Source organism: Actinomadura rupiterrae (genome assembly GCF_024172125.1).
Classification (GTDB): Bacteria; Actinomycetota; Actinomycetes; order Streptosporangiales; family Streptosporangiaceae; genus Spirillospora; species Spirillospora rupiterrae.
The window spans coordinates 456,882-683,830 of record NZ_JAMZEA010000004.1 but is presented as its reverse complement, the minus strand read 5'-3'; the positions used below and the strand labels follow the sequence as shown (position 1 = coordinate 683,830).

At 71.4% G+C, this 226,949-nt stretch carries 220 protein-coding genes, 3 tRNA genes and 1 riboswitch (2 of these 224 cut by a window edge); of the genes, 120 read left to right on the top strand and 103 right to left on the bottom strand.

Annotation, left to right across the window (positions count from 1 at the left end; genetic code table 11):
- From FHU30_RS16195 to FHU30_RS16100, 20 genes are all read right to left on the bottom strand, one after another.
- Nucleotides 1–695: the 5' end (the start) of a toprim domain-containing protein gene (locus FHU30_RS16195; protein WP_253876581.1), read on the bottom strand. The gene continues 1,261 nt to the left of window position 1, outside the view; 695 of the gene's 1,956 nt are visible here — the first part of the coding sequence; its start codon is at nt 693–695; its stop codon lies beyond the left edge, outside the window.
- Nucleotides 692–1,030: a hypothetical protein gene (locus FHU30_RS16190; RefSeq protein WP_253876579.1), complete on the bottom strand. Its 339-nt coding sequence runs from the start codon at nt 1,028–1,030 to the stop codon at nt 692–694. Before FHU30_RS16190 ends, FHU30_RS16195 begins: the two co-directional genes overlap by 4 nt.
- A 132-nt stretch (nt 1,031–1,162) precedes the next feature.
- Nucleotides 1,163–2,125 carry a DUF2637 domain-containing protein gene (locus tag FHU30_RS16185; RefSeq protein ID WP_253876577.1) on the bottom strand — a complete coding sequence of 321 codons (963 nt, stop codon included), beginning with the start codon at nt 2,123–2,125 and terminating at the stop codon, nt 1,163–1,165.
- 14 nt (nt 2,126–2,139) lie between these two features.
- Nucleotides 2,140–3,612 (bottom strand): hypothetical protein, encoded by a 1,473-nt coding sequence (locus tag FHU30_RS16180; protein ID WP_253876574.1) that lies wholly within the window; start codon nt 3,610–3,612, stop codon nt 2,140–2,142.
- 12 nt (nt 3,613–3,624) lie between these two features.
- Nucleotides 3,625–4,026 carry a hypothetical protein gene (locus FHU30_RS16175; RefSeq protein WP_253876572.1) on the bottom strand — a complete coding sequence of 134 codons (402 nt, stop codon included), beginning with the start codon at nt 4,024–4,026 and terminating at the stop codon, nt 3,625–3,627.
- Nucleotides 4,023–4,670: a hypothetical protein gene (locus FHU30_RS16170; protein WP_253876570.1), complete on the bottom strand. Its 648-nt coding sequence runs from the start codon at nt 4,668–4,670 to the stop codon at nt 4,023–4,025. Before FHU30_RS16170 ends, FHU30_RS16175 begins: the two co-directional genes overlap by 4 nt.
- Nucleotides 4,671–4,804: 134 nt before the next feature.
- Complete coding sequence (locus tag FHU30_RS16165; RefSeq protein ID WP_253876568.1) at nt 4,805–5,200, bottom strand: hypothetical protein; 396 nt, start codon at nt 5,198–5,200, stop codon at nt 4,805–4,807.
- A 25-nt stretch (nt 5,201–5,225) separates the two neighbouring features.
- Nucleotides 5,226–5,669, bottom strand: a complete 444-nt coding sequence (locus FHU30_RS16160) for a hypothetical protein (RefSeq protein ID WP_253876566.1) — start codon at nt 5,667–5,669, stop codon at nt 5,226–5,228.
- A gap of 16 nt (nt 5,670–5,685) precedes the next feature.
- A complete protein-coding gene (locus FHU30_RS16155) occupies nt 5,686–6,510 on the bottom strand; it encodes a hypothetical protein (RefSeq protein WP_253876564.1) in 825 nt (274 codons plus the stop codon).
- A 12-nt stretch (nt 6,511–6,522) separates the two neighbouring features.
- The gene (locus FHU30_RS16150; protein WP_253876562.1) at nt 6,523–7,365 is read right to left on the bottom strand and encodes a hypothetical protein; all 843 of its coding nucleotides are present in this window, start codon (nt 7,363–7,365) and stop codon (nt 6,523–6,525) included.
- A 24-nt stretch (nt 7,366–7,389) separates the two neighbouring features.
- Nucleotides 7,390–8,172, bottom strand: a complete 783-nt coding sequence (locus FHU30_RS16145; protein ID WP_253876560.1) for a hypothetical protein — start codon at nt 8,170–8,172, stop codon at nt 7,390–7,392.
- Nucleotides 8,169–8,966 carry a hypothetical protein gene (locus FHU30_RS16140; protein ID WP_253876559.1) on the bottom strand — a complete coding sequence of 266 codons (798 nt, stop codon included), beginning with the start codon at nt 8,964–8,966 and terminating at the stop codon, nt 8,169–8,171. Before FHU30_RS16140 ends, FHU30_RS16145 begins: the two co-directional genes overlap by 4 nt.
- Entirely contained in the window at nt 8,963–9,403 is a 441-nt protein-coding gene (locus FHU30_RS16135; RefSeq protein ID WP_253876557.1) for a DUF4913 domain-containing protein, read from the bottom strand. Before FHU30_RS16135 ends, FHU30_RS16140 begins: the two co-directional genes overlap by 4 nt.
- Before the next feature lie 80 nt (nt 9,404–9,483).
- Nucleotides 9,484–11,289 (bottom strand): type IV secretory system conjugative DNA transfer family protein, encoded by a 1,806-nt coding sequence (locus FHU30_RS16130; protein WP_253876555.1) that lies wholly within the window; start codon nt 11,287–11,289, stop codon nt 9,484–9,486.
- Complete coding sequence (locus tag FHU30_RS16125; protein ID WP_253876553.1) at nt 11,286–12,737, bottom strand: putative type IV secretion/conjugal transfer ATPase; 1,452 nt, start codon at nt 12,735–12,737, stop codon at nt 11,286–11,288. Before FHU30_RS16125 ends, FHU30_RS16130 begins: the two co-directional genes overlap by 4 nt.
- Nucleotides 12,738–12,751: 14 nt before the next feature.
- Nucleotides 12,752–14,224, bottom strand: a complete 1,473-nt coding sequence (locus FHU30_RS16120; protein WP_253876551.1) for an SCO6880 family protein — start codon at nt 14,222–14,224, stop codon at nt 12,752–12,754.
- The gene (locus FHU30_RS16115; protein WP_253876549.1) at nt 14,214–15,563 is read right to left on the bottom strand and encodes a hypothetical protein; all 1,350 of its coding nucleotides are present in this window, start codon (nt 15,561–15,563) and stop codon (nt 14,214–14,216) included. The genes FHU30_RS16120 and FHU30_RS16115 overlap by 11 nt, the downstream gene beginning before the upstream one ends.
- A 101-nt stretch (nt 15,564–15,664) precedes the next feature.
- The gene (locus FHU30_RS16110; protein WP_253876547.1) at nt 15,665–16,333 is read right to left on the bottom strand and encodes a DUF8175 domain-containg protein; all 669 of its coding nucleotides are present in this window, start codon (nt 16,331–16,333) and stop codon (nt 15,665–15,667) included.
- On the bottom strand, nt 16,330–16,674 hold the full coding sequence (locus tag FHU30_RS16105) for a hypothetical protein (protein ID WP_253876545.1): 345 nt from the start codon (nt 16,672–16,674) through the stop codon (nt 16,330–16,332). Before FHU30_RS16105 ends, FHU30_RS16110 begins: the two co-directional genes overlap by 4 nt.
- A complete protein-coding gene (locus tag FHU30_RS16100) occupies nt 16,674–17,189 on the bottom strand; it encodes a P-loop NTPase family protein (protein WP_253876543.1) in 516 nt (171 codons plus the stop codon). Before FHU30_RS16100 ends, FHU30_RS16105 begins: the two co-directional genes overlap by 1 nt.
- A gap of 181 nt (nt 17,190–17,370) precedes the next feature.
- Between FHU30_RS16100 and FHU30_RS16095 the strand changes: the two genes are divergently transcribed.
- From FHU30_RS16095 to FHU30_RS47070, 9 genes are all read left to right on the top strand, one after another.
- Nucleotides 17,371–17,679, top strand: a complete 309-nt coding sequence (locus FHU30_RS16095) for a helix-turn-helix domain-containing protein (RefSeq protein WP_253876541.1) — start codon at nt 17,371–17,373, stop codon at nt 17,677–17,679.
- Between the two features lie 27 nt (nt 17,680–17,706).
- Nucleotides 17,707–18,654, top strand: coding sequence for a C40 family peptidase (locus FHU30_RS16090; RefSeq protein ID WP_253876539.1), 948 nt, complete (start codon nt 17,707–17,709; stop codon nt 18,652–18,654).
- An 11-nt stretch (nt 18,655–18,665) separates the two neighbouring features.
- Entirely contained in the window at nt 18,666–19,580 is a 915-nt protein-coding gene (locus FHU30_RS16085; RefSeq protein WP_253876537.1) for a phosphoadenosine phosphosulfate reductase, read from the top strand.
- 38 nt (nt 19,581–19,618) lie between these two features.
- A complete protein-coding gene (locus FHU30_RS16080; RefSeq protein WP_253876857.1) occupies nt 19,619–19,828 on the top strand; it encodes a helix-turn-helix domain-containing protein in 210 nt (69 codons plus the stop codon).
- Between the two features lie 116 nt (nt 19,829–19,944).
- Nucleotides 19,945–20,253, top strand: coding sequence for a helix-turn-helix domain-containing protein (locus tag FHU30_RS16075; RefSeq protein WP_253876536.1), 309 nt, complete (start codon nt 19,945–19,947; stop codon nt 20,251–20,253).
- Nucleotides 20,254–20,320: 67 nt separating this feature from the next.
- A complete protein-coding gene (locus FHU30_RS47075; protein ID WP_253876534.1) occupies nt 20,321–21,922 on the top strand; it encodes a tyrosine-type recombinase/integrase in 1,602 nt (533 codons plus the stop codon).
- Between the two features lie 1,095 nt (nt 21,923–23,017).
- Complete coding sequence (locus FHU30_RS16065; RefSeq protein ID WP_253876531.1) at nt 23,018–23,263, top strand: DUF6247 family protein; 246 nt, start codon at nt 23,018–23,020, stop codon at nt 23,261–23,263.
- Nucleotides 23,260–23,511: a hypothetical protein gene (locus tag FHU30_RS16060; protein WP_253876529.1), complete on the top strand. Its 252-nt coding sequence runs from the start codon at nt 23,260–23,262 to the stop codon at nt 23,509–23,511. The genes FHU30_RS16065 and FHU30_RS16060 overlap by 4 nt, the downstream gene beginning before the upstream one ends.
- Before the next feature lie 121 nt (nt 23,512–23,632).
- The gene (locus FHU30_RS47070) at nt 23,633–24,400 is read left to right on the top strand and encodes an NUDIX domain-containing protein (RefSeq protein WP_308211306.1); all 768 of its coding nucleotides are present in this window, start codon (nt 23,633–23,635) and stop codon (nt 24,398–24,400) included.
- An 11-nt stretch (nt 24,401–24,411) separates the two neighbouring features.
- On the opposite strand, the gene FHU30_RS16045 is transcribed toward FHU30_RS47070, so the two are convergent.
- Nucleotides 24,412–25,542: an NsdA family TPR-like regulatory protein gene (locus tag FHU30_RS16045; protein ID WP_253876527.1), complete on the bottom strand. Its 1,131-nt coding sequence runs from the start codon at nt 25,540–25,542 to the stop codon at nt 24,412–24,414.
- A 461-nt stretch (nt 25,543–26,003) separates the two neighbouring features.
- Between FHU30_RS16045 and FHU30_RS16040 the strand changes: the two genes are divergently transcribed.
- The 29 genes from FHU30_RS16040 to FHU30_RS15900 all read left to right on the top strand — a co-directional run bounded on the left by FHU30_RS16040 (nt 26,004) and on the right by FHU30_RS15900 (nt 44,595).
- The gene (locus FHU30_RS16040; RefSeq protein ID WP_253876525.1) at nt 26,004–26,507 is read left to right on the top strand and encodes a hypothetical protein; all 504 of its coding nucleotides are present in this window, start codon (nt 26,004–26,006) and stop codon (nt 26,505–26,507) included.
- A 98-nt stretch (nt 26,508–26,605) separates the two neighbouring features.
- Entirely contained in the window at nt 26,606–27,400 is a 795-nt protein-coding gene (locus FHU30_RS16035; protein ID WP_253876523.1) for a ParB/RepB/Spo0J family partition protein, read from the top strand.
- 115 nt (nt 27,401–27,515) lie between these two features.
- Nucleotides 27,516–27,665 (top strand): hypothetical protein, encoded by a 150-nt coding sequence (locus FHU30_RS16030; protein WP_253876521.1) that lies wholly within the window; start codon nt 27,516–27,518, stop codon nt 27,663–27,665.
- Entirely contained in the window at nt 27,662–28,516 is an 855-nt protein-coding gene (locus FHU30_RS16025) for a hypothetical protein (RefSeq protein WP_253876519.1), read from the top strand. The genes FHU30_RS16030 and FHU30_RS16025 overlap by 4 nt, the downstream gene beginning before the upstream one ends.
- On the top strand, nt 28,513–28,725 hold the full coding sequence (locus tag FHU30_RS16020; protein WP_253876518.1) for a hypothetical protein: 213 nt from the start codon (nt 28,513–28,515) through the stop codon (nt 28,723–28,725). The genes FHU30_RS16025 and FHU30_RS16020 overlap by 4 nt, the downstream gene beginning before the upstream one ends.
- 184 nt (nt 28,726–28,909) lie before the next feature.
- Nucleotides 28,910–29,068 carry a hypothetical protein gene (locus FHU30_RS16015; RefSeq protein ID WP_253876517.1) on the top strand — a complete coding sequence of 53 codons (159 nt, stop codon included), beginning with the start codon at nt 28,910–28,912 and terminating at the stop codon, nt 29,066–29,068.
- On the top strand, nt 29,065–29,400 hold the full coding sequence (locus FHU30_RS16010; RefSeq protein ID WP_253876516.1) for a hypothetical protein: 336 nt from the start codon (nt 29,065–29,067) through the stop codon (nt 29,398–29,400). Before FHU30_RS16015 ends, FHU30_RS16010 begins: the two co-directional genes overlap by 4 nt.
- A 93-nt stretch (nt 29,401–29,493) precedes the next feature.
- Nucleotides 29,494–30,375, top strand: a complete 882-nt coding sequence (locus FHU30_RS16005) for a DUF4097 family beta strand repeat-containing protein (RefSeq protein WP_253876515.1) — start codon at nt 29,494–29,496, stop codon at nt 30,373–30,375.
- A complete protein-coding gene (locus FHU30_RS16000; protein ID WP_253876514.1) occupies nt 30,372–30,614 on the top strand; it encodes a hypothetical protein in 243 nt (80 codons plus the stop codon). Before FHU30_RS16005 ends, FHU30_RS16000 begins: the two co-directional genes overlap by 4 nt.
- Nucleotides 30,611–30,811 carry a hypothetical protein gene (locus FHU30_RS15995; protein ID WP_253876513.1) on the top strand — a complete coding sequence of 67 codons (201 nt, stop codon included), beginning with the start codon at nt 30,611–30,613 and terminating at the stop codon, nt 30,809–30,811. Before FHU30_RS16000 ends, FHU30_RS15995 begins: the two co-directional genes overlap by 4 nt.
- 193 nt (nt 30,812–31,004) lie before the next feature.
- Nucleotides 31,005–31,709, top strand: coding sequence for a hypothetical protein (locus tag FHU30_RS15990; RefSeq protein ID WP_253876512.1), 705 nt, complete (start codon nt 31,005–31,007; stop codon nt 31,707–31,709).
- A gap of 76 nt (nt 31,710–31,785) precedes the next feature.
- The gene (locus tag FHU30_RS15985; protein WP_253876510.1) at nt 31,786–32,403 is read left to right on the top strand and encodes a hypothetical protein; all 618 of its coding nucleotides are present in this window, start codon (nt 31,786–31,788) and stop codon (nt 32,401–32,403) included.
- 92 nt (nt 32,404–32,495) lie between these two features.
- On the top strand, nt 32,496–32,678 hold the full coding sequence (locus tag FHU30_RS15980) for a hypothetical protein (RefSeq protein ID WP_253876508.1): 183 nt from the start codon (nt 32,496–32,498) through the stop codon (nt 32,676–32,678).
- A gap of 7 nt (nt 32,679–32,685) precedes the next feature.
- Nucleotides 32,686–33,897: a DNA polymerase III subunit beta gene (gene dnaN / locus FHU30_RS15975; protein ID WP_253876506.1), complete on the top strand. Its 1,212-nt coding sequence runs from the start codon at nt 32,686–32,688 to the stop codon at nt 33,895–33,897.
- A 159-nt stretch (nt 33,898–34,056) separates the two neighbouring features.
- Nucleotides 34,057–34,215: a hypothetical protein gene (locus FHU30_RS15970; protein WP_253876505.1), complete on the top strand. Its 159-nt coding sequence runs from the start codon at nt 34,057–34,059 to the stop codon at nt 34,213–34,215.
- A 116-nt stretch (nt 34,216–34,331) separates the two neighbouring features.
- Nucleotides 34,332–36,026: a hypothetical protein gene (locus FHU30_RS15965; RefSeq protein WP_253876503.1), complete on the top strand. Its 1,695-nt coding sequence runs from the start codon at nt 34,332–34,334 to the stop codon at nt 36,024–36,026.
- A gap of 34 nt (nt 36,027–36,060) precedes the next feature.
- Nucleotides 36,061–36,372, top strand: a complete 312-nt coding sequence (locus tag FHU30_RS15960) for a hypothetical protein (protein ID WP_253876502.1) — start codon at nt 36,061–36,063, stop codon at nt 36,370–36,372.
- A complete protein-coding gene (locus FHU30_RS15955) occupies nt 36,359–36,916 on the top strand; it encodes a helix-turn-helix transcriptional regulator (protein ID WP_253876501.1) in 558 nt (185 codons plus the stop codon). The genes FHU30_RS15960 and FHU30_RS15955 overlap by 14 nt, the downstream gene beginning before the upstream one ends.
- A complete protein-coding gene (locus FHU30_RS15950) occupies nt 36,913–37,431 on the top strand; it encodes a hypothetical protein (RefSeq protein WP_253876500.1) in 519 nt (172 codons plus the stop codon). The genes FHU30_RS15955 and FHU30_RS15950 overlap by 4 nt, the downstream gene beginning before the upstream one ends.
- 83 nt (nt 37,432–37,514) lie before the next feature.
- Nucleotides 37,515–37,697, top strand: a complete 183-nt coding sequence (locus tag FHU30_RS15945) for a hypothetical protein (protein WP_253876499.1) — start codon at nt 37,515–37,517, stop codon at nt 37,695–37,697.
- Nucleotides 37,694–38,002 carry a hypothetical protein gene (locus FHU30_RS15940; RefSeq protein WP_253876498.1) on the top strand — a complete coding sequence of 103 codons (309 nt, stop codon included), beginning with the start codon at nt 37,694–37,696 and terminating at the stop codon, nt 38,000–38,002. The genes FHU30_RS15945 and FHU30_RS15940 overlap by 4 nt, the downstream gene beginning before the upstream one ends.
- Nucleotides 37,999–39,069 carry a hypothetical protein gene (locus tag FHU30_RS15935; protein WP_253876497.1) on the top strand — a complete coding sequence of 357 codons (1,071 nt, stop codon included), beginning with the start codon at nt 37,999–38,001 and terminating at the stop codon, nt 39,067–39,069. The genes FHU30_RS15940 and FHU30_RS15935 overlap by 4 nt, the downstream gene beginning before the upstream one ends.
- Before the next feature lie 69 nt (nt 39,070–39,138).
- Nucleotides 39,139–39,495, top strand: a complete 357-nt coding sequence (locus FHU30_RS15930; protein ID WP_253876496.1) for a hypothetical protein — start codon at nt 39,139–39,141, stop codon at nt 39,493–39,495.
- A 137-nt stretch (nt 39,496–39,632) separates the two neighbouring features.
- Nucleotides 39,633–42,005: an ATP-binding protein gene (locus FHU30_RS15925; RefSeq protein WP_253876494.1), complete on the top strand. Its 2,373-nt coding sequence runs from the start codon at nt 39,633–39,635 to the stop codon at nt 42,003–42,005.
- A gap of 238 nt (nt 42,006–42,243) precedes the next feature.
- A complete protein-coding gene (locus FHU30_RS15920) occupies nt 42,244–42,606 on the top strand; it encodes a hypothetical protein (protein WP_253876492.1) in 363 nt (120 codons plus the stop codon).
- A 50-nt stretch (nt 42,607–42,656) separates the two neighbouring features.
- Nucleotides 42,657–43,196: a hypothetical protein gene (locus tag FHU30_RS15915; RefSeq protein WP_253876490.1), complete on the top strand. Its 540-nt coding sequence runs from the start codon at nt 42,657–42,659 to the stop codon at nt 43,194–43,196.
- 28 nt (nt 43,197–43,224) lie between these two features.
- Nucleotides 43,225–43,848: a hypothetical protein gene (locus tag FHU30_RS15910; protein WP_253876488.1), complete on the top strand. Its 624-nt coding sequence runs from the start codon at nt 43,225–43,227 to the stop codon at nt 43,846–43,848.
- A gap of 193 nt (nt 43,849–44,041) precedes the next feature.
- Nucleotides 44,042–44,446 carry a hypothetical protein gene (locus FHU30_RS15905; protein WP_253876486.1) on the top strand — a complete coding sequence of 135 codons (405 nt, stop codon included), beginning with the start codon at nt 44,042–44,044 and terminating at the stop codon, nt 44,444–44,446.
- Nucleotides 44,446–44,595, top strand: coding sequence for a hypothetical protein (locus FHU30_RS15900; RefSeq protein ID WP_253876485.1), 150 nt, complete (start codon nt 44,446–44,448; stop codon nt 44,593–44,595). The genes FHU30_RS15905 and FHU30_RS15900 overlap by 1 nt, the downstream gene beginning before the upstream one ends.
- Nucleotides 44,596–44,841: 246 nt before the next feature.
- On the opposite strand, the gene FHU30_RS15895 is transcribed toward FHU30_RS15900, so the two are convergent.
- Entirely contained in the window at nt 44,842–45,459 is a 618-nt protein-coding gene (locus FHU30_RS15895) for a helix-turn-helix domain-containing protein (RefSeq protein ID WP_253876484.1), read from the bottom strand.
- A 227-nt stretch (nt 45,460–45,686) separates the two neighbouring features.
- On the opposite strand from FHU30_RS15895, the gene FHU30_RS15890 reads away from it, so the two are divergent.
- The 5 genes from FHU30_RS15890 (at nt 45,687) to FHU30_RS15870 (ending at nt 51,320) form a co-directional block, all read left to right on the top strand.
- Nucleotides 45,687–45,875, top strand: coding sequence for a helix-turn-helix transcriptional regulator (locus tag FHU30_RS15890; RefSeq protein WP_253876483.1), 189 nt, complete (start codon nt 45,687–45,689; stop codon nt 45,873–45,875).
- Nucleotides 45,876–46,012: 137 nt separating this feature from the next.
- Nucleotides 46,013–48,121: a DUF927 domain-containing protein gene (locus FHU30_RS15885; protein ID WP_253876482.1), complete on the top strand. Its 2,109-nt coding sequence runs from the start codon at nt 46,013–46,015 to the stop codon at nt 48,119–48,121.
- A gap of 351 nt (nt 48,122–48,472) precedes the next feature.
- Nucleotides 48,473–49,537 (top strand): bifunctional DNA primase/polymerase, encoded by a 1,065-nt coding sequence (locus tag FHU30_RS15880; protein ID WP_253876481.1) that lies wholly within the window; start codon nt 48,473–48,475, stop codon nt 49,535–49,537.
- 98 nt (nt 49,538–49,635) lie between these two features.
- Complete coding sequence (locus tag FHU30_RS15875; RefSeq protein WP_253876480.1) at nt 49,636–49,866, top strand: helix-turn-helix domain-containing protein; 231 nt, start codon at nt 49,636–49,638, stop codon at nt 49,864–49,866.
- Entirely contained in the window at nt 49,863–51,320 is a 1,458-nt protein-coding gene (locus tag FHU30_RS15870) for a tyrosine-type recombinase/integrase (RefSeq protein ID WP_253876478.1), read from the top strand. Before FHU30_RS15875 ends, FHU30_RS15870 begins: the two co-directional genes overlap by 4 nt.
- A gap of 82 nt (nt 51,321–51,402) precedes the next feature.
- Here FHU30_RS15870 and FHU30_RS15865 read toward each other — a convergent pair.
- Both FHU30_RS15865 and FHU30_RS15860 read right to left on the bottom strand, forming a co-directional pair.
- Nucleotides 51,403–51,495 (bottom strand) — tRNA-Ser (locus tag FHU30_RS15865).
- An 86-nt stretch (nt 51,496–51,581) separates the two neighbouring features.
- Nucleotides 51,582–52,010, bottom strand: coding sequence for a hypothetical protein (locus tag FHU30_RS15860; protein WP_253876476.1), 429 nt, complete (start codon nt 52,008–52,010; stop codon nt 51,582–51,584).
- 253 nt (nt 52,011–52,263) lie between these two features.
- Here FHU30_RS15860 and FHU30_RS15855 point away from each other — a divergent pair.
- Nucleotides 52,264–52,336: transfer RNA gene (locus FHU30_RS15855), tRNA-Arg, on the top strand.
- A 55-nt stretch (nt 52,337–52,391) separates the two neighbouring features.
- Here FHU30_RS15855 and FHU30_RS15850 read toward each other — a convergent pair.
- Nucleotides 52,392–53,276: a LysR family transcriptional regulator gene (locus FHU30_RS15850; protein ID WP_253876474.1), complete on the bottom strand. Its 885-nt coding sequence runs from the start codon at nt 53,274–53,276 to the stop codon at nt 52,392–52,394.
- A 99-nt stretch (nt 53,277–53,375) separates the two neighbouring features.
- On the opposite strand from FHU30_RS15850, the gene FHU30_RS15845 reads away from it, so the two are divergent.
- A complete protein-coding gene (locus FHU30_RS15845) occupies nt 53,376–54,374 on the top strand; it encodes an NADP-dependent oxidoreductase (protein ID WP_253876472.1) in 999 nt (332 codons plus the stop codon).
- Here FHU30_RS15845 and FHU30_RS47660 read toward each other — a convergent pair.
- The 3 genes from FHU30_RS47660 to FHU30_RS15835 all read right to left on the bottom strand — a co-directional run bounded on the left by FHU30_RS47660 (nt 54,349) and on the right by FHU30_RS15835 (nt 56,137).
- Nucleotides 54,349–54,540 (bottom strand): ANTAR domain-containing protein, encoded by a 192-nt coding sequence (locus FHU30_RS47660; RefSeq protein WP_372503906.1) that lies wholly within the window; start codon nt 54,538–54,540, stop codon nt 54,349–54,351. The two genes, FHU30_RS15845 and FHU30_RS47660, sit on opposite strands and share 26 nt — an antisense overlap.
- 154 nt (nt 54,541–54,694) lie before the next feature.
- Complete coding sequence (locus FHU30_RS15840) at nt 54,695–55,057, bottom strand: hypothetical protein (protein WP_253876470.1); 363 nt, start codon at nt 55,055–55,057, stop codon at nt 54,695–54,697.
- A 282-nt stretch (nt 55,058–55,339) separates the two neighbouring features.
- Nucleotides 55,340–56,137, bottom strand: a complete 798-nt coding sequence (locus tag FHU30_RS15835) for a helix-turn-helix transcriptional regulator (protein ID WP_253876468.1) — start codon at nt 56,135–56,137, stop codon at nt 55,340–55,342.
- A gap of 425 nt (nt 56,138–56,562) precedes the next feature.
- On the opposite strand from FHU30_RS15835, the gene FHU30_RS15830 reads away from it, so the two are divergent.
- On the top strand, nt 56,563–57,510 hold the full coding sequence (locus FHU30_RS15830; protein WP_253876466.1) for a DUF6891 domain-containing protein: 948 nt from the start codon (nt 56,563–56,565) through the stop codon (nt 57,508–57,510).
- A gap of 17 nt (nt 57,511–57,527) precedes the next feature.
- Here the strand turns inward: FHU30_RS15830 and FHU30_RS15825 are convergent, their stop codons facing one another.
- Genes FHU30_RS15825 through FHU30_RS15815 form a run of 3 tightly spaced genes read right to left on the bottom strand, consistent with a single transcriptional unit; the run spans nt 57,528 to nt 59,863 of the window.
- Complete coding sequence (locus tag FHU30_RS15825) at nt 57,528–58,187, bottom strand: SMI1/KNR4 family protein (protein ID WP_253876465.1); 660 nt, start codon at nt 58,185–58,187, stop codon at nt 57,528–57,530.
- A gap of 48 nt (nt 58,188–58,235) precedes the next feature.
- Nucleotides 58,236–59,333 (bottom strand): WD40 repeat domain-containing protein, encoded by a 1,098-nt coding sequence (locus FHU30_RS15820; protein ID WP_253876463.1) that lies wholly within the window; start codon nt 59,331–59,333, stop codon nt 58,236–58,238.
- Entirely contained in the window at nt 59,330–59,863 is a 534-nt protein-coding gene (locus tag FHU30_RS15815; RefSeq protein ID WP_253876462.1) for a SigE family RNA polymerase sigma factor, read from the bottom strand. Before FHU30_RS15815 ends, FHU30_RS15820 begins: the two co-directional genes overlap by 4 nt.
- A gap of 212 nt (nt 59,864–60,075) precedes the next feature.
- Here FHU30_RS15815 and FHU30_RS15810 point away from each other — a divergent pair, with 212 nt between their 5' ends.
- Nucleotides 60,076–61,152, top strand: a complete 1,077-nt coding sequence (locus FHU30_RS15810; protein WP_253876460.1) for a hypothetical protein — start codon at nt 60,076–60,078, stop codon at nt 61,150–61,152.
- Between the two features lie 51 nt (nt 61,153–61,203).
- Entirely contained in the window at nt 61,204–61,680 is a 477-nt protein-coding gene (locus FHU30_RS15805) for a macro domain-containing protein (protein ID WP_253876459.1), read from the top strand.
- A gap of 36 nt (nt 61,681–61,716) precedes the next feature.
- On the opposite strand, the gene FHU30_RS15800 is transcribed toward FHU30_RS15805, so the two are convergent.
- The 3 genes from FHU30_RS15800 to FHU30_RS15790 all read right to left on the bottom strand — a co-directional run bounded on the left by FHU30_RS15800 (nt 61,717) and on the right by FHU30_RS15790 (nt 64,536).
- The gene (locus tag FHU30_RS15800; RefSeq protein ID WP_253876457.1) at nt 61,717–63,096 is read right to left on the bottom strand and encodes a sensor histidine kinase; all 1,380 of its coding nucleotides are present in this window, start codon (nt 63,094–63,096) and stop codon (nt 61,717–61,719) included.
- 167 nt (nt 63,097–63,263) lie between these two features.
- Nucleotides 63,264–63,947 (bottom strand): response regulator transcription factor, encoded by a 684-nt coding sequence (locus FHU30_RS15795; protein ID WP_253876455.1) that lies wholly within the window; start codon nt 63,945–63,947, stop codon nt 63,264–63,266.
- Between the two features lie 115 nt (nt 63,948–64,062).
- Complete coding sequence (locus FHU30_RS15790; protein ID WP_253876453.1) at nt 64,063–64,536, bottom strand: DUF5666 domain-containing protein; 474 nt, start codon at nt 64,534–64,536, stop codon at nt 64,063–64,065.
- Nucleotides 64,537–64,688: 152 nt separating this feature from the next.
- Here FHU30_RS15790 and FHU30_RS15785 point away from each other — a divergent pair, with 152 nt between their 5' ends.
- Entirely contained in the window at nt 64,689–65,693 is a 1,005-nt protein-coding gene (locus FHU30_RS15785; protein WP_253876452.1) for an adenosine deaminase, read from the top strand.
- Nucleotides 65,694–65,804: 111 nt separating this feature from the next.
- Here the strand turns inward: FHU30_RS15785 and recQ are convergent, their stop codons facing one another.
- Nucleotides 65,805–67,787, bottom strand: coding sequence for a DNA helicase RecQ (recQ, locus tag FHU30_RS15780; protein ID WP_308211304.1), 1,983 nt, complete (start codon nt 67,785–67,787; stop codon nt 65,805–65,807).
- 62 nt (nt 67,788–67,849) lie between these two features.
- Nucleotides 67,850–68,509, bottom strand: a complete 660-nt coding sequence (locus FHU30_RS15775) for an HAD family hydrolase (RefSeq protein WP_253876451.1) — start codon at nt 68,507–68,509, stop codon at nt 67,850–67,852.
- A 167-nt stretch (nt 68,510–68,676) separates the two neighbouring features.
- On the opposite strand from FHU30_RS15775, the gene FHU30_RS15770 reads away from it, so the two are divergent.
- Together FHU30_RS15770 and FHU30_RS15765 are read left to right on the top strand one after the other, a co-directional pair.
- Nucleotides 68,677–69,459 carry a hypothetical protein gene (locus FHU30_RS15770; protein ID WP_253876870.1) on the top strand — a complete coding sequence of 261 codons (783 nt, stop codon included), beginning with the start codon at nt 68,677–68,679 and terminating at the stop codon, nt 69,457–69,459.
- A gap of 97 nt (nt 69,460–69,556) precedes the next feature.
- Complete coding sequence (locus tag FHU30_RS15765; RefSeq protein WP_253876450.1) at nt 69,557–69,943, top strand: phage holin family protein; 387 nt, start codon at nt 69,557–69,559, stop codon at nt 69,941–69,943.
- Nucleotides 69,944–69,997: 54 nt separating this feature from the next.
- On the opposite strand, the gene FHU30_RS15760 is transcribed toward FHU30_RS15765, so the two are convergent.
- The 4 genes from FHU30_RS15760 to FHU30_RS15745 form a co-directional block, all read right to left on the bottom strand.
- Nucleotides 69,998–73,753 (bottom strand): hypothetical protein, encoded by a 3,756-nt coding sequence (locus FHU30_RS15760; protein WP_253876449.1) that lies wholly within the window; start codon nt 73,751–73,753, stop codon nt 69,998–70,000.
- 89 nt (nt 73,754–73,842) lie between these two features.
- Nucleotides 73,843–74,772 (bottom strand): cation diffusion facilitator family transporter, encoded by a 930-nt coding sequence (locus tag FHU30_RS15755; protein WP_253876448.1) that lies wholly within the window; start codon nt 74,770–74,772, stop codon nt 73,843–73,845.
- A 478-nt stretch (nt 74,773–75,250) separates the two neighbouring features.
- A complete protein-coding gene (locus FHU30_RS15750) occupies nt 75,251–76,267 on the bottom strand; it encodes a hemolysin family protein (protein WP_253876447.1) in 1,017 nt (338 codons plus the stop codon).
- A complete protein-coding gene (locus FHU30_RS15745; protein ID WP_253876446.1) occupies nt 76,255–77,721 on the bottom strand; it encodes a hemolysin family protein in 1,467 nt (488 codons plus the stop codon). Before FHU30_RS15745 ends, FHU30_RS15750 begins: the two co-directional genes overlap by 13 nt.
- Nucleotides 77,722–78,344: 623 nt before the next feature.
- On the opposite strand from FHU30_RS15745, the gene FHU30_RS15740 reads away from it, so the two are divergent.
- From FHU30_RS15740 to FHU30_RS15705, 7 genes are read left to right on the top strand one after another with little or no spacing between them, the layout of a single operon-like run.
- The gene (locus tag FHU30_RS15740) at nt 78,345–79,598 is read left to right on the top strand and encodes a hypothetical protein (RefSeq protein ID WP_253876444.1); all 1,254 of its coding nucleotides are present in this window, start codon (nt 78,345–78,347) and stop codon (nt 79,596–79,598) included.
- Entirely contained in the window at nt 79,595–82,048 is a 2,454-nt protein-coding gene (locus FHU30_RS15735) for a serine/threonine-protein kinase (RefSeq protein ID WP_253876442.1), read from the top strand. The genes FHU30_RS15740 and FHU30_RS15735 overlap by 4 nt, the downstream gene beginning before the upstream one ends.
- Complete coding sequence (locus FHU30_RS15725; protein ID WP_308211303.1) at nt 82,045–83,346, top strand: PP2C family protein-serine/threonine phosphatase; 1,302 nt, start codon at nt 82,045–82,047, stop codon at nt 83,344–83,346. The genes FHU30_RS15735 and FHU30_RS15725 overlap by 4 nt, the downstream gene beginning before the upstream one ends.
- On the top strand, nt 83,343–84,650 hold the full coding sequence (locus FHU30_RS15720) for a VWA domain-containing protein (protein WP_253876441.1): 1,308 nt from the start codon (nt 83,343–83,345) through the stop codon (nt 84,648–84,650). The genes FHU30_RS15725 and FHU30_RS15720 overlap by 4 nt, the downstream gene beginning before the upstream one ends.
- 20 nt (nt 84,651–84,670) lie before the next feature.
- The gene (locus FHU30_RS15715) at nt 84,671–85,381 is read left to right on the top strand and encodes an FHA domain-containing protein (protein WP_253876440.1); all 711 of its coding nucleotides are present in this window, start codon (nt 84,671–84,673) and stop codon (nt 85,379–85,381) included.
- The gene (locus FHU30_RS15710) at nt 85,378–86,895 is read left to right on the top strand and encodes a GlnX family signal transduction membrane protein (protein WP_253876439.1); all 1,518 of its coding nucleotides are present in this window, start codon (nt 85,378–85,380) and stop codon (nt 86,893–86,895) included. The genes FHU30_RS15715 and FHU30_RS15710 overlap by 4 nt, the downstream gene beginning before the upstream one ends.
- A gap of 2 nt (nt 86,896–86,897) precedes the next feature.
- A complete protein-coding gene (locus tag FHU30_RS15705) occupies nt 86,898–87,812 on the top strand; it encodes a glutamate ABC transporter substrate-binding protein (protein WP_253876438.1) in 915 nt (304 codons plus the stop codon).
- 21 nt (nt 87,813–87,833) lie between these two features.
- On the opposite strand, the gene FHU30_RS15700 is transcribed toward FHU30_RS15705, so the two are convergent.
- Nucleotides 87,834–88,175, bottom strand: coding sequence for an STAS domain-containing protein (locus tag FHU30_RS15700; protein WP_253876437.1), 342 nt, complete (start codon nt 88,173–88,175; stop codon nt 87,834–87,836).
- Nucleotides 88,176–88,480: 305 nt separating this feature from the next.
- On the opposite strand from FHU30_RS15700, the gene phoA reads away from it, so the two are divergent.
- From phoA to FHU30_RS15615, 17 genes are all read left to right on the top strand, one after another.
- Nucleotides 88,481–89,848, top strand: coding sequence for an alkaline phosphatase (phoA, locus tag FHU30_RS15695; RefSeq protein WP_253876436.1), 1,368 nt, complete (start codon nt 88,481–88,483; stop codon nt 89,846–89,848).
- Between the two features lie 377 nt (nt 89,849–90,225).
- Nucleotides 90,226–90,897, top strand: a complete 672-nt coding sequence (locus FHU30_RS15690) for a lysophospholipid acyltransferase family protein (RefSeq protein ID WP_372503905.1) — start codon at nt 90,226–90,228, stop codon at nt 90,895–90,897.
- Nucleotides 90,898–90,946: 49 nt separating this feature from the next.
- A complete protein-coding gene (locus tag FHU30_RS15685; protein ID WP_253876433.1) occupies nt 90,947–91,165 on the top strand; it encodes a hypothetical protein in 219 nt (72 codons plus the stop codon).
- Nucleotides 91,166–91,244: 79 nt separating this feature from the next.
- On the top strand, nt 91,245–91,970 hold the full coding sequence (locus FHU30_RS15680) for a hypothetical protein (RefSeq protein WP_253876431.1): 726 nt from the start codon (nt 91,245–91,247) through the stop codon (nt 91,968–91,970).
- A 127-nt stretch (nt 91,971–92,097) separates the two neighbouring features.
- The gene (locus FHU30_RS15675; protein WP_253876429.1) at nt 92,098–92,298 is read left to right on the top strand and encodes an NfeD C-terminal domain-containing protein; all 201 of its coding nucleotides are present in this window, start codon (nt 92,098–92,100) and stop codon (nt 92,296–92,298) included.
- 157 nt (nt 92,299–92,455) lie between these two features.
- On the top strand, nt 92,456–93,811 hold the full coding sequence (locus tag FHU30_RS15670) for an SPFH domain-containing protein (RefSeq protein WP_253876427.1): 1,356 nt from the start codon (nt 92,456–92,458) through the stop codon (nt 93,809–93,811).
- Nucleotides 93,812–93,885: 74 nt separating this feature from the next.
- Nucleotides 93,886–94,350: a hypothetical protein gene (locus tag FHU30_RS15665; protein ID WP_253876425.1), complete on the top strand. Its 465-nt coding sequence runs from the start codon at nt 93,886–93,888 to the stop codon at nt 94,348–94,350.
- A 19-nt stretch (nt 94,351–94,369) separates the two neighbouring features.
- Nucleotides 94,370–95,053, top strand: coding sequence for an NUDIX hydrolase (locus tag FHU30_RS15660; protein ID WP_253876411.1), 684 nt, complete (start codon nt 94,370–94,372; stop codon nt 95,051–95,053).
- A gap of 144 nt (nt 95,054–95,197) precedes the next feature.
- Entirely contained in the window at nt 95,198–95,956 is a 759-nt protein-coding gene (locus FHU30_RS15655) for a GNAT family N-acetyltransferase (RefSeq protein ID WP_253876409.1), read from the top strand.
- A gap of 300 nt (nt 95,957–96,256) precedes the next feature.
- On the top strand, nt 96,257–96,421 hold the full coding sequence (locus FHU30_RS15650; protein ID WP_253876407.1) for a hypothetical protein: 165 nt from the start codon (nt 96,257–96,259) through the stop codon (nt 96,419–96,421).
- Nucleotides 96,422–96,725: 304 nt separating this feature from the next.
- Nucleotides 96,726–97,268, top strand: a complete 543-nt coding sequence (locus FHU30_RS15645; RefSeq protein ID WP_253876406.1) for a peroxiredoxin family protein — start codon at nt 96,726–96,728, stop codon at nt 97,266–97,268.
- Nucleotides 97,269–97,270: 2 nt separating this feature from the next.
- Nucleotides 97,271–99,091, top strand: coding sequence for an ABC transporter ATP-binding protein (locus FHU30_RS15640; protein WP_253876405.1), 1,821 nt, complete (start codon nt 97,271–97,273; stop codon nt 99,089–99,091).
- Nucleotides 99,088–99,489, top strand: a complete 402-nt coding sequence (gene lepB, locus FHU30_RS15635; protein WP_253876403.1) for a signal peptidase I — start codon at nt 99,088–99,090, stop codon at nt 99,487–99,489. The genes FHU30_RS15640 and lepB overlap by 4 nt, the downstream gene beginning before the upstream one ends.
- Before the next feature lie 41 nt (nt 99,490–99,530).
- The gene (locus FHU30_RS15630) at nt 99,531–100,061 is read left to right on the top strand and encodes a GNAT family N-acetyltransferase (protein WP_253876401.1); all 531 of its coding nucleotides are present in this window, start codon (nt 99,531–99,533) and stop codon (nt 100,059–100,061) included.
- 45 nt (nt 100,062–100,106) lie between these two features.
- Nucleotides 100,107–101,690 (top strand): ATP-binding protein, encoded by a 1,584-nt coding sequence (locus FHU30_RS15625; protein WP_253876399.1) that lies wholly within the window; start codon nt 100,107–100,109, stop codon nt 101,688–101,690.
- Nucleotides 101,691–101,724: 34 nt separating this feature from the next.
- On the top strand, nt 101,725–102,849 hold the full coding sequence (locus tag FHU30_RS15620; protein ID WP_253876398.1) for a hypothetical protein: 1,125 nt from the start codon (nt 101,725–101,727) through the stop codon (nt 102,847–102,849).
- Between the two features lie 16 nt (nt 102,850–102,865).
- On the top strand, nt 102,866–103,393 hold the full coding sequence (locus FHU30_RS15615) for a P-loop nucleotide/nucleoside kinase family protein (protein ID WP_253876397.1): 528 nt from the start codon (nt 102,866–102,868) through the stop codon (nt 103,391–103,393).
- Between the two features lie 3 nt (nt 103,394–103,396).
- On the opposite strand, the gene FHU30_RS15610 is transcribed toward FHU30_RS15615, so the two are convergent.
- Both FHU30_RS15610 and FHU30_RS15605 read right to left on the bottom strand, forming a co-directional pair.
- A complete protein-coding gene (locus FHU30_RS15610) occupies nt 103,397–103,744 on the bottom strand; it encodes a hypothetical protein (RefSeq protein WP_253876396.1) in 348 nt (115 codons plus the stop codon).
- A complete protein-coding gene (locus FHU30_RS15605; RefSeq protein WP_253876395.1) occupies nt 103,735–104,088 on the bottom strand; it encodes a hypothetical protein in 354 nt (117 codons plus the stop codon). Before FHU30_RS15605 ends, FHU30_RS15610 begins: the two co-directional genes overlap by 10 nt.
- Before the next feature lie 126 nt (nt 104,089–104,214).
- Between FHU30_RS15605 and FHU30_RS15600 the strand changes: the two genes are divergently transcribed.
- Nucleotides 104,215–105,036 carry a helix-turn-helix domain-containing protein gene (locus FHU30_RS15600; RefSeq protein WP_253876394.1) on the top strand — a complete coding sequence of 274 codons (822 nt, stop codon included), beginning with the start codon at nt 104,215–104,217 and terminating at the stop codon, nt 105,034–105,036.
- A complete protein-coding gene (locus FHU30_RS15595) occupies nt 105,033–105,275 on the top strand; it encodes a DUF397 domain-containing protein (RefSeq protein WP_253876393.1) in 243 nt (80 codons plus the stop codon). The genes FHU30_RS15600 and FHU30_RS15595 overlap by 4 nt, the downstream gene beginning before the upstream one ends.
- 50 nt (nt 105,276–105,325) lie before the next feature.
- Here the strand turns inward: FHU30_RS15595 and FHU30_RS15590 are convergent, their stop codons facing one another.
- Entirely contained in the window at nt 105,326–105,556 is a 231-nt protein-coding gene (locus FHU30_RS15590) for a hypothetical protein (RefSeq protein ID WP_253876392.1), read from the bottom strand.
- 417 nt (nt 105,557–105,973) lie between these two features.
- Here FHU30_RS15590 and FHU30_RS15585 point away from each other — a divergent pair, with 417 nt between their 5' ends.
- On the top strand, nt 105,974–106,477 hold the full coding sequence (locus tag FHU30_RS15585; protein WP_253876391.1) for a hypothetical protein: 504 nt from the start codon (nt 105,974–105,976) through the stop codon (nt 106,475–106,477).
- A gap of 180 nt (nt 106,478–106,657) precedes the next feature.
- Here the strand turns inward: FHU30_RS15585 and FHU30_RS15580 are convergent, their stop codons facing one another.
- The 6 genes from FHU30_RS15580 to FHU30_RS15555 form a co-directional block, all read right to left on the bottom strand.
- Nucleotides 106,658–107,119 (bottom strand): dihydrofolate reductase, encoded by a 462-nt coding sequence (locus FHU30_RS15580; RefSeq protein WP_253876390.1) that lies wholly within the window; start codon nt 107,117–107,119, stop codon nt 106,658–106,660.
- The gene (locus FHU30_RS15575; protein ID WP_253876388.1) at nt 107,116–107,913 is read right to left on the bottom strand and encodes a thymidylate synthase; all 798 of its coding nucleotides are present in this window, start codon (nt 107,911–107,913) and stop codon (nt 107,116–107,118) included. Before FHU30_RS15575 ends, FHU30_RS15580 begins: the two co-directional genes overlap by 4 nt.
- A gap of 139 nt (nt 107,914–108,052) precedes the next feature.
- On the bottom strand, nt 108,053–109,273 hold the full coding sequence (locus FHU30_RS15570) for a CU044_5270 family protein (protein WP_253876387.1): 1,221 nt from the start codon (nt 109,271–109,273) through the stop codon (nt 108,053–108,055).
- Nucleotides 109,270–110,244, bottom strand: coding sequence for a sigma-70 family RNA polymerase sigma factor (locus FHU30_RS15565; RefSeq protein WP_253876386.1), 975 nt, complete (start codon nt 110,242–110,244; stop codon nt 109,270–109,272). Before FHU30_RS15565 ends, FHU30_RS15570 begins: the two co-directional genes overlap by 4 nt.
- Before the next feature lie 42 nt (nt 110,245–110,286).
- Complete coding sequence (locus FHU30_RS15560) at nt 110,287–110,703, bottom strand: SRPBCC family protein (RefSeq protein ID WP_253876385.1); 417 nt, start codon at nt 110,701–110,703, stop codon at nt 110,287–110,289.
- Nucleotides 110,704–110,839: 136 nt separating this feature from the next.
- Entirely contained in the window at nt 110,840–111,820 is a 981-nt protein-coding gene (locus FHU30_RS15555; RefSeq protein ID WP_253876384.1) for a helix-turn-helix transcriptional regulator, read from the bottom strand.
- 64 nt (nt 111,821–111,884) lie between these two features.
- Here FHU30_RS15555 and FHU30_RS15550 point away from each other — a divergent pair, with 64 nt between their 5' ends.
- Nucleotides 111,885–112,265, top strand: a complete 381-nt coding sequence (locus tag FHU30_RS15550; RefSeq protein WP_253876383.1) for a nuclear transport factor 2 family protein — start codon at nt 111,885–111,887, stop codon at nt 112,263–112,265.
- A gap of 375 nt (nt 112,266–112,640) precedes the next feature.
- Nucleotides 112,641–113,879 (top strand): IS256 family transposase, encoded by a 1,239-nt coding sequence (locus FHU30_RS15545; protein ID WP_372503872.1) that lies wholly within the window; start codon nt 112,641–112,643, stop codon nt 113,877–113,879.
- Nucleotides 113,880–113,987: 108 nt separating this feature from the next.
- Here FHU30_RS15545 and FHU30_RS15540 read toward each other — a convergent pair whose 3' ends face one another.
- The 3 genes from FHU30_RS15540 to FHU30_RS15530 form a co-directional block, all read right to left on the bottom strand.
- Nucleotides 113,988–115,295 (bottom strand): IS256 family transposase, encoded by a 1,308-nt coding sequence (locus FHU30_RS15540; RefSeq protein ID WP_372503903.1) that lies wholly within the window; start codon nt 115,293–115,295, stop codon nt 113,988–113,990.
- 2,286 nt (nt 115,296–117,581) lie between these two features.
- A complete protein-coding gene (locus FHU30_RS15535; protein ID WP_253876381.1) occupies nt 117,582–118,436 on the bottom strand; it encodes an NADP-dependent oxidoreductase in 855 nt (284 codons plus the stop codon).
- 342 nt (nt 118,437–118,778) lie between these two features.
- A complete protein-coding gene (locus FHU30_RS15530; RefSeq protein WP_253876379.1) occupies nt 118,779–119,369 on the bottom strand; it encodes a Crp/Fnr family transcriptional regulator in 591 nt (196 codons plus the stop codon).
- A 620-nt stretch (nt 119,370–119,989) separates the two neighbouring features.
- Here FHU30_RS15530 and FHU30_RS15525 point away from each other — a divergent pair.
- The 3 genes from FHU30_RS15525 (at nt 119,990) to hisC (ending at nt 123,266) form a co-directional block, all read left to right on the top strand.
- Nucleotides 119,990–120,766 carry an alpha/beta fold hydrolase gene (locus tag FHU30_RS15525; RefSeq protein WP_253876377.1) on the top strand — a complete coding sequence of 259 codons (777 nt, stop codon included), beginning with the start codon at nt 119,990–119,992 and terminating at the stop codon, nt 120,764–120,766.
- Between the two features lie 1,049 nt (nt 120,767–121,815).
- Nucleotides 121,816–122,103: a DUF6401 family natural product biosynthesis protein gene (locus FHU30_RS15520; protein WP_253876375.1), complete on the top strand. Its 288-nt coding sequence runs from the start codon at nt 121,816–121,818 to the stop codon at nt 122,101–122,103.
- A 77-nt stretch (nt 122,104–122,180) separates the two neighbouring features.
- Nucleotides 122,181–123,266, top strand: a complete 1,086-nt coding sequence (gene hisC, locus FHU30_RS15515; protein ID WP_253876373.1) for a histidinol-phosphate transaminase — start codon at nt 122,181–122,183, stop codon at nt 123,264–123,266.
- Between the two features lie 2,441 nt (nt 123,267–125,707).
- Here hisC and FHU30_RS15510 read toward each other — a convergent pair.
- Together FHU30_RS15510 and murA are read right to left on the bottom strand one after the other, a co-directional pair.
- Nucleotides 125,708–127,036: a GTP cyclohydrolase IIa gene (locus FHU30_RS15510; protein ID WP_253876371.1), complete on the bottom strand. Its 1,329-nt coding sequence runs from the start codon at nt 127,034–127,036 to the stop codon at nt 125,708–125,710.
- 995 nt (nt 127,037–128,031) lie between these two features.
- Complete coding sequence (gene murA, locus FHU30_RS15505; protein ID WP_253876849.1) at nt 128,032–129,318, bottom strand: UDP-N-acetylglucosamine 1-carboxyvinyltransferase; 1,287 nt, start codon at nt 129,316–129,318, stop codon at nt 128,032–128,034.
- Nucleotides 129,319–129,575: 257 nt separating this feature from the next.
- Here murA and FHU30_RS15500 point away from each other — a divergent pair, with 257 nt between their 5' ends.
- Nucleotides 129,576–130,679, top strand: a complete 1,104-nt coding sequence (locus FHU30_RS15500; protein ID WP_253876370.1) for a suppressor of fused domain protein — start codon at nt 129,576–129,578, stop codon at nt 130,677–130,679.
- A 96-nt stretch (nt 130,680–130,775) separates the two neighbouring features.
- Here FHU30_RS15500 and FHU30_RS15495 read toward each other — a convergent pair whose 3' ends face one another.
- From FHU30_RS15495 to purD, 4 genes are all read right to left on the bottom strand, one after another.
- Nucleotides 130,776–131,669, bottom strand: a complete 894-nt coding sequence (locus tag FHU30_RS15495) for an MOSC domain-containing protein (protein ID WP_253876369.1) — start codon at nt 131,667–131,669, stop codon at nt 130,776–130,778.
- A gap of 13 nt (nt 131,670–131,682) precedes the next feature.
- Complete coding sequence (purB, locus tag FHU30_RS15490) at nt 131,683–132,993, bottom strand: adenylosuccinate lyase (RefSeq protein ID WP_253876368.1); 1,311 nt, start codon at nt 132,991–132,993, stop codon at nt 131,683–131,685.
- A 53-nt stretch (nt 132,994–133,046) separates the two neighbouring features.
- Nucleotides 133,047–134,219, bottom strand: a complete 1,173-nt coding sequence (locus FHU30_RS15485; RefSeq protein WP_253876367.1) for a low temperature requirement protein A — start codon at nt 134,217–134,219, stop codon at nt 133,047–133,049.
- 85 nt (nt 134,220–134,304) lie between these two features.
- Nucleotides 134,305–135,552: a phosphoribosylamine--glycine ligase gene (gene purD, locus FHU30_RS15480; RefSeq protein ID WP_253876366.1), complete on the bottom strand. Its 1,248-nt coding sequence runs from the start codon at nt 135,550–135,552 to the stop codon at nt 134,305–134,307.
- A 664-nt stretch (nt 135,553–136,216) separates the two neighbouring features.
- Here purD and corA point away from each other — a divergent pair.
- Together corA and FHU30_RS15470 are read left to right on the top strand one after the other, a co-directional pair.
- Nucleotides 136,217–137,326 carry a magnesium/cobalt transporter CorA gene (gene corA, locus FHU30_RS15475; protein ID WP_253876365.1) on the top strand — a complete coding sequence of 370 codons (1,110 nt, stop codon included), beginning with the start codon at nt 136,217–136,219 and terminating at the stop codon, nt 137,324–137,326.
- A 117-nt stretch (nt 137,327–137,443) separates the two neighbouring features.
- Nucleotides 137,444–138,238 (top strand): SAM-dependent methyltransferase, encoded by a 795-nt coding sequence (locus tag FHU30_RS15470; RefSeq protein WP_308211300.1) that lies wholly within the window; start codon nt 137,444–137,446, stop codon nt 138,236–138,238.
- Nucleotides 138,239–138,314: 76 nt separating this feature from the next.
- Here FHU30_RS15470 and FHU30_RS15465 read toward each other — a convergent pair whose 3' ends face one another.
- The 6 genes from FHU30_RS15465 to fbaA form a co-directional block, all read right to left on the bottom strand.
- Entirely contained in the window at nt 138,315–139,214 is a 900-nt protein-coding gene (locus tag FHU30_RS15465; protein ID WP_253876361.1) for a glycerophosphodiester phosphodiesterase family protein, read from the bottom strand.
- A gap of 189 nt (nt 139,215–139,403) precedes the next feature.
- Entirely contained in the window at nt 139,404–140,690 is a 1,287-nt protein-coding gene (locus FHU30_RS15460) for an adenylosuccinate synthase (RefSeq protein WP_253876359.1), read from the bottom strand.
- Between the two features lie 149 nt (nt 140,691–140,839).
- On the bottom strand, nt 140,840–141,268 hold the full coding sequence (locus FHU30_RS15455; RefSeq protein ID WP_253876357.1) for a DUF3151 domain-containing protein: 429 nt from the start codon (nt 141,266–141,268) through the stop codon (nt 140,840–140,842).
- A gap of 99 nt (nt 141,269–141,367) precedes the next feature.
- Nucleotides 141,368–141,907 (bottom strand): GNAT family N-acetyltransferase, encoded by a 540-nt coding sequence (locus tag FHU30_RS15450; protein WP_253876355.1) that lies wholly within the window; start codon nt 141,905–141,907, stop codon nt 141,368–141,370.
- A gap of 98 nt (nt 141,908–142,005) precedes the next feature.
- Complete coding sequence (locus tag FHU30_RS15445; protein WP_253876353.1) at nt 142,006–142,470, bottom strand: winged helix-turn-helix transcriptional regulator; 465 nt, start codon at nt 142,468–142,470, stop codon at nt 142,006–142,008.
- 243 nt (nt 142,471–142,713) lie between these two features.
- Nucleotides 142,714–143,736: a class II fructose-bisphosphate aldolase gene (fbaA, locus tag FHU30_RS15440; protein WP_253876351.1), complete on the bottom strand. Its 1,023-nt coding sequence runs from the start codon at nt 143,734–143,736 to the stop codon at nt 142,714–142,716.
- Between the two features lie 220 nt (nt 143,737–143,956).
- Here fbaA and FHU30_RS46095 point away from each other — a divergent pair, with 220 nt between their 5' ends.
- Nucleotides 143,957–145,237, top strand: a complete 1,281-nt coding sequence (locus FHU30_RS46095) for a DedA family protein (RefSeq protein ID WP_308211299.1) — start codon at nt 143,957–143,959, stop codon at nt 145,235–145,237.
- 72 nt (nt 145,238–145,309) lie between these two features.
- The gene (locus tag FHU30_RS15430; protein ID WP_253876349.1) at nt 145,310–145,696 is read left to right on the top strand and encodes a hypothetical protein; all 387 of its coding nucleotides are present in this window, start codon (nt 145,310–145,312) and stop codon (nt 145,694–145,696) included.
- 52 nt (nt 145,697–145,748) lie between these two features.
- On the opposite strand, the gene pyrE is transcribed toward FHU30_RS15430, so the two are convergent.
- Nucleotides 145,749–146,285 carry an orotate phosphoribosyltransferase gene (gene pyrE, locus FHU30_RS15425; protein WP_253876347.1) on the bottom strand — a complete coding sequence of 179 codons (537 nt, stop codon included), beginning with the start codon at nt 146,283–146,285 and terminating at the stop codon, nt 145,749–145,751.
- 84 nt (nt 146,286–146,369) lie between these two features.
- Here pyrE and FHU30_RS15420 point away from each other — a divergent pair, with 84 nt between their 5' ends.
- From FHU30_RS15420 to FHU30_RS15410, 3 genes are all read left to right on the top strand, one after another.
- A complete protein-coding gene (locus tag FHU30_RS15420) occupies nt 146,370–147,761 on the top strand; it encodes an amidohydrolase family protein (RefSeq protein WP_253876344.1) in 1,392 nt (463 codons plus the stop codon).
- Nucleotides 147,758–148,798, top strand: coding sequence for a dipeptidase (locus FHU30_RS15415; protein ID WP_253876342.1), 1,041 nt, complete (start codon nt 147,758–147,760; stop codon nt 148,796–148,798). Before FHU30_RS15420 ends, FHU30_RS15415 begins: the two co-directional genes overlap by 4 nt.
- Before the next feature lie 266 nt (nt 148,799–149,064).
- On the top strand, nt 149,065–149,676 hold the full coding sequence (locus tag FHU30_RS15410; RefSeq protein ID WP_253876340.1) for a hypothetical protein: 612 nt from the start codon (nt 149,065–149,067) through the stop codon (nt 149,674–149,676).
- An 82-nt stretch (nt 149,677–149,758) separates the two neighbouring features.
- Here the strand turns inward: FHU30_RS15410 and FHU30_RS15405 are convergent, their stop codons facing one another.
- The 3 genes from FHU30_RS15405 to FHU30_RS15395 form a co-directional block, all read right to left on the bottom strand.
- A complete protein-coding gene (locus tag FHU30_RS15405) occupies nt 149,759–150,403 on the bottom strand; it encodes a tetratricopeptide repeat protein (RefSeq protein ID WP_253876338.1) in 645 nt (214 codons plus the stop codon).
- 128 nt (nt 150,404–150,531) lie between these two features.
- Complete coding sequence (locus FHU30_RS15400) at nt 150,532–151,914, bottom strand: NYN domain-containing protein (RefSeq protein WP_253876336.1); 1,383 nt, start codon at nt 151,912–151,914, stop codon at nt 150,532–150,534.
- 416 nt (nt 151,915–152,330) lie between these two features.
- A complete protein-coding gene (locus FHU30_RS15395; RefSeq protein WP_253876334.1) occupies nt 152,331–155,201 on the bottom strand; it encodes a sigma-70 family RNA polymerase sigma factor in 2,871 nt (956 codons plus the stop codon).
- Between the two features lie 246 nt (nt 155,202–155,447).
- Between FHU30_RS15395 and FHU30_RS15390 the strand changes: the two genes are divergently transcribed.
- A complete protein-coding gene (locus FHU30_RS15390; protein ID WP_253876332.1) occupies nt 155,448–156,290 on the top strand; it encodes a hypothetical protein in 843 nt (280 codons plus the stop codon).
- Nucleotides 156,291–156,556: 266 nt separating this feature from the next.
- On the opposite strand, the gene FHU30_RS15385 is transcribed toward FHU30_RS15390, so the two are convergent.
- Entirely contained in the window at nt 156,557–158,287 is a 1,731-nt protein-coding gene (locus FHU30_RS15385; protein ID WP_253876331.1) for a DUF7800 domain-containing protein, read from the bottom strand.
- A gap of 103 nt (nt 158,288–158,390) precedes the next feature.
- Nucleotides 158,391–158,939: a GNAT family N-acetyltransferase gene (locus FHU30_RS15380; RefSeq protein WP_253876330.1), complete on the bottom strand. Its 549-nt coding sequence runs from the start codon at nt 158,937–158,939 to the stop codon at nt 158,391–158,393.
- A 144-nt stretch (nt 158,940–159,083) separates the two neighbouring features.
- Here FHU30_RS15380 and FHU30_RS15375 point away from each other — a divergent pair, with 144 nt between their 5' ends.
- Complete coding sequence (locus FHU30_RS15375; RefSeq protein WP_253876329.1) at nt 159,084–159,239, top strand: hypothetical protein; 156 nt, start codon at nt 159,084–159,086, stop codon at nt 159,237–159,239.
- An 82-nt stretch (nt 159,240–159,321) separates the two neighbouring features.
- On the opposite strand, the gene FHU30_RS15370 is transcribed toward FHU30_RS15375, so the two are convergent.
- Nucleotides 159,322–160,839, bottom strand: a complete 1,518-nt coding sequence (locus FHU30_RS15370) for an MFS transporter (RefSeq protein WP_253876328.1) — start codon at nt 160,837–160,839, stop codon at nt 159,322–159,324.
- 128 nt (nt 160,840–160,967) lie between these two features.
- Here FHU30_RS15370 and FHU30_RS15365 point away from each other — a divergent pair, with 128 nt between their 5' ends.
- Both FHU30_RS15365 and FHU30_RS15360 read left to right on the top strand, forming a co-directional pair.
- Nucleotides 160,968–161,702, top strand: coding sequence for a TetR/AcrR family transcriptional regulator (locus tag FHU30_RS15365; RefSeq protein ID WP_253876327.1), 735 nt, complete (start codon nt 160,968–160,970; stop codon nt 161,700–161,702).
- Between the two features lie 358 nt (nt 161,703–162,060).
- The gene (locus FHU30_RS15360) at nt 162,061–162,495 is read left to right on the top strand and encodes a MarR family winged helix-turn-helix transcriptional regulator (RefSeq protein WP_253876326.1); all 435 of its coding nucleotides are present in this window, start codon (nt 162,061–162,063) and stop codon (nt 162,493–162,495) included.
- Nucleotides 162,496–162,578: 83 nt separating this feature from the next.
- Here FHU30_RS15360 and clpB read toward each other — a convergent pair whose 3' ends face one another.
- From clpB to dnaK, 5 genes are all read right to left on the bottom strand, one after another.
- Entirely contained in the window at nt 162,579–165,176 is a 2,598-nt protein-coding gene (clpB, locus tag FHU30_RS15355) for an ATP-dependent chaperone ClpB (protein ID WP_253876325.1), read from the bottom strand.
- Nucleotides 165,177–165,190: 14 nt separating this feature from the next.
- Nucleotides 165,191–165,640, bottom strand: a complete 450-nt coding sequence (locus tag FHU30_RS15350; protein WP_253876323.1) for a heat shock protein transcriptional repressor HspR — start codon at nt 165,638–165,640, stop codon at nt 165,191–165,193.
- A 7-nt stretch (nt 165,641–165,647) separates the two neighbouring features.
- Nucleotides 165,648–166,832 carry a molecular chaperone DnaJ gene (dnaJ, locus tag FHU30_RS15345; protein ID WP_253876321.1) on the bottom strand — a complete coding sequence of 395 codons (1,185 nt, stop codon included), beginning with the start codon at nt 166,830–166,832 and terminating at the stop codon, nt 165,648–165,650.
- Between the two features lie 130 nt (nt 166,833–166,962).
- Nucleotides 166,963–167,580 carry a nucleotide exchange factor GrpE gene (gene grpE, locus FHU30_RS15340; RefSeq protein ID WP_253876319.1) on the bottom strand — a complete coding sequence of 206 codons (618 nt, stop codon included), beginning with the start codon at nt 167,578–167,580 and terminating at the stop codon, nt 166,963–166,965.
- On the bottom strand, nt 167,577–169,433 hold the full coding sequence (dnaK, locus tag FHU30_RS15335) for a molecular chaperone DnaK (RefSeq protein WP_253876317.1): 1,857 nt from the start codon (nt 169,431–169,433) through the stop codon (nt 167,577–167,579). Before dnaK ends, grpE begins: the two co-directional genes overlap by 4 nt.
- A 376-nt stretch (nt 169,434–169,809) precedes the next feature.
- Here dnaK and FHU30_RS15330 point away from each other — a divergent pair, with 376 nt between their 5' ends.
- The 6 genes from FHU30_RS15330 (at nt 169,810) to FHU30_RS15305 (ending at nt 175,437) form a co-directional block, all read left to right on the top strand.
- Nucleotides 169,810–170,424 carry an RNA polymerase sigma factor gene (locus FHU30_RS15330; protein WP_253876315.1) on the top strand — a complete coding sequence of 205 codons (615 nt, stop codon included), beginning with the start codon at nt 169,810–169,812 and terminating at the stop codon, nt 170,422–170,424.
- The gene (locus FHU30_RS15325) at nt 170,417–171,685 is read left to right on the top strand and encodes a hypothetical protein (protein WP_253876313.1); all 1,269 of its coding nucleotides are present in this window, start codon (nt 170,417–170,419) and stop codon (nt 171,683–171,685) included. Before FHU30_RS15330 ends, FHU30_RS15325 begins: the two co-directional genes overlap by 8 nt.
- 181 nt (nt 171,686–171,866) lie before the next feature.
- Nucleotides 171,867–172,433 (top strand): RNA polymerase sigma factor, encoded by a 567-nt coding sequence (locus FHU30_RS15320; RefSeq protein ID WP_253876311.1) that lies wholly within the window; start codon nt 171,867–171,869, stop codon nt 172,431–172,433.
- A gap of 2 nt (nt 172,434–172,435) precedes the next feature.
- Nucleotides 172,436–173,626: a hypothetical protein gene (locus FHU30_RS15315; protein ID WP_253876309.1), complete on the top strand. Its 1,191-nt coding sequence runs from the start codon at nt 172,436–172,438 to the stop codon at nt 173,624–173,626.
- 207 nt (nt 173,627–173,833) lie between these two features.
- On the top strand, nt 173,834–174,400 hold the full coding sequence (locus FHU30_RS15310) for an RNA polymerase sigma factor (protein WP_253876307.1): 567 nt from the start codon (nt 173,834–173,836) through the stop codon (nt 174,398–174,400).
- A 2-nt stretch (nt 174,401–174,402) separates the two neighbouring features.
- Entirely contained in the window at nt 174,403–175,437 is a 1,035-nt protein-coding gene (locus FHU30_RS15305; RefSeq protein WP_253876305.1) for a CU044_5270 family protein, read from the top strand.
- Between the two features lie 54 nt (nt 175,438–175,491).
- On the opposite strand, the gene FHU30_RS15300 is transcribed toward FHU30_RS15305, so the two are convergent.
- Nucleotides 175,492–177,093, bottom strand: coding sequence for a 3-hydroxyacyl-CoA dehydrogenase (locus tag FHU30_RS15300; RefSeq protein ID WP_253876304.1), 1,602 nt, complete (start codon nt 177,091–177,093; stop codon nt 175,492–175,494).
- Nucleotides 177,094–177,251: 158 nt separating this feature from the next.
- Between FHU30_RS15300 and FHU30_RS15295 the strand changes: the two genes are divergently transcribed.
- On the top strand, nt 177,252–178,463 hold the full coding sequence (locus tag FHU30_RS15295; protein WP_253876303.1) for an acetyl-CoA C-acetyltransferase: 1,212 nt from the start codon (nt 177,252–177,254) through the stop codon (nt 178,461–178,463).
- Nucleotides 178,464–178,514: 51 nt separating this feature from the next.
- On the opposite strand, the gene FHU30_RS15290 is transcribed toward FHU30_RS15295, so the two are convergent.
- Entirely contained in the window at nt 178,515–179,111 is a 597-nt protein-coding gene (locus tag FHU30_RS15290; protein ID WP_253876302.1) for a TIGR03086 family metal-binding protein, read from the bottom strand.
- Between the two features lie 282 nt (nt 179,112–179,393).
- Between FHU30_RS15290 and FHU30_RS15285 the strand changes: the two genes are divergently transcribed.
- On the top strand, nt 179,394–181,529 hold the full coding sequence (locus FHU30_RS15285; RefSeq protein WP_253876301.1) for a (Fe-S)-binding protein: 2,136 nt from the start codon (nt 179,394–179,396) through the stop codon (nt 181,527–181,529).
- Nucleotides 181,530–181,990: 461 nt separating this feature from the next.
- Nucleotides 181,991–182,749 (top strand): ZIP family metal transporter, encoded by a 759-nt coding sequence (locus tag FHU30_RS15280; protein ID WP_253876300.1) that lies wholly within the window; start codon nt 181,991–181,993, stop codon nt 182,747–182,749.
- Between the two features lie 97 nt (nt 182,750–182,846).
- Here FHU30_RS15280 and FHU30_RS15275 read toward each other — a convergent pair whose 3' ends face one another.
- The 3 genes from FHU30_RS15275 to dcd all read right to left on the bottom strand — a co-directional run bounded on the left by FHU30_RS15275 (nt 182,847) and on the right by dcd (nt 186,776).
- Complete coding sequence (locus FHU30_RS15275) at nt 182,847–184,610, bottom strand: ABC transporter permease/substrate binding protein (RefSeq protein WP_253876299.1); 1,764 nt, start codon at nt 184,608–184,610, stop codon at nt 182,847–182,849.
- Nucleotides 184,603–185,832 carry a quaternary amine ABC transporter ATP-binding protein gene (locus FHU30_RS15270; RefSeq protein ID WP_253876298.1) on the bottom strand — a complete coding sequence of 410 codons (1,230 nt, stop codon included), beginning with the start codon at nt 185,830–185,832 and terminating at the stop codon, nt 184,603–184,605. Before FHU30_RS15270 ends, FHU30_RS15275 begins: the two co-directional genes overlap by 8 nt.
- Before the next feature lie 368 nt (nt 185,833–186,200).
- Entirely contained in the window at nt 186,201–186,776 is a 576-nt protein-coding gene (dcd, locus tag FHU30_RS15265; RefSeq protein ID WP_253876297.1) for a dCTP deaminase, read from the bottom strand.
- A gap of 112 nt (nt 186,777–186,888) precedes the next feature.
- Between dcd and FHU30_RS15260 the strand changes: the two genes are divergently transcribed.
- Together FHU30_RS15260 and FHU30_RS15255 are read left to right on the top strand one after the other, a co-directional pair.
- Nucleotides 186,889–186,962: transfer RNA gene (locus FHU30_RS15260), tRNA-Gly, on the top strand.
- 385 nt (nt 186,963–187,347) lie between these two features.
- A complete protein-coding gene (locus tag FHU30_RS15255) occupies nt 187,348–187,995 on the top strand; it encodes an SMI1/KNR4 family protein (protein WP_253876295.1) in 648 nt (215 codons plus the stop codon).
- Nucleotides 187,996–188,420: 425 nt separating this feature from the next.
- On the opposite strand, the gene FHU30_RS15250 is transcribed toward FHU30_RS15255, so the two are convergent.
- The 4 genes from FHU30_RS15250 to FHU30_RS15235 form a co-directional block, all read right to left on the bottom strand.
- Nucleotides 188,421–188,825: a four-helix bundle copper-binding protein gene (locus tag FHU30_RS15250; RefSeq protein WP_253876293.1), complete on the bottom strand. Its 405-nt coding sequence runs from the start codon at nt 188,823–188,825 to the stop codon at nt 188,421–188,423.
- A 119-nt stretch (nt 188,826–188,944) separates the two neighbouring features.
- Nucleotides 188,945–189,211, bottom strand: coding sequence for a hypothetical protein (locus FHU30_RS15245; RefSeq protein WP_253876291.1), 267 nt, complete (start codon nt 189,209–189,211; stop codon nt 188,945–188,947).
- 19 nt (nt 189,212–189,230) lie between these two features.
- On the bottom strand, nt 189,231–189,755 hold the full coding sequence (locus tag FHU30_RS15240) for a pyridoxamine 5'-phosphate oxidase family protein (protein WP_253876289.1): 525 nt from the start codon (nt 189,753–189,755) through the stop codon (nt 189,231–189,233).
- 16 nt (nt 189,756–189,771) lie between these two features.
- Nucleotides 189,772–190,110, bottom strand: coding sequence for an Imm51 family immunity protein (locus FHU30_RS15235; RefSeq protein ID WP_253876287.1), 339 nt, complete (start codon nt 190,108–190,110; stop codon nt 189,772–189,774).
- A 49-nt stretch (nt 190,111–190,159) separates the two neighbouring features.
- Here FHU30_RS15235 and FHU30_RS15230 point away from each other — a divergent pair, with 49 nt between their 5' ends.
- Nucleotides 190,160–190,354: a DUF1737 domain-containing protein gene (locus FHU30_RS15230; RefSeq protein ID WP_253876285.1), complete on the top strand. Its 195-nt coding sequence runs from the start codon at nt 190,160–190,162 to the stop codon at nt 190,352–190,354.
- On the top strand, nt 190,341–191,204 hold the full coding sequence (locus tag FHU30_RS15225) for a methyltransferase domain-containing protein (protein WP_253876283.1): 864 nt from the start codon (nt 190,341–190,343) through the stop codon (nt 191,202–191,204). Before FHU30_RS15230 ends, FHU30_RS15225 begins: the two co-directional genes overlap by 14 nt.
- Here FHU30_RS15225 and FHU30_RS15220 read toward each other — a convergent pair.
- Nucleotides 191,138–191,356 (bottom strand): hypothetical protein, encoded by a 219-nt coding sequence (locus FHU30_RS15220; RefSeq protein ID WP_253876281.1) that lies wholly within the window; start codon nt 191,354–191,356, stop codon nt 191,138–191,140. The two genes, FHU30_RS15225 and FHU30_RS15220, sit on opposite strands and share 67 nt — an antisense overlap.
- Nucleotides 191,357–191,410: 54 nt before the next feature.
- Nucleotides 191,411–193,111, bottom strand: a complete 1,701-nt coding sequence (locus tag FHU30_RS15215; protein ID WP_253876279.1) for a BTAD domain-containing putative transcriptional regulator — start codon at nt 193,109–193,111, stop codon at nt 191,411–191,413.
- A gap of 202 nt (nt 193,112–193,313) precedes the next feature.
- On the opposite strand from FHU30_RS15215, the gene FHU30_RS15210 reads away from it, so the two are divergent.
- Together FHU30_RS15210 and FHU30_RS15205 are read left to right on the top strand one after the other, a co-directional pair.
- Nucleotides 193,314–195,305, top strand: a complete 1,992-nt coding sequence (locus FHU30_RS15210; RefSeq protein WP_253876277.1) for a helix-turn-helix domain-containing protein — start codon at nt 193,314–193,316, stop codon at nt 195,303–195,305.
- A 74-nt stretch (nt 195,306–195,379) separates the two neighbouring features.
- The gene (locus FHU30_RS15205; RefSeq protein ID WP_253876275.1) at nt 195,380–196,630 is read left to right on the top strand and encodes a PucR family transcriptional regulator; all 1,251 of its coding nucleotides are present in this window, start codon (nt 195,380–195,382) and stop codon (nt 196,628–196,630) included.
- 64 nt (nt 196,631–196,694) lie between these two features.
- Here the strand turns inward: FHU30_RS15205 and FHU30_RS15200 are convergent, their stop codons facing one another.
- Entirely contained in the window at nt 196,695–198,182 is a 1,488-nt protein-coding gene (locus FHU30_RS15200) for a sigma-70 family RNA polymerase sigma factor (protein WP_253876273.1), read from the bottom strand.
- Between the two features lie 511 nt (nt 198,183–198,693).
- Between FHU30_RS15200 and FHU30_RS15195 the strand changes: the two genes are divergently transcribed.
- A complete protein-coding gene (locus FHU30_RS15195) occupies nt 198,694–199,077 on the top strand; it encodes an ATP-binding protein (protein ID WP_253876271.1) in 384 nt (127 codons plus the stop codon).
- Between the two features lie 177 nt (nt 199,078–199,254).
- On the opposite strand, the gene FHU30_RS15190 is transcribed toward FHU30_RS15195, so the two are convergent.
- Both FHU30_RS15190 and ldt-CoaP read right to left on the bottom strand, forming a co-directional pair.
- Nucleotides 199,255–199,941 carry a choice-of-anchor P family protein gene (locus tag FHU30_RS15190; RefSeq protein ID WP_253876269.1) on the bottom strand — a complete coding sequence of 229 codons (687 nt, stop codon included), beginning with the start codon at nt 199,939–199,941 and terminating at the stop codon, nt 199,255–199,257.
- Nucleotides 199,942–200,101: 160 nt separating this feature from the next.
- The gene (ldt-CoaP, locus tag FHU30_RS15185) at nt 200,102–200,884 is read right to left on the bottom strand and encodes a L,D-transpeptidase (RefSeq protein WP_253876267.1); all 783 of its coding nucleotides are present in this window, start codon (nt 200,882–200,884) and stop codon (nt 200,102–200,104) included.
- 318 nt (nt 200,885–201,202) lie between these two features.
- Between ldt-CoaP and FHU30_RS15180 the strand changes: the two genes are divergently transcribed.
- Both FHU30_RS15180 and FHU30_RS15175 read left to right on the top strand, forming a co-directional pair.
- Entirely contained in the window at nt 201,203–201,994 is a 792-nt protein-coding gene (locus FHU30_RS15180; protein WP_253876265.1) for an RNA polymerase sigma factor, read from the top strand.
- Nucleotides 201,995–202,013: 19 nt separating this feature from the next.
- Nucleotides 202,014–203,147, top strand: coding sequence for a CU044_5270 family protein (locus FHU30_RS15175; RefSeq protein WP_253876263.1), 1,134 nt, complete (start codon nt 202,014–202,016; stop codon nt 203,145–203,147).
- Between the two features lie 331 nt (nt 203,148–203,478).
- Here FHU30_RS15175 and FHU30_RS15170 read toward each other — a convergent pair whose 3' ends face one another.
- Both FHU30_RS15170 and FHU30_RS15165 read right to left on the bottom strand, forming a co-directional pair.
- Nucleotides 203,479–203,769: a hypothetical protein gene (locus FHU30_RS15170; RefSeq protein WP_253876261.1), complete on the bottom strand. Its 291-nt coding sequence runs from the start codon at nt 203,767–203,769 to the stop codon at nt 203,479–203,481.
- 189 nt (nt 203,770–203,958) lie between these two features.
- Entirely contained in the window at nt 203,959–205,656 is a 1,698-nt protein-coding gene (locus FHU30_RS15165; protein ID WP_253876259.1) for a pentapeptide repeat-containing protein, read from the bottom strand.
- A gap of 341 nt (nt 205,657–205,997) precedes the next feature.
- Between FHU30_RS15165 and FHU30_RS15160 the strand changes: the two genes are divergently transcribed.
- Nucleotides 205,998–208,088, top strand: coding sequence for an RNA degradosome polyphosphate kinase (locus FHU30_RS15160; RefSeq protein ID WP_253876257.1), 2,091 nt, complete (start codon nt 205,998–206,000; stop codon nt 208,086–208,088).
- A gap of 85 nt (nt 208,089–208,173) precedes the next feature.
- Complete coding sequence (locus FHU30_RS15155; protein ID WP_253876255.1) at nt 208,174–209,166, top strand: NUDIX hydrolase; 993 nt, start codon at nt 208,174–208,176, stop codon at nt 209,164–209,166.
- 12 nt (nt 209,167–209,178) lie between these two features.
- On the opposite strand, the gene FHU30_RS15150 is transcribed toward FHU30_RS15155, so the two are convergent.
- Together FHU30_RS15150 and FHU30_RS15145 are read right to left on the bottom strand one after the other, a co-directional pair.
- Nucleotides 209,179–210,708, bottom strand: a complete 1,530-nt coding sequence (locus FHU30_RS15150; protein WP_253876253.1) for a CYTH and CHAD domain-containing protein — start codon at nt 210,706–210,708, stop codon at nt 209,179–209,181.
- Nucleotides 210,709–210,815: 107 nt separating this feature from the next.
- Complete coding sequence (locus FHU30_RS15145) at nt 210,816–211,313, bottom strand: GNAT family N-acetyltransferase (protein ID WP_253876251.1); 498 nt, start codon at nt 211,311–211,313, stop codon at nt 210,816–210,818.
- 143 nt (nt 211,314–211,456) lie between these two features.
- On the opposite strand from FHU30_RS15145, the gene FHU30_RS15140 reads away from it, so the two are divergent.
- Both FHU30_RS15140 and FHU30_RS15135 read left to right on the top strand, forming a co-directional pair.
- Nucleotides 211,457–211,777 carry a WhiB family transcriptional regulator gene (locus tag FHU30_RS15140; protein ID WP_253876249.1) on the top strand — a complete coding sequence of 107 codons (321 nt, stop codon included), beginning with the start codon at nt 211,457–211,459 and terminating at the stop codon, nt 211,775–211,777.
- A 288-nt stretch (nt 211,778–212,065) separates the two neighbouring features.
- Complete coding sequence (locus FHU30_RS15135) at nt 212,066–212,683, top strand: rhomboid family intramembrane serine protease (RefSeq protein ID WP_253876247.1); 618 nt, start codon at nt 212,066–212,068, stop codon at nt 212,681–212,683.
- A gap of 27 nt (nt 212,684–212,710) precedes the next feature.
- Here the strand turns inward: FHU30_RS15135 and FHU30_RS15130 are convergent, their stop codons facing one another.
- From FHU30_RS15130 to FHU30_RS46090, 4 genes are all read right to left on the bottom strand, one after another.
- Nucleotides 212,711–213,481 carry an SDR family oxidoreductase gene (locus tag FHU30_RS15130; protein ID WP_253876246.1) on the bottom strand — a complete coding sequence of 257 codons (771 nt, stop codon included), beginning with the start codon at nt 213,479–213,481 and terminating at the stop codon, nt 212,711–212,713.
- Nucleotides 213,482–213,628: 147 nt separating this feature from the next.
- Nucleotides 213,629–215,089 carry a hypothetical protein gene (locus tag FHU30_RS15125; protein ID WP_253876245.1) on the bottom strand — a complete coding sequence of 487 codons (1,461 nt, stop codon included), beginning with the start codon at nt 215,087–215,089 and terminating at the stop codon, nt 213,629–213,631.
- A gap of 134 nt (nt 215,090–215,223) precedes the next feature.
- Nucleotides 215,224–215,550: a DMT family transporter gene (locus FHU30_RS15120; protein ID WP_253876244.1), complete on the bottom strand. Its 327-nt coding sequence runs from the start codon at nt 215,548–215,550 to the stop codon at nt 215,224–215,226.
- 35 nt (nt 215,551–215,585) lie between these two features.
- A riboswitch (guanidine-III (ykkC-III) riboswitch) is annotated at nt 215,586–215,648 on the bottom strand.
- 171 nt (nt 215,649–215,819) lie between these two features.
- The gene (locus FHU30_RS46090) at nt 215,820–218,732 is read right to left on the bottom strand and encodes a hypothetical protein (RefSeq protein WP_301323133.1); all 2,913 of its coding nucleotides are present in this window, start codon (nt 218,730–218,732) and stop codon (nt 215,820–215,822) included.
- A gap of 173 nt (nt 218,733–218,905) precedes the next feature.
- Between FHU30_RS46090 and FHU30_RS15110 the strand changes: the two genes are divergently transcribed.
- The 3 genes from FHU30_RS15110 (at nt 218,906) to FHU30_RS15100 (ending at nt 222,887) form a co-directional block, all read left to right on the top strand.
- On the top strand, nt 218,906–220,129 hold the full coding sequence (locus FHU30_RS15110; protein WP_253876243.1) for a hypothetical protein: 1,224 nt from the start codon (nt 218,906–218,908) through the stop codon (nt 220,127–220,129).
- Nucleotides 220,130–220,529: 400 nt separating this feature from the next.
- Complete coding sequence (locus tag FHU30_RS15105) at nt 220,530–222,365, top strand: acyl-CoA dehydrogenase (protein WP_253876242.1); 1,836 nt, start codon at nt 220,530–220,532, stop codon at nt 222,363–222,365.
- Between the two features lie 279 nt (nt 222,366–222,644).
- Nucleotides 222,645–222,887, top strand: coding sequence for a DUF6458 family protein (locus tag FHU30_RS15100; RefSeq protein WP_253876241.1), 243 nt, complete (start codon nt 222,645–222,647; stop codon nt 222,885–222,887).
- Between the two features lie 22 nt (nt 222,888–222,909).
- On the opposite strand, the gene FHU30_RS15095 is transcribed toward FHU30_RS15100, so the two are convergent.
- The 4 genes from FHU30_RS15095 to pdhA form a co-directional block, all read right to left on the bottom strand.
- Nucleotides 222,910–223,590, bottom strand: a complete 681-nt coding sequence (locus FHU30_RS15095; RefSeq protein WP_253876240.1) for an alpha/beta fold hydrolase — start codon at nt 223,588–223,590, stop codon at nt 222,910–222,912.
- A gap of 153 nt (nt 223,591–223,743) precedes the next feature.
- The gene (locus FHU30_RS15090) at nt 223,744–225,450 is read right to left on the bottom strand and encodes a dihydrolipoamide acetyltransferase family protein (protein ID WP_253876239.1); all 1,707 of its coding nucleotides are present in this window, start codon (nt 225,448–225,450) and stop codon (nt 223,744–223,746) included.
- A 5-nt stretch (nt 225,451–225,455) separates the two neighbouring features.
- A complete protein-coding gene (locus FHU30_RS15085; protein ID WP_253876238.1) occupies nt 225,456–226,445 on the bottom strand; it encodes an alpha-ketoacid dehydrogenase subunit beta in 990 nt (329 codons plus the stop codon).
- Nucleotides 226,442–226,949 carry the 3' portion of a pyruvate dehydrogenase (acetyl-transferring) E1 component subunit alpha gene (pdhA, locus tag FHU30_RS15080; protein ID WP_253876237.1) on the bottom strand. It continues 629 nt past the right edge of the window, so only the last 508 of its 1,137 coding nucleotides appear in the window; its start codon lies off the right edge, out of view — the gene reads right to left on this strand; its stop codon occupies nt 226,442–226,444. Before pdhA ends, FHU30_RS15085 begins: the two co-directional genes overlap by 4 nt.

Here is a 226,949-nt window from a genome sequence, read left to right as displayed (position 1 = left end):
TCGCTGGTGTCGGCTCCGAGGTGCGCCAGGGTGAGGTAGGCGATGGAGTCGGCGCGGACGCGGCGCGCCCCCCGGCATGGTGTGTTGTCTTGCGGGTCTGGGTGTTCGCCGCGTTGAAGGATGTGGGCGAGCTGGTGGGCGAGGATGGCCGTCGCTAGGCCGTCATCCACCTCGCCCGGCAAGGAGATACGGCGATCAGGGCGACCGAGGTAGGACCAGCGGCCTCGATCCACGTAGACGTTCAGGTCGCCGGCGAGCTCCAACAGACGCTGTAGGGCTTCGGAGGCGGCCACGGACGGAACGGGTGGCGTCGTTGAAGCGGGACCGTCGGTTTGAGCGATGTCGAAGACGGAGTAGGGGACGTCGCGGCGCGAAATGATCCGGATACCGCGCTCGCCCTTGCGTACCTGACGTCCCTGGTCTTTCCAGTCGTCGTAGCGCCGGACGTCTGTTGCCGCCGCCTCCTGAGCGTTGATCAGCAAGGCGTTGGTGAAGCCGTGGCGGCCGTGGCGGTGGGCCAGGTCGAGAAAGGAGGCCCAGGGGAGGCGCCCGGCGTGGAGCTGCCGGAGCTGGTGGCCTGCGATGCCGTGGAGGACGGCGAGCTGACGCTGCCTCTCGGCGTGGCTCCGGTTGACGCCGGCACCTGCTGCGGTGCCGGCGTCTTGCTCGGGCGGGGTGAAGTCGGCCTGGGTCATCGCTGCCGGTGGTCCAGCATCCAGACGAGCAGGCGGGCGATGGAGTGGACGTCGGAGGTAGGGCCGAGCAGGCGTCCGTGCGCGGTGACGTAGGCGTAGGTACCTTCGCTGCCGGCGCACATGACCGTCTCGTGCCAGCCGTTCCTGTGCAGGCGCAGCCGCCAGATGCCGCTGCGGGGCCTGGTGAGGCGGGTGCGGACGCCGAGCGCGACGAGAGTGCCGCGCAGCCGGTTGAGCCCGGCTTCGCGCGCTCGCTGATCCGGATCGCGCTGTCCGTGTGATCTCGGTGCGGGGATGTTCGGGTCGGTGGCGGACGATGCGGCGGCTGCGGCCATGGGCGTCACCTTCGAGGGAAGAATGTCAACAAGGGTAGAAGTCGTAAACTAAAGTTGTTGGCGCTCCGACGATGCACTGTCGGTGATCACATGTCAACTATGAGTCACCAGCGTCGGGATGATTTCTTCTGGCTATGCGGTGCCGATCTGGGCGCCCGCGTCCACGGAGGCGTGCTGGCGGAGTTCGGTGAGGCGTTCGTTGGAGATGGTCAGGCCCTGTTCTCGTAGCTGTTGGCCGAGTTCCGTGCGCGTCAGGACGCGGTTCTCCAGTCGGGCTTCGTCCAAGACGCGGCGGGCCGCGAGGAGCAGCTCGCTGCTGAGCCATTCAGGGCGCGTTGGTTGGGCGTTCTTCTCTTGCGGGACGGGACCGCAGACGTTGGGCGGAGCATGCTCCGGGAGGTTGGCGGCCATGAGACGCAGGCCGAGGCGTTCGGGTAGTGGGGTGCGCCAGCGCCATGCCATTCGTCCATAGCGTTGCTGGAGTTCGCCGACCGTTACGAGGCGCCGATACTCTAGGTCGAGGGCCTCGAGGTAGGTGGCGATGTTCCAGAGCGCCATGCGCCGCCACAGCAGGGCGGTAGACACCGGCGCCAGGAGCCAACGGCGCGCCGGAATAGGTGCGCCACGGGTACCGGAGGCGAGCCCGACGCGGTGTCGGATGAGGTGCCGGACGCCTTCCATGACGGTGATGAACAGCACCGGCATCGCTGCGTGCATGAGGCTCCCGGCCACATTGCCGTTCGCTGCCAGGACGTTGATCGCGACGGTGGAGGCGATGTAGCTCCAGGCGACCCAGCGCAGCATCCGCCAGGGCATGCCCAGGTACTCCATCAGCAGGTCCCAGGCGAGCAGGACGAGGATGCCCACGTCCATGCCGATCGGCACGCTCCATGCGCGGTCGCCGAACCACGGCTCGGCCATCGTCCGGACGGTGGTGAACGAGCCGATCCCGCCGAGCGTCGCCAGTGTGACGATCAGCGGCACGAGGATCCCGGCTACGGCTCGAACGGTGCGCGTTTGCTGGGAGAGCGGTAAGGCGTCTGTCGACGGGCGTTCGAGCGGATCCGGGGACGAGGGCGGACGGGCGATCGTCAAGGACAACTCCTCCTTCACCGGTGGGGATTCGGCGGCGTCGCGCGACCGGGATGACGCGGAGTGGTGGAGTGCCCGGGAGCATCGGCGATCCAGCCAGTCGGCGTCCTCGGGCAGTCGGTGCTTGCCAGGGCGGCAGGCGAGGGCAAGGCAGCGACGCGTAGCGCGAGTGTGGTTCTGGGCTGCGGTTCGGGCGAGAGCTTGTGAAGGACGTCGACGAGTTGGGCGACGGCAGCTCGACCTGCGCTGTAGTTCGCCGGGTAGCGCATGAGGAGACCTCTGAGCATGTGTGGACGCCTGGCGAGCGGTGAAAGAGCGCCTTCGAGACGTCGCGCCCGGAACACGTCATTGACGGCGTCGCGGTGGTTGGCGGCTATCTGATTGCAGGCGTCCAAGGTCTTGATGACGGTGAGGCCCACGGTTGCGAGATCTTGGCGGGTGGGAGCGAGAATCGCGGGATCGGTGCTGTCCGAGCGGGAGCGGTGGCCCGGTCTCCATTTCGGATCGTCGTAGGCCCACCTGCCGAGGCGGATGAGCAGATCGCTGGCGTCCATGGCAGGTCCGGTCTCCGGATCGGCGTGCGCCGTGGTGAGGTCGTGCCAGGTTCTGGCGATCGTTCGCCACCGCTCGCCCAGGGGCCTCAAAGCGAGGATCGTCTCCCAGAGAGGCTCGACGATCTCGGACACGCCGATCGCCTCGGCTCGCAGGTGAAGCATGCACAGCAGGTGCCGGTCCAGGTCGCAAACGATCGTGGCTGCCCGGGCGAGATAGCGCCAGGTGGTCACCGATCCCGCGGCCTGGGAGGCGTCCAGCCGACGGACGCTCCTATCGATGCCTGAAAGGAGCTCGTCTCGGCTCTCGCCTTCTGTTGGGGGAAGACGTTGCGCTGTGTCGTTCAGAGGGACCGCGTTGATGCCCATCTCGCTGACGTGTGAGACGGAGCCGGTCATCGCGGCGGCCTGGAGGATGTTGTGCCCGGCCAGGCTTGCGGCGGGCCCTGCGTTCAAAGCGACCTGCCCGGCGGTGACGGCGTGGTTGCAGATCAGGCGGAACAGGGAGCGTGTGCTGTCGGGAGCGGTGATGACGGCGGCGACCGACGTCGGAATGCGGCCTTGCTCTGCGGGTGAGAGGTGGGTGGCCAGAAGGTCGAGGCCGCAACCGAGCGCCAGGGAGGACGAACGGAGCCGCTCGGCGAGATAGGTGTCAGGACGCGTGGTGCTCTGTGCCATTTCCAGAGATTCGTCCGCCCGGCGAAGAAGAAGACCGGCACGGCGCGCGATGCCCTCCGCCCTGGCTCCGTGATGCCCTGGCAAGCCGAATCCGCTGGCGATGCGGTCGGTGTAGCGGATCAGTACCCGGTTCAACCGCCCCAGCTCGGCGACCGAGCTGGGGTGGCTGGCCTGGACGGCGATGTCGGCTTGCTGGAGGGCTTCCTGAACCTTGGCCCGGTGCAGGTCGGCGACCGCGAGCAGTTCCCCGAAGGTGGCCATGGCATCGGCTCCCTAGGCGAACTGCTCGCGCAGCCGCTCGACGTGCAGGGCCGCATCGAGACAGGCCAAGACGTCTGAGGGCAGCGTGCTGCACCCGGCCGCCGCGACGAGACTCGTGGAGGTGCGGGTGGCGGATGCGGCGATTTGACCCAGAGCCGAGGTGACGGTGTCACCGGACATGCCGGAAACGGCATTCACTTCGGCCTCCGCGCTCGCCACGTCCCTGGGCAGTAGGGACCGCGCGGTTCGTAAGGCGGCCAGCGCGTCCGCGGCTTCGCCTTCGGCGAGACCGAGCCGGATGTACCCGTCCGGTAGATGCTCGATCGCCTTGGTGAGGATCGCTTTGGTCCTGCTGAGGTCGATGTACGCCTGCCGCAGGCCAGCGGCGGGCTGGGCTTCCGGGCTGGTGTTCACGATGTTCCCTTCGGTGGGGTGGCCGCCTGCGTCCCGCAGGACGGCTTGTCGGCGAGGTCAAGGGCAGCCAGGCGCGCCGGATGCACCTCGGACGGAGTGGCTGAGCGGAGCTGCTGCACCCGGCGATGGATCTGCGTCTCCAGGTTGGTGAGCAGCTCATGGGCGGTGCAGCCGCCCCACCCGGTCAGGGCTTCGAGCGTCCGGTCGTAGACCTGGGACCAGCTAGGGGAGGGCGAGCCGACGCGCAGATGCGCCTTCGCGTCGATCAGTTCGGCTTCGGCTTGCGCGACGGTGGCCGCGACCCGGTACATGCCTTGGACGGCGGGGAACGGCGGGGCGGGTTCCAGCGCGACGGCGCGTTCACAGAGGACGAACGGGAGCCCTGGAACGGTGACCAGGTACCACGGGTCGTCGATATGGGCGTCGTCGATGTCGCTGATGGCGCCGCGCCGGTGGGGACTGTGGCGAAGCTGGACGGCGTCACCCATCGCATACCGGCGAGCGGCTGCGACTTCGTCAGCGTAGGCGTCGTGTCCTGCGACAGCGGCTTCCGCGAAGTCTACGTCGTTTGCTGATGCAAAGTGCTCCAGGTCGCAGAAGAACGCGGACACGAGCGCCTGCACATAGATCGGATCACCGGGCATCCCGGACGATGGTGGGTCGCCCTCTACGCGCTCCGCGCAGTGAAGCGAGTTCCTTTCATATGTGCGCAGTGCTTCGGTGACGTGAGTGACGCGCTGAAGGATCGAGTGGTCGCCGCGGTCGGTGACGTTGGTGTTCAAGCGACCCCCTTCAGGGCGGCGTGAACGCGTCCGGCATGCCCGACGGCCTTCAGACAGGCCACCTGGTCGGCCGACCGGGACGACTTGTTCGCAGCCTTCAGGAGCGTCTCGCTGACCAGCAGCACCAGCTCGGCCGTCCGGGCGGCGAGTTCGCTGGGAGACGCGGTGCCGGGATCCACCCAGGCCGGCGCCTCCGACAGCGCCCACCAGGCGTTGACGGCCTCGGCGAGTGCGGCGTCGCACGCCTCGCGCCAGTGCGGCGGCGCGCTCTCGTTGAGGAGCGAGGTGGCGCGTTCGATGGTTTCCAGGCCGTAGAAGGCGGCGGTGAGCAGGGCGGCCAGGTTGTCCGCGTTGCGGAGCTGGCTGCTGACGAAGCGGATGTGGTCTTCCATGGTGGTGTTCTCCTGTTCGGATGGATCAGTGCGTGCCGAGAGCGCGGGAGTAGTGCAGCTCTGCGGTGAGCGCCTGGACGCGAAGCGCGGCCTTGAGCGCGCACAGGACGTCGGCGGCGTTCTCGGCCTCGCGTGCGGTGGCCAGCAGGACTTCGGTGAGCGTTTCGCCGAGGTCGATCAGCCGTCCGGTGACGGTGGCCACGTCATGGACGGCCAGCGCGACGGTCGGCGGGGGGACGGTCAGGGGCCAGTCGATCGAGGGCGCATCGGCCAGCAGGGCCCGCGCCTGGGCGGCGTGCCAGTGGATGGCGGCCCAGCGTGGCGGTGGGTCCGGCGCGTCCAGGAAGCCGAGTTCCTGGACGGCCGCCTCGACCAGCTCCAGGGCGCAGTAGGACGCGGCGAGGCGATGCGGCACGCTCCGCGCCCCGGCGAGTGTGTCGAGGTGGTGGGCGATCAGTGGCAGCGACAAGCGAAGATCCTCCCGGTCAGGGGTGCAGGTCGGGACGAGGACGGAGGCCCGGCCGCTGGCTCGGGGGCGGTGCGGCGTGGTGGGGGCCTTGCTCGGGCGGCGTGATAGTGAGATCCGGTTCGGGTCCGTCAGCGGCTGCGAGGCGGGCGGGATGCCCGTCCGTGGCCGCGGTCGTGCCGGCATCGAGTTCGCGAAACGCGGCTTCGATTCGAGGCGAGAGCAGGACTTCGAGTCGGTGTGTGGAGGAGGCGCCTGACCAGAAGCGCAGCCCTCCGAGGAGTTCCCTCAGGTCTCGGACCTGGTCCGGACTCGGGGCCCGGTCGTACTCCGCCGCCTTCCGCACCTGGACCGAGGTCGCGATGATGGCTCGTTCGACGTCGAACGGGGAGCGGACCAGACCGATGCTCGTCCTGACCGGACGGAACGCGATACCGGGCCGCAGCTCGTTCTCGCTGTAGCCGCCCGCGTGCTCCACGCAGGGGAAGCGAACCCGGTAGACGGATTCGCCCGAGGTGTTGATGATTCCGGTGATCACACCACGGAAGGGCAGGTCCGCTTCGCGAGCCTGGTCGGCGGCCTTGCCCACCAGCTCCACGGTGGAGTCGAGCGCGAAGCTCGGTGAATCGGTGCGCTCGGCGGCGAAGGTCAACCGTGCGGCTTCCATGGCCCGGTCGAAGTTCACTCCGTGAAGCCAGCAGTAGTGCATCAGGTCGGTGAGCATGTCGCTGATCAGGGCTCGGTCTGGGATCCGGCTGCCGGATTGGTCGGCGAGTTGGCGCTGGTAGGCCTCCACCAGTTCCTGGCCTGACTTCGCCGAGTCGAGGTTGTCGCTGGGCGGCATGGGCGGCTCCTGTTATCGGGTGCGTCCTGGACGACTGGACGGAGCGGTGCGCCGAGGGCCTGCGCTCGGCGGAGTGATGCTCGTCTGGGGGACGACGTCATTGGCGGCTAGGGGAGCGGGCACAACTGATTCCCTCGGCGCGGTGAGGGCGCGGACGGCGTCCTCGATCTCCGGGGCGAGCACGGCCTCGATGCGTCCGGCGTTGATCCCGGCCCACTGGGCGAGGCCGGCCGCGAGGCAGGCGTGATTGACCAGGTCACGGGGAGTGGGTGTCCCACGTCGCGCGTTGGCGAGCCGGATGTTCGCCGCTGCTTCGACGAAGGCGGCCTCGGCGCTGGCAGCGCTGGAGATCGGACCGCGGGTGGTCGCCACGATCGGGAACGGGTCAGCGCTGCGCAGGTGATCGGCCTGTATCCGGGACCGGCGTTCGGGCACTCCGGGGAAGACGACGGTGCATTCCGGTGCGTCGCCGGGATGCAGCTCGCTGACATAGCCCGGGGTGGTGGGTTTCCCGGAGGTCTGTGCCCAGCGAGCGACTTGTACCTCGGCGCCGACGTGCCAGCTGTCCTCCGACTGGACGGGTTCGGAATAGCGTCGTGAGGGGCGGGAGTTGCCCAGCCGGGCGTGGCTGGCCGGGTAGAAGTCGATGCGGTGATGCTCGGCGTAGGCGGCAAGGTCGCCGATCATGCTGCTGATCCGGGACGCGGCCAGGCCCTTGTCATCGCGGTAGGAGCCTGCACCGGGCAGGTCGATGATGTCCTGCTCGTAGACGTCCAGGAGAGTCTCGGCGCTTTCGATCGCGTCAAGACCCTGGGGACCGGGCACCCGGTCGGCTCGGTTCGGTGGAAAGGACATGGATGTCTCCAAGGGAGGAAGAGTTCAGGGGCGGGGTCTGGGCCGGGGCGGCGGCTCACGCCTCGGGTGCGGGACCGCTGGAGGCGTCTGCGCCCAGAAGGGAGAACTGGGGAGGCCGCTGGCCGCCAGCTGGGCGGCGTTCATCGAGCCGGTGGAGATCTCGGCGGCGGCCTGCATGATCGGATGTCGGAGCGACTCGCGGACGCGGGTGGCGGAGACTCCCGCCCAGTCGGCCAGCGCCGTGCCGAGGAGGGTCTCGTCGGTCAGGTCGCATGGGCTGGCGCTGCCGTGCAGACGGCGCGCGGTAGCAGCGACGAGCCGCCGCATGGCTTCGGAGGGACGGGTCACTTCGACGGACCCGAGAGAGACCCCTGGGAACGGCGCGGTGGAGCGCAGTCTCGATGCCTGGATGCGGACCGGCGCAGGCACTCCGGGGAAGGCCACCGTGCATTCGAGCGATCCGTCCGCCGCGTGGTGGAGGTCGGCGATGTAGCCGCGCGTAGGCGGAAAGGATCCCGAGCGGGGGATCACTTCAACGGCTTCGTCCACCTGCCAGCCGAGATTCGCCGGATGCTCGAACTCCGGGGTGTAGACCGAAGCGCGTGATCTGGCCAGCGCAGCGATCTGGGCCGGGTCGAGGCTGAGCTGGTGCTGATCGGCGTAGGAGGCCAGGTCGCTCAACAGGGCATTGATGAGCTTGCGAGCGACAGCGGGGCTCTCGCGGTAGGAACCGGTGCCGGCCGGCATCGCGAACTGCTGCTCGTAGGCATCGAGGGCGCTCTGACTACGGCTGATGGCATCGCTCATCGCTTGCCTCCCGCGCGGCGAGATGAGGTGCGTTTCGCCGACTTGGCCCGTCCGGAGGAGGCGGCTTCGGCAGATGCCTTTGTGGCAGCAGGCTTCGTCGGGGAGGCTCCCGACGGGCTGTCGTGGGCTGCGAGCTGCGCCGAGGTCTCCTGCGCGCGGATGCTGACAGCTGCCGGCAGATGCTCGAACGGCCACAGCTTCTCGGCGGGGACCCCCGTCCAGGCAGTCAAGGCCTCCGCCAGACGGGACAGCTCGGCCAAGTCGTCGGACGCGGGCGCATCTCCGATCCGGCAGGTGGCGCAGATCCGGTCTGCGACACGGAGATACTGCTGGTCGGCGGCGAGCGCGCCGGACAGCGTCCCGCCCGAGACCTTCACCTCGCCAAACGGAGACCACTCCATCAAGGCTGAGGCGGGCAGCTCCGTCTCCCGCGGCTCGGCGCCCGGGAAGGTGACCTCGTACCGTTGATCTCCGTCCTTGCCCATCCGGACTGCGGTGACGTAGCCCGGGGTGCGCGTTGTGGTCTTGTCGTAGGCGCCGTGAACCTTCACCTCGGCGCCGATATCGAAGGCCGTTCGTTGAGTCGCGGGCGGAGCGGAGCGGTTCTCGGCCACTTCCAGCAGGCGGGTGGTGTCGACTGCCAGGCGATGCTGGAGTGCGTAGACGGCCAAGTCCCGAACGAGGAACCGGACGACCGCCGCGGCGACCTCGGGATTGTCCCGGTAGGACGACTGGGACGAGGTGGCATAGGTGTCGAGCGCGGCCTGTGCCCGCGCGACCGGACGGCCCTTCATACGCCCGCCCGCTCGTCGAGCTGCGGGTCAGCCGCGTCCCACCAGCGCAAGGGCGGAGGCTCCATGCGTGCCAGGTGCGGTTCGAGGTGCTCGTCCTCGGTGCACTGGTAGAAGGGGCCGCGGGCACCGAGCAGGATGGGCAGCTGATGGTCCAGGTGGTCCCGGTACCAGAGGCCTATTCCGGTCGCGCCCTGGAGGCGGCACGCCTCCCAGGACTGCCACAGGGCGTTCAGCCGGGAGATCGCCTCGGCGTGCCGCCACCACTGGGCGCACCACCGGAACTCCCCGCCGAGCGTGCGGCGGTACATCGGGACGAAGTACTGGGTGACCCATGAGGTCACCGACGAGTAGTACGGCTTGGAGACGCGTTCTACGGCACGGGCGGGATCGGCACTGGCGGGGGTGTTCCCCGCCGCTGAGCGGACAGAGTCGGACACAGCAGGTACTCCAGGGTCGGAACGTTCATGGGACGTGGTCCTTTCGTGCGGTCGGATAGAACGTGCTGGTGAAGCGGTGATCAGCGCTCGGACGGTGCGTCCGAGTCCTTGCGGTGGTAGCGGCGGGCGGCCTTGGTGATGGCGAGGTCGGCTTCGGTGATCGCGGTGTTGATGCGGGTCGCGTACGGACCGCGGTACCAGGGCAGGAGCTTGATCAATGCCGGACGTGTGCCGGTCGCGAGCAGCAGGGCGGTTCCGGCGGGAAGGGCTCGGATGTCGGCCGCTTCCAAGATCTCCTGGCGGCGCAGGGAGATCTGCTCGGACGCGCGGCCCTCGCTATAGGTGATGGATCGGACGGGGACGTCGTGCTGGCCGATAAGGGTGGCCAGGTCGCGCGCGAGGCGCGGCGAGTCGATTCCGGCGCCGATGAGTTTGCGGGTGGCTGCGCCCCAGAGCGCGGCCATGCCCGGTTCGCCCCAGACGGTGACGCCCTGCTCGTAGGACTGGAGGATCGTGACCGGGACGATCCCGCGCGAGCCGAGGTGGGAGTAGAGCTGCGGCAGGTCGGCGATGCGGCAGATGTTGGCCGCCTCGTCCAGGACCACGACCATCGGGGGATCGAGACGTCCGCCGGACTGCTCGGCGCGGCGTTCGGCTGCGCGCATCGTGGTGTCGGTGAGCGCCGCGATCAGCGGGGCCGCGGCGCTGAGCGACTTCGACAGAAGGTAGAGCGTGTCGCGCGAGGCGGCGAACGCGTCCGGGACGAACACCGGGAGTTCGCTCTGCGGCGTGACCCAGGCGAGGATCTCCTGATCGCGCAGGCATTTCGCGGCGGTGCGGGCGGTCTGGTAGATGCCGTCGCGGGTCTCGACCGCGCCGTTCTGGGTGCCCTTCAGCGAGGACGCCATCAGGTGGAACCCGGCCTGCTGGAGCAGCTCGATGGGGGTGGGGACGGCCGGCTCGTCCAGCCACTGGGCGATGTGGTGCATCGACCGGCCGGACGTCGCGGCGGCCAGGAGCAGCGCGCACAGGAGGTCCTGCGCGGCAGGCCCCCAGAGATCTTTCTTCTGTCCATCGTCGACAGTGAGGACGAAGTGCCCGGCAAGGCGGTGCGCGTCCTCCACGGTGGTCAGTTCCGCGAGCGGATTCCACCACCATTCCTGGGCCTGGTAGGTGATCCGCTGCGGGTCGAAGAGCCAGATCTTGCCGCCGGTCTTGGCCGCGCGGACGGCCGCGATCGCCGACCACAGATCGGCCTTGTTACTGGTGGCGATGACCGCGCCTGGCGCCGACAGCACATGCGGGATGGACTGGGTGGTCGTCTTGCCGGAGCGCGGTGCCATGAACGCGACCACGGTGTCCTCCCAGGAGGTGAAGAGCGTGGCTCCCGATCCGCCTGGTTTGAGGCTCTTGCCCATCACCAGGCCGATGTCGTCCCGCGTTAGGTCGGCGGGGAGGCGGCCGCTCAGTGATCGCCGCAAGGCGACGGCGCGCGTTGCCGTCGCGTCCGGCGACAGTCCGGTCACGTCGGCACGTTCGCTCAGCGCGGCGACCGGGTCGTCCGGCGCTGTGACCCGCGCGGCCACGCGCTGCCACACAAACCAGGCGACCGCCCAGATCACGCCGGTGAACAGCGTGACGATCACGGCAACGAGAGCGGTTGGCGTCTCCGGCCACATGCGGGATGTGTCGTGATGCGCAAGCGCGAGCGCGAAGTCGGTGCCGAACGGCATCACGCGTCCGCCGACCAATGCGGCGGCACTGCGAGCCGCGGCCCAGAGCGTCCAAAGGCAGCCGACCGGAAGCCAGCACGCGATCAGCACCATCCAGCCGCCCGCCGCGTGCGAGGCCCAGATCGAGGCGCGCGGCCCAAGCGCCCGAGTCATGCGGCGCCTCCTCTGATGGCCTGGTCGGTGTCGTACAGGGCGAATTCGGGGCCGACCAGGGAGAGCTCGACGGGGATGCCGAGGCGTTCGCCGGTCTTGATGAGGTACTTGCCGCGTCCTGGATGGCGAGCGCCGGGCTGCCAGGAGTCGGGCGCCGACCACGAGCCGACCAGGTGCTGTTCGGGCCCGGTGAGGGGCGTGACCTGGTGGACGCCAGCCAGCTCGCGCGGTGGGAGGCCGGCCAGGACGGTGATGGCGGCTCGCTCGACGAAACCGCGGGCTTTCGCGCGGTCCTCCTCGGTGGCCAGGGCGTCGAGGTCGGCGAGCGAGTGGGTGATCATGATGGACGCCATGCCCTTGGCGCGGTTCAGGCGGGTGAGGGCGTCGGCGTGCTCGACCAGGCCCGGTGCTCCGCGGAGGGCTCGCCAGAGCTCGTCCATCACGCCCAGGTAGGTGCGGCGCGGGGCGCGGCCGAGGTCGGAGAGCGCGGCGCTGGCGTCCACCATCCCGAAGGCGTAAGCCCAGGTGCACAGCATGGCGGCGGTGAGCAGTTTGTCTCCGGCGGCCCGGACGCGGGAGATGTCGACGCTGATCGCCGGGGCGTCGAGGTCGAGCGGACGAGTCGTGGCGTTGTCGAAGACCCCGGCGAGTGAGCCGGTGAGCAGCAGGTCGAGGGTGAACACCAGCTCGCGGGTCTGCTTGCGGTAGACGGTGACCGAGTCGGTGCGCGTCACCGTGCGCAGTTCGGCCGGCCCCTGTTCGAGGATGCCCAGGACGTCGGGGATGGTCGGCTCGTGGTCGAGACGGTCGTCGAGCAGGTCGAGGGCGCGGCCGAGGACGACCTCTTCGGCGTTGGTGATGCGCGCTTCGCGGACCAGGGTCGCTAGCGCGAGGAGCAGCGAGAGACGGCGAGAGCGGATCTCCCAGCGCAGCGAGTCCGACTGGGCGCCGGTGACCGCCGCCAGAGGTCCGGCGTCGAGCGGGTTGATGCGGTCGAGGCCGCGTCCGACGCGGATGACCTGGCCGCCGAGGTGGTCCACCAGCATCGTGTAGTCCGGTTTGGTGTCACCGAGGACGATCGGCGTGGTGCCGGTCGCGACCGCTCCGGTGAGCAGACGCTTGACCAGCGTGGACTTCCCGGTGCCGGGCTGGCCGAGGACGAACATGCCGGGGTTGGTGACCAGGCCGGTGCGGAGCCAGGCGAGCGGGTCGCAGCACACGACCTCGCCCCAGAGCTGGTGCCGTCCGATCGGCGTGCCGACGGTCGGCGTTCCGGAACCGGCGGTGAACGGGTAGAGGCCGCAGACCTGGCTGGTGGTGGCTTGGAACTCGGGTGCGGCTTCGACGTGCGCGGCGCGTCCGGCCTGCGGGTCCCGCCAGCCCCATGCGGGAGCCAGGGGCTCGGCCATCGCGGCGGTTTCGGCGTCGATCGGTGCTTGTGTCGGCACGGGTGGGCTCCTTCCTAGCGTGGGAATCGGCGGGTCAGGTCGGCTGGACAGATCCCGCAGGGCAGCGTGGTGGCGAACGCGGCGGCTTGGCTGCCCCAGAGACGACGCAGCCGGATCTTGGCCGTGTCAGCGGCGGACTCCACGTGCGCGACCGCGCGGGGGAGCAGTGCGGGATCGGTAACGGTGATGGCCGCGTACATGGAGACCAGGCAGACGCCGGCACCGGCGGCTTCCTCAGCCGCTGCCTGCTGGGCACGTGCGGCGTCGATGCTGTCGCGAGCGGTTTCGTCGCGTCCGGTGCGGCGCCGGAACTGCGCGCGGAAGGAAGCCGCGTTGACCTCCTGCTGGACGACCCGACTCGCGGCGGCCGCCGGCAGCGCCCGGTACTGGAGCGTGATGCGCTTGGGAAACGGCCCGGGCGCGACCAGACCGGCCAGAATGTCGGAACGGACGTTCTGCCGTGGCGGTTCATGCCAACCCCAGCAGACCGAGACGCCACCGTCGTGTTCGTAGCGGTCGGTGTGTTCGCGGGCGAACAGCGGTCCGGCGTCGCCCCACCCCAGGACATCGGGGGAGCCGTAGGTCAGGAGCCGGTTGACCTCTCCGCGGCTCTGCGGGTCGAACGCGATCCGGACCGTCCCGGCGAGTTCGGCTGCGGTCGCACGGCCCAGGACGGAGACACCGCAGCTGCCGAGGCGGGAGGCCAAGCCGTCCAGTAGCCGGCCGAGTTCGGCTACGGCTTCGGGAAGCGCCCCCGGTTTGGTCGGTGAGGCGTTCGGGTCGAAGGTGATCGATACTCGGGTGTCCACGTCGGCGGCGGCAGCCGGAGCGGTGCGTACGAGTTCATCCAGGATCGTCTGAGCTGACTGTGGCGCTTCTGGGACCACTGAGCGGGATACCGCGTCGGCCAGTGTCGAGCCGGGCTCGGGAGCGGTATCGACGGTGACGCTGACCCAGCGCACCTGCGGAAGGTGCCCGAGTGCGGCGAGCCAGCCACCCCACGCTGCCACCCAGGTGTCCCCGTCGGCACGGTCGGCCAGCCAAGTGGACGCGGGGACGACGCGGAGCGTCGCGGTGAGCAGGCCGGTGCGGCGGTCCCAGACGATTCCGTAGCTGCCGGTGCGTCCGTCCTCGGCGCTGAGCAGTGTCAGAGGAGCCAGGACGCCGGGGAGCTGGAAGGCGCGCGGGTGATCCACCACGATTCCTGCGCGGTAGCGGGGGCGTCCGCGCCAGGCAGCCCACCACCAGCGAGCCCGCGCCAGGACGAGCCGTCCGACCGGGATTCCGCCGACGCGGACCAGGCAGAGACCGCCTGCCAGCAGCGCAGGGAGCGCGATGTAGGGAAGGGTGGTCGGCTTGATCGCGGCGAGCACGACGAGGACGAGGGCGGCCGCGAGGGCACCGAAGGTCGCTGTGGTGTCCAGACCGAGCAGGCCGATTCCGTGACGGCGTCGCCAGCCGCCGTAGGTACGGACCTCAGGCTCCACCTGCGCCACCTCCTGAGCCGCTCGCGTCGGCGGCCCCGGACGGTGCGTTCGAGCCGTCGCCGCCGCTTCCGGTCGGATTGCCGAGCCAGCGGATCATCTCCGGCCCGCGCTGCCGCTCCCGATCAGCCATCCGGACGGTGGCCGGGCCTACCGGCTCCCCGCCCGAAGGCGCCGAACCTGGAGTGGCGTCTGCCCCCTGCGTCGTACTTCCGGTCGGCGTCACCGTTCCGGCCAGATCCGCTTGCCCCGTTGGGGACGAGTTCGAGGACGCAGGCCCAGGAGCGCCGGTCGTGCCGTTGTCGAGCCCGTGCTTGTCACTTCCCGGACTAGGCGCGTTGCTGAGCCCGGCGCTGTTCTGGCCAGCGGGTGTGGCCTGGCCGGACGGGTGTTGATCGCCGAGTTGCTGAGACAGGAAGCTCGCGTGCTCGCTCGCCGAGCCGCTTCCGGAACCGCCGCCGGCCATTCCAGGCGCCCAGCCGTAGCCGCGCAGCGCGCCGATCGCGGTCAGCCCGCCCATGACGCTGTTCATGATCCCGCCGCCAGAGCCGGCTGAGACGTTGTCGGTCGTCCAGGTGAAGAACCGCAGCAGAACCGGGAAGGCGATCAGGCTGAGCAGCATCATCGCGAAGCCCGCGAGGAGGGTGTGCAGGTTCTTGCCGTTGCCGACGAAGGTGAACGCGGTGGCGTACACAGCCGCGGCGGCGGACTTGTAGAAGATCAGTGCGAGCATCCAGCCGGCGACCTTCTTGAACCATGCCTTGGTCGCGCCGGTCATCATCCCGGCCGCCGCCAGCGGCAGGAGGCCAGCGAGCAGCACGATCGCGGCGCCTCGCAGTAGCAGCAACAGCGCCTGGACGATCCCGATGAACAGGGCGACGATTCCGAGGATCACCACAAGCACGGTGGGGACGCCCTGCCCGGCGATCATCAGGTTGGTCATCCGGTTGGCGAACCCGCCCGAGGCCGAGGCATCCAGCACCCACGACACCCACTGGTCGCCCCATTCGAGGAGCCTGTTGGGCAGGACCACACCGAGGACGCTCACCACGGCCAGGACGGCGATGCCGGTACCGGCGTCGATGAGCGGAGTTGCGCGGCGCAGCAAGGCCAGCTTCGCGGCCACCACCAGCAGCGCGCCGACGGCCACTGCGATCGTGAGCGGCTGCATCAGCTCGTGCATCCGGGCGACGGCGGGCTCGGACTCCAGGTTGGGAGACGGTGTCTCGACCCACCAGGCGGAGGTCTGGGAGATGAACCACTTGACCGCAGCCGTGACGGCCTTGGCGAGGCTGTCCAGCGCGTTGCCGCCCGCCTCGGCGGCCAGGTCAGGCAGCGGCACGCCGAAAGCGTGCCCGCCTCCTTGGTGTTTGCCAGCCTGGGCGCATTGCGGATCCAGGACGGTGCTACAGGGTGGCGCGAGCGGCGCGGGTGGGAGGAGCATCATCGGCCGCCTCCTGGGGTGGGGAAGCGCGTGTAGCCGTCCAGCGTGTTGACCGGTGTCGCCGAGGCCTGCCAGCTTCCGCCGGGCGGGGCGAGGACGCGCCAGTCACCGTCGCGCCATTGGAGCTGAATGCGGGTGGCTGCACGGACGACCTGGTCGCTGTCGCCAGGGCCGGCGGACACCACGTCCAGGCTCGCGGTCTCGGGCGTGTAGCCCTGCCAGCGGAACCCCTCCAACACGACGTAGGCGTGCGGGGCGCTTGGTGGGGGCGGGGCGGTGTTGATCGAGGCGAGCATCCCGATCGTGTCCGGCCCGACGAACTGGGTGTTCACGGTGGACATGGCGGTCGCCAGCCCCCAGCGCGGATCGGACCGCACGGACAGATGGACGGCGGCGAGCAGCGCCCCGAGCGGGCTGTGACCAAAGCCGGCGACACGGTCCCCGGCGACGGTATGCGGTCCCTCGGATGCCGAATACGGCATCCGAAGACCGTGGAAGTCCTGCCAGGTCAGCCCGTCCAATGGAGTCGCGGGGGAGAGCTGGAGCACGGCGGAGCTGGATGTGGGACGCGTGGTCCGCACTTCGTCTCCGTGATTCATGAGCGCCAGCGTGCCGAGGTCGAGCGTTACGGCTGTGGCGGTGCTGAGCAGCAGGACGCGGCGGTTCATTTGAAGAACACCCCCACGATCGCCGAGGCCGTGGCGGCCAGGCTCAGCCCGCCCAGCACCCAGGGGATTCCGGTCGCGCCGTCGGCGGCGAAGGTGGAGCGGTTCTTGCGGCCGATCGCCATCTGCCCGGCGCAGATGAACAGGCCGGCGACGCCGCAGATGAGCACCGCCCACTTCCCCCAGCTGAGCAAGGTGTTCACCTTCTCGTCCAGACCTGGTGGCGGGCTCGGTGCCGGGTCGGGCACCTGCACACCGGCACCCGATCCGCCTGGTGACGGCGCAGCCTGCGGTGGCCAAGCCAAGCGGCTCAGCTCCAGCAGGTCATTGAAGGACGGGAACATCAGTGCTCCTCCACGCCCGGTGAAGCGGGGCCCGACGGCTCGGCGGCCAACGCGAGGATCCGGTCCAGTGCCCGGCGCCCCTTCGACGGAAGGGAGATCCATGTCGGGTCGGTGGTCAGGCGAAGGGCCGGCATGAACGGCACCCGGACCACCCCGGCGACCTGCGGTGCCAGTAGCGCGAACCGCGAGCTGGCGTCCTGCGGTTCACCGAAGCCGTCGTCGACGATCGCCAGCACCCGCACGTGGTGGCCGGCGCGCCTCAGCCGGTGCTGGGCGGTCACTGCTCGACGGGAGCCGGCGACGGTGTTGCGCGCGACCAGCACCAACGGCGTGTCGGCGACGTCCGGGAGGCGATCGGTGGTGCCCAGGTCGACGGCTCCAGCGAGCAGAGCGGCCAGTGTCGAGGTGCCCGCTCCGCCGTGCGCTCCGATCAGCCGCAAGTCGCCTGGACTGAGCGTGCCGGGGGAGCGCGGGCGTGGGGTGGTCAGGTTGAGTTCGATTCGTCCGAGTTGCATCCGGAGACCTCCGGTTCGACTTCGCAGAGTTGCGATGCGAGCACCGTACGTGGCAAAATTACAGAGCGCAAGCATCACCAAAGAAAGTCATCACGCTTCAACGCATCGAAGAACGTGCTTCCGCAGTGCCACATCCGCGAGAATGAAGGGCGAGACGATGACCGCGACCCCAGGAGCCGACATGGCAGACCGAACCGGCGACGACACCGGTAGCGACACCGGCCGCGACCCGGACGTGCTGACCACGGCCGAACTCGCCGCCAAGCTCGGCCTGTCCGCGCAGACCGTCCGCCGGATGGCGCACGCCGGACAGATCCCGGCGCTCAAGACCGGCAAGGACTTCCGCTACTCCTGGGAAGCGGTCCGCGAGGTGCTGCGGCAGCCCCACCACGAACCGGGGACCGCCGATGAACCAGCCGCCGACCCGTCCAAGGGCGCGGGCTACCGAGCCCAGCGCCGCGCCCGCACCGGAGCCACCACCGACGACTGACCCGCCCCCGGCCCCGGCTCGGTCGCGATGCTGAAACTCGCCGCCGCGGCCGGAGCCGCCTTCTCAACCCTGCTGGTCGTCCTGCTCGCTTCAGGCGCGTCGTCCAGCACCGCAAGCCTGGATGTCGCGGGCGCACCCACCGCCTTCGCCCGCCGCGACATCCCGCCCGACTACCTGCGCTGGTACATGGATGCGGCGCAGACCTGCCCCGGGCTGTCCTGGGCGGTGCTGGCAGCCATCGGCAAGTCCGAATCCGACCACGGCCGATCCACTCAATCTGGCGTCCACTCGGGCGAGAACTACGCCGGGGCCGGCGGCCCGATGCAGTTCCTTGCCGCCACCTTCGCCACCTACGCGGTCGACGGCGATGGCGACGGACGCACCGACCGCTACAACCCCGCCGACGCGATCTACTCCGCCGCCCGCTATCTCTGCGCCAACGGCGCTGGCAAGGGCGGCGACCACCTGCGCGCCGCGATCTACGCCTACAACCACAGCGGCAGCTACGTCGCCGGCGTCCTCGCCTTGGCCGCCAAATACTCCGCGCCCACCGCCTCCACCCGCGGACAGGCCGCCGTCCGCGCCGCCCTGCGCTGGCTCGGCACTCCCTACTCCTGGGGCGGCGGCAACGCGTCCGGCCCCACCCGCGGCAGCGCCCAAGGCGCCAACACCATCGGCTTCGACTGCTCGGGCCTCACCGTCTACGCCTGGGCCCAAGCCGGAACCCACCTGGACCGCGTCGCCGCCGACCAGTACCACGACGGCCCCCACGTCCCGCGCGACCAGCTCGCACCCGGCGACCTCCTGTTCTTCGCCCACGACCCGAGCAACCCCGCGTCCATCCACCACGTCGCCCTCTACCTAGGCGACGGCCGCATGATCCACGCGCCGCACACCGGCGATGTCGTCCGCATTTCCACCTTCACCGGCGACCCGTACCGCGAACGCGAATACGCCGGCGCCACCCGTCCCTGAGCGGAGGCCGCATGCCCCCACGCCCGCAAACCGCACCTCACCGCCGACGCGGCGACCCCGATATCCACCGCGCCCCACGCCGAACCCACCACCCCCGCCGACCGGCCAGGAAACCGCCCTGCGGGCCGCTGCGCGCCTTCAGCTTCGGAGGCGGCTGGCAATCGGTCGCCGCTCTGGTCCTGGCCGCGCGCGGAGACCTGGACTTCGACACCTTCCTGTTCGCCAACGTCGGCGACGACAGCGAGAACCCCGCCACCCTCACCTACCTGCGCCGCCACGCCATCCCCTACGCCAAAGCCCACAACCTGACCATCCGCGAACTGCGCCGCATCCGCCGCGACGGCAGCATCGAAACCCTCTACGGCCGCCTCACCCGCGAAGGCTCCCGCTCCATCCCCATCCCCGTCCGGATGAGCAACGGCGCCCCCGGCACCCGCTCCTGCACCGCCGACTTCAAGATCCGCGTCATCGGCCGCTGGCTCAAAGCCCACGGAGCCACCGCCACCAACCCCGCCACCATCGGCATCGGCATCAGCGTCGACGAGATCCACCGCGCCAACACCCGCCGCGCCGAACCCTACGAACGCATCGTCTACCCGCTACTCGACCTCGGCATCCGCCGCGCCGACTGCCCCCGCATCATCCGCTCCGTCGGCCTGCCCGTCCCGCCCAAGAGCGCCTGCTGGTTCTGCCCCTTCCACCGCCTCACCGCCTGGCAGGACATGCGCCGCGATAACCCCGCCCTGTTCACCCGAGCCTGCGACCTGGAAACCCTCATCAACACCCGCCGAGCCACCCTCGGCAAAGACCCCGTCTACCTCACCCGCCACAACACCCCCCTCGCCACCGCCGTCCCCAACGCCGACACCCTCCCCTTCGGCGACGACCCCGAAAGCACCTGCGACACCGGCTGGTGCTTCACCTGACCCGCCGATCAAACAGGCAAGGAGCCACCGTGAACACCATGAACCTCGATGAACTTTCCGGACTCCCAACCGTCGTGAGCCTCACTACGGCGGGGCGTGCGTTCGGACTGTCGCGCAGCTACGCCTACGAACTCGCACGACGAGGAGAGTTCCCCTGTCGAATACTCCGCATCGGGGGCTGCTACCGGGTCCCCACGGTCGAACTTTTCGCGACCTTGAGGGGCGAATGCCTCACTTCAGGTAGATAGGGCACACCCTGAGGGCGGGCGAATGGCCCGCCCCCAGGGCACGCTCGCCTTGCCTTGTGGCTAGATTTCAAGCCCAGGCTTGAAATAGGCTCAGGCCGAGGGTTGAATCACTGTGAGTGAGCGAGAAACAACTGCATGGTGACGACGGGCCTCCAGAGCTCCCGATAGACCGCGTGATCGAGCTGGCGAGACAGCTCGCAACCGGGACCTCCGACCTCGGCGACCTCGACCCCATACCCCGTGCGCGCGCCACAGAGCCACTCGCCGCCCTCGCTAGATCAGTCATTGGTGGGCTAGCCGCCGTACGGCGAGAAGCCTTCCGCCAGGCATGCGACGAGGGGATGACCCTCACGCAGATCGCGGATGCACTCGGTGTCAGTCCTCAGGCCGTTTCCCTGACACTCAGGAAGCGGCCTGACGACTAGCCGGGTTGCCCAGCTGGCCCTGGCGGAAGGACGGTGAGCCCACTCCGGAGCGGGGAAGGGACCAACAGTGAGGGGCGTCGTCTTCAAGCGATGCGGATGCAGGAACTCCAAGACCGGCAAGCCCTACTCCGAGGGCAAGTGTCCGCAACTGGAGAAGAAGGGGCACGGTGCCTGGTGGGGACGCTACGACGCTCCCAGAAGCGCCGACGGCAAACGAAGGCAGCCTCGCGTCGGGCCGTTCGACAGGAAGAAGGACGCTGAGTCGGCGCTGGCCGAAGAGGTGGCCACCGTTGAGTCACACGGGCAGGAGATCGATCGGCGACTCAAGGTGGCGCTCTACCTGACGGAAGTCTGGCTCCCAGAAAAGAAGAAGACTCTGTCCAAGGTCAGCTACGACGACTACAGGGAGATCGTCACTCTCTACCTGCTCCCAGGTCTCGGACATCTCCGTCTCGTCGGCGTGCGTGACAAGCACGCGTCTGACCTCTACAGGGCGATCCTTCAGATCAACAGGCCACTGGCCGACGGAGAGAAGCCCAGCGACCTCCTGCTTCGGCTTCTGGAGGCCAGAGCTCCCTCCGCCAAGAAGCCCGGTGAAGGGGAGACGGCTCGCCGCAAGCAGACCAAGCCGATCTCGCCTTCCAGGGTGAAGAAGATTCACGCCGTGTTGCAGTCTGCGATGAACTGGGCGGAGAAGTCCAAGCGGCTGAAGCACAACCCGATCAAGCACGTGGAGCCGCCAAGAATCAAAGGCAGGAAGGTGAAACCCCTCGTCTGGACGTCGGAGCGCATCGAACGCTGGTTGGAGACCGGGAAGGCGCCGGGGCCGGTCATGGTCTGGAGCCCCGCGCACACCGGAACGTTCCTCGACTTCGCGATCGCCGCCGAGGAGAGGATGTACGCCTTGTTCCACGTGGTCGCCTTCCGCGGGCTGCGACGTGCCGAATCCGCCGGTCTGGCCAGGGACGACGCCGATCTCACGCGTGCTGGCAGTGTCACTATCCGGGAGACCCTGCCCAATGACGTTGACGAGTACGACGACGGTTACGACGACACCAAGACCCCCGCCGGAGAGCGCACTGTCGCACTCGACAAGGCCACCTGCGAAGTTCTCCTCGACTGGCAGAAGCAGCAGGGCCGAGAGCGCCTTGCCGCTGGATCAGCGTGGGTGGACTCCGGCAGATTCTTCACCCAACCAGATGGCCGGGCGCTTCGTCCCCAGTGGATCTCGACGCGCTTCGAGACCCTCATCAGGAAGTACGCGACCTACCGTCGGAGGTACTACGACGAAGGCTGGAGCGTCGAGCAGATCGCTCGAAGGCACCGCATCCACGAGCAGGCGGTGAGGATCGCGATCGAAGGGGGGCCGCTTCCTCCGATCCGCTTCCACGATCTCCGCCACGGCGCGGCGACACTGGCGTTGGCCGCCAACGTCAACATGAAGGCGATCAGCGAAACACTCGGCCACGCCCGGTTCTCGTTCACGGCCGACACTTACGGGGCGGTCCTTCCAGAAATCCTCACGGGAGCGGCGGAAGCCGCAGCGGCAGTGGTGCCACGTCGGTCGGCGTCCGAGCCGGAGCCGGCCCCGCCGAGTGAGCCCTCGCGCGAGTCGAACGTGATCTCCCTGGAGACGCGTCGCCGGGGGCGCGTTGGCCACACCGGGTAGTCGCGCCATCGGCACTCTGGGCTGGGCTGGGAGGGTGCATGTCGGCGCCGTGTGCCCATCATGTGCCCATCACGGGCGGCAAAACGGGCATACGGAACGCGACAGGGGCTCTGCCAATGATCTTGCTTTCGGCAGAGCCCCTGGTCAGAAGCGGAGGATCGGGGATTTGAACCCCGGATGGGCGGTAAACCCAAACCGCATTAGCAGTTACTGATAGTGCGGTTCCCGTGTGTTCGCGACTGTCCGCGACCTGCGACTACGGCCATGAGCGGACAGGGGAGGACGGCCCCGGAATGCAACAGCAAATGCAACACACAGCACCCGTTGGAGGGAGAGGGAAAGCCCGGCGCCCGGTCGCTCTCCGTGAGGATCACCCAGGAACGGTAGATCATCCAGACCTCGCCGCTTCCGCAGGGAGCCGGCGAGCAGCCCTGCGGACACTGTAGACAAGAGTCGGCTCCGTCCAGGGGGCGCCCCCTGCTTCTTCTGCGGCCCGAACAGCCAGATGGCATCCGGTCCGGAAGCCTGGATTCAGGCGTTGGTGGCGGTCATGCTCGTTGCATGCGACGAGTGAGTGTGGATGTGGACCTCTACTGGCGTGGACGAAGGCAGCTCAACTTCACCAGCCGAGCCGACCCGGACGAGCCTGGCGACCTGCAGGGCCTCTTGGACGAAGCCATCCGTCGTGACCGTGCCAGCAACGGCCGTCGGGTCGCCGACTATGAGATCAGTGTCCGCGTCAAGGGCACGGACAGGCCACTCCTCAGATACACGGGACGCTGATCTCAGCTGTGCCCGCGCTGGGGACACACTCCCTCCATCCGATCTGCCAGAAGGCCGGTCACCCGTGCGACGGGTGACCGGCCTTTTTGGGTTCGGTGAGGAATCAGCGCCCCGAGGTCCAGCAACAGCAGCGTGTCCGCCGACAAGCCGGGGCGGTCCCGGCCTCGCGGGCTGTTGATCGCGCCGCCCTCGCGAGTCCACAAGGCGGCGGCGCTACCCACAGGGGAGTGGCAGACTAGAGAGCCTAGGTGTGACGGAGGGAGGGCAATGAGTGCACAGCCAGTGAGTCACCACGGTGACCCACATGACCCGGTGATCATCCTGACCCAACTGCCTCAACGCCTACGAGAGGTCTTCCGGCAGGAGTACGAGGCGGCCGTGGAGGCCGCACGGGCACCCGAGGGCTACCAGTCGCTGCAGGCATTCCTGCAGCAGTGGAGCGTCCGCGCCAAGCTGTACGCCGACCCCGCCTACTGGGAAGCACGCGAGGCTGCCCGATCCGGCGAGGGCCCCACTTACACGATGGAGGAAGTCGAAGCCATGCGGCGCTCCGCGTGAGCTGGCGCGTCGAGTTCTCGGCCACCGGCGCCCAGCACACCGTGGGACTTCCTGAAACTGCATACGTCGCCCTGAACAAGACCCTGGCTCTGCTGCTTCAGGACCCGTGGGCGCTCAGCAGTCCCGATGACCCCGAGGATCCACTCTTCCGCTGGGCGCCGTTTGATGAAGGCATCGGAGTGGTCATGTTCAGACTCAACGCTGAACAGGAGATCGTGCACGTCTACGAGGTGGCCTGGGCTGGGTGACCCGATACACCAGGGCCTCAGAAGCAACCGGAGCTGTCGCCGGGTGCCGCACCTCGGGGCGCGCTTCTGACCCACCTACACTGGGGTACCCCGGTCTTCGATCAGGAGGGCGTCCCAGTCCATGGGCGATGTTGCGACGGGCGTTGAAGCCGCGATCCGTAGTTTGATCAATTCCGGTGAGTTCGGGGTTGGGGACCGGTTGCCCTCGGAGCGCGACCTTGCGCAGCGGCTGGGTGCAGGCCGCACCACGGTCCGCCAGGTCCTAGCCAAGCTCGTCTCGGAGGATGTTCTTCATGTTCGGCATGGCAGCGGCTACTTCGTAGCTCCTCATAGATGGCGAAGCGGCGAAGACAAGGCTCTCGTCCCTTGGACCATTCGCGGTGAACGCACCCTGTACGACTCCCGCTGGGTCCGGCTCGGTCTAGTGGACGTTGAGCCGCCTGGTGTTGATCGCTTCGAGCACCATGTTGTCCATCTCCAGCGTGTGGCCATCGCAGTGGTGCTAGACGATCGTGATCGGGCGTTGATGCTCTGGCGGTACCGGTTTGTCCCCAACAAGTGGGGCTGGGAACTTCCTGGCGGGATCGTTGACGAGGGTGAGGACCCACGGCAGGCGGCGCTCCGAGAGGTGGAGGAAGAGACCGGATGGCGGCCGCGCGCCCTTGAGCGCATCGTCACTTTCGAGCCGATGGTGGGGATGGTCGATTCACCTCACGAGCTGTTCGTCGGACGTGGGGCCGACAAGGTTGGCGAACCAACGGATGCCGAGGAGGCCGGCGAGGTCGCCTGGGTGCCCCTGAGCGACGTGCACCGGCTTATCCGTAAGGACGAGCTGATGGGCTCGGGAACGCTAGTTGGGCTTCTTCATGTCATCGCGTTCGGAGCATGATGCGCCCCTGACTATCGGATCGTTTCGCCGAGCTGGGCGATGCGTCGGCGGTACCGGATCGAGCCGGTGCGATTCGCAAGGAGCTTCGCTTCGCGTACCTGCTGGGCGGCTTCCGCATACTCGCCACGGACAAGGTGCGCCTGGGCGAGGTCACAGTGGAGACCAGCGCGAGCGCGCACAAAGGTCGGATCAAGCGAGTCCAGGACTGCGTACTGTGCCGCTACCGCCTCCTCGTCCCCCAGCAGGGCGAGAGTGTGGCCCCGCCAACGTTCGAAGTGGACAGTGTTGAGGAAGACGCTTGCCAGGTCAGGATCGCGTGGTTCCTCGGTGCCCGGCATCGCCTTGGTTGCTCGATCAAGGGCTTCGCGAGCGCCGGCAGCGTCGGCAGTGAGGGCTCGAAGTTCCGCTTCTGCGGCGGCAAGCCAGGCGCGCAGGCGCTCGGACATCTTCGCCCCGCCGATCCGCTGGGCCTCCACCACCAGGTCAACCGCTAGACCTGGGCGCCCTGCGTCTGCGAGCACGAATGCTTGCTCGCCCATCGCATGTGCCAGGTAGAGACGGTCCTCAGCTTCCTTCGCCGCCTGCTTCCCCTTCTCGTAGTGCCTCCACGCTCGTTCAATTGCGCCGACATCGAGCGCCTGCCATGCCGCCAGTGTCGCTGCTCCTGCTAGCTCACGTGCTACGGGACGCCGAGCATCCGGCAGGACTGCGAAGGTCAGTGCTTCCTCAAGCGTGCTGAGGTGAGCGTTCATCTGATCGACAACGCTGAACGCGCCAACCATGCGGTCCTGCGTCCGCAGGAGTTCGGTTTGACTCACGAAGGTGGCGACCATCGAACGACTCACCGCGTGTGCAGTGTCGATGTGCCGGATGAGCTCTGCGTAGCCGTCCGCGTCCGCCAGCGGCTCGCCCCCATCAAGCAGTTCCTCATCCGTCCACCCCAACAGCGCTCTGAGGATCGTCCGGTACGGCTCTGAGATCCGGCGACGCCCGTTCTCCCAGCTGGAGATGTAGGTCTTGAGGCTCGCGGAGTTAGCGATCACTACATGGGGATGCTTCTCGACATATCTCTCGATGCGGCCGAGGAGATCGCTCTGAGACCATCCGCGAGCTTCGCGGGCCTGCTTCAAGCCGAGTGACATGAGCGCAGCCGATCCAGGAGGGGCTAGGGGCTCTCTGTCCTTCGAGGATGCCGCATCGAACGGCAGAGGCAACAGGGGTTAACAGTGGCCGGTTAACAGTTGCCGCCTGTTCGCCGTGTACCTCCGCAGCCGACCCTATCTGTGCGGCTACGGCCAACCTGTTCCACAAGTTGATCTGCCGCGGTTCATTGACAGTGGTTCGAACCAGTTGCATGATTGGTGCGAACCAACCAGGAGTCGGACGGACGAAGGCGGAATCTTCGGCCCTGCGGCTCCTGCCAACTGAAGACGCGGCCCCAGGCGGGATGACGATTCACGAGGTCCCCGCGGTGGTCACCGCGATTGATCGTGCAAGTTGCGGCGCTTGCGTCGTCTGGTCCGCATCCGGGCTTGTGGTGCCGGGTGCGGAGTGGTGGACACGAGGACCGTTTCACCCGCCTGGCTTGTTCTCGGAGGTGCTGATGCAGCACAACGGCCGTCCCCCGATCTCCGTCTCTGATCTCCCGCTGAACCACGTGAACCTGCGCCGTCCCGAGGGCGACCGCGCTGAGGGTGAGCGCACGATGCTCATCTGCGGCGACTGCGGGACGTGGGTGTCGCTGAGGCGGCACATGGTGTTGCCGCATCGGCGCAGCCACCGCAGTGAGGCCGAGATCCGCGCGTTCGCCTACGGCCGCCGCACCGCACCGCTGGAGCGCTGGCACCGGCAGGAGCGCTGCCCGGGCAGCGGCCAACGCGTGATCACTGACCTGTCCTACGAGTCCTGGCGGTCGCGGCTGGCCGAGGCCGCCGCCGACGCCGGCACCCGCCGCAGCGCCCGGACCATGGTCAAGCCGACCCCGGCGCTGCCGCCGTCGCTGACCCAGATGGCCACCGCCCGGCGAGAGCGGGAGATCGCCGCCCGTTCGGCCCGCGCCCGCGCCCTGATCGCCGCCCGCACCTCCGTCTCGTCCGGCGAGGGATAGCCCCGCGTCGCGTCGTCCACCTGGCGTCCCGGTCAGCTGCCCTCACGGGCCCGGCCGGGACGTCGTCGTTTCCGCCCCTTTCTGCCTGTGGAGTGTTCATGAGCAGCAACGCCTACCTCGATCTCGATCTGATCCATCCGCACCCGGCCAACGTCCGCGAATCGCTCGGCGACCTGACCGAGCTGGCCGACTCGATCCGCGCCCAGGGGCTGCTGCAGCCGCTGGTGGTCCGCCCCCACCCGACCCGCCAGGGCCACTTCGAGCTGCTGGCCGGGCACCGCCGGTACGCCGCCGCCCGCCAGGCCGGCAAGCACGGCGACCGCGTCCCGGTGGTGGTGCGGCACGCGGTGAGCGACGCGCAGGCGATCGAGTTGATGTTGGTGGAGAACTGCCAGCGCGTCGAGCTGAACCCGATGGAGAAGGCCGAGGCGATCGAGTCGCTTCTGCATCGCGGCTATTCGCAGGCCGATGTGTGCAAGGCGACGGGGTTCGCCTCGGGCACGGTGTCGGGCCTGGTGGCGCTGCTGGACCTGGACGACCGGTCCCGCGCCAAGGTCCGGACCGGGGAGATCACCTCGACCGAGGCGGTCGCCGCGGTCCGCCGCACCCGCGCCAAGCAGCGCTCCAAGTCGGGGAAGCCGGCGACCTGGGAGTGGGAGCCGGACTACCTGACCGGCACGCACCCGCTGGCCAAGGCCGCGCGCAAACTGTGCGACGCGCGCGAGCACACGATGCGCCGCCGGATCGGTAAGACCGCGTGCGGCCAGTGCTGGGAAACCGCGATCCGCCAGGACGAGCGACTGGTGCACGACACCACCACCCTCCGCGACGCCCCCACCGTCCGCGACGGCCAGGCCGTGGCCGCCGCCGGCCCGTCCGCCTCGGCGGCCTGAACCTCAACCCGCCGCCTTCGTCAGCGAGCGCCTCCGCTCGGTCGTCCCGACCGGGCCTTGGGGGCGCTCACCGTTTCCGCCCTCTGGATTCGCCCCCGTGATGGGAGTCGCCGTGATGAACGACCGGATGATCGCCGTGCTGGTGGAGCGCAACTGCCGCCGCGCCGAGCTGCTGGACCGCATCGCCCGCCGCGCCGCGAGCCCGACGCCGCCGACCGGCGACAACCCCGACCCGGTGCCGGACGCGCCGCCCGACCGGCGATGACCCGCACCTGCAAGACCCGCCGTCCGGTGCGCGCGGCCGCCGGTTCCGGCCCGGTCCTGGTGGTGCTGTGTTTCGGCTGCGCCGGAGCCCGCACCGACCCGGGCGGCGGGCCCTGCCGGCGCTGTGACGGGTCGGCGGTCGACCCCAACCCCGACGGCCACCGGCCGTCCCACGAGCCCGCCGATCGGCGGGAGCAAGGAGCATCCGTGCAGACCTTCGACCCCGTGAAAAGCCTCGCCCCCGACGGGACGGGCGTGTTCTGGCTGAACGAGCACTACGACCGCGACCGGGCCAGCGACGGGATCTCCCGGTACGGCGCCTACCTGCGGCAGAACCTGCACCGGTTCGACCCGTGGGGTGAGGGCGTGGACACCGACCCGGCCGACTTCACCGCCGCCGCGTGGCAGGTCGCGACCAGCCCGATCATGTCCCCGGCCTACCTGGCCTGCCGGTGGGACCGGGTGCTGTCGACGGCCATCCAGCGGGCCGAGAACGGTGCGGCGCTGGCGAACCTGGAACTGGCCGCCACCGCACCGCGCGAGCTGGACGGCCGGATCACCAGCGGTTGGAACACCTGGACGCACGACCGTGGGCTGCGCGCCTACCTGGAGCCGTCGCAGGAGCAGATGGCGCTGTACCCGACGCTGCTGCCGCGGGTGAACCTGCTGCTGCCGGTCCCCGCCGCCAAGCTGCACCAGCCCTCCCCGACGCTGACCGGCCAGCGCCCCGACAAGGTCACGGACGCCCTGCTGACCGGTGCCGCCAAGCGCGTGGTCGCGACGCTGGCGGTGGCGCTGAACGAGCTGCTGGTGCCGATCGTCGCGGCGATGGAGCAGGGGCGGCCGCTGTGACCGCCCGGCTGGTCCGGATCCGCCTGTCCGGCGACGACACCGATCTGCGGCAGCTCATCGACACCTTCCGCCAGCGGGTGACGGTGCACGAGGAATCCGCCCCGTACCCCAACGGCCGTGACCCCGGCGTCCGCCGCTACCTGCTGATCGAGCTGGCCGACGACGCGTCCGCCGAGCCGTCCGCTGAGCCGCCTGGCGAGGGGAGGTGAACCCGATCCGGTCCCTTTACGGCCGGATGCTGCTGTGCGCGGTGATCGCCGTGGCGGTCGCGTTCGGAATGAGCTTCGTCCTGCGGGTCCTTGTGGGCTCGTGACCTGCGCGGGCCCGGCCGGTGGTGACGCACCGGCCGGGCCCCGCCGACCCCTTCCAGTTGACCCCTGGAGGTGGACCGACATGTCCATCATCACCCGCCTGCGGCACATCCGCAGGCGGCCCTGCACCGCATGCGACGACCGGCGCCGGATGTGGAACCCGCCGGTCGGCGCGATTCCCTGCCCGATCTGCCGCCCCCGCACCGCGCCGCCGGCCTGGACCGACGGAGCGCTGCCGTGATCCACCCGCTGCTTGACGCCAACGGCCTGCCGGATGTGTCCCGGCTGGACGAGTGGACCGCCACCTGCGACACCTGCCCGTCCACGACCGCCCTCGCCCGCACCACGCCCTGGTTCATCGGCCGCCGCGACACCACCTGGTGCCCGGCCTGCTGGCGCGCCGTCTGCGACCGGCTCCTGCACCAAGCGCTGCGCCCAGACGGCGCCCGCGGTGTCCTGGCCGACCTGCACTACCTGCCCACCCGCGCCCGGCTCACGGCGACCCGCACCCGGCATCGCCTGACCCACCAGCTCGCCGGCGTCTTTACCGGGCGCACCCGCCCCGCCCGCTGACCGCGCTCGCTCCACCACTTGCCCCACGGACCGGCCTCGGCATGCCCTGCGTTCGCCGAGGCCGGGCCTTCCGCCTCTCCCTTGAGGATGTCCATGACCACCCAAGCCCTTCCCGTCCGCACGCTGACTGCGCCGGTCGACGGCCCGGTGCTGCTGACCATCGACCTGCCCGACGGCGCCATCCAGACCGTCACCGAACCCGGCCGCGCCCGCGCCGAAGTGGTCCTCACCGCCACCGGCAGCCATCCGGCCCTGGGCGATGCGATCGCCGCCGCCACCATGACCGCCGACGGCACCGGCCTGACGGTGCGAGTCCCGGCCGCCTCCACCGGCACCGGCCCCTTCGCCCATGTCGGCGGCAGCACCTTCACCGCGATCAACACCGGCGTCATCACCGGGATGACCATCACCAACGGCCACGTCAGCTTCGACGGCGCCCAGCTCGACGGTGACGACGTCACGACCGGCGGCTTTGGCCGCCTGACGGTCACCGCCCGCCTGCCCGAGGAATCCGGGATCGTCGCCACCACCCGCACAGCCGACCTGGACACCTCCGGCAGCGCCAAGGGCGTCAAGTTCACCTCGAAGTCCGGCGGCATCAAGGCCGACCGGCTCCGATACCTGATCGCCGAGACCACCTCCGGCGCCATCAGCGCCCAGGCCGCTGAGCGCGTCCTAGCGCTCAGCACCTCCGGCGCCATCCGTATCGGCCGCACCCTCGACATCCGCGCCCAGACCAAATCGGGCGCGATCACCATCGGCGACTACACCGAACTCCCCGGCGGGGGCACCGCCGACCTGGACACCACCTCCGGCGCCATCACCCTCACCGCGACCGGCCCCGGCACCGTCACCGCCCGCTCGGTCACCGGCCCGATCACCATCACGCCCGGCCCGCACCTGAACCCCGCCACCCTCACCGTCCACGTCACCAGCCGACGCGGCCGGGTCCGCACCCCTGGAGGCCACCGATGAGATCTCTGGTTCCGCGGCTGCTGGCGCTGATCGGCACGGCCGGCACCCGGATCATGTGGCTGCTGCGCACCGTGCTGCTGGCGCTGGCCGGGGCCTGGTTCCTGGTCTGCGTGACGGCGGCGGACTGGATGCTGCTCCGCTCCCTCGACCGCGTCCTGGCCGTCCTGGTGCTGACGGCCGCCTGCACGGTCGCGGTCCTGCCGTTGCTGTTCCACCTGACCGGGCGGTGGCACCGATGACCACCCTGCTCCTAGCGACGGTGATCTACCTGGCGCGGATCGTGTTCCGGCTGACCGCCCTCGGGATGGCTGCAGGCTGGACCGTCTTCGGGGTGCTGGCGCTGGCCGACGGCCACCCCGCCTTGGCGGTGCTCGCGGCGGCCGGTGCGGGCTTTGGCCTGCACGTGCTGCGCGACCTGTTGAGCAGGCCGCTGTGATGGCCGCCCCGCCCACGGCGTTGTCCTGCCGGCCGCCGCTGCCCCGCTCATCCTGCTGCCAGGCCCCCATGTCGGGCGGCCCGGCCGTGCTGTGGTGCGGCACGTGCGGACGCCAGGTCCACGCCTCCCACCTCACCCGCGAACGCCCCGCACCCCCACCACAGCCGACCGCCGTCGGCCCGAGGTGACCACCATGACCGAATCCCACCAGCACCAGGTCCAGCAGCTGGCGGACCGGGCCTTGAAGTTGGCCGCCGCCCTGGACGCCGCCGCGCTCGTGCTGGACGACGCGCCCGATGAGCACACCCGCAACGCCGACACCGACCTGCACATGGCCCGGCAGGAGGCGATGGACACCGCCCGGCACCTGCTGGGCGTCACCGCGCTCTGGCGAACCGGGGATGCCTCCACGACCTGGCCCCCAGCCGCATCCACCGAACAGCACCTGCGCGACCTGCGCCAGTACGCCCTGAGCCTCACCGGCGACCTGCGCGACCTGGCCGCGGCGCTGAAGAGGGCGACCGACCGCAACCAGCAAGCGGGCTGGTGGGTGGCCGAAGCCGCCGCCACCTCCCGCGAGATCTCCACCCGGCTGCTGCGCACCCTCCGGCTGCTGCAACGCATCAGCAGCGTCCCCGCCGACGCCTGCCGCATGGACCGGCCCGCCTGCCCCATCCACGGCGCGACCATCTGCACCTCCGGCGGCGAAACCTGGTGCCAGACGCCCGGCTGCCCGTACTGGTGGCCCTATGACCGGTGGGACACCCCCTGCCCCGAGCCGGTCACCCACCAGGTCACCGACGCCACCGGCACGATCCGCCGGGTCTGCAGCGGCCACGCCGTCGCCGCCCGCCAGACCGGCACCACCATCACCCGCCTGAACCCCGCCCAGCCGTAACCCACCCGACTGCCCCTGCACGCCCCCGGCCCTCCGGACCGGGGGCTGTTCGTCGTTCCCTTTGTTCGGAGGTCTGATGGCCCGCTTCAACCGCACGCCCGCGTCGCCGCCCGATCGGTCACCCGAGCGCACCGCGCCCGGCCCGGCCGCCATCTCCCAGCCGCCGCCGTCGCGGCCCGCCGACGGTCTCGGGCCGCTGGCGACCGCGTGGCGCAGCGCTTTGGACATCGCCGAGCTGCAGGAGGCCGAGCGGCACCGGCGCCGGGTCCGGCTGGGCATCGCCGCGGTGTTCTTCGCCATCGGCGCCGGGATCACCATCCCGGCCCTGACCAGCCTGCACCCACTGCGGCACCTGCCGGTGCTGGCCGTCCCGGCCGCCGTGCACGGCTTCCTGATCGTCGCGGCGATCGTGGGCCTTTCCTGCCTGTTCCGCGGCCTGATCGAGCGGTTCACCGCCTACTACCGGTTCACCCGGCGCGGGTGGGCGTGGTGGCCGGTCCGCCGCTGGTACGCGCCCGGCTCCTACGCCTGCCTGCGCTACCCGGCCGAGGCTGCTCAACCGGCCGTTGTAATCGAGGGCTGGGTCGACTCCCCGCTCTGCGACCAGCCGTGGGTGCTGATCCGCCAGGACGGCCACAGCGCCCATTGGGTGCGCCTGTCCGACCTGCAGCCGATCCCGCCCCGCACCCCCTGACCTGCCCGACTCCATCAACCCCTCCGCGGCCCGTCACCTCTCCACCCGGTGAGGCGACGGGCCGCCCTCCTTCACGCAGAAGGGAGCCCGTGGTGAACCAGATCGTCCAGCCCGCGCTGGCGATGCCCGACCGCGCGTTCGAGCGCCTGGCCGCCGACGTGCACCAGGTGCTGCAGCTGCACGGCGTCGCGGCCTACCTCGACAGCGACCGCGAGCGGCTCAACGCCGCCTTGTGGGACTACATCCACCCCGACCTGGTCGACGCCGAGGAGTGATGACCAGGTGAAACTCACCCTCGACACCAAGACCTTCGCCGACACCCTCGGCTGGATCACCCGGAACCTGCCCTCGCACCCGCCGGTGCCGGTAATGGCCGGGATCAAACTCACCGCCAGCGGCGACACCGTGCAGGCGGTCGGGCGCGACTGGGAGGTCACCTCCCGCGCGGTGCTGGACGCCGACGTCGCCCAGGACGGCACGGTGCTGCTGCCCGGGCGGCTGCTGGCCGACATCACCCGGCAACTGCCCACCGGGCCACTGCAGATCGTCGTGGAGGACGCCACCTGCATCCTCACCGGGCCGCGCTCCACCTTCACCCTGCAGACCCTCCCGCTCGACGACTACCCCGACCCGCCCCAACCGCCAGACGAGGCCGGACGCATGAGCGCCGAGGCGTTCACCAGCGCCATCACCCAGACCGCGATCGCCGCCGGACACGACTCCACGGTGCCGATGCTGACCGGCCTGCGCATGGAGTTCACCGGAGACCAGATCGCGTTCGCAGCGACCGACCGGTACCGGCTGGCCGCCGCCGCCCGCACCTGGGAACCCGCCGGCAGCACCGACGACACCGACGACTCCGGTGAGTACGCCCTGGTGGCCCCGGCCGCCACCCTGGCGAACCTGGCCAAGGGCATCGACCGGAGCATCGAGCACATCACCCTCGCCATCAGCCGCCACGCCACCGACAACGGCACCGTGGTGACGGGGCTGTCGATCACCGCCGGGACCCGCACCCTGCACACCCGGGTCCTGGAGGACAACTTCGTCAAGTGGCGCAAGATCCTGCCCGCCACCTTCACCGCCTCCACCCTTGCCGACACCGGCGAGCTGGCCGCCGCCGTCCGGCGCGTCGCGACCGTCGCCGAACGCAACACCCCCGTCCGGCTCACCTGCACCCCCGGCGGCGGCGATGCGGAGGGGGAGATCGAGCTGCAGGCCGGGCACGGCGACGCCGCCGCCGCCCGCGAAACCCTGCCCGCCCTGGTCACCGCAACCAAGCCGCTAACCATCGCCTTCAACCCCGACTACCTGCTGGACGCGTTGATCACTGTTCCCGGCGAGCGGATGTGCCTGCACACCACCGACTCCGTCAAGCCCGCGGTGATGGTGCCCGCGCCCGCCGACGCCGGCGTCGAGACCCTGCCCGCCAGCGGCGCCCCCGGACCAGGCGAGCACCGGCACCTGCTCATGCCGGTCCGCGTGACCAGCTGACCGCGCAAGAAGGGACCAGACCATGAACAACCTGATCCCGGCCCGCACCTGGGTGCTGTCGGCGGGCGGCTCGCTCGGCCAGGTCGTCAGTCACGACCGCGGAGGGGAGCCGACTGGTACTTCGTCAGCTTCCACGACACCAACAGCAACCACTCCGGCATGGCCGAGCGCGTCAACGCCGAATCGGTCAAGCCCGCCGTCCTGGGCGACAACGTGTGCCGCAAGCGCTGGCTTGAGTGCTTCTGCGGACTCAAACACATCCCCGACCCGCAACTGCTGGACGCCCAGACCAAGAAGCTCACCGCCGCCGACGACTGAGCCCTTCCCCTGCCCCGGCCCGCACCCACGGCGGCCAGGGCTCGTCCCCGCCTGGCCGGATCCGCGCATTCGGCCCCGGCACAGGCGGTCGGCGTCCCCGCACCAAGGAGGCATCCATGAACCTTCCTGCGTACCTCTCCCAGCACCCCGCCCAGATCGTGGTGGCCGCCTCCGCCGGTGCCGCCGGCGTCGCGTTCGCGCTGTGGTGCCTGACCCGCGCCGCCCGCAAACTCCTGGCCGGATGCCAGGCCGAGGAGGTGCTGACGGTGGTCGCCGCAACGCTGGCCACCAGCCTGGCCGCCTCCGGCATGTGGGCGTTCTTCCGCGACGTGCTGCACCTGCCCGCCTGGGCGCGGGTGCTGCTGTTCTCCTTCGCAGAGGTCGCCACCATCGCCTCGGCGCTGCGGGCCCGCCGCGCCGTCCGCGACAACGCCGACCACTCGGCCGGGGTGGACGGCGCGGCGATGTGGGGCTTCACCGCCTTGTCGGCGCTGCTGTCCACGCTCGACGCCGACAGCATCCGCGCCGGGATCTTCCGCATGATGGTGCCGCTGGCCGCGGCCTGGCTGTGGGAGCGGGGTCTGGCCGCCGAACGGCGCCGCAAGACCGGCACCTCCCGCACCGTCCACTCCAAGCTCCACCTGGACCGGATCTTGATCCGGCTCGGTCTGGCCGAACCGGTCGACCGCACCGCCGCCGAAGTCGACGCGCATCGCCGCCTCACCCGCGTCGCCCGCGCCGCCAAACACCTGCGCACGCTCCGCGCGGCCGGCATCGAAGCCGGATCGCGTCGGCTGGTCCGGGCGCAGAATCGGCTGGACCGGGCGATGGACGCCGCGGTCGAACACGCCCGGCTGTCGGTCGACCCCGCCCGGCAGCAGGCGCTGCTGGCGCACCTGACCGCCCTGTACCACTCCGCCGAACTCGCCGACCTGACGCCCACGTCCCCCTGGCAGCTCCCCGACTCCCAGACCTCGCAGGCCCGGGCGCTGCCCGCCCCGCCAGACGCGCCGGACAAGCCGCCGCTCAGTGATGGCGAGCTGGTGGCGCTCGGCTACGACGCCGCGCGCGTGCAGGACTTCCTCACCCGCCGCGGCGTGCAACTCGAACCCGGCGACATCACCCGCCACCTGCCCCCGCCACCGCGACCCAAGAACGGCATCCAGGTACCGGTGGCGCCGGAACAGGTCCCGGACCGACCGGTGAACGGGACCGCCCAACAGGTCCCGCCGCCGCTGACCGTCCCCATGCGGACCGGGTCCCGCCCCGAGCCCGAATCCGGCCCCGCTGTCAACGGGACCGCTGTCAACGGGACCGCTCCGGCTGTGCACGCCCCGGACCCGGTTCCCGGACCCGCGCCAGACGACACCGACCGGACCGCCATCCCGACCGACCAGACGCCGGGCGCGGACCGGTCCGGCCCGCCAGCCGCAGAATCCGCCGAAGCCGCGCCCGCCGAAGGTCCGGCCGCACCGTCGATCGGGACGCCGGACCCGCCCGACGCCCCAACCGTCCAGGACACGGCCGAGCCGTCGGCCGAACCTCGGCCGCAACGCGCACGTCGGCAGCCTCGCCGATCCCGAGGCACCGCCAAGCCGGAGCGCCAGGCCGAGCCGAGCGAGGACGAGCTGCTGGAGCAGGCCCGCGCTGCCGACCTGGCCTACCAGGACCAGCACGGCCGGCACATCCCCGCCGAGAAACTCGCCCGCGCCCTGCACATCCGCAAGGCCCGCGCCACCGCGCTCACCCAGCAGATCCGCCGACCCGCCCTGCACTCGGTCCCCGCCACCTCCGAGCCACCCGCCGGATGACCCGCCGTTCCGTCACCGATCAAGGAGGCATCTCGTGTCGTCCAAGTCCTTGTCCACCACCCCGAACCCCACCTCCGAGACCGCACCGGCCGCAGGCCGCCGGATGGACCGGATCCTGACCCGGCTGGGCGCGCTGGATGCGTTCATGCTCGCCGGGATCGCCGCAGGCGCCCTGTGGCTGCTGGCCACCGGGCTGCTGATGATGAGCACCGGTCCCGCGATCGTGCTGTCGCTGGCCGTCGGGATCGGCGCGTTCGGCTGGACCCTCGCCCAGATCGACCGGCGCCGCACCCCCGCCGACGTCCAGGACCCGGCCGACCGGCCGCACACCGATGACCACGCCTGACCGGACCGTCCCGGAGCAGGCGCAGGGAACCGGGGGCGGGGGTCCGGACCCCTACCCGTGTGACAACTGCGGTCGGCCGTGCTGGCAGGGTCCGACCCGCGGCTGGTGCAGCGCCTGCTACAGCCGCTGGTACCGCGCTGGACGCCCCGCCGACGCCGGACCGCCCGACCCGCGCAACGGCCCGGCCCGGTCCGCCGCGGCCCGCGAGGACTGCGCCTGGCTGATCGCAAGCGGCCTGTCGCTGGAGGAGGCCGCCGCGCGCGTCGGCATCGCCGCCCGCACCGTCCGCCGCTACCTCAAGGAACCGCCCGTACCGCCCGGCCAGTGCGGCCACCCCGGCTGCACGGGCGAGGCCACCCACTGGCGGCGCTGGTGCCAGGACCACGCCGACACCCAGGCCCGCTACCTGCAGGCGCGCGCCGACGGCCTGTCCCGTGCCGCCGCCGCCCGGTACATCGGCATCCACCCCAGCAGCACCTACCTGTGGGAACCCGCCCGCCCGCACCACCGCCGCACCCGAACCTCCCCGAAGGGATCACCATGAGCCTCACCACCGCCGTCCGCACCCCCGACGCCCAGCGGGCGGCCGTCCGGTACTCCGAGGCGGACCTGGCCGCTGACGCGCTGATCGGGCAGCTGCACGGACGGCTGCCCGCCGCGACGCGCGCGGAGCTGCTGTACGACCTGGCGGTGCAGCGCGCGGTGCAGGCCGAGACCATCGAGGCCGCCTACGGGCCGCAGACCACCAGCGACGCCCAGCCGCGCGCCCTGGCAGCGGCGCTGCACGACGAAGCGGTGCTGATCTCCGCTCTGGCCGCCACCGAGACGGCCGCGGCCACCGGTCGGCGCCGCGCCCTGGTCGCCGCGCCGTTCGTCGAGGTGTGGATCGGTGAGGTCCTGGACCAGCTCGCCGCTACGACCGACCCGGCCGAGCGGTACGACCTGATCGCCGAGCTGTACGAGCCTCTGGAACCGCTGATCGGTGACCAGACCGCCAGGCAGATCTGCGCGCTTGGCGACCGCTACGCCCCCGACATCAACCCCGAGCCCGCGCCCTGACTCACCTCATCCATCCCCGCCTTCCCTCGCTTTCGGCCCGGCTGCGCCATGCGGCCGGGCCGCTGTCTTCCCAGGAGTTCGCCATGACGTTGTTCCTGATCCTGTGCGGCGTGCTGGTCATGCTGTTCTACTTCCAGACCACCTCGCGGATCATCATGCTGTCGCTCATCTCGTGGGGGCTGCTGGCCGCCAACACCTCCATCGGCCGCGCGCTGCTGGGCCCGCTGCACTCGCTGTCCAACGCGATGGACGGGTGGCTGCGGTGAACCCCCGACGCAACCAACGGCCCGCCGCCGAGGCCAGCGTCCGCCGAGCCGGACCGGTCCGGCAGGTCGCCGGGACGGCCTGGCAGAACCGGCCGAGCCTGGGCGCGTGGATGTTCCTGCTGGGCGCGCCCGGCGGCGCCCAGCTCGCCTTCGGCTGCCCCTGGTGGGTCGTCGCCGCCGTCCAGTGGCCGCTGTACGCCGCGCTCTGGACGGCTGTTGTGGCCGCGGACCTGCGCCACCACCGCGGCGAGCATCACGCCCCGGCCGTCTTGTCCGAGCCGACCCAGAACGGAGGCGCGTCATGATCGAACTGTTGCTGCTGAGCGCGGGCGGGTTCGCCGGCGGCATGCACGCCGTCCGCAAGAACCGCGCCCACCACGGCGGCCGGGCCCGCCGCCCGGCGCGTACCGAGTCGCTGCTGGTCAAGGCGTGGAACTCGGCCGGTGCCCCGGCCACCGAAGAGACCATGCTCGCCGAGGCACTCGCCGACCTGGGCGGTCGCGCGGTCGGCAGGGGCGCGCGCGGGGCCTGGACCAAGGGCAAGAAGGCCAAGCCGTGGGCCGAGGCGCGCTGGCAGCAGCGCGAGGCCAACGGCGGGGCCGCCACCTTCTTCCGTCGCCGCAAGCCCACCACCTCCTCCGGCTCGGGCAGCACCGGTCCCGCACTGAACGGCACGGTGATCTTCCCGCCCGGCACCCCCGGCGTGCCCGGACCGCCCAAGCCGCCCGGACCGCAACCGCCGGGACCACCGCCTACGGGGCCTGCGTCACCCACGCCGCCCGGTGGGCCGAACGGCTCACCGTCCGCCCCTGCGGGCAACCGCGGTCCCCGGTTCGGCACGACCCCGCCTAGGCGGGGGACCGGGCGGAACGGGTCCCGGCCGGTCCCGGCCGCGCCCGGCGGCACCCCCGCCACGCCGCCCGGGCCGACGCCACCTTCCCCCGGCCAGGCCGGAGGTGGGGGCGGGGCGGCGAATCGTCCGGCGACCCGGCGGGAGGCGCAGCGGCTGGTCCCGACCGGACGCCGCGGCAACCGCCCGGCCCGGCGACCGCAGCGCGCGCAGACCCGGATGCGGGTCCTGGGTCCGCTGCAGCTGGAGGTGCCCGACACCGATGTGGAGTTCCTCGACTCCGCCGACGAGCTGATGCAGATCCTGCGCGGCATCGGCGTCGCGGTAGAGGACTGGACCGATCAGGTCGCCATCCGCAACCTCCCGCCGATCGTCACCGGCCCGCTGTATGCGGCCGCCGAGGAACTGGCGGAGGCCGCCTTCCACGCCGCGATGGCAGCCATGGCGTTCGAGGTCTGGTACGCCGAGGCCCGCCAGGTCGCCGACGCCGGCATCGAGTTCACTGGCGACGACCCCGCCTGAGTCCTCCCGTCCCCGCGCTGCCCGCTCCGGCCTGCCGTTACCCCATCTGCCTGCGAAAGGACCCACGTGATGCCTCCCCGCAACCGCCGGACCTACCTGGTGGAGTTCGACGACCCCGACAGCGACGGCGAGTTCCTGGCCACCTGCCTGGGCATCGGCGACCTGCTGGCCGTCGCGTCCGACCTGGTGGCCGACTGGACCCAGGGCCTGGCCGACCGCGGCCTGCCCGCACCGATCCTGGCCCAGTTCGACCACGCCACCGACGGCCTGGACCAGGCCGCCATCCACGCCCGCCAGGCGGCAATGAACTTCGCCGACTACTTCGAGGACGCCCGCAAGGTCGCCGCCCGCGGCCTGCGCATCGTCGGCACCTCCGGCAGCCCCGGGCGCCGCCCGGCATGGCGCCCCCCGCGCCATCCGTACTGAACCCGCACTGAACCCGCACCACCCGGCACCTTCACCGCCGTCCGTCCCCGTTGTCTCGCCGTCCGCCATCCGAGCCGTGCCGCCCTCGCCACCATCGGCAGGGGCGGTGCGGCTCTGTTCTGCTCTGGAGATCCCGCATGCATGGTCGTCCGGCCCGACGCGGCCGCCCCACTCGCTCATTCGCCCAGCAAGCCCGCGTCGGCCAGTTCGGCCGACTCCTCAACCCCCGCGGCGCCCGCGGCGCCCGCGGCGCCCGTGGCGGTCACCGCGGTTGGCGTGGTGGCCGCCGCGACCGCTACGACCAGTACGACCACTACGGCGACTTCCCGATCCCCGAGGCCCTGGCACCGATGATGCCCGGGGCCGGGCGCGGCTGGCGGCGACCGCCCAGCCGGACCGGCATCCTGGCCCGGGCCGCGGCCCGCAGCTACGCCCGCTGGGTCGCCCAATCCCCCGACACCCGGGGTTTGGGCACCGGCCTGGCCGCGCTCTACCCGGCCGGGGAACTGGCCCACCACTACCTGCCGCACGACACCCTCACCCTGGCCGCGTTCGCGCCGCCGGCCGCGCTCGCGGCCACTGTCGCGACCTACAAGGCGCACGGGTCGCCCCGCTACTCGCTCGCGGTCGCCGCGATCGCCACCGCCATCCCGACCTGGCTGGCGGTCGCCGCCACCACCGGCATCACCAGCCTGCCCGTCCTGCTGTGGTACTCCCTGGCCGCCACCGGCCTGTGGTCGTCCTACACCTGGTCCGACGTCCTCAAGCAGCGCCGCCGCACCGCCGAGGTCCAGGCCCGCTGGGAGACCATCGCCGGGCTCGCCGGTTTGGAGGGGTCCCGGCTGCTGGCCACCAAGCAGACCAAGGTCGGAGTCCGGTTCAAGGTCGACGTCGGGGTGGAGGGCCCGCACGGGGCCCGCCTGGAGCGCGGGGACCTGGCGGTGCAGATCGCTCGCTGCTACGGCATCGGCGCCGACCAGGTCGACGTCGAGATGGAGAAGAAGAACGCCCGCATCCTGTGGATCACCATCCGGATGCGCGACATGTGGACCGAAGAAGTCCAGCACCCGGCCGTCGCCGAGCTGGCCCCCGCCCAGGCTGCCGAACGGGCCGCTGACGCCAAGGGCCGCCGGTCCATCCTGGACGGCCCGTTCATCATCGGCACCGACCCCGAGACCGGCGAAGACCTGGAACTGGTCCTGTTCGACAAGGTCGGCGCCCGGCACGTAGAGATCGTCGCCTCCAACGGCGGCGGCAAGTCCAACCTGCTGTCCAACATCGTCCAGCAGGCCGCCGAGTGCTACGACGTGCTGGTGGTCGCCATCGACCTGGGCAAGGGAGTCATCCCCGCCCTGTGGGGCGACTACCTGCACGACAAGGCCGGCGTCCGCGAGGAAGACGTCGCGGTGGCCATCTTCGAGTGGATCGACGTGCTGCTTGACGAACGCGCGATCGCCTGCAACGGCGGCACGCACAAGCCGTCCCGGCAAGCCCCGATCGTCGTCGTCATCGTCGACGAGCAGGACACCGCATCGGGGTACAACGCCGAGGTCGCCACCCACCTCAAGCCGGTCATCGCCGAGGTCCACAAGCGCGGCCGGTCCGGCGGCATGGTGATGGTCACCGCCAAGCAGCGCAACGTCGCCCAGCACACCGGCGACAAGGAAGGCTCGGCCAACGCCTACACCACCATCGTCGGCCGCGTCGCCAACACCAGCGAGATGAACAAGGCCCTGCCCGACTGGGAAAAGCGCGGCTGCCCCGACATGAGCACCTACGGCGACGGCACCGAAGGCGTGGTGCTGCTGGCCCGCCAAGGCGGGTCCTGGCAGGCCGGACGCTCCCGCGCCCTGCACGACCCCGACACCGTCAAAGCCCTCGCCGCCGCCTACGGCCCCGCCGAGGCCACCATCGAACCCCACATCGCCGCCAAACTCCCCGGCTACGCCGAACGGCACCCCGTCCCCGCCCACGCCAGCGCGAACGCCGGCGGGCCGAGCACGCCCGCCGACACGGTCCCGCCGACGGGACCGGGAACCGGCACCGATGCGGCACCGGCCGGTGCGCTGCCCAACCAGCCGTCGTCCGGTCAGCCCTCCGGCGAACCTGCGGAGGACCAGGACGGGTGGGGGTTCGACACCACCAACAGCAAGGAGGTCGACCAAGCCGCGCACGGCCTGGTGGAGAAGATCGACGCCTACATCCACCAAGTCCCTCAGCCGCCGGACCAGCCCACCGGGCTGGACGAGCTGCAGGCCGCCGACCGCGCCATCGACAACACCACCGTCCCCGACACCGCCCGCACCGCGATCCTGCAGTACCTCGCCGCGCGCGGCGCCCACGGCGGCAGCCGCAGCGAGCTGGTGGCCTTCCTGGAGGAACCCGCCTCCACCGTCGGCCGCTGGCTCGGCGCCCTGTTCAAAAACCACACCATCGCCCGCGCCGGGCAGGGCCCCGCGACCCGCTACTACCTGCCCGACCACGCCCCCACCGGCGAATACGAACAGTAACCGACAGCGGCCGGGAATCGGCTCACGAATCGACTCACCGATTGGCTCACCAAATCGGCTCACCAGCCCCCAACGCGCGCGCGTGGTGGACGAGGCCCCTCACCGTGAGCCGATTGAGCCGATCCCGTGAGCCGATCCCCGCAGGCACGCTCCGTAACACCCACACGCGCCCGCGGCCCCTCCCGCGCGTTCCCTCACCCGCGCGCCAGGTGCCCGCCTTACCGAAAGCGAGTCGTCCATGGTCGTCTTCCGCGTGCCCGCGCATGCGCTACGCCTGCTGTACCTCCCGAGCCTGGGCCCCAGCCCGGCACCCACCACACCGCCCACCACACCGCCGACCGCGCCGCCCGGCCTGCACGACGCGCACGGCGCCGGCGGGTTCTGGTTCCTGGTGCTGCTGTTCGGGCTCCTGCTGATGGGCAGCTACCTGGTGTCGATCCGCCGCCACCCCTACCGCACCTGCCGCCGCTGCAAAGGCACCGGCAAGAAACACAGCACCCACTTCAACAACGCCTTCCGCGCCTGCGACGCCTGCGGCGGCACCGCCCGCCAGCACCGCCCCGGCGCCACCGGCCCCTACCAACGCCGCCCCCGCCGCTGAACACCGCCCACCTACTGCAACCCCCGGACCCGACCCAACCTGGAGCGCCCATGCACGACACCGCATCCGTCCAACCCGCCGCACCCGACCCCGCCCAGATGGCCCGGCTCGCCGCCGACATCACCCGCAACCTCCGCGAGCACTTCCCCCAGGACGGCGAACGCGTCCGCCAGGCCCTGGCCCTGGCCGAGGAAGCCGGCGAGTTCGTGGCCGCCTACCGGCGCTGGACCGGCCGGGCCCGCCGCACCGGCACCCACACCGACATGGCCGCCGAACTCGCCGACGTCCTCATCACCGCCTACGTCACCGCCCACGTCCTGGACCTCACCCCCGACCCCGACCCCACGGCGGCAGCCCTGCACGACGACCCGGACCGGCAGGTCGCCCACCTGTTCCGGACCACCGCCCAGTTCGTCGACAACTACCTCGACGACGACGAGATCGCGCGCGACACCGCCGTCCAGGTCTGGCTGCCCGCCGTCATCGCCGCCACCCACGGCACCGCCAACGCGGTCGGCATCGATCTGCCCACGGCCGTCGACGCCAAAGCCCAGACCCTGTTCACCCGCGGCTGGCGCGACCCCCGCTGACCACCCGCCCCTGCCCGAAAGGAACCCAGTGACCGCCACCGAACCGACCACCCGACCCGCCACAACCGACCCGACCGGCGACCAACCCGCCGTCGGCACCGGCACCTTGATGCAGGGCTGGCAGCTGCAGGCCCGCGCCGCCTACGAACGCGACCTGGCCCTGCACTACGACCGGCAACTGGAGGCCATCGCCGGCGACATCGAGCTGCTGCGCGCCAAGCTCACCGAACTCGGCATCACCCCGGTCCTGCCCGAGGACGCCGACCCCTACCTCCTGGAAGGCGACGGCATCGTCACCACCCTCATCGCCGACAGTGGCTGGGACGAGGCACTGGACCGCCCGACCCGCGCCGTGCTGGCCTGCTGCCGCGACGGCCACCTCACCCTGCGCGCCACCGACCCCGACAACGAGATCACCACACCCCGACCCGCCGGACCGCTGAACAGCCTCGCCGACGTCGGCCGCGCCCTCATCGAAGGCCCCGAGGCCAGCACGCCACGGCAGCCCGGCCACTACCAGCAGGCTGAACACGCCGCCCGGCACCACGACTACGCCGAGGTGTCCACCGACACCCACGCGATCTGCCGCGCGCTCACCAGCCTCACCCACGCCGTCCTGGCCCTGGCCGACCGCACCCGGCCCGGCACCTGACACCGCGACCTGCACGCCCGGACGGCCCCGCGCCGTCCGGGCTTTTCTTGGCCCCGCCACGTCACACCCGCCCCACCAGACCAAAGATCGCCCGACACCATGACCGGCGTGCTCGCTACCGTGCGACTAGTCGCACCGGCAAAACGCGTGCGCGCAGGCCGAGCGCAGGGCCCACGCCAGAAAGCGAGACCTGATGAGCGACCAGCAGCCCCAGCCGTCCGCCGCGACACCGCCACCGGCCGACCAGCCGCTCACGCCCGACATGGACGTGGACGTGCAGGAGTTGATGCGGCTGGAACGCCAAGACCTCGCCACCTCCGGGATCACGCTGACCGACCAGCGCGCCCGCGAACGCGTCGAACTCACCATCGCCCTGATGCGCCGCTACATGACCTCGGCGCCCTGGAGCCCGCCGCCGCGCCCGGACCGCGGCCTGCTGGGCCCGCACTGCTCCCACCACGACGACTGCGCGATGGACGTGTGCCAGGACGGCTACGCCTGGAACCCCTGCCACACCCCCGGCTGCCCGATCTGCGGCGGCCCGCCCGTCCAGAGACCCCCGAGCACTGGGCCGGGTCGGCGGTCGCCCAGGCGCTGATGAGCGAGGCCGACCGGGCCCGCGCCCTGGCCTACCTGGACGCCTACCCGCTGATGCGCCGTCCAGGCGACCCGCCGGTCATCCCCGACGAGCGCCAGGACGCCGCCGACGACCTCGACGGGTACGCCGACGACGACCGGCCCTGGTGACCCGCCTCCGCCCCCTGCGCCGAGCGGCCCGGCGGAACGGGTTCGGCCGCATGCGTCCGGGGGTCTCCGCGTCGAGTTGCACCGCTTCTTGATCTTGTGCAACATTGGGCGCAGCGGGCGAAGTGTGTCCACAACACTCCCGCTCCGAAGGCCCCGCCCGATCCCGTGTCGGCAGCGGGGCTTCGTTGTTTCCGGGCCCCAGCCGTGAACCGCGACGGCCCAGCGGGACGCGTTCGCTGCGGTCGGTCAGGGTGAGGCGGTCGCCGTGTCCGGGGTCTGCTGCAGCTCCTGGCGGGCGGTTTCGAGGCGCTGCCGGGCGGCGCGGACCCGTGCGGCGAACGCGATCAGCCCGTCGTCGGCCTGCCCAGGACCCGGCGCCGCCTCGGACAGCGCCGGGTCCGGGGCGGTGTGGCGTCCCCAGGTTTCGGGGTGCCGCCGTTCCAGATAGAAGATCACCGCGCGAAGGTTCGGCTGGGCGATGTCGGTTTCGGTCTCCTCCACGATCTGGCCGGTGGCCGGGTCGCGGTAGCGGCGGGTCCTGCTGCGCAGCGGGTAGCCGCCGGCGATGAGGCGGTGCAGGACGTCGGCGGCGAAGATCTCGCCCTTCGCACGCGCGCGCGTAAGGTCCTGCCAAAACTGCCGATACGCGGCCTCGCCCGGATCCCCGTCCCGTCCGTCGGCGGCCTGCTCTTCGGCGCGGCGGCCTCGCTCGGCCCAGCGGTAGAAGGTGCGGGGACTGATCCCCACATAGTGCGCGGCGGTGTCCACCGGCACACCGTGTTCGACCGCCTGCAGCAGCCGTTCACGCACCTGATCGTCCAGCAGCTTCAACGGGCGCCCGGGGCGCCTCACCAGTTCCCCCATGGCCGCCAGACGGTACGGCCCTGCCCCGGCTTCCGTCGCTTCCGCACCTGCCCGAGGCGCGGCTTTCAGGACCCGGCACGCATGTGACCTAGATCACCATCTAGGGGGCAGGTGCTCTTCTGACGGTAGCTATCCCGGCTCGACAGCATCCCGATCATCCGAACGCAACCGCGCGTTCCGGGCCCGGACCGCACGGTTCGGGCGGAGCGATCAGGAAGGGGCACCCGATGCCTTCCGCCGGGAAAGAGCTGCTGACCGTGGCCGAAGTCTGCCAGAGGCTGAAGATCTCCCGCACCACCTTCTACCAGTGGCGCCGCAACGGACGCGGCCCGCTCTGCGTGATCTTGCCCAGCGGCCGGCTGCGCATCCCGCGCCCCGCCCTGGACCGCTGGCTTGACGGCCGCCTCACGCCTTGACCACCCGGGGCGGGGGCACGGCCTCCGCCCCACCGCCCCTCATCCATGGGCCCGGTCGGGCCCCGACTACCCCGCACATGCAAGAAGGCCCCGGTCCAGGGGGCCTTCCGCAGCACACGTAACACGAAGGGTCGCAGATGAGCACACGTGATCACAACGGCGATGAACCACCCCACGACCGCGCCGACACCAGCGACCCCCACACCACCGGCCACCAGGACCCGTCCGCCGCATCGAAAGGACGCGGCCCGACCAAGCACGACCGCGCCCTGGCGCTGCTGACCGGGCACCTGCAGCTGCGGTTCAGTCAGTACGGCTGGCCGTATGCCCGCGGCCAGGACCGGCTGTTCCGCTTCACCCGGGCCGGGCGCAGCGAGCTGTACGCCGAGGCACGGCACCTGTGGCGCAAAACCCATCAGGATCCGCCGCCGGACGAGCGCACGCTCCGCCAGGTCGTCGCCGACCTGGAGCACACCGCGCGCGACGCCGACCCCGACGATGCGGACGCGACCGAGTGGCTGCACCAGCACGGCGTGGCGCCGCCCTCAGACCAGTCCGACGGCGCAGCGCACGGCCTGGAAGCGCTGCGGGAGTTGTCCGGCTGCCCGGTCGATGCGGACTACCAGATGCCCGAGGACTACACGATCGCGCCCAAAGCGATCTGGCGGTGGCGGATCGACGGTCCACCCGAGCGGGTCGGCTGGGGGCCGGTGCTGATCACCCGCATCTACGCCGACCCCGACGGCGAGGAACTGGTGGAGCTGGCCTGGTGGCACCGCGAGCACTGGCGCACCGCCACCGTCGCCCGCGCCGTCGCCAAGAGCGGCCGGATGCTCGTCCGCGAACTCGGCGGCCGCGGTCTTCCCTTCACCGAGGCCGACGCCAAGTCGGCCGAACGCTGGCTGGCGGCCGTGGAGGCCGCCAACACCACTTCTATCCCGGAGGTCACCATCGCACGCGCACTCGGCTGGCAGGCAGACGGCGAGTTCGTCGCCGCCAACGGCCAGCCCTACCAGGTCCACGGCATCGAACCCCAGCTGCAGAAGGCCCTGGAAGGCCACCGCGAGCACGGTTCGCTGACCGGCTGGCGAAACGCCATCCAACTGGCCCAGCAATACCCCATGGTGGCCATGGCGGTGTACGCCGGGCTCGCCGCGCCGCTCCTGGAGATCCTGGGAGTCAGCTCCTTCACCCTCAACTTCGGTGGCACCTCCACCTCCGGGAAGACCACCGCCGCCCAAGGCGGCCTGTCGGCCTGGGCCAACCCCGACGAGGCCGCAGGGGTGATCACCCCCTGGTCCGCGACCAAAACCGGGCAACAGGCGCGGCTGGCGCTGGCCGGCAACGGCATCCCGGTGCTGTTCGACGACACCCAGACCGCAGGCAAACCCGAGAACGTCAGCGACCTGCTGTACCAGGTCACCCAGAACCAGGGCAAAGTCCGCATGGGCGACTGGCGCACCTACCGGTGGCGGACGATCCTTCTGTCCACCGGCGAACGCTCCGCGCTCTCGTTCGCCACCCACCAGGGAGTCTCCGCCCGCGTCCTGGACCTGGCCGGGGCACCGTTCGGACGCAGTGAGCAGTCCGGCCCCGACGCCGTGGCATTCCGGGAAGGCGTCACCGCCAACTACGGTCTGGCCGGCCCCGCGTTCGTCACCTGGCTCCGCGACCACCTCGACGCCCACGGCCCCGACAAGCTGATCGCCCGGCACGCCGAACTCACCGAGCTGCACCGCAAGGACGCCAGCAGCATCGCCCGCCGACGCGCTCCGCTGGTGGCCGTCATCCACCTGGCCGCCCACCTCGCCCACGAGGCCGAGATCGTGCCGTTCGAGCCGTTCCCCGACGCCACCTGGCGGACCCTGTTCGTCGCCGACGACCCCCGCGACAACCGCGCCCAGCTCGCCCTGGAAGTCATCAAGGAGTACATCGCCAGCCACACCGACCGGCTCTACGAATCCGGCCGCTCCACCGCCCCGCCGGGGGGATGGATCGGGGTCCGCACCGAGCACAACGGCGACAAGAACGCCATCGCGCTCATGCCCCAGAAAGTCCGCGAAGCGCTGGACCGGGCCGGGTACGAACTCGACGCCGTCCTGCAGGGCTGGCGCGAAGACAAGGCCCTGCACGAGCACCCGCCCGGCTCCAAGCAGCGCCCGATCTACCAGATCGCCCGCCGCATCGGGGGGACCAAACCCCGCTGCTTCGTCTTCCGCGGCGAACTGTTCAGCGATGACGACTAGACATCCCCCCATCCGGCCCGTGAAGCCCGCATCCGGCGCGTACCCCGCGTACCCACACCCCCTAGAACCCACATTCATCCAGGTCACACCTGCAATGAGGTGGGTACGCGGGCCGGGTACGCGCCGGGTACGCACCGCGTACCCCACCGGCCCCGGGTACGTGCTCCCCACAGCCCTGGGTACGCGCCGCGCGTACCCACCGTCTCCCCAGGTCAGAGCTGGTTTTGGGGTGGGTACGCGCTCCCTGAAAACACGCCCCAGAAAAACCACGGAAAAAGTGGGGGATGTCTCGGCCCCTCACTGCCCCCCCTGCCGCTGACCAACCGCCCCGCCCGCGCGAAAGGAAACTCGATGGGCGTCACCAGCCCGACCGCCGTCCGGCACGTCCAGCTCGCCCTGGACCTGGCCGCGCTCGGCTGGCACGTGTTCCCACTCTCCCCGTCCAACAAGCGGCCCCTAGCCAACTGCCTGGACTGCCAGAACAACCCCCACTGCGCCGCAGACGACTACACCGGCTGCATCTGCCTGCCCGACGGGCAGTGGTGCCACGGCGTCCGCGCCGCCACCACCGACCCCACCCGCATCACCACCTGGTGGCGCCGCGTCCCCGACGCCGTCCCCGCCGTCGCCGCCGGCCCCTCCGGCCTGGTCCTGATCGACCTGGACACCCACGCCACCCGGCCGCCCCGCGACCCCGCCGCCGAGCTGCTGCCCGGCATCGACCTGGCCGAGGAGCAGGTGCCCGGCGGATACGGCAGCGTCCGCAACGGCATCGACGCCATGCACCTGCTGGCCCGCCTGCGCGGCGGACACCACCCCTGGCCCGCCGGACCCGACCACCAACCCGTCTCCGTCCGCACCCCCTCCGGCGGCCGCCACCTCTGGTACCGCGCCCCCGACGACCACCTCCACCAGGCCCTGTCCGCCCTCGGCTGGCAGATCGACATCAAAGCCGGATGGTCCTACGGCATCGCCCCCGGCGCCGTCACCCGCGCCGGCACCTACGCCGTCCACGCCGGAACCCCACACGCCCCGGGCCGCATGCCCGACTGGCTTGAGCGGGAAGTCCGCCGGGTCGCCGGGCCCAAGCCCGCACCGCCACCCGCCCCGGTCGTCCCGGCGGCGCCCGGTCAGAGCAACGCCGCGGGTTACGTCCGCGCCGTCCTGGACAACGGCACCGCCGAACTCGCGTCCCTGACCGACGGCCGCAAAGCCGCCCTCGGCGCCCTGGCCTACAAGATCGGCGGCCTGCTGCCTTGGGCCGACCTCACTCCCGCCGACGTCGAAGACCACCTCGTCCGCGCCGGGCTGGCCTCCGGGCTCATCTACCGCGACGCCCGCCGGATCGTCCAACGCTCCCTGACCAACGGCCTCGCCCAGCCGCTCCCCGCACCCCGCGACAGCCACGCCACCTGAAATCCCCAAGCAATCCACAGACCGTGGACGGCCCCGGCGAGAACGCCTGCCAGCAGACCCCGCCGGGGCCGCCACCTCCCCACGAGGAAGGCACCATCATGATGACCGCCCGAACCGTCGACACGGCCCCCAACCTCACGAAACAGCTCTACAAGGTGGCTGAGGCCATGGAGATCCTTTCCATGGGACGGACCTTCATCTATGAGCAGATGTCCGCGGGACGCCTCCGCTTCGTCAGGCAGGGCACCGACCGGCGCATCCCCGCGTCGGCCATCGCCGAGTACGTCGCGCTCCTGGAGCGCGAGGCCGCGCAGGAGATCACGCGATGACCAAGCGCACCGGCCTTGCCGCACCTGATCCGGATGAGCCCAACGAGGGCGAGGGGCAAGAGCAGCAGGACAAGAAGCGCCGTCGTCCGCGCGGACAGAGCGGCAAGCGCAAGCCGAACGGCCGTTCTTCGATCTTCTTCAGCGAGGCGGACGGCAAATGGCACGGCTGGGTGACGATGGGCGTCAAGAGCGACGGATCACCGGACCGCCGTCACCGGATCGGGAAAGACGAGACCGAGGTCACTGAGAAGGTTCGCAAGCTGGAACAACAGCGCGATTCGGGAAAGACCCGCAAAGCCGGGAAGTCCCCGACCGTTGAGGAGTGGATGACCACCTACCTGGAGACCATCTGCCCTCTGCTGGTGGCCTCGGGCAAGCTCGCACCGCGCACGCTGGACGACTACCGCAGCAAGGTGCGGCTGTGGGTCGTCCCGCTGCTGGGCGTGCACCGGCTCGACCGGCTTCTGCCCGAGCACCTGGAGGCCGCCTACGCGCAGATGTTTGAGGCGGACCTGTCCTCCAGCACGGTCCTGAAGATCCACCGGATTCTGTCCCGGGCGTTGAAGATCGCGGTTCGGCGGGAGCTGGTCGGGCGCAACGTCGCGACGCTGATCGACTCGCCGGAACCGGCGGATTTCGAGCCCCGCCCGTTCGCCCTGGACGACGCGCGCCGGATCCTGAAGGCCGCCGAAGGTCGGCGGAACAGCGCGCGGTGGTCGGTCGCGCTGGCCCTGGGCCTCCGGCAGGGGGAGGTGATCGGGTTGCGGTGGGAGTACGTGAACCTGGAGACAGGCGAGATCCGGCCCTGGTTCCAGCTGCACAAGGCCGCATGGCGGCACGGTTGCTCCGACCCGCACGCGTGCGGCCGGCCGTGGCACCGGCCGCGCTGCAGGAAGAACTGCCGCGAGCATCGGCACGAACCCGACTGCCCGACGAACTGCGCCAAGAGGGAGCACCGCTGTCCCAAGCGACCGTGCCCGAAGGACTGCACGGGCCACGCGCACCGGTGCCCGCTCCGCAAGGGGGGCGAGGCGACGTTCCGGCGCCGCAAGGGCAAGGGGAAGCCAGTCTTGACTTGCCCGGCCGAGCTGCTGCCGCAGCTGCGCGAGCACCGCGACCGGCAGAAGGCCGAGCGCGAACGAGCGGGGGACGACTGGGAGGACTGGGGCCTGGTCTTCTGCCAGCCGAACGGGCGCCCGCTGGACCGCACCGAGGACTGGAAGGCGTGGAAGGCGCTGTTGCGCCGCGCGGGGGTCCATGACGGACGGCTGCACGACGCACGGCACACCGCAGGGTCGCTGCTGGCCGCGCAGAACGTCCACATCCGCGTGATTCAGGTGATCCTCGGGCATGCTCGCGTGACCACTACGGAGCGTTACACTCTGCCGCCGCAGGAACTCGTCCAGGACGCCGGGAAGCGGATGGGTGGGGCACTCTGGGGCGACCCCGAATAGGAGCAACTGCAACCAGAACTGCAACTAGTCGCTAGAACAAGATCAGCGGGGTTGCGTAGTGTGACGCAACCCCGCTGGTCGGTGGCGGAGGATCGGGGATTTGAACCCCGGATGGGCGGTAAACCCAAACCGCATTAGCAGTGCGGCGCCATAGACCGGACTAGGCGAATCCTCCAGGTGAGCCCCTTGCGAGGCTCAGGACAGGCTACCGGTCGGCGGGCCAACCGGCAAAGCCGTTACGAGGATAGCCTCTTCCGGGCGTCAGCCCGTGTAGCCGCAGGCCTTGCCGAGGTCCGCCGCGTCCTGGATGAAGTTGCGGCTGCCGCTCATGTCCGGGGTGCTGGAGCTGCCGGAGCCGATGTTCCCCAGCATCGTGGCCAGCGACTCCAGGTCGCTCGCGACCTTGTCCGAGGACGACTGGACGTCGCCGCCGGCCTTGGCGCCCTCGCTGCGGATCTTGGTGGCGGTGTCCCGGTACAGCTGGGCGTTGGCGGCCGCGCTGGACCGGACGTTGTTGATGTCCGGGGTGCTGATCTTCGACTTGATCGAGGACAGCTCCGTCTGGATGTTGTCGCACGCGGCCTTCTTGTCCCCGCCGGCGACCTTGTCGAGCGGCCCGCAGGCGGTCGACGCGAGCAGGGCGCCGCCCAGGGCGAAGGTCCCGATCAGGCGGGTGGCGGACATGCGCATCTGAATGACTCTCCTTGTTCGGGGGGAGCGGAGTGACGGACGAGACTAGACCGCCCGTGCACCATCCGTCTCGGATACCCCTTTGGCGCACATCAGTCCCGATCGGTTCCCCACGTATCGCGGCACGAGCACGTCCCCGGGTGCCCTACACTGGTGAGCGTCGCAAGGATGGAAATCAACCGCCGAGGCGCGAGGGCGCAGAGCTGGTAGACTTCCCACCGCGACAACGCCGCAGGTCAGAGACCCGCAGCGAGCACCCGTAGCTCAACGGATAGAGCATCTGACTACGGATCAGAAGGTTAGGGGTTCGAATCCCTTCGGGTGCGCAGAGCATAGAAGGCCCTTCCGGTTGCTGGGAGGGCCTTCTTGCTTTTGGGGCCTTCAGGGGGTTCGGGTGGTGCGGAGTTCTCGGAGGGTGGCTCGGACTACTGCGGATTTCGCGAGTTCGGGGGTGGTGATGTAGCCGACACGGCGCTTGGGGCGGGTGGGGCCGAGGTCGGTGATCTGGACGGTGGCGGGCGCGTCCTGGAGGGAGAGGGCGGGCATGATCGCCATGCCGTGGCCGGCGGTGACCAGGGAGAGGACGGCGCCGTCGTCCTCGGCTTCGACGGTGGCGCGGGGGATCCAGTCCTGGGTGGACCACCAGGCGCGGGTGTAGGAGCCGCAGTTCTCGGCCCAGTCGACCAGGGGGAGGGTGCGTGGGGCCGGGTGGCCGGCGGGGTGGACGAGGGCGTAGGGCTCCTCGAAGAGGGTGTTCGCGATCAGGGGCGAGGGGGTCGTGCCGTCCAGGGTGGCGATGGCTATGTCGGCGCGTCCGTCGGCCACTTCGCCGGCGGTGCCGCGGCCGATCTCGCGGACGATCCGGACGTGCGGTTCGATGCCCGGGTGCCGGTTGCGCAGGCGTTGGAGGACGGGCGGGAGCAGGTGGAGGGCCGCGCTGCGGAAGGCGGCGATGCGGAGGGGGCCTTCCGGGGCGTCCGAGCGGGCGGCGGTGCGGGCCTCGGAGGTCAGGACGTCCAGCAGGCGGAGGATGCGGCGGGCGTGCGCGATCGCGGCGTCTCCGGCAGGGGTGGGGCGGGCGCCGCCGCGGCCGCGCTCGAAGAGGACGGCGCCGATCTTGCGTTCGCTTCCGCGGACGGAATGGGAGACGGCGGACTGGGTGAGGCCCAGGGAGGCGGCCGCGGCCGAAAAGCCACCGGTGTCCGCGACCGCGACGAGGATGCGTAGCTCGTGCGGGGCGAGATCGGCGTCGGACGCGCGGGCCACGGCGTTCACCTCGGTGTATGAGTGCTGCTCATGGAACGGGGTTTCGTATGAGGGCAACGGGCTGCACCGCAGGGGCATTCCCGTTCTACGGTCCGGGGCATGACCGAAACCGCCCTCACCGTGCACCAGGTCGCGCGGCCTCATGGCTTTCCCACTGCTGAGCACTTCGCGTTCGTCGAGTCCCCGCGTCCTGAACCGGAGGTGGGGAGCGCGCTGGTCGAGAACCTCTACTGGTCCGTCGATCCGTATCACCGCGAGTTGATGGACGGCGGGTTCGTGCTGGGTGAGGCGTTGGAGGGGCGGACGATCGGACGGGTCGTCGCGTCGCGCACGCCGGAGCTGGCCGAGGGCGAGATCGTGTTCCACCGGCAGGGCTGGCGGACGCATGCGGTCGTCACGCCGGAGGACGTGCGGAGGCTGCCGCGCTTCGACGGGGTGCCGCTGACGGCGTTCCTGAGCGTCCTCGGAGGGACGGGGCTGACGGCTTACGTGGGTCTGACCAGGATCGCCCGGCTTCAGGAGGGCGAGGATCTGTTCGTGTCGGGCGCGGCGGGCGGGGTGGGGACGGCGACCGCGCGGTTCGCCCGGCTGCTCGGCGCCGGACGGCTCGTGGGCAGCGCAGGATCGGCGGAGAAGGTCGCCCATCTGGTCCGGGATGTCGGGTTCGACGCCGCCTTCGACTACCACGAAGGGCCCGCTTCCGATCTCCTCGGCAAGGCCGCGCCGGACGGTATCGATGTGTTCGTCGACAATGTCGGCGGTGAGCAGCTCGCCGCGGCCGTGGGGGCGTTGCGGGAGTTCGGGCGGATCGTCCGGGTCGGGACGATCAGCCAGTACAACACCCCCGGCGCGACGCAACCGCGTTTCAACCATGCGGACATCGTGGAGAAGAGCATCCGCATGGAGGGCTTCCTCGTCCGCAACTACCGGGACGTGCAGGACGAGCTGCAGGAGTTCGCCGTGCCGCACCTCCAGAGCGGCGCCCTCGTCCTGGACGAGACGGTCGTGGACGGTTTCGAGAACATCGTGGACGCGTTCCTCGGCATGCTGCGCGGCCGCAACACCGGCAAGATCATCGTCCGGGCGGCTCGGCCGTGAAGGCGTCCGTCCCCACCTGACCGCTCAGGACGGCCCGGGCCAGGGCGTTCAGCGGGACGTTGCGGGCGACGGCCTGGGACCGGAGCCTGATGAACGCCTGGGCCGGAGGGATGGCGAGCCGCGCCGAGAGGTAGCCGGTGGCCTGGTGGACCTCGGCGTGGAACAGGACGAGGCCGGGAGGCGGTGGCCCGGCCTGGCCGTCGGGCGCGGCGTCCGCCCCGTTCAGCAGCAGGGCCAGGAAGTCGTCAGGGTCCGGGACAGGTCGCGCAGGTCGCGCCGCTGGTCCTCGGTGAACGGACCGGTGGTGACGCGGTAGCCCGTCACGACACCGATGGTGGCGACGCCGATCTGGAGGGGGACGGAGATGACCGCGCGGACGGGCGTGCGCGCGGCGGCCGGGAGGAAGTCGGGCCAGAGCGCGGGGTCGGTCGCCGCCAGGTCCGGCTCGGCCAGCTGCCGGCCCTGCCGGGCGGTCTCCAGCTGGGGCCGTCGCCGACGGCGTGCTGGAGTTCCTCAAGCTCGCGCCCCAGCCCGGCGGACGGCTCGGTCCACACGAGCTCCAGCATGCCGTCGGTGAGCATGTTCAGTGTGAGCGCGTCGAGGTTGAGCCGCGCGGCCGTCCCCGGGGGAACGGCCTGCGGTCCCATCTCGGCGACGAGCGCCTCGCGTTCGGTGGCGGCCATGTGGGCTCCTCCATTCTGCGAGCCGACATGACGGATATCGCCGAGGCCGAGCCAGTGCCGGACGTTGCCGAGGCCGAGCCAGTACCGGAACCGTCGGTGAAATGCCGGAGAGGCGCGGCGCGCGGAGCTGCACGCCCTCCAGGAAAACCCGCTGTCGGCGCTACGTGACATGCCCGATGCGCAACTGTCGGCGCCGGGTATGCGGAAAGCGCAGCGTCCTCCCGCGGCGGCTTGGGGCGCGTCCGCCCGCAGCGTCCGCCCGCAGCGTCCTCCCGTGGCGGGTCAGGAATCGTGGTGTTGGAGGGTTTCGTGCGGGAGGCGGCCGTAGGCGGCCCGGTAGTCCGCGGCGAACCGGCCGGGTTGCAGGAATCCCCAGCGTGCGGCGATGGCGGTGACCGTGGCGCCGCTGCCGGGGGCGGCGCTCAGCAGGTCGGCGTGGGCGTGGGAGAGGCGGACGCGGCGCAGGTAGCGCATCGGGGTGGTGTCCAGGTGGCGGCGGAAGGCGCACTGGAGGGTGCGGATGCTGACGTGGACGGCCGCGGCGATGTCGGCGACGCTGATATCGAGCTGGGCGTGGGCGTCGATGTAGGCGACGGCCCGGCGGAGGGTGGCCGGGTGCGCGTCCCTGCGGTCGGCGGCGGTGGGGTCGGCGCTCGCGCTGTTGGGGAAGGTGTTCAGGACGCTCGCGGCCAGCAGTTGGGAGGCGGCCGAAACCAGGAGCGGTTCCGGGTCCGGGACGGGGCAGACGGTGTCGTGCAGGAAGGCGATCGTCTGCCGGAAGCGCCGTCCGGCTTCCGGTGAGATCGGCCCGTCGCCGGTCAGCACCACCGGGCCGGGCTCCCGCCCTCGTCCGGGGATCTCGGCGGCTACGCGGGTGAGCAGCTGCGGCTCGAACATGATGATGTTGTAGCGGGACTGGCGGATCACGCCCTGGTAAGGCCGGTCTTCCGGGGTGTAGAGGAAGACGTCGCCGGGCCCGAAGACCCCCTCCTCGCCGTCCGGGAAGAACCGCCGGACGATGCCGCCCTCGTGCACGCTGCACAGGCAGACCTTGTCCAGGCCCTGGGCGTCGTGGCTCATGTCGTACTCGAAGTCCAGGTCGTCCAGGCTGACCGAACATGCTGCGCGAGATCCGGGCCCGGGTGCGTTCGGAGCCCCCGCCGATCTGCATGCGGGTGTAGGCCTGGCTGAGGAACTCCTCGGTCAGTTCCAGGTCGTCGCTCTCGAACGCCAGCGTCTCCATCAGGGCTCCTCTGATCGACCGCAAGGCCACGACGGCTTGCCACTGCGACGCCGTCTACCCGTCCACCCGTCCGCGCGCACCCTCGCTTCTTGAATACCCACCGGCGGCGGGGCAGAAGTCGGTCTTCCTGGCCCGCTCCGGCCGCGCCGAGGCGTCCGGGACGCCTCCCGCCGGAGCGCTGTTTTGTCGCTGTTCGCGGCTTTCACCAGGCAATTGGATTGTTCGCCGGGCGTGTTGCCGAGATCGTGGAATCATCCGGGATGTGGTGGATGCGGATCTGAAGGAAGAGCTGCGGGATACCGTCCGGACGCATGCCGCGCGCGGCATGTCCGACTTCGACGGCGTGGTGGAGGCCGCGGTCGAGTACCTCGACACGTTCGAGGGGGACGAGCGCGATCTCGAAGAGGCCGCCCGCGAAGTGGCCGTGGAGGAGTTCGCGGCGCACGCCGAAGCGCAGGCGGCCTGGGGGGACGGGCCGCTGGAGCCCGACCGGTTGCGCGCGGCCTTCCGATCGCTGGACGAGGCGGGCATCATCGCCCGCGCCGACTTCACCTGCTGCCAGAACTGCGGCGTCCACGAGATCGGCGCCGAGGTTCCGGAGGGCGCGACGGCGCGCGGCTACGCCTTCTGCCACAGGCAGGACGTTGAGGGCGCGCTGCACGGCGGCGGCGTCTACCTGTCCTACGGCGTGTTCGACGGCAAGGGCAACCCTGCCGACATCGCGGCCGAGGTGGTGGACGTCCTCGGACGGCACGGCTTCGCACCGGAATGGAACGGCGACGCCGGCAAGCGCGTCTTCGTTCCGATGACCTGGCGCGTCCGGCGGCACGGACGGCTGGCCGCATATCCGGGCCGTCAGGAACCCGAGGCCCCGGTACTGAAGGTGTCGATCCAGGACCTCGCCCGCAGGACGTGGCAGGAGGACTGGCCGATGACGTTCGCTGAGGTGCGGGCGGCGCTGCTCGACCTTCCGCCGGCGGACGGCAGCTTCTTCGTCTGCGTCAGCGCGTCCGACCAGGCGGTGCAGGGGATGTGGCAGGACGGCGGACGGCTGTGGGCGGAGCATCCCGACCCGGCGGAACGGGTGTCCTTGGGGCGGTTCGTCACCGTCGAGGAGGCGATCGGGATGCTGCGCGCCCTGGCCGAGGAGGACCGCGTCACGCTCACCGAGCTCGGACCCGTGGAGCGGGAGGCGTGGCCCGAGTCCTGAACGTCCGGATATGAACGCTACGCCGCACCGTTGGAGGGACCTCCGTGGGAATCCTGGAACTGCTCGTGCTGGTCGTCGTGCTCGGAGCCGCCCTCGCCTTCCTGGGCGTGATCGTCTTCGTGATCGTGATGATGGCCAAGCGCAAGTGACGGCATGCGGGCGGCGGCCTGCGGCCAGGGGACGAGCTGCGGGTCGTCCTGTTCGTACCAGGACGTACCGTTGAGCCAGTCGTCCAGCCAGGCGGCGAGGGAGCCGGTGTCCTCGAACCAGGCGCGGGACCAGTCGTCGCCGGTCACGGCGTTCGGCTCGAAGAGCAGGACCGGCGCGTCCGGATCGGCGCAGTCGACGGCCGCGCACATCGCGCACCCCCAGTCGAGGATGGGCAGGACGCCGGTCGGCCAGTCGCCGGACGCGTGTTCGGCCCGGTAGGTGCCAACCGCCGTGGTCTCCTCGGGGCCGATGAGCGGCAGCAGGTGGTAGTCGGGGCCGAAGCCGCCGTTGCCGACCTTCCGGTAAAGGCGCGCCAGCAGCGGGGGAATGCGGAAGCCCAGAAGGGTTTCGGCTTCACTGATCTGTGCTGCGGTGGCGCACGGAAGGTCGGCGGCGGCTCGTTCGATTACCCGGCGGACGAGATCGTCGTGGTCGGTCACGCGGCGGAGGGCGTCGTGGTCGGTCACGGACGCATGGTCGCAGTCGCGTCCGACGAATTCGGGCCGGATGCGGAACTACCAGGCGGCGTCGGTGTAGTCGGTGGCCGGGGACGTCCAGGTGAAGGCGCCGTTGTCGACGCGTCCCAGCCGTCCGTCGATGATCTGCAGGAAGCGGTTTCCGGACGGGTCGGATTTGACGAAGAACGAGTCCCCTGGCAGCCGGGCCGTCCACCCGGTGGGCTGACCGGTCTGTGCGGAGAGCCGGACGAGCTGGTACTCGGCATCGTCGTGCGGGCCGTGCTTCGCGCCCTGGACCTGCGCGGTCAGGGTGCGTCCGCCCGGGTCGAAGGCGAAGATGTTGATCAGGCCGCCGTCCGGTGTCGCGGTGCTGCGGAGGACGCGCGGGACGAGCCGTCCGGCGCGCGTGTCGAGCAGGTGGAGCGCCTGCCGATCACCGCCCGGCGACCAGATGAACCCGAGCGTGCGGTTGTCGGGAGACCAGGTTGCGCTGGAGATCGCGTTGCCGCTGGGCGTGCGCCAGGTCCGCCGGGCTCCGGTGCGGACGTCGATGACGGTCGCCTCGGCCTGGCCGTCGAGGTTGCCGACGACGGCGAGCTGCGAGCCGTCCGGGCTGGCCGCGAAGCTCTCCGGCTTGCCGAGCCCTGAATCGAGCCGGACGGTTGCGGGCAGTTTCGCCGGACGTGCTGGTGTTCCGTCCGGTCCGAGTTCGACGCGGTAGAAGGTGTAGACGCCGCCGCTCGCGGATGCGGCTAGGAAGAAGACGCGGCGATCGTTCGTCGCTGCCACCGCTTCGTAGTGGTTTCCGGCGATGCGCACGATCTGGTGCCCTGCGCCGTCCTCAAGAAGCGCGTGCCCGCCGCGGATCGCGAGGATGCGTTGCGGTCCGCCGGAGAGGACGCGCGAGCCGGTGTCCGGAGCCCGGGACGTCCCGCCGGCCAGCAACGACGTGCCGACCAGGATGAGGCTGAGCGTTCCGGCTACGGCGATCGGGATCGCCCATTTCCACGTCCGCGCTCGCGGGGCGGTGAGTGGCGCCAGCGTGCCGGGCTCGATGGTTTCGGCCGCGCCGCGGAACGCGTCCCGAAGCCGCTCCTCGGTCCTGGTCAGGGTCGCGCTCGATTCGTTCCTCATGTCGCCTTCCGTCCTGCTCATGCCTGCTCCCCGAGGTGCTTGGCGAGCGCGGCGAGAGCCCGGGCCGTGGTGGATCTGACGGTTCCGCGGCCGATGCCCATGACGTCGGCGATCTCCGCTTCGCCCAGGTCCAGGTAGTAGCGGAGCACCAGCGCCTCGCGCTGGCGGCGCGGCAGCCGCTGGAGCGCGAGGAAGACCTCCCGGCGGTCCTCGCCGAGGATCACGGACGACTCGGCCGACCACACCGGCGGCTCGTGCACGCGCGCGGCCGAGAACGCGATCCGGCGCCGGCGCAGCACCGACCGGCAGCGGTTCACCACGGACGCCCGGATATAGGGCAGCATCCGGTCGGGATCGGTCAGCCGGTCGATCCGGCGGTGGGCCTCGGCGAAGGCGTCCTGCACCGCGTCCTCGGCCGTCGCCCGGTCCCCGACGATCATCAGGGCGGTCCGGGTGAGGCCGAGCTGGTGCTCGCGGAACAGGCTCACCAGTGCGGCCGAGGCGTCACCGGCCTGCTCGTGCCCCTGCACGCTCGTTCGGGGAGGACGCATCGCTCCCACAATGTCGCTTTCCACGCCACTTACACGCGCGACCTCCCGGATCCGCTGCTTCCCGGCCGGGGGCGGCTTTGACCGGTGCTTGGGTTCGCCCATTTTCATGATCGGGAACTACCGACCGCAGAGTGGTCTTTGTGTCGCTGTCGGTAGTGGTTCCTGGCGGGTGAGTCGTATCCCGCTCGGTGGTATCGCGGGGGGACACCGTGTTGAAGGCACCCGATCATGACCTCTGGTTCCGGCTCGCGCGCCTGGTCCGATGGACTGCCGGATCGAGCGCGCTCGTCCTCTTAGCCTCCGCGACCTGCGGAGCGACCGCAGCGAACGCGGCGACCGCAGCAAACGCAGCGACCGCGGCGAACGCGGTGTCGGGATTGAACGCGGCGTCGGCGCACTGTGATGGGGTCGCCTATGTGATCGCGGACGTGCGCGTCGGCGGTGGGTTGAACACGCGCAAGGCGCGGCTGCGCATCGATGCCCGGCGGATGCTGGGACGCATGGATGCGCTGACCGGCGCCGTCCGGCCGATCGCCGCGGCGCCCGGCATGGACGCCCTCGGCTACAACCCGCGCGACGGCCTCCTCTACGGCGTGACCAGCAGTTTCGATGATGAAAGCGCGCCGGCCCTCCGCGTGGTCGATCCGCGCGACGGGAGCGTCCTTGCCTCCGCGCCACTGCCCGCCGACACCTACACGGCCGGGGCCGTTTCCGCCGACGGCCTCTTCTACCTGCGCGGACGCCGCACCATCCGCGTCGTGAGCCTGCCCGCCGCACGCAACGCGAGCCGGGTCGCCGGGAACGCGAGTCAAGTCGGTGACAGCGCGTCGAGCGTTGTCGAAACGCGTTCCGTCGTCTCTCGCGTGCAGGGTATGCGAGTTGTCAGGTCGTTCGCGGTGAGCAGCGCGCTGAAACTGGACGACATCGCCGTCCGGCCGAACGACGGTCTGATTTACGGCGTGGACAACGCGGCCGGCATGCTCGTCCGCATCAATCCGCGCAGCGGGCACGTCGCGCGTCTCGGCCGGCTCCCTGTGGGACGGGTTTCGGCCGCGTTCTTCGACGACAGCGGAACGTTCCGGATCGCGGGTGACCGCCTGGCCATCGTGGACGTCGCGAAACTCAAGGAGCGTAGCCAGCTGGACGTCCGCCGGTTCGCCGTGGGGTCGGCCCGCCCGCCCGCGCTCGTGGACGGCGCGGGATGCCTCGCGTCCGTCCCCCGGCTGCTGGATGTCGTGCGGTCTCCGCAACTCGCGCGGCCGCTGAAGGCGCTCCCGCTGCTGCGGTGACGGGCGAAAACCAGTGTCGGTATGTCAGCGGCCTTGCCTATCGTCCTGTTCGTGAGCGAGATCCGATACGTGCGGGGCGACGCGACGTCCCCGCAGGCCAAGGGTGTCAAGGTGATCGCGCACGTCTGCAACGACCTCGGCGGCTGGGGCAAGGGTTTCGTGCTCGCCGTATCCAGGCGCTGGGACGAACCCGAACGCGCCTACCGCGAGTGGCACCGCAACCGGGCGAAGAACGACTTCGAACTCGGCGCGGTGCAGTTCGTCCAGGTCGAGCCCTACGTCCACGTCGCGAACATGATCGGGCAGCGCGGGACCAAGCGCGGCAGCAAGGGCGTCCCGATCCGCTACGACGCCCTCGCCACCTGCCTGGACCGGCTCGGCGCGCGGGCCGTCGAGCTCAAGGCGTCCGTGCACATGCCGCGCATCGGTTGCGGGCTCGCCGGCGGACGCTGGTCCGAGGTCGAGCCCCTGATCGAGCGCCACCTCATCGCCCGCGACCTCGCCGTCACCGTCTACGACACCGACTGACCAGGCCAGGGCGGAAACGGCGGACGGCCCCCCGGATCAGCGCGCTGCGGGGAAGGTGACGCGGACGGTGGTTCCGCTGCCCGGGGCGGAGAAGAGTTCGGCGCGTCCGCCGTGCGCCGCGGCGATGGCGGCGACGATCGGCAGGCCCAGGCCCGCGCCGGACGTGCCGCCGCTGTGGAAGCGCTCGAAGGCGCGCGCGGCGTCCTCGGGCGACATTCCGGGCCCCTCGTCCGCGACCTCCAGCACGATCTCGCCCTCGCGCGGCGCCGCGAGCCGGACGGTCGCGCCCGTCCCGGACGGCGTGTGCACCCGCACGTTCGTCAGCAGGTTCGCGAGGACCTGCCGCACGCGCGCCTCGTCCACCGTGGCGACCAGCGCGGCCGGAGACTCCAGCCGCACCGGACGGTCCGGATCGGCGGCCTGCGCGTCGGCGACCGCGTCGCGGGCGAGCACGGCGAGATCCACCGGCGCGGGTTCGAGCGATGCCTCACGGTCGAGCCGGGCGAGTTCCAGCAGGTCACCGACCAGGCTGCTCATCCGGCGGGCCTCCTCCTCGATGCGCCGCATCGCGTCGGGCAGCCGGTCCGGGCCGAGCGCGCCCTGCCGGTACAGCTCGGCGTAGCCCTGGATGGTGGTCAGCGGGGTGCGCAGCTCGTGCGAGGCGTCCGCGGCGAACTCGCGGACCCGAGCCTCGGACCGGGCGCGCGCCGCGAACGCCTGCTCGATCCGGCCGAGCATCACGTTGATCGTCCCGGCGAGCCGTCCGGTCTCGGTGCGCCGGTCCTCGCCCGGCATCCGCGCGGCGAGGTTGCCGCCGAGCGCGATGACCCGCGCGGTCGTCGCCATCTGGTGCAGCGGGCGCAGGCCGCGCCGGATCAGCCAGCGGCCGACCAGCGCGAGCACTACCAGCAGCAGCACGGTCGTCGCCAGCTCGGTCACGACCAGGCTGACCGTCGCGGCCCGGATCTCGCCGAGCGGCGCCGCGACCACCACGATGTCCCCCTGCCGGGGCCCGCGCTGTGTGGTCTCGCTCCGCGGGGGACGATGCCGGGCGACGGCCCGCATTCCGGGCAGCGAGAACGGCTTCCCGTCGGCGGCGCGGCGTTCCAGGCGGTCCGGGTTCATGCGCTGGAGCGCGTCCTCGGCGTCCCCCGGGTCGGGATCGTCGCCGCTGAGCACCTTCATCCGGCCGGACTCGGCGACGCTGATCACCACGAACCGCGCCGGGGCCATGCCCTCGTCCGGAAGGCCCGGCTTGAGCCGCGCCACGGCCCGGTCGCGGGTGGCGGCGAGCTGGCCGTCCACCCGGTGCATCAGGTAGTTCCGCAGGACCAGCGCGCTGACCAGGCCCATCACCGCGAGCCCCGCGAACGTGACCGCGAGCAGCCCGGTCAGCAACCGCGCGTTCAGACTCACCGGCCCCCACCCCCGCTCACCAGACTGTCGGGCTCACCCGGAACCCGCCCCCGCTCACCGGACGCGCGTTCAGACTCACCGGGCCCAACCCCGCTCGCCTGGACCCCGCCTCCGCTCACCGGCCGAATTCTCATCGGCCCGAGTTCAGCATCGCGGCTCGGAGGGTGTCATGCACGGAGGGTGTAGCCGACGCCGCGCCGGGTGTGGATGAGCGGCGGGCCGAGCGGGTCGAGCTTGCGGCGCAGGTAGCTGATGTAGGTCTCGACGACCTGGGGGTTGCCGTCCCAGCCCCAGACCGACTCCAGCAGCTGGGCGCGGGTCAGGACGCGGCCCTCGTTGCGCATCAGGCAGGCGAGCAGCCGGAACTCGGTCGGGGACAGGTCGATGTCGGTGCCCGCGCGGCGGACCGTCCAGCGCGACTCCGACAGTTCGAGGTCGGCGACGCGCAGCACCTCGTCCCGCTCGGGCGCGGCGGCCGGGGCCGTCCGGCGCAGCACCGCGCGGACCCGGGCCACCAGCGCGTCGATGGAGAACGGCTTGGTCACGTAGTCGTCGCCGCCCAGGGTGAGGCCGGTGACGGTGTCGGACGGGGTGTCCCGCGCGGTGAGGAAGATGATCGGCACCTGGTCGCCGCTGGCGCGCAGCCGCCGGGTCACCTCGAACCCGTCCAGATCGGGCATCATGACGTCCAGCAGGACGAGATCGGGGCGCGTCGCCTTCGCGGCCCGCAGCGCCCCCTCGCCGTCGCGCGCCGTCTCGACCGCGAACCCGTGGAAGGTCAGCGCGGTCTCGATCAGGTCGCGGATGTTCGCCTCGTCGTCCACGACGAGCACCCGCTGCTCCTCGTTCATCGGCCTCCGCACGTCACCCGCAGCATCCACATCGACGTTACTGCGGGCCCGTTCCGCGCGCCGCCCCCACCCTGGCGGGGACGGCGGCGCGGCGGGAACCGGCACTCCCGCCGGGTCAGTTCGCCTTCTTCTGCGGCTCGCGGATCGCCACCGCCGTGCGCGTGTCGCCCGCCCGGGTGCCGAACACCGCGACCTGGTCGCCGTTGGCGACGTTGCCGAAGGCCGACTTCGCGCGGTCCTTGCGGACGCGGGTCTTGGCGTCGACCGTCCAGGTCCAGACGGCGCCGTCGGCGCTCTTGACGGTCAGGGTCGTGCCGGTCTTGCCGGTGACCTGGCCGCGCTGCCAGTCGACGAGCTTGAACGTGTTGTCCTTGGCCTTGACCGTGGCCTCGCCGTGCACGCCGCGGACGCCCGCGAACCGGCCGTGCCGCTTGTGGCCGTCCTTGAAGTGGTGGCCCTTGCCGTCCGCGGACGGGTGGGTGGACGGCGACGGGGTCGCGGCGAGCGCGGGGACGGCGGCGTAAAGGCCCACGCCGAGCAGGCCGGCGGCGGCCACCCCCGCGGCCATCGTCTTCTTGTTGGCTCTCATACCGGCAAGGAAACCCGGGACGCCTGGGAGTTCGGCCATGAGGTCGCTGAGAGAAACCTGAGAGTCTCCCCAAGACTGGCCGGTACCGGCTGGGACCTGCTCTGACCTGCCGGGATACCCTCGGAATGGGACGACCCGGAGGAGCGTGGACCGTGCGCGAGTTCATCGCCGGAATGCCGAAATGCGAGCTGCACCTGCACATCGAGGGCACCCTGGAGCCCGAGCTGAAGATGCGGCTGGCCGAACGGAACGACGTTCGGCTGCCCTACCGGACGGTCGAGGAGGCGCGGGACGCCTACAAGTTCGACAGCCTCTCGTCCTTCCTGGTCGGCTACTACGAGAGTATGCAGGTCCTGCTGGCGGAGCAGGACTTCTACGATCTCGCCTACGCGTACCTGACCAAGGCCGCGTCGCAGAACGTCCGGTATGCGGAGATCTTCTTCGACCCGCAGGCGCACACCTCGCGCGGCGTGCCGTTCGACATCGTGATCCGCGGCCTGCGCCGGGCGCTGCTGGACGCCGACCGGCTGCTCGGCGTCCACGCCCAGCTGATCATGTGCTTCCTGCGCGACCACTCGGCCGAGTACGCGATGGCCACGCTCCTGGAGTCGCTGCCCTACCGCGAATGGATCATCGGCGTCGGGCTGGACTCCGACGAGCGCGACAACCCGCCCGCCAAGTTCGCGAAGGTCTTCGCCCGGGCGCGCGAGGAGGGCTACCTGATCACCGCGCACTGCGACATCGACCAGCCGAACACCCACGAGCACATCCGGCAGTGCCTGGACGTCATCGGCGTCGACCGCATCGACCACGGCTCCAACGCCCTGGACGACGAGGCGCTCACCGCCGAGATCGCCCGGCGCGGCCTCGGCCTCACCGTCTGCCCCGTGTCGAACGGGTTCGTGACGTCCGACATGAAGGCCGCCGAGATCCGCCGCATGCTCGACCTCGGCCTCAAGGTCACCATCAACTCCGACGACCCCGCCTACTTCCTCGCCTACGTCGGCGAGAACCTCCAGGCCGTCCAGGAGAAGCTGGACCTGACCCGCGACGAGGTCGTCCAGTTCGAACGGAACGCCTTCGAGATCGCCTGGCTGCCCCGCGCCGTCAAAGACGCCTACCTCGCCGACCTGGACGAATACGCCGCAACCCACTGACCCGCAACCCGCGGAGCCGCCGCGACCCGCTGGGACGCGCCGCCCGCTGAGCCGCGGCTACCTGCTGAGCCGCGGTCGCTCACTCAGCCGCAGCCACCCGTTGAGCGGTGGTCAGGCGTCGGTGGCGAGGACCTCCAGGACCTGGTCGCCGTACTTGGCGAGCTTGTTCTCGCCGACGCCGCTGATCTTGCCGAGCTCGGCCTGGGAGCCGGGGTGGGCGGTGGCGATCTCGCGCAGCGTGGCGTCGTGGAAGATCACGTACGCGGGGACGCCCTGCTCCTTGGCGGTGGCGGCGCGCCAGGCGCGCAGGCGCTCGAAGACGGGCGCGGCCTCGGCGGGCAGCTCGACGGCGGCGGCGCGCTGCTTGGCGGACTTGGCGGCGGCCTTCGCGGGGGCGCGCTCCGGCTCCCGGCGCATCAGGACGCGGTGGTCGCCGCGGAGCACCGACGCGCTCCGCTCGGTCAGCACGAGCGTGCCGTGGTTGCTCTCCACGGCGAGCAGGCCCTGGGCGAGGAGCTGCCGGATCACCCCGCGCCACTCGGTGTCGCGCAGGTCGGAGCCGACGCCGAACACCGACAGCGTGTCGTGGTCGAACTGGATGATCTTGGCGTTCTTCTTGCCGACCAGGATGTCCACGATGTGGCTCGCGCCGAACTTCTGCCGCCGCTCGCGCTCCAGCCGGACGACCGTGGACAGCACCTTCTGCGCCGGGATCGTCCCGTCCCAGGACTCGGGCGGGGACAGGCAGGTGTCGCAGTTGCCGCACGGCTCGGACTGCTGGCCGAAGTAGTTCAGCAGCTGGACGCGGCGGCACTCGACCGCCTCGCACAGCGCCAGCATCGAGTCGAGGTGGAGCGCCTGGCGGCGGCGGTGCTGCTCGTCGCCCTCCGAGCCGTCGATGAGCTTGCGCAGGTTGACGACGTCCTGGAGGCCGTAGGCGAGCCAGGCGGTGGACGGCAGGCCGTCGCGCCCGGCGCGTCCGGTCTCCTGGTAGTAGCCCTCGACCGACTTCGGCAGGTCGAGGTGCGCGACGAACCGGACGTCCGGCTTGTCGATGCCCATGCCGAACGCGATCGTCGCGACGACGACGAGGCCCTCCTCGCGCAGGAAGCGGGACTGGTTCGCGGCGCGGACGGACGCGTCGAGCCCCGCGTGGTACGGGACGGCGTCCACACCGTTCGCGGTGAGGAACTCGGCCGTCTTCTCCACAGACGAGCGGGACAGGCAGTACACGATGCCCGCCTCGCCCGGGTGCTCGGTCTTCAGCAGGTGGAGCAGCTGCTTCTTCGGCTCGGTCTTCGGGACGATCCGGTACTGGATGTTCGGCCGGTCGAACGAGGCGACGAAGTGTCGGGCGTCGCTGAGTTTCAGCCGGGTCGCGATCTCCTGCCGGGTGGCCGGGGTGGCGGTCGCGGTGAGCGCGATGCGCGGCACGTCCGGCCAGCGTTCGTGCAGGTGGGACAGCATGAGGTAGTCGGGCCGGAAGTCGTGCCCCCACTGCGACACGCAGTGCGCCTCGTCGATCGCGAACAGCGACACCGTGCCGCGGTCGAGCAGCTCGACCGTCGCGGCGACGCGCAGCCGCTCGGGCGCGAGGTACAGCAGGTCGAGCTCGCCCTGGAGGAACTGCGCCTCGACGAGGCGGCGCTCCTCGAAGTCCTGGGTGGAGTTGAGGAACCCGGCCCGGACGCCGAGCGCGCGCAGGGCGTCCACCTGGTCCTGCATGAGGGCGATCAGGGGCGAGATCACCACGCCGACGCCCTTCCGGACCAGCGCCGGGATCTGGTAGCACAGCGACTTGCCGCCGCCGGTCGGCATCAGGACCAGGGCGTCGCCGCCGTCCGCGACGTGCTCGATGATCTCTTGCTGGCCGTCGCGGAACGCGTCGTAGCCGAAGACGCGGTTCAGCACCTCGACGGGCGTGCCGTACTCCGGGCGCGGCGGCGGGGCCTCCTCGGCCTGGCCGTACCCGGGACCGGCCGGGCCGTACTCGGGGTCGTCGGGGACGAACCCCTCGCCTGAGTACGCGAGGTCGGCCTCGCTCAGCTGATCGTCGTACGGGGGCGGGAACCCGTCGTCCTCGGGAGAAGCCACCGAGTCATACTATGAGCGCCCGCCGACACCCGCGCCCGTTCCGCACACCCTGTGGATAACCGTCAGAGCGTGGCGACGAGGTCGGGGGTCAGCTCGTCCAGAGTGGTGATCTCGGCGGACGCGAGGGCGAGCGCGTCGGGCGCCGGGGGATAGCGCGGGTGCGGGACGGCCACGATCCGCATTCCGGCGGCGTGGGCGGAGCGGAGGCCGTTGCTGGAGTCCTCGATCGCGACGCAGCTCCCGGCCGGGACTTCGAGCCGTGCGGCCGCGGTGAGGTAGCCGTCCGGGGCGGGTTTGCCCTGGTCTACCTCCTCGGTGGACACGGTGGCCTCGAACCGGCCGGCGATGCCGAGGTGCGCGAGCACGATGTCGATCAAGGCGCGCGGGGACGAGCTGGCCAGGCCGAGCGGGCGGTACCCGGCCAGCCGCCGGACGGCCTCGACCGCGCCCGGCATGAGCGGGATGTCCTCGCCGTAGCGGCGGGACATCCGGTCCACGACCTCGTAGGCGACCTGGTCGGCCGTGATGTCGCCGCCGATCAGGTCGGTGGCCAGGTAGTCGGCCCACTCGGGCGTGCTCATGCCCATCAGCCGCTCCTGCGTGTCCGGCTTCCAGGTGCCGCCCTTGTCGGCGACGTAGGCCCGGCGGACCTCCTCCCACACCGGTTCGGAGTCGACCAGCACGCCGTCCAGGTCGAAAACGACCGCCAGCGGGGGTGTCATCAGGGTCCTCCTCCTCGTCGGGACGGCAACGGCCGGTCGGAAGCGATCACTACCCGGCCGGGGCGCCGGTGAACCCCGCTGACCTGCGCCGATCTCCGAAACAGGCACAAACCGGGAGAGATCTGGCATGGTGGGGCACCCCGCTACAGGAGAGGAGAACGCCCAGAATGCTGTTCTTCGGACTGATCCTCGCCGTCGCAGCCGTCGCGGTCGGCGCCGCGGTCGTCATCGACGACACCGGCCCGGCGCACCTCACCCTGTTCGGCCAGCAGATACCCGGCGTCACCGCGCAGTGGCAGGTCTTCCTGGCCGGTGCGGTGACCGCGGCCGTCTTCGTGCTCGCGATGATCTTCCTGTGGATCGGCTTCGGCCGCATGCTGCAGAACCGGCGCGACCTGCGCGACTCCCTGACCACCCTGGAGATGGAGAAGAAGCAGCTCCAGAACGAGCTGGCCCGCGCCCGCCGCAGCGATGCGCCACGGCGGGGCGGCGAGGGGCCTGGACGTTCCGGCGAACTCCCCTCGGACGTTCCGGAACCCGCGACCGGACGTCGCGGACGGCGTCGCGCTACGGCTCCCGTCCCAGACGGCGCCCCCGCGCCGGTTCCAGTAGGCGGCCCTGCGCCCACGCGCGGCAGCGGCCCCGCGCCCGCGCCTGTACGCGGCGGAGGCCCCGCGCGAGGCGACATGCCCGGACGAGCCGACGCGCCCGGACGGGGCGAAGTTCCTGGCCGGGGCGGAAATCCGGGTCGCGGTGGAAATTCTGGGCGGCGTGGAAATCCTGCGCCGGCGCATAGCGGAGGCCCCGCGCCCGCACGAGGTGGGGCCGCTGCACCGCCTCGTCCTATGGGAGACCCGGCCGCGACCACCATGGCCGGTGGTGGCGCGCCGCACCGTCCGGCCGGACCGCGCATCGACGCCGCGTCCCCGTTCTTCGACAGGTCGGAGTGATGACCCTGAACGTCGTCCTGGGAGACGAGCCCCGCCCTTCGGAAATCGCCATGCGGAGGGATGACCTCCGGGCGTCCCAGGGCGGAGGATCGTAACCGTGCGAATCATCATCAAGGTGGCGATCACGGCGGTCGCGCTGTGGGTTGCCAAACTCCTCATCCACGGCATCACGGTCACGGGTGACACCGCCGGGAAGCGCGCGCTGACCCTGGTCGGCGTCGCGGTGATCTTCGGCGTGGTGAACGCCGTCCTCAAGCCCATCATCAAGACGTTCGGCTGCGCGTTCTACATCCTCACCCTCGGCCTCATCGGCCTGGTCGTGAACGCGCTGCTGCTGTTGCTGACCAGCTTCCTGGCGGAGAAGTTCAGCCTGCCCTTCCACGTCGCCGGATTCTGGCCCGCCTTCTGGGGCGCCATCGTCGTCGGCATCGTCGGCTGGCTCCTGCACATCCTCATCCCCGGGGACGACAAGGACGACGACTGACCCGTCCAGCACGTCCGGCCGAAACGCCCCGTCCGGGAACGGACGGGGCGTTCCCTATTGGGGCTCGTCGGTGGACGCCGGATTCGGACCATCCGATAGGGGTGCCGACTCCTCCGGGTGCTGTCCGGGGGCGGCGGCCTCGTCCTCGGAGGACGGGTGCTCCGGAGCGTCGTCCGGATGGATGGACGGATCGCTCGGCGCCGCCGCCTCCGTGAGGAGCGTCCAGTGCCGGGCGTGGACGGCGCCGACGAGCAGATCGTCCGCCGCGAGGTGTTCGAGGCCGCTGACCAGCAGCTCGTCGAACTCGCCGAGGTGCGAGGCCGACACGGCGAACGGCGAACCGCCCACGACGCTGGCCTTCCGGAGCAGCGTGCGGCCGAACTCCGAATCGACGTCGTGCGGGCTGTCGGCGAGCGCGGTGAGGTAGCCGGTCAGCTCCTCGATCCGGGACATCGCGCGGTTCTGGATGTCCGGAAGGCGGCCCGTGTCGGGCTCCTCGTCGCCGCAGATGGCCGCGACCTGGTCCCGCGAGCGCTCCTCGGCCTCGATCGCGACCGCGAGATCGGTGTCGTCCTCGGCGTTCTCGGCCTCCACGGCCGCGCGCCGCTCATTGAGCGCCGCCTCCGCCTCCGTGATGCGGACCGCCGCCGCCTCGACATCGGTTTCGGCCCGTTCCAAAGCGGCCTCGGCGATCTCACGCGCCGTCCGCGCCACGGCGAGCCGCTCCTCCGCCGCCCGCGCCGCCTGCTCCGCATACCGGGCGGACGCGCCCGCCTGAGTCGCGTGGTCCGCGGCCTCCGCGGCGGTCCGCGCCTGCTCGTGGTGCGTGACGACCGCGCCTTCGCGCTCCTCCGCGAGCCGCGTGAGCTCCTCGGTCAACCGCTCCTGCGCGTGCTTGGCCGCCGCGAGCCGCTCGGTACCGCCCTCAAGGAACCGCTCCAGTTCCGCCTGCCGCTGCGCCGCCCGCTGCGCTTCTTCCTTCGTCTCGTGCGCGCGACGCGCGGCGTCGTCCGCCTGCCGCGCCTTGTCCTTCAGCTCAGCCCGCAGCTTCTTCAACTCCGGCGGCGTCGGCGCGACATGCAACCGCTGCGTCAGCGTCATCTTCTGCCGGACGGCCGCGACCGCCGACTCCGCCGCCCGCACCCGGTAGTAGGACGCATGCCCCTCCGCTATGGCATTGCTGTCCTGCGAAACGAGCCGCTCGGTCTCGGCCTTCGCCGCAGGCAGCTCCTCGCGCGCCCGCGCGAGGTCGCCCACAAGCGTCCGCTCCTGCTCCTGCGCCGCACCCAACTCGAACTGCGCCTGCGAAGCCCGCTCATCGATGGCCGTGACCCGCGCATACGCCTCGTCCGCGACCCGCGCCGCCTCGCTCGCCAGCGCCGCCGCCTCGTCCGCCTCGCTCCGGAGCCGCTCGGCCTCCTCCCGGGGCGCCACGGCCTCACCGGCGACCTGCTCCTCCTCGCCGACCGTCCGATCACGCTCGGCCTCGGCCTCGGCCACCGCCCCCTGGGCCGACACCAGCTCCTCCCGCCGCTGGACGATCGCGTCCTCCAGCGCCGCGACATCGGCCTCCCGCTCCGCGCGCCGCCGCACCCCCTCGTCCCGCAGCCGCTCGACCGTCGCCACGTCCCGAGGCCACTGCTCCAACCACAACAACCCCAGCCGAAGCCCCTTCAGCTCCCGCTCCGCGTCCCCCCGCCAAACCCCCCCAACAGGCCGAACCAAAACCCGCCGAACAACCCCCTCCAACCCCCCACCGCCCACGCCAGCACCGCCCGCCCCCGCGCCCGCAGCCCCCGCAGCATCCGCACCAACAACACCCGCGTCCCCAGCGCCGTCGCCCAAGACATCCGCGCCCGCAGCATCCGCGCCCGCGCCCTTCGCGCCCGCGCCCTTCGCGCCCGCGCCCTTCGCGCCCGCGCCCTTCGCGCCCGCAGCATCTGCGCCAGTGGCGTTCGCGCCGACAATGCCCGCGTGCCCAGTGCCGGTGCCCGAGACATCTGCGCCGACGGCATCCGCGCCCGCAGCGCCCGCGTTCCCAGCGTCGGCGCCCCGGACATTCGCGCTGGCGGCATTTGCGCCCGCGCCCTTCGCGCCCGCGGCATCCGCGTCAATGGCGTCAGCGCCAACGATGCCTGCGTCCCCAGCCGCGGCGCCCGAGACATCTGCGTCGGCGAGAACCGAGCCTGCGGCGTTCGCGCTCACTACGCCCGTGGACGCCGCGTCCGCGTCCACGGCGTCCAACTCGCCCCCGTTCGGCGCCGAAGCCCCGGCAGCGCCCCAGCCCAGGGGGTTAGTGTCTGCCGCGCCCGTCCATGCCGGATCTGCCTCGGCAGCATCGGGCTGGTTGATGGCCTCGCCCGCAGCGCCGGAGTGCGCAATGCCTTCGTCCGCCGCCTCTGAGCTGGCAGCTCTCGCGTGAGAGGCGTCCAAAGGTGCCCGGCCCTCGGCGTGCGCAGCGGCCACTTCCACAGCGCGGGCCTCCACAGCGCCCGGCTCGGCAGTGCTCTCGTCCACGCCGCCTGAGCCCAAAGCCCCGGCGTCAGCCACGCCCTCCCCTTGGCTGCTTGCGACGCTCTCATCCACAGCACCCGGCATGGCGGCATCTGCGTCGGCCGTAGTGCCGATGCCAGAGCGGGCGGTCTCCGGACTCGCCGGGTTGGCGGCTGCCGGGGCCGAGCCCGGCGCGCCCGAGGCCAGCTCTGCGAAGTCCGAGTCTGCGGCGTCCAGGCCCGCGACGTCCGGGACTTGAGTACCTGCGTCCGCGCCCCCCAGGGCCGTGGCGTCCGAGAGTGCAGCTCCGGGACTTGCCGCATTGGCGGCGTCCGAGTCCGGGGCATTCAGGTCCGCCGCGTCCGTGACTCCCAGGCCCGCAGGGGCGTGCGGAGCGACTGCATGCGTGCCGCTTGGGGTCGAGTCTTGGACGCGCGTGTCTCCGGTGGTCGAGGCTTCGGGCTCGATGCGCGACAGGGCGCCGTGTGCGCCCGCCATGTCTGAGCCTCCGGCGCCTGCATGCGCTGCGTTCAGGGGCGGGGTGGGGGTGGTTGCGTCGGTGGTTGGAGTTTCTGGGGCTGAGGGGGCGTCCGGGAGGGTGGGGAGGACGTTCGTGGGGGACGTGTCCGGGCTTGGTGCGGGTGAGATTATCTCAGATGAGACAATCTCTTGTGGGACGGTCTTGACGGCTGCGGTGTCCGTGGATGCCGAATAGGTGGTCGGTGAGATTGTCTCAGGTGAGACGGTTGCGTCTGGGTCCGGAATGGTTTCCAGGCGGAGGGTGCCGGCGGCGGGGATGGGGGTGCCGAACTCGGCCGTGCCGGTTGAGGACGGGCGCGGGTGGAGGGTGCCTTGGGGCGGGGACGGGTGCGTATCGTCCGACAGGGAGCGGAACTCGACCGTGCCGTTCTCCTCGCGGCGGCGGAACGGCGGCGGGGGGACGACCTCTTCAAGGAGGAGCGGGAGTTCGCGGTCTGCCAAGGCGCCGAGAAGCGTCGCGGCCTCGTCCTTGGAGGGGGCCAGCAGGAGGATGCGGCCGTCCAGGGCGTCCGTGATCTGCCGGACGGCGGCGGACGGGTCGGTGCCTGAGATGTCGATCAGGCGGGCCGTGTCCTCGCCGAGGGATTCCGGATCGACCAGAAGGCGGGCCAGGGACGTCCGGTCGGCGGCCGCGTCGTCCTGCATGAACGCGCGCAGCGCTGCCAGGCGTCCGGCCCATCCCAGCGGACGGTCGGTCTCGGGGAGCTCGGCCTCCAGGCGCTCGTAACGCTCGATCAGCTCGCCGACCTGCTCGCGCACCCGATCCGTATCGTCCACAGCGTGCTCCACCGTTGCCTATCCGCTCGCCGGTCTCCGAGGGATCCGTCCCCCTCCGGATTTCTCCCTCTCCGTCCATGTCTAACGTCTCACAGGCCAGGAGCGATCCGGTGCGCCGCGAGCGTGGCGTGATGATCAACACCGTCGCGCGGCTGGGGATCGGGGTGGACGAGCGCTCCGGACAGCCTCGGCAGGGCGTGGAGCAGCGCGTGCTCGGCGCGGACGGACGCGTCGTGCGCCTGCACGAGCGTGCTCCCGGGATCGACGATCACGTCGCACTCGGCGCGGAGCCGGTGCCCGATCCAGCGGAGCCGGACGGTCCCGACGGCCAGAATGCCCGGGACGTCCTTGAGGGCGCGCTCCGCGGTGGCGACGAGTTCCGGGTCCACGGCGTCCATGAGCCGGCGCCAGACCTCGCGCGCGGCCTGCCAGAGCACGACCAGGATCGCGAGCGTGATCAGAAGGCCGACGGCCGGGTCCGCCCACGTCCAGCCGAGGCCCACGCCCGCCGCGCCCAGCAGGACGGCCAAGGATGTGAATCCGTCCGTGCGCGCGTGCAGGCCGTCCGCCACCAGCGCGGCCGACCCGATGCGGCGTCCGACGCGGATCCGGTACCGCGCTACCAGTTCGTTTCCCGCGAACCCGATGAGCGCCGCCGCCGCGACCGTCCACAGATGCGTCACGGGTTGTGGATGCGCTATCCGTTGCAGCGCCGCATACCCGGCCACTGCTGAGGACGCCCCGATCGTCAACACGACGACCACGCCCGCGAGATCCTCGGCGCGTCCGTAACCGTAGGTGTAGCGCCGCGTAGGCGGACGCCGCCCGAGGAGGAATGCGAACCCGAGCGGTACTGCCGTCAGCGCGTCCGCCGCGTTATGCAGGGTGTCGCCAAGCAGCGCAACCGATCCCGAGAAAGCCACCACCGCCGCTTGCAGCGCGGCCGTTGCCGCTAGGACGAGCAATGAGATCCAGAGCGCGCGCATACCGTCCGCGCTCGCCTCCAACGCCGCGTCCACCTTGTCCGCCGCCTCATGCGAATGCGGCCGAACAACGTGAACGACCCGCCCCCACAACCCACCCGCGTGCCTGTGCCCACTTCGATGCCCGTGCCCAACCTCATGGACATGTGAATGTCCCTGCCCCGCGCCGTGCGCGTGTCCCGCCCCGTGCGCGTGTCCCGCGCTCCGCGCGTTCGCCGTGCCGTGCGTGTGCGCCGGGCCGTGCGTGTGTCCCGCCTCGTGGGTGTGGCTGGCCTCGGGCGCGTGTGCCTGCGCTGGTCCGCGCGCGCTTCCTGCCTCGTTTGCATGTACGGGCCCGTGTGCGTGCCCCGGCTTGTGGGCTTGGCCTGCGGGCGTGTGGGCCGACTCGGGCGGCTGGGGTGCCTCGTGGTTTGGGGGCATGGGGACACGATGGACTACGGAATCGGTTGCAGCATCTCGATAGGAACGCATGGTCCGCAGCCGCAAGGTCGTTGCGGGTGCGGATGCGTTGTTGTTAGTGGGGGTTGGCGGCCAGGAGTTCGGCCAGGAGGTCGTCCAGGGTGACGATGCCGGACAGGGGGTCGTCGTCGCTGGAGATGACGGCCAGCTGGGCTCGGGAGCGGCGCATCACGGACACCGCGGACAGGACGGTCGTTCCGCTGGTGAGGACGGGGGCCGGGTGGGCGAGTTCGGCGGCGCGGCGGTCCGGGTCGGGTTCGGTGACGGCGGCGCGGACGTGCACGATGCCGGGGCCCGTGCCGTCCTTGCCGAGGACGAGCAGGCGGTTGTGGCCGCTCGCGGTGGCGACGCGCCGGACGTCGGCGGCGGTGGCGTCGGACGGCACGGTGGCGACGTCCGCGGCCGGGACGACCAGGTGCGCGACCGTGACCTCGCGGGCGGAGATGGCGCGGCGCAGGAGCTCGTGGTCGTGCCGGCCGATCAGGCCCAGGCGGCGGGACTCGCCGAGCAGGTGGCCGAGGGAGCGGACGTCGGTCGGGGCGTCCAGCTCGTCGCGCGGGGTGATGCGGCAGAGCCGCAGCAGGCCGTTGGTGACCGTGTTGAGGAAGGAGAGCACCGGCCGGGAGACCTTCGCGAACGCGCGGAACGGCAGGGCCAGGACGAGGGCCGAGCGGCGCGGGTGCGCGATCGCCCAGGACTTCGGCGCCATCTCGCCGACGACCATGTGCAGGAAGGTCACGACGCCGAGGGCGCAGGCGAGCGCGATGGCCTTGCCGCCCGCCTCGGGGACGCCGACCGCGTGCAGCGGCGGTTCGAGGACGTGCTCGAACGCCGGTTCCGTGACGATCGCCAGGCCGAGCGAGCACATCGTGATGCCGAACTGCGCGCCCGCGAGCATCAGGGACAGTTCGCGCGTTCCGGCCAGGGCGGCGATCGCCGGACGGCTGCCGCGGGCGGCGGCGCGTTCGAGCTGCGGTCGGGGCGCGGCGACGAGCGCGAACTCGGCCGCCACGAAGAACCCGTTCCCGACCAGCAGCAGCACCGTGATCAGAAGCGAGGTCAGCGGATCCACGGACCCTCCCCGGACGCCGCCATGGCGGACTTGTCCTCGATGTTCGGTTCGTCGGCCGACGGTGAGCCGGGCACCAGCGCCGGAGCGGGATCCTGCGGCTCGGCGGGCGCCGGGACGGCGGGGATCTCGGCCGCGGTCAGGGCGCGGACCCGGACGTGGCGGGCGACCCGGCGGGCCACCGCGACGACCTCGATCTCGGCGTGGCCGTCCGGTTCGGACGGGTCCTCGCCCAGCGGGACGACCAGCCGGTCACCCGGGCGCGGCAGGCGGCGCAGCTCGGCCATGACCAGGCCGCCGACCGTGTCGTAGGAGTCGCCCTCGGGGAGGGCGAGGCCGGTGGTCAGCTCGATCTCGTCGACGCGCAGCCCGGCGTCCAGCAGCCAGGAGCCGTCGGCGGAGCCGACCGGGGTCTCCTCGCGCGCGTCGTTCTCGTCGATGATCTCGCCGACGAGCTCCTCGGCGATGTCCTCGAAGGTGAGGATGCCGGCGAGGCCGCCGTACTCGTCCACGACGCAGGCGAACTCCTCGCCGGCCTCGCGCATCCGCTCGATGACCCCGTACAGCGGCTGGCTGCCGGGGACCATCAGCGCGGGACGGGCGACCGACGCGACCGCGGTGGACGGCGCGAGGTCCTCGACCGCGGCCTCCCGCGCGCCGACGACGCCGACGATGTCGTCCATGTCCTGGCCGTAGACGGGGTAGGTGGAGTTGCCGTTCTCGCGGATCAGGGTGACGAGCTCGGCGACCGTGGCGTCCGAGGCGAGCGAGCGGACCTGCGGGCGCGGCACCATGACCTCGTCGGCCGTCCGGTCGCTGAAGGACAGCGCGCGCTCCAGCAGCCTGGACAGGTCGGCGGGCAGGTGCCCGGCGCCGGCGGAGCGGTCGATGATGTCGCCGAGCTCCTCCAGCGTCGCGCCGCTGCGCAGCTCCTCGACCGGCTCGACGCCGACGGCGCGCAGCAGCGCGGCCGCGGCCCGGTCGAACAGCCGGATCAGCGGGCCCGCGACGGTCAGGTAGGCGAGCGTGGACGCGGCGAGCACGCGGGCGAGGCTCTCCGCCCGCGCGAGCGCGAGGTTCTTGGGGAACAGCTCGCCCAGCAGCATCTGGATCAGCGTGGCCAGGACGAACCCGGCGGCGAGCGCGATCGCGTCCACCGCGCCGGACGGCACGCCGACCGCCTGGAGGAGGGGCTCGATGAGCGAGGCGAGGGCGGGCTTGGCGATGAACCCGACCACCAGGGTGGTCATGGTGATGCCGAGCTGCGCGCCCGAGAGCATGAAGGAGAGCCGCCCGATGACCCGGAGCGCGCGGCGCGCGGAGGCGTCGCCGCTGTCGGCGGCGACGGTCAGCCGGGACCGGTCGGCGGCGACGAACGCGAACTCCTGGGCGACGAAGTAGCCCGTCGCGGCGGTGAGCAGGATGACGGCGAAAAGGCCCAGTGCGGCGTTCAGCATGGTGCACCGGGTCTATGACTGGGGTCCGACACTGCGGACTCTCAACTCCTCTCGATCGGACTGCTCAGCCACGTCCCGCAGGGGGACGACACCTACAGAACGTCACTTCACACCACGACGTTCCCTCAACACAACCCGTTCGCCGGTAACCCTGTGTGTTTTTGCTAACGGGCATCACCCCTCTGAGGTGGCCGAAGGCGGTCAACAGGCGTTCCGGACGGCTCCGCGGCGGCGATCACGCCCCCGGATTCATCATGATTCACGGGAGTGGGCGACGAAGCTCCCGGGATTTCGATGGCGGGGCACGCGCTTGTGCCGAAAAGTGCCCCGGATCACACTGAACGGAGCGGGTACGCCCGATCCTGGATGGACGTCGGCGAACGTCCGGCGGATGTCGGCGAACGGCGGTGGCAGGCGACGGACGGCAACGGAAACGCGACGGACGGCAGCAGGACAACGGAAGGCGGCGGCAGAAGCACGGGAGAAGGCGGCAGGGCAACGGACCGCGGCGCCAAGGCGGCAGACCGCGGCGCACGCGCGTCGGCAGGGGCGGGAACCCGCAGGCCGCGGCGCGAATCGAAGTGGGAGTCGGTGCGAGGACGGGGCAGGGACACGGGGCCGAGGTGAACGAGAGCGGAACCGGGGCGGCGCCCATGAGCCGCGAGGGCGTCGACCACGCCCTCCGCCAGCTGCGCGCGGACGCCGAGCGGATCTCGGCGGCCCTGCTCGACCTGGACTCCCACGCGGGGTCGCAGCTCCTCAAGGGGGCGCGGCTCACCGGGGAGACCTGGCGGCGCTGGGACGAGACGCAGCGCAAGGTCGCGACCCTGTGGCGGCTGTTCGACGCGTACACGAGCGTCCTGGACGAGGCGACCGCCCTCCGCGACAGCACGAACCGCCCCGACGTGGACGTCCTGCTCACGCTGACGGCCATGCTGACCGGGCCGTCCGTGGACCTTCCGGACGGCGAGGTCCCGCTCGACCAGCGGACGCTGCTCGGCCCGGAGCGCAAGCGGGTGACGCTGGACGAGGCCGTCCAGCTGATGTCGGACGAGTACGAGGCGGCCGCCGCCGTGGTGGTCGCGGCCGACAACGCGTGGACGGCCCTGCTGCTCCCGCTGGACGACGTGGAGGAGGGCTGGCGGGACGCGGCGCGCGTCGCGCACGAGCTGGACGGCGTCCGGCACCCGGAGCTGGACCGCATCGGCCGGGAGCTGACGGCGTTCGGGCGGATCGTCCGGACGGACCCGCTGTCGCTGGTCAGCGGCTCGGGCAGCGAGGCGAAGGCGGACACCTCGCGGCTGGAGGCGCTGAGCAAGGCGCTGGAGGCGTTCCGGGCGGAGCTGGCCGGGGCGGTCGCCGCGCGCGACGGGCACACCGCGCTCGTGGACCGGCTGACCGGCGCGATCGACGAGGTCGCCGAGGCGGAGCGGGAGGCGCGCGAATCCCGGGAGACCGCGCTCCTGAAGATCGACTCGCCGGGGCTGCCGGACCCGGTCGAGCCGTCCGCGGGGCTGCGGGACCGGCTCGCGGCGCTCGCCGCGCTCTGCGCGGAGGGCCGCTGGCGCGAGCTGGCCGCCCGCTCGGCCGACCTCGAACGGGCGGTCGCGACGGCGCTGGACCGCGTCCGCGCCGACCGCGACCTCGCCGCCGGCCTCCTCGACCGCCGCGCGGAGCTGCGCGGACGCCTGCAGGCGTACCAGGCCAAGGCGGGCCGGCTCGGCCTCGCCGAGGACGCGCGGATCTCGGGCCTGCACGACCGGGCCCGGGACCTGCTCTGGACGGCCCCCTGCGACCTGCGTGCGGCCACCGCCGCGCTCGCCGAGTACCAGCGCGCCATCCGGGCGTGCGAGACCGAGACGGGAACCCGCGGATGACCGGTGGCAAGCAGTTCCCCTGCCCTCAGCCCGACTGCTCCGGGACCGTTCAGGACGACGGCTTCTGCGACGCCTGCGGCCTGACCCCGCCCGCGGGCGCGTCGCCGGACGTGTCGCCGGACGCTTCGTCGGCCGGGTCCGCGCCGTCCGGGCCGGACGTGGGTGCGATGCCGACGCGCCCCGGCCGCCAGGCGCCCGAGCGCGGCCCCGGCTGGTCGGTGATGGCGGGACGGCGCATCGAAGGCGGAGGCGGCCCCGCCACACCGGTCGGCGCGGGCGTCCGCAACACCAGCTCGTCCGAGCGGGGATCGCGTGGCACGCGCGGTTCGGGCCGGACGGCGACCCGGGGCACCGGCTCGGGCGGGACGCGCGGCCCCGGCCAGCGCGGCGGGCTCGGCGCGGGCCTGGTCGAGGTGCCGCCCGTCCCGTACCGGGACCCGGCGGACGCGATCATGGAGAACCCGGAGGTCCCGGAGAACCGCCGGTTCTGCAGCCGCTGCGACGAGCCGGTCGGCCGCACCCGGGACGGCAAACCGGGACGGACCGAGGGGTTCTGCCGCAACTGCGGGCACCCGTTCTCGTTCACGCCGAAGCTGAAGCCCGGCGACACGCTCGGCGACCAGTACGAGGTGCTCGGCTGCCTCGCGCACGGCGGGCTCGGCTGGATCTACCTGGCCCGCGACCACAACGTGTCGGGGCGCTGGGTCGTCCTCAAGGGCCTGCTGGACGTGGGGGACACCGACGCGATGGCCGCCGCGACGGCCGAGCGGGCGTTCCTCGCCGAGGTCGAGCACCCGAACATCGTCAAGATCTTCAACTTCGTCCAGCACGGCGGCTCCGGCTACATCGTGATGGAGTACGTCGGCGGCCGGTCGCTGAAGGACATCCTGCTCAGCCACCGCAAGGAGGCCGGGGACGACGCGGCGCTGCCGCTCCCGCAGGTGATCGCGTACGGGCTGGAGGTGCTGAGCGCGCTCGGCTACCTGCACAACGTCGGGCTGCTGTACTGCGACTTCAAGCCGGACAACGCGATCCAGAGCGAGGAGCAGCTCAAGCTGATCGACCTCGGCGGGGTGCGGCGCTCGTTCGACTCCGGCAGCCCGATCTTCGGGACGCCCGGCTACCAGGCGCCGGAGATCGCCGCGCGCGGGCCGTCGGTGCCGTCCGACCTGTACACCGTGGGCCGGACGCTCGCCGTGCTGAGCTTCGCGTTCCGCGGCTACACCAAGCGGCACCTGCGCAGCCTGCCGCCGCGCCACGAGGTCCCGGTCTTCCAGCGGTACGAGTCGTACTACCGGCTGCTGCGGCGCGCCTGCCACGGCGATCCGGCCCGCCGGTTCCAGAGCGCGGCGGAGATGGCCGAGCAGCTCACCGGCGTGCTGCGCGAGGTGCTGTCCGCCGAGGGCGTGCGGGTGCCGCCCGCGCCGTCGCCGCTGTTCGGGCCGGAGCAGAACGCGGCGGGCGCGGAGGTCGCCGACATCGAGGACGAGCTGGAGGGCGGCGCGCCGATCCTCCAGGCGCTGACGCCGGGCGCCGCTGCGGCGGCGCTGCCCGTCCCGCTCGTCGCGACGGACGACCCGGCCGCCGGGTTCCTCGCCGGTCTGTCGGCCCGCGACCCGGGCGACCTGGCGGCGGCGCTGTCCGGCGCGCCGTCCGCGTCGCCGGAGGTCCGGCTTGCGCACGCGCGGGTCTCGATCGAGCTGGGCGACCTGCCCGCCGCCAACGAGATCATCACCGCGTTCGGCGCGGAGCACGAGGACGACTGGCGCTCCGACTGGTACCGGGCCGTCCACGACCTGGCGGACGGACGGCCCGGAATGGCCGCCGCGACGTTCGACGACCTCTACGACCTGATGCCGGGCGAGCTCGCGCCCAAGCTCGCGCTCGCCTTCTGCGCCGAGCTCCAGGGCGACACGAGGACCGCCGCCGCGCACTACGAGACCGTCTGGCGCACCGATCCGACCTACGTCAGCGCCGCGTTCGGCCTGGCCCGGACGAGCCTGGCGAGCGGCGACCGGGACGGCGCGCAGGCCGCCCTCGACCTCGTCCCCCGCGTCTCCAGCTACTACGTGTCCGCGCAGCTCGCGGCGGTCGCGACGACCGTCCGGGGCCGTCCGCCCAGCGAGCTGGACCCGCAGACCCTCATCGACGCGGGCCGCCGCCTCACCGGCATGCGCCTGGACACCGAGCGCCGCGACCGCTTCACCGCCGAGGTCCTCGAAGCCGCCCTGGCCTGGCTCCGCTCCACCCACAAGGCCGACGCGCAACCCGATAGGGCGAAGTCGCCGAACGGCACGCACGAAGTCCTCGGGACGCCGCTGACCGAACGCGACCTGCGCCGGACGCTGGAAACGGTCTACCGACACTTGGCGAAGCTCGCCGACCGCCCGGATACCCGCCATGCGATGGTGCGACGCGCCAACACCGTCCGTCCTAGGACCCTGCTGTGACCGCCGCGCGCTGCCCCACCTGCGGCGATCCCCTCCAACCGGCCGACCGCTTCTGCGAGAGGTGCGGCATCCCCCGCCCTGCGTCCCCGCCTCCACCCGCCGCTCCGCCGGGGTTGGTGCGATGTGTGGACTGCGGGGCCGTCGCGATCGATGCGGACGGGTATTGCGGCCGGTGCGGGTTGCGGCAGCCGACCGGGCGCGAGCATGTGGAGATCGCGCTGTCCGGCCCGGACGGGCTGGTGGCGTGTGCGGGCGTCAGCGACGTCGGACGGCGCCGCAAGCGCAACGAGGACTCGTTCGCCCTGGCCGTCCTCCCGGCGGCGGTGTGCGCTGTGGTGTGCGACGGCGTGGCGACCGCGCCCGGGTCGGACGAGGCGTCGCGCATAGCGGCCGAGACCGGGACGACGGTGCTGGCCCAGGGCGTCGCGGCGGGCGCGGATCCGGTGGCGGCGACCCGTGCCGCGCTCGACCGCGCCAGCGAGGCGGTCGCCGCGCTCGGTGAGGCGGGCCCGTCTGGCGCTCCCGCCTGCACCTACGTGTCCGCCCTAGTGGACGCCGCGACGGTGACGGTCGGCTGGATCGGCGACAGCCGCGCCTACTGGATCCCGGCGTTGCGCGCCCGCGAGGTGTTGTCGCAGGTCACGCGCTCCGACCTCGCGCAGATGCGGGCCGGGACGGTCGAGTTCGCGCCCCGCCGCGCCGAGCCGGGACGGGTCCTCACCCGGGACGACTCGTGGGCCGAGCAGATGATCCGGACGGGCGCGATGACGCCGGAGGCCGCGCACGCCGACCGGCGCGCGCACCTGCTGACCGGCTGGTTGGGCGCGGACGCGGGGGCCACGGCGTCCAGCGTGGCGGGCTTCGCGCCGGACGGCCCCGGCGCGGTCCTGGTGTGCAGCGACGGCCTGTGGAACTACCTGCCCGAACCGTCCGACCTCGCCGCCGTCCTGGGCCGGTGCCCCGACCCGGCCGAAGGCGTGCGCGTGCTGCTCGCCGCGGCGCTCGAAGCGGGCGGACGCGACAACGTGACGGCCGTCCTCATCCCCTTCCCGCCCCCGGACGGCCTGACCGCCCCCACCCCCGGAGCCCACACCGCCCCGGCGACCACGCAGCCCGCCCCGGCGGGCGCGCAGGCGGGGCCGGAGGGTGCGCGGGCTGGAGCGGGGGTGTCGGAAGTGGGGGTCGGGGCGTCCGAAAAGGAGGGGCGCGGGTCCCGGGGCGCGGGGGGCGCGTCCGACCTCGGGGGCGCGCCGGCGGCGAGCGCCGGGTCCGCTACGAGGTGGGAGAGACGACCATGACCGACCGTCCGCCCTTCACGATCAAGGTCGACCAGAACCCGTACCTCGGCGCGGGCGGGCACGAGATGCACGCCATCGTGTCGGTGGAGTCGTCCGGCGGACCGGCGCCGGAGGCGCCCGCGGCGCGCGCCGCCGAGGTGATCGTCATCGACGCGTCCGGGTCGATGTCGTACAGCGGCAAGATGGGCGCGGCGAAGCGGGCGGCGGAGGCGGCGCTGAAGGTCGTCCGGGACGGCGTTCGGTTCGCGGTCGTCGCCGGGTCCAACAGCCCGCGGATGGTGTACCCGGCGGGCGGGGAGCGGCTGGTCACGATGAACCGGCAGCACCGCTCGGGTGCGATCGGCGCGGTGTCGCGGCTGGAGGCGTCCGGCGGCACCGCGATCGGGTCGTGGCTGCGGCTCGCCGACCGGCTGCTCGCCGGGGAGGAGGGCGCGGTGCGGCACGCGATCCTGCTCACCGACGGGAAGAACCAGCACGAGTCGGCCGAGGAGCTGGACGCCGCGCTGCGCACGTGCGAGGGGCATTTCGGCTGCGATGCCCGAGGTGTCGGGACGGACTGGGACGTCGCCGAGCTACGCAAGATCACCTCAGTCTTGCTCGGCGGGTTCCTCGACGTCCCCGATCCGGCCGATCTGGAGGACGACTTCCGGCAGATGATGCGGGACGCGATGGGCAAGAACGTCGCCGACCTCGCGCTGCGCGTCTGGACGCCGCAGAACGGCTCCCTGCGGTTCGTGAAGCAGATGGTCCCGTCCGTCGAGGACCTGACCGGGCGGCGGGACGACAAGGGCCAGATCGGCGACTACCCGCTCGGCGCGTGGGGCGCGGAGAGCCGCGAGTACCACCTGTGCGTGGACGTCCCGCCCGGCGACGTCGGGAGGCAGGGCCGCGCGGCCTGGGTGAAGCTGGTCGTCCCGGACACCGGCGAGGAGCTGGCGCACGCGAACGTCCTGGTCGAGTGGACCGACGACGAGGCGCTGTCCACCCGGATCAACGCGCGCGTCGCCCATCACACCGGCCAGTCGGAGCTGGCGGACGCGATCCAGGAGGGCCTGGCCGCGCGCCGCGACGGCGACGAGGAGCGCGCGACCGCGCGGCTCGGCCGGGCCGTCGCGCTCGCCGAGCAGGTCGGCAACGAGGAGATCACCGACCTGCTCGGGCGGATGGTGGACGTCGACCACGAGTCCGGGACGGTCCGGCTGAAGAAGGACGTGGACGTGGCGGACGAGATGTCGCTCGACACGAGGTCGGTCCGGACCGTCCGGACCCGGCAGGACGAGAGCGCTCCCGGGACGGGGGCCTGAGCGGCGTGGGCAAGTGCGGCGTGTGCGGGGCGGAACTGCATCCCGGCGACGAGTTCTGCGACATGTGCGGCTCGCGCGTGGAGTCCGCGCCGCGCCTGGAGCTGTCCCGCGAGGAGCCGCCGAGGCAGGGGCCGCGGCCGGACGTGGGTGACGTGCCGTCCTGCCCGGTGTGCGGGACGCGCAAGTCCGGCCGGTTCTGCGAGGAGGACGGCTACGACTTCGACACGGGCAGGCAGGCCGAACGGCCGCAGGCGTTCACGCAGCCGGTCGCCAAGCCCCAGGACGGGACGGCGCCGTCCGGGCCCCTGCCGCCCGCCAAGGCACGCACCTGGACGGCCGTCATCGCGGCGGACCGCGAGTACTTCGAGGCCGTCCGCGCGCAGGGCGGCCCGGACGCCGCCGCGATCGCGTTCCCGCCGTACTGCCCGGACCGGCTGGTCTCGCTGGCCGGGCAGCGCGTCCAGATCGGGCGGCGCAGCGCCTCGCGCGGCATCGAGCCGGAGATCGACCTGTCCGTCCCGCCCGAGGACCCCGGCGTCTCGCGGCTGCACGCCGTCCTGCTCGCCCAGCCGGACGGCTCGTGGTCGCTCGTCGACCCGGGCTCGGCCAACGGCACCACGCTCAACGACGAGCTCGACCCGGTCCCGGTGAACGTCCCGGTGCCGCTGAAGGACGGCGACCGCGTCCACGTCGGCGCCTGGACGACCCTCACCTTGAGGAGCCCGGAATGACGACGCCGACACGGCAACCGGCCGTCCCGTCCACGGCCGCGGCCCCGGCCAAGCGGTCCGCGAGGCCGCTGGAGCGGCAGCGCGGACGCCTGGTCACCCTCGTGCGCGGGCGGTGGCTGAAGACCGTCCCGGGCCGGATCCGGGGCTGGACGGCGCTCGCCGTGCTCGCCATAGCGGCGCTCGCGCTGGCCCTGACGCTCTCCATCCAGGACGCCAGGCAGGGCGTGCAGACCATCGGGCACGACGCGGGCCCGCAGGTCGTCGCTACCGGCAACCTGTACTTCGCGCTCAGCGACATGGACGCGCAGATCGCCGACATCCTGCTGATCGGACGCGAGAAGTCGCTCGGCATCGGCTTCGAGGAGTCGATGCGGCGGTACGAGCGGGCCCGTTCGGACGCGGGGAGCGCCGCCGTCCAGGCCGCGCAGCTCGCCGGCAAGGACCAGGACCGCAGGCAGACCGTCCAGGAGGTCATCGACGGGCTTGGCCAGTACCAGCGGCTCGTCGGCCAGGCGCTGACGCTGAACGAGCAGGCGCAGCACCCGGCGGGCGAGCTGCCGCAGCCCGTGATCGACACCTACCGGCAGGCGTCGGACCTGATGAAGCTGGAGCTGCTGCCGAAGGCGTACAACCTGACGCTGGACAGCGGCGCGACCGTCCGGCAGTCCTACCAGGAGAAGCGGACGAGCGTCCTGGACGGCCGGTACTGGGTGCTCGCGGCGGGCCTGGTCGTCCTGGTCGTCCTGGCGGCCGGGCAGCTGGCGATGGCGCGCGAGTTCCGGCGGCTGCTGAACCCCGGCCTCGCGCTCGCGACGGCCGCCACGATCATCCTGGTCGCGGTCGGCGTCGGCGTCCTCAACGCGCAGGCCGGACACCTCCTGCGCGCCAAACGGGACGGGTTCGACTCCGTCCTCACCCTGTCCCGCGTGCGCGCGATCAGCCACAGCTCGTTCGCGGACGAGTCCCGCTACCTCCTCGACCCCGGACGCGCCGACACCTACGAGCAGAACTACCTCGACAAGGTCTCCGCGATCCTGTGGGTCGACCCGCGCAGCCAGCCCGCGAACCTGAAGACGTACTACGCGCTCGCCGGGAAGGCCGCGACGACCTACCACCCGGGCGACCGGTCGGCGTTCCTCGGCCTGCTCGGGGACGAGGCGCGCCAGGCCCGCAAGGGCGCCGAGAGCGACGCGCTCGCCCGCGTCCTGCGCGCGTACGCGGCCGTCCTGGACAACGACCGGACGATGCGGCAGTTCGTCCAGTCCGGGGACCGCAACCGCGCCATCGGCTTCCGGATGGGACGCGGGTCGTCCGCGATCCGCGACTTCGACGCCTACGACGAGGCGATGCGCTCCCTCGCGAACACGCACAGCGCCGCGTTCGACCGCGCGATCCGCGACGCGGACGGCGGGCTGTCCGGCTGGAAGGTCATCCCGCCGGTAGCCGCCGTCGTGATCGCGGTCCTGGTGCTGGTGGGCGTCCGCCCCCGGCTCGCCGAGTTCGGAAGGATCTGACGATGCCGTTCAACCCTCGGCGGGGCAGGCGGGCGCAGGCGCGGGCTGCGCGGCCGCAGGCGGCGCGGGCACGGGCGGCGCAGGCGGCGCGGGCACGGGTTGCGCGGGCGGCGGGGCTCGCGGTGCTGGCGGGCGCTCCGCTGGTGCTCGGGGGATGCGCGCTGAGCTCGGCCGAGCCGCACTCGATCCTGCACCGGCACTCGCTCACCATCGGCGTCAAGGGCGACCAGCCCGGCCTCGGCCAGCTCGTCAACGGCCGCTACCAGGGCTTCGACGTGGACGTAGCGACGTACGTGGCGAAGCGGCTCGGCGTCCCGCCGTCCCGGATCACGTTCAAGACCACGCCGTCGTCCGTCCGGGAGAAGGTCCTCAAGGACGGCACGGTGGACATGGTCGTCGCGACCTACTCGATCACCCAGGCGCGCAAGACGCAGATCACCTTCGCCGGGCCGTACTACGTCGCGCACCAGGACACGATGGTGCGCTCGAACGACACGGCGATCAGGAGCGTCCACGACCTGGCGGGGAAGACGATCTGCGCGGTGAAGGGCTCCAACTCCTGGAAGCGGATCACCGACGAGCGCAGCATCCCGGCCGTCCGGGTGGACGTGGACAAGTACAGCGAATGCATGCCGCTGCTGACCGGCGGCAAGCTGGAGGCGTTCTCCACCGACGACCTGATCCTGGCGGGCTTCGCGGCCGGGCATCCGGAGGTGCACCTGATCGGCGCGCCCTTCACGGACGAGAAGTACGGCATCGGCCTGCGCAAGGGCGACCTGGCGGGCTGCGAGGCGGTCAACCGCATCCTCACCCGGATGTACCAGGACGGCTCGGCACGGTCCTACCTGAACCACTGGTTCGCCGACACCGGCGCCCGGCTCGGCGACAGCGTCCCCCAGTTCGAGGGCTGCTCCTGAAGGGGGGGCAGGCCAGGCGGGTCAGGTGCTGACGGCGTCGGTGGCCTCCCGGAGCGTGTCGTAGATCGGGATGTACTGGTCCACACCCGTGATCCTGAACACGCGGCGGACCCGCGGTGGCAGCGCCACCAGGGCGAACCCGATCGCGCGCTCGGACGCGCGGCGGTTCGCGCCGACGACCGCGTTCAGGCCGCTGGAGTCGCAGAACGTGACGTGCCGCATGTCCACCACCAGCGGCTGGCCTATGTCGATGACGTCGGTCAGCGTCTTCTCCAACGCGGGACGGGTCACCACGTCGATCTCGCCCTGGACGCGCACCAGCGTGCAGCGGTCATGGCGCATCAGGTTCACGTCGAAGTCCATGCTCGTCCCCCCACCCCTCCTGACGAGAGCAGCGGCCATCCCGGTCCGCGCGGCCGGTGTAACGCGCCCCACGCCCGGTTCCGGCCGAGCACGATCGGGAATCCCAGAATCCCGCACCGCCGGAGGCTTTCCAAGCGGATCGCGGGAATGGGTCGGGCCGCGTTGTGGCCGGTCCGGAGGCCGTAACCGGTGTTGCGGTCCCTTGATCGTTCACGTGCCGTCCATCTGAAACGGGCGTTTCGCTCACCTGCGGCTGATCGCATTACCCCCGCTTCGACTGTTTGAAACCAAGGGGAGGTCAGCCGATGTCTTCGGCTGGGAAACTGCGGCGCATCGCCGCGATCACGCTCGCCGCGGGCGCCGCGACGACCGTCGTGGCGTCCGGCGCCGCGAACGCCTGGAACGGCGACCGGACGTCCGACGTCCGGCACGCGATCCACGGCGGCAAGGCCCGCAACGTCATCCTGCTGATCGGCGACGGCATGGGCGACTCGGAGATCACCATCGCCCGCAACTACAGCAAGGGCGCCAACGGCCGCCTGAACATGGACCGGCTGCCCCTGACCGGCGCGTACACCACCTACGCGCTGCAGAAGGCGAACCCGAGCCTGCCCGACTACGTCACCGACTCGGCGGCGTCCGGCTCCGGCTGGGCGACCGGCCACAAGACCTACAACGGCGCCATCTCGGTCACGCCGGACGGCAAGCCGCAGCAGACCGTGCTGGAGCTGGCCAAGCGCGCCGGCTACCGGACGGGCGACGTCACGACCGCCGAGCTGACCGACGCCACCCCGGCCGTCCTCGCCTCGCACGTGACCGACCGCGGCTGCCAGGGCCCGGCGGACATGAAGAACTGCCCGACGAACGCCAAGGAGAACGGCGGCGCGGGCTCGATCGCCGAGCAGGAGATCGGGACCGGCGCGGACGTGTACCTGGGCGGCGGCAAGGCCCGCTTCGCGCAGACCGTCAAGGCCGGCCAGTTCCAGGGCAAGACGGTCATCGACCAGGCCAAGGCGTCCGGCTACGACGTCGTCACGGACGTGAACGGCCTGCAGGGCGCGCGTCCCGGCCGCGACGGCCGCCTGCTGGGCCTGTTCTCCGACGGCAACATGCCGCAGGAGTGGACCGGCCCCGGCGCCAAGACCGGCGGCACCGAGCCGTCCCGCTGCGCCCCGAACGCCCAGTTCAGCGGCCCGCACCTGACCCAGATGGCGTCCAAGGCGCTGTCCGTGCTGGACGACCAGACCCGCCGCTCGCGCAAGGGCTTCTTCCTGCAGATCGAGGGCGCCTCGATCGACAAGCGCGACCACGCCGCCGACCCGTGCGGCCAGATCGGCGAGACGGTCGAGTTCGACAAGGCCGTCAAGCTGGCCATGGACTACGCCCGGCAGCACCCCGACACGCTCGTGGTGACCACCGCCGACCACGGCCACACCAGCCAGATCATCCCGCTGGACGCCAAGTCCCCCGGCCAGACCGCGACCCTGGTCACCGACGAGGGCGCCCCGATGAAGATCAACTACGCCACCAACCCGGCCGGCGAGTCGCAGGAGCACACCGGCACCCAGGTGCGCATCGCCGCCCAGGGCCCGCAGGCCGCGAACGTGGTCGGCGTGACCAACCAGACCGACCTGTTCGGCACCCTCACCCGAGCCCTCGGCGTCCGCCACTAGGCGACGCCGCCTGTGCCGACGGCCTTACGGGGCCGGTTCCCACGGACCCGTCCGATCCCGCGCACCCGGGACCGGGCGGGTCCGTCCGCGTTCGCGCGGGCCTTGAATGGGGGTCGGATGGGACGCCCGTCCATCCTGTGGTATCGCCGCTATTCGCGTTATCCGCGGCCCGGCCGGAACCCGAAACCTACTCACCAGAAACCTACTGAAAGGTAGCCTACGGCCTCGGATGAATTACCGGAATTCGGGCAACGTCGGTACGCTGACCTGCGGCTGTGGCGTCCGTCGGGGCGTCCGCCCGGCGTCCGGGAAGTGCACCGCGGCGTGCCGGGAACGGCCCCGGCGTTACAGTTGCGATGCCGAATTCTGGAGGCCGGGTGTTCTACACGTTCATGACGCGAATCGTCGCGCCGATCCTGCGTCTGCTCTTCCGGCCGCGTATCGAGGGTGCGGAGAACGTCCCGAAGTACGGGCCGCTCATCGTCGCCAGCAACCACCTGTCCTTCATCGACAGCTTCGTCATCCCGCTCGCCGTCCCGCGCCCGGTCACCTACATCGCCAAGGCCGACTACTTCGAGGGCAAGGGCCTCAAGGGCCGGTTCGTGAAGTGGTTCCTCACCACGCTCGGCCACGTCCCCGTGCGGCGCGGGGCGCGGCGCTCGGCGATGGGCGCGCTGGAGCAGGCCGTCGAGATCCTGGAGAACAGCGGCGCGTTCGCGATCTACCCGGAGGGCACCCGCTCCCGCGACGGACGCCTCTACCGCGGACGCACCGGCATCGGCTGGCTGGTGCTGGAGTCCGGCGCGCGCGTCCTGCCGGTGGGCCTGGCCGGCACCGAGAAGATCCAGCCGATCGGCGCGCCGATGCCGCGCTTCCTCGGGCCCCGGCCGACCGTCCGCATCGGCGAGCCCCTTGACTTCTCGCACTACCGCGACCTGCCGCCCGCCAAGGCGCGCCGCCTCATCACGGACGAGATCGTCGAGCACATCCAGAAGCTATCCGGCCAGGACTACGCCGGCGCCTACAACGACCACTCCGAGATGCAGTAGGACGCCGGTTCAGGGCGACGGAGCCGAGGTCGGGGAGGGAGCCGAGCCGGTGGACGGAGCCGAGGTCGGGGACGGGGCCGAGCTCGTGGACGAGCCCGGGGCGGCGCCGTCCTTCGGGGTGTTCCGGCACGCGACGGGCCCGAAGAGGACGACCGCCAGCAGGAGCGGCGGAACCAGGATCCTCGGCAGCGTCCTCGACATCCCCTGTCCTTATGGTGACGAAATGGTCGCGGTCGGTAGTGGATCTACCCGCCGCGAGGTGATCTGAAAGCGCGGGTCCGGGCCGTCTCGTCCGATGGCGTGTCGTCCGCGCGGTTACGGCCCGGACGCCCCGTAAGGTCGCGGACATGTCCTCTCGCAACCCGTCCGGACGCGCGCCGCGCCGCTTCGCCGCCACGGCGCTGGCCGCCGTCGCCGCGGTCGGCCTGGCGGGCTGCGGCGGCGGAGGCGGCTCCGCGGGGACGGGCGCGAACGGGCGCGCCGCCCTCGCGCTGACCGGCTACACGTCCGACCAGCTCAAGCAGGCCCTGCTCACCGACATCACCGGCTACCAGCGCGTCGGCGAGCCGGATTCGGGGGAGTACGGCTCGCTCAAGGGCATACAGAACTTCAGCCAGCTCCAGCGGCAGGTCACCCTCGACAAGCCGCGCTGCGCGAACGCCGCGGGCGCGCACGCCACCGTCGACAAGACCGTGCCCGCCGCGCTGACCAGCTTCAACCGCGGTGACGGCCAGGTCGTCACCGAGACGCTCATGGGCATGCCGGACGAGGCGGCGCAGCGCCAGCTCGCCCTGCGCGTCCCGGCCGACTGCATGGCCTTCCGCACCCGCGTCGGGACGCAGTGGTCCGAGCACCGCGTCACCGAGATCCCCGGCGGCGCCATCGGCAAGGGCTCGCGCACGGTCGGCGTCAGCACGGTCAGCGGCAACTCCAACACCAAGGCCTGGTACGTCGTCCTGCGCGGCCGCCACTGCGTCGCCACGGTCAGCCTGTTCGGCCCGAACGCCACCCGCGACGAGGTCGAGCAGCTGGCCCGCCAGGCCTACGACCGCGCCGAGCACTACCTCCCCTGACCAGCCGCCGCCGTCGTCATCCGCCTTCGCGTCCGGCACTATCCGGCGTGTCCGGCCGCCGGATAGCGTGCAGGCGTGCCGTCGCCGGCCGGCGGCGGGCGGAACGCGGGTGGACGGGGAGCGGCGCTTGATCGGCAAGGAGGGGCGGGTCACCGGACGGATCGGTCCGAGGCTCGTCGGCGAGGTCATGATCCCGGTGCGCGGCGGCGCGGAGGCCTTCTACGCCCATCCGGTCGATCCGAACGAGGAGATCGGCGTCGGCGAGATCGTGGTCGTCGTCGAGTACCACGCACCCCGCACCGTCTACGTGGCCCGCGCCATCATCTGACCGGCCGGATGCGGACGTTCGGGAGGTCGGCCCGCTTCCCGGGAACCGTTCGGGGACGCTCGCCGTCTAGTGGTCAGCGACGCCGGAAACCGGACGAAAAGGCTCCCCGGCGGTGTCGCTGCCCCGGCCCTCGCGGCCGGGTCGGTTGGAGGAGCGGATGCCAGTGCTCATCGTGGCGATAGCGGTCGTCGTCGCCGTCATCGTGCTCATCGTCCTGTTCAAGATGATCTGGCGGGTCGCCGAGCCCAACGAGGCCCTGATCATCTCGGGCCTGGGCGCGCGGTCCAAGGCGGTCCCCGGGCTGGACAGCCTCGGGTTCAAGATCGTCACGGGCAAGGGCACCCTGGTGATGCCCGGGTTCCAGGTCGCGCGGCGGCTGCGGCTGGACATCCGCAGCGCCACCCTGGAGGTGCACTGCGTCACCCAGCAGGGCATCCCGGTGCAGGTCAAGGGTGTGGTGATCTACAAGGTCGGGGACGACCTGGTGTCCATCGCCAACGCGTCCCGGCGCTTCCTGGACCAGCAGAAGTCGATGGACGGCGCGATCCACGAGCTGTTCACCGGCCACCTGCGCTCGATCATCGGCGGCCTCACCGTCGAGGACCTGATCCTCAACCGCGAGCGCCTCACCAGCGAGACCCGGCTGTCGGCCGCCGACGAGATGAGCAAGCTCGGCTTCGTCGTGGACTCGCTGCAGATCCAGGAGATCGAGGACGCCACCGGCTACATCACCAACCTGGGCCGCCCGCACGCCGCGGCCGTCGCGTCCGCCGCCCGCATCGCCGAGGCCGAGCGGGACCGCGAGGCCACCGAGCGCGAGCAGGAGGCCGCCCGGCAGAACGCGGCCGTGATCCGCGACACCGAGATCAAGAAGGCCGAGTACGAGGGCCAGGTGAAGCAGGCCGAGCAGCAGGCGAAGCAGGAGGTCATCGAGAAGGAGACCCGCAACGCCGAGCTGGAGGCCGAGCGCACCGAGAAGCTGCTGGAGAGCCAGGTCCGCAAGCCCGCCGACGCGCGCGCGTACGAGCGGGTCAAGCTCGCCGAGGCCGAGCGCGAGGAGCGCGTCGCGCACGCCCAGGCGGCCGCGACCGAGACGCAGCTGAAGGCGCAGCGCGAGGCGGAGGCCACGCGCATCCTCGGTGAGGCGCAGGCGGGGGCGATCCGCAACAAGGGCCTCGCGGAGGCGGACGCCATCAAGGCGCGCGCCCAGGCCCTGTCGGAGAACACCGAGGCGGTCATCGCCCAGCAGCTCGCCGAGCGCTGGCCGGAGATCGTCGAGGCGGGCGCGGGCGTCTTCGGCAACGTGGACAACATGGTCGTCCTGAACGGCGCGGACGGCATCGAGGACATGCTCGCCAAGGCCCTCACCCTCGGCGGCGCCGGGCTCGGCCTGGCCCGCAACCTGCTCTCGGGCGCCGCGGGCGTCCCGTCCGCGAACGGGCAGGCGCCCGCGCCGGTCAACGGCGCGGCCCCGTCCCTGACCGGCCCGGACAAGCCGGCCACCGAAGCCTGACCGCACCCCCTCCCCGAGGCCCGGACGCGCGCCACGCGCCTGGGCCTCGCCCACATCCGGACCTTGGAGGTCGTATGGGACGCAGAAAGCCGCTAGTCCTGCGGGTCGGGCCGGATACCTATTACCGGACGTCCGGGCACGCGCACGGCCCCGGAGGCAAGCAATGCCGCGAGTACGTCCGGATCGCCCGCGACGGAAGCCGCGGCACCGGCCTGACGGTCTCGTTCCAGGCGGGTCCGGGACGCCTCGTCGCGGACGGCCTGCTGCACATTGGCGGCGTCATCCGCGGCGAGGACGACGCGTACCTGAACCTGCACCGGCCCGCCGTCGTCCGCGCGCTCCTGGACGTCGCGATCCGGCGCGGCTGGGACACCGCCACCGAACTCCACCTGGACGGCTGGCTCCTCCTGGACGACGTCCTCGCCGTCCTCCCACCCGAGCCCGATGCGACCGCGAGTGAGGCCGACGCGAACGCGACGGACAAGGTCCCACCCGAGCCCGACGCGGACGGGACGGACAAGGTCCCACCCGGGGCGTGACCCGGATAACGTTCGTGGCATGTCCGTGCCCCGGCTCGCCGTCACCGTCGATCTCGTCGTCCTCACCGTCCGGGAGCAGCGGTTGAGCGCGCTGGTGTGGCGGCGGGACCGGGACCCCTACGACGGCGCCTGGTCCCTGCCCGGCGGGTTCATCCAGCTCGACGAGGACCTGCCGGCCGCCGCGTCCCGGCTGATGGCCGAGCGCGCCGGGCTCGCCGACGTCCGCATCCACCTGGAGCAGCTCGCCACCTACGGCTACCCGGACCGCGACCCCCGGCAGCGCGTCGTCAGCGTCGCCTACCTCGGCCTCGCGCCCGACCTGCCCGCGTCCAGCCGCGCCCAGGTGCTCTGGAAGCCCGTGGACGACCTGGTCAACCGCGACCGCGCCGCGTTCGACCACCGGCGCATCATGCTGGACGGCGTGGAGCGCGCCCGCGCGAAGCTGGAGTACACCTCGCTCGCCGCCGCGTTCGCGCCGCCCGAGTTCACCGTCGCCGAGCTGCGCCGCGTCTACGAGATCGTCTGGGGCACCCCGCTCGACCCGCGCAACTTCCACCGCAAGGTCACCGGCGCCGACCGCTTCCTGATCCCCACGGGCCGGACGACCACGCGCGACGGCGGCCGTCCCGCGCAGCTGTACACCCGGGGCGATGCCGAGCAGCTCCGTCCGCCCATGCTCCGCCAACGCCCCTGCTCTGACTGACCGCAATCCCCGTGCGAGCGACCTGCTTCGTCCGAGGTGGGATGAGGTGTCGGACGTTTCGGTCCCGACAGAACCCGGTGTCCCTGGGGGCGGAGCGGGGGAGAACGGGCTGACCGCGGCGGGCGGCGCGGTGACGATGGGCGCATGCTGGCCGACCTGTTCCCCCTGCTGTCCCTGCGGGTCCGCACGCCGCGGCTGGAGTTGCGGCTGCCGACCGACGAGCAACTGGCGTCCCTGGCGGAGCTGGCCGTCGCGGGCGTCCTCGACCGGGGCGCGCTGCCGTTCGCGACGTCCGGGGTGGACGTGCCGCCCGCCGTGGCCGCCCGGCAGGTCGTCCTGCACCACTGGCGGCTGCTCGGCGGGTGGCGGCCGGACGACTGGTCCCTCGGGCTGGTCGTCCTGTTGTCCGGCGAGGTGGTCGGGACGCAGGGCCTGGACGCGGCGCGGTTCGCGGTCCGGCGGCAGGTGACCACCTGGTCGTGGCTCGGCCGGGAGTTCGAGGGGCAGGGGATCGGCAGCGAGATGCGCGCGGCCGTCCTGCACCTGGCGTTCGCCGGGCTGGACGCGGTGGACGCGGTGTCCGGCGCGTACGCCGACAACGAGGCGTCGCGGCGCGTGTCGCGGAAGCTCGGCTACCGCCCGGACGGCGCCGCCGACCGGACTACCGAGCGCCCCGGCGGCGGGCCGGGCGTCCGGACCGGCGGCGGGCCCGATGGCCGGACCGGCGGGGGGCTCGGCGTCCGGACCGGCGGACGGTCCGGACGGGCGGAGGGACGACGCATGAGGCTGTGCCGGGACGACTGGAACCCGCCCGTCCGGGTTGACATGGACGGTCTGGAGCCCTGCCTGCCGTTGTTCGGGATCGCGCCCGACCGCGGCCGCCCGGGCGCGCAGGGCGGATGATCACCGAACGTCGCGTTCCGGTTCCCGCGAAGGGGCCCGGAACATCGCCGTGCCCTGCGCAAACCAGCAAACTTGATCAACTCCGCGGGGCCGTTCGGCATGACCTCACAAATGAAGATCACCGCGCTTCGGGGGACTTGCGGAAATGGGAGGGCGGGCGGTGATACTGGGCGTGCCCCGAAAGCCGGGAGTTTTCCGGGAAAAGGGTCGTCCGGCCGCAAACCCTGCGCGCGCACGGTCGGCGCCCAGCGGATTTCCCCCGTGAAATTCTCGGCGTTCTTCGCAAAAGAGGGAGTTGTCATGAGCCGTCTCGTCGACCGGGTCCTGGACCGCATCGTGCCCAAGGCGTCCGCCTCCGCCTGCAGCGGTACCTACTTCTGCAACGCGGCCGGCCACCCCGGCTACTGGTTCCGCTACTGCTGCCCGGACAGCGGCTGCGACTGGACCTACATCCGCGGCTGCTGACGCCGCCGCGCGTGAGCCGCGTGCGAGCCGTACATGAGCCGCGCGTGAGCGAGGTGTGATCCCGGCCGGGCGGGACGCGGCGCCGCGTCCCGCCCGGTACGCCGGAGGAGTTCGTTACGCCGCCCGGCGGGCGCCCTCTCGCTCGCGCCGCGCCCCTTGTTTATGACAGTTATCGCTGGCGCGTTCGCGTCCGGTGCGCTCCCGCCGCCGCCCGGAATGGCGGTGGCCGCGGCGGCCGGAATCACCGGCGCGATCCCTCCGGTTCCCGTCGACGAAATCGTCGACCTTTTTGCGGGGAGTTGAAATGGCTTTCCTGGTGGCCGCCGTGACGCTGTTCGGCGCGCTTTCTCTGTTGAACCTTCTACTGACCGTCGGCATTCTGCGCCGGATGCGGGCGGACGCCGCCGCCGGGGTCCGCACGTCCGCCGCCCCGGACGACCTGTTCGCGCTCAGCCCCGGCTCCCCGGTCGGCGAGTTCAGCGCCGTCACCACGGACGGCGACCCCGTCACGCGCGAGACCGCCGCGGGCGTCGTCGCGTTCTTCTCCGCGAACTGCGACGGCTGCCACGTCCTGCTGCCGAGCTTCATCGAGCGCGCCCGGACCCTCGGCCGCGGCAACGTCCTCGCCGTCATGGGCGGCGACGAGCCCGAGACGGTCGCCGCGCTGGAGCCGGTCGCCCGCGTCGTCCACGCCGACCGCGACGGCGGCCCGATCGCGCACGCCTTCCAGAACAAGTGGACGCCCGCCCTCTACCTGCTAGGCGAAGACGGCCGCCTCGTCGGCACCGGCTCCCGCATGGACGAGCTGCCCCTGCACACCCTCACCGCCCCGGCGGCCGGAAGCTGACCATGACCACGCCGGACACCAGCCGACGCTTCGGGCCGCGGGCGCTGCGGGCCTCGGCCGCCGAGGCGATCGCGCTCATCTGCCGGGCCGCGCCCGTCGAGATGCCGGTCTTCCTGGCCATGACGGTCGCCGCGTCCGGCGCGCCGATCGCGGCGGCCTGGCTGACCAAGCTGGTGATCGACCGGCTCACCGGCGGGCACGGCGCGGTCGGCGGGCTCGCGCTCGGCCTCGCCGCCGCCGGGTTCGCGACCGCCGCGCTCCCCGCCGCGACCCGCTACGCCCGCGCGCAGATCGGCCGCGCCGCGAGCCTCACCGGCACCGACCGGCTGTTCGCCGCCGCCGAGCGCCAGGTCGGCCTGCGCTCCTTCGAGGACCCCGCCTACCAGGACCGGCTGCGGCTCGCGCAGGACGGCGTCCGCCGCGTCCCCGAGATCGTGGACGGTCTGGGCGGCGCGCTCGGCGGCGTCCTGTCGCTGACCGGGTTCCTCGGCTCGCTGCTCGTGCTCAGCCCGGCGATGACCGGCCTGGTGCTGGCCGCCGCGCTGCCCGCGCTCGTCGCCGAGATCCTGCTGACCCGCCGCCGGTCGGCCATGGAGTGGAGCATCGAGCGGCACCACCGGCGCGAGTACTTCTACGGCCAGCTGCTCACCGGGACGTCGCCCGCGACCGAGATCCGGCTGTTCGGCATCGGCGCGTTCCTGCGCGGCCGGATGATGTCCGAGCGGCGTGCCGCGAACGCCGCCGACCGCGGCATGGACCTGCGGGAGCTGCGCACGCAGGGCGGCCTCACCGCGCTCGGCGCGGCCGTCGCCGGGGCCGGCCTCTGGTGGGCCGTGGACGCCGCGAAGCACCACACGCTCAGCGTCGGCGACGTCGCGATGTTCCTCGCCGCCGTCGCCGGCGTCCAGTCCGCGCTGGCGAGCCTGACGAACGCGATCTCCGGCGGCCAGGCGCGCCTGCTCACCTTCACCCACTACGTCGCCGTCGTCCGCGCGCCGTCCGACCTGCCGCGCGCCGAGACCGGCGACGCGCCGCCGCTGCGCCGCGGCATCGAGTTCCGCGACGTCTGGTTCCGGTACGGCGACGACCTGCCGTGGGTGTTCAGCGGCCTCGACCTGACGATCCCGCACGGCCAGGCCGTCGCGCTCGTCGGGCTGAACGGCGCGGGCAAGTCCACCCTGGTCAAGCTGCTCTGCCGGATGTACGACCCGACCCGCGGCGCGATCCTCTGGGACGGCGAGGACCTCCGCGACATCCCGCCCGACAGGCTCCGCGACCGCATCAGCGCCGTCTTCCAGGACCACATGAACTACGAGATGTCCGCCCGCGACAACATCGCGCTCGGCGACCTCGCCGCGTCCGCCGGCCAGATCGAGACCGCCGCCCGCCGCGCCGGCGTGCACGACCGCCTCGCGAACCTGCCCAACGGCTACGACACGCCCCTGACCCGCATGTTCGCCCTGGACGACTCGGACGAGACCTCCGGCGTCGTCCTCTCCGGCGGGCAGTGGCAGCGGCTCGCCCTCGCGCGCGCCCTGGTCCGCGAGAACCGCGACCTGATGATCCTGGACGAGCCGAGCTCCGGCCTCGACCCGGAAGCCGAGCACGAGGTCCACGCCCTCATGCGCGAGCACCGGCGCGGCAGCACGAGCCTGCTCATCTCGCACCGGCTCAGCGCCGTCCGCGACGCCGACCGGGTCGTCGTCCTTGAGGACGGCCGGATCGTCGAACAGGGCACGCACGAAACCCTCCTCGCCTCGGACGGCGGCTACGCCCGCCTGTTCCGCCTCCAGGCCAGCGGCTACCAGGAGGCGTCCCCGTGAAACGCCTCCTCGCCCTGACCGCCCTCGCGGCCTGCGCGGTCGCCGTCCGCCGGACCCTGATCCTCATCACGGTGGACGGCACGTCCATGGAACCGTCCCTCCGCTCGGGCGACCGCGTCCTGGTCCGCCGGACCCGCCGCGTCCGGAAGGGCCAGATCGCCCTCGTGCGCTCCGACCCGCACGACCAACTCCTGCTGAAACGCGCCGTGGCCGTCCCCGGCGACCACCTCCCGAAGGACTGGGCCGACCCGGACGTGAAGTCCCTAGCGGACGCGACCGTCCCGCGCGGCGCGATCGTCGTCCTGGGCGACAACCGCCCCACGAGCTGGGACTCCCGCCACTTCGGATACGTCCGCCGCGCTCAGATCCTGGGCGTCCTCCTGGTCCGCCTGCCGTAAAGCTCTTGATCAATACGCCGTACGCCGGGTAGCAAGGCGGGATGATCCGCGGCGAACGAGCCGGACTGCGCGTCCGGCTCCCCGAAGACGTGCCTCTGCTCCACGAGGAGCTCTACAACGACGTCGAGACGCGCTCGCGCTCCGACATCCGCCCGTGGCGCCCCCTCGGCCCCGACAAGTCACCCTTCGCCGTCCGCGACACCGAGGACGACACCCTCGTCGACTTCTCCGCAGTAGACCTCGCCACCGGCGACCTCGCGGGCGTGGCCGTCCTGTGGGGCATCGACACGCACGCCCGCTCGGCCCACATCGGCATGTCGCTCCGCCCCGCCGCCCGCGGCCGCGGCCTCGCCACCGACATCGTCCGGACGCTCTGCCACTACGCCTTCGAAACCCGCGGCCTCAACCGCGTCGCCCTCGAAACCCTCTCCGACAACCTCGCCATGCGCGCCGTCGCCAAGCGCGTCGGCTTCACCCACGAGGGAACGCTCCGCAACTCCTTCTGGGCCAACGGCCGCTTCCACAACGACGAGCTGTACGGCCTCCTCGCCTCAGAATGGCGCGCCCGCTGACCAAACCCCGCACAGCGCCAATGCGTGACCGATACGGTACGAAGCGTGAAGGCGTTCAACACGACCGGCCCGTGCCTCCCCGACCAGCACTACATGCTCGACCCCCTTGCCCGCCTCCCTGAAGCCCGGAAACTGGCAGAACAGGGCAAGTACTTCGTCCTCCACGCCCCCCGCCAGTCCGGCAAGACCACGGTCCTGGCTGCATTGGCGCGCGAGCTGAACGCCACAGGCGAATACGCCGCTCTTCGCTTCTCCGCCGAGGCCGCGAGGGTGGACGGAGAGGACCACGTCGCCGCCCAACTCAACCTGCTGGGGTCGCTGCGCAAGGTAGCGCGGTATTCGGACCTCCCGCCCGACTGCCTGCCGCCGGACGAACTGCCCGAGACACCCCCGGGGCTCATCCTCCACACCGGTCTGCAGGAGTGGGCGGCGTCCTGCCCGCGCCCTCTGGTCCTGTTCATAGACGAGATCGACGCGCTCGCCGGAAACAGCCTGATCAGCGTGCTCACCCAGCTGCGGGACGGCTACATCGACCGTCCCGCCCCCTTCCCCCATTCGGTGGGCCTGTGCGGGATGCGAGACGTCCGCGAGTACAAGGCGGGTTCGAGCGGCACCACGAGTCGCCTGGGCACGGGTAGTCCTTTCAACATCAGTGCGACCTCGCTGGTGCTGGGAGATCTCACGTTCGCAGAGACCGCCGAGCTGTACGACCAGCACACCGAGGCGACCGGCCAGGTCTTCGAGCCGCGGGCCGTCCAGCGGGCCTTCGAGGCGAGCCAGGGCCAGCCATGGCTGGTCAATGCCCTGGCGAGGGACATCATCGAGGTCATGGGCGTTCCGGCATCCGAGCCGATCACGGACGACCTGATGGATCAGGCGGTGGAACGGCTCATCCGTCAGCGCGCCACACATCTGGACTCGCTGGTGGCCCGTCTCTACGAGCCGCGCGTCAAACGCCTGCTCGGGCCGATGATCTCCGGTGGAGACCCGCCGTTCGGCGATGAGTACCACGAGGATCTCCTCTACACCCAGGACCTCGGCCTGCTGACTCGGACGCTTCCGGTGCGGGTCTCCAACCCGATCTACCAGGAAGTGATCGTGCGCGTCCTGTCCCAGGGCGTGCAGGACAGCATCCATGCGCAGCCACACGCCTTCCTGCTCCCGGACGGACGGCTGGACGTCGACAAACTCCTCCAGGAGTTCATCGCCTTCTGGAAGATGAACGGCGAGATCCTGGACAGCCAGACCACCTACCACGAGGCCGCCTGCCACCTGGCGTTCATGGCGTTCCTCCAGCGAGTGGTCAACGGCGGCGGCGTGATCGACCGCGAGTACGCGCTCGGCCGCAAGCGCCTCGACCTCACGGTTCGCAAGGCGTACACGGACAGGCACGGTCGGCGCGCGATCCAGTGGGAGGCCTACGAGCTCAAGGTGCACAGCGACGGTTCACGCGATCCGATCCCGAGCGGCCTCAAGCAGCTCGACGGCTACCTCGACAGCCTCGGTCTCGACACCGGCACGCTGATCATCTTCGACCGGCGCAAGAACGCCCCTCCGGTCGCGGAGCGCACCACCACGGAGATGGTCGAGTCGCCCACCGGACGCAAGGTCACCCTCCTGCGCGCCTGACCCGCGGGCGCAATGCCGTTCAGAGAGGCCACTCGTGGCTGACGTGAGAAGACCGAAGTACTTCAACACGGGCGGCCCGTGCCGTCCGCACCGGGACTACATGCTCGACCCGTTGACCCGCCTGCCGGATGCCAGGGAACTGATCGAAGGGGGCGCGCACTTCGTCGTCCATGCCCCGCGGCAGTCTGGATCGACGACCATTCTGGGGAGCCTGGCCGAGGCCCTGACCGGGACGGGCAGCTACGCCGCTGCGCGGTTCTCATGCGAAACCGCAGCCGGTACCGACGACGAACGCCATATCCAGGAGATCCTCCTTCACGCCATGAAGGACTCGGCCGAGGACAGCGGCTTCCCGGCGGCGTGCTTGCCGCCTGACCCGTGGCCGGAGGCGCCGACCGGCCGGATGCTCTTCACGGCGCTTTCGGCTTGGGCGGCGAAGAGCCCGCTGCCGCTGGTTCTGCTCATCGATGAGGTCGATGCGCTGGTCGGGCCTGCCCTGGACGGGATTTTGCGCCAGCTTCGGGAGGGGATTCTCTCGGCCTCGACTCCGTTCCCGCACTCGCTGGTGCTGTGCGGACGGCGGCATGTGCTGGACTACCGCGACCCGGACGAGTCCGACTTGCTCGACGTCAGCGTGGCAGCACTGCGGCTCGGTGCGTTCACCTTCGAGGAGGTCGCTGAGCTGTACGGGCAGCACACCGCGGCGACCGGGCAGGTTTTCGAGGAGCGGGCCGTCCGGCGGGCGTTCGAGGTGACTCAGGGGCAGCCTTGGCTGGCCAACGCCCTGGCGCGGGACATCATCGAGGTCATGTCCGTCCCGGCGTCCGTGCCGATCACGGACGTGTTGGTGGACGAGGCCGTTCGGCGCTTGATCGAGGGGCGGCCTACGCACCTGGACTCGCTCGCGGGGCGGCTGGACGAACCGCGCGTGCAGCAGGTGATCGTGCCGATCCTTTCCGGGCGCGCGCCCGGAGCCGAGCACCTGGAATATGTGCAGGACCTCGCCCTGGTCACCAGGACGCATCCCGTGCAGATCGCCAATCCGATCTACCAGGAAGTCATGGTTCGGCGCATGCAGGCGCGGTTCGGGCTGTCTGTCACGCCGGGTGAGAGGCCGCGCTCTGGGGCGTACGCGGGGTACTTCGCGGACGTGGGTTGAGGCATAGCCTGCGGGCGTGGGGACTCTGGTGGTGGTGAGCGGGCCGGCCGGGGCTGGGAAGACGACGCTGGCGCATGAGCTGGCGGGGGTTCTCGGGTGCCCGGCCGTAATTCGGGACGAGATCAAGCAGGGGTTGGTGCTGGGCGATCCTGAGTACCGGCCGGAGCCGGGGGACGCGCAGACGATGCGGGCGCTCGAAGCGTTCTTCGACGTGCTGCGGGTGTTGTTGCAGGCGGGGAGCGTGGTCGTCGCCGAGGCCGCGTTCCAGGACCGCGTGTGGAATCCGCGGCTCACGCCGATGCTCGAATTCGCGCGCGTCCGCATCATCCGCTGTGACGCGCCGGAACCCGTCCGGCTGGAGCGCATCGCGCGGCGCCTGGAGGCGGACGGGCACCGGCGCGCCCACGCCGACCACACGCTGACGGCAGGAGGTCGGTTCACGCCGGTCGCGATGGACGTCCCGACCTTGGATGTCGACACGTCCGACGGCTACCGGCCCGGGCTGGACGAGATCGCAGCGTTCGCCCGAGCCGGTCTTCGCTGACCGTCACCGCTGCCGCTTCATCGGGACGACCCGCGCGTCATAGGCGAGCGCGGCGTCCAGCCAGGGGCGCAGGTAGGCGTCGATCGCGCTCGCGGCGGATGCGGTGTCGGTGGCATGCGCGAAATTGCGTCCGCCGGACGTCCGGAACCACCAGCCGTCCAGGTGCCGGACGGCCGTGACCGTGTCGCCGATGGACGCGAGTTCCGGCGCGCGGACGCGCAGCATCGGCGGGAATTCGGACATGCGCGGATCGGTCGTCCAGCCGTGGCTTCGCAGATCGTCCGCGAGGCGGAGCAGCAGGCGGCGGGCGCGCCACGCGTCCAGGTCAGAAGGCCGCACGATCAGCCCCACCGGGCCAGCTCGGCGGCGACGGCGTGCGCCGCGTCGAGCGCGTCGTCCGGCTCCCGGACGTGCTCGGCGTCGCCGATCGGAACCGCGCCCGGATGCAGCCAGAACTGCCACCTCGCGTCCGGACCGGACATCTCGCACGTCACGCTGAGCGTCCAGCCCATCGTGTCCGGATTCCAGCACCGCAGAACGGTCGGTTTCAGGACGTTCTCGACCAGCCGCGCCCGCAACCCGATGTCGTCCAGGCCGCCGGCGAGCGCGAGAAGTTTGGTTCGCCTGGTGAAGCGGGCTTTCTCGACCGGTGATTCCGGTATACGGTCACAGATGCGAGTCGTGTCGTCACACATCGGCACCCTCCGGGGCTGAGGGACTGGGAACTAACCGTGAATTCCCCACCACTCTCCCGGCGGCCGATGCCGTCCGGAAGAGGGTGAACCTCCACGCGGGCCCCTGTAGAGATCGGGAGCGACGACATGCCCGACAAGCACGCCAAACTGCACTCGTTCGACCCCCAGGAAAGCGCGCTGGCGCTCTACGCGGACAAGATGCGGCTCAACCGCGCCCGCGCCGGACTCAGCCAGACCGAGGTCGGCCGCGCCTGCTGCGTGTCCGACAAACTCATCTCCGCGATCGAGAACCTCAGCCGCTTCCCGGGCGAGGACATCAGCAAGCGCCTCAACCGCCTCTTCGACGTCGACTTCTTCGGCGACCAGTACCACCAGATCAACCGCGAACTCAGGCTTCCGGCCCGCTTCGACTTGTACGTCGAACAGGAGAAGCAGGCGGCGATCGTCTACTGTTTCGAGTACGGCTACATACCTGGCCTCCTCCAGACGGAGGACTACGCCAGGACGCTCATGAGCCGAACCCCGCATGCGGAGGAGCGCGAGAGAGCGGTGACCATTCGCATGCGGCGCCAGGAGCTCCTGGAATGTCAGGAGCCGCCCGTGTTGGTGGCGGTGGTCAAAGAAGCCGCGCTACGTGAGCTGATCGGTAGCCGAGATCTCATGCGGCGGCAGTTTGCACACCTCATCGAGATGGGACGTCAGCCCAACATCTCCATCGAGGTCGTTCCGAACGGCGCGGGCGTCTTCGTGTCCAGCGGATATTCCCTGCTCAACTTCGTCGAGGGAAGCCCGGTCGGGTGGACGGAAGCCGGGTTCGGATTCGGGCACCTCGTCCAGGAATCTGTGATCCTCCATCGCATGCGGGTAGCGTTGGATCTCACGCGTGCTGAGGCGCTCCCCGCTACCGAATCCGAGAGATTGATCCGGACGCTCATGGAGGATCTGTGAAGAATCTCGTCCTGGAGTGGCGCAAGTCGAGCTATTCGTCTGGCGAGGGAGGCCAGTGCGTGGAAGTGGCTGCGCTCTGGCGGAAGTCCAGCTACTCCAGCGACGAAGGTGGGGAGTGCGTTGAGGTTGCCGCACTGGAGCCGGAGGTTGGGTTGCGGGACTCCAAGGATGCGGACGGGCCGCATCTGCATGTGACCCGTCCGGCGTTCGCGGCGTTGCTCGCCGAGATCAAGGCGTAGCTTCCGCGTTCTTGGGTGACGGCCTGGTCAGGCCGTCCGGTTCAGTGCGGTCAGTCCTCCAGGACTTCCAGGCCGTGGAACGCACCACCGAGGCAGATGAGCCCCGTGGACGACCATGGGGCGTGCACGACGTGGCCGCCGCCGATCAGGCAGAGATGTGCCGTGATCCCGTCTCGTCCCTCCGGGGTGTCGGCGTTGGCGGCGCCCGCAAGTGCGACGGTCCCGGCCGTGGCGGTGCCCAGAGTCAGGGCCACGGCGGCGATTCCGGTGCGAATGCGCATGATGTCTCCTTCAGAGCTAGATGACTCCCGTCAGTCTCCCGATACCCACGAAAGTCACTTATAGTCATCTGTTTGTTACTGAGAGTGACGAAGCTGGCTTCGCGTCCACACCTGGCGAACCAGGACGAAGGATGCCGGGCCATCGAGGGGGACGGGCGTGACGGCGCTGCTCAAGGGGCTGCGCGGCCGTGGGCGGGGCCTTGGGAGCGCGCGGAGCGCGGGCTCGCGAGAAAGATCCAGAAGGCGCGAACTTCTTCGTGGCCCTCGTAGATCCTGACGTCCGGTTCGTCCGGTTGGTTCGGTGCGGAGCGGGTCGGATTGATCACGTCCCGCAGTCCCAACCCCATCGGGGGTGCCCGCATCTCACCTTGCACAGCGCGACCACGGAGTGCGCGCACCGAGGACGAGCGAGGGACCATGCGGAAGATCATGCTCACCGGGCTGGCGACGGCGGCGCTGGCGATGAGCCTGACGGCCTGCGGCGGCGGCAGCGACAACAAGACCGCGGCGGCTCCGCCTGCGTCCACCAACGGAACCGCGCCCGCCCCGACCGGCAGCTCGACGCCGGGCGGCCCGGACGGCACCAAGGCCCCCGAGGGCACCAAGGCCCCCGGCGGTACGGGCGGCCACCACACCCCGCCGTCGCAGCCGGGCAGCGGCGGCGTCCACCAGATCAGCTCGAAGTGGGGCAAGCTGGAGTACCTCGCGCCGGGCAAGTTCATCGTCGGCAACGTCGCCTTCTTCACCGCGACCGACACCGTCCTGATCGTCGCCGGTGGGAAGTGCCCGAACGGCAGCGCTCCGACCGGCAACAGCCGGTGCTCCGTGGAGGGCATCGACGAGTGGGCCCAGGCGTCCCCGCACAACGTGAACGTGCACTTCTCCGGCCAGCTCGCCACCCGCATCGTCGAGACCCAGTAGCCGCCGCCGTTCCGCACGACGAGCCGGTCAGCCGCTCCCGTTCCGACCTGACCGGCGGGATGAAAGCCCTGGTTCGTCCTTCGGTGCCTGTTGGGTGGTACGTCTCGCTCGACGGCTACAACGCGGCGGCGGACGGCGGCCAGCCCTGAGCGAGCCGGTTCGGGCGGCGCTCGGCGGGGTTCAGTTCCAGGTCAGGAAGCGGTAGTGCAGGCCGGTCGACGACTCCTGCCAGGGGCCGATCGAGTCGGGGGCGCGTCCGATCTCGGGGGCATACGTGTCGCCCTCGAAAGGCTCGCGGATCTCGGTGACCTCGATCCGGTCGGCGAGCGGGAGTGCCGCCTGGTACACGGCGGCGCCGCCCATCACCCACACGTCGTCCCCGGACGCCGCGTCCAGCGCTTGCTCCAGGTCGGGGAAGGTTTCGGCGCCGTCCTGCGGGGTGCGGGACAGCACGAGGTTGCGCCGGCCCGGCAGCGGACGGAAGCGCGGCGGCAGCGACTCCCAGGTGCGGCGGCCCATGAGGACGGTCGCGCCCGTGGTCAGATCGCGGAAACGCTTCATGTCCTCGGGCAGGTGCCACGGCAGCGCGCCGTCGCGGCCGATCACGCCGCCTGCCGCCTGCGCCCAGATCAGCCCGATCACACTGCCACCGGGGCCTTGATGCCGGGGTGCGGGTCGTAGCCGTCCACCGTGAAGTGCTCGTAGGTGTAGTCGAACAGGGTGTCGGCGGGCTTGAGGCTCAGCGTCGGGAACGGGCGCGCGTCGCGTTCGAGCTGCGTGCGCACCTGCTCCACGTGGTTGTCGTAGATGTGGCAGTCGCCGCCCGTCCAGACGAAGTCGCCGGCGCGCAGGCCCACCTGCTCGGCGATCATGTGGGTCAGCAGGGCGTAGCTGGCGATGTTGAACGGGACGCCGAGGAACAGGTCCGCGCTGCGCTGGTACAGCTGGCAGGACAGCTCGCCGTCCGCGACGTAGAACTGGAAGAACGCGTGGCAGGGCGGCAGCGCCATCTGCGGGATGTCCGCGACGTTCCACGCGGACACGATGATCCGTCGCGAGTCGGGATTCTCGCGCAGCGTCCGCAGAACGTCGCTGATCTGGTCGATGTGCCCGCCGTCGGGGGTGGGCCACGACCGCCACTGGACGCCGTAGACCGGGCCGAGATCACCGTCCGGGGCGGCCCACTCGTCCCAGATCGTGACGCCGTTCTCCTGCAGCCACCGGACGTTCGCGTCGCCGCGCAGGAACCACAGCAGCTCGTACGCGATCGAGCGGAAGTGGACCTTCTTCGTCGTGATCAGCGGGAACCCCTCGGACAGCCGGTAGCGCAGCTGGTGCCCGAAGATCGACCGCGTCCCGGTTCCGGTGCGGTCCTCCTTGCGGGCGCCGGTGTCGAGGACGAGGCGGAGCAGGTCTTCGTACTGCGTATCGGCCATGCGACAAGTCTAGGAGTGGACGGGGACATCCTGGCCGGATGGGGATCGCGAGCCCCCGAATGTGAGCCGCATCCCGTCCGGAGGGCTTGTCCTTGTCCTTGTCCTTGTCCGGACGGGATGCGGGTGGGTGATCGCCGCCTTAGCTCGGCTGCTGCCCGGGCGCGTCGGTGATCGCGATCTTGAGCTGGACGAACATGTCGAGGACCGTCCCGTCCGGAACGCCCGGACCCACGGACGGCGTCACGTTCGCGTTCGGCGTCTGCGCCGGCCCGCCTGGGCGCGAGGGCGGGGTCGTCTGCCCCGGACGTGACGGCGGCGTGGTCTGGCGCGAAGGCGGTGTCGTGTGACTCTCAGGCTTGGACGGAGGGGTCGTCTGGCCGGGGGTTTGCGGGCGTCCGGGGGGCGTGTGCGGACGTCCGGGCGTCGTGTTCGGGTGTCCGGGCGTCGTGTTGAGGCTTCCCGGGGTCGGCGGGAGCCGGTCGCCGTGGTCGACGAGGCGGCGTTCGCCGAGGTAGCGGTAGGTCTTCGCGTCGAAGACGACCTCGACGCGGCGTCCGTTCCAGGTATGCCCGACCGCGATGCCCTTGCGTCCGGCCAGGTCGGCGACGCCGCGCGAAACGGTCACGCCGGGGATCGTCGCGGCGGCCTTGAACAGGACGGTCAGCGCGCTCGGCCGGACGTACCGGGCCCGGAGCGTGTCGGCCAGCGTCAAGAAGGCCTGGACGTCGGACGGGTTCTGGCCGCGCGAGTTGCGGTACAGCCAGGCGCGCATCCCCTTCACGTCGGACGGGAGGCCGGTGAGGATCGCGGGCGGGTTGTGGCAGCCCTTGGGCGGGTCAGCGAGATCCACCTTCGGCTGGTGCCCGGCGGCCTTGGCCTCGGCGGCGCGCCGCTCGTAATCGGCCGAGCCGTTGCACAGCCAGACCTCGCCGAGGGGGTCCTTGCCGCCCGTCACATTGGCGACGCTCGCGTGCTTGCCGTCGATGGACGCCCAGTCGGTGCGGTTCGTCCGCTCTGGTTGCTTCGCGCCGATGTCCAGGTGGAGCGAGCGGGACTCGACGTAGAGGTACTGGTTGCCGCGCGGGTTCAGGTCCGGCCCGTCCGCGGCGGCCTTGGACGCGCGGTCGAGAACCTCGGTCGCGGCGACCGGCGCGAGCGTCGGGCTCTTCTCCCCGGACGGCGCGACCACGGCGACCGCCGCGACTGCGACACCCGCTGCGGCCGTGGCGGCGGCCCCGCCGAAAATCCACCGCTGCGACGCGGTGCGCCTCTGCGTCTGCCGGGTCTCGCGCAGCAGTTGCGTGCGGACGGCGTCCTGGTCGATGAGATCCCGCCGCGCCGGAGGCATCAGGTCGTTCATCGGCTCTCCTCCTGGATGTAGGCGTTCACATGACGGCGGACGGCCGCCGGCGGACCTTGGGAAACGTGCCGGGCCGACATGCCGGCCTGCTCGCCGGGCGCGGGAGGTCGGGTCCTCGGCGTGCCGAGCGTCGCGTTCGACGCGACCTCCGGCGTGCGCGGTGCGCCGGTCGGCAAAGCAGCGCCGGCATCTCGTTGCGGTGCGCTGCCAGGGCGGCCAGGGGACGTTGCCTTGGGGGTGCGCCCGGACGGCTTTCCGGCATCGCGTCCGGACGATGCTGCTTCGGCGCGACGCGTGGGCGCTGATTGCGGATGGCCTCCGAGCGCTGTCCCGGAAGCCCGGGGGTGCGCCGGCTCCGGCTCGGGCTTGGGCTCAGGCTCGGCGGCTCGTCCGGAATTCGGCTGGGCGGCGGGAAGCGTGTCCGGGGTCAGGTCGCGGAGGCGGGCGCGGGCTCGGCTCAGGCGGGAGCGGACGGTTCCGGGCGCGATGCCGAGGGCCTCGGCGATCTGGCTGTGGTCGAGTTCCTCCCAGACGCTCAGGACGAGCACCTCGCGGTCGCGGCGGGGGAGTTTCCGGACGGCCTCAAGGACCCGGCGCATCCGCTGCTCGGCGTCCAGTCGCGCGGCCACCTCGTCCGCGTCGTCCGGATGGGGGACGGGTTTGGGCATCCGGGACAGCGCGTTCCGATGCCGGCGCATGCTGCGCCGCTGGTTGTGCAGGACGTTCGTCGCGACCCCGTACAACCAGGGCAGCAGCGAACCGGATCTGGGCTGGACGCGGCCGCGCTGCCGCCAGGTCTCCAGGAAGACGACCGACGTGGCGTCCTGCGCCTCCGACCAGCTCGCGGTCTGCCGGAAGCAGAAGTTGTAGACCGTGCGCGCGTGCCGGTCGAAGAGCGCCCCGAAGGCCTGCTCGTCGCCGTCACGCGCGCGATGCCACAGCTCGTCGTCCGTGGGGGTTTGCGGGTTCATGCCCGCTTGATGTCCGCTCACCCGCGCGCGTTCCCGACTCGATCAGGACTCGGCGAGCTCGACCAGCGCGGCGAGGACGTCCGGGAAGTCGCCGGTGATCTCCGGACCCATCGCCGGACCGACCTGGTCGGCGAGCGGGCCGGTGATTTCGGTCCGGTAGGTGATGCGAGTGCGGCCGTCCGGAAGCGGGGTCAGCCGGTGGTAGGTCGTCACGACGAAGTCCCCGCCGTCCGCCTCGTCGACGAACAGCTCTCCGGGCACGATCTCGGTGATCCGCAGCTTGACCTTGTCGCCCTCGGGCGGGGTCATCGTGAACGTGGTGCCGACCGCGAACGGGTCGTCCACCTCGATCGTCACGATGCCCTCGTTCCAGCGCGGCCAGTTCTCCATGTCGGTCCAGTGCCGCCACAGCTCCTCGCGGGACGCGGTGGTCTCGACCGAATACTCGTACTCCCACATGGTCCGTCCTCCTCAATTTGATCTGCGCGTAGATTATCTATGTGCCGATCGCCTGTCCAGCAGGTCGTTCCAGGAGGTTCCCTGGCCGAGACGACGAACCATCAAGGCCGCCGGGCGCCGAAGCGATTGGCGGCGCCTACGGGACGGAGTACCGGACGGCCAGCGCGGCGACGGTTTCGGACATCCGCGCACGGAGTTCGGGCGGCCCGATGACCTCGGCTTCGGCGCCGAGCCGCAGCAGATCCAGAACGGCCTGGTCGACCGACTCGACAGGGATGGTGACCTCGACCCAGCCGTCTTCCTCCGCCGCCGTCCGTGCCGTCGCCTGGGCCGCGCGGACGGCCGCGCCGTCCAGGAATTCATGCAGCTGAGACAGGACATCCTGGGACAGTCGCAGGTGCGCGGACATCCGGAGGCGGCGCTCGTCGAAGGTCGCGAGGCTGGCGTCCCAGTGCGCGACGAGATCGAAGCCCGCCGGACGCTCGAAACGGTCGTCCGTAACGTCCAACTCCAGGATGCGCGAGACCCGGTAGGTGCGGACGCGATCACCCGTCCTGCCAACGAGGTACCAGTGCCCGCCCTTGAGGACCAGCCCCAGCGGATCGACCTCGCGCGTAAGCTCCCGCGGCCTCTCCCACCGCAGGTAACGCAGCCGGACGCGCCGGTCGTTCCAGACGGCATCCGCAACGTTGGCCAGGTAGGGCGTGCTGTCGGGGTCGCGATACCAGCCCGGCGCGTCCAGGTGGAACCGCTCGCTCACCCGCTCGGCGCGGTCGCGCAACTCGTCCGGCAGGGCCGACATCAGCTTGAGCTGCGCCGCCGTGACGATCGCCCCGAGCCCCAGCTCCGCCGCCGGTCCCGGAAGCCCGGTCAGGAACAGCGACTCGGCCTCGTTTTCGGTCAGCCCGTTCAGCCGCGTCCGGAACCCGTCGAGCAGCCGGTATCCGCCGTCATGCCCCGGTTCCCCGTACAGCGGTACACCCGCCGCGCCGAGCGCCTCGACGTCCCGGTAAATCGTCCGGACCGAAACCTCCAGCGCCTCGGCAAGCTCCCGAGCCGTCACCCGCCCCCGCGTCTGGAGCATCAGCAGGATCGACACCAACCGCCCCGCACGCATGCCCCGAATTCTCCCCGACTCCACTGACAGAAGGTGTCAGTGGACCCGTCCTACCGTCCGCCGCATGGACATCGACTTCGAGAAGAACCAGCTCGTCGCCCGCTACGTCGCCGTCTGGAACGAACCCGACCCCGCCCGCCGCCGCGAGGCCATCGCCTCCCTCTGGGCCGAAGACGCCGTCGAACTCGTCGAAGAAGCCACCTTCACCGGCCTGACCGAATTGGAAGCCCGCATCGCCGAGGCCCACCAGCAGTTCGTCCAGACCGGCGGCTACACCGTCGACCACGCGAACGACGCCGTCAGCCACCACGACGCCGTCACCTTCACCATCCGCCTCACCCAAGACACCCAAACCGCCTGGGCCGCCCGAGTAGTCCTCCTAGTAGGCGAAGACGACCTAATCCGCCACGACTACCAATTCACCACCCACCCCTTCACCCCCTAACCCCCCACCCGCAAGCCACTCGCCCTCACACCCACCCGAACCCAAACGGCCCGCGCCCAAAAGCCACGCGCCCAAACTCCCCCACGCGCCCTCCACCCCCCAAGCGCCAAACTGCAAGCACCCGCGCCACACGCCGACGCACCCCACCGCACCCATCTCACGCACATCCAGCCCGCCCCCACGCCCACACACCCGCCAACCGCCCGCTGCGCGCAGAGCGCCCGCTGCGCGCAGAGCGCCCGCTGCGCGCAGAGCGCCCGCTGCGCGCAGAGCGCCGCTGGGGACTGTAGAAATTTCGGTGTAACTCCTGAGGTGTAGGAGACACCTGTGACGAACGTGAGCAAGCCGGTTGATGGCGGTGAGTCCGCTGGTGAGGTGCCTTCGGCTGTGGCTGGGCAGGTTGCTGATCTGGTGGCGCAGTTGCAGGCGCAGGGTCTGCCGGTGTCGGGTGAGGGTGGGTTGCTGCAGCAGCTGACCAAGCTGGTGCTGGAGTCTTCGCTTGAGGGCGAGCTGGACGCTCATCTGGGCTATGCCAAAAACGATGCCGCTGGTCGCGGCAGTGGGAACTCCCGGAACGGGAAGCGGTCCAAGACGGTGCTGACCGAGGCGGGTCCGGTCCAGATCGAGGTGCCGCGGGACCGGGACGCCTCGTTCGAGCCGCAGATCGTGCGGAAGCGGCAGCGGCGGTTGGACGGGATCGACGGCATGGTGTTGTCGCTCAGCGCGAAGGGGCTCACGACGGGTGAGATCTCGGCGCATCTGGCCGAGGTGTATGGCGCGTCGGTGTCGAAGGACACCATCTCGGCGATCACCGACCGGGTGCTGGAGGGCATGGCCGAGTGGCAGTCGCGTCCGCTGGACGAGGTGTATCCGGTGGTGTTCATCGACGCGTTGCGGGTGAAGATCCGGGACGGCCAGGTCGCCAACCGCCCCATCTACCTCGCCCTGGGCGTCACGGTCGACGGGCAGCGCGACTTCCTCGGGCTGTGGGCCGGTGAGCACGGTGACGGTGAGGGCGCCAAGTACTGGCTGCGTGTCCTCACCGAGTTGAAGAACCGCGGTGTCAAGGACGTCCTGATGCTGGTCTGTGATGGGCTGAAGGGGCTGCCTGACTCGGTTGCTGCGGTCTGGCCGCAGACCGTGGTGCAGACCTGCGTGGTTCATCTGCTGCGCAACAGCTTCGCCTATGCCGGCAGGCAGGACTGGTCGAAACTCGCCAAGGATCTCAAGCCCGTCTACACCGCCCCGACCGAGGCCGCGGCGTTCGACCGGTTCGCCGAGTTCTCCGAGAAGTGGGAGCGCAAGTATCCCGCGATCGTCAGGTTGTGGACCAACGCCTGGGCCGAGTTCGTGCCATTCCTGGCCTTCGACGTCGAGATCCGCAAGGTCATCGCCACCACGAACGCGATCGAGTCCATCAACGCCCGGCTCCGCCGGGCCGTGAGCGCCCGCGGCCACTTCCCGACCGAGCAGGCCGCGATGAAATGCCTCTACATGGCGCTCATGGGACTGGACCCCACCGGCAAAGGCCGTGGCGCCTGGGTCCGCCGCTGGAAGCCGGCCCTCAACGCCTTCGACATCCACTTCGACGGCCGCCTGACCAGGAACAACTAACCCATCCAAGATCGACTTACACCGAAAAATTGACAGTCCCCTAAAGATCCTTTTGGAGCTTGTAACTCGAGGTGTGTAAAGATGATCTTGTGGTGGGTCTGGTTGTGTTTACCGGATGCGGCCCGGGTAGGCCTGGGCGAGTTCGTTGAGTGCTTCGGGCCAGCCGTAGGTTTTGGTGCCCTCGACGAGTCGGGCGGGTTGGAAGGGATGCTTGTCGCCGTTGGCTCGTTTGGCGGCGCGTTCGCGGGCGCGTTTGTCCTCGATGTTGACGATGGCCAGCCACAGCAGTTTGACGACTGCGTCGTCGGTCGGGAAGTGGCCGCGGGCCTTGGTGACCTTGCGGAGTTGGTAGTTCAGTGACTCGATGCTGTTGGTGGTGTAGAGCAATCGGCGGACTGCGGGTGTGAAGGCCAGGAACGGGGTGACCTGTTCCCAGGCCGTCTCCCACACTTTCACCGCCTGCGGGTAGCGTTTTCCCAGCTCGCTGGTGGCCAGGGTGGCCAGGGCGTCGAACGCGGCGTCGGCGTCGACGGCGGTGTAGACCTTCTTCAGTTCGGCCGCGACCGCGGCGCGGTCCTTGCGTGGGACCGGCCGCAGTGCGTTGCGGATCAGGTGGACCACGCAGGTCTGGACGGTGGCGTGGGGGAAGGCCGCGGTGATGGCGTCCTCGAACCCGCCCAGCCCGTCGCAGCAGGCGATCAGGATGTCGGTGACTCCACGGTTGCGCAGGTCGGTGACGACACCGCGCCAGAACCCGGCGCCTTCTCCGACCGGGCCGTCGGCGGCCTTGGGCACCCAGATGCCCAGCACGTGCTTGTCGCCGTCGGTGTCGATCCCGACTGCCAGGTACGCCGGCTTGTTGTGCACGACGTGGTTGTCGCGGACTTTCACCACGATCGCGTCCAGGAACACCACGGCATAGACGGGGTCGAGCGGGCGGCGCTGCCAGGACTTGACCTCCTCCATCACCTGCTCGGTGATCCGGGAGACGGTCTCGGGACTGAGCCGGGTCCCATACACCTGGTCGAGGTGGTGGACGATGTCACGGACCGTCATGCCGTGCGCGTACAGGCTGATGACCATGTCGTCCAGGCCGCCGGAGACGCGCCCGGCGCGTTTGGGCACCAGCATCGGCTCGAAGCTGCCGGCCCGGTCCCGCGGCACCGCCACCTGAACCGGCCCGACCCCGGTCTGCACCGTCTTGCGGATCTTCCCGTTCCGGGCGTTGCCCGCCACCGCGCCCGCGCCCTGCACATGCCGGTCATAGCCCAGATGCGCGGTCAGCTCGGCCTCCAACGCCCGCTCCAGGACGGCCTTGACCAGATCACCCAGCATCGAGCCCTCACCGGTCAGCCGCAGCCCGCCGTCCTGGTCCCGGGACCTGGCCAGCAACTCATCCAGCAGCCGATCGTCCATCAGCTCCCGGATCGGACGACGCACCGTTTCCTGCTCGGACTCACCCACCTCCAACACGGTAGCCGGAAGATCACTTACGGTGGTCGAGGTGGTGCCGTCGACACCATCGATCACAGACATCACGTGTGGTTCTCCCCCCGAAGAACGTGGGCGCTTCGCCCACTGATCACTTGCTCCCCAACAAGATCACTTTCCACACCTAGAGAGATACCTCCGCACGCAGGGCGCACGCTGCGCGCAGGCCGACGGTGAGCATCTACGCGTGTGGACGAGCCGCACGCGAGTGCGCGCGGGCAGACGGTGTGCGCGGGCCGGACGGTGTGCATCCACATGTGTGGACGAGCCGAACGCGAGTGTGCGCAGGCTGGCGGTGCGTGGGGGCGGGCTGGCGGCGCGTGCAGGCTGGCGGTGCGTGCAGGCTGGCGCTGCACGCGGGCCGACGGTGTGCATCCACGCGTGTGGACGAGCCGAACGCGAGTGCGCGCGGGCAGACGGCGTGCGCGGGCCGGACGGTGTGCATCCACATGTGTGGACGAGCCGGACGCGAGTGTGTGCGGGCCGGAGGCGGTCTACGCACGCGTGCAGGCCGCACGCGTGGTTCGTTGTCCGCGCACGCCGACCTCCCGCGGACCGGCCTGCATGCCCGCGCTAGATACCCGCCAGGCCCGGTGCGTCCCTGCACAGCGGTAAGCGTGTGCAGGGGGACGCGTGCATCAAGCGTGTGGTCGGCCCGATGGCGTGGGCACGCGTGCTTTGTATGTGCACGCCGACCTCACGGGGCGAGCTATACGCTCCCGCAGACGCCCGCGTGGCCCGCGCATGTATGCAGGCTTGACGCATGCGTGCCGACCCGACGCCTGTATCCATCCTGTGCAGGTCGGTGGCGTGTGTGCACGCATGTGGGCGGGCCGGACATCTGAAGGCATAGCGCTCGCCGTTCGCGTACGCCGACCCTGCGCGGGGCGGGTTGTATGCGCGCACGAGAACCCGCGTGGCCCGCGCGCTTGTGCGGGCCACGCGCGTGTGCAGCATGTGTGCGGGGCCGGATACCTGCAACCGGCCGCCGCACGCAGGCCGACGGTGTGCGCGGGCCGGACGCTGCGCAGGCCGGACGGTGTGCGCAGGCCGAGGGTGTGCGCGGGACGGAGGCGGTCCACGCATGCGTGCAGGCCGCACGCGTGGGTTTGCTGTTCGCGCACGCCGACCTCCTGCGGACGACCTGCATGCCCGCGCTAGATGCCTGCCTGGCTCGACGTGCCCCTACATGGCGGTAAACGTGTGCAGGGGGACGCGTGCATCAAGCGTGTGGTCGGGCCGATGGCGTGGGCACGCGTGCGTTGTTTGTGTGCGCCTACCTCGCGGCGTGAGCTACATGCGCTCCTGCAGATGCCCGCGTGGCCCACGCGTGTAGGCAGGCTTGACGCAGGCGTGCCGACCCGACGCCTGTATCCATCCTGTGCAGGTCGGTGGTGTGTGCACGCATGTGGACGCGCCGGACGCGTGTAGACGTAGCGTTCATCGTTCGCGTACGCCGACCATGCGCGGGGCGTGGGGTATGCGCGCACGCAAACCCTTGTGGCCCGCGAGTTTGTGCGGGCCACACGCGTGTGCAGTTGGTGTGCAGAGCTGGACACCTGCATCCAAGCTTGCACGCAGGCCGCTGCCGGGTATCCACGTGGGTGCGCCGGCAGGCGCGTGCGTGTGCATGGGGCGCCGTCCGCGTACGCCGAACTCACGGGGTGGAGCGTGCGCGGGCACGCGGATGCCCTGTGTGCAGGGCGGATGCGTGTGCGTTGGCGGGGTGGGAGGGTACGCGCGCGTTCGACGGCCCGCGCTCGGACGGCCCTTGGAAACGTGCCTCGCGCGTGTGTGGGTGCGTTGGTGTGGACGTGCGTCAGGACCGCCGCGGGGTGCGGCGGTCCGGGGGCTTGGGTGGCGGGCTTGGTTGTCCGAACGGGACTCGTGGCTTGGGGCTCGTCGGACGCTGTTCGAGTACGCCGAGGTCGCGCGAGCGGGCGGTGTGCGGGCACGCGGATGCCGTGTGTGCAGGGCGGGCGCGGTGTTGCGCGTTGGCGGGGTTGGAGGTGTGCGCGCCTTCGGACGGCCTTTGGGAAACGTGCCTCGCGCGTGTGTGGGTGCGTTGGTGTGGACGTGTGTCAGGACCGCCGCGGGGTGCGGCGGTCCTGGGTTTTGAGGGGCGGGGTTGGTTGTCTGAACGGGACTCGTGGCTTTGGGCTGGTCGGGCGCTTGTTGGTGAGCGCGGCGGTGTTGGGCTCGCGTCGGAATTCAGGGGATGAGGACGAGTTTGCCGCGGACGCCTCCGGCCTCAAGGCGGGCGTGAGCAGCGGCGGCTTCGGTGAGAGGGAACTCCTCGCCGACGGTCGTGGTGAGGACGCCCTCCGATGCCAGACGGGCCAGCTCACGAAGGCGATCGGTCTCGAACTGGGCGGCGACCACCTGCGGCTTGATGCCGCGCGCCTCGGTGAACGGACCGCCCGGAACCCAGAACTCGGGGACGACGGTTACGTAGCGCCCGTTATCGCGAACGGAATCGAAGGCGGCCTGGGCGCGCTCGCCCCCGACCGTGTCGAGAGCCGCGTCCACAGGGCCCTCGCCGTTCGCGACGACGGTGATCCCCCGGTGCTTCGCAATTTGGACGGTCAGCGATCCGACCGCACCGCGCGGGCCGTTCACCAGCAGCGTCGCGCCGGGCGCTAGGTCGAGAGCGGACAGCGCCTCGATCGCGGTCAGGCCCGCGAGGGGAAGCGCGGCGGCCTGCGCGACGTCCATCCCTTCTGGCGCAAGGGCGAGCAAGCGGGTCGGAAGCGTGACGAACTCGGCGTACGCCCCGATCTGTGTGTTCTTGTGCTCCGTGATCGCGATGACCTTCGTCCCGGACGGCCAGTCCGCATTGCCGACCTCCACGGTTCCGGCCAGGTCGTATCCAGGGACGAGGGGCAGGCGCGGCTCGTCCGCCCAGGGGTAGCGCCCCTCACGCATCCCCAGGTCCGCGGGGTTCACGGCCACGGCGTCCACCTTGACCACGACCTCGTCCGGGCCGGGCTCGGGAACGGTCAGTCGGACGGGCTTCAGGTTCTCGGACGGTCCGAAACTCGCAACCGCCATCGCTAGCGTCTCCATGCCGCAGACGTTACGAGCGCCCGCTCTCGTTGTCGTTAACCCAGGTTTATTACGCCCAAGACGGATCGGCGGCAGCTCCACCGGCCTCCACGCCCCGTCCTACCAAGTGCCCGACGAACCCGCGCCGCCGACGTCCACGTGGCCCGAGTTCACGTTGCACAGGGCAGGCCCGGCCGGACACCCGCACGTCGCCTGAGTCCACGTTGTATCGGACGAGCTGGCGCTGCCGACGTCTGGACTCCGTCCTGCCAGGTGCAAGCCATGCGGCACGGGCCAGACGTGCGCCTTCGGTTTCGGCGCTGCGACATGTCTGTTGGCTGAGTGTCCGGACGCGCGCTGTTGCTAAGCGGCGTTCATCGCCATGCGGGAGCGGATACGGCTCAGCGCCACCGGGGTCACGCCGACGAAGGACGCGATCTGCTTCTGTGTCAACCGTCCCGCGAGATGTGGATAACCGCTCAGGAAGTCGCGGTACCTCGTCTCCGCGTCGTCCATGAGCAGCGCACGCTGCCGCTCGTCCTGCTGCAGGTACAGGCGGTTTGTGAGCTTCGCCAGCGCCCGTCCCCACGCCGGATGCCCGGCACAGAGGTCGTCGAATGCCTCCCGGGACGCGACCAGCAACCGGGAATCCTCCAGCGCCTCGGCAGTCGCGTGCGTCGGCGAATTGCGCAGAACGGCGCCATACGCGCAGACCAGCTCGTCCTCGGCGCGGAAGGCGAGCACGCGCTCTCGCCCGTCCGCCGCCCCGTACCAGAGCGCGAACAGCCCATGCGTCACAAAGGCGACCTTGTCAGCGGGCTCCCCAGCCCGGAACAGCAGCTCACCGCGCTGCAGCTGCACCGGCCGGAACACCGGCCGCGTCTTCGGCAACTCACTCCGCGGGATATCGGCCAGCCGGATCAGATACCGATCAAGCGCCTCGTGCTCGTCCACCCACGGCCTCCCCACGAGAGACAAAGCCCTCTTCCACGGACTCGACCCTCACCCGATCCTATGCGCCGCATCCCGCCCATGCTGGGCGAAGCCCCCCGCTTCCATCCCGCTCGGACGAAGCCGCATGCTCACGCCAACCAGCCGTCCATCAAGCCAGACAACACCAGCCCCAAACCACCACCCAAACCACCAGACAGACAGCAGCCAACTGTGGCTCTCTAGCGGACGCGCCCCCCCGGGACGCGCCCCCGGGACGCGCCCCCGGACGCGCCCCCCTGCGGACGCGCGCGCTGCGGACGCCCCGCGGCGGACGCGCGCCCCGGACACGGGGCCGGACGCGTGGGCCCGGGCGCACCAGTCGATCGCGTGGCCCGGACGCGCCGCTGGCCGCGCCAGCGGATGCGCTGGCGGGACATTCCGATGGACGGTGGACGTGGGAACCGGAGCACCCGCGGACCCGCGCCGATGTTCATGGGGTGGCGCGCTCAGGTGTACGGCTTCTCCTCGATCCGGCCCTGCTAAAGCACTGCGCAACAGTCCACGAGACATCCTGATGACGAGGCCGATGAGTTTGGGCTGGCCGCGCGGTCTGCTTCAGCAGAGACGAGAGGAAACCACATATGGAAACCGTCACCTCTGCGGACGGAACGGTCATCGCCTATGACAAGGTCGGGGACGGGCCTGCGCTCATCGTCAGCGTCGGCGCATTCTGCGACCGCAAGACGTTCGTCGCGCCGCCCGAACTCAGCCAGCGCTTCACCGTGATCACCTACGACCGCCGTGGCCGGGGGGATAGCGGCGACACCCAGCCGTTCGCACCCGAGCGGGAGTACGAGGACCTTGCCGCCGTCGCGGCGGCGAGCAGTTCTGAGGCGCCGTTCGTGTTCGGCCACTCGTCCGGCGCGGCCATCGCACTCCGCGCCGCCGCGGCCGGGATGTCGGTGGCGGGCCTCGTCGCCTACGAAGCGCCCTTCGCCACCGCGGACACGCCGCAGCCGGACGTCGATCCGGCCGAACATATCCGGATGCTCGTCGCGTCCGACCGCCGAGGCGAGGCCGTGTCCTTCTGGATGTCGGACGTCACCGGGCTACCCGAAGAGGTGCTCGCGCAGATGGACGGCGCCCCCTGGGTGAAGGCCCTGGAGCCCGTCGCCCACACACTTCCCTACGACCTGGCCGTCACGGGCGGCGGAGTGCCGGCGGACGAGCTGGGGAAGATCACGGCCCCCGTCCTCGTCCTGGTCGGCGAGGACAGCCCCGCCTGGTTCCAGGACTCCGTCGCCTCCCAGGCCGCCGCCACCCCAGGAGCCCAGCTCTCGACCCTCAAGGGCTTCGGCCACAACGCTCCCCCCGAGGTGATCACCCCCCTCTTGATCGACTTCTTCACCCCCCGCTGACGCAAGCCCGACCAGGCGAAACCACCTCAAACAAGATCGCCCACATCCACCCACCCGCGTCGCCCAACCACCCGCGCAAGACGCCCCACGTGCAAGGCCGCCCCTCCACACGAACATGGCCTCCCGCGTGAACGGAGGCGGCTTCCCGTGCAAGTGCAGGCGCCCGCACAGCGGGGGCTTCCGCTGCTCACGCGGCCTCGCGCAACGTGAGCCTCCGCGCAGGGCGGCCTCTGCGTAGCGCGGGCCGCCGCCCGGATGTGGCCGCCCGCGAGAACGCGGGCATAGAGGAGGCTTTCGCGGCGCTCGGGGCTCAGGGCCACGCGGGCTGCCGCGCGCAAGGCGACCTGCATGCGGGCGCAAGGCGACCTGCATGCGGGAGGTGGCGTCCCGCGCAAGCGCAGCCTCGCGCCCAGAGAGGGCTTTCGCTACGCAGGCGGGCCTCTGCGCAAGGCGGCTCGCCGCGCACTGTGGGCCGCCGCGAGAACGGGGCCCCTCGCGTAAAGGCGGGTGCCCTCGGGCAGAGGGGCTTTCGCCGGGCACGCGCATCCCTCACAGGGCGGGCCACTGCGCAAGGTGGGCCGGCCTTAGAGGTGGCCTCCGTTGCAAATGCGGGCGCCTGGGCCAGAGGAGGTTCGTCGCTGGCGGGTCCCGTGCGACGTGGGCGCCCGTGTAGCGCGGGCTTTCGCGCACGCAGGCCGCCTGTGCAACGAGGGCTCCCGCAGGCGGGATGGCGTGTTGCGTGGGCTTGTGCGTAGCGCTCCCGGGGAGTGACCGGGGTGGGCAGGGGGTGGATTGGGTGCGGGGTCCGGCTGGGGCGGGTTGAGCGGGTGGTTGGTGTTGGGGGGGCGGGCTGATGGGCGGGGAGGCGTGGGCCGAGGGGTTGGTTCTGGGGTGTGGGCGGAGGGCCTGGGGGCTTGTGGGGTGGGGGTTGTGGTGGGGTGGACGGGCGGGAGGCCGTGGGGTGATCTTGGTGGGGGCGAGAAGTTTTACCTGGTTAAAAGCCTGTTTTGTGACGTGAGCATTGCCGGGTGATTGCTAGCTTCGGATGAATGGATGGGGAAGTATTCGAGGAACTCGGCCTGCTCGTCCGCGACATCGGGGACGCGGGCCTGGAGCGGATGTCGGAGACCCCGGGGCTCGCGGCGGCCGTCGACCAGCACGTCGCCGAGGTGCGGGGGATGATCCCCGAGCCGTCCCAGCCCGCCCTCATGAACTACCTGTCGGGGTTCGCCGAGGACGCCTTCCGGCGCGGCTGGTGGCCGGGGAACACCCGCGACTGGGAGTTCGTCCGCATCGTGGCGGTCTGCTGGATGATGCGGGACGCGCCGGTTTCGTAGGTCGCCCGCCCTACGCGTAGGCGCGCCCAGTTCATAAGCTTGGCCTCGACGCACTCCGTTCGACTGGGAGGACACCGGTGTCCGAGGCAAGTACCCCACGCTTTCGCTCTGTCCTTGATCATTTCGTGGCGTACAAGCCGGGGAAGGTCGTGGTCTCGCCCGAGGGCAGGTCCTTCAAGCTCTCGTCGAACGAGTCGCCGCAGGGGCCGCTGCCCTCCGTCCAGGAGGCCATCGAGCAGGCGGCGCGCAACATCAACCGCTACCCGGACAACAACGCGACCGCGCTGGTCGAGGCGATCGCGAACCGGTTCGACGTCACGCCCGACCACATCGCGGTCGGCTGCGGCTCGGTCGGCGTTTCGCAGATGCTCCTTGAGGCCGTCGCCGAACCAGGCGTGGAGGTCGTCTACGCCTGGCGCTCGTTCGAGGCGTACCCGCTGCTCGTGGGCCTGTCCGGCGCGACCGGCGTGAAGGTTCCGCTGGTGGACGAGACGCACGACCTGGACGCGATGGCCGACGCGATCACCGACCGGACGCGCCTGGTCTTCGTCTGCAACCCCAACAACCCGACCGGCACCGTCGTGCGGCGCGCCGAGCTGCTCCGCTTCATCGAGCGCGTGCCCCCGCACGTCCTGATCGTCCTGGACGAGGCGTACCGCGAGTACATCCGCGACGAGGACGTCCCGGACGGCATGGACCTCTTCCGCGAACTGGGCCGCCCGAACCTCGCGATCCTGCGCACCTTCTCCAAGGCGTACGGACTCGCCGGCCTGCGCATCGGCTTCCTCGTGGCGCACCCGGTCGTGGCCGAGGCCATCCGCAAGACCTACCTCCCCTTCAGCGTGAACTCCATCGCGCAGATCGCGGGTGTCGCCTCCCTCGCCGCCACCGACGAACTCCTCGCTCGCGTGGACGAGACCGTCAAGGAACGCCACCGCGTCCGCGACGCCCTCCTCGCCGACGGCTGGACCGTCCCGCACACCGAGGCCAACTTCGTCTGGCTCCGTCTCGGCGACGACACCATCGACTTCTCCAACGCCTGCGACGCCGCCGGCGTAAGCGTCCGCCCCTTCGCAGGCGAAGGCGCCCGCGTCTCGATCGGCTCCCCAGAAGAGAACGACGCCTTCCTCGCCGTCGCCCACGGCTACCCCCACCGCAACTAGGCTGTGTTTACGCAGTCACGGCCCACTGCGCTCGCCTAGCGGCTCGCTCCGTGACCGTGCCTGGGCGAACGCGGCATCGCTTCGCGATCAGCGCGGTGCCGCTCGCCTCCGGCGTCGCGGCACCGCGCTGGTCACGCGTTCGCGCGCGTGGCCGAGGCCACTTCGAAACAGGCCCTAGCCCAAAGCCCCCACCCCCGTCGCAACACCTAACGTCCCACCTAGCCTCCGGCCACGGCCTACGCCGCCCCACCAATGCGGCGTAGGCCGCCCCCTCCACCACGGCATAGGCCGCCCGCGCCTTGCCCGCCATCCACTCGCGTCGTGTCCGCTCGCGTCCGTGTCCGCTCGCGTCCGTGTCCGCTCGCGTCCGTGTCCGCTCGCGTCCGTGTCCACTCGCGTCCGCGTCTTCCGCGTCGCGTCCTAAGCGGAGCGTGGTGCGTACGCGGAGCGTGGTGCGCGGCGTAGGCCATCTGCACCTCGCCCATGAAGGGCTACGGGGGCCGCCTGCCTCGGCCGTGCGCCACGCCGCGTCCTTCGGTGCGCGGCGTAGGCCGCCCCTCGTCCAAGAGGTGCAACGGCCGCCGTCCCCCGCGGCCCCCGTGGCACACGCTCGCGTCCTTCGGCGTGCTGCGCGCGGGGCGCGGCCCAGGCACGCGTGCTTCGTCCGTGAGGCATTACGGCCGCCGCGTGGGCGTCGCATATCTACGCCTGCGTCCTTCGGCGTGTGGCGTGGGCGGCCTGCGTCTCTGGCAAAGAGGCGTGGGCGCTCGCCGTCCGCGTGGCTGCGTCCGCGTCCTTCGGCGTGGGCGTGCCGCATCTCCGTCAAAGAGGCGCAACGGCCGCTGATCGCCCAGCCCCCGACCAAAGTCCGCAGCTGTCTTTGAGGGGAGCCGAGGGCTCGACGGCCGGGGGCGCTCGATGATGACGTGCGCGTTCGTGCCGGAGATCCCGAAGGACGACACGGCGGCGCGGCGAGGACGGTCGGTCGCGGGCCACACGGGGTTGAGGAGCGCAGCAGCTCGACCTGTCCTGCTTCCCTTCGATGTGCGGGGACGGCGAGTCCACGTGCAGGGTCTGGGGGAGCAGGCCGGGCGTGGGGCAAAGCTCCCCCTTGCCGGCGCCCCCTGGAACGGCGCGAACTACGCCGAGGGTCCGACTCCGCCGCGCCCCTTTTGTTGCGCGGTGCGGCGCCCGCTGGTCGGGCTCGCATGCGTCCGCTGGGCGCTGCCGGTGCGTGTTGATTTGCCCGCTTGTGCGTTGGGCGGAGCCCTAGGTGGTTGGACGCGTTGGGGGTGGAGATTGGGCGTGTGGTGGGGGCGGGTTCGGGCTGGCTGGGTGAGGTGGGGGTTGCTTCGTGGCTTCGCCGGCGCTGGCCTGGTTAGGGGTGGTTGGGGAGCTGGAGGTGTGGGTGGTTGTTGGTGGGGTGGGTTTGGGCTTGGTGGTGGGTTTCGGGGTTGGTTTGGTGGTGGTGGGCTTGGGTTTCTTGGTTGGGGACGGCTTGGATGGGGTTGTCGTGGTCGTCTTGTGAGTTGGTGATGTCGGGTGGGGGCGGGTTGGGGAGTGGACGGGTGGGGCGGCCTCCTCGGTGTCCCTTGTCGGGGAGGGCTTGTGTTTGTGGGGTTTCGGGGCGCTGCTCGACGCGGGGGTCGGGGTGAGCTGGAGGAGGGCCGGGACGCCGTGGCGCAGGGGTGTCGGGCCGGTCAGGGCCGCTACACCGGCTCCACCGGCGATCACGAGCACGGCGGTGGCCGCCGCGAGCGCGGTGCGGGTTCGGCTCGGACGGTCCGGGGCGGCGTGGTCGTCCATGCCCTCGGCTCCGGATGAGGGCCGGCGAGGCTTCACCGGCTTTGTCCGAGCGTACGCTCGGGGCGATATGTCGGATAGTGGGCGTGTGTCGTCCGAACGGTCGTCGATCACTTGTCCACCGCCGTCCGCATCGGCTCCATGCCTTTCGGACGCGTGATCTCACACCTCGGATGACGCGGGTGCCGATCCTGCTCATCGGTATCTGGCCTTCCTCTCGCCGGGCATGTGGCCAGCATCGTCCGGCGGCGGACGGCATCGAAACCGAATATCGTTCTGTGGATAACTTCGACGGGCTGCCCTGGGCGGTCCACGGACGGTCACAGTGGATAGCGCTTGGCCAGCGGACGTGCACGGCGTTCGGGGGGCGCTGAGCGTGGCGGGAGGTGGCGCGCGCTCGCGGCGGCGGTGGGGCGCGCTTGGCTCGTGTGGGCGCGTGGTGGCGTGCTTGGTGTGCGCAGGTGGTGGGCAACGCTTTTGGGCCCCTGTGCCTTGGGGAGGCGGAGGCCGGGGGGACGTGCTGTTCGGCATGCGGGGGCATGCGGTTGTTGCCTGGGGCCCTGGCGCGGCGCCAGGGCTTCAGGTTGCGGGCATGAGGGGTGTGCGGCCCACGTCAGGTGGGCCGCACACCCCTCATGTCACGTATTGGCCTTGGGGCCCAGCTTTTCCACGATGAGGCGGTAGAGCTGGCGCGGCCGGCCCGGCTGTGGAGTGCGGTTCGGCGGCAGCGGCCAGGCGAGGCCCTCCTCCACGAGCGTGCGCAGGAGGCGCCGCGCGGTTCGGGGGGTCACGCCCAGCATCTTGCCCGCGTTCTCCGCGTCCACGATGAGGGGCTGCTCCTGGTCGCCGAGCTTCTCGGCCAGGCGGGCCAGGATCTCCAGGCCCTTCGGCTTGGCCTGCGGCTGGGACCGCGGCGGCGTCCGCGGCGCCGGGACGAGCGCACGGCCGTCCCGGTCCAGAGTGAAGCCCTGGGTGCGCTGCGAACTCTGCGAGCGCGCGAGCGCGGCGCGGGCGTGGTTCTCCGCCTCGTGGGCGGTCCGTCCCATCCCGATGCCGACCTCGATCGCCAATCCCAGTTCCTCGCGCACCCGTTCCACGAACGGGGGCGTCCGGAACCCCTCGGTCGACGCGGTCACCGAGCCCCGCGTCGCGATGACCAGGTAGGAGTGGTCGTCCAGCGGCCACACCGACGCGTTCATCCGGTGCGCCTCCTGTAGGAGGACGCGATGGAGGGCGAGTTTCAGCTCGTCCCGCCAGTAGCGCGGTGTGACCCGCCGCGGAGTCTCGCGCAGCGTCGGGACGTCCACCAGGACGACCACGAGCTGCGACTCCTCCAGCCGGTGATGCGCGCCGAGCAGCGCGGCGGTCTGCAGCGAGCTGCGGATCGCCGCCCCGGTCGGGCGCACCCGGATCGTCGGCACCCCGGCCAGTTCCAGCCGTTCGGCCGTGGCGTGGACGCAGGTCATCGCGACCGTCGTCGCCCCGCGCCGCCACAGCCGTTCGTGGAAGGCGGCCAGGGTTCCCGGACCCGCGGCCTCCTCCCGCAGGTGCACCTGGTCCGTGGCCAGGTTGATCTCCGCGTACGCCTCCTCGACCTCCGCGCGCCCGAGCACGTCGATGCTCACGCGCGCGGGGTCGAAGCGTTCGTCCAGGGAGGCGCGCAGGAGCGCCCCCTGAAGCGCCGCACCATTAAGGGGGACGTAGGTGGCGGGCATGGTGAGCACACCCGCCTTGCGGGCGAAGTCGTACGGCACCGGACTGGCGAACAGACATACGTCCACGCCGGATCCGAGCCGGACGACCTTGTCGGCCGCCTCCTGTTCGTCCCTGTAGGCCGCGGCCACCAGCCGGCTAGGTACCGGCGTGGGGCCGTGGCCCATGAGCATGACCCTCTCAACGAGGTCATGCGGACCCACGACACCGATAGTGAGGTCGGGTGCCACCGACCCTGTCCGCGCGGCCGTCATCGGCCGCTCGCTTCCCGTCCAAGCTTTCGACGGGGGCCCTGTCCCGGCCATGCGTTCGCGCACGCTCCGCCCAACGGTTGACTCATGGCTTGTCGCCCCTGCCTTCTGACCCTGCACCGCAGTTCCCGTGCGATTCGTTCCTCAGTGGGCAGATCGGGTCAGGGCGACGCTGCGTGACGCCCAGACGCGAAATCGAATCAAGAGTGCGGCGAAAAAGTAACCTACGCGACCCCCTGGTCAGTAACTTGTCACCATACGGCCAGTCTTGATCCTGCATCTTCGGATGTCCGAAGTGGAAAAACAAGACCCGAAAAGCCCGCAAGGGGCCTCCCTAGACGCTTTCACGTACTGAGGAGACCCCTGCGGCGCTCGTTTGGTTTACACCCGAGCCGAAATTCGCTCGACTCGGCGTCCCGACCTCCGGAAAGTCGCGCGCCGGGCGCGCGTGCCCCGGCCACGGCGGGTCACTGTGATTTTTTGACAACCAGGCCGAAAGTGGCCGGGCCTGTCAGATGGACGAGTCAGGACGCGGGCCGCGCCCGTCCCCCGACGCACCGTCACCCGACACCTCGCCATTGTGATCAAGCGATTGCGTCCCGTGAGTTCTGTCAGTGGCCTGTGTGACCCTTGGGGCGCGGGCGTTGCACGGGCTCAGCGGGACGGCGGGTGCGCGCGGACGAGGGCGGGGGCGCGGACGAGAGCGGGCGCGCGGACGAGGGCGGGGACGAGGGCGCGGGCGCGCCGCGTAACGCGCCGCCTGACCGCGTAACGCGCCGCCCTGACCGCGTCACGCGGCCAGGCGGCGCTTGTCTCGTTCCGGGTCGCTGTAACGCGTCGTCTGCGTGCGCGTGTAACGCCCTGAGACGGGTCAGCCCCGCGCCGTCCTGTAACGGACGAGAGCGGGGCTGAAACGGTCACACGGCGGGAGGTGCGGGCATGCGTAGGCCGCGTCCGGTTGGACGCGGCCTTAGCGGGTGACGCGCGGAAACCCGGCGTCAGGTGGTTTCGCGGGTGATGTCCGCGCCGAGCTGCGAGAGGCGGTCGGCGGTGTGGGCGTGGCCGCGGTCGAGGTAGTAGGCCGAGGTGATGGTGGTCTCGCCCTCGGCGGCGAGGCCCGCGAGGACGAGCGCGGAGCCGCAGCGCAGATCGTGCGCCTCGACCTCGGCGCCGCGCAGCGGGCTGGCGCCGTTCACCTTGGCGCGGTTGCCGTCGACCTCGATCGAGGCGCCCATCTTGGCCAGCTCGCCGACCAGCTTGAAGCGGCCGTCGAAGATGCGCTCGTAGATGTAGGACGGGCCCTCGGCCAGGCAGGACAGCGCCATGATCGGCGACTGGAGGTCGGTGGCGAAGCCGGGGTACTCGTCGGTGATGACGTTGATCGGGCGCAGCGTCCGCTCGCGGCGCACCTGCAGGACGGCGCCCTTCTGGTGGAACTCGACGCCCATCTGCTCCAGCTTGTCGGCGGCGACACCGAGGTGCTCCAGGTTCGCGCCGACCAGGGACAGCTCGCCGCCGGTGATCGCGGCGGCCATCACGAAGACGCCGGCGTCGATACGGTCCGGCATGACGGTGTGCTCGACGGCGGTGAGGCTCTGCACGCCCTCGACGGTGATGAACCCGGTGCCGCCACCGGTGATCTTCGCGCCCATGGCGCGCAGCATCTCGATGTTGTCCAGCACCTCGGGCTCCAGCGCCGCGTTCTTGATCAGCGTGGTGCCGGAGGCCATCGCCGCGGCCATGATGAGGTTCTCGGTGCCGGTGTGCGACGGCGTGTCGCAGTACAGCGTGGCGCCGCGCAGGTCGCCGGCCTTGATGTGGATGACGCCGTCGCCGTTGTCGCCGACCTGCTCGTGGACGGTCGCGCCCATCCGCTTGAAGCCGTTGTAGTGGAAGTCGAGGTTGCGGCTGCCCAGGTTGCAGCCCCCGACGCCCTCGATGACGGCCTCGCCCAGCCGGTGGAGTAGCGCCGGGACGAACAGGAACGAGCCGCGGAACCGGGACGCGATCTCGGCCGGTAGTACCGGGCTGTTCAGCCCCGACGCGTCGATCACCAGCGTCCGCTCGGCCTCGTGCAGCTCGGCCTGGACGCCGAGGGCGCGGGCGAGCTCCACGGCGCGCCGGACGTCCTCGATGATCGGCACGTTGCGCAGCACCGTGCGGCCCTCGCCGGCCATCAGCGAGGCGCCGATCATCGGCAGGACGGCGTTCTTCGCGCCCTGGACGAAGACGGTGCCCTGCAACCGCCGGCCGCCGCGCACGCGGTAGCGGACCTCGTGGCCCATGCTCATGCCGTCTGACTCCTAACTGCGGGTTACGGTGCCTGCCGGACGCGGAGCGGGTCGGTCCGTCCCGTCCGGTCGCCATCGGGGCGAGCGGGACACGAGGTCTCGGGGGAGGTCGTGCCCCCTCGTGGACGCAGCCCCAGTAAACCACCGAGGCGGGTGTGTCGCGTCCGGCTCGCCGTCCGCCGGTGCAGCCTGATCGTTAGACCCCGGATCTCGCACCAAGGTTCACGAAGATCTGCGTAAAGTGATCGTCCATGGACGAGAGCCCCGGATGGAACGCCATCGACGAAGCCCTCCGCCCGATCTACGGAGACGCCGAGCCGAGGCACTGGGGCACGATCCTCAACTACCGCCTCGGCGGTCCGGACCCGCTCGACGGCGTGAGCGCCTACCCGCGCGACGGCCACTGGCACTACGTCTCGTACGGGATGTCCGAACTGTACGAGAAGGAGTCCGACAACCCGGACGAGTCGGGCTGGGGCTTCGAGTTCACCTTCCGCCTCGCCCGCCCGGACGCCGCGGTCGCCGAAAGCGGCGAAGACGGCGAAAGCGGTGAAGGCGGCGAAAGCGGCGCGGACGGCGAGGACGAGCCGCCGGTCTGGCCGGTCAACCTGATGCAGAACCTCGCCCGGTACGTCTACTCGTCCGGCAACTGGTTCGCGCCCGGCCACCACATGAACGCGAACGGCCCGCTCGCCCTCGACCGCGAGGAGTGCACGCTCACCGCGCTCATGTTCGCCGAGGACCCCGAGCTCGGCACCATCGACACCCCCAACGGGCGGCTCCAGTTCCTGCAGCTCGTTGGCCTCACGCCGGACGAGTACGAGGCCGCCCGCACGTGGAACTCGGCGTCCCTGACCGAACTGTTCGCGTCCCGCCTGCCGCTGCTGGTCTCGGACATCACCCGGCCCTCCCTGCTGGACGACCCGGAGATCGCCGAGGCCGTCCGCGCCGGATCGGAAGCGGACGGTTCGAGCAGCGGCGCCCTGTTCGTCCCCGAGATCGGCTGGTCGCGGGACGGCGCCGAGACCCGGCTGCGGATCGGCGCGCTCCAGGCCGACGGCCTCGCCAAGACCATCCCCGGACGCCTCGGACACGGCCGCGGCGTGCTGCTCCAGGGCGACGACTCCGACGTCCTGCTCGTCCCGGAGGACGGCGGCGCGCTCACGGTCGACGAGGTGGACGGCTCGAACCTCAAGCTCGGCATCCCGGTCGCCGCGCTGGACGGCCTGATCGAGACGCTCCGCCCCGAGGCGGGCGTCCGCCCGGTTCCGGGCCTCCCCGAACTGGTCATCGAGGTCGTCCAGACCGTCATCCGCGACCGTGACGGCAACCCGACCGACCAGGTCATCGGCTGAATCTGACACGTCCACGTACTGTCTGTGCCCGTTACAGGCGTGATCGTGCGCGACTCGCGTGGATCAGCGCGCCCGTGAGACGGCTTATGTCCGGAGTTATGTCGGTTCGACGGGCCCCGCCGGTTCGACGGTCCCCGCCGACTCGACGATCTCCGCCGGTTCGAGGATCTCCACCGGGTCGCCTACACGGAGCGTGCCCAACGTCCGGGGCACGGCGTTCTGGCCGAAGATGATGCCGCCGTCCACGTTGCGGTAGGCCGCGAGCGTGCGCAGCGGTTCGCGGCTCCGGACGGCGGTCGCCTGGTCGGTCGTGGTGATGACGCAACGCGTGCAGGGCTTCACGAGCTCGATCACCGTCGAGCCGATGCGCAGCAGCCGGACCGCGTCCTCGCCGTAGGCGCCCAGGCCCTCCAGGACGATGCTCGGACGGAAGCGGTTCATCGGGAGCGGCTCGTTCAGCCTCGTGTTGAGGTCGGCGAGCGACTCCGCGGAGATGACCAGCAGCGGGTAGCCGTCGGCGTAGGCGACCTCGCCGCCGCCGCGGCTCGTCGGACGCCGCCCGGTGAAGCGCACCAGGCGGCATCCGGCGAACGGCCCGCGCCGCTCCGCATCCGGAGCGGACTCCAGGAACCGGGTGAACCACGCGGCGGCGGCGTCCCCCTGGTCCACGCCCTGGCACGGCTTCCGGTGGACGGTCACGTCCACGACCGGCCCGTCCGCCAAAGCCTTGTGCTCCAGCGGCTCAAAACCTGCCGCGACGTCTGCTTCGACGCCCGGTGCGGAGACCGTCAGGAGTTCGCCGTCGAAGTGGGGACGCAGCAGTGCCAGCCGCGCGTGCTCCCGCTGGGACAGGTGCCGCCCCTCGGGCGTGACCAGCATGAACTCCCGGTCGTGGAGCAGCCCGGTCGGGGTCAGCTCCGCGCTGGTCAGCGCCGTCCCGCCACCGCTCTTCAAGGGGTGGACGTTCAGTTCGGCCAGCACGGCGTCCATTCCGCGTCCTCCGTTACTTGAGGGCTTCGAGGCGCTCGAACATCGGGGCGAGGCGCTCGACGAACCGCTCGGGACGGCACACCTCGTCCAGCCGCGCCTCGTCCAGCGCGAGCCCGGCCGCCGCGGCGTGCGCCCGCAGCGTCTCGCGGAACGGGACGCCCGTCTGCCAGGTCTCCATCGCGGCCTTCTGGACGAGCGGGTACGCCTCGTCGTCCCGCGACATGCCCGCTTCGACCAGTTCCAGCAGGACGGTCGAGGTGTAGATCAGGCCGCCGGTCGAGTCGAGGTTGGCGCGCATCCGGTCGGCGTCCACCACCAGGCCGGACATCAGCCGGTTGGTGAGGTTCAGCATGTAGTCGAGCGCGGTCGCGGCGTCCGGCAGCGCGATCCGCTCGGTCGAGGAGTGCGAGATGTCGCGCTCGTGCCAGAGCGGAATGCCCTCCATCACCGGGACGACCTGGGCCCGGACGATCCGCGCCATGCCCGCGAGCCGCTCCGACATGATCGGGTTCTTCTTGTGCGGCATCGCGGAGGAGCCCTTCTGGCCCTTCCCGAACGGCTCCCACAGCTCGCGCACCTCGGTGCGCTGCCCGTGCCGGACCTCCAGCGCGATGGCCTCCAGCACGGTCGCCATGATCGCGAGCGCGGACGTCCACTCGGAGATGCCGTCGCGGATGACGACCTGCGTGGACACGTCCGCCGGCTGGAGTCCCAGCTTCGCCGCGACCGAGCGCTCGATCGCCGGGTCGATGTTGGAGTAGGTGCCGACCGCGCCGGAGATCGCCATGACGCCGACGGCCTCGCGGGCGCGGCGCAGCCGGTCCCGGGAGCGGGCCGCGGCGAACGCGAAGTCGGCGACGCGGTGGCCCCAGACGTCCGGTTCGCCGTGGATGCCGTGCGTGCGGCCGACGCGCAGGGTGTCCCGGTGCGCGAGGGCGTGGTCGCGCAGCGTCGCGACGAGCGTGTCGGCCTTCGCGAGCAGGATGTCGGTGGCCTCGACGAGCTGGAGCGCGAGCGCGGTGTCCAGCAGGTCGGACGAGGTCATGCCGAAGTGGACGTACCGGGCCGCCTCGCGCGGCTCGGTGTTGTCGGCCCACGCGGACAGGAAGGCGATCACGTCGTGCTGGGTGACCGCCTCGATCTCGTGCACGGCCTCGGGCGTCGGCGGGGCCGCGTTCCGGATCGGCTCCACCACCTCCGCCGGGATCGTGCCGGCCTCGGCGTGCGCCTCGACCACGAGGGTCTCGACCCTGCACCAGAGCTCGTACTTGTGCGCGTCGCTCCAGACGCGCCCCATCTCGGGGAGGGTGTAGCGTTCGATCACCCTGCCATTCTGGCAGCTCCCGGCCCGTGCCCCGGGCCCGGCACCCGCGCGGGCTACCGCGGGACGGCGGCCGAGCGCCTGGTGCGGACGGCGTGTTCGGACAGCTGGGCCGCGCTGAGGATCGCGGTGAGGGCGGCGATCCCGACCGGAGCCGACCAGTGCGCCAGCGGGACGGCGATCACGCACGCGACGGCCGCAGCGACCCGGATGCGGGACGGGCCGATCCGGACGACCCGCCGGAACCGGGCGTCCCCGAGCAGGAACGCGGCCGTCCCGAGGGCCAGCGCGAGCGACGGCCGGTAGCCCAGCGAGTGCCACGAGACCGCGACGGCGCTCTTCACCCCGGCCGCGAGCACGATGATCCCGACGATCAGCGGGATATGCGCGTAGAAGTAGCCGAACATCGTCATTGTCGTGCGCTCGGCCGCGTCCGCCTCGGACAGCGTGCGCTCGGCGTCCGCGTCGTCGCGGGCGAAGTACGTCCACCAGACGGACGCGGCGAGCGCGAGACCGAGCAGGACGGTCACGATCAGCCCGGCGTCCAGCTCCTGGTGGCCCGCGCCGGCGCCGACCGCCACCACCGACTCGCCGATGGTGATCATGACGAGCAGGCCGTGCCGCTCCACGATGTGCCCGGCGCGGATGTCGAACCGCCCGCCCGGCGGCACGATGTACGGCTGCGCGATCGGGACGACCAGCGCGAGCGTCCACAGCACGTAGACCGGCGCGCCGTGGTCCAGCAGCCCGGCCGCGATGATCAGGACGGCGGCGAGCAGGTTCGCGGGCAGCACCCGCAGGATCGCCGGGTTGCCCTGCGCGTACAGGACGACATGCGCGAGCACGAGGATCAGGTAGCCGAGTCCCCACACCACGCCGCCGGAGCCGAACGCGCTCGGCGTGGCGAGCGCGATCATGAAGAAGCCGCCCATCCCGACCAGCACCAGCAGCCGCCGCGCGACCGTCGTCGGCGCGGTCATGTTGGTCAGCCAGGCGTACCCCGCGTACATCCACCACAGGACGCCGAACATCAGCACGACCTCGGCCAGCCCGCGCGGGCTCATGTCGTGCGCGAGCACGCTGGTGAGCTGCGTGATCGCGAACACGAACACCAGGTCGAAGAACAGCTCCAGCGTGGTGACCCGGTACTCGTCCGGCTCGTAAGCCTCATCCGGCTCGTAAGCCTCGTCAGGCTCGTACGCCTGGTCGGGCTCGTGCGGTACCGCCATCGGGCCCTCTCGTCAGGGATGTAATGAAGTAAGCAGGCATTCTGCCTCTTCCATCCCTCGGCTGAAAGCCCAAAGGCCCGGAGGATCAGCCCTTGGCCGCGTCCAGGGCGATGTCCCCGCGGTGGTGGGAGCCGCGCAGCCGGATCTTGTCCACGGCCTCGTAGGCGGCGGCTCGCGCGGCCGCGAGGTCCGCCCCGCTGCCGACGACGCTGAGGACGCGCCCGCCCGCCGAGACCAGGCGCCCGTCGCCGTCCAGGGCGGTGCCCGCATGCAGGACGTGCGCGTCTTGGACGGCGTTCGCCTCGTCCAGACCGGTGATCACGTCGCCCTTCGCCGGGGACGCCGGGTAGTTCTCGGCCGCGACGACGACCGTGACGGCCGCGCCGAGGTGCCAGGAGAGCTCCTGGTCCGCCGCGAGGCCGCCGAGCGCGCACGCCTGGAGCAGCCCGCCCAGCGGGGTCGCCAGCCGGTCCAGGACGACCTGGGTCTCCGGGTCGCCGAACCGCGCGTTGAACTCGATCACCCGGACGCCGCGCGAGGTCAGCGCCAGCCCCGCGTAAAGGACGCCGACGTACGGCGTCTCGCGGCGGCGCAGCTCGTTCACCGTGGGCCGGACGACGGTCTCCATGATCTCGTCGACCAGGCCGGGCGGGGCCCAGGGGAGCGGCGTGTAGGCGCCCATACCGCCAGTGTTGGGCCCGGCGCCGCCGTCGTAGGCGCGCTTGAAGTCCTGCGCCGGGACGAGCGGGACGGCGTCCTGCCCGTCGCACAGCGCGAACAGCGACACCTCCGGGCCGTCGAGGTACTCCTCGATGACGACCCGCCCGCACGCCGCCGCATGCGACAGGGCCTCGGCCATGTCCTCGGTCACCACGACGCCCTTGCCGGCGGCGAGGCCGTCGTCCTTGACCACGTAGGGCGCGCCGAACTCGGCGAGCGCCGCCTCGGCCTCGGCGGCGGACTCGCACACGCGGGCGCGCGCGGTCGGCACCCCGGCCGCCTCCATGATCTCCTTGGCGAACGCCTTGGAGCCCTCGATCCGCGCGGCGGCCTTGTCCGGCCCGAAGCAGGCGATCCCGGCCTCGCGGACGGCGTCGGCGACGCCCGCCACCAGCGGCGCCTCGGGGCCGACCACCACCAGGTCGACGGTCAGCCGCTGGGCCAGCTCCACCACGCCGGTCGGGTTCAGCATGTCGATCGCGTGGTTCGCCGCGATCTCCGCCGTCCCCGGGTTCCCGGGCGCGCAGTGCAGGGCGGTCACGGCAGGGTCGCGATGCAGGGCGCGGGCGAGCGCGTGCTCGCGGCCACCCGATCCAAGGACGAGTACTCGCACGTCGCAGGAGCTTAACGGTCCCGCGCCCGCCCGGCACGGGCCCGGTGGCCTCGCGGCGTGGGCCCGGCGGCCCCGCGGCACGGCCGGGTGGCCTCGCGGCGTGGGCCGGGGGGCTCGCGGCACGGCCGGGTGGCCTCGCGGCGTGGGCTGGGGGGCTCGCGGCACGGCCGGGTGGCCTCGCGGCGTGGGCTGGGGGGCTCGCGGGGCTTATCCACAAGTCGGCGAAGCGGGAGACAGAGATCTCCGGGGACGGGCATCCTTGGGGGTGCGGCCGCGGATCGTCTGGGAAACCCGGACGCCCTCGTGCGCAGGGACGGATGCCCCGGGCGCGGGGCGGAGGCCCGTGTGCGCGGGGCATAGGGCCTTGCGGTCGCGTGTTGTGACGAGAGTGACACACGGGCGCGTCAACCCGGCGGATGTCCGCCGCGTCTTAAATGTCGCTGGTAGCCTACAGAGGTTGTGGCCTCACGTCCGGAAGGAGGTGGTCGGGATGAGTCCTGGCGATACGAGCTGTACGCCGGAGAACCCTCACAGTCCGAGCTGGACTGTCCGTCCGACTGCCTCTTCGAGGCGTCCGGCCACGCGATCCGCGCGCTCCCCGCTCCTGTAGAGCCCCGGGGCCTGGCGCGCGCTGCGTGCTGTGGCCGGGGGTTAGGAGCACCTCATGGCCATGACTCGGGTCCGCCCAGCGCGCGCGACGATGTCCCTGTTCAAGCAGCGCGGGCGCATGCAGACGTCCGCCGGCCCGTCCTGCGTCCGGGACAGCGCGGTCATCGACTGGGCCGCCTACATCGACGGGCACCGCGTATGTACCGATTCGGTAGGTGACGCGGTACGCCTCGTCCGGGACGGGCGTCTTGAGCCCGCCGAGCCGGGCGAGGAGAGCGCCGGGTTCGTCTGGGTCGGCCTGCACGAGCCGTCGGCCGCCGAGCTCCAGGAGATCGCCGAGGTCTTCGGCCTGCACCCGCTCGCCGTCGAGGACGCGATCCACGCCCACCAGCGGCCCAAGCTGGAACGGTACGACGACGTCCACTTCCTGGTGATGAAGACCGTCGGGTACGTCGAGCGCGACCCCGAGGACGGCGAGGTCGTCGAGACCGGCGAGATCATGGTCTTCGTCGGGACGGACTTCGTGGTGACCGTCCGGCACGGCGAGCACGGCGGGCTGGGCCCGGTGCGCCGCCGGCTGGAGGGCAACGCCGAGCGCCTCCGCCAGGGCCCCGCGGCCGTCGTGCACGCGGTCACCGACCACGTCGTGGACGGCTACACCGCCGTCGCCGACGCCATCCAGGAGGACGTGGACGAGGTCGAGGAGGCCGTGTTCTCGCCCGAGCGCACCGACGAGTCGCGGCGCATCTACCGGCTCAAGCGCGAGGTGATCCAGCTCAAGCGCGCCGTCGGACCGCTCGCCGGGCCCGTCCGCAGCCTGTCCGGGCGGCGGTTCGTGCCGACCGAGATCAAGGAGTACCTGCGCGACGTGGAGGACCACCTGACCCGCGTCCGCGAGCAGGTCGAGTCCTTCGACGAGCTGCTCAACCCGATCCTCCAGGCGCACATGACCCAGGTGACCGTCGCCGACAACCAGGACATGCGGAAGATCTCGGCCTGGGGTGCGATCTTCATGGTCCCGACCGCCATCGCCGGGATCTACGGGATGAACTTCAAGTTCATGCCGGAGCTCCAGTGGCGCTACGGCTACTTCCTGATCATGAGTCTGATCGGCGGCATCTGCCTCGGCCTCTACCGCGGCTTCCGCCGCAACGGCTGGCTCTGACCACCCCGCCGAACCGCCCCTCGGCCGACGTTTCGGGCGTTCCGCTTGCGCCAAGGCGCCCGGACGGAGCGGACGGCCGGTTTAGGATCTTCTGAGGCGGCGGGAAGGCGGGCGGTTGTGGGCGGCGACTGGGTTCCTCCGGGGGTCGATCTGAGCGTGCCGTCAGCGGCGCGCATGTACGACTACTTCCTCGGCGGCAAGGACCACTTCAAGGTGGACCGCGAACGCGCCGAGCAGGTGATCCAGGGCTTTCCGGACGTGCGGGAGGTCGCGCGGGCCAACCGCGCGTTCCTCGGCGCGGCCGTGCGGGCGGCGGCCGAGGCAGGAGTCCGCCAGTTCATCGACCTGGGCGCGGGGCTGCCGACGCAGGGGCACGTGCACGAGGTCGCTCGTCCGATACGTCCTGACACGCGCGTGGTGTACGTCGACATCGACCCGGTGGCCTGCGCGCACGCGCGGGCGCTGCTGCCCGACGCCGCCACCGCCGTCGTGGACGCCGACATCCGGCGCCCTTCGGACGTCCTGGACGCGCCGGAGGTCCGGGAGCTGATCGACTGGTCCGAGCCCGTCGCGCTGCTGCTGATCTCGGTCCTGCACTTCATCGACGATGCGGACGACCCCGCCGGGATCATCGGCGCGTTCACCGGACGCATGGTCTCCGGCAGCCACCTGGCGATGACCGTGGCGACCGGCAACGAGGACCACGACACCAGCCGACTCGTCGACGCCTACAAGGGCTCGGGCACCGGCTCCGGCGGCCTGCGCTCCCCGCAACAGATCGCCGACTTCTTCACCGGCTTCGACCTGCTCGCCCCGGGCCTGGTGGACGTCTTCGACTGGCCCGAGCCGAGCGCCGAGCAGCGCCCCGACCGCGCCATCCGCCTCCTGGCCGGAGTAGGCCGCCGCCCCTGACCCGCACTCTGCAGGGACGGGGCAGGAGTCGCACTCTGAGCCGCGTGAGGCAGCCGCCCCCCCTGAACCCGCGACCTTAAGCCGGGTGCAGGGACGGGGCGGGTAGGGGGAAGCCTCGTGCGCGCAGGACGGCGCGGAGGCGGTCCGGGTGGTCGGTGACGATCGCGTCCACGCCGAGGTCGATGAGGCGGCCCATGTCGATCGGGTCGTTCACCGTCCAGGTGGTGACCGGGAGGCCGAGCGCCTGGGCGTCCTCTACCAGCGCGGACGTGACGAGGTCGTGCTCCGGGGACAGCACGGTCGCGCCCGCCGCGAGGGCGACGCCGACCGGGTCCTCCGGGGGCAGGCCCGCGAGCCACTCCGTGCCCGGGACCAGCGTCTTCCGCTCGACCAGCGCGACCCGTCCCGCGCCCGGGACGTGCCGGGCGGCGGCGCCCAGCACCCGCCAGTCGAACGCCAGCAGCCGGGACCGGGACAGCAGGCCGTGCGCGGCGAGCACCTCGCCGACGGCGGCGGTGAACCGGTCGACCGCCCGGGCCGTCCAGCCGGGGTCGGTCTTCAGCTCGACCGCGAGCCCGACGTCGCGGACCGAGCCGAACAGCGTGCACGCCTCGGCCAGCGTCGGCAGCGGCGTGCCCGGCACCGGACGCTGCGTCGCGGCGAACGCGGCCGGCGTCCGGGCCCCCGCGTCGACCGTCCTGACCTGGTCGAACGTAAGGTCGCGCAGGGCGCGCCCGACGTAGGGGAACAGCGCGTCGCCCGGCGTGGCCGGGGCGGTGTCGGCCAGGTTGGCCGGCGAGAGCACCTGGTCGTGGTTGCAGACGACGGCGCCGTCCGCGGTCAGGCCGACGTCGAACTCGACGGCGTGGACGCCGAGCTCCAGCGCGTGCGCGAACCCCGGCAGCGTGTTCTCCGGGCGCAGCCCGCGGGCGCCCCGATGACCGTGGATCTCCACGGTCCCCCCGAAATACGTCACGTCCGAAACGCTACCGGGCGCGCCCTAGCGCGCGATGGCCGATCGGTGAGATGCCGCTGAACGGCTTCGTACCACCAGTGAGCGGAGTCGGACACCAAGATCGTTTCGGGACGGGGCCGGACGTCCGGCAGCGCCCGGAAGGGGGTTAAGGACACCCCTCCGGGCGCGCCGTTCCGATCGCCGTCCCGGTCAGGAGACCAGGGAGCGGAGCTGGAGGGTCTGGTCGCGGCCCGGGCCGACGCCGATCGCGGAGATCTGCGCCCCGGACATCCGCTCCAGCGCCCGGACGTACGCCTGGGCGTTCTCTGGCAGGTCGTCGAAGGACTTCGCGCCGGAGATGTCCTCCTTCCAGCCGTCGAAGTACTCCAGCACCGGCTTGGCGTGGTGGAAGTCGGTCTGGTTCGCGGGCAGCTCCTCCACCCGCTCGCCGTCGATCTCGTAGGCGACGCAGACCGGCACCCGCTCTAGGCCGGACAGCACGTCCAGCTTGGTCAGGAAGTAGTCGGTGATGCCGTTCACCCGGGTCGCGTAGCGCGCGATGACCGCGTCGAACCAGCCGCAGCGGCGGTCGCGGCCGGTGGTCACGCCGTACTCGCCGCCGGTGGTGCGCAGGTACTCGCCCCACTCGTCCAGCAGCTCGGTCGGGAACGGTCCCGAGCCGACGCGGGTGGTGTAGGCCTTGAGGATGCCGATCACCCGGGTGATCTTCGTGGGGCCGACCCCGGAGCCCGCGCACGCCCCGCCCGCCGTCGGGCTGGACGAGGTGACGAACGGGTAGGTGCCGTGGTCGATGTCGAGGAGCGTGCCCTGGGCGCCCTCCAGCAGCACGACCTTGCCCTCGTCCAGTGCCCGGTTCAGCACCAGCGTGGTGTCGGCGACGTACGGCCGCAGCCGCTCGCCGTAGGCCAGGTACTCCTGGACGATCGGGCCGGTCTCGATCCGCCGCCGGTTGTAGACCTTGGTCAGGACCTGGTTCTTCTCGCGGAGCGAGAGGTCCAGCTTCTGGGTGAGGATGTTCGGGTCGAACAGGTCCTGCACCCGGATGCCCATCCGGTTGATCTTGTCGGCGTACGCGGGGCCGATGCCGCGGCCGGTGGTGCCGATCCGGGCCTTGCCGAGGTAGCGCTCGGTGACCTTGTCGAGGGCACGGTGGTGGGGCATGATCAGGTGCGCGTTCGCCGAGATCAGCAGCCGGTCCGCGGAGATGCCGCGGTCCGCCAGCCCGTCGATCTCCTGGATCAGCACGGCCGGGTCGATCACCACGCCGTTGCCGATGACGGGCACCACGTCGTCCGACAGGATTCCGGACGGGAGCAGGTGCAGGGCGTAGCTCTTGTCGCCGATGACCACGGTGTGGCCGGCGTTGTTGCCACCCTGGTAGCGCACGACGTAGTCGACGTCGCCGCCCAGCAGGTCGGTGGCCTTGCCCTTGCCCTCATCTCCCCACTGGGCTCCGACAAGAACGATGGCCGGCATGCCACTTATCCTTCCCACGACGAAGGCCCCTGATCGCAAGTGCGAAGGGGCCTCTTGCGATCAAATCGTACCCGTAGCCGGGACTCGAAGAAACCGCACGTCGTGGCGCAGGTGGCCGAAATGCCTGGTGGGACCGGGTCAACCGGGATTTACTTTCCGTTCTCCGCCAGCACCTCGGCCGCCGTCGGGCTGCTGTCCCGAAGGAAGGTTCGGCAGCGCTCGGCCTCGGCGTCCTCGCCGATCGCGGCGGCCGCCCGGCCGAGCGCGTGCAGCGAGCGCAGGAAGCCGCGGTTCGGCTCGTGCTCCCAGGGCACCGGGCCCTGGCCCTTCCAGCCCGCCCGGCGCAGCTGGTCGAGGCCGCGGTGGTAGCCCGTGCGCGCGAACGCGTACGAGTCGATCACCCCGCCGCGCGCGAACGCGCGGTCGGCCAGCTCGGCCCACGCGCCCGGGTACTCGGGGTGGCGCGCGGCCACCTCGAACGGGTCGACACCGTTCTCCAGGGCCTCGCGGGCCTCGGGGTGGTCCGGCAGTTCGGTCGGTGGCGGCCCGCCGAGCAGGTTCTGGGTCATGCCGGTCATCGTAGGTGGGAACGCCCGCACCCGACCAACCCGGGTCACCTTCCCGTCGACTCCACCTGCACCTGAACCCCCGCGCCGACCTGTGAGGCGTGCGTCGGTCTAGCGGCTGCCGGCGAGGGCGGGTCCGTCGCTGGGCGCGTTCGCGGTGGGCGCGGGGAGGTGGAAGGTCGCGGTCTCGCCGCTGCGGGCGGACCGGGCGGACGGCCAGGTGTGCTGGATCAGCGCCAGCGCCCCCGCATTACCGGCATAGACGTCGGCGTGGAACTCGGTCACCCCGCGCCGGGCGGCCAGCGGCAGCAGCATGCGCGTCAGCAGGCGGCCGAGACCGCGCCGCTGCCAGGCGTCCGCGATCAGCACGGCGATCTCGGCCCGCTCCGGATGGCAGGGGACGCGCGCGTACTCGGCGAGGCCGATCATCACGTCGTCGTCGAGGGCGACCAGGGCGTCCCGGTCCCAGTGGTCGAGCCGTCCGAGCGTGGCCACATAGGGCTCGGGGACGCGGGGCGTCCCGCTGAAGAAGCGCGTGTAGAGGCTGACCCTGGACAGCGCGGCCGACATGCGCCGCAGGCGGGCCTCGTCGCCGTACCCGAACGGTCGGATCCGGACGTCCGCGAGGTACTCGTCACTGAGTAGCTTCACGCAACTCATTGGACAGCAAAGAGTTGCGTGAAGCAACCCCTATCTTCGGGGCGCGGAAATCGGTCGTCCGGATCGTCCGTCCGGAACGGTTGCGCGGGTCAGTCGGGCGGGGTGACCGCTCCGGGGCCCGGGCGGGTATCGACGTCCGTCGGTTCCAGCGCCTTGCCGCAGTCCGCGCAGGTCATGCGGGTGGTGAGCGCGCCACCGCAGCCCTTGTGCAGGACCAGCGCCGGCGGACCGTCCGGCGCGTAGTGGCGGTCGCCCCACAGCAGCAGCGTCATCATCGCGGGCCACAGCTCGACGCCCTTGCGGGTCAGCCGGTACTCGAACCGCTCGGGCCGGTCCTGGTACCGGACGCGCCGGAGCAGCCCCTCGTCGCACAGCCTGGTCAGCCGATCGGTGAGGACGTTGCGCGCCACGCCCAGCGCGTCCTGGAAGTCGTCGAAGCGGCGCACGCCCTCGAACGCGCTGCGGATCACCAGCAGCGTCCACCGGTCGCCGACGATCTCCAGAGCGCGAGCGATCGAGCAGTTCTGGTCCTCGTACGTGCGGGGGAGAGCCACGCACCCGAGCCTATCCGCGGACACCCGCCCTCGAACGCCGCAAACCCGCCACATCCGGACGCCCTGCGAAGCGGACGCCCCCGCAAGGGCGGGCGCCCGGGCAAGGTGACCGCCCGGGCAAGGTAGCGGCCGGGGCAAGGTAGCGGCCCGGGCGAGGTGGCCGCCCTCGCGGAGCGGGCGTCCCGCAAAAGCAGGCGGGGTCCGGCGCGCGCGAGTGGCGGCCGGACCCCGGGGGTGCGGGTGCTACTTGATCTTCTTGCCGGCGGAGAGCAGGTTCTCGCAGGCGTGGGCGATGCGGGCGGCCATGCCCTCCTCGGCCGCCTTGCCCCACGAGCGCGGGTCGTACTGCTTCTTGTTGCCGACCTCGCCGTCGATCTTCAGGACGCCGTCGTAGTGCGCGAACATGTGCCCCGCGACCGGACGCGTGAACGCGTACTGGGTGTCGGTGTCGATGTTCATCTTCACCACGCCGTAGGACACCGCCTCGCGGATCTCCTCCAGCGTCGAGCCCGAGCCGCCGTGGAAGACCAGGTCGAACGGGCGCTCCTTGCCGAACTTGCTGCCCACCGCGTCCTGGATGTCCTTGAGGACCTCCGGACGCAGCTTGACCGAGCCCGGCTTGTAGACGCCGTGCACGTTGCCGAACGTCGCGGCCAGCATGTAGCGGCCCTGCTCGCCCAGGCCGACGGCCTCGGCGGTGGCGATGGCGTCGCCGGTCGTGGTGTACAGCTTCTCGTTGATCTCGTGCGAGACGCCGTCCTCCTCGCCGCCGACCACGCCGATCTCCATCTCCATGATCACGCGGGCCTGGCGGCACTGCTCCAGCAGGTCCTGGGCGATCTCCAGGTTCTCCTGCAGCGGCACGGCCGAGCCGTCCCACATGTGCGACTGGAACAGCGGCTCCTCGCCGCGCGCGACCCGCTCCTGCGAGATCTTGACGAGCGGGCGCATGAAGCCGTCCAGCTTGTCCTTCGGGCAGTGGTCGGTGTGCAGCGCGATGTTGACGGGGTACTTGGCGGCCACCACGCGCGCGTACTCGGCGAGCGCGGTCGCGCCGGTCACCATGTCCTTCACGGTCGAGCCGGACAGGTAGTCCGCGCCGCCGGTCGAGACCTGCACGATCCCGTCGCTCTCCGCCTCCGCGAAGCCGCGCAGCGCGGCGTTCAGCGTCTGGCTGGACGTCACGTTGATCGCGGGGTAGGCGAAGCCGTCGCGCTTGGCGCGGTCGAGCATCTCCGCGTAGACCTCGGGGCTGGCGATGGGCATGGTTCAGCGTCCTTTCCGGCCGGATCCCGGCGGCACCATGTGCTGTCGTGTGTTCGGTCCTGGCCCGACCCGCGGGGGTGGGCGCCATGCGGCCAGTATCTCGAATTCCGCGGAGCGGGCCACGCCCGGGTCCGGACCGGGGTGTCCGAGGGCAAACCGGCAGGGATCGGCGTTCCGCTTTACACCGGCCGTACAGGGGTGTCCGGGTAGGCTCGCGGACGTGTACCTCGCCCTGAACCCTCTCGATCCCAACTCACTGATCTCCACGTTCGGCGTGTTCGGGATCTTCGCCGTCATCTTCGCCGAGACGGGCCTACTGGTGGGATTCTTCCTGCCGGGCGACACGCTGCTGTTCGCGGCGGGGCTCTTCAGCACGGCGACCGCCGCGCACAGTGCGGGCATCACCAGGATGCCGCTGCCGCTGCTCATGATCGGCGCGCCGGTGTGCGCCGTCGCGGGCGCGCAGATGGGCCACTGGCTCGGCGCCCGCTACGGGCGGCGGCTGTTCGACCGGCCGAACTCGCGGCTCATCCGGCCCGAGCACGTCGAGAAGGCCGAGTACTACTTCAACAAGTTCGGCCCGGCGCGCGCGGTCGTGCTGGCCCGGTTCATCCCGGTCGTCCGGACGTTCCTGAACCCGCTCGCCGGGACGCTGGAGATGCCCGCCCGCACGTTCTTCCTGTGGAACGTGGTCGGCGCGGTGCTCTGGACCGAGTCGATCATCCTCGCCGGGCACTACCTGGGGTCGCGGGTCAAGGGCATCGACAAGTACGTGCTCCCGGTCGTCGCGATCGCCGTGGTGGCGTCGATGATCCCGGTCGCGCGCGAGGTCCTGAAGGGCCGGGGCAAGAAGGCCGGGGACGGCGGCGGCGCCGAGGGCGGGCCCGGCCAGGGGTACGGCTACGACGGTGGCCAGGGCGGTTACGGCGGCGGGCAGGGCGGTTTCGGCGGCGGCGGCCCGCAGGACGGCGGCCACGGCGGCGGCGGTCAGGGCGGCTATGGCGGAGGCCCGGGCGGTGGCTATGGCGGAGGCCAGGGCGGCGGCGGTTACGGGGGCGGGCCGTCCGGGGGCTACGGCGGTGGCGGTGGCCAAGGTGGCGGCTATGGCGGCGGCCAGGGGGCTGGTTACGGCGGCGGCCAAGGTGCTGGGCACGGCGGCGGCGGTCAGGGTGCCGGGTATGGCGGTGGCCAAGGCGGCGGGTACGGCGCTGGTCAGGGCGGCGGGTACGGCGCTGGTCAGGGCGGCGGGTACGGCGCTGGCGGTCAGGGCGGTTACGGCGGCGGGCCTTCCGGTGGTTATGGGGGCGGCCAGGCCGGCGGAGGTAACGGCGGCGGCGACTCCGGTGGGTACGGAGGCGGTCACGGATCCGGAGCTCCGGCTGGTCGTCCGGCCGGAACCAGGCCTCAGAAGGGTAAGCACCGCGGCGGGTCCGGCAACGGTCCGAACAAGAATGGCCCTGAACAGTCACGTCCGTCGCTCAGCGGTGACAGTTATCGCTAACCTCCGCATGTGGGACGTCATCGGTCGGACCCTCGTGGTCTCGCGCGCATTCTCCTGGCGACGCTGGCAGTGGTGGCCGTCGTGGCGCTGCTCGTCGTCGGCGGCATGGCGCTGGTCAACGCGCTGAAGTCGGGCGACGACGGCAAGCAGGGCCGGCCGTCCGCCGGCGCGACGGCGTCCGGAGGGGCGACGCACCAGGGCTCGGCCAAGGCGACCGCCGCGACGCCCCTGGTGATCAAGGTGGTCGGGGCCGCGACGAACGTGGTGGTGACGGTCGCGGGCTCCAACGAGGTCCTGCAGCAGGGCGTGCTGAATCCCGGCGAAGGCCGCAAGTACGACGACGCGCCGCTGAACGTGGTCGCCTCGGACGGCGGGGCCGTCCAGGTCATCATCTGCGGCAAGACGCAGCCGCAGAAGCAGACCGGCCAGCGCGGCACCTGGTTCGTCAACAAATGCTGACCAGGCGTACCGGCGCATTCCGGTACGCCCGTCGACCGCGCTTAGAGCCGGATCAGTCGAGGCCGAGGTCGGCGACCTCGTAGGGGTGCCGGTACTCCAGGCCCTCTTCGGCGATCCGGCCGGCCGCGCCGCGCTCCAGGATCGTGGCGACGGCGACGACCTCGGCGCCCGCGGCGCGCAGCGCCTCGACCGCGGTCATCACCGAGCCGCCGGTGGTGGAGGTGTCCTCGACGGCGAGGACGCGGCGGCCCGCGACGTCCGGGCCCTCGATGCGGCGCTGGAGACCGTGCTGCTTGTCGGCCTTGCGGACGACGAAGGCGTCCAGCTTGCGCCCGCGCGCGGCGGCGGCGTGCAGCATCGCGGTCGCGACCGGGTCGGCGCCGAGGGTGAGGCCGCCGACGGCGTCGTAGTCCAGGTCGGACGTGGCGTCCAGCATCACCCGGCCGACCAGCGGCGCGACCGCGCCGTCCAGGGTGACCCGGCGCAGGTCCACGTACCAGGACGCGCGGCGTCCCGACGACAGCACGAAGTCGCCGTGCACGACGGCCTTGGCCTTGATCTCTTCCAGCAGGTCATCACGATCGCTCACGCTGAGCACCCTATTGCCCCGGCCGGACCGGACCGGGCGACGGGGCCGCGATCACGCCCTTGACCTGCGGTCCATGATGGTGAGGTGAGTTTCACCCCGCCCGGCGCGCCGACGCCGCACGCCCCGCCCGCCCCCGGCGCGACCGTCGTCTACCGCAACTGCGTCCTCGTGGACGGCACGGGCGCTCCGCCGCGTCCGGGCATGAGCGTCGTGGTCACCGGCGACCGCATCACCGAAGTCGCACCGGACACGTCCGCCCCCGGTCCGGACGCGCCGGAGCCGACTGGCGACATGCGTGCACGGGAGCCGATTGGCGACATGCGTGCATCGGAGCCGTCGGGCGGCATGGGTGCGCGGGAGCCGTCGGGCGGCATGGGTGCGCTGGCGGACGTCTCGGCGTCGGCGGGTGGGGTGCGGGTTGTGGATCTTGGTGGACGGTTCGTCCTGCCGGGGCTGATCGACACGCACCAGCACCTCGCCACGCCGCCGGACCGTCCGCGGGCCGAGGCGGCGCTGCGCCGCGACCTGCTCGGCGGGGTCACCGCGGTCCGGATCATGGCGGACGACCTGCGCCAGATCGCCGACCTCGCGCGCGCCTCCCGGGTCGGCGAGATCGCCGCCCCGGACCTGCGTTACGCGGCGCTGGCGGCCGGGCCGTCCTTCTTCGAGGATCCGAGGACGTGGCAGGTCAGCCAGGGCGAAACACCCGGCGCGGTGCCGTGGATGCAGGCGATCGAGCCCGGCACGGACCTGCGGCTCGCGGTGGCGATGGCGCGCGGCACGCACGCGACCGCGATCAAGATCTACGCCGACCTGCCGGGCGCGACGGTCGCCGCCCTGACCGCTGAGGCGCATCGCCAGGGCCTGCGGGTCTGGGCGCACGCGGCGGTCTTCCCGGCGACGCCGGCCGAGGTCGTCCGCGCGGGCGTGGACACCATCTCGCACGTCACGATGCTGGCCTTCCAGGAGCCGTCCCGCCCGCTCACCACCTATGCCGACAAGCCCGACATCGACCATGGCCGCTTCCTCGACGGCGCGCATCCGGCCATCACAGCGCTGTTCGCAGACATGCGCGCACGAGGAACCATCCTGGACGCGACCGGAAGCATGTGGGAAAGGGACTCGCCCCCAGGCGAACTGGCCGCCGCCCTAACGGCACAAGCCCATCGCGCCGGAGTCGAGGTTTCGACAGGCACCGACAGCGACGCCGACCTGGAGTACCCGGCGGTGCTGGACGAGATCGCCTTCCTAGTAGAACGCTGCGGATTCACGCCTCTGGAAGCGATCCGGTCAGCGACGCTCGTGGGCGCGCGTGCCCTGGATGCCGAACGCGACATGGGAACCGTCGAACCGGGCAAGCTCGCCAACCTCCTGGTCGTCGCGGACGACCCGCTCCGAGATATCCACAACCTGGGGAAACTCGTCCTGGTCGTCAAGCGGGGCCGCGCCCACCCCCTCCGGAAGGACTCCGAATGATCATCAATGCCCTCGGCGGCCTGGACGACCCCAACTCCGGGGTGACCGGCGGGCCGTCCGCCACCAGCCGGGACCTGGTGTTCGGCGAGCGGGCCTTCGCCGACGCCCGCGCGTCCGGCCTGACCGCGGTGAACGTCACGCTCGGGTACGTCATGGGCGACTTCCCGCCCTACGAGCACACCCTCGACGAGATCGCCTTCTGGGACGACCTGGTCGCCGCGCACCCTGAGAGTCTGCTGAAAGTCCTGACCGCGGACGACCTCCGGCGCGCCGACAGCGAGGGCCGCGTCGGCGTGATCTACGGCCTGCAGAACGCGGTGCAGACCGGCGCCGACCCCGCCCGCGTCGCCACCCTCGCCAAGCTGGGGATACGCGTCGTCCAGCTCACCTACAACCCGGCGAACCAGCTCGGCTCGGGCTGCATGGACCCGTCCGACGGCGGCCTCACCCCGTTCGGCCGCGACATCATCGACGCGCTGAACGAGCAGCGGCTCATGGTCGACCTCTCGCACAGCGGCGAGCGCACCTGCCTGGACGCGATCGCGCACTCCACCCGTCCGGTGTCGATCAACCACACGGGCTGCCGCGCGCTCACCGACCTTCCGCGCAACAAGACCGACGCCGAGCTGCGCCAAGTCGCCGAGCGCGGCGGGTTCGTCGGCATCTACTTCATGCCGTTCCTCAACCCGTCCGGGCATGCCACCGCCGAAGACGTCGTCGCGCACCTCAAGCACGCGGTGAACGTGTGCGGCGAGGACCACGTCGGCATCGGCACCGACGGCTCGGTCACCGCGATCGAGGACCTCGACGCCTACCGCGTCCAGCTCGCCGAGGAGGTCGCCGAACGCGCCCGGACCGGCTCCGGCGCGACCGGCGAAGCGCCCGACACGCTCCCCTTCGTCCCGGACCTCACCGGCCCCGGCCAGTTCCGCCGCCTCGCCCACCTGCTCGAACGCGAAGGCTGGACCGGCGACCGCGTCACCAAGATCCTCGGCGCCAACTTCCTCGCCTTCGCCACCCGAACCTGGCCCACCTGACCCGCCCGAGCAACAGCTAGCCCCTGCCCGAGCAGCAACCAGACCGTGCGCGAGCGCACCACCCGCCCCTGCACGAGCAGGCCACCTGATCCTGTCCGGGCAGAGCACTTGCGTCTGTCCGAGCAGAGCGTCTGACCTTGCCCGGGCAGTCGCGCGAGCGCCCGCTTGAGCGTGCGGACGTGTACCGTGGGCTGCCGGCGGCCGCCGCGCCCTCCGAGACGCGGCCGACCTGCTCACGGCCCATACGGAATCAGGATGGCGCACACGTGACGCCCGGAACCCTCGTCCTGCTGCACACCCCGCGCGCGAACGCCGCCTCCTGGGGCGACCTCCCGGAGATGCTGCGGTCCTACGGGTTCGACGTCATCACCCCGGACGTCCCAGACCTGGACGGCATGGGCTATGTCGCCCGCGCGTCCCTCGTCATCGCCGCCACCGCGCCGGAGGTTCCGCTCGTCCTGGTCGGCCACGGCTCGGCGGGCCCGCTGCTCCCGGCCATCGCCGCCGCCCAGCGCGCCGCGCATCGTTCCGTCGGTGCCTACGTCTTCGTTGACGCCTCCCTTCCCCGTCAGGTCCGAGCCCCTCAACCCCACGAACACGAACACGTCCGGGTCCCTCAACCCGACGACGCTTTCCAACCCCACGAGCACGAAGCCGAACCGCCGGCGGCTGCGGCACCCGTGCCCGCTGACTGGCCTGATGCGCCCTGCGGCTACCTGCGCACCCATGCCGACCGCACCGGGACCCCACCCCGGGACGGCGCGGACGAGCACGGCCAAGCCGTCCGCGAGGCGACGCTCCGCGGCTGGACGGTCGTCCAGCACGAGCCGCCCGCGGCCGTCGCCCAAACCCTCAGTGAACTTATCGCCACCCTCTGACATACCCGCGACGCAGCGCGTTTTCGCAGGTCAGGGGCTCAAGAGCCGAAGGCTCGGGAGCCGGCGGCCGGGAGTCGGCGGGTCAGGAGTCGGCGTTCTTGAGCAGGTCGTCGAGCATCGCGTCGTAGTCGTCCTCGGGACGGCCGAGGTCCATGCGCGCGCGATAGCGGAGCCGGAGCAGCGCTTCCAGGCTGTCCTCGGCGAGCGCCGCGTCGTCGGCGTCGACCGCATCGTCCGCGCCGGGCATGCCGGACGCGGCGGACGCGCCAGGTGTGCCCGGAGAGGCGCCGCGGAACGCCAGCACCACGTCCACGCCCCGGGTCGACCACTCGTGCGCGCCGAGGACGTCGCCGTGCGCGTAGAGCGTCTCCGCGACCGCGCGGTACACCTCCGGGTCGCGCGGCGCGTCGGTGCGGATGTCGCTGACCAGGGCGCGCGCCTCGGGGACGCGGCCCAGCTCGAACAGGGCGTCCGCGAGGTAGGCGCGCGGGTCGCCGTAGGTCTCGCCGCCGTCCTCCACGGCGCGGCGGTAGAACTGGGCCGCGCGGTCGTGGTCGCCGGCGTGCTGCCACTGCTCGCCCGCGCGCAGCAGCACGTTGGCGCGTGACACCCCGCCCGACACGGCGTCGGCCAGCTCGGCTAGCCGCTCGGCCGCCGCGATGTGATCGCCCGTGCGCAGCGTGTCGAACTCCAGATCGTCGAGATCGTCTTCCGTCACATGCGTCACGGTTCAACGCTACCCGCCACCGCATGCCCGAAGCGGGCGAATCTCGGATGATCGCGAAGGATCTGTACTTCCCGCAGGTCATCGGGGGTGCGCCGGACGGGATGATGGGACGAATCCGGTCGAATCCGTCAGCGGCGCGAGCGTTCCAGCGCGTCCCAGAAGCCGCGGCGCAGGGCGTGCCGGACCTCGTCGTGCAGCAGGAAGTCGATCGGCAGCGACGAGCCCTGCAGCAGCCGCGCCTCAAGATCGGAGGGCATCCGCGGCTTGCGCGCGAGGACGGCTTCGAGCCACAGCGCGGGCGCGTCGCGCGCGACGGACTCGCCGAAGTCCTGGCCTTCCTGGTGCGCGGCCTTCACCGCGTCGGCGAGGGACGGCGCGCTCTGCGGCTGGACCGGCAGCGGCGCGATCTGCTGCGGACCGGTGTAAGGCCCGTGCGGTTGCGAAGGCTGCGACGGCATCGACGGCAAGGACGACGGAGGCGTCGAAGACGGCGGTGTAGGCGAAGGCGAAGTGCTGTAGTGCGGCGGTTGCGCCGATGCGGGCGCCTTGCTCGAACCAGTGCTGTGCGTAGGCGCGGAGTGCAGCGGCGCGGGCGAGCTAGAGGTCCCGCTGGACGACCCATAGCTGCTCGACCCGTACGAGCCGAGCGAACCCGATCCGATACCGGACGACGAAGAGGACGAGCCGAGCCCAGAGGAACCGAGCCCGCTGCCCGATCCCGTACCGAGCGACGACGCACCCGAACCGACGCTGGGTGAACCCGACCCGATCCCACTACCGAGGCCGCTGGAACCGGACTGGCTCGTGGGCGCGGGGGAAGGCTGGCTCGTGATCGGGGACGACGGCGGCGGGCTGCTATGCGTGCTGGACTGGAGCGGCGCGAGCGTCCCGCTGCCTACACCGCCGTGCCCGTTCCCATGGCCGTTCGACAGCGGGCCGGGCGAAGCCGACGACGATCCGGCGCCGCTGTCCACACCGGTCAGCAGGTTGACGTAGGGGCGCAGGTGGCCGGAGCCGATCTCGATGAGGTCGTCGCACTCCTGCCGGAGCACGCGCGAGATCGTCCAGTTGCCGTCGACCGCGACGTGCACGACGGTGACGCGGATGCCGAGGTCCTGCGCGTCCGCGACGACCTGGGCGAGGTCCTCGTCGCCGCTGACCACGACGGCGTCGGCGAGCGCGCCGTTGCGGGCGAGCGTCATCAGGTCGCGGTGGATCTCGGTGTCGACGCCCTCGCGGCGGCCGGGGCGGATGCGGCCGAGTCTCAGCTTGAGGCCGGGCAGGTCGGCGAGCGCCTCGTGCTCGGGCGCGCGGCGGCCCTCGACGGTCGCCTCGTACCAGTAGCAGCGCAGCAGCGGCAGCCCGGTGCGCTCGCGCGCGAGGTTGCCGAGCAGCTGCAGCAGGCCGCCGAAGTCCCAGGACACGGTCTCCCGATGGCGGGTGCCGTGCACCGCCATGGCGCCGTCAGCCAGCAGGTAGCCGGCGTCTACGAACAGCGCACAGCGATCCATGCGACACCGCCTTTCGTCAACGCGGGACCTCATACGGCTCCCACTCCGCGACGCGGTCGGCGAGGGTCACTCTCATCGTGGCCCGCCCTCCCTGGCGCTCGGACGTGGGCCGGTCGAAGACCCCGGGCACTCTTAGCGTAGTGAAGCCCGTAAGACCGGTAGGCCAATACGGCGATTCGCCACTCTTTCACGACAGTCGGCCGTGCGCGAGCCCCTGGTACCCGCAGTTCGGCGCCCGGTACCCGCACTTCGCCGACGCGGCCCGCCGCTCGGACGGGCACCTCTGCGCGGACGCTACCAGCCGTTCCGGTCGGCCCCTAATGCTTCGTCCATGATCTTTACGGAAACTCCCGGCAGACGGTTCAAAGCCGACGAGCGGCGCTCCGTGTGCAAGCCCCGCGCAAAGCGAAGGCGCGTCAGCTTCGCATCGGTGCGGCTACGGTGACCACACCGAGAAGCAAGGCGTCCTCCTTGGTCTCCACGGAGAGCGTAGAGCGGCGCTTGAGGACGGCCGTGAAATCGTCGACGTCCGTACCGAACGTCAGCTGCGGACCGATCGCGCCGATGGACGAGCCGTCGAACGCGTTGTCCGCGATGCGGGTCCCGCTGTTCGGGGTGAGCGCGTTTCCGTCCAGCAGGACCCGATCGCCTATGAGTCCGGCGTCGCCTTCCCAGCCGACAACACCGATGTGTGCGGGACGCGCCGCAGGAAGCAGCCCGCTAAGCGGGATGTCGATGCGTCTGTCTGCCTGGGAGCCGAGCGCGCGCGGACCGTCCAGAACCATGACCTGTTGTAGGGGAGCCGCCGGATCCTTCACGGCGACGACCAGGCTCCAACCGGCGTAGTGCGCCTGCCCGGCGATGGTCGGGATATCGGCTCCCCACCACTGACCTGCGCCGTGCGCGCGCACGAGGTTGGTCACGTCGGCGAACGCCTGGTACGTCGTGAAGTCAGGTAGGCGCCCGCACTGCACGTCGGTCGAACGCACGTCCTCGTACTTGCCGCTGGGCGGACGCAACCGTGCGGTGACCGGTCCCGAAGCCGCGCCTTCCGTCACCCCCGACCAGTACATGCCTGCCCAGATGACCGACGACCCCTTCGGCAGGTCCAACTGCGCCGCACTGGACGACTTGGTGGACGGGTCGTCGTCGCGATCGACGGGCTGCATGTCCCAGAAGTCGTTGTCCTGCTCTTCGCCCTGCCTGCTCAACGCCTGCTTGCAACCCGGCTGCGTTTCGTCGCAGCTCAGTAGCGAGTTGCCGACCGACACCACGCGCGCGCTGCCGTCCGCTGCGAAACGGGCCGGAAGACCGCCCTTCACGACGCCCCAGGGCGCGTGCGCCGCGACCTTCTGCTTGCCCGAGTGCAGGGTGACCGTGGGAGGGAGCCCTGTCGGGGCGGTACTGCCGACCTGGACGCGCAGGTACGCGGATGTGCCCTTGCCTTGGGGCAAGCCGGCATGTGTGCAGCGGACACCGGCCGTGGTGGCGTTGGTAGGAGGCTCGAAGGCGGTGTTCTTCGCCTCCTGCACGCGCGCGTTACCGGAGGCGAGCTGCGCGGGGTTCGCACGCGTCCTTGCCGTAGGAACCTGCGCGGGACGACACGACCAGCCGCCTCCCGGGGGGACGACCGGTTTGAAGACCGCGCTGCGGCCTCCGCCGGACGTGCCCGCGTACGAGACGTCCGGTGGCAGGACGACATCCGCGACCAGATCCTCCGTGCGGCCGCCGACGTTGTGCACGGTCATGCCGACGATGCCGGTCTGGTTGTGCACGAGCGCACCGACCGTGTCGATATCGACGTTCAGCTTCGGCGGCGGCATGTTGGGGAACGGCTGCTCGGGCTTCGGCCCAGGCTTCTTGGGCGCGGGCTTGGGCGCGGGCTTCGCAGGCTTGGGCTTCGGCTTCGCGGCCGGAGGCTTGGGCTTGGGCTTGGGCTTCGGCGCGGGAGGCGCGGGCGGCTTCGGTTTCGGCTTTGCGGGCGGTGCCGCCGGCGCCGGAGCGGGTGCCGCAGGAGGCGCGGCCAGGGACGGCTTGTGCGGGGGCGGAAGCGGCTGGTTATTCGAGACGAGCGCCAGAGCGAGCGCGGCCATCGCCGCGACGGCGGCAGCCGCCGCGCCCGCTGTCGTCGCCTGCTGCTGCTTCTTGGGAAGGTGCCGGAACCACATCCACAGGCCGCCCCCGACGGCCCCGCCCTTGGCCGCCGCAAGGTACGCCGTGACCGCACCACCGAGAACGAGCGGGCCCAGGGCCTCGCGTAGGCCGGTATTGATGTCGGCCAGTTCGGCATAGAGCGCTTCGCAGTTCTTGCAGTCGTGCAAGTGCCCTTCAACGCGGCGTGTGTCGCGCTTAGCGAGACCCCCGCGCACATACGCGCCCAACAGGTCCAGGACGGGACGGCACTTCTCGTCCACCAGGAGAGGCGTGCTGGCGAACGCGACGCCCGCCGCCGCAGGCATCACAGCCGGATCGAAGGACGAGCCGGATGCGCCGCCCGTGAACGCGACACCGCTCCGCGGCGTCGCGCGCGCAGGAGATGACTGGTCGGAAGTGCTCGCATCCTCGGTATGAATCGACTCGGCTTCTGCTGCCGAAGCCGCGTCTACTGCGTCGGCGTCGCTCTGCCTAGGCGGCGGGACCGCTGCCTCTGCATCCGACTCACTTCCCGCGGTTTCGGTACCGGACGGCGTATGCGCCGCGTACGAGGTGGCGAGGTGCATCTGGAGGTACGCCTGACGCAATCCCTCGCGCGCGCGATAGGCGAGCGCCGCGACACCGTTCGCAGTAAGGCCGAGCAGCGGCGCGACCTCCGCCGGCTTGGCGCCCTCGACTTCCGTATGCCACAGGACGGCCTGCCAGCGTTCCGGAAGCGACCGGAACGCACGCACGATCATCGACCGTTCCAGGCCCTCCAGCGCGGGATCCACGAAGGGCGTGCCGGGGTCGAACAGCTCGATCTGGTCGGTGCTCTGCAGCCGCTTCTCGCCGCGGTACCGGTCGTAGACGGTCCGCCGGACCGCGGTCAGCAGGTAGGGCCGGAACCCCGACTGCGGGCCGCCGCCGCGCCGCAGCACGTCCAGGATCTTCGCGAACGCGTCCTGGACGGCGTCCTCCGCCGCGTCCCCGCCGACCAGGTGGTGGGCCAGCCCGCGCGCGGACGCGACGTGCCGCTCGTACAGCTCTCCGAAGGCCGTCAGGTCGCCCTCGCGGATCCGTGAGATCAGGGCCGCGTCGCTGGACTCGGCCCCGCCGCTCGGCGGGGCCACCTCGAACGCGGTTTCGCTCACGGATCCTCCTAGTCGAAGAAACGGTTCTAGAGCGTCCGCCGGAGCGACCGGGGACGGAGCGCCGTATGGCCGCCCCGTCCATAGGAAGCTGTTGGTGACGGCTTGACCACGTAACGTCGCGGGGAATGATTCCGCAAACCGCGTCATGACTAAACCGCTTCCGCGTCATAGGTCTGGGAGGACACACCACGGGGACAGTCCGCCCGCCGAGTGAACCGACGAACGAGCAGGTGAGCGGGTGTTCAGATGACCGGACTCCGAAGCGCGACCGAAGCGGGGGAAGCGGCCGGCGACGACCCGGCGAGCGGGTTGCTGGTCGCGTGGCGGCGGCGAAGCACCACCGCGGGCTGGGGGCCGCCCGACGACTGGTGGACCCCGGCCGTAGAGGACATGGCGAGCGCCGCCCGGAACACGAACCTGGCTACAAGGCCATGCGCGGATCTCGACGCGCGGGCGCACGAGGACGTCCTAGCGGACGCGTGCACGCGGCTAGGGCAGGCGCGTGGCGCGGCCGGTGTCGGCGTGGGCGAGACGCTGGTCGACCTGGGCGCGTTCTTCGACGTCCTGGACGGTTCGGAACCACCATTGGAACTCGTCAGGCGGACGGTCGAGGGCTGGGCGGACGCGGCCCTCGCGCCACTGGCGGCCGAATCCTGCCAGGACCCGCTCACGGGCCTTATGACGGTCTCGTACATGCGCGCGAGGCTCACCGAGCTGTACGCGGCGGCGGACTCGGACGGGCGGGGGCCTTCCGAGACGCACTGCCTCGTCATGCTCGACCTCGCCGACGGCTGCGAACCGTGGCGCAGGCTGGCGCGCGCCATCGTGGTCGCGTACGAGCTGCGGGCGGTGTTCCGCAACGGCGAGACGCCCGCGCTGATCGGGTCCGGACGCGCCGCCGTGCTCGTCCCGATGTCGCCGCACCTCGCCCGCCGCCTGGCCGTCCTGCACCGCCGGATCGTCCGGGTGCTGGGCGCCGACGTGCTCGCCGGGCGGTTCCTGCTGTGGGTGGAGCGCCTCCCGGACGCGCCGGCAGGAGCGCTCACACTGCTCGATCCGCCGGCGCGCGCTGAGCCCGTGAGCCACTAGCCGCTGCCGCTGAACGGCCGGGACGCGCGGTCCCGGCGAGGACGCCATCGGCGCCGCTCGCCCCGGGGAGGGGGCGGGGCGCGGCGCCGATGGCCCTGTTGGGGTGTCCGTTCCGATGCAGGAGGGGGCGGAACGGGCACCCCAGCGGGTCACGTAAGCGGCGCCCGGCGAGCGCCCGCCATCAGCTGGCCACGGCGTCACGCGAAGGCCACTGGCTGGCGGACGTCAGCGGGTGACGGGTCAGGAATGCGGTGGCTTCATGGACGTCAGCGGGTGACGGAGACCGTCGAGATCTGGCTCAGTTCGCGCGGCGCGCTGGGCGTCTGCCACTGGACGCGGCTGTCGCGGCCGGTCAGCTCGACCGTCGCGATCGCATTGCTGAACCAGGGGCCGTCCGTGATGCGCCAGCGCAGAGGCGGACGTGGAACGCGGGCCATGCGCGCGAGCCAGCGGAACGGAACGCCCGCGCCTCGTGCGCACGCGATGCGGTTCGCCCACTGGAACTTGCCGGGCAGCGGGTTGCGCAGCGGCGAGCACACGACCTGCACGACCTCGGACTCCGTGTCCGGCGTGGTGACGCGCGCCAGGTAGGAGTAGTGGACGTCACCGGAGAGAAAGGCGACTGTGGCGGGCGCGCTACCCCGCTCGCCGCGCGCGACGGCGATGACGTCGTTCGCGACCTCGCGGAAGGACCGCTCGAACGCGGCCCAGTGCTCCAGGTCGGCGGCCTGCCGGATCTTCTCCCCGGCGCCGGCGGCGCGCGGCCCCCACGCGCCCTCCGCGACGGCCTCGTTCCACGACTCGGCGTGGTGGATCGCGGGCGCGAGCAGGTAGGGCAGGGACGAGGCGACGAGCAGGTGGTCGACGTCGCCCTGGAGACGGCCGTCCAGCCAGTCGAACTCCTCGTCGTCGAGCATGCCGCGCCGCTCGGGCGTCAGCAGGCGGGAGCAGCGGCTGTCCACGACGACCAGGCGCGTGCGCCCGTAGTCGTGGGCGTAGCTCCAGTGCGCGGTGGTGGGCTGCCGGTCGGCGCGCTCGGCGAACTCGTCCAGGATCTTGCCGCCGTCACCGCCGTTCGCGGACGCCGCGCGCACCGCCGTGAACACCTCGTGCGCCGCGCGTCCTTCAGGCGAGAGGTTGCCGAGGTGCTGGTACACCCAGTACGAGCCGATCCCGCCGACGATGCGCTCCCGCCACCAGGGCAGGGCCCACATCTGCTGCCGCCACGCGTACGAGGTGTTCCAGTCGTCCCGGATGTCGTGGTCGTCGAAGACGGTGAGCGTGGGCACGGTGGAGAGGAGCCACCGTACGGCCGGGTCCTCGCGCCAGGCGAGCCGGTACAGATGCGTGTACTCCTCGAAGTCCGCGATCTCATCCGTAGGGCATGCCTCGGTGGACGCGGCGGCCGACTTGGCCTCGTCTAGTGCAGCGTTTTCAGATCCGGTACTTGTAACGAGGGTGTTGGCGGGCGCTTCGTTGCCCATGCTCACCGCGGCGCCCGTCCGGGTTCCGCGTCGCGCGCGCACGATCTCGCGCATCGCGGGGTCCAGCTCGTCCGCGTACACCTGGTCGCCGACCATGAGCAGGATGTCGGGCCACGTCGCGTCCGGGCGCACGAGGTGGTGCGCGAGGGCGGAGAGCGTGTCGTTGCCGTGCTTGCCCTCGCGGTCCGGAGAGCGCCTGCACGAGCCGAACGAGACACGTAGCGTCCCGGACGGATCGAGCGTCCGCAGTTGGCTCGCTGGGAATGCCGAGCCCTCCTCGGGCCAGACCTGGGCGCCGTCCAGCTCGACTCGGTAGGGGACGCGCGCGCCCGGTGCGAGGCCTTCGACCTCGACGAGGGCGAAGTGATGTCCGTGGACGGCGAACGTGTCCGCCGCCGCTTCCAGGTTCCCCGCGCGCACGAGCACCCTGCATGGACGGTCGGTCTCCACCCACACCGTTGCGGTGCTTTCGCCGACGTGCCGGAGGAGAGGTCCCAGTACCAATGCGGTCATAACTCGCCTCTCTACTGGATGCGAGCCTTCCTCGTCCATGGTTTGCCAAGTTCTGCTTCCGTGCTATGGACGCCGTGGTGAGAGGCGGGAAACGGGGGATCTGTCAGGACGCCTGGGGGCAGGGGACCCAATAGCGCAGCTTGGCACCGCGACGGTCTTCGAGAAGCCCCCCGTTCCTCTCGATGACGAGCCGTGACGCAGTGTTGTCAGCGTCACAAGTGATGAGCGCGGGGTCGATGCCGAGCGCGCGCGCATGAGGAAGTGCCGCTCGGAGCATGGCGGTGGCGTGTCCGCGGCGACGTGCCGTAGGGCGGACGTCGTAACCGATGTGTCCGCCAACGTCGAGCAACCACGGAGTGAGGCGATGCCTGATCGACAGCCGTCCGAGGTACTCGTCTCCTTCCACCCACCAGAAGAACGTCGCCGGCACATGCGTGGGCGGACGAGGTGTCTCCTCCAAAGCCAGCGACCGGGTGTACCGGACGTACCGTTCGAACGCCTCCGGCTCGTCCCACTGGCCGGTGTAGGCGCGTAGCTCTCGCCCTAGCGAAGTGTCGTCGTCGGGCGTGCCGCGGCCCTCCGCACGGAACTCCTCCATCGCGGCGAGAAACGACACCCGGATGCGCGTGTCGGGAAGGATCAGTTCAGGCACGTCACTCTTTCTACAAGGGAGTGGCACACCTGAGAGGGCCGAGTACATAGGTACGGATACTCCCCATGGTGGGGCTGGCCCCACCATGGGTTTGGGGTGTTGGTCCCATGTTGCCGCGACGGCCGTCTTCCTAGATTCGATGACATGAGCCAGCACAGCCGCACCGACAACCGTCCCCGCCGCGTCGTCCTGATCGGGGCCCTCGTGGGAACGGTCCTCGCGGCGGGCGTCCTGCCTCCGCCGCCGAACCCGGTCCAGAAGATCGCCCAGCACGCCGTCGCGCGCCACGCGCAGCGCTGAGCCGCCGACCCTGGGCGGATCGGCGGCTCGGGGAGGGTTATCCACAGAACGTGGTTCGGTTTTCGGGCGGGTGCCCGCCGGGTCAGGCTTGGACGGTGGCCGCGGGGGCGTCGGCGTCCGCCTCGGGGGCGGGGGCGCCGGTGTCGGTGCCGCGGCCGCGCAGGACGAACAGGGCGAGCGCGGTGGCGGCGACGACACCGGTCAGGCTGGCGAGGAAGGTGGTTCCCATGGCGGTGGTGAAGGCGTCCCGTGCCTGGTGCACGAGGTTCGCGTCGCCGGTCCGGGCGGCGATGGCGAGGGCGTCGCCGATGGACCGCCGCGCCTGCTCGGGGGCCTCGGACGGCATCGCCGAGCCGTAGGCGCTGGTGAGCACGGTGCCGAGGATCGCGACGCCGAGGGCGGCGCCGGCCTGCTGGATGGTGTCGTTCAGGGCCGAGCCGACGCCGGCGTGCTCGGCGGGCACCGCGCCCATCAGCGCGCCGATCGTGGCGGGCATCGACAGGCCGCTGCCGGCGCCCATCAGGAACAGGCCGACCGCCACGGGCCAGTAGCCGTCGCCGGGGGCGACCGTCGCGAGGGTGCCGAACCCGGCGGCGACGACCAGCAGGCCGATGACGGCGGTGGCCTTGTTGCCGAGCCTGCCGACCAGGCTCGCGCCGAGGCCGTTGAACAGCAGGGCCGCGACCGCGACCGGGATGAACGACAGACCGGTCTTCATGGGGGAGTAGCCGAGGACGAACTGGAGGTACTGGGTGAGCGCGAGCAGCAGGCCGCCGTTGCCGATCTCGACCAGCGTGAGGGAGAGGCTGCCGCCCGCGAAGTCGCGGTCGCGGAACAGGGACAGCGGCACCATCGGGGAGTCGGTGCGGGTCTCCCAGAAGACGAAGCCGGCCAGGGCGGCGAGGGCGACGGCGCCGCCGACCAGGGTGCGGGCGTCCATGCCGTTCTTCGGGTACTCGATGATCGTCCAGACCAGCGCGACCATGCCGACGACCGACAGCACCATGCCCAGCGGGTCCGGCTTGCGCCACGGGCCCTTGGACTCCGGCATCAGGGTGGCGGCGGCGAGGATGGAGACGGCCGCGACCGGCACGTTGATCAGGAAGACCGCGCCCCACCAGAAGTGCGCGATCAGGACACCGCCGGCGATCGGCCCGCCGACCAGCCCGACCATGGAGACCACGCCCCACGCGGCCATCGCCCTGGGACGCTCGTCCTCGTCGAACACCGTGATCAGGATCGACAGCGTGCTCGGCAGCACCAGGGCCCCGCCGATGCCCATCACCGCCCGCGCGGCGATCAGCATCCCCGGCGACCCGGCGAACGTGGCCGCCATCGAGGCCACCCCGAACAGCGCCAGGCCGATGATCATCACCTTCCGGCGGCCGAACCGGTCGGACAGGCTTCCCGCGGTGAGCAGCAGCCCGGCGAAGACCAGGATGTAGGAGTCCAGGATCCACTGGATGTCCTGGGCGGTGGCGCCGAGGTCCTCGGTGAGCGGCGGGATCGCCACGTTCAGCGCCATGTTGTCGATCACCAGCACCAGGGTGCTCAGGCAGAGCACCACCAGGATCCACCAGCGTCGCGGGTTGCGGTCCATCTCATCTCCCGGCATCCGGATGCGTACAGTGTTCGCATCGATGGGAACACTGTACGCATGGCGGAACGGTGTGCGCAAGTGGGTACGGCGTGCGCTAGGCTCGGTACCGACCCGAAGGGAGGCCGACGATGGCCGATGACCAGGTGATCTCCTCGGTCTGGGCGCGTCCGGAGAAGACCCGGAACGCGCGCCCGACGCTGAGCCGGGAGCAGATCGTCACCGAGGCGATCAAGCTGCTGGACGCCGAGGGCGTGGAGGCGCTGAGCATGCGCAAGCTCGGCCAGGCGCTGAACGCGGGCGCGACGTCCCTCTACCGGCACGTCGCCAACAAGGACGAGCTGCTCGAACTCGTGGTGGACGAGATCTACGGCGAGCTGCGCGTCCCCACGCTCGACGACCCCGCCGAGTGGCGCGCCGCCGTCGCGGGCCTGGCCCAGCAGCTCCGCGACATGATCCTGCGCCACCCGTGGATCGCGCCCGTCCTCGGCCTGGTCGGCTCGACCTACCTCGGCCCGAACGTCACCCGCATGACCGAGGAGATGCTCGGCCTCATGGAATCGGCCGGCTTCTCGCTCGCCGAGGGCAACAGCGCCGTGAAGGCCCTGTCCGCCTACGTCATCGGCTTCACCATGTCCGAGGCCGCCTGGCTCCTCGCCCTGGCCCGCACCGGCCAGTCCGAGGACGAGTGGCTGGAGCAGATGCGCCCCGCCATGGACCACGCCATGGCCAACAACCCCCGCTTGGCCCGCCTCTTCACCACCCAACGCGAAGCCCACTCCGCCCAGGACGACCCCCAAGCCGAGTTCAACTACGGCCTGGCCCTCTTCCTCAACGGCCTGAACCCCACCCAACCCCCCACCTAACCCACGCTCCCGCCAAACCCACGCCCCACCTAACCCACGACCCGCCAAGCCCACGACCCGCCAAGCCCACGCGGCTCGCGCCCAACTCGTGCCCGACCTGCGCCCGCAGCCGCGTCCGTGCTCGCGTTCGCAGCCACGCCCGTGCGCGCGCGTGCCTGGGCTCGCGCGCGCTTGAGCTTGTGCCTGCGTCCGTGCCCGTATCCGCGCTCGCGCACGTGCCCGCATTCGCGGCCGATCTGTGGTCTGCGCGGTTCGCGGGCTGGGGTCTGGGGGCTGGTTCGGTGTGGGGCGGTTCCGCTGGTAGCTTCGCGGGAGAAGTTTCTTCGTTGGGGATTTTTCTTTGTGGAGGGGGCGGGGCGTGTCGGGTTCGGAGGTCTACCAGCGGTATGTGGCCGCGGTGATGATGCACGGGCAGGCGAGTGCGAAGGCCGTCGAACTGGGGGCCACGGATCTGTACGCGCTGAACATCCTCAAGCTGTCCGGGTCGCTGACGCCGGGGGAGCTGGGGCGGCTGGCCGGGTTGACGACGGGCCCGACGACGCGGCTGGTCGACCGGCTTGAGCAGGCCGGGTACGTGCGGCGCGTGCCGGACGCCGGCGACCGCCGGAAGGTCATCGTCGAGCTGGTGGCGGAGCCGTCCGGGCTGGACGAGGCGCTCGCGCCGGTGCGCCGGAAGATCGGCGCGATCATCCAGGGGTACTCGCCGGAGCAGCAGGAGCTGCTGTTCGACTACTTCGCCCGTGCGGCCGACGCCTTCCAGGAAGCCACCGAGGAGCTTCGCGCCCAGGGCTGAGCCGTCCTCCGCAGGTCTGTTCCGCAGACGTTGAAAGGGGTGGCTCGCGGGTGCGGGCCACCCCTTTCGGGTTGGGCGGTGGGTCAGGTGGTGGCCAGGGGGCGGGCGGGGGTTACGGAGAGGGTGTCGGAGGCCTCGTCCAGGTCGACCACCACCTCGTCGCCGTCGTGGATCTGGCCGGAGAGGAGCTCCTTGGCCAGGCGGTCGCCGATGGCGGTCTGGACGAGGCGCCGCAGCGGACGGGCGCCGTAGAGCGGGTCGTAGCCGGTCAGTGCCAGCCACTCGCGGGCCGCCTCGGTGACGGTGAGGCGGAGGCGGCGGTCGGCCAGGCGGCGGGCCAGGCGCTCGACCTGCAGGTCGACGATCCGGGTGAGCTCGTCGGTGGACAGCGCGTCGAACACGATCACGTCGTCCAGCCGGTTCAGGAACTCGGGCTTGAAGGAGGCGCGGACGGCGTTCATGACCGCGTCGCGCTTCGCGCCGTTCTCCAGCGCCGGGTCGATCAGGAACTGCGAGCCGATGTTGGACGTCAGGATCAGGATGGTGTTCCGGAAGTCCACCGTGCGGCCCTGCCCGTCGGTGAGGCGACCGTCGTCGAGCACCTGGAGCAGGATGTCGAAGACCTCGGGGTGCGCCTTCTCCACCTCGTCCAGCAGGACGACCGAGTACGGGCGCCGCCGGACGGCCTCGGTGAGCTGGCCGCCCTCCTCGTAGCCGACGTAGCCGGGAGGCGCGCCGACGAGGCGCGCCACCGCGTGCTTCTCGGAGTACTCCGACATGTCGATGCGGGTCATCGCCCGCTCGTCGTCGAACAGGAACTCCGCGAGGGCCTTGGCCAGCTCGGTCTTGCCGACGCCGGTCGGGCCGAGGAACAGGAACGATCCAGTCGGACGGTCCGGGTCGGAGATGCCCGCGCGGGCGCGGCGGACCGCGTCCGACACGGCCTGCACGGCGGCGCGCTGACCGATCAGCCGGCGGCCCAGCTCGTCCTCCATGCGCAGCAGCTTGGCGGTCTCGCCCTCCAGCAGCCGCCCGGCGGGGATGCCCGTCCAGGACGCGACGACATCGGCGACATCGTCCGGCCCGACCTCCTCCTTCACCATGGTGTTGGCGGTGTCGGTCTCCTCCTCGGCGGCCTCGGCGAGCTCCTTCTCCAGCTGCGGGATCTCGGCGTAGGTCAGCCGGGACGCGGTCTCGTAGTCGCCGTCGCGCTGGGCGCGCTCGGCCTCGCTGCGCATCGCGTCGATGCGCTCCTTGATCTCGCCGACCCGGTTGAGCCCGGCCTTCTCCTTCTCCCAGCGGGAGTTCAGGACGTTCAGGTGCTCCTGCTTGTCGGCCAGGTCCTTGCGGAGCCGTTCGAGCCGGTGCTTGGACGCCTCGTCGGTCTCCTTGCTGAGCGCCATCTCCTCCATCTTCAGCCGGTCGACCGAGCGCTGCAGCTCGTCGATCTCGACCGGCCGGGAGTCGATCTCCATGCGCAGCCGGGACGCGGCCTCGTCCACCAGGTCGATCGCCTTGTCCGGCAGGAACCGGGAGGTGATGTACCGGTCGGACAGCGTCGCCGCGGCGACCAGCGCCGAGTCGTTGATCTGCACCTTGTGGTGCGCCTCGTAGCGGCCCTTCAGCCCGCGCAGGATCGCGACCGAGTCCTCGACGGACGGCTCGCCGACGAAGACCTGCTGGAACCGGCGTTCGAGCGCCGGGTCCTTCTCGATGCGCTCGCGGTACTCGTCCAGCGTGGTCGCGCCGATCATGCGCAGCTCGCCGCGGGCCAGCATCGGCTTGAGCATGTTGCCCGCGTCCATCGAGCCCTCGGCCGCGCCCGCGCCGACGACCGTGTGCAGCTCGTCGATGAATGTGACGACCTGCCCGTTCGACTCCTTGATCTCGTTGAGGACGGCCTTCAGCCGCTCCTCGAACTCGCCGCGGTACTTCGCGCCCGCGACCATCGCGCCGAGGTCGAGCGAGACGAGCGTCTTGTCGCGCAGCGAGGACGGCACGTCGCCCGCCACGATCCGCTGGGCGAGGCCCTCCACGACGGCGGTCTTGCCGACGCCGGGCTCGCCGATCAGCACCGGGTTGTTCTTGGTGCGCCGGGACAGCACCTGGACGACCCGGCGGATCTCGGTGTCGCGTCCGATCACCGGGTCGAGCTTGCCCTCGCGCGCCGCGGCGGTGAGGTCGACGCCGTACTTCTCCAGCGCCTGGTAGGTCTCCTCGGGGTTCTCCGAGGTGACGCGGGCGTGCCCGCGGACCTTCTCGAACGCCTCCAGCAGCGCGTTCGGGGTCGCGCCGGCCTCCTTCAGCAGCCCGGCGACAGGCCCGCCGTCGGCGGCGAGGCCGACCAGCAGGTGCTCGGTGGAGACGTACTCGTCCTCCAGCTGGCGGGCGCGGTTCGCGGCGGTGTTCAGCGCGACGATCAGCTGCCGGGACATCTGCGGGGACGACACGGTCGAGCCGGCCGCCTTCGGCAGCGCCGCGAGCTGCTCCTCGGCCCGGGTGCGGACGGCCTTCCAGTCCGCCCCGACCGCCTCCAGCAGCGGGACGGCCGTGCCGTCCGGGAGCTGGATCAGCGCCGCGAGCAGGTGCGGCGGCTCGACCTGCGGGTTGCCCTCGGCGGCCGCGCGGCGCACCGCGATCGACACCGCCTCCTGGGACTTCTGGGTGAGCTTGTAGTCCATCTTCGGTTTTCCCCTTACTGCTCGCGGCCCCGCTCGTGCCAGACCACGACGCCCGTCGCGCGGATGGGCACCAGGTCGCTCCCCGGAGCGTCGCCGGAGTCTCCGTGCCGCCGCTGCTGCGCGAGGCGCGCCGCGACCGCACGGGTCGATTCGAGTTCGTTGGCCAGGTCCTGCAGGGCTTCACGCGCGCGCTGGAGCTCGTCGCCCAGCCGCGCGTTCTCCCGCTGCAGGCCCAGGATGTGCTTGATGCCCGCCAGGTTGACGCCCTCCTCCTGCGAGAGCCGCTGGATCTCGCGGAGCAGCACGATGTCGCGCATGGAGTAGCGGCGGCCGCGGCCCTGCGTGCGGCCGGGCGACACCAGGCCCAGCCGGTCGTAGGTGCGCAGGGTCTGCGGGTGCAGCCCGGACAGCTGCGCCGCCACCGAGATCACGTAGACCGGCGTGTCATCGCCGAAGGGGTCCATGGGGCACCTACTCCTCCCTGGCCTGCTGGAGCACCTCGCTGCGCAGGTCGTCGCCCTCGCCGGACCCGCGCAGCGCCTCCAGCGCCGCCCGGGTCTGGTCGTCGAGCTTGCCCGGCACCTGGACGTCCACGGTGACCAGCAGGTCGCCCTTGGTGCCGTCGCGGCGCGGGGCGCCGCGGCCCCGCACCCGGAACGTCCGCCCGTTGGGGGTGCCCTCCGGGATGCGCAGCGTGACCGGCTGGCCCTGGAAGGTCGGCACCTTGATCTCCGCGCCGAGCGCGGCCTCCGGGAACGTCACCGGGACGGCCAGGGTGAGGTTGTCGCCGCTGCGCCCGAACACCGGGTGCGGCGTGACCTTGATGTTCACGTACAGGTCGCCGGACGGGCCGCCGTTCTCGCCGGGCGCCCCCTTGCCCTTGAGCCGGATCTTCTGCCCGTCGGCGACACCCGCCGGGATGCGCGCCTGGATCGTCCGGGTGCCGGTCGCGCGGCCGCTGCCGTGGCAGGTCGCGCACGGGTCGTCCACGACCAGGCCGCGGCCGTGGCAGATGTGGCACGGCTCGCTGAACCCGAAGTTGCCCAGGTTGCGGGTCTCCTGCCCGGTGCCCTCGCAGTTGGGGCAGACCCGCGGCGTGGTGCCGGCCTTCGCGCCGGTGCCGTGGCAGGTGGGGCAGGCCGCCTCGCTGGTCAGCTTCAGGGGGACGGTCACGCCGTTCATGGCGCGCCCGAACGACAGCGTCACCTCGGTCTCGACGTCGGCGCCGCGCCGCGCCCGGCGGGTGCCGGCGCCGGTCCGCGTGCCGCCGCGGTTGAACAGGCCGCCGAAGATGTCGCCGATGCGGTCGCCGGCGCCGCCCGCGCCGCCGCCTCCGGCCGGGCCGCCGCCCTGCCCGAAGAGGTCCCCCAGGTCGAAGCCGAAGCCGCCGCCCTGCCCGCCGCCGGCGCCCCGGAAGCCGCTCGGCATCGAGCGGACCTGGTCGTACTCCTTGCGGCGCTTCTCGTCCGCGAGGACGCTGTTGGCCTCGGAGACCTCCTTGAACCGCTCCTCGGCGTCGGCGTCGCCCTTGTTGCGGTCCGGGTGGTACTGCTGCGCGAGCTTGCGGTACGCCTTCTTGATCTCGTCCTGGGAGGCGTTCTTCGAGACACCGAGGACCTTGTAGTAGTCCTTCTCGAGGTAGTCCTTGGTGCTCACAGATCCTCGCCTTCCGCGTCGTGCCTTGTCTGCCGGTGGGGGTCTCCCGGGCCGTCCGCCCCGCGCGGGCGCTGGGGAGGACGGCCCGGAACGGTCGTGCCGATCGCCGTGCTACTCGGCGCCGTCGTCGCTACTCGGTGCCGTCGTCGTCGCCGTGCCCGGCGTCGTCCGCCGGGTCCTGCGGCTCGACGACCGCGACGCGCGCGGGCCGCAGCACGCGCTCGCCGATCCGGTAGCCCGGCTGCAGCACGTCGGCGACGCTCGTCTCGGTCGCCTCGGCCGAGTAGGCGTGCATCAGGGCCTCGTGGACGGTCGGGTCGAACGGCTCGCCCTTCGCGCCGAAGCGCTCCAGCCCGAGCTTGCCGATCGCCGCCTCCAGCGTGTCGGCGACCGACTTGAACCCGCCGGTCAGCTCGTTGTGGTCGCGGGCCCGGCCGATGTCGTCGAGCACCGGCAGCAGCTCGGTCAGCACGCTCGCGAGCGCCTGCTCGCGGACCGCGACGCGGTCGCGCTCGACGCGCTTGCGGTAGTTGTCGTACTCGGCCTTGAGCCGCTGCAGGTCGGCGGTGCGCTCGGCCAGCTGCCGCTTGAACGCGGCGGCCTCGTCGATGGCCTGCTCGGCGGCGGCCCCGGGGGCCGGGGCGGGCTCCTCGCCCGCCCCGGCGTCCCGGACCTTGCCCGTGTCAGGGTCGATGCGCCGCCGGTCGCGGATCACCGGGCCGTCGTGCTCCTCACGGGGTGAGGTCACTTGGCGTCACCCTTCGGCTTGTCGTCGTCCACGATCTCGGCGTCGACGACCTCGTCGTCCTGCGCCTCCTGCGCGCCCGCGCCGGCCTGCTCGCCGCCCGCCTGGGCCGCGCCCTCCGGGTTCTGGGCGTACATGGCCGCGCCCATCTTCTGGCTGGTCTGGGCGAGCTTGTCCGCGGCGGACTTGATCGCCTCGACGTCGGTGCCCTCCAGCGCCTTCTTCACCTCGGCGACGCCGGCCTCGACCTCGGTCTTCAGCTCGTCCGGGACCTTCTCGCCGTTCTCGCGGAGGAACTTCTCGGTCGAGTACGCGAGGGTGTCGGCCTGGTTGCGGACCTCGGCCTCCTCCTTGCGCTTGCGGTCCTCCTCGGCGTACTGCTCGGCCTCCTGCATCATGCGGTTGATGTCGTCCTTCGGCAGCGCCGAGCCGCCGGTGATGACCATCGACTGCTCCTTGCCGGTGCCGAGGTCCTTCGCGGAGACGTTCACGATGCCGTTGGCGTCGATGTCGAAGGTGACCTCGATCTGCGGGACGCCGCGCGGCGCCGGGGGCAGGCCGGTGAGCTGGAAGGTGCCGAGCTTCTTGTTGTACGCCGCGATCTCGCGCTCGCCCTGGTAGACCTGGATCTCCACGGACGGCTGGTTGTCGTCGGCCGTGGTGAAGGTCTCCGACCGCTTGGTCGGGATCGTGGTGTTGCGCTCGATGATCTTGGTGAAGATGCCGCCCTTGGTCTCGATGCCGAGCGACAGCGGGGTGACGTCCAGCAGCAGGACGTCCTTCACCTCGCCCTTGAGGACGCCGGCCTGGAGGGACGCGCCGATGGCCACGACCTCGTCGGGGTTGACGCCCTTGTTGGGCTCCTTGCCGCCGGTCAGCTCCTTCACCATCTCGCTGACGGCGGGCATGCGGGTCGAGCCGCCGACCATGACGACCTGGTTGATGCCGTCGACGGTGATGTTCGCGTCCTTCAGCACCTGCTGGAACGGCGCCTTGGTGCGCTCCAGCAGGTCGCTGGTCAGGCGCTGGAACTCGGCGCGGGTGAGCTTCTCGTCCAGGTGCAGCGGGCCCTCCGCCGAGGCGGTGATGTAGGGCAGGTTGATCTGCGTCTCGGACGAGCTGGACAGCTCGATCTTGGCCTTCTCGGCGGCCTCGCGGAGCCGCTGCAGGGCCATCTTGTCCTTGGACAGGTCGACGCCGTTGGCGTTCTTGAACCGCTCGACCAGCCAGTCGACGATCTTGTTGTCCCAGTCGTCGCCGCCGAGGTGGTTGTCGCCGGAGGTCGCCTTGACCTCGACCACGCCGTCGCCGACCTCCAGCAGGGACACGTCGAAGGTGCCGCCGCCGAGGTCGAAGACCAGGATGGTGGCCTCGTTCTCCTTCTCCAGGTGGTAGGCCAGCGCGGCCGAGGTCGGCTCGTTGATGATGCGCAGGACGTTCAGCCCCGCGATCTGGCCGGCCTCCTTGGTGGCCTGGCGCTGGTGGTCGGAGAAGTAGGCGGGCACGGTGATGACCGCGTCGGTCACCGTCTCGCCGAGGTAGGACTCGGCGTCCCGCTTGAGCTTCTGGAGCACGAACGCCGAGATCTGCTGCGGCGTGAACTCCTTGTCGTCGATCTTCTGCTTCCAGTCGGTGCCCATCTCGCGCTTGACCGACCGGATGGTGCGGTCAACGTTGGTGACGGCCTGGCGCTTGGCCACCTCACCGACGAGGACCTCGCCGTTCTTGGCGAAGGCGACGACGGACGGCGTGGTCCGCGACCCCTCCGCGTTGGCGATCACCGTGGGCTCGCCGCCCTCCAGAATCGCGACGACCGAGTTGGTCGTCCCGAGGTCGATGCCGACCGCACGTCCCATGTCTCGTCCTCCGTGGATCTTGCTACCTGTACGCCGTGCGGTGGGCCGGGGGCGGCCCGCGCGTCCGGCGCGAGTCTTCCGCTGTATGCCAGGGTGCCGTCCCCCGGATCTCCTGTCAAATGACTTGAGTCGAGGAGACTCAACTTTGCTGACGTCTCGACTAACAGGACGTGTGAGCCCCCTATTCCCGTTCCCGGACTCCGGGTTTCTCAGGGACGAACCCTCCTCAAGGACGAGCAAAGCCCCTGCCCCGGGAGGATCCGGGCACGACCAGCGCGAACGACCGGCGCGGCGGGCGTCCGAGATCGCGTGAAAGGCTCCGGGGGCTTCGGGTGATACCGGACGACCGCCACCCGCGCCACGGAAAGGCCCCCACATGACACGGGAGTCCCTCGTCGCCCCGCCCCGCACGCCGGGCGGGGGCGACGACTCGGCCGTGCTGACCCAGTCCCGGACGCAACCCGAGCGCTTCGGCGCGATCTTCGACGCGTACCACGCGGAGATCCACGGCTACGCGGCCCGCCGCCTCGGCCCGGACGCCGCGGGCGACGTCGCCGCGCAGACGTTCCTGGAGGCGTTCCGGGCGCGGCACCGCTACGACCCGTCCCGCGCGTCCGTCCGGACCTGGCTGTACGGCATCGCCACCAACCTGATCGGCAAGCAGCGCAGGGCCGAGGTGCGCGCCCTGCGCGCCCGCGCCCGCATCGGCCCCGAACCGGACGCGGAGGGGCACGCCGACCGGGTGCACGTCGCCGTGGACGCGGCCGGGCTGCGCGGCGCGCTCGCCGCGGCGCTCGCCGACCTGGCGGACGGCGACCGGGACGTGCTGCTGCTGGTCGCGCTCGCCGAGCTCAGCCACCAGGAGGTCGCGGCAGCGCTGGAGATCCCTTACGGGACGGTCGGCTCGCGGCTCAACCGGGCTCGGAGGAAGCTGCGCGAGGCGCTCGGCGGGACCAACCCGATGCACGCTCAGGAGGACCACCATGGATGAGATTCGCACGGTCCGCGACGCCTACGGCTCGCCCCGCCCCCCGACGTCCGGCGCGACGGCCTCGGCGTTCGCCCAGCTCAACGCCCTGATCGAGGCGGAGGGCGCGGCCCCCGCGGCCGAGGCCCCGGCGCAGCCCCGGACGCGCCGCCGCAGCGTGTTCGGCGGCTGGCGGATGCGGCTCGGCGCCGGCCTCCTCGCCGCCGGAGCCGCCGCGGCCGCCGTCATCGCCGCCACCGGCCAGGACGACGGCGGGCCCGCGCACGCCGGGCGCGGGACGACTGCGCAGGGCGTCCCCCTGTTCCTGCAGGTCGCCGCGAAGGCCGACCAGCTGCCGAACGGCCGCTACTGGTACACCGACCAGATCCACGGCCAGATGTACCAGCTGCGCCCGAAGACCGGCGCCTACGCGATCTTCGGCGCGCAGGACGAGTCCTTCCAGTACACCGGCGCGGAGAAGCAGGACGGGTCTGCGTTCCTCATGCGGTTCCTCCCGGCGCGTCCGGTCGGGCCGGCGGACGAGGCGGCCTGGCGGCGGGCGGGCTCGCCCACCTCGTTCCGGGTCTGGTCGAACGACCACCACGGGACCTACGGCACGAAGGCCGGGGCCTGGCAGGACGACCCGGCCATGCGGAGCCAGGGCGGGAGGTTCCTCGGCCTCGGCGGACTCGGCAAGAGCAGCTGGACGCCCCCGGAACTGGCCGCGCTGTCCCCCGACGCCGCCACCCTGGCGAAGATGCTCTTCCCCCGGCAGACCCGGTCGGTCACGACGCTCGGCGAGCTCCCGAAGGACATGACCCCGGAGCAGTGGAAGAAGCTGGGACGCGAGGGGCTCGGCCCCGACGGCCGGCGGGACATGACGGCCCGGGAGAAGCTCATGTCGGTGGGCGACACGCTGGTCACGATGCCGCTGAAGCCCGCGCTGCGGTCGGCGGTGATGAGGGTCCTCTCCCAGCAGCCGGGCGTCCATGTCGTCCAGGACGCGGCGGACGCGCTCGGCCGCCGGGGCGTCGCGCTGGTGACCGAGCCGCAGAAGGTCGTCCGGTCCAGCGACGGCACCGGACGGCAGGGCGCCTTCTACGCGCGCGAGGAACTGATCTTCAGCCAGGCGACCGGCGAGCTGCTGGCCGAGCAGTCGGTGGTGACGGACCCGGGGGACGTGTACCCGGGTCTCAAGCCGGGGACCGTGGACAGCTACATCGCGGTCATGTCGTCCGGCTGGACCGACACCAAGCCGAAGGCGCCCGCCAAGGCGCCCTTCTGACAGCCGGTCGCTACTTCTGACCAGGCTTTCGAGCCGGTCAGCGCGTGCCCCGCGTCGTTCGCGACGCGGGGCACGTTTTTTTCGATCCGGTTTTTCGATCCGGTTTTTTCGCGATCCGGCCGAAAGTGATCCGGTCCGCCGGCGGAGTACAAGTGACACCGACCGGAAGGACCCCCATGCCATGACCGCCCCACCGGCCGTGGACGACGACGCCGGGATCGTCGCGGCCTCCCTCGCCGAGCCCGAGCGGTTCACCGGCGTGTACGACCGGCACCACGCCGCGGTCTACCGGTACGTCCACGGCAGGCTCGGACCGCAGGCCGCCGACGACGTCGCGGCCGAGACGTTCCTGACCGCGTTCCGCCGCCGCGCCGACTTCGATCCGGCGCGCGGCGCGCTGCGCGCCTGGCTGTTCGGCATCGCGACCCGGCTCGTCGCCCAGCACCGCCGCACCGAGGAGCGCCGCTACCGGGCGCTCGCCCGGCTGGGTCCGGACCGTCCGCACGGCGGGCACGAGGACCGGGTCGCCGCGGCCGTCGACGCGGGCCTGGTCAAGCCGGAACTGGCCGCCGCGCTGCGCGGGCTCTCGGCGAAGGAGCGCGACGTGGTCCTGCTGGTCGCGCTCGCCGACCTCACCCACGAGGAGGTCGCCGCCGCCCTCGGCATCCCGTACGGGACGGTCGGCTCCCGCCTCAACCGGGCGCGCCGGAAGCTGCGCGCCGCCCTCGACAGTCCGGAAGGGACCTGACCATGGACGAGATCGACGCCCTCAAAGCGCTCACCGCCGAGCCGAGCCCGGAGAGCGCCGCGGCCGGACGCGCGCTCCTGCTCGCCGAGGCACGCGGCGCCGCACCTGTATCCGCCCGCCGCCGGTTCCCGATCCCGAAGTTCGCCCTGTTCACCGGCGCCGGGCTGGCGCTCGCGGGCGCGACCGCGGCCGTCGCGGTGCTCGTCTCGTCGGGCACGGCGACGCCGCGCGCGCCCGGCGGACCGGGCGGCGCCCCGGACGGGGGCGGGTTCATGCAGGTGGCGGCGAAGGCGGACCTGCTGCCGTCGGGGAGGTTCTGGCACACCGACGAGGTGTCCGGGACGATCTACGTCCAGCGGCCCGCGTCCGGCGCGTCCTACACGATCTTCGGCGCGCAGACCGAGGCGTTCCACTACACCAGCGCCAAGCCGGACGGCGGGGAGGGCTTCTTCAGCCGCGAGCTGCCCGCCCGTCCCGCGACGCCGCAGGACGAGGCGGCCTGGAAGCGCGCCGGGTCCCCGCGGTCCTTCCGGGTCTGGTCGAACGACCACTACTTCACCTACTCCGCCACCCGGACCACACCTTGGACGGACGACTCGGCGGGCGAGCGCGGCGGGGCGTTCCCCGGGCCGTCCGGATCCGGCGACCCGTCCGGCGGCCGGCGGCCGGCGATGACCGCCGCGCAGGTCGCCGCGCTGCCCACCGACCCGGACGCGCTCGCGAAGATCTTCTTCGTGGACGACCCGAAGGCGCGGTACGCCCCGGGCACCGGGCGCCTGACGCCCGCGCGGAAGCTGTCGGTGGCGGGCCGCGCGCTGAAGAACATGCCGCTGCCGCCGAAGGTCCGCGCGGGGCTGATGCGCGCGCTGGCCAAGCAGTCCGGCATCCAGACCGTGAAGGGGGTCGCCGACCCGCTCGGACGCAAGGGCGTGGCGCTTGCCGCCGAGCCGGAGACGATCACTCGCACCGCCGAGTACGGCGCACCGGCGCAGGAGCAGGGCACCTACACCGAGCGCCGGGAACTGCTGTTCAACCCGGATACGGGTGAGCTGCTGGCCACGCTCACCGTCCTGGTCCGGCCTGGCGGGCCCTACGCCGCGCTCAAGCCCGGCGCGGTGATCGACTACTTCTCCGTCAGGTCGTCCGGCTGGACGCAGGCCAAGCCGAAGCCTCCCGCCGGACTGCCCTTCTGAGCACCGCCCGGTCCCGCCGCTGCGTTATCCCAAACCGGCCCGGCGGGACCGGCCGGTTCCTCCCTCCGCCGCCCGCGCACCGCCTCGCTTCTGCTTGGCGGTGCGCGGGCTTTTCGTGTGTGCGGGGAGAAAATTCGGATTCGGGGCGAAGAGCGGCGTCGCTGCGGACGGAGTACAGGTGACATCCACCGGAAGGACCCGCATGCGATGACTTCTCCACCGGCTGTGGACGACGACGCGGACCTCGTCACGGCCTCCCTGACCGACCCCGACCGCTTCACCGCCGTCTATGACCGGCATTTCGCCGCGATCCGGCGGTACGCGGCGGCCCGGCTCGGCCCCGAGGTCGCCGACGACGTCGCGGCCGAGACGTTCCTGACGGCGTTCCGCCGCCGCGCCGACTTCGACCCGGAACGCGGCGCCCCGCGCGCCTGGCTGTTCGGCATCGCGACCCACCTGATCAGGCAGCACCGGCGGGTCGAGGAGCGCCGCTACCGGACGCTCGCGCGGCTCGGTCCGGACCGTCCGGTGGACGGCCCGGAGGACCGGGTAGCCGCCGCGGTGGACGCGCGGGACGCCCAGCCCAGGCTCGCCGCCGCCCTCCGGGCGCTGTCCGCCAAGGAACGCGACGTCGTGCTGCTCGCCGCCTTCACCGACCTCGGTTACGGGGAGATCGCCGAAGCCCTCGGCATCCCGGCCGGAACGGTCGGATCCCGCCTCAACCGGGCGCGCGGGAAGCTGCGCGCCGCCCTGCCCGACACGGAAGGACAGTGATCATGGACGAACTCGGGATGCTCGTGTCCCTGCTGGACGAGGACCCGTCCGCGCACGGAGAGCGGGACGGACGCCGGAGGCTGACCGGCGCGATCGACAAGGAAGCGACCCAGGCGCGGCGACGCTTCGCGTTCCGGCCGCGTTTCGCGCTGTTCGGCGGCTTCGGGCTCGCGGGCGCGGCAGCGGCGCTCGCCGGGGCGGTGCTGCTGTCGTCCGGGACGACGCCGCGCGCGCCCGACCCGGTACGGCCCGCGTCGACGCCCGCCGCGCGGCTCATGCTGGCCGCCGCGCACAGCGTCGAGAGCGGGCCCGCCGCCTCGTCCGGCCGCTACTGGGAGGTGCAGCGGCAGCGGGGCGGACGGCTGGTCGAAGACGGGAAGAGCTACGACTTCGTCCAGCGGCTGGGCGGCTACGACGCCGGGCCGGGCCGGGACGCCTGGTCCACGATGCGCATGGTGTCCAAGCGCTACGCGGGCCCGACCAGCGAGCAGGGCGCCGGCTCGTCCCTGTGGGACACGTTCCGCTGGAGCAAGGTGAGGGCGAGCGGCGGCCAGACTTACCAGATCCTCCAAGGCTCGAAGGACCCGGTCGACGTGCGGCGGCTGCCGGACACCGCACCCGCGCTCAAGTCCTACCTGGACAAGCTGCTCCACGAACGCTCGCAAGGCTGGGACCCGACCGAGTGGCTGTACGGCAACGCCGAGGACATCCTCGCCTCGCCGGTCGGCCCCCGCGTGCGCGGCGCGGTCTACCGGCTGCTCGCCGCGGACCCGCACCTGCGGGCGGTCGGCACCGTGAAGGACCCGCTCGGACGCCCCGGGACGGCGTTCTCCCGGCGGACGTCCGGCGCGGGCATGGTCACCGACGACCAGCTGATCGTCGACACCCGCACCGGACGGCTCCTCGCCACTCGGACCGTCCTCGTCCAGCCCGGTCCGGCGTGGCCCGGCAAGAAGCCCGGCGACATCGCGAGCTACGAGGCCGTCCTCTCCTACGGCTGGACCGACCAGATCCCGAACTACCCACCCCTGCCCTAGCGCACCCGAACCGCAGGCCCGCGTCGATGCGCGGGCCTGCGGGGTTGCGGGAGGTTAGGCGAAGTCGGCGGGGGTGGTGCCCTGGACGGTGAGGGGCATGCCCAGTGCGACGCGGTGGGCGAGCCAGCGGCTCGGGCGGTAGCGGGGGTCGCCGGTGCCGGCGAACATGGCGCTCAGCGCGCTGAGGACGCGCTCGCCCCCGGCCCGGTCGCCCCACTCCAGCGGGCCGAACGGGTAGCCGAGGCCGAGCCGGACGGCCGTGTCGATGTCGGCGGGGGAGGCCAGCCCGCGCTGCGCGATCTCGCACGAGACGTTCACGATCGACGCGAGCAGGCGCTCGGAGACCGGCACCGGGGCGTCGCCGACCACGGTCACGGGCAGGCCGGTGGCCGCGAGGCCCGCGAGCGCCGCCTTGCCGACCGCCACGTCCAGACCTGGGTGGACGGTCAGGACGAGCCGCCGCTCGAACCCGCCGGTCGGGTCGACCGCGACCGTCCGGCGCGGGTCCAGCGCGTTCTCGTGCGGGAAGACCACGCCGTCGGTGTCCAGGACGATCGCCGCCTCGGACGGGAACGGGCCGCGCTCGACCGGGACGCCGGCCTTGGCCAGCACGGCGGCGAGCCGGTCGGCGTCCGGGGCGGGTCCGGTGATCCAGAACGGCGGCAGCGGGTCCGCATTCGCGGTATTTCCCGTTACCACGGAGGCGGTGTTGCCCGTTACCACGGAGGTGGTACTTCCCGTTACCACGGAGGGGGCTGCCTCGGCGGGCTCCTGCTTCACGCCGTCCTCGTACCGGTACCAGCCCTCGCCGACCTTCCGGCCGAACAGGCCCGCGTCGTACCGCGCGCGCGTGAGGTCGGACGGGCGCAGCCGGTCGTCGTAGTGGAACCCTTCCCAGATCGTCTCCAGGACGGGGTGCGAGACGTCCAGCCCGGTGAGGTCCATCAGCTCGAACGGGCCCATCTTCAGGCCGAGGACGTCGCGGGCGATGCGGTCCACGTCCACCGGACGGGCCGTTCCCTCGGCGACGATCTGCAGCGCCTCGGTCGAAAGGCCGCGTCCGGCGTGGTTGACCAGGAAGCCGGGCGTGTCGGGCGCGCGGACGGGGGTGTGGCCGAAGCGCCGGACGAGTTCGGTCAGCGCGTCCGGGATCCAGGCGGCCGTCCGCGCGCCGGGGATCACCTCGGCGAGCTTCATCAGCGGCACCGGGTTGAAGAAGTGCAGCCCGGCGAGCCGGGACGGATCGGACATCCCGGCGGCAATCCGCGTCACGGACAGCGAGCTGGTGTTGGTCGCGAAGACCGTGCTTTCCGGGCAGACGTTCTCAAGCCCCTGGAGGAGCCGCTGCTTGGTCGCCAGGTCCTCCCGGACGGCCTCGACGACCAGGTCGAGCCCGTCGCCGGGGGCGAGCGGGTCGTCCAGCGGGACGAGGCGGGCCTCGGCGGCCGCCGCGTCCTCGGCGCTCATCCGGCCCTTCGCGGCCAGCTTGCCGAACATCCCGCCGATCTGCGCGACGGCCTCGCCGACCGCCTCGGGACGCGCGTCGGCGAGCTGCACGGTCAGGCCCGCGGCCGCCGCGACCTGCGCGATCCCGCGTCCCATGATCCCGGTGCCGACCACCCGGACCGTCGTCGCCCGTTCCGCCCAGCGCTCCACTCACGGCCTCCTCGGCTCTTTCTAGAACCAGATTCTAGACTCCGGTGGGCGGAACGGCGTCCGCCGATCCCGCCCGTGTCCGGCATACCCTGCCAAGAGCCAGTCTCGTCTGTCTCGTCCGTCCCGTGTCGCCACGAGCCGCCTTGAGGAGCCGTCCAATGCGCGAAGCCGTCATCTGCGAGCCCCTGCGGACCCCGATCGGACGGTTCGGCGGCGCGCTCAAGGCGGTCGCGCCGGTCGACCTCGCCGCCACGGTGATCCGCGCCCTGCTCGACCGGACCGGCCTGCCCGGCGACGCCGTGGACGAGGTGATCCTCGGCTGGTGCAACCCGAACGCCGACGCCCCCGCCATCGGACGCGTCGCCGCCCTGGACGCCGGCCTGCCTGTCACGACCGGCGGCAGCCAGATCGACCGGCGCTGCGGCTCGGGCCTCCAGGCCGTTCTGGACGGAGCGATGCAAATCCAGACCGGCGCCGCCGACCTGGTCATCGCGGGCGGCACCGAGTCGATGAGCAACGCGCCGTTCTACACCACGTCCGCGCGGTGGGGCGTCCGGACGCCTTCCCTCGAACTCCACGACGCGCTCGCCCGCGGCCGGACCACGGCGGGCGGCATCCACCACCCGGTGCCGGGCGGGATGCTGGAGACCGCCGAGAACCTGCGCCGCGAGTACAAGATCGGCCGCGCCGAGCAGGACGAGTTGGCCGTCCGCTCGCACCAGCGCGCCGTCGCCGCCCAGCGCGAGGGCCGGTTCGCCGACGAGATCGTCCCGGTGACCATCCGCTCCCGGAAGGGCGACGTCGTCGTGGACACCGACGAGCACCCGCGTCCCGACACGACCGTCGAGGGGCTGGCCGCGCTCCGGCCCGTCCTGCTCAAGTCCGACCCCGAGGCGACGGTGACGGCCGGAAACGCGTCCGGGCAGAACGACGCGGCCGCCGCCTGCATCGTCACGACCCCGGAACGCGCCGCCGAGCTCGGCCTGCGCCCGCTCGTCCGGCTCGTCTCGTGGGCGCGCGCGGGCGTCCCGCCCCGGACGATGGGCATCGGCCCGGTCCCGGCCACCGCCAAGGCCCTCGAACGCGCGAACCTCGCCCTCGCCGACATCGACCTCATCGAGCTGAACGAGGCGTTCGCCGCCCAGGTCCTCGCCGTCACCCGCGAATGGGACTTCACGGACGCCGACTGGGACCGGACCAACGTGAACGGATCGGGCATCTCCCTCGGCCACCCGGTCGGCGCCACCGGCGCCCGCATCCTCGCCACGCTCGCCCGCGAACTGCACCGCCGCGAGGGCCGCTACGCCCTCGAAACGATGTGCATCGGCGGCGGCCAGGGCCTGGCCGCCATCTTCGAACGCATCGCCTGACCCCCCGGGGCGGTTACGGGGTCCAGGCGCGGTTACGGGGTCCAGGCGCGGTTACGGGGTCCAGGCGGGGTTGCGGCCGCTGCGGGCGACCAGGCGGTCCAGCGCGGACGCGTCGTCCGCGACCGGGACGGGCGGGCCGAACGCGCCGTCCGGCGGGCGCGGGGCGTCCTCCGCTTGGGCGGGCAGCGACTCGAACAGCGCGATGCACTGCTCGGCCTCCTCGACGGGGACGTCGTAAGTCTGACCGGTCGCCCGGGCCAGGTCCCAGCCGTGCAGGATCAGCTCGTCCAGCGCGACCCGCGCCAGGACGTTCGCGGGCAGCGTGACCCCGCCCGCCTCGCTCATGCCGTCCCAGGCGGACGGCTCGCGCCACGCCTCGACGAGCTCCTTGAGCTGGGCGTCCACCCGGTCGCGCCAGTCGGCGGGCAGGCTCCCGGCGTCCGTGCGGGCCGGACGGGACGAGCCGGGCGCGACCGCCTTGCGCGCCACCTGGGTGAACGTCCAGGTGAAGCCGTTGACGTGGTCGAGCAGGGCGCCGACGGTGGTGTCCTCGCAGGGGGTCGGGGCGTCCAGCGCGTCCGCGGGGATCGCGGCGAGCACCCCGGCGAGGCGGCGCGCGGCGGGCTCGAAGTCGAACTCGACGGTCATCTGGTACTCCTTCTTCACGAACGGTCCGAAGGGATGGACTGGACGCGTCGCGCGAACTCATCGCTCGGGGCGCGCCGGGGGGCCGCCAGGGCCGGGAGGCGAAGAGTTCCCAGGACACGCAGGGCCCGGAGACACGGAGAAAGAGGTGACGGTCCGTGTTCGGACCGGACCGCTTTTTCCCGTAAGCTACTGCCGAGTAGTATTCGGGACCCGGATGACGTGCGGCATGTCGCGAGCCTTTACTCTGACAGCCAACGGCCCGTACCCCAGGAGGACGGAACAGTGCTCTACGCCACGACGTTGATAATCGGGCTCGTCGGCACGGCGGTCGCGTTGGCGCTCGCCGGCCGGCGGGTGCTGTTCCTGTGGAACTGGTTCAAGAGCGGCCAGCCCGACCCCGAGCGCGTCCTGCAGGTGAAGCGGGACAAGAAGGGTGACGTCGAGGGCCAGGTCGTCGAGGTCATGGGGCAGCGCAAGCTGCTGAAGTGGACGGTCGCCGGCGCCGCGCACGCCGCGGTGATGTGGGCGTTCATCCTGCTGATCACGGTCTACCTGGAGGCGGCGGTCGCGCTGCTGTTCGGGCTGGACAAGCACATCCCGGGCCTGCAGACCTGGGGTCCGATCGGGTTCGTCCAGGACACCATCGCCCTCGCCTGCGCGATCGGCCTGGGCGTGTTCGCGATCATCCGGATGAAGAACTCCCCGGCCAAGCTGGACCGCAAGTCCCGGTTCAAGGGCTCGCACACCGGCGGCGCCTGGGTCATCCTGATCATGATCTTCAACGTGATCTGGACCATGTTCTTCTTCCGCGGCGTGGAGTGGGCCAACGGCAACCTCGCCTACGGCAAGGGCGCCTACTTCTCCTACGCGGTCGGGCAGCTGTTCAAGGGCATGTCCCACGACACCCTGGACGTCCTGGAGGCCGTGGGCCTGCTGCTGCACATCGGCGTCGCGCTGGTCTTCCTGGTCATCGTCGTCAACAGCAAGCACCTGCACATCTTCATCGCGCCGCTGAACGTGATGTTCAAGCGCCGCCCGAACGGCCTGGGCGCCGCGCAGCCGATGATGTCCAAGGGCAAGCCGCTGGACTTCGAGGAGGCCGACCCCGACGAGGACACCTTCGGCCGCGGCAAGATCGAGGACTTCACCTGGAAGGGCTACCTCGACATGGCGACCTGCACCGAGTGCGGTCGCTGCCAGTCGCAGTGCCCGGCGTGGAACACCGGCAAGCCGCTGTCGCCGAAGATGGTCATCCTGGAGCTGCGCGACCACGCCTTCGCCAAGGCGCCCTACCTGCTGGCCTCCGAGGAGGAGCGGGAGAAGTTCACCGACGAGCAGAAGCTCGCGATGCAGGTGGACAAGGAGCTGGTCGCCGAGGACGGCGTCATCCACCCCGACGTGCTGTGGTCCTGCACCAACTGCGGCGCGTGCGTCGAGCAGTGCCCGGTCGACATCGAGCACATCGACCACATCCTGGACATGCGCCGCTTCCAGGTCATGATCGAGTCCTCGTTCCCGTCCGAGGCCGGCGTGATGCTGAAGAACCTGGAGAACAAGGGCAACCCGTGGGGTATGTCCGAGATGAAGCGCCTGGAGTGGATCGAGGAGCTCGACTTCGAGGTCGAGGTCGTCGAGGAGAAGATGCCCGAGGACGCCGAGTACCTGTTCTGGGTCGGGTGCGCGGGCGCGCTTGAGGACCGGGCGAAGAAGACCACCAAGGCCGTCGCCGAGCTGCTGCACATCGCGGGCGTGAAGTTCGCGGTGCTCGGCCCGATGGAGGCCTGCACCGGTGACCCGGCCCGCCGCCTGGGCATGGAGTTCGTGTTCCAGATGCTCGGCCAGCAGAACGTCGAGACCCTGAACGAGGCGGGCGTCAAGAAGATCGTCGCGACCTGCCCGCACTGCTTCAACACCCTCGCGAACGAGTACCCGCAGATCGGCGGGAACTACGAGGTCGTCCACCACACCCAGCTGCTGGCGCACCTGGTGGAGGAGGGCAAGCTCACCCCGGTCACCCCGATCGACGAGAAGATCACCTATCACGACCCGTGCTTCCTGGGCCGCCACAACAAGGTCTACAAGCAGCCCCGCGACATCATGGCCACCGTCCCGGGCGTCCAGACCCAGGAGATGCACCGGCACAAGGACCGCGGCTTCTGCTGCGGCGCCGGCGGCGCCCGGATGTGGATGGAGGAGCGGATCGGCAAGCGCATCAACACCGAGCGCGTGGACGAGGCGCTGACCACCGACCCCGACACCGTCTCCACCGCCTGCCCGTTCTGCCTGGTCATGCTCGGCGACGCGATCAACGAGAAGAAGAACGCCGGCGAGGCCAAGGAGTCCCTGGAGGTCGTGGACGTCTCCCAGCTGCTCATCCGCTCCGTCAAGGGCGAGCCCGTGCCCGCCGCGGCCGAGTGATGACCGCCTGACGGCTCGCACCGCAGCGGCCCCGATCCGGACTCCGGGTCGGGGCCGCTTCGCGTGGTCGATCCTTTTCGCGTGGTCGATCGTTGGGGCGCGGCGAGCGTTGTGCCGCAAGGTGCCCCGAGTGTTGTGAAATGTTCCTCACGTCTGCCGGACGGGCCGTAATGTGGGGCGCAGAACCCGTATCGGCCCGTCCGCGCCTCGGGCCGATACGGGAACCCCGCCCATGCTTCGGAGGCCCTCAGCGGCGGTTCCAGCGGCGTCCAGAGCGTCCGGCGCCTCTGCTGGGGACGTTTCGGCGCGCACCCCGGCGGGTTTCGGCAGACGGACGCGGCTGTTTCGGCGGGCGTTTCGGCCGGCGTTTTCGGTCGGTCAAGAGATCTCTGAGAGATCATGGGGGCGGAAGGACGCGGTTCCCGCCCGGACCGTCCCGCCGCACTGGTAGGACCGGACGCATGGCGATCGTGATGGCGCTGGTGTCCCTGCTGACGACCCTGCTCGGCGGGGTCGTCGCGATGCGCGTCCGCGACCGCCGGCACCTGGTGCTCGGCCTCGCCGGCGGGCTGATCCTCGGCGTCGCCGCGTTCGACCTGCTGCCCGAGTCGCTGAAACTGTCGTCCCTGCACGTCCTGCGGGTGGACGCGCCGATGGTCGGTTTCGCGGCCGGGTTCCTGCTGCTGCACGTGATCGAGCAGCTGTCGGCCATCCACCAGGCGCACGAGAACGAGTACGCGCCGCACCGGCACCCGCACGGCCACGGCCACCCCGGCGGCGCCGGCGGGCACGTCGGCATCCTCGCCGCGTGCGCCCTGGTCGGGCACAGCATGGTGGACGGCCTGAGCATCGGCCTCGGCTACCAGTCGGGCGGCGACGTCGGGCTGTTCGTGGCGCTCGCGGTCATCGCGCACGACTTCGCGGACGGCTTCAACACCTTCACCGCCGCGTCCCTGAACCGCGCCGACCGGCGTCCGGCCGTGGTGCTGCTGATCATGGACGCGTGCGCGCCCGTCGTGGGCGCCGCGCTGACGCTGCTGATCAGCGTCCCGAAGTCGGTCCTCGGCATCTACCTGGGGTTCTTCGCCGGGATCCTGCTGTACCTGGCGGCGGGGGAGATCCTGCCCGAGGCGCACAGCCGGCACCCGCGCGTCCTCACGCTGTGCTGCACGGGCGCGGGCCTCCTCGCCGTGATGGGCATCATGAGCCTCGGCGAGTAGCGGCCGAAGGAAGAGGAGCGGCCGGAAAGAAGAGCAGCGGCCGGAAAGGAAGCGAGGCCGTCCCCGGTCGGGGACGGCCTCGCTCAACGCAGGCGGGTCAGGAGGTCATCTTGTCGACGAAGCCCTGGTTGGACTTCACCCACTCCTTGACGCCCTCCTGCTCGCGGCCCTTGTACTTGTTCATGACCAGGTCCTCCAGCGGGAACAGCTGCTGGTCGGTCATCTTGAACTTCTTCAGCCAGCCGGCCACCTCGGGGGAGTCGCCACCGAACCCCTTGCGGGCCAGCATGTAGGACTTCTCCGCATTGCCGAACGCGACCTTCGGATCGGCCAGCGGCTTGATCGGGAACTTGCTGTAGGCCCAGTGCGGCTTCCACAGCGTGACCACGATCGGGGTGTTCGAGTTGGACGCGCGCGTCAGCTCGGCCAGCATCGCCGGGGTGCTGCTCTGCACGAGGTTGAACTTGCCGTCCAGCCCGTACTGCGGCATCACCTTGTTCTTGACGATCTTCATCTCGCCCGCGCTGGGCTCGATGCCCACGATGCGTCCCTTGTACCGGCCCGGGTCGTTCGCCAGGTCCTGGACGGAGTTGGCCGGGTCGTTCTTCAGCACGGCCAGCTGCATGGACGCGTTGTCGTACCAGGGCCCGAGGTTTTCGAGCTTGTCCTTGTACTTATTGTAGTAGTCCGCGTGCGTGGCGGGCAGCCAGGAATCGAGGAACAGGTCCACGTTCTTGTTCGCCAGCCCCGCGTACAGCGGACCCGCGTCCACCTGCTCCAGCCGGACCTTGTAGCCCTTCTTCTCCAGCTGGTACTTCCACAGGTTGCTGATGGCGACGTCCTCGTCCCACGGGATGTACCCGATGGTGATGTTCTTGGACTTGCCGCCGTCCCCGCCGCTCCCGGCGATGCCGAGGCCGGTCGCGAGCAGCACCAGCACCACCAGCCCGGACAGCGCGAACACCGGACGCGGACGGTAGTGCAGCACCGTCTCCCAACCGCTCGCGTGCACCCCGGCCTGCTTGCGCCGGGCGACCGGGCTGAGCCGCTCGCCGAGCGCGCCGGTCAGCCGGTCCAGGGTGATCGCCAGGATGACGACCGCGAGACCGGCGTCCACACCGCCCGCGATGTCCAGCTGCGTGATCGCGCCGAACACCTCGGTGCCGAGGCCCTGCGCGCCGACCATGCCGGAGATGACCACCATGGACAGCGACAGCATGATCACCTGGTTCACGCCGGCCATGATCGTGCCGAGCGCGAGCGGCAGCTGCACGCGCAGCAGCGTCCGCGCGGGCGGCGTGCCGAACGCGTCGGCCGCCTCGACCATCTCGCGGTCCACCTGGCTGATGCCCAGCTGGGTCAGCCGGACGCCGGGCGGCAGAGAGAAGATCATCGTCGCGATGATGCCCGGCACCTGCCCGATGCCGAAGAAGAACACGGCGGGCAGCAGGTACACGAACGCGGGCATCGTCTGCATGAAGTCCAGCACCGGCCGGACGACCGCGGCGAAGCGGGGGCTGCGCGCGGCGAGGATGCCGACCGGGATGCCGATCACCAGCGCCGCGATCGACGCCACCAGCACCTGCGCGAGCGTCGACATCGCCGAGTCCCACTCGCCGAGGTTGTCGATCAGCATCATGCCGACGAAGCTCAGCAGCGCGAACAGCGCGCCGCGCAGCCACAGCCCGATCACGGCCACGACCAGCGCGAACACGATGACGGGCGGGGCCTGCAGCGCGGTCTCCAGGTGGCCGGTGAACCCGCCGACCACCGTGTTGACCGCATGGAAGAACGGCTCGCCGTGCTTGGTCAGCCAGCTGACGGCATGTTCGGCCCAGTCGCCGACGGGGAGCTTACGCATCGGCCATCGCCTCCGCGTCCTCGACGGTCCGGTGCTCGCCCGTGCCGTTCGACTGGCCCAGCGCGGCCAGCAGCGTCACCCGCGGGACGACGCCGAGCAGCCGCCCCGCGCCGTCGCAGACGGGCAGCGGCAGCGCGCTCTCGGCGGACGCGGTGAACAGCTCCGCCACCGGGGTGTCCGGCGACACCGGCTCCAGGCCGCCCTCGACCAGGTCGTCCAGCGTGGTCGCGCCGTCCCGGACGGCCTGCGCCGTCCGCTCGGCGTACACCGCGCCGATCAGCTTGCGGTCGCGCCCGACGACGAACGCGCCGGACACCTGCGCCTCGCGCATCGCCCGGACGGCCGCGCGCGGCCCCGCTCCCGGGTTCACCACGGCCACCGGCTTCTCCATGACCGAGCTCGCGGTCAGCACCCGGGACCGGTCCACATCGGCGACGAACTGCGCGACATAGTCGTTCGCCGGGTCCATGAGAATCTCCTCGGCACTGCCGATCTGCATGATCCGGCCGTCCCGCATCATGGCGATGCGGTCACCGAGGCGCATGGCCTCGTTCAGGTCGTGCGTGATGAACACGATGGTCTTGCCGAGCTCGTTCTGCAGTTCCAGCAGAAGCTCCTGCATCTCCCGCCGAATGAGCGGGTCGAGGGCGCTGAAAGCCTCGTCCATCAGCAGGATGTCGGTGCCGGACGTGAGCGCCCGCGCGATACCGACGCGCTGCTGCATACCGCCGGACAACTCGTGCGGGAACTTGTCCTCCCAGCCGCCGAGCCCGACGGTCTTCAGGAACTTCTCGGCCTTCGCCTGGCGTTCCTCCTTTGACACGCCCTGCACTTCCAGGGCATAGGCGGCGTTCTCCAGGACGGTGCGGTGCGGGAACAGCGCGAAGTGCTGGAACACCATGCTGACCTTGCTCTGCCGGACCTCGCGCAGCTCCTTGGCGGAGAGCTGCGTGACGTCGGTGCCGTCGATCAGCACCCGGCCCGCGGTGGGCTCCAGCAGGCCGTTCAGCATCCGGATCAGCGTGGACTTGCCCGAACCGGACAGGCCCATCACCACGAAGATCTCGCCCTCCCGGACGTCGAACGTCACGTCGACGACCGCCGGCGTGGCGCCCAGTTCGCGTACCTCTGCGGCCGGCGCGTCGGCCTGCAGCCGGCGCACCGCCTCTCCGGCCCTGCGGCCGAACACTTTGTAGACGCTTTCCGCGCGGAGTGTGGACACGTTCTCCTTCCTCGTTCCCACGGGCGTCCGTTGGGGCCGGATGCCGAGGCCCGCGTTCAGGGCACCGCGCCGGGTTCATACCCGGTGCGGAACCCTGGGCGCGGGCAGGGGAACTCGTTTCGAGTTGCGCTTGTCCGTGCTTTGCGCTTTCGCGGGACTCTCCCGCCGCGGCACCGCGATAGGGAGCTGTCATCGGCTTCACGCGATGCGACTGTCAACCAATCGGCGGTGCTATGCGTCGCTCGAATTTACCGGCCCACCGAGAAAGTTTCATCTTCAAGTGACGTCGCTCACAACACTCACCCGCGATGTTTAAAACGAAAAAGGCCGCCAACGCGCGCGCGTAGACGGCCTTCCGGAGTGCCCGGTCAGACTTTGGTGATGTGGAAGTTCACATAGGACCGGGACGGCGTCGGCCCCCGCTGGTCCTGGTACCGCGACCCGTACCGCGCCGACCCGTACGGGTACTCGGCCGGCGAGCTCGTCCGGAACAGGCACATCTGCCCGATCTTCATCCCCGGCCACAGCTTGATCGGCAGCGTCGCCACGTTCGACAGCTCCAGCGTCACGTGCCCGTTGAACCCCGGGTCGATCCACCCCGCCGTCGAGTGCGTCAGCAGCCCCAGCCGCCCCAGCGACGACTTCCCCTCCAAGCGCGCCGCCAGGTCCTCCGGCAGCCCGAACACCTCGTACGTCGAGGCCAGCACGAACTCCCCGGGATGCAGCACGAACGCCTCGTCCGGCTCCACCTCGACCAGCCGCGTCAGATCCGGCTGCTCCACCGCCGGGTCGATGTGCGGGTACCGGTGGTTCTCGAACACCCGGAAGTACCGGTCCAGCCTCACGTCCACGCTGGACGGCTGGACCATCTCGGCCTCGAACGGGTCGATCCGCACCCGCCCGGACTCGATCTCGGACCTGATATCGCGATCGGAAAGCAGCACGTCAAGAAGGTACCGCCTAGAAGCGCCAGGCAGCCCCCACCCGCAACCGACATGCACCACCCCGCCCCATCCGGTAGCATGTCCCCGTTCGCCGAATCCACAGGCGAACCACGCGGGTGTAGTTCAATGGTAGAACTTCAGCTTCCCAAGCTGACAGCGCGGGTTCGATTCCCGTCACCCGCTCCACACCAAAGGCCCAGGTCCCCTCGACCTGGGCCTCACCTGTACCCGCCGCCCAAAGACTCGGACCTCGCTCCGCTCGGGCCCCTCCCCTGGGGCTCCGCCCCAGACCCCAAGCAGGGGCTCCGCCCCCGCACCCCCAAGCGCATCGTGTGAACCAAGCCCGCCGAGCCTCCTAGCCCCGGGCCGCTAGCGACGTCGCCCCGCGCAACCCCCTCTACGACACGAACGCCAGCTCGTTGCAGCTCTTCCTGCTGAGTAATCCCCCAGGGCCTGCCGTGCCAGCGCCGTCTTCGACCCCATCGCGTCCGCCGGACGGATGGCAGGAAGGGCTTCTGCTGCGCTGGCAGAAGTCTGCCCGAACTCGTGCGGCCTTGGGACGATCGGTTGCATGTCGGACAGTGATCTCATTGCAAGGCTGCGCCGGCGCGCGTATGACCCTGCCCTGCGGCTGGACACGGTGTGCGTTCCGACTGATTGGCTTCGGCTGAACTTTGGGGCCCATGCGCACAGCAAGTTCTCGGTATCACATGGTGGTGGCCGCTACGGAGTAGAGGAGAAGTTTCTGCCGGCAGGAGCGTTTAAGGCGCGCCTGTTCTATGAGGACACCCCGCACGAGCCTCCCTATCCGCCAGTGACGATGGCTGAACTGCATGCGGCGGAGGAGCAACTGGGCCGTCGATTGCCGGAGCTGCTCAGGCGGATGTACACCGAGGTGGCCAATGGAGGCTTCGGTCCGAACCACGGGATCCTGGGTCTCGCGGATGGCGGACCGCACGACGACCGCACCGCCGTTCAGGAGTACCTGGAGCATCCAGAGCTCAACGATGACCTGGGATTTCCGCTGATCGCGGGTGGTTGCAACGTGTGGTGGTACGTGTCGCTGACCCAGCCAGGAAATCCCGTCCACCTGTTCGACTGGGACGGCTGGGACTGGCCTGAACGGGATCCGCCTACGGCAGCTGTCGCATACACCGCTCCCACCCTGGCGGACTGGCTTGGGCGCTGGGCTGACGGACAAGACGTGTGGTCCTACTGACTGCCGGGTTGAACTGACACATCAAGAACATCTGCCGAAGCTGGTCCTTTGGGATCAAGGGGGCGGTGCACGGGCCGTTGGCGCGCCGGTCACCGGCTTCGTGCGACCCGACCGCGCGTCGGCAACGCGTCCGCCCTGCGTCCGGCCCCCGACAGCCGCCTCGGTCCGATGGCCAGGACGTAAGTGGACGAGAGCAGCCGTGGGTGAGGTCAAGAACGAGGTGCCCGCAGGCTGCTGTTGAGGACGCGTTCTCTGAGGATGCGGCTCGTGTGCACTGTTCGCGTTGCAAGGACGCAGTTCGAGTTGAGTGGGACGAGCGGGAACGCTGGCATGGGGTGCAAGGGGATCAACTATGGCGAACGGCTTTCGCCCTCGTGAGTGTGTGTCTCTTGTCTCGTTGGGGACTTTTGGGGCTGCGGGTGGGTCTAGTTGCTTAGTTCGTTGATTAGGCGGCGGCACATTTGCATGCAGTTGCGGGTTGCTTCTGCGCAGATTCGGCAGAAGTCGTGCTGGGCGGCGTGTCTGCTGCATAGCTCGTGGCTGTGTTCGCAGGCCACTGCGCAGGCGGCTAGTTGGGCGCGCAGGAGGTTCATGTCGGTTGTGTCCGCGCGGGTCAGTACTCGCTGGGTGGCCTCGACCACGTCCGCGCAGTCCATGTCCCGGCGTACCGCGGGCATCAGGCCAGCGGTGTCGGTGGCGTCGAGCATGGCTGCGGCGCACGCGGTGACGGCGCCCTGGCATTCGAGCAACGAATCTATGGCGGCAGCCAGGTCTTCGCTCTCCAACCTGCCCACGGTCACGCCGTCGAACAGCTCGCGGGTCGCAAGCATGGAACCTCCCAACGTCGTTTCCACCGACGCTACGGAGACGGGGGCAAATCGGCGGTCAATCACGGGCGGGTGCTCCGCCGATCCGCCCCAATGGCGGGGAAAATCTCCCGGTTTGGTGCCTACTCCGTGTCGAGGGCCAGGTTCGCCGGGAAGGACGCCAGGAATTCTTGCTGTTCTAGGGTTGCGCTGGCGGACATCTGGTTGAGGACGTCGCGGATCAGGGCCAGGTCGTCGCCGGACTGGTTGCTGAGGACGTGGGTGATCCCCTCCAGTTGTCGGACGGTGTCGTCCGGGTCCAGGGATTCCTCGTCGGCGGACTCCAGGAACCATGCCAGCTCGACCGTCAATGCGATGAGGTCGCGTACGAACTTCGGGGATGCATCCATAGCGGGGATTGGGTGGTCCTTATTTTGGTGGGAGGTGGCGGGTGTGGGTGAAGGTTGTGGTTTCGGGGTTTTGGTGGCGGCCGAAGGCTAGGGTTTTGGTTGGTTCTACGGCGAAGACCAGGACGGGGCTTGAGGCGTTTTGGAAGCCTTCGTCTGCTACTTCGTAGTGCCATCTGCCGTCCCACTTGTTTCGCCAGGCGGCGGCTAGGCGTTCCAGGGTTGGGCGGTCGGTTACGCGGCGGGCTTGGCCTTCGACCATTACGTCCAGGCTGTTGTTCCAGCTGTTGCAGCCCGTTGTGAGGACGACGTTGGGGTTTGTGGTGAGGTTGACGGCTTTTTGTTCCTCGTGGCCGGTTGCGAAGTGGAGGGCTCCGTCCAGCCATACCGCGACCAGGGGTGTGACGTGGGGGCGGCCGTCGGCGCGGACGGTTGATATCCAGGTGATTTGGGCTTCTTCCGGGGCTCTGAGTGCTGCCTCCCAGGTGGTCGGGTGGGCGCCGGGGTCGCTGAAGCGGTCGTCGAGTTGGGTCTTCGGTGCGTCCATTGCTCTCTTTCTTTGGTCAGTCGTCGAACTCGAAGTCGGCGGCCTTTGCGGCGGTGATGAGGGATCGCATGCGGGACGGTGTGGTGGCGGTTTCGGACATCAGGAGGGCGAGTTCTTCCAGGGCCGGGCGGTCGTCGCCGTAGGCGCAGAACGTGTCGCCTTCGGGGTCGTAGTCGAAGCGGTCTGCGAGGGAGGGGGCTTCGGTGCGGACCAGGAACTGGGCCACGCCTTCCCAGAAGTAGCCGTTGGGCTCGTGGCCGAGTTCCTGGACCAGTTCGTCCACGTCGGTGCTCCCGGCGTAGAGGAGCAGGCTGTACGAGCCCGGCTTGGATTCGATCAGCTTCAGCGGGTCCATAGGCGGAGCATGGCAGGAGGGGCCGACAAAGGGTTCGTAGGATTGCGGCATGGGTGATGATCGCGAGCTGCCGCGGTACCGGGTGCTGACCGGGCCTGACGACGCGTCCTTCTGCTGGCGGGTCAGCGAGGCGTTGGATCTTGGATACGAGCTGCACGGGTCGCCGTCGGTGACGTTCAACGGGGATCGGGTCATCGTGGCGCAGGCCCTCGTCCTGCGGCAGGACGGTCATGCGGGGGTTTGAGGAGTTGGTGGCCGAGGCCTCGGACGTCTCGGTTGAAGGCTGGGACTTCTCGTGGCTGGACGGGCGGGCGACTGAGGAGCGTCCTTCCTGGGGGTATGCGCGGTTGATGGCGGCGCGGCTGGCGGGTGCGCGGTCGGCGCTGGATATCCAGACGGGCGGTGGGGAGGTTCTCGCGCAGGCCGAAAACCTGCCGAGGACCATGGCGGCGACCGAGTCGTGGCCGCCGAACGTCGCCAAGGCGACGCGGTTGCTGGGGCCGCGCGGGGTGGTGGTCGTCGCGACGCCGGACGAGCCGCCGCTGCCGTTCGCGGACGGGGCGTTCGAGCTGGTCACGTGCCGTCATCCGGCCACGGTGTGGTGGGACGAGATCGCCCGGGTGCTCGCGCCCGGCGGGACGTATCTCGCGCAGCATGTCGGGCCCGCGAGCGTGTTCGAGCTGGTCGAGTACTTCCTCGGACCCCAGCCGGAGGCCCGGCGCGCGCGGGACCCCGAGGTGGAGGCCGCGGACGCGCGGGCCGCCGGGCTGGAGGTCGTCGACCTGCGCTCCGAGCGGCTGCGGATGGAGTTCTTCGACGTCGGGGCCGTGATCTACTTCCTGCGCAAGGTGATCTGGATGGTCCCCGGGTTCGGCGTCGAGAGGTACCGGGACCGGCTTCGCGAACTGGACGCGCAGATCAGGCGTGACGGGCCGTTCGTCGCGCACTCGTCCAGGTTCCTCATCGAGGCGCGCAGGCCGGGAGCCGCGCCGGGCCGCTGGCCGCGCCGGGCCGCTAGCCGCACGGCCTACCTGGGCTGGCGCCAGCCGTCCTTGAACTCGTTGTCGTGCTCGACGCGGATCAGCTCGGCGTAATGGTCGAGCTTGTCGGCGTTGCGCATCATCTTGGTGAAGTCCTTGCCGTGGTCGGCGATGTTCGCCTTCTCGTTGTCGCGGCGGCGGCGCCAGTGCAGTTCGGCCTGGGCGTGCTCGATCAGGCGTTCCAGGTTGGTTTCGGTCGCGTTCAACGTTCCCCCCGAATGCTGTGCTGACGTGGGGGTTCTTCCCGGTTCTGCGGTCCGTTACGCGGACTGCCGGATTTCGGCGGCGGTCTGGCCGTATTCGGCTTTGAGGGCGCGGCTGACGTGCGCGGCGTCCAGGATGCCCCACCGCGCGGCCACGGACGCGACGGAGCGGTGGGCCAGCGCCGGGTCGCGGAGATCGCGCCGGATCCGGGCCAGCCGCTCGCGGCGCACCCAGCGCATGAACGTGTGGTCCCGGTCGCGGAACAGCTCGTGCAGCCGGCGCGGCGAGATGCCGTGCCGGGTCGCGGCCGACTCGACCGAAAGGGACGGATCGTGCAGGTTCGCGGACGCGTAGGCGAGGATGCGGTCGGCCAGATCCGTCGGGGTTTCGGTCCGCGCGGGAGCCGTGGCGGTCAGGGCGGCGAGGACGAGCGAGGTCAGCGCGTCCCCGAGGTGGCGCCCGGCGGGGTCCGGCAGGGCGCCGACGCGGTCGCTGACCCCGGCGAGGCACGTGGTGATCAGCGAGGTCAGGCCCGCGTCGGACGGCAGGCGGACGGCGGTCCGCCGGGCGAGGACGTCCGCGCGGTCGCCGAGCAGCGCGCGCGGGACGCCGAGGAAGGTCACGTCGCAGGGCCCCGGCACGGTGATCGAGTACGGCCGGGTCATGTCGCAGACGACCAGCTCACCGGGGCCGACGCGGCATTCCCGGCCGTCCTGTCCGACGGTGATCCCGGACGGCGAGCGGTTCAGCACCACCTTCACCAGGTCGCGGTCGGTCGAGCTGATCGTCCGCGGCGGCCGGGACACCGTGTGCGGCGTGCAGCGCAGCCGGCCGACGACGAGCGGCCCGGCGTGGACAGCGCTGATCCCGCCGCGGAACGAGTCGCCGATCGGGTCCAGGCGCACCGGGACGAGCAGCGCGGACGCGGCGGCGCGCGCCTCCTCTGCGGTGCGCAGGGCGTCCATCCGGCGCCGCCCGCGCGCCGGGCGCGACGACGACGCGATGCGTTGCCGCAGCAGGCGCAGGCGCGGCCCGGGGAGCAGCCCGGCCTCCTCGGCCAGCGCGCGCCGCGCGTCCTCGAACGCGGCGAGCGCCTCGGCCGTCCGGCCGCACGCGTGCAGCGCGCTCATCAGCCGCGCCCACAGCTCCTCGTTCAGCGGATGCTCGGCGGTCAGCTCCAGCAGCCGCGGCGCGAGATCGCCCGCTCGGCCGAGGCGCAGCTCGGCGTCCGCCCAGTCCAGCAGGGCTCCGAGGCGCATTTCGGCCAGCCGGCGCGCGTCCAGATGGGTCGGCGGCGTCTCCGGGACGTCGTCATAGGCGTCGGGCCCGCGCCACAGATCGAGCGCTGTCCGAAACAGGGATGCGGCCTCTTCCGGATCGTTTGCGGTCCGTCCTTCACGCACCAGCGCTTCGAACCGATCCGCGTCCAGTTCCCCGGGGTGGACGACCAGCCGGTATGCGGCGCCATGCCGCTCGATACGTCCTGGATCGTCCAGGATCGTGTGCCGCAGCGCGTGCACGTACCCGTGGACGTTCTTGGCGGCGCTCCTCGGCGGCGCGTCCCGCCACAGGGCCTCGTGGATCGCGTCCACCGGGACCGTCCGGCCCGCGCGGCTCAGCAGGACCGACAGCACCGCGCGGACCTTCGGCGTCCCGCGCGGGACGGCCCGCCCGCCGCGCCGGACCTCCAGCGGCCCGAGCACATTGAACTCCGTCGCGAGTTCCGTCGCCGGTCCGCTTCCGACCTCGTGGAACACGCTCTCCCCACGCTCCGTACCGGTTCCGGCAGGTGACCACACGTGAAACAGCGTGGACGCGCCGTCCCGGCAGCGGCAAGCGATCCGCGCCCGTGGGACGCCCGCAACCCGGATGAACTGCGGAGATACCGAAAGATTGGGACGCCGTAGGACGTCGTGGGATGCTGTGCCCGATCCGCCTCGGCGCGTTGGGAGGGGCTCGGTGGGCGACGGAGCCGAACGCCTCGCCGCGCTGCTGTCCGAGCTGAAGGAGCGCAGCGGCCTGAGCTTCGCCGAGCTGGCCCGCCGGACGCACGCGAGCCGCTCGACCCTGCACCGCTACTGCACCGGGACGTCCATCCCGGACGAGGACAAGTACGACATCGTCCTCGCCTTCGCCAAGGCCTGCGGCGCCACCCCGCGCGAACTCAACGACCTCTTCCACCACTGGACCCTCGCCACAACCACCCCCGAAACCGACCGAACCGCCGAGGACGCCCGTCCACCGACAAACGACCCGACCGCGCACACGAACGACGGCGAACATCCGCCCGCCGGAAGCCCTGCTCGCTCGACGCAGGCTGCCGCGGATGGTGACCGTTCAGCTCCGCCGACCGCCCGAACTGCGATCTCGCGCGCGGAGACCGATGGTCAAGACGCCGCCGCACGTCCAGTCGGCCGGGCGCCGACCGTCCGGGCTGCTCGGGACGGCGCGGAGTCGCGTGCGGAGGCCGAATACCAAGACGATGCCGCTCGTCCGGTCGCCCGGCAGTCGGCTGGGGGAGAGGCGCGGCAAGACGATGCTGCAGAGGTCGGACGCCAACTTGCCCCCGCTCGATCAGTTGGCCGGGAGGTCGCCGCCGTGCGTGCTGGGGGCGTCCGGCGGCGTGATGTCGCGCGGAGTCCCTCCGGCCGCGGTCCGGTCGGACGGAAGTGGTGGCGGCGGCGGTTTTTGCAGGTGAGCGGGGGTGTGGTCGCGGTCGCTGTGCTCGCCGCGGCCGGGGTTCTGTTCGGGACCGGACGGCGGGACTCTCCGGGGCAGGCGGATCCAGGGGATCGGTGGACGTGGGCTCCGTGGCCCGTGCCGCCCTCGATGTTCGGCGTGACGATCAACAGCAATACCGGGACGATGCCGTCGTTCCGGGTGGGCGCGGCGCGGTTCTGGGACGGCCGGACGCGGTGGGCCGACCTCGAACCCGAGCGTGGCGTGTACGAGTGGGCCGCGCTGGATCGCCTTGTGGACGGGGCGCAAGCCGCGAAACTGCCCGCCCTTTTCACGTTCGGCGGCACGCCGCAGTGGGCCGCGCCGGACGGGCCGCCGACGGTCTACACCGACGGTTCGCGGGCCGCGCCGCCGGACGATCTGGCCGACTGGGACGCGTTCGTCCGCGCGCTCGTCCACCGGTACAAGGGCCGCCTGGAGGCGTACGAACTCTGGGATTCGGCCAACGACCAGCACTTCTTCAACGGCGATCCGCGGCGGCTGGTCGCGATGGTCGAGCGCGCGTCCCGGATCATCAAGGCGGCCGACGCGCGCGCCACGGTCGTCTGCCCCTCGATGGGACGCCTCACCACCCCGGACGGCCTGCGGTTCGTCGAACGCTTCGCCGAGCTCGGCGGGTACCGGAAGTGTGACGTCGGGGGAATCAAACTGTTCCCTCGCAGCTCGCACGACCCGCCCGAAACTCTCGTCCCCGTTCTGGACGCCTTCAACAAGACCTTGCACCAGGCCGGAACCGGCATCCCGCTCTGGGACACCGGCCCGAACTACGACGTCCCGCTGCTCGACCAGCTCCAGGGCGACGAGGGGCGCGACTTCGCCGTCCGGTTCTTCCTCGTGGGCCTCTACGGACTCGACCTCGACCTGCGCCGGACGTACTTCTACAACTGGGGCGGACGGCGCATCCCGGTCGTCCTGCAGGCGGAGGGGGAGCAGCCGACACCGGCAGCGCGCGGCATCGAGACGCTGGAACGCTGGCTCACCGGAGCGTCCGTCCATGGATGCGGGCACGGCACCGCCGAGGGCCTCCCCGCAGGTGTCTGGCAGTGCCGCTTCAGCACCGGGACGGTCCGCTGGGCCGCCCGCGGCACCGCCACGACACGGACCGGCCCGCGCCCCGTCGTCGTCCACCGCCTGGACGGCACGACCGCCCGAATCCCCCCGGAACATGCACTCCGCGTGACCGGAGCGCCTGTTTTCATCACGCCAGGATGATTTTTCTCGAAAACGCGTAACCACACGCGTGGTTCTCCGTCTCTCCCGCATGTCGTTGGAGTGAAGGAGTCCCCATGCCTGACCTCAGCACCGTGGTCGCCCTGCCCCCTCGCCGGATCGAGGTGGCGATCCAGGTGGAGGACGGCGCTCGGATAGCCGCCGACCTGCGCGAGCACGTGTCGGATGTCGCTGCCGAGGCGGCGCGCCGGATCGAGGCCGAGCTGCCGGAGTTCGTCCGGCCGCACGACCCGCGGTACGCGAAGGCGCTGCTCCTGAGCGTCGAGTACGCCATCGGCCACTTCCTCGACCTGGTGGCCGACCCCGACACCAGCTCGGTCGAGGTGACGCGCTTCTGGCGCGACGTCGGCTTCGGCGAGGCCAGCGAGGGCCGCACGCTGGACAGCTGGCAGGCCGCCATCAGGGTCGGCGCCGGCGTCGCCGTCGAGCGGCTCACCGAACACGTCCTGCGGCTCGGCTACCGTGCCAGCGCCGCGGACATCGCCAACACCGCGAACGCCGTGTTCGGATACCTGAACCAGCTGGCGACCATCGTCGCCGAAGGCCACGCCGACGCGGCGGCACGGGCGGCGGGCGCGCGGCAGGACCGCCGCCGCCGGCTGCTCGACCAGCTGCTCCGCCGCCCGACCCTCAAGGATCTGAGGGATCCGGCGCGCGACGCCGCCTGGCAGCTTCCCCGCACCGTCGCGGCCGTCGCGCTGCGGGAGGACGGCCCGGACGCACGACGTCCGGCGCTGCCCGCCGACGTGCTGCTCGGCCTGCACCTGACCGAGCCGTGCCTGATCATCCCCGACCCGGACGGCCCGGGCCGCGCCCGCATCCTGGAGCAGCAGCTGGACGGCTGGATCGCCGCGGTCGGACCGACCGTGGACGTCACCGAGGCCGCCAAGTCGCTGCGCTGGGCCCGCCAGGCCCTCGCCGTCGCCGATCTCGGCATGATCGACGGCAGCGGCCTGATCGTCGCCGAGCGGCACATGCCGATCATCGTGATGATGCGCGAGCGCGAGCTGGTCGAGCGCGTCATCAACCGCCGCCTCGCCCCGCTGTTCTCCGTCCGCCCGGCCCAGCGCTACCGCCTGGCCGTCACCCTGCTCACCTCCCTGGAGTGCGGTTTCAACGCCACGGAGGTCGCGGGCCGGCTCCACCTGCACGCCCAGACCGTCCGCTACCGCCTCCGCCAGCTCGAAGAGCTCTTCGGCGACGGCGGCTACGCGACCGAAGACAGATTGGAGCTCCACATGGCCCTCAAAGCGTGGGTCGCCCTGAACACCGAACCCCTCCCGCAGGGCGAACTCCGCTGCGGCTGACCCCTTGCCCGGGGCCGCAGCCCACCCACCTGCGGCCCCACCCACCCCCTACATCGCCGGCTTGTTAGGGGCGGTCGAATTCCCAGCCTTGGGCGGCGGTGCCGGAGGGGGAGCCTTGTTTGAGGACGGGGGCTGAGAGGCCGGACCAGCTGGCTTGCAGGTACCAGCCGTCCCCGTTGGAGAGGCGGCTGAAGCCGGGGCTGAAGCTGACCAGCTTCCAGATCTGGTTGGCGCCGCCGCAGGGGGCGAGGACGACCGAGTACTGGGTGCCGCCCTCCCAGAAGACGGAGCTGCTCGCCGGGCCGCGCGTCATGCACTGGCCGCTGGAGCTCTTCAGGGTGAAACCGCCGGCTTTGGCGGTGCGCTGCCAGATGGTGTCCGAACCGGAGCAGCCGTACTGCTGGGACAGGGACGAGCCGCTCGGCACCAGGCAGGAGCGCAGGCTCGTGTTGCGCAGCCGGTACGGCCCGTTGGCGCCGGCGGCGGCGGGCTTGCTCTTCTTCGAGGGGCCCTTGCCGCGGGTGTCGGGACGCGAGCCGTTGCCCTGGGTGGACGCGGCGGGGTAGTCCTTCGGGCCGCTCGGCGCCGGGCCCGGGGGACTGGACGCGGACGGGGCGATCGGCGCGCCGTTCGACGGGCCCGCCTGCGGGTGGTGGCCGGGTTTGCCGTCGCCGTAGAACACCGTGAACAGGACGGCCGTGACGACCGCCGCCGTGCCCGCGATCGCCGCCTTCAGCGCCCAGCCGCGCAGGAAGGACGGGCCGGCGTGGCGCAGCGCCGGGACCGCCAGCAGGACCGCGCCGATCGGCAGCGCGGCGCGCAGCCGGCCGTTCAGGTCGCGCATGTCCTCGGCGGCGCGGCGGCAGTACTCGCACGTCTCCAGGTGCTCGCGGAGCGCGCGGCCCTTGCGCCGGCCGGGCCGCCGGACGATCGCGGCGAGCTGCCGCGTGTACTCGGCGCATTCCGGACGTCCCTCGCAGCTGGCCGCGAGGAACGCCTGCCGCAGCCCCTCCCGCGCCCGGAACGCCAGCTGCGTCACGGCGCCGGCCTTCATGTCCAGGACGTCCGCGACCTGCTGGACGGGCTCGTCCTCGATGACGGTGTGCCACAGGACGGTCTGCCACCGCTCCGGCAGCGACCGGAACGCGCGGACGAGCGTGTCCTGCTCGTCGACGTCGGGCGGCTCGGAGCCGGACTCGTCCGCCCACGCCGCGACCTCGTCGGTCACGACCGTGCGGCGGCCCGCGCGCGCCCAGTCGACGGCCGCGTTCCGCACCACGGTGTACAGGTACGGGCGGCACGCGACCTGCGGCCCCGACCCGGCGCGCAGGGCGGCGAACATCCGCGTGAACGCCTCGGCGGTCAGGTCCTCCGCGGTGTGCGGGTCGCGGACCAGGCCGCGTGCGTACCCCAGCACGGCCCGGTGATGCCGCCGGTAGAGCTCGGCCGAGGCGGCCTCGTCCCCCGTGCGCGCCGACGCGACCAGCTCCTCGTCGGACACGCCCGTGCCGCCGCGCCCCACCAGTGCCGGCAGGCCTCCCGGAACGTTCATGACCACCCACGCAATCCACGCCGAGGCCCACGCGTCCGCACGGGCCGTCCTCCGCGAATCAATCCACACATAAGACGCGCCGCCACTGCGTTGGTTACGGAATCATCCGAACTTTTTGTCATCCGGCTTCACATCCGCACCTCACAGCCCCGTTCGCGCCGCTCCCGCCCTCGCGCCTCCCCTCTCCGGACCCGCCCGCCCGGACCTCTTCCGCCCCTCGCGTCCGCCGTCGACACCGAAGGTAGGGCGCACCTCACCGGCCGAACAAGGCCCGTCCCGAACTGTGGATAACCAGCTCACAACCGCGTTCGGCTCGTGCGCGCGCGGGAGAAGCGCAGGGGAAGCGCGGGCGAAGGCGGTCCCCGGGATTGGCTGGAAGCGTCCGCTGGCGGCGCTCACAATGCGTGCGGTCGCGGTCACAATGCCGACACCAGGAGTTTCCCGAGGTGCGTGCCGGGAATTCTGCTCCCATCGAGGGAACGGAGGCGGGCACGTGGAGGTCTTCATCGAAATGACCTTGCCCAGGGACGCCGGGAGCGCACCCCTGGCCCGGCACACGCTGGACGCCTCGCTGCGGGGGCTCGGGGTCGACTCGGACGTCCGGGCCGACATCGCGCTCGCGCTGGGCGAGGCCTGCGCGAACGTCATCCAGCACGCCGTGTCCAGCACCGCCTATGAGATCCGCGCGCAGCTCGACCAGGGACGCTGCGTCGTGGACGTCATCGACGGGGGCGGCGGCGACACCCCGCCCAACTGGACCGGCGGCCGCGACCCGATCCACGCCGAGAACGGGCGCGGCCTGACGCTCATCCACGCCTTCACCGACGATCTGGAGATCAGCGGCCGCGCCAACAAGGACGGCGCCGTCGTGCATTTCGAGAAATCCTTCAACTGACCGTCCGGCGAAAACGGACGCGCCGCCCGGAAAACGGACCCCGGGCGGCGTCCGAAGCGAAATATCTCTCCGCCAGGCCAGGAAACCTCGACCAATGGCGAACGGCCCCGCCTCCCGGCAAAGGGAAGCGGGGCCGCTCACGTCCACACCCCGGACCTGCACTTGTGGCCGTTCGGGTCAGCCCGTTACGGGGAGGTCGTGCCGGACCGGCTTCGGACGCGGAGCCGTACCGGCGCCCTTGCCGGACGGGGCCTTCACGACCGGCAGGCAGGTCGCCGACGACACCTGGACGACCTCGGTGCCGAGCTTGCCCAGCGGCGCGGTCAGCTCCATCGCCGTCACCCTCGTCCCGTTCGGCACGCGCTCCTGCTTGTTGAGGACGAGCGCGACCTGCCCCAGCTGCGGCAGGTCCACCGGGATCGTGGTGTTGGGCGCCGGGGAGACCGGCAGCCGCCTCCCGGCGATCACCGCGTCGACGAGCTCGGCCGCGCCCTTCCCGCCCGAGCAGTGGGCGCGGACGAGGTCGGCGGCGAGCTTCACGGCGGCGACGCGCAGCTTGGCGACGCTGGCGCGCGACATCGCCGGGGACGCCGCGACGTCCAGCGCGGACGCCTTCAGGACCTTGGTGTGCTGCTCGTCCAGCAGGGCCGCCCGCCGCGTCCCGGACGCCGATGCCACGGCGGGCTTAGGAGCGAGCGGGATCGGCCCGGACAGAGCCAGCCCGAAAGCCGAACCCTCCCGATCGCCCGTCCCTGTCTTACCGTCTTGCGGCGCAGCGACGGCGGGGCCGGCGGTGAGCAGGCCGCCCACCGCGGCAAGGACGACGCCTCTGGCCAGCCGTGCGGTGACCGTTCCATAGCGCATAGGTGTTTCTCCGTTCGAACGACAAGGACGACAAGGACGACAAGGACGACAAGGACGACGGGACGAGCCCGGCGTCCTCTGTGAGGAAGCCGAGACGCGGACGAAGGCTCCGGCCCGCGAAGGCTCAGGCCAGGCGCAAGCCCACGTCAGGCGCGAGGGCTCAGGTCAGGCGGACGAGGGTGCCGAGCGGAACCTCCGCGAGCCGCCGCAGCGCGTCCTGCGGCACGCGGACGCAGCCGTGCGTGACCGGTTTGCCGAAGACCGACGCGTCCGGCCAACCGTGGAGCGCGACCGTTCCCGGCCCGCCGCCGAAGGTGTCGAGGGTCGCCGAGTGCGTGCCCAATGGCAGCACCACCGGGCTCGGCGTCCGCTTCGCCGGCTCCAGCGATGCCATGACGAACGTCCGCCCGGACGGCGTCGGGGTGCGCGCGTCTCCGACGGCGACGGTCCAGCGGCCGACCTGGCGGCCGTCCTTGAGCAGGGTGAGGGCGCGGTGCGCGACGTCCACCGTGATCGCGTAGGGGGTCCGCGCGGTCCTGAGCCCGCCGCCGCGCCTGGTCACCCAGCCGGTCGCCCCGTTCGGACGGCTCGGCAGCAGCACGCGCAGCCACTCGCCGTCCTCCTCCACCGCCGGGACCCAGGTGGGCCCGCCGAGCTCGGAGGACGGCAGGACGGCCACCGGCTTCCCGCCCGGACGGTCCAGAACGGCGACGGCCTCGTCCGGATGGACGACCAGGCCGCCGGTCCCGGCGTCCGGCGCCGGATCGGCCGGGGCTCCGCGCAACGTCGCGAAGGTCGTGGCCTCGGGCGCGTCCACCGCCTGCCCCGCAGGGGACCGTCCGGCCGCGTCCGCGCGGCCACCGGACCCGTGCCCGCCGCATCCGCCGAGCAGCAGCACCGCCGCCACCGGCAGCGCCCAGGACCGGACGGCACGTTCTTTCATGGGCGCCCCCAGGAAAAGCCTTTCCCCTTCTGGTGGCGACCTTGGGAAAGGCATTGACAATCGCTGACTCGCGGGATGCTAGCGCCATAAGAACCGACTCGAAGCGGGAAACGAAGAAATTCTCGCAGCCATGCCCGAATAAGGGCCACTAATTTCTCGAAAAACAAAAATCAGGTCGAACGCCACCACTCACCCCAACCGGGGCGCCCCGTCGAGCCCGGCCCGCCGCCGCACCGGACGCGAGGATTCGCCGGTAACACTGGCCCCTGCCGCACCACTTCCTGGTGACGGAACACACCGGGACGGACGGAGAAGCAGGTGACGGCCGATGAAGAGCGGTTCACCGCGGTCTACGACGCGTGCCGGCAGCGCGTCTGGGCGTATGCCGCAGCGCGGGCCGGGCGGCAGATCGCCGACGAGGTGGTGAGCGAGACCTTCGCGATCGCCTGGCGGCGCGTCCGGGAGATGCCGGACCCGCCGCTCCCGTGGCTGCTCGGCGTCGCCCGCAACGTGCTGCGGGACGGGCACCGCACCGAGGCCAGGCGCGAGGCGTTCGCGCGGGAGCTGGCGCACTGGGCCCCGCCCCCGGCCGCGGACGTCGCCGAGCACGTCGCGGAGCGGCTGGCGGTGCTGCGCGCCCTCGCGGCGCTGTCGGAGGACGACCGGGAGGTCCTCATCCTCACCGCATGGCAGGGGCTCGCGCCGCGCGAGGCGTCCAAGGTCCTCGGCTGCTCGACGGCGGCCTTCCGGGTCCGGCTGCACCGGGCCAGGCGCCGCCTCCAACAGGCGGTCGAGCAGGACGCCCCGAAGCGGACGCCGTCCAGGACCACCGCAACGGGACGCGGAACCACCGCAACCGACCCCGGGGCGAGCACTGCGGACGCCGGTGTCAGCGCAACCGGACCCGGAACCACCGCAACGGAGCCCAGAACCACCGCAACGGAGCCCGGGATCACCGCAGCGGGGCCGGGGCTCACCGGCACGGGACCCGGGCTCCCTGGCACGGAAGCCGAGGTCACCGGGACGGCAGCCGGGATCACCGCAGCGGAGGCCGGGATCGCCGGAACCGGACGTGGACAGAGTGCGAAGCGGGTCGGCCATGCGGCCTGACGCGCGAGGAGGCAAGGACATGGAACGCGACGCGATGAGAATGCTGATGGACGCCCGCCCTGACGAACTGGACCTGAACGCCCCGATCGACGCGGCCACCCGCGAGCGGGAGCTGTCCCGCGCGCAGCTCGGCACCCCGGTGGCGGCACGGCCGCGGCGGCGCGTCCGTCCGGTGTGGGGGCTGGGGCTCGCGGGCGTGGCGGCGGCGGCCGTCGCGGCGGCGGTCCTCGTCCCGACCGGCGGAGACCACCCGCGGGCCACCCCGTCCGACAAGTCGCCGCAGGCGATCGACGGCCGGCAGGTGCTGCTGACCGCCGCCGACTCCGCAGCGCACCAGCCCGGCGCGTCCGGGTCGGTCTGGCACGTGTCGCAGCTGGGCCGCGAGTACGTGCGGGCCGGCGCGCCCCCGAACTCCTACACCGTGGTCTCGGAGGAGCGTTCCGACCAGTGGACGTCGAAGAACCCCGGCGACCCGCAGGTCGGCCGGAACCAGGACCTCGGCGCGCACCCGGTCACGGCCGCTGACAGGGCCGCGTGGAAGAAGGCGGGCTCCCCGAAGTCCTGGTTGCAGAAGTTCCCGCTCGCCAACGGCAAGTACAAGGCGCGGGCGCTGACGTCGACGCCGCGCAAGCCGTCCATGAGCCGGATGCCGGTGCGCAACGGCGAGGTCTACTGGCTCGGCCGCAACGTGACGATGAAGCAGATCGCCGCGCTGCCTGACGACCCGAAGGCGCTCCGCAAGTCGCTGCTGCGCTGGTACCAGGGCCACGGCACCGAGGCGCAGGGCCAGAAGAGCAGCGCCGACGAGTGGCTGTTCGACGTGACGCGCGGCCTGGTCACCGACATGCCCGTGACGCCGAAGGTGCGGGCGGCGGCGTTCCGCCTGCTGGCCGCGCTCCCGTCCGTCAGGTCGCTCGGCCGGGTGACCGACGACCAGGGCCGGTCGGGCATCGCGATCGGCCTCACGCGCCCGACGTCCGCGGGCGACGTGCTGCAGACCCGCCTGATCGTGGACCCGTCGGCGGGCCGCGGCCTGGGCAGCGAGGACGTGCTGGTCAAGCCCAGCGCCAACTACCCGGGCGTCCCGGCGGGCTCCGTCCTGAACTCCACCACGGTCACCACCGCCGAATGGACGTCCTCGATCCCCAAGTAATCGATCAGCCGAAGCGCCGCGCCACCCGCGCGGCGCTTCCGCGCGTGGGAAGGCGACCCCGCCTTCTAGGGACGCGGGCGTAGCGATTCATGACGGCGTTTTCGGCGGCGGCCTTCGCGAGTTACGCGGTGCCACGGACCGGTTCCTGGATGTGCTGTTTCGGCGTCCACCGCACGCAGGAGTATCGCCGTCCAATGGGACGCGGCAGTATCGGCGCGAAGAGCTATCGGCGGGCCGGGAGGGGCGGCCCGCGATCCGTTCCGTGCGTCGCGATCTCGATGGCCCGCGGGCGGACGCCGCGGCACGTTGTAGATCCTTTTAGTGGGTGGGGTCAGGCGGAGCGGGGGGATCGGCGGGCGGCGCGCTGGGCGAGGCGGCGCTGGGCCGCCGCGGCGCGGCCGCGTTCGAGGCTGTCGCGGACGCGCGCCATTCCGCGGGCGTTGATGGACGGATCTTTGGAACGCCCGGCGTAAACGGCGAGGACTTCGGCGACCGGCGGCGGTGTTTCGTCGCGGACGCGGACCGGCGGGCCGATTCCGAGGACGCCCGGAGAGGGCGCCGGAGTGATCGCGGGAGTGATCGCCGGAGTGGGGGTGGGGAATGCGCTCGGCTCGCCGGGCACGGGGGCGGAAGGGGGCGCGGTGACGAGACTTAGGGGCGTTTCGCAGTGCGGGCACCGCAACCCGTGGTGGGTTTCCCTGCTCATGTTCCGCATCATTACCCAGGGGTCTGACATTTGACCCTCTCGCCCCAGTGAACGACGCGTGTCGGGCCGGAGTCGGCGGGTAAAGAAGACCGTCCGGAGCCCGATTCAGAGCAGGCCGCCATACCTTCCGGACGTCCTTCGCACGGCCTTCGGCGGCGTTGCCGTCACGCCCGTTTCCCGAGGTAGAACGCGGTCCGGCAGCCCGCGCGGGACGGGCGCGGGCTCGTGTCGCCCGCGATTGGTCCCGTGCTGATCGGCGTAGCGGGAGGAGCCGCCGTCGCGGAAAAAGCGAGTGCCGCCAGGGGAGTTTGCGCCGCCGGGGGAGTCGGTGCCGCCGGGGGAGGCTGCGCTGCCGGGATGGGTGGTGGCCGGGCGGTGGTGGGGGTGGTCGGCGAGGGTGGCGCCGCCTGCGAGCAGCGCGGCGAGGACGGCGAGCCAGGCGATCGTCCGGCCGGCGCGGAGCCCGTAGCCGCAGGTGATCCAGAGCAGGTGCAGCGCCCAGCGGTGCCACTGGTCGGGTTCGCTGCGGCGGCGCAGATCCAGCGCGCGGTAGCGGAAGTCGCGGGCCGTTCCGCCGTCGGCCTCGGCGGTCGCGCGGGAGAGCTGCCGGTAGAGGACGGCGAGGCGGGTGGGTGTCTCGGCGCCCGAGTCCTCGTCCAGGACCGCGCGCCGCCCGCCGCGCCAGCGCCGCCCGGTCCGGGTCGCGAACGCGCAGTCGCCGCGGATGTGCAGGTCGTCGGGGCGGGCGAGGCCGAGGAACCGGCAGTGGCTGAGGTCGACGTCGGTGAGCTCGACGCGCCGCGCGCTCGCGCCGCTAAGCGACAGGACGCGGACGGCGGGCGAGGCGTCCGCGCTCTCCGGGAGGCCGCAGAACGGCCGCTGCTGGGCCCGGACGCGCAGCTTCCCGAAGCAGACGGCGCCGGTGAGGTCCACGTCGGCGCCCCGGACGCGCAGGTCGGCCTCGCCGCGGACGGTCAGCCCGTCCGCCTCCAGCCGCGCGGCGGTCGCCTGCACCTGGAGGCCGTCGTGCGCGGAGACGCCGGTGAGGACGAGCCGCTCCCCGGCGGCGAGCGGCCCGAGCCACAGCCCGTGCCGGAACCGGGCGCGGTCGAACCGGGCGTGCCGCCCGACCCGGACGCGGCGGCAGGACAGCGCGCCGCCGAAGCAGGCCGCCTGCATCCCGGCGTCGCGTCCGAAGCGGGCGCGGTCGAAGGCGGCCGCGCCGATGAAGACCGCGCGGGTGAAGTCGGCATCGGCGAGCCAGGACGCCTCGCCGAACAGCGCGTCCCCGGCGAAGACGGTCTCGGTGAACGCGGCGTGCCGGTGGAAGCGCGCCTGGTGGAAGGACGCGTTGCCGCCGAACCGCGCGCCGCGGAACGACACGTTCCCGAAGAAGCGGGCGTCGTAGAAGGACGCGCCGCCGACGAACGCCGCGCCGTCGAAGGAACTGTCGCCTTCGAAGCACGCCCCGCGCAGCGCGGCGGCGGACGGCAGGACCGCGCCGTCCAGCCGGGTGCGGCCGAGGTGCGGGCGCTGGTCCGGTCCGGTGAGCGCGTCCAGGACGTCGGTCAGCAGCCCGGCGGGGACGGTCACGCCGCGCAGGTCGAGGTCGGCGCCGGGTCGCAGGCGGCCGACGAACAGGGCGCGCTCGCCGGGGCGCAGGTGCGCCGGGCACCCCCGGAACGGCTCGGCGGCGCGTCCGGAGCAGCCGAAGACCGCCCGGCAGCGCGGCCACGGGACGGTCGCCGCGGCGGGGGTGCCGGCGACGGCGAACGGTGCGGAGGAGGGTTCCGAAGGGGCCACGTCTCTGGTTGTACCCACGGGCTGTTCCCGTCCCAATCTCTCTCTGTGGACAGGTCGTTACTCCCCGCCGCTGTCCTGCGGCGATGCCCCGCCCCTCCTCTGATGGACGAACGGGCCGGGCCGCGGGTTCAGGATCGTCCCGCCCCGGCCACGCCCTCGGGCCGCCCTCGGCGCCGCTCCGGCCGCCGGCCTGGGCGGATGAAACGGAGATCACACAGGACCGCACGAACGGAGTGATCACGGTGTCCGGCGGGCATGATCGGCGTATCCACGACAAGGGTCGCAAACTGGAAACACGCCCGTTTCATTACCGTTCACCTTGACCGGGGAGCATGTTGCCCATGACCGTCAACCCAGGACATTTCCCCCGCGAAGCGGAGCCCGACGCGCTGCCCGAGGAGCGCTACCTCGACCGCGAGGAGAGCTGGCTCCGGTTCAACCAGCGGGTCCTGGAGCTGGCGGAGGACCCGGAGATGCCGCTGCTGGAGCGGGTCCGGTTCCTGTCGATCTTCGCGTCCAACCTGGACGAGTTCTTCATGGTCCGGGTCGCCGGGCTGACCCGGCGGATGGCGACGGGCCTGGCGGTCAAGTCCGCGTCCGGTCGCCGCCCCCGCGAGGTGCTGGAGCGCACGTCCGCCGTCGCGCACGAGCTCATGCTGCGGCACGCCGCCTGCTTCCGCGACGAGCTGCGCCCCGCGCTCGCCAAGGAGGGCGTGGAGATCCTGCGCTGGGACGAGCTGGCCGACACCGAGCAGGAGCGGATGCGGCGGCTGTTCCGGGACCGGATCTACCCCGTCCTCACCCCGCTGGTCGTCGACTCGGCGCACCCGTTCCCCTACATCTCGGGCCTGTCGCTGAACCTCGCGGTGATCGTCCGCGATCCGGAGACCGAGCAGTCGATGTTCGCCCGGGTCAAGGTCCCGCCGGTGCTGCCGCGCTTCATCGAGGCGTCCCCGGACCGGTTCACCCCGCTGGAGGACGTGATCGCCGCGCACCTCGGCCAGCTGTTCACCGGCATGGAGGTGCTGGAGCACCACGCGTTCCGGGTCACCCGCAACCAGGACCTGGAGATCGACGACGACATCAGCGAGGGCCTGCTGCAGGCGCTGGAGCGCGAGCTGCTGCGCCGCCGGTTCGGCCCGGTCGTCCGGCTGGAGGTGGAGGAGTCGATCTCGGCGGCGGTGCTGGAGCTGCTCACCACCGAGCTGACCATCGACGAGGACCAGATCTACCGCGTCCCCGGCCCGCTCGACCTCGCCGGGATGTCGGCGATCGCCGACCTGGACCGGCCCGAGCTGCGGTACCCGCCGTTCGTGCCGTCCAAGGAGGCCGTCCCGCAGGACGCGAGCATCTTCGGCGCGATCCGCGAGCGCGACATCCTGGTGCACCACCCGTACGACTCGTTCACCACGACCGTGCAGCGGCTCATCGAGGACGCCGCGACCGACCCGCGCGTCCTGGCGATCAAGCAGACCCTGTACCGGACGTCCGGCGACTCCCCGATCGTGGACGCGCTGATCGACGCGGCCGAGGCGGGCAAGCAGGTCGTGGTCGTGGTCGAGCTGAAGGCCCGGTTCGACGAGCGCGCGAACATCGCCTGGGCGCGCAAGCTGGAGCAGGCGGGCTGCCACGTGGTGTACGGGTTCGTCGGGCTGAAGACGCACTGCAAGCTCGCGCTGATCGTCCGGCAGGACGCCGACGGGGTGCTGCGCCGCTACTGCCACATCGGCACCGGCAACTACCACTCCAAGACCGCCCGGCTCTACGAGGACTTCGGCCTGCTGACCTGCGACCCCGAGGTCGGCGAGGACGTCTCGGCGCTGTTCAACCACCTCACCGGCTACTCCCGCAACGACGGCTACAAGCGGCTGCTGGTCGCGCCGCGGTCGCTGCGCGCCGGTCTGGTCGAGCGGATCGAGCGGGAGGTCGCGCGGCACCGCGAGGGCCTTCCCGCGCGGATCCGGATCAAGTGCAACTCGCTGGTGGACGAGGTCGTCATCGACGCGCTCTACGAGGCGTCCCGGGCGGGCGTCCCCGTGGACGTGTGGGTGCGCGGGATCTGCGCGCTGCGTCCCGGCGTGCCGGACTTGTCGGAGACGATCCGGGTCCGCAGCGTCCTCGGCCGCTTCCTGGAGCACTCGCGCGTGTACGCGTTCGAGAACGGCGGCGAGCCCGAGGTGTTCATCGGCAGCGCCGACCTCATGCACCGCAACCTGGACCGCCGCGTCGAGGCGCTCGTCCGCGTCGGCGAGCGGGCGCAGCGCGACCAGCTCGTGGAGCTGATGGACCTGGCCATGTCCGACGGCACCGGCTCCTGGTGGCTGGACGGCGAGGGCGCCTGGACCCGCCGCGCCGCCGGACGCGACGAGACCCTCCTCGACATCCAGACGCACCTGGTCAGGTCGCGCCGCTGGCGGACGGTCGATGCCTGAGCCCCGGAAAGGCAGGAAGGCGGGCGCATCGTCGAAAGGCTCGGGGAAGGGCCCGGGCTGGAAGTGGTTGGGGGGATCGGGGGGCATGTCCGAGCCGGGAAGCGTGCTCGTGCCGCGCGGCGCGCCCGAACCGGGGACGGTCCGCGCCGCCGGGGGAGTGCTGTGGCGCGCCCGCCCGGACGGTGAGCCGGAGCTCGCGCTGATCCACCGGCCCCGGCACGACGACTGGACGTTCCCGAAGGGCCATGTCGATCGGGGCGAGCACGTGCTGCGCGCCGCCGTCCGCGAGATCTTCGAGGAGACCGGGATCGTCCCGGTGCTCGGCCGCCGCCTGCTGTCGTTCGACTACACGGTCCGGGACCGTCCGAAACGGGTGGACTGGTGGTCGGCGTCGCCGGTCGCGTCCGGCGGTCCGGCGTTCGTCCCCAACGACGAGGTGGACGTCCTGGAGTGGCTCCCCCTGGACGAGGCCGAGCGGCGGCTCAGCTATCCGCTGGACCACGACCTGCTGCACGCCTTCGCCGGGGGGCCGCTCCGCACCCGCGCGGTGATCGTCGTCCGGCACGGGTCGGCGGGCGAGAAGAAGGCGTGGCGCGAGCCGGACGAGCTGCGCCCGCTGGACGAGCGCGGACGCGCCGAGGCCGCCGCCCTGGCCTCGATGCTCCCGGTTTTCGGCCCGGCCCGCGTGGTCAGCTCGGCGACGGCGCGCTGCGTCGCGACCGTCCTGCCCTATGCGCGGCGGACGCGCGCCGACCTGGCCACGGACGCCGCCTTCACGGTCGGGGAGACGTCCCCCGAGCGCGCCCTGGACCGCCTCCTGGAGCTTTCCGGCGCGACCGGATCGCCAGCGGCCGGATCGGCAACGGCCGGATCGGCAGCGACTGGATCGGCAACGGCCGGATCGCCGGCGGACGGTCCGCTGATCGTCTGCACGCACGGCGAGGTCGTCAGCGGGCTGATCACCGGGCTCTGCCGCCGGTTCGGCGAGAAACCGCCCGAGGACGCGTCCCTGCGCAAGGGCGAGTTCTGGGTCGCGCACCTCACCGGCGACACCCTCGCGGCGCTCGAACGCCACTGACCCGGACGCCGGTCAGGCGTTCCAGGCGTCGGCGAACCGGGACAGGGACGCTTCGGCGTCGCATCCCTCGACGCAGTGGATGCGGCCCAGCGCGAACGCCTCGGCCGGGTCGCGGACGCGGGACGCGATCCGCTCGATCCGGCGCATCGTGATCAGCGCGTCCCGGTGGTCGCCGAGCGCGCTCTGCACGGCCTTCGCCTCGCGCGCGGTCCGCCTGGCCTCCTTGCCGAGGACGGGCACCGCGGTCTCGGCCGCGTACCGGACGCGCTTGGCGGCCTTCCGCACGTCGTGCCGCGCGGTCTCGACGTCCTCGGGCTCCCCGGCCAGGACGCCGTGCTTCCGGACGAGCCGCTTCCGCGCCCGCTTGATCATCGCGGGCATCTCCTCGTCCGCCGGGCGGTGCGCGCGGGACGTCAGGGGCGGCTCGGCGACCAGCCGCTCCAGGGCGTCCAGCAGCGCGAAGTAGCGCGGCTCGCGCAGCGTCGCGTTCATCCGCCGGTACGCGGCGCGCTCGTCCTCCGCCAGGTCGTCCAGCCAGGACGGGACGCGCGGCACGGGGTCGTCCACCCGCACGAGCGCGCCGGGCCCGAGCGGCTCCGGACGCCCCGGGCCGTCGAGTGCGCCGACCCGCGCCGCCAGCCGCGCGCGCAGGACCTCCAGGTCGCGGACCTCGCCGAGCACCAGGCCGAGCCAGCGCAGCTCGTCCTCGACCGGCCGGACGCGCTCCTGGTCGAAAAGCGGCGCGTAGGAGCGCAGCAGGGCCCGCGACCGGCGCGCCGCGACCCGCATCTGGTGGACGGCGTCCTCGGTGCCGCGGCGCGCGGGCGGATCGTGCCGCAGCAGCGCCTCCACCTGCGCGGACAGCTGCGCCATGACGACGTCACCGGCGCACCGTCCCTTCCCCTCGGGCATCGTGCGGGACGCGGGGCGGGGGATCCTGCCGTCCAGAAGCCGCCCGAGCTTGGACGAAGCGGACGACTCGCGCGCGCCCGCCTTCCGGAGCCGCTTGCCCGCCGCCTTCAGCAGCTTCTCCGGGCCGTTCACCAGCTCGACCTCGACCTCGCGCCACCGCTTCTCGGTGTCGCCCCCGGACTCGCCGTCCTGAACGACCGTGCCGACGACCTCGTCCTCGGCCACTTCGGCGAGCGGGTCGCCGTCCTCGTCCAGCAGGAGCGTGACGCGGCGGTCGGTGTCCAGGGCGGCGACCTGGCGGAGCGGCTCGCCGCGGGTGTGCGCGGCGACGAGCGAGGCGAGCCGGGCGGGCACGGTGCGGGCGCGGCCGAGCGGCGCGTGCACCTCAAGCTTGCCGTCCTGGACGGGGAGTTTCAGGTGCCAGCCGGCGTCATCGCCGCCGCGCCGCCGCCGCAGCGTGATGCCGCGCGCGGCGAGCCGCAGGTCGGCCGTGTCGAAGTAGGCGGCGTGCAGCCGGACCGGATCGGCGTTCCGGACGCCCGTGACGCCGGGCAGGCCGGTCATGTCCGGCAGTTCGAAGCCGTCGGCCGTGTCGAACTTCCGCTCGATCTCCAGGTGGCTCTCGGTCACGGCGCGCCCTCCGAGCGTCCTCCGCGTGCCTCTCTGTCCGATACGTCAGCATTTCACGCCGACGTTTCGGGAGGCACCCCCGGCCCCGCCCCGGAATCGGGGCGATCTCAGCCGGGCTCGGAGGTTTCGGGCGCGTCCAGGTGGTACTTCATCCCCATATGGGACGGGCGGAATCCGATCTTCTGGTAGAAGCGGATCGACTCGGGCCGCTGGCGGTCGGTCGTCAGCTGGACGAGCCGGCAGCCGCGCAGCCGCGCCTGCTCGATCGCCCACCCCACCATCAGCTGGCCGATGCCCCGCCCGCGCTGCTCGGCCGCCACCCGCACGCCCTCGATCTGGGCGCGCTCGCCCCCGGTGTAGGTGAGGCCGGGGATGTAGGTGAGCTGCAGGCAGCCCGCGATCTCGCCGCCGAGCTCGGCGACGATCAGCGAGTTGTTCGGATCCTTCTCGATCGCGGCGAACGCGGCGAAGTACGCGTCGGGCACGGCCCCGTCGGCGAGCCGCTCGCGGCTCGCGGCGATCGGGTCGGAGGCCAGCAGCCGGACGACGAACGCCAGGTCATCACGGGTGGCTTCGCGGAAGGTCACATCTTGGGCTGGGCGCACGCGCACAGGTTATCCGGACGTTTCGCCCCGACTTTCACCGCGACTTGTAGTACTACGGCTCGTAGTACTACGTTGGGTGGACACCACCCCATCCCGTACCGCCCGGCGCGACCCGCCCGGGCCGTCGCAGGGAGCACAGCCTCATGCCGAACCCGAACGCCGCAGAGGAACACTGGAGCGACCACGCCATCTGCCGTGGCGCCGATCCCGACCTGTTCTTCCCCATCGGCTACGCGGCCCCCGTCCTGCGCGAGCAGGAGCGCCGGGCCAAGGCCGTCTGCGCCAACTGCCCCGTCGTCGCCGACTGCCTCGAATGGGCCCTGCGCGTCGGCGAGCCCGACGGGATCTGGGGCGGCACGACGCCCGAGGAGCGCCGCCACCTCCGCCGCCGCGCCGACGCGCCCGTCCGGCACCACCTGCCGGCCATCACCGTCCGCGGCGACATCGCCGAAGCCGCCGCCTGACGACCGCCCCGTCCGACTCCCGGACGGCCCGGCCTCCGTCCGGACGGTGTGACCTCCGTCGGCAACTCCGTCCGGACAGCCTGACCTTCGTCCGGACGGCGTGCCCTCCGAACGGCCCGAATCCGGCTCGCCGCGACCGCATCCTGAGACCAACGTCACGCGGATTCCCGCCGCGGCCGCGCCGGGACAGGGCTCCGGACCTGCGTCCCGGCCCTGGACGGGAACGTCCGCACGGAGGACGATCGTTGTCAGGACGGCGACGACGGTCGAGGCGACGGGGTGGGGACCATGAGCTATTCCCCGGTGGAACGGGAGAGCCGGGGCGAGGGCCTCGCGGCGCAGGGCACCCGGGCCCTGGCGGCGGCGACGCTCGTCCTGTTCGTCACGGCGGGCATGTGGGTGCTCGAAGGCATCGACTACGTCGCGGACGGGCGGCTCGACCAGTTCGGCATCCACCCGCACGACGTGTCGGACCTGCCGGACATCTTCACCGCGCCGTTCCTGCACGTCGGGTTCGGGCACCTGATGGCGAACACGGTGCCGTTCCTGATCCTCGGCTTCCTCGCCGCCGTCCGCGGCATCGCCAAGTTCCTGACCGCGTCCCTGGTCATCATCGTGGTCGGCGGCCTCGGCGTCTGGTTCACCAGCTCGGCGCTGACGCTCGGCTCCAGCATCCTGATCTTCGGCTTCTTCGGCTACCTGGTCGGCCGGGGCCTGTTCGAGCGCCGCCTGGTCGACATCGCGCTCGCGGTCGCCGTCGTCGCCGTCTACGGCACGATGCTGATCGGCGTCCTGCCGAGCGACCCGTCCATCTCCTGGCAGGGCCACCTCTTCGGCCTCATCGGCGGAGTCCTGGCAGCGTGGATGCTGCGCAGGGGCCGCACGTCCGACTCCGTGCCCGCCTAGCGGTCCAGGCCGGCCCGGCGCGGCCGGTCACGGCCTCGGGCGGACGGTGATCTCGGTGACCTCGGCGTCGCGGGGGGTCTCCAGGGCGGCGACGACCGTGCGGGCCATCGACTCCGGCGACGCGAACTCGGACGGGTCGTACGACGCGCCCTCCTGCGCGCGGACGCGGCGCTGCATCTCGGTCGCCGTCCGTCCCGGGAAGAACGAGGTGACGCGGATCTCCGGCTCCTCCGCGCGGACCGAGTCGGCCAGCGCGCGCAGCCCCCACTTGCTCGCCGCGTACGCGGCCCAGCGCGGGTTCGCGCGGAGCCCGGCCGTCGAGTTCACGTAGACGATCTGGCCGCGGGCGGCGCGCAGCGCGGGCAGCAGCAGCCGGGTCAGCTCCGCCGCCGACACCAGGTTCACCGACAGGTGCTCGATCCACTCGTCGGTCTCGGTGTCGACGACCTTGTCCAGGTGCGCGACGCCGGCCGCGTAGACCAGGCCGTCCAGCCGCGCGGGCAGCCCGGCGACGGCGAGCGCGGCCTCCAGCCGGCGCGGCGCGGCGAGGTCGAGCGGCAGCGTCGTCACGCGCGTGTCGGTCGCGGTGCGCGCGCCGGACCCGCTCGCATGGTCGGAGTTCACCTGGCGGATCTCCTGCGTCCGCGCGTGCGCACCCCCCGAAAGCCGCTGCTGGACGGCGGCGAGCCGCTCCGGCGACCGCCCGGTGAGGATCAGTTCGTGCCCGCGGTCGCGCAGCAGCTCGGCGGTCGCGCCGCCGATGCCGCCGGTCGCGCCGGTGATCAGATAGGTGCCCATGACTCTCCCCTCGGTCCCCACTCAACATGATCGACGCGGCCCGCGCGACTTTTGTTGCCGGGGTGGCCGATCCGGTCGGACCGGTTTCACCCCCGGTTCATCCGGCCCGTCCGAAACCGCCCCGCGGGCCCTGCCGTCGGCGCGGGGTCATTCGGGGCGGAGGACGCGGGTGACGCCGGCGATCAGCGCGGTCGCGAGCACCCAGCCGGACGCGACGAGCGAGTACGCCACCCAGCGCGTCCAGTTGACCGGGTCGTACGAGCTCTGCAGCCCGAACGAGTCCAGCGGGATGAGCAGGTCGAGGCTGTAGACCAGGGCGTGGTAGTGCGGCTTCTCCACGTTGTCCTTGATCGGATGCGGCGGGTCGGCCGAGAAGACCACCGTCCCGAACGCGACGAGCGCGGCGAACCACGCGAACGCCAGCCACGGCCGGTAGCCGAAGCCGACCGTCCAGTCGAGCAGGATGCTCCAGGCGCGCGCGACCGGCCCGAGCCGTCGCCGCCGCGCCCGCAGCTTCGCCAGCTGCACCTTGCGCGCCACGTCGTCGTGCCCGATCCCGTGGTACCAGGACGCGAGCTGCTCGTACGGCTGCAGGTGGAACTGCGGGTCCCGGGACACCCAGCTCAGCCGGTCCTTCGGCGTCGCCGGGCCGCGCAGCGACTGGTAGACGAGCCCGTCGAGGTAGACCTCCGCGGGCCAGATCCGCGGCTTGTCCATCAGCACGTCGATCCGCGAGAACGACAGCGACAGCCGGCCCTCGATCGGCTCGGCGAGGTTCATCAGCAGCTCGTCCACGACCATGTGCGAGCCGTGCAGCGCGAGCCTGCCCGGATCGGTCGAGTCCAGGACGGACCCGTCGAACGACAGCGTCCCGTTGACGCGCGCGTTGCGGAGCCGGACCGTCCCCTCGGAGCGGAACCCCTTCGACAGCTCCGCGGCGTCCTGCACCACGATGTTCTCGCCGTCGAGCGACAGCCGCCCCGGGTTCCGGACGGTCGTGCCCTCCAGGAAGAGCCCGCCGTTCATCCGCGCCCCGACCAGCCGGACACCGCCCTCGAACGTCGCGTTCCGGGCGAAGAACCCGCCGTCGACGACCATCCCGCCGCTGAACACCGCCCACGTCTCCGGGTCGGTCTCGGTGATCACCGTCTCGTTCATCCGGAACCCGCCGAGCAGCTGCGCGCGCGGCAGCCGGATCCCGCCGTCGATCTCCGACCGGGACAGGCTGACCGCGCCGTCCGCGCGGAGGCCGCCCGCGTCCATTCCCGGCAGCTTGCAGTCGGTGAGGCGGATCGCGCCGGTCCTGCAGTTGGTGAAGGACGGCTCCTCGACGATGCGGCAGAAGCTCAGGTCCAGCTCGTGCAGGACGCGTCCGCCGGTGAGATTGAGGCGCCCGATCACGTAGGCCCCGCGGACCCGGACCGCCGCGACGAACCCGTCCCGGGTGTCCCCGCCGCCGAGCAGCAGCTGGTTGATCACGTGCGCCCGGACCGTCCGGTCCGGGTCGGGCCCGGTCGGACGGTCGTCACCGAACACGATCTCCGCGCCGGTCGGGAACGCATGCCACACGCGGCGCTCCGCGGGCGTCAGTCCAGGGGGCTCGCTCATCGCGAGGGTTAGACGCCCGGCATGATCTCCAGGTTCCCTGATCGGTCCCGCGCGTCGGTCAGTGCGCGTTGGAGCCGGTGAGGTTCCGCGCGGGGTCAGTGTGCGTTGGAGCCGGTGAGGTTTCCGCGCGTCGGTCAGTGCGCGTTGGAGCCGGTGAGGTTCAGGCCGATGATGCCGATCACGATGAGCGCGAGCGCGCCGATGCGGAGCGGGGAGGCGCTGTCGCCCATCGCGACGATGCCGACGGTGGCCGTGCCGACCGCGCCGATGCCCGTCCAGACGGCGTAGGCGGTGCCGACGTCCAGGTTCTTGAGGGCGAGGCTGAGCAGGCCGAAGCTCGCGACGGCGAAGAGGACGAAGCCGACGGACGGCCACAGTTCGCTGAAGCCCTTGCTGAGCTTCAGGCACGAGGCCATGACGACCTCAAGGAGACCCGCGACGACGATGAGGACCCAAGCCATGATCCGACTCCCGGACGTTGACGACTGCCATTGCTGACGCGTCGTCTTTGCCTGCCGGGTACGGCGCGCTCCTCGTCCGGGAGGGCTTTGCTCAGTTTCTGCCCTCGCTTGGAGGAACGCCCGAGCTGAGGGGCTTGTTCCTGGCGAAACGGCCGGTGCCGCGGGACGGCCGGGGTCGCGGTACGGCCGAGGTCGCGTACGGCCGGGGTCGCGGAACGGCCGGAGGCCCGCGCCGGGCGGGCGCGGGCCTCCGTGAGGTGACTCGTCTCTCAGACTCTCGTGCTCGGGTCGGGTGTGCTGTGGGACGGGCCGGGGTCGGGATCGAGCTTGTCCAGATGTCCGGGGCCGTTGTCGGGGCCGGGGTCGGGGCTGCTGCTGTCGGGCGAACCGCCGCCGTTCCCGGGGCCGCTGCCGTCGCCGTCACCGGACCCGCCGCCACCGTTGCCGGGGTTGCCGCCGCCTCCGTTGCCCGGGCTGCCGCCGCCTCCGCCGGTGGACGGCGGGGTGTTGTCGGACGGCCCGGGGCCCGAGGGCGCCGGATCGTGGTCGTTGTGGCTGCCTTCCCCCAGCCGGTTGCCGTCGTTGCCGTTGCCGTCCGGCTTGGGCGAGCTGTTGTCGTGGTCGGGATTGACGCTGTTGGGGCTGGTGCCGGAGCCGTAGTGGTGCGGCCTGGACGGCTGGGGAGCGGGGCGCGGCGCCGGGGCCGGAGCCGGGGCCGGTTGGTCGCGCTTCGGTGGGGCGGGCCGTGACGCGAACTCCGGGATGATCAGCGGGATCCGGGGCGCGGACGGAACCCTGGGGACCGGCGGAGCCTTCGGTGCGCCGGGCGTCTTCGGGCCCTCGAACTCCCCCTCGGCGGGCGGGTAGGGGAACATCCCGGGCGGCGGACCCTCATCGCAGCTGTGGGTGGATGCCATGCAGTTGAGGCTGTACCAGCTCCGCCACTCCTCTTCCGGAGTGAGCTTCTTGGGCGCGCCCTGGTACTGGCCGGGAGGCCGCGGCGGGTCCTCCCAGGGCAGCGGCCGCTGAGGCTTGGTGTTGGGGCTCGGCGGATTGGCGGGCGCGGGCGCCGGCATGTCCGGATTGGCCGGAGCCGGAGCCGGAGCCGGAGCTGGGGCTGGTGCCGGGGCTGGGGCCGGGGCGTCCGGGTTGGCGGGCGCGGGGTCGGTCGGGGTGACCGGAGCCGGGTCGGACGGGACCTGCGGCGCATTGTCCGGCGCTGGGGCCGGGGCGGGCGCCGGCTGCGGGGCGGGATTGTCCGGAGCCGGGCTCGGCTGCTCGGGCTTGGAGTGATCCGGACGGCCCCCAGGATCCTGTCCGGGCTGTCCGGGCCGTCCGGGCTTGTGCGGCGCCGGAGTCTGCCCAGGCTGGTTCGGCTGTCCGGGCCGGTTCGGCTGTCCGGGGCGCGACGGCTGTCCGGGTTGGCTCGGCTGTCCGGGCTGGCTTGGCTGTCCGGGTTGGTTCGGCTGCGCGGGCTGGTTCGGCTGCGCGGGACGTCCCGGTACGGACGGCTTCTTGCCCGGGACCTTGCGTCCGGGGGTCTGCGGAATCTGCGGCGCCTGGGGGGCCTGCTTGAACGGGTCGCCGGGCATGAGCGGACCGTTGGGCGCGCCGGGCAGTCCCGGGATGGCGGGCGCCTTGTTCGTGGGCTTGCCCGAGTTCCCCTTCGGCGACGAGCCGCCCTTCTTCCCCTTACCGGAGTTGCCCTTCTTGCCGGGCCCCTTGGTGTTCTTCCCCGGCTTGGGTGCGGGCTTCTTCCCCCGCTCCTTCCTCCGCTCGTCCCGGTTGTACCGGAGCCACTCGCGCTCGATCTTCTCCAGCGCCTTCAGGTGGTCTTCGGCGGCAGTGAGCGCCTTCCGGGCTTCTTCGACGGCCTTCTGGTCGCCGGAACGCTCGGCCCGGTTGAAATCCACCCGCCGGTCGTGGACGTTCAGCTTGGCCTTGCTGAGCAGCTTCTTGTAGTTCTTGCGCAGCATCCCCTTCCGATAGGCGTTGCCGTCCTCGACGAGCGCCTTGAAAAGCGTGCCGGTGCTGATTCCGCGCGGATGCTCGACGTCCGTTCCGCCTTCAGCCCATTTCTGGAGGCGCTGGGCGATGATCTGCGCGATCAGCTTCTCCCGGTAGAACGGGTCGTCCAGGCGAAGTCCGGCACCGGGTGCGGGTGCGTTGTCCCACCACGCGTTCTCCCACCAGAAGCGCTTGTACGCGTTCTTGGCCCGCTTGGACAGCGGCGGCTTCTTCTGCTCTTCATCGGGTGCAGGCGAACCGGACGGCGGTTGCGGCGCAGGCGGATTGGGCGGCTGCTGCCGCGCCGGCGGCTGGGAGCCCTTCCGCTTCCCCTTGCCCTTTCCGGGCCGTCCGGACGCGCCCATCGGACCGGACGCGCCGACCGGACTAGCCGAGTTCGGCGCCCCTGACGACGGCGGCATCCCGGACGGGTCGGGAGCTCCGTTCGGCAGAGGTCCGGACGCGTTCATCAGGACCACGTCCCGCCCGTCCGGCGGAACCGGACGAACCGGACCGGGGTTCGTGGTCGGCTGGGGCTGAGTCTTCGGCTGTCCGGCGGACGGTGTCCGGCGGTCGCCAGGGGTCGTCCGGCCGGGCGCGGGCATCGGCATCGGCACGACGTGCGAGGGGTTCGGCGCCGGCAGGAGATGCGGCCTGTCCGCCGAGGGCAACTGGGGCAGGCCGGGCAGCGACCCGTGGCACCGAAGCCACCAGTACGCCGCCGAACACGGCCGCTTCGGCGCGGTCTTCGCCGGAAGCGCCCCGGGCTTCGAAAGCCGGAACTGCCGCTTCTCGCCGCGCCCGACCCGCTCGCGCGCAAATCCGACCCGATCGCGCGTGAAGTGAACCTGGCCACGCGTGAAGTGGACCCGGCCGGGCGTGAAGCCGACCCGGCCACGCGTGAAGTCGGTCCGCCCGGGGGTGAAGTCGGCCCGGCCGGGAGTGAAGTCGGTCCGGGCAGGGGTGAAGTCGGTCCGGGGTGGGGTGAGGTGCGGTGGCCGGCAGTTCTGCGCCTGGACGAATCCGGGCCGGACGGCGCAGACCGGCGGCGGATGGTGTCCGCTCACCTCGGCGTGCGCCGCGTGGGCCGTCATCGCGTCGTAGGCCAGACCGCCGAGCACGGTGAAGAAGAGGGCCCCGATCGTGGTGAGGCCCACTCGGACGATGTGGATCATGTGCTTCACCCGATCTGTCCGGGTGCGTGTCCGGCAACACCTCCGGCCCGTCCGGACGGATCCGGACGGTGCGACGCGCGCGGGAGGCCCTTGTCCGCAGTCGATCTATGCGATGTGCTGTCCTTCGCGGGACGAATCACCCGAGAGTGCCGGACTTCGGGAGGAGACCCACCTTGGACGCCGATATCGAACGGCGACCCGACCCCCGGTCGGCGGCCACCGCGGCCGAGTTCCTGCACGCGCTCCAGCGCCTCCGCGCCTGGGCGGGCCAGCCGTCGCTGCGGACCCTGACGCGGCTCGCCGGGACGGTCGAGGTCCCGGGCCGTCCGCCCGCCGACGTGCTCCCGGTGAGCACGATTTCGGACAACCTCAACGGCAAGCGCCTGCCAAACCCGCCGCGGCACGCGTTCGTGACGGCCTTCGTCACCGCCTGCCTCCGCGCCCACGGCGTCCCCGAGGCCGAGATCGCGGCCGACCTGGCCCCCTGGACCGAAACCCTCCAGACCCTCTCGACCCCGTCCCCGGACACGGAACCCGCCCCCGCCCCCGCCCCTGACCCGGACGCCGCGTCCGTCCCGCCGTCGCCGTCCGGCGCCGACGTCGAAGCGCCGGACGCGCCAGACCTCACCGCAGAACCAGCTCCATTGGTCTTCGACGCCGAGGCGCCTGGCTTGGCCCCGCCCCGTCCCCGAGTGTTCGGCGATGCGGCGGCCGCGTCCGGAATCGGAGGTCTGGGCGCGGGGGCGGCGGCGGTCGCGGGCGTGGTGCGCCGGGCCGTGGCAGAGGAGGACGCCTTCGAGGGCCCGGCCACGCGGATGGTCGTGTTGACGGCGGAATCCGGAGCGACCGTCCTGCCGTCCGGACGAGGCGGGCGCTTCAGGCCGCGAAAGGCGCGCCTGGGGTTGCGGAAGACACAGCAAAGGCGGCCCAAGGCGCGTCCTGTGCCGATTGTCACGGCCGTTCTCGGCGCGGTGATCGGCGCGGCCGCCGTTTGGGGCCTCATGCCCGCGCATATGAATGGCGGCACGCGTTCGGAATCGCCGCCCGGCGCCGCGGTTTCGCCGTCCGGTGGTTCTTCGTCGGGGACGGTCCTGCCCGGCGCGGGGAGTTCGGGCCCGTCCGGGAATGCGCCGGGGATCGGTAATCAGGGCGGCGGCAGCGGCCCGAAGGGTCCGACGCCGTCCGGGAGCGCGCCGGGGAAGAAGAGCCCGGCGGGGAATTCGCCTTCCACGGCCGGGGGCGACACGCAGACGGCGAACAACCCGGACCAGCCGCCGACGTTCAAGATTCCGACTCAGCAGCCGCAGCAGCCTGCCGGGGGTTTCGACCCGCGCAAGGAGGCGAGCAAGTACGACCCGAACAAGTTCCACTACTACACGCCGCCGAAGTATCCGTGACCTGACCGGATAGGCGGCGCCCGGAGAATCCCCGGACGGAGCGGACGGCCGATGTGGCCTGTTCCGGCCGGGGATTTCTCATGTCCGCACTTTCAGGGGCCGGCGCGGGCGATTCAGCGGCTCCAAGGGGTTGCAAAGGAGAGGTTGCGGCGTTGTGCGTGCGGGGCGGCGGGCCGTCCGGCAGCCTGCACAGGGACGCGGCGCGCTTTGTGGTGCGGATGAGTAGCGGACCGGCCGCCGGCTGTTGTGAGGTGAGTCACTTCACCCCGCGAGTCGGGAGAAAACGCCCACCGGAGGCGGGTTGCACCTGGTTACCAGCGGGTAGCATGATGTCGAGTTACTGACCAGTACGTAATGCGGGGCCCACCCAGCCGCCGCCGAAACCCACGGAGTGTTCGTGATGGGGCACTACAAGAGCAACCTCCGGGACCTGGAGTTCAACCTCTTCGAGGTGTTCAACCGCCAGGACCTGCTCGGCAGCGGCCCGTACGCCGAGCTGGACGAGGACACCGTCCGCAGCATCCTGGACGAGGTCAACCGCCTCGCCGAGGGCCCGCTCGCGGAGTCCTTCACCGACGCCGACCGCAACCCGCCGGTGTTCGACCCGGCGACCAGCACGGTCACCATGCCCGAGTCGTTCAAGAAGTCCTACAAGACCTGGATGGACGCCGAGTGGTGGCGCCTTGAGCTGCCCGAGGCGCTCGGCGGCACCAACGCCCCCCGCACGGTCTGCTGGTCGGTCGCCGAGATGGTGCTCGGCGCCAACCCCGCCGTCCACATGTTCGGCTGCGGCCCGTCCTTCGCCAAGCTCCTCTGGACCATCGGCACGGACGAGCAGAAGAAGTTCGCCGAGCTGGCCATCGAGCGCGGCTGGGGCGCCACGATGGTGCTGACCGAGCCGGACGCCGGCTCCGACGTCGGCGCCGGCCGCGCCAAGGCCATCCAGCAGCCCGACGGCACCTGGCACATCGAGGGCGTCAAGCGCTTCATCACCTCGGCCGAGCACGACATGGCCGAGAACATCTTCCACCTGGTGCTGGCGCGCCCCGAGGGCGCGGGCCCCGGCACCAAGGGCCTGTCGATGTTCCTCGTGCCGAAGTACCACGTGGACCTGGAGACCGGCGAGCTCGGCGAGCGCAACGGCGCCTACGTCACCAACGTCGAGAAGAAGATGGGCCTGAAGGTCTCCACGACCTGCGAGCTCACCTTCGGCGAGAAGCACCCCGCCGTCGGCACCCTGGTCGGCGACGTGCACGCCGGCATCAAGCAGATGTTCCTGGTCATCGAGAACGCCCGCATGATGGTCGGCACCAAGGCCATCGCGACGCTGTCCACCGGCTACCTGAACGCGCTGGAGTACGCCAAGGAGCGCGTGCAGGGCGCCGACCTCACCCAGATGACCGACAAGACCGCGCCGCGCGTCACGATCACCCACCACCCCGACGTCCGCCGCTCGCTGCTCACGCAGAAGGCGTACGCCGAGGGCATGCGCGCCCTGGTCCTGCTGACCGCGTCCTACCAGGACGCCGTCCAGGTCGCCGAGCACAACGGCGAGCGGGACGAGCTCGCCGAGAAGCTCAACGACCTGCTGCTGCCGATCGTCAAGGGCTTCGGCTCCGAGCGCGCCTACGCGCTGCTCGGCTCGGAGTCCCTGCAGACCCTCGGCGGGTCGGGCTTCCTGCAGGAGTACCCGATCGAGCAGTACATCCGGGACTCCAAGATCGACACCCTCTACGAGGGCACCACCGCAATCCAGGGCCAGGACTTCTTCTTCCGCAAGATCCTGCGCGACCAGGGCGAGACGCTGAAGGTGCTGGCCGGCGAGATCAAGGCGTTCGCCGAGTCCGACGCCGGCAACGGCCGCCTCAAGGCCGAGCGCGCCGCGCTGCTCAAGGCGCTGGACGACCTGCAGGGCATCCTCAACCCGATGATCGGGTGGGCGCTCTCCTCCATGGAGAACCCGAAGGAGCTCTACAAGATCGGCCTGAACTCGTCCCGCTTCCTGCTCGCCGCGGGCGACGTCGTCATCTCCTGGCTGCTGCTCCGCCAGGCCGAGGTCGCGCTCGCCAAGCTCGACGGCGAGGGCCTGTCCGAGGCCGACACGTCCTTCTACACCGGCAAGGTCGCCGCCGCGCAGTTCTTCGCCCAGAACGTCCTGCCGCGCATCGCCGCCGACCGCGTCGCCACCGAGGCCACCAACCTCGACGCGATGGACCTCGCCGAAGCGGCCTTCTAACCCGTCCGCCCCAGCCCCGTTCCCGGCCGCTCTGGACCCGCTCGGGACAGCTACGAGCCCGCTCCGCCTCCCGCGGAACAGGTGACGACGGCCCCCGCCCTCAAAGGCGGGGGCCGTCGTGCGTGTGTGGGCCTTTTTCGGGGTGCGGGAGCCGTTCAGGTGCGTGGGGGAGTGTCGTTGCCGGGTATGTGTCCATTTACCGTTCCGAGTACGTGTGATGACCTCCGGGTACGGAAACCAAAGGAACACGGCAGCAGATCGTGCGGCGGAGGTCACCCCATGGGTCTCGGCGTCAGCGTCTTCACCATCACCCTCGGGCTCATCCTCAAGTTCGCGATCCAGCCGAACGCGATGCGCGACCCGGTCGACATCCACATCGTCGGCGTGATCCTCATCATCGTCGGCGGCGTCACCTTCGCCCTCCAGCTCCTGATGATGACCCGCATGCAGCAGCAACCGCGCCGGCGCGACCCGTCCGACAGCGACCACCTCTACAAAGGCGACCACCAGCCGCCGCCCTGACCGTCCCGTCGCGTCATTCGCCTCATTCGCCTTGGTCGCCCTGGAGAAGGATCTCCAGGAACTCGTCCGGCGCGTCCCTCCACACGTCGTGGCCGCTGTCCAGGTCGTGGACGCGCCAGGCCGGGTCGCCGGCCAGCCGGTTGCGGACGGTTGTGAACGGCGTGCCGTCCCATCCGGACAGGTACACGTAGTCCCGGACCTTGACGTTGCGCAGGCCGTCCGCGTCCAGACGGATCCGCTGGAGGAACGACGCGAGCGGATGCGCGGTCACGCGCGGATCGTCCGAGGACGGAGGTTGCACCGAGTACCCGTCCGCTGCGGCGCCCTCCAGGAACAGGCTGCGGTACCTGTCGCTCGTCAGGTCCCAGCAGGACTGGCCGTCCTCGGGGACGTACGCGTCGCAATAGACCAGGCGGCGGACGGCGCCGGAGGGCGCGCGGTCGGCGGCGCCGGTGATGACCAGACCGGCGTAGCTGTGCCCGACGAGGACGACGTCGCTGAGCTGCTCGGCGGCGAGGAGCGCGAGGACGTCGTCGATGTGGGTGTCCAGATTGACGGACGCGGAGTTCAGATGCGCGCGGTCGCCGAGGGCGGTGGGCGTTACGGTCAGCGCCCGGTGCCCGGCGGCGCGGAGCCGCTCGGCCGCCTCGGAGAAGTACCAGCCGCCGCGCCAGCCGCCGGGAACGAGAACGAAGGTCGTCATTCCGGCGTCAACGACTCCTTGATCACTTGGATTCCGGCCACTGCTCTGGCCGTGGCGGGGCCGTTTCGGGTGAGGGCCGAGGCGGTTGGAGGCGGTGGCGGGTGAGGAGGCCGGGGCGGCCGGGCGGCCGGTGGCCCCCTCACCCTTGCGCGGTCAGGACCAGGCGAGGAAGTGGACCGGGTCCTCCAGCATCGCGCCGATGTCGCGGAGGACCTTGGAGCCGAGCTCGCCGTCGATGATGCGGTGGTCGAACGAGAGCGCCAGCGTGGTCACCTTGCGGACGGTCAGCTCGCCCTCGTGCACCCACGGCATGTCGCGGATCTGGCCGAAGCACAGGATCGCGGCCTCGCCGGGGGTGATGATCGGCGTTCCGGCGTCCACACCGAACACGCCCACGTTGGTGATGCTGATCGTCCCGCCGGTCAGGTCGGCCGGGCTGGCCTTCCCGGCGCGCGCCGTGGCGGTCAGGTCCGCGAACGCCTGCGCCAGTTCGGGCAGGGACAGCGTGTGCGCGTCCTTCACGTTCGGGACGATCAGTCCGCGCTCGGTGGCCGCCGCGATCCCCAGGTTCACGTAGTGCTTGACGACGATCTCCGCGCCGCTGCCGGTGCCGCTGTTGCCGCCGCTGTTGCCGTTCTGGCCCGTCGGGGCGTCCGCCCAGGACGAGTTCAGCATCGGGTAGCGCGCGACAGCCGTGAGCAGTGCCTTCGCGACCAGAAGCAGCGGTGAGACCCTGAACTCGGCGAACTCGGGGAGCGTGCGTAGCCTGGCCACGGTCTCGACCGTCCGGGTCACGTCGACCTGCAGGAACGTGGTGACGTGCGGCGCGGTGAACGCCGATCCGACCATCGCGTTCGCGGTGGCCTTCCGGACGCCGCGGACCGGAATCCGTTCCTCGCGCTCGCCTTCTGGGGCTGCGGCCTTCTGCGGCGCCGGTGCTGCCGCGGCGCCGTCGAGGGCCTGCTGGACGTCCTCGCGGGTGATGGATCCGCGAGGACCCGTTCCGGTGATCGTGGACAGGTCCACGCCGAGGTCCTTGGCCATCTTGCGGACGGGTGGCTTGGCCAGCGGCAACCCGTTATCCACAACCTGTGGGTAACTTCGCGCCGCCGTGCCCGCGCCGCTTACGTTGGCCTGGACGGGTTGCGGACTGGACGGCTGGGACGGTTGTGACGGCTGCGGGCTCACCGAGGGAGCCTGCTGAGTGACGGAAGGAGGTGGCGGCGAGGGCTGCTTGCGCGGACGGCGCTTGGTGGCGCCGGGCTTGACCCCGTACCCGACGAGGACGGGCTGCCGCTTGGGCTGCTCGGGCTGGACGACGCCGGGCTCGTCCGGCTGCGGCACCGCGCCCTCAGCGCCTCCGTCCACACCAGCGGAGGCAAGCGCCCCGGCAGCGGCGCTCGCGGAACTGGTGGAGGGGGTGGGGGTGGGGCCCCCGTGAGGGGATCCCTGCGACGAAGCGCCCCCCGATGAGGCACCCCCCGAGGAAGCGCCCCCAGAGGAAGTGCCCGCCGAGGAGGCGCCGGCGGAGTGAGCGCCCCCGGAGGAAGCGCCGCCCGAGGCCCCAGCGGCCCCGTTGGCCCCGGCCCCGGCAGGCCCGGCAGCGCCGCCTTCGGCGGCGACATCGACCGCGATGATCGGGACGCCGACGTCGACCGTCGCGCCCTCCTCCACCATCAGCTCGCCGACCGTCCCCTCGAACGGGCACGGAAGCTCCACGACCGCCTTGGCGGTCTCGATCTCGACGATCGTCTGGTTGACCTCGACCTGGTCGCCGACCTGGACGTGCCACTTGACGATCTCGGCCTCGGTGAGGCCCTCGCCCACGTCGGGCAGCTTGAACTGCTTGCGCTCGGTCATCGGCGTCACCACGCGAAGGTCCGGTCGACGGCGTCGAGGACGCGGTCGAGGTCGGGCAGGTAGTGGTCCTCCAGCCGGGACGGCGGGTACGGGGTGGACGGCCCGCCGACGCGCAGCACCGGCGCCTCCAGCCGGTAGAAGCACCGCTCGGTGATCCGCGCGGCCAGCTCCGCGCCGAAACCGCTGAACACCGGGGCCTCGTGGACGACCACGCAGCGCCCCGTCCGGTTCACCGAGGCGGTGATCGTGTCGATGTCCAGGGGGTTCAGCGAGCGCAGGTCGATCACCTCCAGGGAGCGTCCCTCCTCGGCCGCCGCCGAGGCCGCCTCCAGGCAGGTCTTCACCGAAGGGCCCCAGGCGAGGACGGTCACGTGCTCGCCCGGCGCGACGACGCGCGCGCTGTTCAGCGGCGTCCAGGACGAGGCGGCGGACTCCAGGTCCACCGCCGCCTTCTCCCAGTACCGCCGCTTCGGCTCGAAGAAGATCACCGGGTCGGGGGAGGTGATCGCCTGCTGGATCATCGTGAACGCGTCCGACGGGTTCGAGCAGGCCACCACGCGCAGCCCGGCGGTGTGCGTGAAGTACACCTCGGGCGACTCCGAGTGGTGCTCCACCGCGCCGATGCCGCCGCCGCACGGGATCCGGATGACCACCGGCACCTGCGTCGCGCCGAGCGACCGCATGTGCATCTTCGCCAGCTGCGTGATGATCTGGTCCGCCGCGGGGAACACGAACCCGTCGAACTGGATCTCCACCACGGGCCGGTAGCCGCGCAGCGCCAGCCCGATCGCAGTGCCGACGATGCCGGACTCGGCGAGCGGCGTGTCGATCACCCGCTCCTCGCCGAAGTCCTTCTGCAGGCCGTCCGTCACGCGGAACACGCCGCCGAGCTTGCCCACGTCCTCGCCCATGACGACGACCTTGGGGTCGTTCTCCATGGCCTTGCGCAGGCCCTCGTTGATGCCCTTGGCCAGGGTGATGGTGTCGCCGCTCATCGACCCGCCCCCTCATCCTCGAACGACGCCAGGTAGGCGGCGAACTGCTCCTGCTCCTCGGTCATCAGGGGGTGCGGCTCGGCGTACACGTGCTCGAAGATCGCCATCGGGTCCGGGTCGGGCAGCGCGAGGCACGCCCTCCGCAGCTCCGTCGCCATCTTCTTGGCCTCGGCCTCGACCTCGTCGAAGAACGCCTGGTCCGCGTCGCCCTGCTTGACCAGGTACGCCTTGACCCGCTCGATCGGGTCCTTGAGCTTCCAGGCCTCCTCTTCGGCCTTCAGCCGGTAGCGCGTCGGGTCGTCCGTCGTGGTGTGGGCGCCCATCCGGTAGGTGTAGGCCTCGATCAGCGTCGGGCCCTGCCCGTCCCGCGCGTGCTCAAGCGCCTTCCGCGTCACCGCGAGGCAGGCGAACACGTCGTTGCCGTCCACCCGGACGCCCGGGAACCCGAAGCCCTGCGCCCGCTTGTACAGCGGGATCCGGGACTGCTTCTCCAGCGGCTCGGAG

Excerpts from the sequence above, each read along its gene's own strand:
- FHU30_RS16190 (WP_253876579.1), bottom strand. The coding sequence starts at position 1,030 with ATGGCCGCAGCCGCCGCATCGTCCGCCACCGACCCGAACATCCCCGCA.
- FHU30_RS16180 (WP_253876574.1), bottom strand. The coding sequence starts at position 3,612 with ATGGCCACCTTCGGGGAACTGCTCGCGGTCGCCGACCTGCACCGGGCC.
- FHU30_RS16170 (WP_253876570.1), bottom strand. The coding sequence starts at position 4,670 with ATGCCCGGTGATCCGATCTATGTGCAGGCGCTCGTGTCCGCGTTCTTC.
- FHU30_RS16165 (WP_253876568.1), bottom strand. The coding sequence starts at position 5,200 with ATGGAAGACCACATCCGCTTCGTCAGCAGCCAGCTCCGCAACGCGGAC.
- FHU30_RS16155 (WP_253876564.1), bottom strand. The coding sequence starts at position 6,510 with ATGCCGCCCAGCGACAACCTCGACTCGGCGAAGTCAGGCCAGGAACTG.
- FHU30_RS16150 (WP_253876562.1), bottom strand. The coding sequence starts at position 7,365 with ATGTCCTTTCCACCGAACCGAGCCGACCGGGTGCCCGGTCCCCAGGGT.
- FHU30_RS16145 (WP_253876560.1), bottom strand. The coding sequence starts at position 8,172 with ATGAGCGATGCCATCAGCCGTAGTCAGAGCGCCCTCGATGCCTACGAG.
- FHU30_RS16140 (WP_253876559.1), bottom strand. The coding sequence starts at position 8,966 with ATGAAGGGCCGTCCGGTCGCGCGGGCACAGGCCGCGCTCGACACCTAT.
- FHU30_RS16130 (WP_253876555.1), bottom strand. The coding sequence starts at position 11,289 with ATGACTCGGGCGCTTGGGCCGCGCGCCTCGATCTGGGCCTCGCACGCG.
- FHU30_RS16110 (WP_253876547.1), bottom strand. The coding sequence starts at position 16,333 with ATGAACCGCCGCGTCCTGCTGCTCAGCACCGCCACAGCCGTAACGCTC.
- FHU30_RS16105 (WP_253876545.1), bottom strand. The coding sequence starts at position 16,674 with ATGTTCCCGTCCTTCAATGACCTGCTGGAGCTGAGCCGCTTGGCTTGG.
- FHU30_RS16100 (WP_253876543.1), bottom strand. The coding sequence starts at position 17,189 with ATGCAACTCGGACGAATCGAACTCAACCTGACCACCCCACGCCCGCGC.
- FHU30_RS16095 (WP_253876541.1), top strand. The coding sequence starts at position 17,371 with ATGGCAGACCGAACCGGCGACGACACCGGTAGCGACACCGGCCGCGAC.
- FHU30_RS16090 (WP_253876539.1), top strand. The coding sequence starts at position 17,707 with ATGCTGAAACTCGCCGCCGCGGCCGGAGCCGCCTTCTCAACCCTGCTG.
- FHU30_RS16085 (WP_253876537.1), top strand. The coding sequence starts at position 18,666 with ATGCCCCCACGCCCGCAAACCGCACCTCACCGCCGACGCGGCGACCCC.
- FHU30_RS16080 (WP_253876857.1), top strand. The coding sequence starts at position 19,619 with ATGAACCTCGATGAACTTTCCGGACTCCCAACCGTCGTGAGCCTCACT.
- FHU30_RS47070 (WP_308211306.1), top strand. The coding sequence starts at position 23,633 with ATGGGCGATGTTGCGACGGGCGTTGAAGCCGCGATCCGTAGTTTGATC.
- FHU30_RS16045 (WP_253876527.1), bottom strand. The coding sequence starts at position 25,542 with ATGTCACTCGGCTTGAAGCAGGCCCGCGAAGCTCGCGGATGGTCTCAG.
- FHU30_RS16040 (WP_253876525.1), top strand. The coding sequence starts at position 26,004 with ATGCAGCACAACGGCCGTCCCCCGATCTCCGTCTCTGATCTCCCGCTG.
- FHU30_RS16035 (WP_253876523.1), top strand. The coding sequence starts at position 26,606 with ATGAGCAGCAACGCCTACCTCGATCTCGATCTGATCCATCCGCACCCG.
- FHU30_RS16030 (WP_253876521.1), top strand. The coding sequence starts at position 27,516 with ATGAACGACCGGATGATCGCCGTGCTGGTGGAGCGCAACTGCCGCCGC.
- FHU30_RS16025 (WP_253876519.1), top strand. The coding sequence starts at position 27,662 with ATGACCCGCACCTGCAAGACCCGCCGTCCGGTGCGCGCGGCCGCCGGT.
- FHU30_RS16015 (WP_253876517.1), top strand. The coding sequence starts at position 28,910 with ATGTCCATCATCACCCGCCTGCGGCACATCCGCAGGCGGCCCTGCACC.
- FHU30_RS16005 (WP_253876515.1), top strand. The coding sequence starts at position 29,494 with ATGACCACCCAAGCCCTTCCCGTCCGCACGCTGACTGCGCCGGTCGAC.
- FHU30_RS16000 (WP_253876514.1), top strand. The coding sequence starts at position 30,372 with ATGAGATCTCTGGTTCCGCGGCTGCTGGCGCTGATCGGCACGGCCGGC.
- FHU30_RS15995 (WP_253876513.1), top strand. The coding sequence starts at position 30,611 with ATGACCACCCTGCTCCTAGCGACGGTGATCTACCTGGCGCGGATCGTG.
- FHU30_RS15990 (WP_253876512.1), top strand. The coding sequence starts at position 31,005 with ATGACCGAATCCCACCAGCACCAGGTCCAGCAGCTGGCGGACCGGGCC.
- FHU30_RS15985 (WP_253876510.1), top strand. The coding sequence starts at position 31,786 with ATGGCCCGCTTCAACCGCACGCCCGCGTCGCCGCCCGATCGGTCACCC.
- FHU30_RS15970 (WP_253876505.1), top strand. The coding sequence starts at position 34,057 with ATGGCCGAGCGCGTCAACGCCGAATCGGTCAAGCCCGCCGTCCTGGGC.
- FHU30_RS15965 (WP_253876503.1), top strand. The coding sequence starts at position 34,332 with ATGAACCTTCCTGCGTACCTCTCCCAGCACCCCGCCCAGATCGTGGTG.
- FHU30_RS15955 (WP_253876501.1), top strand. The coding sequence starts at position 36,359 with ATGACCACGCCTGACCGGACCGTCCCGGAGCAGGCGCAGGGAACCGGG.
- FHU30_RS15950 (WP_253876500.1), top strand. The coding sequence starts at position 36,913 with ATGAGCCTCACCACCGCCGTCCGCACCCCCGACGCCCAGCGGGCGGCC.
- FHU30_RS15945 (WP_253876499.1), top strand. The coding sequence starts at position 37,515 with ATGACGTTGTTCCTGATCCTGTGCGGCGTGCTGGTCATGCTGTTCTAC.
- FHU30_RS15935 (WP_253876497.1), top strand. The coding sequence starts at position 37,999 with ATGATCGAACTGTTGCTGCTGAGCGCGGGCGGGTTCGCCGGCGGCATG.
- FHU30_RS15930 (WP_253876496.1), top strand. The coding sequence starts at position 39,139 with ATGCCTCCCCGCAACCGCCGGACCTACCTGGTGGAGTTCGACGACCCC.
- FHU30_RS15925 (WP_253876494.1), top strand. The coding sequence starts at position 39,633 with ATGCATGGTCGTCCGGCCCGACGCGGCCGCCCCACTCGCTCATTCGCC.
- FHU30_RS15920 (WP_253876492.1), top strand. The coding sequence starts at position 42,244 with ATGGTCGTCTTCCGCGTGCCCGCGCATGCGCTACGCCTGCTGTACCTC.
- FHU30_RS15915 (WP_253876490.1), top strand. The coding sequence starts at position 42,657 with ATGCACGACACCGCATCCGTCCAACCCGCCGCACCCGACCCCGCCCAG.
- FHU30_RS15905 (WP_253876486.1), top strand. The coding sequence starts at position 44,042 with ATGAGCGACCAGCAGCCCCAGCCGTCCGCCGCGACACCGCCACCGGCC.
- FHU30_RS15900 (WP_253876485.1), top strand. The coding sequence starts at position 44,446 with ATGAGCGAGGCCGACCGGGCCCGCGCCCTGGCCTACCTGGACGCCTAC.
- FHU30_RS15895 (WP_253876484.1), bottom strand. The coding sequence starts at position 45,459 with ATGGGGGAACTGGTGAGGCGCCCCGGGCGCCCGTTGAAGCTGCTGGAC.
- FHU30_RS15890 (WP_253876483.1), top strand. The coding sequence starts at position 45,687 with ATGCCTTCCGCCGGGAAAGAGCTGCTGACCGTGGCCGAAGTCTGCCAG.
- FHU30_RS15885 (WP_253876482.1), top strand. The coding sequence starts at position 46,013 with ATGAGCACACGTGATCACAACGGCGATGAACCACCCCACGACCGCGCC.
- FHU30_RS15880 (WP_253876481.1), top strand. The coding sequence starts at position 48,473 with ATGGGCGTCACCAGCCCGACCGCCGTCCGGCACGTCCAGCTCGCCCTG.
- FHU30_RS15875 (WP_253876480.1), top strand. The coding sequence starts at position 49,636 with ATGATGACCGCCCGAACCGTCGACACGGCCCCCAACCTCACGAAACAG.
- FHU30_RS15870 (WP_253876478.1), top strand. The coding sequence starts at position 49,863 with ATGACCAAGCGCACCGGCCTTGCCGCACCTGATCCGGATGAGCCCAAC.
- FHU30_RS15860 (WP_253876476.1), bottom strand. The coding sequence starts at position 52,010 with ATGCGCATGTCCGCCACCCGCCTGATCGGGACCTTCGCCCTGGGCGGC.
- FHU30_RS15845 (WP_253876472.1), top strand. The coding sequence starts at position 53,376 with ATGACCGAAACCGCCCTCACCGTGCACCAGGTCGCGCGGCCTCATGGC.
- FHU30_RS15840 (WP_253876470.1), bottom strand. The coding sequence starts at position 55,057 with ATGGCCGCCACCGAACGCGAGGCGCTCGTCGCCGAGATGGGACCGCAG.
- FHU30_RS15835 (WP_253876468.1), bottom strand. The coding sequence starts at position 56,137 with ATGAGCCACGACGCCCAGGGCCTGGACAAGGTCTGCCTGTGCAGCGTG.
- FHU30_RS15820 (WP_253876463.1), bottom strand. The coding sequence starts at position 59,333 with ATGAGCAGGACGGAAGGCGACATGAGGAACGAATCGAGCGCGACCCTG.
- FHU30_RS15815 (WP_253876462.1), bottom strand. The coding sequence starts at position 59,863 with ATGCGTCCTCCCCGAACGAGCGTGCAGGGGCACGAGCAGGCCGGTGAC.
- FHU30_RS15795 (WP_253876455.1), bottom strand. The coding sequence starts at position 63,947 with ATGAACGAGGAGCAGCGGGTGCTCGTCGTGGACGACGAGGCGAACATC.
- FHU30_RS15790 (WP_253876453.1), bottom strand. The coding sequence starts at position 64,536 with ATGAGAGCCAACAAGAAGACGATGGCCGCGGGGGTGGCCGCCGCCGGC.
- FHU30_RS15775 (WP_253876451.1), bottom strand. The coding sequence starts at position 68,509 with ATGACACCCCCGCTGGCGGTCGTTTTCGACCTGGACGGCGTGCTGGTC.
- FHU30_RS15770 (WP_253876870.1), top strand. The coding sequence starts at position 68,677 with ATGCTGTTCTTCGGACTGATCCTCGCCGTCGCAGCCGTCGCGGTCGGC.
- FHU30_RS15745 (WP_253876446.1), bottom strand. The coding sequence starts at position 77,721 with ATGCTGAACGCCGCACTGGGCCTTTTCGCCGTCATCCTGCTCACCGCC.
- FHU30_RS15735 (WP_253876442.1), top strand. The coding sequence starts at position 79,595 with ATGACCGGTGGCAAGCAGTTCCCCTGCCCTCAGCCCGACTGCTCCGGG.
- FHU30_RS15720 (WP_253876441.1), top strand. The coding sequence starts at position 83,343 with ATGACCGACCGTCCGCCCTTCACGATCAAGGTCGACCAGAACCCGTAC.
- FHU30_RS15710 (WP_253876439.1), top strand. The coding sequence starts at position 85,378 with ATGACGACGCCGACACGGCAACCGGCCGTCCCGTCCACGGCCGCGGCC.
- FHU30_RS15705 (WP_253876438.1), top strand. The coding sequence starts at position 86,898 with ATGCCGTTCAACCCTCGGCGGGGCAGGCGGGCGCAGGCGCGGGCTGCG.
- FHU30_RS15700 (WP_253876437.1), bottom strand. The coding sequence starts at position 88,175 with ATGGACTTCGACGTGAACCTGATGCGCCATGACCGCTGCACGCTGGTG.
- phoA (WP_253876436.1), top strand. The coding sequence starts at position 88,481 with ATGTCTTCGGCTGGGAAACTGCGGCGCATCGCCGCGATCACGCTCGCC.
- FHU30_RS15680 (WP_253876431.1), top strand. The coding sequence starts at position 91,245 with ATGTCCTCTCGCAACCCGTCCGGACGCGCGCCGCGCCGCTTCGCCGCC.
- FHU30_RS15670 (WP_253876427.1), top strand. The coding sequence starts at position 92,456 with ATGCCAGTGCTCATCGTGGCGATAGCGGTCGTCGTCGCCGTCATCGTG.
- FHU30_RS15665 (WP_253876425.1), top strand. The coding sequence starts at position 93,886 with ATGGGACGCAGAAAGCCGCTAGTCCTGCGGGTCGGGCCGGATACCTAT.
- FHU30_RS15660 (WP_253876411.1), top strand. The coding sequence starts at position 94,370 with ATGTCCGTGCCCCGGCTCGCCGTCACCGTCGATCTCGTCGTCCTCACC.
- FHU30_RS15655 (WP_253876409.1), top strand. The coding sequence starts at position 95,198 with ATGCTGGCCGACCTGTTCCCCCTGCTGTCCCTGCGGGTCCGCACGCCG.
- FHU30_RS15650 (WP_253876407.1), top strand. The coding sequence starts at position 96,257 with ATGAGCCGTCTCGTCGACCGGGTCCTGGACCGCATCGTGCCCAAGGCG.
- FHU30_RS15645 (WP_253876406.1), top strand. The coding sequence starts at position 96,726 with ATGGCTTTCCTGGTGGCCGCCGTGACGCTGTTCGGCGCGCTTTCTCTG.
- FHU30_RS15640 (WP_253876405.1), top strand. The coding sequence starts at position 97,271 with ATGACCACGCCGGACACCAGCCGACGCTTCGGGCCGCGGGCGCTGCGG.
- FHU30_RS15630 (WP_253876401.1), top strand. The coding sequence starts at position 99,531 with ATGATCCGCGGCGAACGAGCCGGACTGCGCGTCCGGCTCCCCGAAGAC.
- FHU30_RS15605 (WP_253876395.1), bottom strand. The coding sequence starts at position 104,088 with ATGTGTGACGACACGACTCGCATCTGTGACCGTATACCGGAATCACCG.
- FHU30_RS15600 (WP_253876394.1), top strand. The coding sequence starts at position 104,215 with ATGCCCGACAAGCACGCCAAACTGCACTCGTTCGACCCCCAGGAAAGC.
- FHU30_RS15590 (WP_253876392.1), bottom strand. The coding sequence starts at position 105,556 with ATGCGCATTCGCACCGGAATCGCCGCCGTGGCCCTGACTCTGGGCACC.
- FHU30_RS15585 (WP_253876391.1), top strand. The coding sequence starts at position 105,974 with ATGCGGAAGATCATGCTCACCGGGCTGGCGACGGCGGCGCTGGCGATG.
- FHU30_RS15575 (WP_253876388.1), bottom strand. The coding sequence starts at position 107,913 with ATGGCCGATACGCAGTACGAAGACCTGCTCCGCCTCGTCCTCGACACC.
- FHU30_RS15570 (WP_253876387.1), bottom strand. The coding sequence starts at position 109,273 with ATGAACGACCTGATGCCTCCGGCGCGGCGGGATCTCATCGACCAGGAC.
- FHU30_RS15565 (WP_253876386.1), bottom strand. The coding sequence starts at position 110,244 with ATGAACCCGCAAACCCCCACGGACGACGAGCTGTGGCATCGCGCGCGT.
- FHU30_RS15560 (WP_253876385.1), bottom strand. The coding sequence starts at position 110,703 with ATGTGGGAGTACGAGTATTCGGTCGAGACCACCGCGTCCCGCGAGGAG.
- FHU30_RS15555 (WP_253876384.1), bottom strand. The coding sequence starts at position 111,820 with ATGCGTGCGGGGCGGTTGGTGTCGATCCTGCTGATGCTCCAGACGCGG.
- FHU30_RS15550 (WP_253876383.1), top strand. The coding sequence starts at position 111,885 with ATGGACATCGACTTCGAGAAGAACCAGCTCGTCGCCCGCTACGTCGCC.
- FHU30_RS15540 (WP_372503903.1), bottom strand. The coding sequence starts at position 115,295 with ATGGACGATCGGCTGCTGGATGAGTTGCTGGCCAGGTCCCGGGACCAG.
- FHU30_RS15535 (WP_253876381.1), bottom strand. The coding sequence starts at position 118,436 with ATGGAGACGCTAGCGATGGCGGTTGCGAGTTTCGGACCGTCCGAGAAC.
- FHU30_RS15525 (WP_253876377.1), top strand. The coding sequence starts at position 119,990 with ATGGAAACCGTCACCTCTGCGGACGGAACGGTCATCGCCTATGACAAG.
- FHU30_RS15520 (WP_253876375.1), top strand. The coding sequence starts at position 121,816 with ATGGATGGGGAAGTATTCGAGGAACTCGGCCTGCTCGTCCGCGACATC.
- FHU30_RS15510 (WP_253876371.1), bottom strand. The coding sequence starts at position 127,036 with ATGACGGCCGCGCGGACAGGGTCGGTGGCACCCGACCTCACTATCGGT.
- murA (WP_253876849.1), bottom strand. The coding sequence starts at position 129,318 with ATGGGCCACGAGGTCCGCTACCGCGTGCGCGGCGGCCGGCGGTTGCAG.
- FHU30_RS15500 (WP_253876370.1), top strand. The coding sequence starts at position 129,576 with ATGGACGAGAGCCCCGGATGGAACGCCATCGACGAAGCCCTCCGCCCG.
- FHU30_RS15495 (WP_253876369.1), bottom strand. The coding sequence starts at position 131,669 with ATGGACGCCGTGCTGGCCGAACTGAACGTCCACCCCTTGAAGAGCGGT.
- FHU30_RS15485 (WP_253876367.1), bottom strand. The coding sequence starts at position 134,219 with ATGGCGGTACCGCACGAGCCCGACCAGGCGTACGAGCCTGACGAGGCT.
- corA (WP_253876365.1), top strand. The coding sequence starts at position 136,217 with ATGGCCATGACTCGGGTCCGCCCAGCGCGCGCGACGATGTCCCTGTTC.
- FHU30_RS15460 (WP_253876359.1), bottom strand. The coding sequence starts at position 140,690 with ATGCCGGCCATCGTTCTTGTCGGAGCCCAGTGGGGAGATGAGGGCAAG.
- FHU30_RS15455 (WP_253876357.1), bottom strand. The coding sequence starts at position 141,268 with ATGACCGGCATGACCCAGAACCTGCTCGGCGGGCCGCCACCGACCGAA.
- fbaA (WP_253876351.1), bottom strand. The coding sequence starts at position 143,736 with ATGCCCATCGCCAGCCCCGAGGTCTACGCGGAGATGCTCGACCGCGCC.
- FHU30_RS15415 (WP_253876342.1), top strand. The coding sequence starts at position 147,758 with ATGATCATCAATGCCCTCGGCGGCCTGGACGACCCCAACTCCGGGGTG.
- FHU30_RS15400 (WP_253876336.1), bottom strand. The coding sequence starts at position 151,914 with ATGGATCGCTGTGCGCTGTTCGTAGACGCCGGCTACCTGCTGGCTGAC.
- FHU30_RS15390 (WP_253876332.1), top strand. The coding sequence starts at position 155,448 with ATGACCGGACTCCGAAGCGCGACCGAAGCGGGGGAAGCGGCCGGCGAC.
- FHU30_RS15385 (WP_253876331.1), bottom strand. The coding sequence starts at position 158,287 with ATGACCGCATTGGTACTGGGACCTCTCCTCCGGCACGTCGGCGAAAGC.
- FHU30_RS15375 (WP_253876329.1), top strand. The coding sequence starts at position 159,084 with ATGAGCCAGCACAGCCGCACCGACAACCGTCCCCGCCGCGTCGTCCTG.
- FHU30_RS15370 (WP_253876328.1), bottom strand. The coding sequence starts at position 160,839 with ATGGACCGCAACCCGCGACGCTGGTGGATCCTGGTGGTGCTCTGCCTG.
- FHU30_RS15365 (WP_253876327.1), top strand. The coding sequence starts at position 160,968 with ATGGCCGATGACCAGGTGATCTCCTCGGTCTGGGCGCGTCCGGAGAAG.
- clpB (WP_253876325.1), bottom strand. The coding sequence starts at position 165,176 with ATGGACTACAAGCTCACCCAGAAGTCCCAGGAGGCGGTGTCGATCGCG.
- FHU30_RS15350 (WP_253876323.1), bottom strand. The coding sequence starts at position 165,640 with ATGGACCCCTTCGGCGATGACACGCCGGTCTACGTGATCTCGGTGGCG.
- dnaK (WP_253876317.1), bottom strand. The coding sequence starts at position 169,433 with ATGGGACGTGCGGTCGGCATCGACCTCGGGACGACCAACTCGGTCGTC.
- FHU30_RS15330 (WP_253876315.1), top strand. The coding sequence starts at position 169,810 with ATGACACGGGAGTCCCTCGTCGCCCCGCCCCGCACGCCGGGCGGGGGC.
- FHU30_RS15325 (WP_253876313.1), top strand. The coding sequence starts at position 170,417 with ATGGATGAGATTCGCACGGTCCGCGACGCCTACGGCTCGCCCCGCCCC.
- FHU30_RS15320 (WP_253876311.1), top strand. The coding sequence starts at position 171,867 with ATGACCGCCCCACCGGCCGTGGACGACGACGCCGGGATCGTCGCGGCC.
- FHU30_RS15315 (WP_253876309.1), top strand. The coding sequence starts at position 172,436 with ATGGACGAGATCGACGCCCTCAAAGCGCTCACCGCCGAGCCGAGCCCG.
- FHU30_RS15310 (WP_253876307.1), top strand. The coding sequence starts at position 173,834 with ATGACTTCTCCACCGGCTGTGGACGACGACGCGGACCTCGTCACGGCC.
- FHU30_RS15305 (WP_253876305.1), top strand. The coding sequence starts at position 174,403 with ATGGACGAACTCGGGATGCTCGTGTCCCTGCTGGACGAGGACCCGTCC.
- FHU30_RS15295 (WP_253876303.1), top strand. The coding sequence starts at position 177,252 with ATGCGCGAAGCCGTCATCTGCGAGCCCCTGCGGACCCCGATCGGACGG.
- FHU30_RS15290 (WP_253876302.1), bottom strand. The coding sequence starts at position 179,111 with ATGACCGTCGAGTTCGACTTCGAGCCCGCCGCGCGCCGCCTCGCCGGG.
- FHU30_RS15280 (WP_253876300.1), top strand. The coding sequence starts at position 181,991 with ATGGCGATCGTGATGGCGCTGGTGTCCCTGCTGACGACCCTGCTCGGC.
- FHU30_RS15275 (WP_253876299.1), bottom strand. The coding sequence starts at position 184,610 with ATGCGTAAGCTCCCCGTCGGCGACTGGGCCGAACATGCCGTCAGCTGG.
- FHU30_RS15255 (WP_253876295.1), top strand. The coding sequence starts at position 187,348 with ATGTCGGACAGTGATCTCATTGCAAGGCTGCGCCGGCGCGCGTATGAC.
- FHU30_RS15250 (WP_253876293.1), bottom strand. The coding sequence starts at position 188,825 with ATGCTTGCGACCCGCGAGCTGTTCGACGGCGTGACCGTGGGCAGGTTG.
- FHU30_RS15245 (WP_253876291.1), bottom strand. The coding sequence starts at position 189,211 with ATGGATGCATCCCCGAAGTTCGTACGCGACCTCATCGCATTGACGGTC.
- FHU30_RS15240 (WP_253876289.1), bottom strand. The coding sequence starts at position 189,755 with ATGGACGCACCGAAGACCCAACTCGACGACCGCTTCAGCGACCCCGGC.
- FHU30_RS15235 (WP_253876287.1), bottom strand. The coding sequence starts at position 190,110 with ATGGACCCGCTGAAGCTGATCGAATCCAAGCCGGGCTCGTACAGCCTG.
- FHU30_RS15230 (WP_253876285.1), top strand. The coding sequence starts at position 190,160 with ATGGGTGATGATCGCGAGCTGCCGCGGTACCGGGTGCTGACCGGGCCT.
- FHU30_RS15225 (WP_253876283.1), top strand. The coding sequence starts at position 190,341 with ATGCGGGGGTTTGAGGAGTTGGTGGCCGAGGCCTCGGACGTCTCGGTT.
- FHU30_RS15205 (WP_253876275.1), top strand. The coding sequence starts at position 195,380 with ATGCCTGACCTCAGCACCGTGGTCGCCCTGCCCCCTCGCCGGATCGAG.
- FHU30_RS15200 (WP_253876273.1), bottom strand. The coding sequence starts at position 198,182 with ATGAACGTTCCGGGAGGCCTGCCGGCACTGGTGGGGCGCGGCGGCACG.
- FHU30_RS15195 (WP_253876271.1), top strand. The coding sequence starts at position 198,694 with ATGACCTTGCCCAGGGACGCCGGGAGCGCACCCCTGGCCCGGCACACG.
- FHU30_RS15190 (WP_253876269.1), bottom strand. The coding sequence starts at position 199,941 with ATGCGCTATGGAACGGTCACCGCACGGCTGGCCAGAGGCGTCGTCCTT.
- ldt-CoaP (WP_253876267.1), bottom strand. The coding sequence starts at position 200,884 with ATGAAAGAACGTGCCGTCCGGTCCTGGGCGCTGCCGGTGGCGGCGGTG.
- FHU30_RS15175 (WP_253876263.1), top strand. The coding sequence starts at position 202,014 with ATGGAACGCGACGCGATGAGAATGCTGATGGACGCCCGCCCTGACGAA.
- FHU30_RS15160 (WP_253876257.1), top strand. The coding sequence starts at position 205,998 with ATGACCGTCAACCCAGGACATTTCCCCCGCGAAGCGGAGCCCGACGCG.
- FHU30_RS15155 (WP_253876255.1), top strand. The coding sequence starts at position 208,174 with ATGTCCGAGCCGGGAAGCGTGCTCGTGCCGCGCGGCGCGCCCGAACCG.
- FHU30_RS15140 (WP_253876249.1), top strand. The coding sequence starts at position 211,457 with ATGCCGAACCCGAACGCCGCAGAGGAACACTGGAGCGACCACGCCATC.
- FHU30_RS15135 (WP_253876247.1), top strand. The coding sequence starts at position 212,066 with ATGAGCTATTCCCCGGTGGAACGGGAGAGCCGGGGCGAGGGCCTCGCG.
- FHU30_RS15130 (WP_253876246.1), bottom strand. The coding sequence starts at position 213,481 with ATGGGCACCTATCTGATCACCGGCGCGACCGGCGGCATCGGCGGCGCG.
- FHU30_RS15125 (WP_253876245.1), bottom strand. The coding sequence starts at position 215,089 with ATGAGCGAGCCCCCTGGACTGACGCCCGCGGAGCGCCGCGTGTGGCAT.
- FHU30_RS15120 (WP_253876244.1), bottom strand. The coding sequence starts at position 215,550 with ATGGCTTGGGTCCTCATCGTCGTCGCGGGTCTCCTTGAGGTCGTCATG.
- FHU30_RS46090 (WP_301323133.1), bottom strand. The coding sequence starts at position 218,732 with ATGATCCACATCGTCCGAGTGGGCCTCACCACGATCGGGGCCCTCTTC.
- FHU30_RS15105 (WP_253876242.1), top strand. The coding sequence starts at position 220,530 with ATGGGGCACTACAAGAGCAACCTCCGGGACCTGGAGTTCAACCTCTTC.
- FHU30_RS15100 (WP_253876241.1), top strand. The coding sequence starts at position 222,645 with ATGGGTCTCGGCGTCAGCGTCTTCACCATCACCCTCGGGCTCATCCTC.
- FHU30_RS15095 (WP_253876240.1), bottom strand. The coding sequence starts at position 223,590 with ATGACGACCTTCGTTCTCGTTCCCGGCGGCTGGCGCGGCGGCTGGTAC.
- FHU30_RS15090 (WP_253876239.1), bottom strand. The coding sequence starts at position 225,450 with ATGACCGAGCGCAAGCAGTTCAAGCTGCCCGACGTGGGCGAGGGCCTC.
- FHU30_RS15085 (WP_253876238.1), bottom strand. The coding sequence starts at position 226,445 with ATGAGCGGCGACACCATCACCCTGGCCAAGGGCATCAACGAGGGCCTG.